This window comes from Flavobacterium sp., from assembly GCF_039595935.1.
Lineage (GTDB): Bacteria > Bacteroidota > Bacteroidia > Flavobacteriales > Flavobacteriaceae > Flavobacterium.
Genome location: NZ_JBCNKR010000006.1, coordinates 2231374 through 2462059, shown reverse-complemented (window position 1 = coordinate 2462059; position 230686 = coordinate 2231374). Strand labels below are relative to the sequence as shown.

The 230686-nt window shown below is 32.8% G+C and carries 203 protein-coding genes and 4 pseudogenes (2 of these 207 running past the window's edge); 89 read left to right on the top strand and 118 right to left on the bottom strand.

The features are described from left to right. The 5 genes from thrC to ABDW27_RS20385 form a co-directional block, all read left to right on the top strand. A protein-coding gene (gene thrC / locus ABDW27_RS20405) for a threonine synthase (protein WP_343697576.1) crosses the window boundary here: on the top strand, positions 1-736 show its 3' portion. 554 nt of this gene lie to the left of the window's left edge; 736 of the gene's 1290 nt are visible here — the last part of the coding sequence; the start codon falls outside the window, past its left edge; it ends in the stop codon at positions 734-736. 253 nt (positions 737-989) lie between these two features. Beyond that, the gene (locus ABDW27_RS20400) at positions 990-1661 is read left to right on the top strand and encodes a hypothetical protein (RefSeq protein ID WP_343697575.1); all 672 of its coding nucleotides are present in this window, start codon (positions 990-992) and stop codon (positions 1659-1661) included. 215 nt (positions 1662-1876) lie between these two features. Then, positions 1877-2743: a hypothetical protein gene (locus ABDW27_RS20395; RefSeq protein ID WP_343697574.1), complete on the top strand. Its 867-nt coding sequence runs from the start codon at positions 1877-1879 to the stop codon at positions 2741-2743. A 634-nt stretch (positions 2744-3377) separates the two neighbouring features. Beyond that, entirely contained in the window at positions 3378-3884 is a 507-nt protein-coding gene (locus ABDW27_RS20390) for a GNAT family N-acetyltransferase (RefSeq protein ID WP_343697573.1), read from the top strand. Positions 3885-3891: 7 nt separating this feature from the next. Then, a complete protein-coding gene (locus ABDW27_RS20385; protein ID WP_343697572.1) occupies positions 3892-4440 on the top strand; it encodes a HutD family protein in 549 nt (182 codons plus the stop codon). Between the two features lie 150 nt (positions 4441-4590). Here ABDW27_RS20385 and ABDW27_RS20380 read toward each other — a convergent pair whose 3' ends face one another. Continuing rightward, the gene (locus ABDW27_RS20380; RefSeq protein WP_343695512.1) at positions 4591-5565 is read right to left on the bottom strand and encodes an integrase core domain-containing protein; all 975 of its coding nucleotides are present in this window, start codon (positions 5563-5565) and stop codon (positions 4591-4593) included. A 166-nt stretch (positions 5566-5731) separates the two neighbouring features. Beyond that, complete coding sequence (locus tag ABDW27_RS20375; protein ID WP_343697571.1) at positions 5732-6304, bottom strand: Crp/Fnr family transcriptional regulator; 573 nt, start codon at positions 6302-6304, stop codon at positions 5732-5734. 237 nt (positions 6305-6541) lie between these two features. On the opposite strand from ABDW27_RS20375, the gene ABDW27_RS20370 reads away from it, so the two are divergent. Then, positions 6542-7654, top strand: coding sequence for a pectate lyase (locus tag ABDW27_RS20370; RefSeq protein WP_343697570.1), 1113 nt, complete (start codon positions 6542-6544; stop codon positions 7652-7654). 228 nt (positions 7655-7882) lie between these two features. On the opposite strand, the gene ABDW27_RS20365 is transcribed toward ABDW27_RS20370, so the two are convergent. From ABDW27_RS20365 to ABDW27_RS20355, 3 genes are all read right to left on the bottom strand, one after another. Then, positions 7883-8266, bottom strand: coding sequence for a DUF3037 domain-containing protein (locus ABDW27_RS20365; RefSeq protein ID WP_343697569.1), 384 nt, complete (start codon positions 8264-8266; stop codon positions 7883-7885). Next, entirely contained in the window at positions 8256-9038 is a 783-nt protein-coding gene (locus tag ABDW27_RS20360) for a HipA family kinase (protein WP_343697568.1), read from the bottom strand. The genes ABDW27_RS20365 and ABDW27_RS20360 overlap by 11 nt, the downstream gene beginning before the upstream one ends. 368 nt (positions 9039-9406) lie before the next feature. After that, the gene (locus ABDW27_RS20355) at positions 9407-10261 is read right to left on the bottom strand and encodes an NAD(P)H-hydrate dehydratase (protein WP_343697567.1); all 855 of its coding nucleotides are present in this window, start codon (positions 10259-10261) and stop codon (positions 9407-9409) included. A gap of 233 nt (positions 10262-10494) precedes the next feature. Here ABDW27_RS20355 and gcvT point away from each other — a divergent pair, with 233 nt between their 5' ends. The 4 genes from gcvT to ABDW27_RS20335 all read left to right on the top strand — a co-directional run bounded on the left by gcvT (position 10495) and on the right by ABDW27_RS20335 (position 15131). Beyond that, positions 10495-11577 (top strand): glycine cleavage system aminomethyltransferase GcvT, encoded by a 1083-nt coding sequence (gene gcvT / locus ABDW27_RS20350; protein WP_343697566.1) that lies wholly within the window; start codon positions 10495-10497, stop codon positions 11575-11577. 168 nt (positions 11578-11745) lie between these two features. Then, complete coding sequence (locus ABDW27_RS20345) at positions 11746-13776, top strand: S41 family peptidase (protein ID WP_343697565.1); 2031 nt, start codon at positions 11746-11748, stop codon at positions 13774-13776. Positions 13777-14060: 284 nt separating this feature from the next. After that, positions 14061-14774 carry a YebC/PmpR family DNA-binding transcriptional regulator gene (locus tag ABDW27_RS20340; RefSeq protein ID WP_135220250.1) on the top strand — a complete coding sequence of 238 codons (714 nt, stop codon included), beginning with the start codon at positions 14061-14063 and terminating at the stop codon, positions 14772-14774. Positions 14775-14927: 153 nt separating this feature from the next. Beyond that, positions 14928-15131, top strand: coding sequence for a hypothetical protein (locus ABDW27_RS20335; RefSeq protein ID WP_073413935.1), 204 nt, complete (start codon positions 14928-14930; stop codon positions 15129-15131). Positions 15132-15182: 51 nt separating this feature from the next. Here ABDW27_RS20335 and ABDW27_RS20330 read toward each other — a convergent pair whose 3' ends face one another. The 4 genes from ABDW27_RS20330 to ABDW27_RS20315 form a co-directional block, all read right to left on the bottom strand. Then, a complete protein-coding gene (locus ABDW27_RS20330) occupies positions 15183-16052 on the bottom strand; it encodes a LamG domain-containing protein (RefSeq protein ID WP_343697564.1) in 870 nt (289 codons plus the stop codon). Between the two features lie 343 nt (positions 16053-16395). Continuing rightward, positions 16396-17310, bottom strand: coding sequence for a LamG domain-containing protein (locus ABDW27_RS20325; RefSeq protein WP_343697563.1), 915 nt, complete (start codon positions 17308-17310; stop codon positions 16396-16398). A gap of 333 nt (positions 17311-17643) precedes the next feature. Further along, complete coding sequence (locus ABDW27_RS20320) at positions 17644-18684, bottom strand: cysteine synthase family protein (protein ID WP_343697562.1); 1041 nt, start codon at positions 18682-18684, stop codon at positions 17644-17646. A gap of 70 nt (positions 18685-18754) precedes the next feature. Further along, positions 18755-20890: a S9 family peptidase gene (locus ABDW27_RS20315; RefSeq protein WP_343697561.1), complete on the bottom strand. Its 2136-nt coding sequence runs from the start codon at positions 20888-20890 to the stop codon at positions 18755-18757. A 69-nt stretch (positions 20891-20959) separates the two neighbouring features. Between ABDW27_RS20315 and ABDW27_RS20310 the strand changes: the two genes are divergently transcribed. Continuing rightward, positions 20960-21280, top strand: coding sequence for a YbaB/EbfC family nucleoid-associated protein (locus ABDW27_RS20310; RefSeq protein WP_343697560.1), 321 nt, complete (start codon positions 20960-20962; stop codon positions 21278-21280). A gap of 160 nt (positions 21281-21440) precedes the next feature. Here ABDW27_RS20310 and ABDW27_RS20305 read toward each other — a convergent pair whose 3' ends face one another. Next, positions 21441-22460 (bottom strand): GntG family PLP-dependent aldolase, encoded by a 1020-nt coding sequence (locus ABDW27_RS20305; protein ID WP_343697559.1) that lies wholly within the window; start codon positions 22458-22460, stop codon positions 21441-21443. A 340-nt stretch (positions 22461-22800) separates the two neighbouring features. Between ABDW27_RS20305 and prfB the strand changes: the two genes are divergently transcribed. From prfB to hemN, 8 genes are all read left to right on the top strand, one after another. After that, positions 22801-23899, top strand: a protein-coding gene (gene prfB / locus ABDW27_RS20300) for a peptide chain release factor 2 (RefSeq protein ID WP_343697558.1) whose coding sequence is annotated in 2 segments (ribosomal slippage) — positions 22801-22863 and positions 22865-23899 — 1098 coding nt in all. Because the reading frame shifts where the segments join, the coding sequence is not laid out codon by codon here. 106 nt (positions 23900-24005) lie between these two features. Then, complete coding sequence (msrB, locus tag ABDW27_RS20295) at positions 24006-24452, top strand: peptide-methionine (R)-S-oxide reductase MsrB (protein ID WP_343697557.1); 447 nt, start codon at positions 24006-24008, stop codon at positions 24450-24452. Positions 24453-24774: 322 nt separating this feature from the next. Further along, complete coding sequence (gene lpxD, locus ABDW27_RS20290) at positions 24775-25773, top strand: UDP-3-O-(3-hydroxymyristoyl)glucosamine N-acyltransferase (RefSeq protein WP_343697556.1); 999 nt, start codon at positions 24775-24777, stop codon at positions 25771-25773. A gap of 356 nt (positions 25774-26129) precedes the next feature. After that, a complete protein-coding gene (locus ABDW27_RS20285) occupies positions 26130-27758 on the top strand; it encodes a carboxyl transferase domain-containing protein (protein ID WP_343697555.1) in 1629 nt (542 codons plus the stop codon). Positions 27759-27881: 123 nt separating this feature from the next. Further along, entirely contained in the window at positions 27882-28304 is a 423-nt protein-coding gene (locus ABDW27_RS20280; RefSeq protein WP_343697554.1) for a DoxX family protein, read from the top strand. A 123-nt stretch (positions 28305-28427) separates the two neighbouring features. Further along, entirely contained in the window at positions 28428-28775 is a 348-nt protein-coding gene (locus ABDW27_RS20275; RefSeq protein WP_343697553.1) for a hypothetical protein, read from the top strand. Between the two features lie 105 nt (positions 28776-28880). Next, complete coding sequence (locus tag ABDW27_RS20270; RefSeq protein ID WP_343697552.1) at positions 28881-29351, top strand: hypothetical protein; 471 nt, start codon at positions 28881-28883, stop codon at positions 29349-29351. Positions 29352-29475: 124 nt separating this feature from the next. Further along, entirely contained in the window at positions 29476-30840 is a 1365-nt protein-coding gene (gene hemN / locus ABDW27_RS20265) for an oxygen-independent coproporphyrinogen III oxidase (protein WP_343697551.1), read from the top strand. On the opposite strand, the gene ABDW27_RS20260 is transcribed toward hemN, so the two are convergent. From ABDW27_RS20260 to ABDW27_RS20225, 8 genes and pseudogenes are all read right to left on the bottom strand, one after another. After that, entirely contained in the window at positions 30837-31538 is a 702-nt protein-coding gene (locus tag ABDW27_RS20260) for a sulfite exporter TauE/SafE family protein (protein WP_343697550.1), read from the bottom strand. The two genes, hemN and ABDW27_RS20260, sit on opposite strands and share 4 nt — an antisense overlap. A 364-nt stretch (positions 31539-31902) precedes the next feature. Next, the gene (locus tag ABDW27_RS20255; protein ID WP_343697549.1) at positions 31903-32352 is read right to left on the bottom strand and encodes a FixH family protein; all 450 of its coding nucleotides are present in this window, start codon (positions 32350-32352) and stop codon (positions 31903-31905) included. A gap of 12 nt (positions 32353-32364) precedes the next feature. Further along, positions 32365-33783, bottom strand: a complete 1419-nt coding sequence (gene ccoG / locus ABDW27_RS20250) for a cytochrome c oxidase accessory protein CcoG (protein WP_343697548.1) — start codon at positions 33781-33783, stop codon at positions 32365-32367. A 10-nt stretch (positions 33784-33793) separates the two neighbouring features. After that, positions 33794-34735: a cbb3-type cytochrome c oxidase N-terminal domain-containing protein gene (locus ABDW27_RS20245; RefSeq protein ID WP_343697547.1), complete on the bottom strand. Its 942-nt coding sequence runs from the start codon at positions 34733-34735 to the stop codon at positions 33794-33796. Positions 34736-34753: 18 nt separating this feature from the next. Next, positions 34754-34930 carry a CcoQ/FixQ family Cbb3-type cytochrome c oxidase assembly chaperone gene (locus ABDW27_RS20240; RefSeq protein ID WP_343697546.1) on the bottom strand — a complete coding sequence of 59 codons (177 nt, stop codon included), beginning with the start codon at positions 34928-34930 and terminating at the stop codon, positions 34754-34756. 7 nt (positions 34931-34937) lie between these two features. Continuing rightward, a complete protein-coding gene (ccoN, locus tag ABDW27_RS20235; RefSeq protein WP_343697545.1) occupies positions 34938-37127 on the bottom strand; it encodes a cytochrome-c oxidase, cbb3-type subunit I in 2190 nt (729 codons plus the stop codon). A gap of 3 nt (positions 37128-37130) precedes the next feature. Beyond that, positions 37131-37322, bottom strand: coding sequence for a cbb3-type cytochrome oxidase assembly protein CcoS (gene ccoS / locus ABDW27_RS20230; RefSeq protein ID WP_343697544.1), 192 nt, complete (start codon positions 37320-37322; stop codon positions 37131-37133). Between the two features lie 114 nt (positions 37323-37436). Beyond that, a pseudogene (locus ABDW27_RS20225) lies at positions 37437-39825 on the bottom strand (heavy metal translocating P-type ATPase metal-binding domain-containing protein). 199 nt (positions 39826-40024) lie between these two features. On the opposite strand from ABDW27_RS20225, the gene ABDW27_RS20220 reads away from it, so the two are divergent. Then, positions 40025-40705: a Crp/Fnr family transcriptional regulator gene (locus ABDW27_RS20220; protein ID WP_343697543.1), complete on the top strand. Its 681-nt coding sequence runs from the start codon at positions 40025-40027 to the stop codon at positions 40703-40705. Here the strand turns inward: ABDW27_RS20220 and mazG are convergent, their stop codons facing one another. The 3 genes from mazG to def form a co-directional block, all read right to left on the bottom strand. Next, on the bottom strand, positions 40706-41476 hold the full coding sequence (mazG, locus tag ABDW27_RS20215; RefSeq protein WP_343697542.1) for a nucleoside triphosphate pyrophosphohydrolase: 771 nt from the start codon (positions 41474-41476) through the stop codon (positions 40706-40708). Between the two features lie 102 nt (positions 41477-41578). Continuing rightward, positions 41579-42082, bottom strand: coding sequence for a DUF5606 domain-containing protein (locus ABDW27_RS20210; protein WP_343697541.1), 504 nt, complete (start codon positions 42080-42082; stop codon positions 41579-41581). Between the two features lie 65 nt (positions 42083-42147). Continuing rightward, a complete protein-coding gene (gene def, locus ABDW27_RS20205) occupies positions 42148-42738 on the bottom strand; it encodes a peptide deformylase (protein ID WP_343697540.1) in 591 nt (196 codons plus the stop codon). A 198-nt stretch (positions 42739-42936) separates the two neighbouring features. On the opposite strand from def, the gene ABDW27_RS20200 reads away from it, so the two are divergent. After that, positions 42937-45159: an FUSC family membrane protein gene (locus ABDW27_RS20200; protein WP_343697539.1), complete on the top strand. Its 2223-nt coding sequence runs from the start codon at positions 42937-42939 to the stop codon at positions 45157-45159. A gap of 53 nt (positions 45160-45212) precedes the next feature. Here the strand turns inward: ABDW27_RS20200 and ABDW27_RS20195 are convergent, their stop codons facing one another. The 5 genes from ABDW27_RS20195 to ABDW27_RS20175 form a co-directional block, all read right to left on the bottom strand. Then, the gene (locus ABDW27_RS20195) at positions 45213-46706 is read right to left on the bottom strand and encodes a malate:quinone oxidoreductase (protein WP_343697538.1); all 1494 of its coding nucleotides are present in this window, start codon (positions 46704-46706) and stop codon (positions 45213-45215) included. 124 nt (positions 46707-46830) lie between these two features. Next, positions 46831-47247 carry a Holliday junction resolvase RuvX gene (ruvX, locus tag ABDW27_RS20190; RefSeq protein WP_343697537.1) on the bottom strand — a complete coding sequence of 139 codons (417 nt, stop codon included), beginning with the start codon at positions 47245-47247 and terminating at the stop codon, positions 46831-46833. Between the two features lie 41 nt (positions 47248-47288). Next, positions 47289-47570: a type II toxin-antitoxin system RelE/ParE family toxin gene (locus ABDW27_RS20185; protein WP_343697536.1), complete on the bottom strand. Its 282-nt coding sequence runs from the start codon at positions 47568-47570 to the stop codon at positions 47289-47291. Further along, the gene (locus ABDW27_RS20180; RefSeq protein ID WP_343697535.1) at positions 47560-47793 is read right to left on the bottom strand and encodes a hypothetical protein; all 234 of its coding nucleotides are present in this window, start codon (positions 47791-47793) and stop codon (positions 47560-47562) included. The genes ABDW27_RS20185 and ABDW27_RS20180 overlap by 11 nt, the downstream gene beginning before the upstream one ends. Before the next feature lie 137 nt (positions 47794-47930). Next, positions 47931-48554, bottom strand: a complete 624-nt coding sequence (locus ABDW27_RS20175) for a PAS domain-containing protein (RefSeq protein ID WP_343697534.1) — start codon at positions 48552-48554, stop codon at positions 47931-47933. A 272-nt stretch (positions 48555-48826) separates the two neighbouring features. Between ABDW27_RS20175 and ABDW27_RS20170 the strand changes: the two genes are divergently transcribed. From ABDW27_RS20170 to ABDW27_RS20160, 3 genes are all read left to right on the top strand, one after another. Next, a complete protein-coding gene (locus ABDW27_RS20170) occupies positions 48827-49642 on the top strand; it encodes a 2,3,4,5-tetrahydropyridine-2,6-dicarboxylate N-succinyltransferase (protein ID WP_343697533.1) in 816 nt (271 codons plus the stop codon). A gap of 102 nt (positions 49643-49744) precedes the next feature. Then, complete coding sequence (locus tag ABDW27_RS20165; RefSeq protein WP_343697532.1) at positions 49745-50809, top strand: glycosyltransferase family 9 protein; 1065 nt, start codon at positions 49745-49747, stop codon at positions 50807-50809. 2 nt (positions 50810-50811) lie between these two features. After that, complete coding sequence (locus ABDW27_RS20160) at positions 50812-51579, top strand: glycosyltransferase family 2 protein (protein ID WP_343697531.1); 768 nt, start codon at positions 50812-50814, stop codon at positions 51577-51579. Here ABDW27_RS20160 and ABDW27_RS20155 read toward each other — a convergent pair. Then, positions 51576-52346 (bottom strand): Kdo domain containing protein, encoded by a 771-nt coding sequence (locus tag ABDW27_RS20155; protein ID WP_343697530.1) that lies wholly within the window; start codon positions 52344-52346, stop codon positions 51576-51578. The genes ABDW27_RS20160 and ABDW27_RS20155 overlap by 4 nt on opposite strands. Before the next feature lie 79 nt (positions 52347-52425). On the opposite strand from ABDW27_RS20155, the gene ABDW27_RS20150 reads away from it, so the two are divergent. Beyond that, positions 52426-53499, top strand: coding sequence for a glycosyltransferase family 1 protein (locus ABDW27_RS20150; RefSeq protein WP_343697529.1), 1074 nt, complete (start codon positions 52426-52428; stop codon positions 53497-53499). 7 nt (positions 53500-53506) lie between these two features. On the opposite strand, the gene ABDW27_RS20145 is transcribed toward ABDW27_RS20150, so the two are convergent. After that, positions 53507-54364 (bottom strand): hypothetical protein, encoded by an 858-nt coding sequence (locus ABDW27_RS20145; protein ID WP_343697528.1) that lies wholly within the window; start codon positions 54362-54364, stop codon positions 53507-53509. A 118-nt stretch (positions 54365-54482) separates the two neighbouring features. Here ABDW27_RS20145 and ABDW27_RS20140 point away from each other — a divergent pair, with 118 nt between their 5' ends. Further along, on the top strand, positions 54483-55502 hold the full coding sequence (locus tag ABDW27_RS20140; protein ID WP_343697527.1) for a glycosyltransferase family 2 protein: 1020 nt from the start codon (positions 54483-54485) through the stop codon (positions 55500-55502). 4 nt (positions 55503-55506) lie between these two features. Here the strand turns inward: ABDW27_RS20140 and ABDW27_RS20135 are convergent, their stop codons facing one another. Genes ABDW27_RS20135 through ABDW27_RS20105 form a run of 7 tightly spaced genes read right to left on the bottom strand, consistent with a single transcriptional unit; the run spans position 55507 to position 61299 of the window. Beyond that, on the bottom strand, positions 55507-56472 hold the full coding sequence (locus ABDW27_RS20135; RefSeq protein ID WP_343697526.1) for a glycosyltransferase: 966 nt from the start codon (positions 56470-56472) through the stop codon (positions 55507-55509). 46 nt (positions 56473-56518) lie between these two features. Continuing rightward, positions 56519-57154 (bottom strand): acetyltransferase, encoded by a 636-nt coding sequence (locus ABDW27_RS20130; RefSeq protein WP_343697525.1) that lies wholly within the window; start codon positions 57152-57154, stop codon positions 56519-56521. Then, a complete protein-coding gene (locus ABDW27_RS20125) occupies positions 57154-58164 on the bottom strand; it encodes a ketoacyl-ACP synthase III (RefSeq protein WP_343697524.1) in 1011 nt (336 codons plus the stop codon). Before ABDW27_RS20125 ends, ABDW27_RS20130 begins: the two co-directional genes overlap by 1 nt. A gap of 7 nt (positions 58165-58171) precedes the next feature. Then, positions 58172-58915 (bottom strand): SDR family oxidoreductase, encoded by a 744-nt coding sequence (locus tag ABDW27_RS20120; protein WP_343697523.1) that lies wholly within the window; start codon positions 58913-58915, stop codon positions 58172-58174. Further along, positions 58915-60012, bottom strand: a complete 1098-nt coding sequence (locus ABDW27_RS20115; RefSeq protein ID WP_343697522.1) for an SRPBCC family protein — start codon at positions 60010-60012, stop codon at positions 58915-58917. Before ABDW27_RS20115 ends, ABDW27_RS20120 begins: the two co-directional genes overlap by 1 nt. Then, positions 60009-61064 carry a ketoacyl-ACP synthase III gene (locus tag ABDW27_RS20110; protein ID WP_343697521.1) on the bottom strand — a complete coding sequence of 352 codons (1056 nt, stop codon included), beginning with the start codon at positions 61062-61064 and terminating at the stop codon, positions 60009-60011. Before ABDW27_RS20110 ends, ABDW27_RS20115 begins: the two co-directional genes overlap by 4 nt. A gap of 4 nt (positions 61065-61068) precedes the next feature. Beyond that, the gene (locus ABDW27_RS20105) at positions 61069-61299 is read right to left on the bottom strand and encodes a phosphopantetheine-binding protein (RefSeq protein ID WP_053473634.1); all 231 of its coding nucleotides are present in this window, start codon (positions 61297-61299) and stop codon (positions 61069-61071) included. Between the two features lie 250 nt (positions 61300-61549). On the opposite strand from ABDW27_RS20105, the gene ABDW27_RS20100 reads away from it, so the two are divergent. Both ABDW27_RS20100 and ABDW27_RS20095 read left to right on the top strand, forming a co-directional pair. Beyond that, positions 61550-62626 (top strand): DegT/DnrJ/EryC1/StrS family aminotransferase, encoded by a 1077-nt coding sequence (locus ABDW27_RS20100; protein WP_343697520.1) that lies wholly within the window; start codon positions 61550-61552, stop codon positions 62624-62626. Between the two features lie 33 nt (positions 62627-62659). After that, positions 62660-63232: an L-threonylcarbamoyladenylate synthase gene (locus ABDW27_RS20095; protein WP_343697519.1), complete on the top strand. Its 573-nt coding sequence runs from the start codon at positions 62660-62662 to the stop codon at positions 63230-63232. A gap of 145 nt (positions 63233-63377) precedes the next feature. Here ABDW27_RS20095 and ABDW27_RS20090 read toward each other — a convergent pair whose 3' ends face one another. Beyond that, positions 63378-64502 carry a cysteine desulfurase family protein gene (locus ABDW27_RS20090; protein WP_343697518.1) on the bottom strand — a complete coding sequence of 375 codons (1125 nt, stop codon included), beginning with the start codon at positions 64500-64502 and terminating at the stop codon, positions 63378-63380. An 86-nt stretch (positions 64503-64588) separates the two neighbouring features. Here ABDW27_RS20090 and ABDW27_RS20085 point away from each other — a divergent pair, with 86 nt between their 5' ends. Next, positions 64589-65602: a hypothetical protein gene (locus ABDW27_RS20085; RefSeq protein WP_343697517.1), complete on the top strand. Its 1014-nt coding sequence runs from the start codon at positions 64589-64591 to the stop codon at positions 65600-65602. 133 nt (positions 65603-65735) lie between these two features. Here ABDW27_RS20085 and ABDW27_RS20080 read toward each other — a convergent pair whose 3' ends face one another. Together ABDW27_RS20080 and ABDW27_RS20075 are read right to left on the bottom strand one after the other, a co-directional pair. Further along, positions 65736-66299: a Smr/MutS family protein gene (locus ABDW27_RS20080; RefSeq protein ID WP_343697516.1), complete on the bottom strand. Its 564-nt coding sequence runs from the start codon at positions 66297-66299 to the stop codon at positions 65736-65738. Further along, entirely contained in the window at positions 66289-66474 is a 186-nt protein-coding gene (locus ABDW27_RS20075; protein ID WP_073413839.1) for a hypothetical protein, read from the bottom strand. The genes ABDW27_RS20080 and ABDW27_RS20075 overlap by 11 nt, the downstream gene beginning before the upstream one ends. A gap of 122 nt (positions 66475-66596) precedes the next feature. Between ABDW27_RS20075 and ABDW27_RS20070 the strand changes: the two genes are divergently transcribed. After that, complete coding sequence (locus ABDW27_RS20070; protein ID WP_343698146.1) at positions 66597-66863, top strand: DUF2752 domain-containing protein; 267 nt, start codon at positions 66597-66599, stop codon at positions 66861-66863. A 14-nt stretch (positions 66864-66877) separates the two neighbouring features. On the opposite strand, the gene ABDW27_RS20065 is transcribed toward ABDW27_RS20070, so the two are convergent. After that, positions 66878-67579, bottom strand: coding sequence for a DUF1003 domain-containing protein (locus ABDW27_RS20065; protein WP_343697515.1), 702 nt, complete (start codon positions 67577-67579; stop codon positions 66878-66880). A 190-nt stretch (positions 67580-67769) separates the two neighbouring features. On the opposite strand from ABDW27_RS20065, the gene epsC reads away from it, so the two are divergent. The 4 genes from epsC (at position 67770) to ABDW27_RS20045 (ending at position 71773) form a co-directional block, all read left to right on the top strand. Beyond that, positions 67770-68561 (top strand): serine O-acetyltransferase EpsC, encoded by a 792-nt coding sequence (epsC, locus tag ABDW27_RS20060; RefSeq protein WP_343697514.1) that lies wholly within the window; start codon positions 67770-67772, stop codon positions 68559-68561. 1 nt (position 68562) lies between these two features. After that, on the top strand, positions 68563-69450 hold the full coding sequence (gene cysM, locus ABDW27_RS20055) for a cysteine synthase CysM (RefSeq protein WP_343697513.1): 888 nt from the start codon (positions 68563-68565) through the stop codon (positions 69448-69450). Between the two features lie 122 nt (positions 69451-69572). Beyond that, entirely contained in the window at positions 69573-70559 is a 987-nt protein-coding gene (locus tag ABDW27_RS20050) for an aldo/keto reductase (protein WP_343697512.1), read from the top strand. Positions 70560-70723: 164 nt separating this feature from the next. After that, positions 70724-71773, top strand: a complete 1050-nt coding sequence (locus tag ABDW27_RS20045; protein ID WP_343697511.1) for a hypothetical protein — start codon at positions 70724-70726, stop codon at positions 71771-71773. A 266-nt stretch (positions 71774-72039) separates the two neighbouring features. On the opposite strand, the gene ABDW27_RS20040 is transcribed toward ABDW27_RS20045, so the two are convergent. Next, complete coding sequence (locus ABDW27_RS20040) at positions 72040-72915, bottom strand: HAMP domain-containing sensor histidine kinase (RefSeq protein WP_343697510.1); 876 nt, start codon at positions 72913-72915, stop codon at positions 72040-72042. A 333-nt stretch (positions 72916-73248) separates the two neighbouring features. Here ABDW27_RS20040 and rlmD point away from each other — a divergent pair, with 333 nt between their 5' ends. From rlmD to ABDW27_RS20025, 3 genes are read left to right on the top strand one after another with little or no spacing between them, the layout of a single operon-like run. Continuing rightward, the gene (gene rlmD, locus ABDW27_RS20035) at positions 73249-74661 is read left to right on the top strand and encodes a 23S rRNA (uracil(1939)-C(5))-methyltransferase RlmD (protein ID WP_343697509.1); all 1413 of its coding nucleotides are present in this window, start codon (positions 73249-73251) and stop codon (positions 74659-74661) included. Between the two features lie 12 nt (positions 74662-74673). After that, complete coding sequence (locus tag ABDW27_RS20030; RefSeq protein ID WP_343697508.1) at positions 74674-75222, top strand: DUF6452 family protein; 549 nt, start codon at positions 74674-74676, stop codon at positions 75220-75222. Beyond that, positions 75194-76015 carry a DUF6048 family protein gene (locus ABDW27_RS20025; protein WP_343697507.1) on the top strand — a complete coding sequence of 274 codons (822 nt, stop codon included), beginning with the start codon at positions 75194-75196 and terminating at the stop codon, positions 76013-76015. The genes ABDW27_RS20030 and ABDW27_RS20025 overlap by 29 nt, the downstream gene beginning before the upstream one ends. Before the next feature lie 66 nt (positions 76016-76081). Here the strand turns inward: ABDW27_RS20025 and ABDW27_RS20020 are convergent, their stop codons facing one another. The 3 genes from ABDW27_RS20020 to ABDW27_RS20010 all read right to left on the bottom strand — a co-directional run bounded on the left by ABDW27_RS20020 (position 76082) and on the right by ABDW27_RS20010 (position 78367). Beyond that, the gene (locus ABDW27_RS20020) at positions 76082-76774 is read right to left on the bottom strand and encodes an aspartate/glutamate racemase family protein (protein ID WP_343697506.1); all 693 of its coding nucleotides are present in this window, start codon (positions 76772-76774) and stop codon (positions 76082-76084) included. 19 nt (positions 76775-76793) lie between these two features. Further along, positions 76794-77030 (bottom strand): hypothetical protein, encoded by a 237-nt coding sequence (locus tag ABDW27_RS20015; protein WP_343697505.1) that lies wholly within the window; start codon positions 77028-77030, stop codon positions 76794-76796. 176 nt (positions 77031-77206) lie between these two features. Beyond that, the gene (locus ABDW27_RS20010) at positions 77207-78367 is read right to left on the bottom strand and encodes a THUMP domain-containing protein (RefSeq protein ID WP_343697504.1); all 1161 of its coding nucleotides are present in this window, start codon (positions 78365-78367) and stop codon (positions 77207-77209) included. 135 nt (positions 78368-78502) lie between these two features. Here ABDW27_RS20010 and ABDW27_RS20005 point away from each other — a divergent pair, with 135 nt between their 5' ends. Together ABDW27_RS20005 and ABDW27_RS20000 are read left to right on the top strand one after the other, a co-directional pair. Next, on the top strand, positions 78503-79267 hold the full coding sequence (locus ABDW27_RS20005; protein WP_343697503.1) for a class I SAM-dependent methyltransferase: 765 nt from the start codon (positions 78503-78505) through the stop codon (positions 79265-79267). 98 nt (positions 79268-79365) lie between these two features. Then, a complete protein-coding gene (locus ABDW27_RS20000) occupies positions 79366-80034 on the top strand; it encodes a ZIP family metal transporter (protein ID WP_343697502.1) in 669 nt (222 codons plus the stop codon). A 192-nt stretch (positions 80035-80226) separates the two neighbouring features. Here ABDW27_RS20000 and ABDW27_RS19995 read toward each other — a convergent pair whose 3' ends face one another. Then, on the bottom strand, positions 80227-82614 hold the full coding sequence (locus ABDW27_RS19995) for a TonB-dependent receptor (protein WP_343697501.1): 2388 nt from the start codon (positions 82612-82614) through the stop codon (positions 80227-80229). A 156-nt stretch (positions 82615-82770) separates the two neighbouring features. Beyond that, positions 82771-83910: an AraC family transcriptional regulator gene (locus ABDW27_RS19990; RefSeq protein WP_343697500.1), complete on the bottom strand. Its 1140-nt coding sequence runs from the start codon at positions 83908-83910 to the stop codon at positions 82771-82773. A gap of 176 nt (positions 83911-84086) precedes the next feature. Between ABDW27_RS19990 and murQ the strand changes: the two genes are divergently transcribed. From murQ to ABDW27_RS19955, 7 genes are all read left to right on the top strand, one after another. Then, a complete protein-coding gene (gene murQ / locus ABDW27_RS19985; RefSeq protein WP_343697499.1) occupies positions 84087-84899 on the top strand; it encodes an N-acetylmuramic acid 6-phosphate etherase in 813 nt (270 codons plus the stop codon). Positions 84900-85106: 207 nt separating this feature from the next. Beyond that, entirely contained in the window at positions 85107-85328 is a 222-nt protein-coding gene (locus ABDW27_RS19980) for a DUF6095 family protein (protein ID WP_343697498.1), read from the top strand. Between the two features lie 86 nt (positions 85329-85414). Continuing rightward, the gene (locus tag ABDW27_RS19975) at positions 85415-85987 is read left to right on the top strand and encodes a pentapeptide repeat-containing protein (protein ID WP_343697497.1); all 573 of its coding nucleotides are present in this window, start codon (positions 85415-85417) and stop codon (positions 85985-85987) included. Between the two features lie 2 nt (positions 85988-85989). Beyond that, on the top strand, positions 85990-86565 hold the full coding sequence (locus ABDW27_RS19970) for a DUF1572 family protein (RefSeq protein WP_343697496.1): 576 nt from the start codon (positions 85990-85992) through the stop codon (positions 86563-86565). A 96-nt stretch (positions 86566-86661) separates the two neighbouring features. Beyond that, positions 86662-87033: a DNA topoisomerase IV gene (locus ABDW27_RS19965; protein WP_343697495.1), complete on the top strand. Its 372-nt coding sequence runs from the start codon at positions 86662-86664 to the stop codon at positions 87031-87033. Positions 87034-87200: 167 nt separating this feature from the next. After that, positions 87201-89120 (top strand): DUF294 nucleotidyltransferase-like domain-containing protein, encoded by a 1920-nt coding sequence (locus ABDW27_RS19960; RefSeq protein WP_343697494.1) that lies wholly within the window; start codon positions 87201-87203, stop codon positions 89118-89120. A gap of 2 nt (positions 89121-89122) precedes the next feature. Then, positions 89123-89749 carry a 3'-5' exonuclease gene (locus tag ABDW27_RS19955; protein ID WP_343697493.1) on the top strand — a complete coding sequence of 209 codons (627 nt, stop codon included), beginning with the start codon at positions 89123-89125 and terminating at the stop codon, positions 89747-89749. A 7-nt stretch (positions 89750-89756) separates the two neighbouring features. Here the strand turns inward: ABDW27_RS19955 and ABDW27_RS19950 are convergent, their stop codons facing one another. The 10 genes from ABDW27_RS19950 to ABDW27_RS19905 form a co-directional block, all read right to left on the bottom strand. Further along, positions 89757-90095, bottom strand: a complete 339-nt coding sequence (locus tag ABDW27_RS19950; protein ID WP_343697492.1) for a hypothetical protein — start codon at positions 90093-90095, stop codon at positions 89757-89759. Positions 90096-90135: 40 nt separating this feature from the next. Further along, entirely contained in the window at positions 90136-94842 is a 4707-nt protein-coding gene (locus tag ABDW27_RS19945; RefSeq protein WP_343697491.1) for a hypothetical protein, read from the bottom strand. Positions 94843-94911: 69 nt separating this feature from the next. Beyond that, a complete protein-coding gene (locus ABDW27_RS19940) occupies positions 94912-96612 on the bottom strand; it encodes a hypothetical protein (RefSeq protein WP_343697490.1) in 1701 nt (566 codons plus the stop codon). A gap of 21 nt (positions 96613-96633) precedes the next feature. Further along, on the bottom strand, positions 96634-97977 hold the full coding sequence (locus tag ABDW27_RS19935) for a PKD domain-containing protein (RefSeq protein ID WP_343697489.1): 1344 nt from the start codon (positions 97975-97977) through the stop codon (positions 96634-96636). A 58-nt stretch (positions 97978-98035) separates the two neighbouring features. Then, positions 98036-99505, bottom strand: coding sequence for a hypothetical protein (locus tag ABDW27_RS19930; protein ID WP_343697488.1), 1470 nt, complete (start codon positions 99503-99505; stop codon positions 98036-98038). A gap of 713 nt (positions 99506-100218) precedes the next feature. Then, positions 100219-103992, bottom strand: a complete 3774-nt coding sequence (locus tag ABDW27_RS19925; protein ID WP_343697487.1) for a fibronectin type III domain-containing protein — start codon at positions 103990-103992, stop codon at positions 100219-100221. Between the two features lie 2 nt (positions 103993-103994). Further along, a complete protein-coding gene (locus tag ABDW27_RS19920) occupies positions 103995-109097 on the bottom strand; it encodes a T9SS type A sorting domain-containing protein (RefSeq protein ID WP_343697486.1) in 5103 nt (1700 codons plus the stop codon). 4 nt (positions 109098-109101) lie between these two features. After that, entirely contained in the window at positions 109102-111090 is a 1989-nt protein-coding gene (locus tag ABDW27_RS19915) for a fibronectin type III domain-containing protein (protein WP_343697485.1), read from the bottom strand. A gap of 162 nt (positions 111091-111252) precedes the next feature. After that, positions 111253-112020, bottom strand: a complete 768-nt coding sequence (locus ABDW27_RS19910; RefSeq protein WP_343697484.1) for a hypothetical protein — start codon at positions 112018-112020, stop codon at positions 111253-111255. A gap of 222 nt (positions 112021-112242) precedes the next feature. Beyond that, positions 112243-113004: a hypothetical protein gene (locus ABDW27_RS19905; protein WP_343697483.1), complete on the bottom strand. Its 762-nt coding sequence runs from the start codon at positions 113002-113004 to the stop codon at positions 112243-112245. Between the two features lie 161 nt (positions 113005-113165). Between ABDW27_RS19905 and ABDW27_RS19900 the strand changes: the two genes are divergently transcribed. Next, positions 113166-113921, top strand: coding sequence for a matrixin family metalloprotease (locus ABDW27_RS19900; RefSeq protein ID WP_343697482.1), 756 nt, complete (start codon positions 113166-113168; stop codon positions 113919-113921). 7 nt (positions 113922-113928) lie between these two features. Then, the gene (locus ABDW27_RS19895) at positions 113929-114333 is read left to right on the top strand and encodes a hypothetical protein (RefSeq protein WP_343697481.1); all 405 of its coding nucleotides are present in this window, start codon (positions 113929-113931) and stop codon (positions 114331-114333) included. Positions 114334-114375: 42 nt separating this feature from the next. Here ABDW27_RS19895 and ABDW27_RS19890 read toward each other — a convergent pair whose 3' ends face one another. The 9 genes from ABDW27_RS19890 to ychF form a co-directional block, all read right to left on the bottom strand. Continuing rightward, positions 114376-117093, bottom strand: coding sequence for a DNA gyrase/topoisomerase IV subunit A (locus ABDW27_RS19890; RefSeq protein WP_343697480.1), 2718 nt, complete (start codon positions 117091-117093; stop codon positions 114376-114378). Positions 117094-117115: 22 nt separating this feature from the next. Further along, positions 117116-118183, bottom strand: a complete 1068-nt coding sequence (locus ABDW27_RS19885; RefSeq protein ID WP_343697479.1) for a PDDEXK nuclease domain-containing protein — start codon at positions 118181-118183, stop codon at positions 117116-117118. A 20-nt stretch (positions 118184-118203) separates the two neighbouring features. Continuing rightward, positions 118204-120072, bottom strand: a complete 1869-nt coding sequence (locus ABDW27_RS19880; RefSeq protein WP_343697478.1) for a DNA topoisomerase IV subunit B — start codon at positions 120070-120072, stop codon at positions 118204-118206. Between the two features lie 164 nt (positions 120073-120236). Then, positions 120237-121412: a nicotinate phosphoribosyltransferase gene (pncB, locus tag ABDW27_RS19875; protein ID WP_343697477.1), complete on the bottom strand. Its 1176-nt coding sequence runs from the start codon at positions 121410-121412 to the stop codon at positions 120237-120239. A gap of 81 nt (positions 121413-121493) precedes the next feature. Further along, positions 121494-122474, bottom strand: coding sequence for a transglutaminase domain-containing protein (locus ABDW27_RS19870; RefSeq protein WP_343697476.1), 981 nt, complete (start codon positions 122472-122474; stop codon positions 121494-121496). A gap of 3 nt (positions 122475-122477) precedes the next feature. Then, entirely contained in the window at positions 122478-123002 is a 525-nt protein-coding gene (locus tag ABDW27_RS19865; protein ID WP_343697475.1) for an NAD(P)H-dependent oxidoreductase, read from the bottom strand. A 52-nt stretch (positions 123003-123054) separates the two neighbouring features. Further along, positions 123055-123972, bottom strand: coding sequence for a YihY/virulence factor BrkB family protein (locus ABDW27_RS19860; protein ID WP_343697474.1), 918 nt, complete (start codon positions 123970-123972; stop codon positions 123055-123057). 362 nt (positions 123973-124334) lie between these two features. Continuing rightward, the gene (locus tag ABDW27_RS19855; RefSeq protein ID WP_343697473.1) at positions 124335-125012 is read right to left on the bottom strand and encodes a TIGR02117 family protein; all 678 of its coding nucleotides are present in this window, start codon (positions 125010-125012) and stop codon (positions 124335-124337) included. 333 nt (positions 125013-125345) lie between these two features. Further along, positions 125346-126440, bottom strand: coding sequence for a redox-regulated ATPase YchF (ychF, locus tag ABDW27_RS19850; protein WP_343697472.1), 1095 nt, complete (start codon positions 126438-126440; stop codon positions 125346-125348). A 331-nt stretch (positions 126441-126771) separates the two neighbouring features. Here ychF and ABDW27_RS19845 point away from each other — a divergent pair, with 331 nt between their 5' ends. Both ABDW27_RS19845 and ABDW27_RS19840 read left to right on the top strand, forming a co-directional pair. Next, the gene (locus ABDW27_RS19845) at positions 126772-129426 is read left to right on the top strand and encodes a TonB-dependent receptor (RefSeq protein WP_343697471.1); all 2655 of its coding nucleotides are present in this window, start codon (positions 126772-126774) and stop codon (positions 129424-129426) included. Between the two features lie 80 nt (positions 129427-129506). Continuing rightward, positions 129507-130253, top strand: a complete 747-nt coding sequence (locus ABDW27_RS19840) for a class I SAM-dependent methyltransferase (protein WP_343697470.1) — start codon at positions 129507-129509, stop codon at positions 130251-130253. A 36-nt stretch (positions 130254-130289) separates the two neighbouring features. Here the strand turns inward: ABDW27_RS19840 and ABDW27_RS19835 are convergent, their stop codons facing one another. The 3 genes from ABDW27_RS19835 to ABDW27_RS19825 all read right to left on the bottom strand — a co-directional run bounded on the left by ABDW27_RS19835 (position 130290) and on the right by ABDW27_RS19825 (position 132370). After that, positions 130290-131447: a hypothetical protein gene (locus ABDW27_RS19835; RefSeq protein WP_343697469.1), complete on the bottom strand. Its 1158-nt coding sequence runs from the start codon at positions 131445-131447 to the stop codon at positions 130290-130292. Positions 131448-131595: 148 nt separating this feature from the next. Beyond that, positions 131596-132030 carry a hypothetical protein gene (locus ABDW27_RS19830; protein WP_343697468.1) on the bottom strand — a complete coding sequence of 145 codons (435 nt, stop codon included), beginning with the start codon at positions 132028-132030 and terminating at the stop codon, positions 131596-131598. Further along, entirely contained in the window at positions 132020-132370 is a 351-nt protein-coding gene (locus ABDW27_RS19825) for a 4Fe-4S dicluster domain-containing protein (RefSeq protein ID WP_343697467.1), read from the bottom strand. The genes ABDW27_RS19830 and ABDW27_RS19825 overlap by 11 nt, the downstream gene beginning before the upstream one ends. Before the next feature lie 148 nt (positions 132371-132518). Here ABDW27_RS19825 and ABDW27_RS19820 point away from each other — a divergent pair, with 148 nt between their 5' ends. The 6 genes from ABDW27_RS19820 to ABDW27_RS19795 all read left to right on the top strand — a co-directional run bounded on the left by ABDW27_RS19820 (position 132519) and on the right by ABDW27_RS19795 (position 137490). Further along, complete coding sequence (locus ABDW27_RS19820; RefSeq protein ID WP_343697466.1) at positions 132519-133583, top strand: acyl-CoA reductase; 1065 nt, start codon at positions 132519-132521, stop codon at positions 133581-133583. A gap of 105 nt (positions 133584-133688) precedes the next feature. Continuing rightward, entirely contained in the window at positions 133689-134759 is a 1071-nt protein-coding gene (serC, locus tag ABDW27_RS19815; protein WP_343697465.1) for a 3-phosphoserine/phosphohydroxythreonine transaminase, read from the top strand. A 168-nt stretch (positions 134760-134927) separates the two neighbouring features. Continuing rightward, entirely contained in the window at positions 134928-135878 is a 951-nt protein-coding gene (locus ABDW27_RS19810) for a D-2-hydroxyacid dehydrogenase (protein WP_343697464.1), read from the top strand. Positions 135879-135980: 102 nt separating this feature from the next. Next, entirely contained in the window at positions 135981-136544 is a 564-nt protein-coding gene (locus ABDW27_RS19805) for a hypothetical protein (protein WP_343697463.1), read from the top strand. Between the two features lie 163 nt (positions 136545-136707). Further along, positions 136708-137142, top strand: a complete 435-nt coding sequence (locus ABDW27_RS19800; protein WP_343697462.1) for a DUF6146 family protein — start codon at positions 136708-136710, stop codon at positions 137140-137142. A 30-nt stretch (positions 137143-137172) separates the two neighbouring features. Next, positions 137173-137490, top strand: a complete 318-nt coding sequence (locus tag ABDW27_RS19795; RefSeq protein WP_343697461.1) for a DUF6787 family protein — start codon at positions 137173-137175, stop codon at positions 137488-137490. A 6-nt stretch (positions 137491-137496) separates the two neighbouring features. On the opposite strand, the gene ABDW27_RS19790 is transcribed toward ABDW27_RS19795, so the two are convergent. Further along, on the bottom strand, positions 137497-137796 hold the full coding sequence (locus ABDW27_RS19790) for a hypothetical protein (RefSeq protein ID WP_343697460.1): 300 nt from the start codon (positions 137794-137796) through the stop codon (positions 137497-137499). A gap of 221 nt (positions 137797-138017) precedes the next feature. Here ABDW27_RS19790 and ABDW27_RS19785 point away from each other — a divergent pair. The 4 genes and pseudogenes from ABDW27_RS19785 to ABDW27_RS19770 form a co-directional block, all read left to right on the top strand. Then, positions 138018-138242: pseudogene (locus ABDW27_RS19785) on the top strand (ATP-binding cassette domain-containing protein); the annotation flags it as partial. Between the two features lie 207 nt (positions 138243-138449). Then, positions 138450-138896, top strand: a pseudogene (locus tag ABDW27_RS19780) (ABC transporter ATP-binding protein); the annotation flags it as partial. 50 nt (positions 138897-138946) lie between these two features. Continuing rightward, a complete protein-coding gene (locus tag ABDW27_RS19775; RefSeq protein ID WP_343697459.1) occupies positions 138947-139711 on the top strand; it encodes a TIGR02757 family protein in 765 nt (254 codons plus the stop codon). Positions 139712-139901: 190 nt separating this feature from the next. Continuing rightward, the gene (locus ABDW27_RS19770; RefSeq protein ID WP_343697458.1) at positions 139902-141251 is read left to right on the top strand and encodes a DEAD/DEAH box helicase; all 1350 of its coding nucleotides are present in this window, start codon (positions 139902-139904) and stop codon (positions 141249-141251) included. 133 nt (positions 141252-141384) lie between these two features. Here the strand turns inward: ABDW27_RS19770 and ABDW27_RS19765 are convergent, their stop codons facing one another. Next, complete coding sequence (locus ABDW27_RS19765; RefSeq protein ID WP_343697457.1) at positions 141385-142497, bottom strand: lactonase family protein; 1113 nt, start codon at positions 142495-142497, stop codon at positions 141385-141387. Between the two features lie 288 nt (positions 142498-142785). On the opposite strand from ABDW27_RS19765, the gene ABDW27_RS19760 reads away from it, so the two are divergent. From ABDW27_RS19760 to ABDW27_RS19745, 4 genes are all read left to right on the top strand, one after another. After that, positions 142786-144714: a BatA and WFA domain-containing protein gene (locus ABDW27_RS19760; protein ID WP_343697456.1), complete on the top strand. Its 1929-nt coding sequence runs from the start codon at positions 142786-142788 to the stop codon at positions 144712-144714. A gap of 154 nt (positions 144715-144868) precedes the next feature. Beyond that, positions 144869-146119, top strand: a complete 1251-nt coding sequence (locus ABDW27_RS19755) for a dihydroorotase (protein ID WP_343697455.1) — start codon at positions 144869-144871, stop codon at positions 146117-146119. Positions 146120-146123: 4 nt separating this feature from the next. Then, a complete protein-coding gene (locus tag ABDW27_RS19750; RefSeq protein ID WP_343697454.1) occupies positions 146124-146453 on the top strand; it encodes a hypothetical protein in 330 nt (109 codons plus the stop codon). A 116-nt stretch (positions 146454-146569) separates the two neighbouring features. After that, complete coding sequence (locus ABDW27_RS19745) at positions 146570-147214, top strand: alpha/beta fold hydrolase (protein ID WP_343697453.1); 645 nt, start codon at positions 146570-146572, stop codon at positions 147212-147214. A 124-nt stretch (positions 147215-147338) separates the two neighbouring features. Here the strand turns inward: ABDW27_RS19745 and ABDW27_RS19740 are convergent, their stop codons facing one another. From ABDW27_RS19740 to ABDW27_RS19730, 3 genes are read right to left on the bottom strand one after another with little or no spacing between them, the layout of a single operon-like run. Then, a complete protein-coding gene (locus ABDW27_RS19740) occupies positions 147339-147761 on the bottom strand; it encodes a hypothetical protein (RefSeq protein WP_343697452.1) in 423 nt (140 codons plus the stop codon). Between the two features lie 50 nt (positions 147762-147811). Further along, the gene (locus ABDW27_RS19735) at positions 147812-148315 is read right to left on the bottom strand and encodes a hypothetical protein (protein WP_343697451.1); all 504 of its coding nucleotides are present in this window, start codon (positions 148313-148315) and stop codon (positions 147812-147814) included. 13 nt (positions 148316-148328) lie between these two features. After that, entirely contained in the window at positions 148329-149093 is a 765-nt protein-coding gene (locus ABDW27_RS19730; RefSeq protein WP_343697450.1) for an MBL fold metallo-hydrolase, read from the bottom strand. 90 nt (positions 149094-149183) lie between these two features. Between ABDW27_RS19730 and ABDW27_RS19725 the strand changes: the two genes are divergently transcribed. Continuing rightward, positions 149184-150644: a TonB-dependent receptor gene (locus tag ABDW27_RS19725; protein ID WP_343697449.1), complete on the top strand. Its 1461-nt coding sequence runs from the start codon at positions 149184-149186 to the stop codon at positions 150642-150644. Positions 150645-150907: 263 nt separating this feature from the next. Here the strand turns inward: ABDW27_RS19725 and bcp are convergent, their stop codons facing one another. Then, the gene (gene bcp, locus ABDW27_RS19720) at positions 150908-151360 is read right to left on the bottom strand and encodes a thioredoxin-dependent thiol peroxidase (RefSeq protein WP_343697448.1); all 453 of its coding nucleotides are present in this window, start codon (positions 151358-151360) and stop codon (positions 150908-150910) included. A gap of 47 nt (positions 151361-151407) precedes the next feature. After that, positions 151408-151707, bottom strand: coding sequence for a hypothetical protein (locus tag ABDW27_RS19715; RefSeq protein WP_343697447.1), 300 nt, complete (start codon positions 151705-151707; stop codon positions 151408-151410). Positions 151708-151950: 243 nt separating this feature from the next. On the opposite strand from ABDW27_RS19715, the gene nth reads away from it, so the two are divergent. Next, the gene (gene nth, locus ABDW27_RS19710; RefSeq protein WP_343697446.1) at positions 151951-152607 is read left to right on the top strand and encodes an endonuclease III; all 657 of its coding nucleotides are present in this window, start codon (positions 151951-151953) and stop codon (positions 152605-152607) included. Between the two features lie 16 nt (positions 152608-152623). Here the strand turns inward: nth and ABDW27_RS19705 are convergent, their stop codons facing one another. From ABDW27_RS19705 to ABDW27_RS19665, 9 genes are all read right to left on the bottom strand, one after another. Beyond that, the gene (locus ABDW27_RS19705; protein WP_343697445.1) at positions 152624-153688 is read right to left on the bottom strand and encodes a hypothetical protein; all 1065 of its coding nucleotides are present in this window, start codon (positions 153686-153688) and stop codon (positions 152624-152626) included. A gap of 616 nt (positions 153689-154304) precedes the next feature. Next, positions 154305-154448: a hypothetical protein gene (locus ABDW27_RS19700; RefSeq protein WP_309841281.1), complete on the bottom strand. Its 144-nt coding sequence runs from the start codon at positions 154446-154448 to the stop codon at positions 154305-154307. A 50-nt stretch (positions 154449-154498) separates the two neighbouring features. Further along, complete coding sequence (locus tag ABDW27_RS19695) at positions 154499-155083, bottom strand: sigma-70 family RNA polymerase sigma factor (RefSeq protein WP_343697444.1); 585 nt, start codon at positions 155081-155083, stop codon at positions 154499-154501. A gap of 322 nt (positions 155084-155405) precedes the next feature. After that, the gene (locus tag ABDW27_RS19690) at positions 155406-156164 is read right to left on the bottom strand and encodes a glycoside hydrolase family 16 protein (protein ID WP_343697443.1); all 759 of its coding nucleotides are present in this window, start codon (positions 156162-156164) and stop codon (positions 155406-155408) included. 71 nt (positions 156165-156235) lie between these two features. Then, the gene (locus ABDW27_RS19685; RefSeq protein WP_343697442.1) at positions 156236-157894 is read right to left on the bottom strand and encodes a family 16 glycosylhydrolase; all 1659 of its coding nucleotides are present in this window, start codon (positions 157892-157894) and stop codon (positions 156236-156238) included. A 56-nt stretch (positions 157895-157950) separates the two neighbouring features. Beyond that, positions 157951-159558, bottom strand: a complete 1608-nt coding sequence (locus ABDW27_RS19680; protein WP_343697441.1) for a hypothetical protein — start codon at positions 159556-159558, stop codon at positions 157951-157953. A 12-nt stretch (positions 159559-159570) separates the two neighbouring features. Continuing rightward, entirely contained in the window at positions 159571-161070 is a 1500-nt protein-coding gene (locus ABDW27_RS19675) for a RagB/SusD family nutrient uptake outer membrane protein (RefSeq protein ID WP_343697440.1), read from the bottom strand. An 11-nt stretch (positions 161071-161081) separates the two neighbouring features. Next, positions 161082-164117, bottom strand: a complete 3036-nt coding sequence (locus ABDW27_RS19670; RefSeq protein ID WP_343697439.1) for a TonB-dependent receptor — start codon at positions 164115-164117, stop codon at positions 161082-161084. A 241-nt stretch (positions 164118-164358) separates the two neighbouring features. Further along, the gene (locus tag ABDW27_RS19665) at positions 164359-167160 is read right to left on the bottom strand and encodes a triple tyrosine motif-containing protein (RefSeq protein WP_343697438.1); all 2802 of its coding nucleotides are present in this window, start codon (positions 167158-167160) and stop codon (positions 164359-164361) included. A 325-nt stretch (positions 167161-167485) separates the two neighbouring features. On the opposite strand from ABDW27_RS19665, the gene uvrA reads away from it, so the two are divergent. Further along, positions 167486-170281 carry an excinuclease ABC subunit UvrA gene (gene uvrA / locus ABDW27_RS19660; RefSeq protein ID WP_343697437.1) on the top strand — a complete coding sequence of 932 codons (2796 nt, stop codon included), beginning with the start codon at positions 167486-167488 and terminating at the stop codon, positions 170279-170281. Positions 170282-170437: 156 nt separating this feature from the next. Here uvrA and ABDW27_RS19655 read toward each other — a convergent pair whose 3' ends face one another. The 8 genes from ABDW27_RS19655 to ABDW27_RS19620 all read right to left on the bottom strand — a co-directional run bounded on the left by ABDW27_RS19655 (position 170438) and on the right by ABDW27_RS19620 (position 179071). Continuing rightward, on the bottom strand, positions 170438-170737 hold the full coding sequence (locus tag ABDW27_RS19655) for a hypothetical protein (RefSeq protein ID WP_343697436.1): 300 nt from the start codon (positions 170735-170737) through the stop codon (positions 170438-170440). Positions 170738-170980: 243 nt separating this feature from the next. Beyond that, positions 170981-172633, bottom strand: a complete 1653-nt coding sequence (locus tag ABDW27_RS19650; protein WP_343697435.1) for a mechanosensitive ion channel family protein — start codon at positions 172631-172633, stop codon at positions 170981-170983. Positions 172634-172715: 82 nt separating this feature from the next. Then, positions 172716-174185 carry a polysaccharide biosynthesis C-terminal domain-containing protein gene (locus tag ABDW27_RS19645; protein ID WP_343697434.1) on the bottom strand — a complete coding sequence of 490 codons (1470 nt, stop codon included), beginning with the start codon at positions 174183-174185 and terminating at the stop codon, positions 172716-172718. Between the two features lie 78 nt (positions 174186-174263). Continuing rightward, positions 174264-175547 carry a glycosyltransferase family 4 protein gene (locus ABDW27_RS19640; protein ID WP_343697433.1) on the bottom strand — a complete coding sequence of 428 codons (1284 nt, stop codon included), beginning with the start codon at positions 175545-175547 and terminating at the stop codon, positions 174264-174266. Positions 175548-175586: 39 nt separating this feature from the next. Then, positions 175587-176051: a DUF6036 family nucleotidyltransferase gene (locus ABDW27_RS19635; RefSeq protein ID WP_343697432.1), complete on the bottom strand. Its 465-nt coding sequence runs from the start codon at positions 176049-176051 to the stop codon at positions 175587-175589. Further along, on the bottom strand, positions 176051-176215 hold the full coding sequence (locus ABDW27_RS19630) for a hypothetical protein (protein ID WP_343697431.1): 165 nt from the start codon (positions 176213-176215) through the stop codon (positions 176051-176053). Before ABDW27_RS19630 ends, ABDW27_RS19635 begins: the two co-directional genes overlap by 1 nt. Positions 176216-176282: 67 nt before the next feature. Next, on the bottom strand, positions 176283-178730 hold the full coding sequence (locus ABDW27_RS19625; protein WP_343697430.1) for a YfhO family protein: 2448 nt from the start codon (positions 178728-178730) through the stop codon (positions 176283-176285). A 50-nt stretch (positions 178731-178780) separates the two neighbouring features. Then, positions 178781-179071, bottom strand: coding sequence for a DUF4834 family protein (locus ABDW27_RS19620; RefSeq protein WP_343698145.1), 291 nt, complete (start codon positions 179069-179071; stop codon positions 178781-178783). 125 nt (positions 179072-179196) lie between these two features. Between ABDW27_RS19620 and ABDW27_RS19615 the strand changes: the two genes are divergently transcribed. The 3 genes from ABDW27_RS19615 to ABDW27_RS19605 are packed head-to-tail and all read left to right on the top strand — an operon-like array spanning position 179197 to position 181890. Beyond that, on the top strand, positions 179197-180165 hold the full coding sequence (locus ABDW27_RS19615) for a transporter (RefSeq protein WP_343697429.1): 969 nt from the start codon (positions 179197-179199) through the stop codon (positions 180163-180165). Between the two features lie 40 nt (positions 180166-180205). Then, positions 180206-181324 carry a GTP cyclohydrolase gene (locus ABDW27_RS19610; RefSeq protein WP_343697428.1) on the top strand — a complete coding sequence of 373 codons (1119 nt, stop codon included), beginning with the start codon at positions 180206-180208 and terminating at the stop codon, positions 181322-181324. Between the two features lie 20 nt (positions 181325-181344). Then, positions 181345-181890, top strand: coding sequence for a hypothetical protein (locus tag ABDW27_RS19605; protein ID WP_343697427.1), 546 nt, complete (start codon positions 181345-181347; stop codon positions 181888-181890). Positions 181891-181949: 59 nt separating this feature from the next. Here ABDW27_RS19605 and ABDW27_RS19600 read toward each other — a convergent pair whose 3' ends face one another. Together ABDW27_RS19600 and ABDW27_RS19595 are read right to left on the bottom strand one after the other, a co-directional pair. Then, positions 181950-182432 (bottom strand): hypothetical protein, encoded by a 483-nt coding sequence (locus ABDW27_RS19600; RefSeq protein WP_343697426.1) that lies wholly within the window; start codon positions 182430-182432, stop codon positions 181950-181952. Between the two features lie 123 nt (positions 182433-182555). After that, positions 182556-183815, bottom strand: a complete 1260-nt coding sequence (locus ABDW27_RS19595; RefSeq protein ID WP_343697425.1) for an aminotransferase class I/II-fold pyridoxal phosphate-dependent enzyme — start codon at positions 183813-183815, stop codon at positions 182556-182558. A 450-nt stretch (positions 183816-184265) separates the two neighbouring features. Here ABDW27_RS19595 and ABDW27_RS19590 point away from each other — a divergent pair, with 450 nt between their 5' ends. Both ABDW27_RS19590 and ABDW27_RS19585 read left to right on the top strand, forming a co-directional pair. After that, entirely contained in the window at positions 184266-185048 is a 783-nt protein-coding gene (locus ABDW27_RS19590) for an NYN domain-containing protein (RefSeq protein WP_343697424.1), read from the top strand. Positions 185049-185081: 33 nt separating this feature from the next. Next, positions 185082-186597 (top strand): annotated as a pseudogene (locus tag ABDW27_RS19585) (FMN-binding glutamate synthase family protein). Positions 186598-186644: 47 nt separating this feature from the next. Here the strand turns inward: ABDW27_RS19585 and ABDW27_RS19580 are convergent. The 6 genes from ABDW27_RS19580 to ABDW27_RS19555 all read right to left on the bottom strand — a co-directional run bounded on the left by ABDW27_RS19580 (position 186645) and on the right by ABDW27_RS19555 (position 191274). Next, on the bottom strand, positions 186645-187337 hold the full coding sequence (locus ABDW27_RS19580) for a hypothetical protein (protein ID WP_343697423.1): 693 nt from the start codon (positions 187335-187337) through the stop codon (positions 186645-186647). Between the two features lie 2 nt (positions 187338-187339). Then, entirely contained in the window at positions 187340-188116 is a 777-nt protein-coding gene (locus tag ABDW27_RS19575) for a hypothetical protein (RefSeq protein WP_343697422.1), read from the bottom strand. A 150-nt stretch (positions 188117-188266) separates the two neighbouring features. Then, a complete protein-coding gene (locus tag ABDW27_RS19570; protein ID WP_343697421.1) occupies positions 188267-188701 on the bottom strand; it encodes a hypothetical protein in 435 nt (144 codons plus the stop codon). A 188-nt stretch (positions 188702-188889) separates the two neighbouring features. Further along, positions 188890-189288 (bottom strand): hypothetical protein, encoded by a 399-nt coding sequence (locus ABDW27_RS19565; protein ID WP_343697420.1) that lies wholly within the window; start codon positions 189286-189288, stop codon positions 188890-188892. Between the two features lie 6 nt (positions 189289-189294). Next, complete coding sequence (locus ABDW27_RS19560; protein ID WP_343697419.1) at positions 189295-190473, bottom strand: glycoside hydrolase family 88 protein; 1179 nt, start codon at positions 190471-190473, stop codon at positions 189295-189297. A 198-nt stretch (positions 190474-190671) separates the two neighbouring features. Beyond that, the gene (locus ABDW27_RS19555; RefSeq protein WP_343697418.1) at positions 190672-191274 is read right to left on the bottom strand and encodes a hypothetical protein; all 603 of its coding nucleotides are present in this window, start codon (positions 191272-191274) and stop codon (positions 190672-190674) included. A 156-nt stretch (positions 191275-191430) separates the two neighbouring features. On the opposite strand from ABDW27_RS19555, the gene ABDW27_RS19550 reads away from it, so the two are divergent. The 4 genes from ABDW27_RS19550 (at position 191431) to ABDW27_RS19535 (ending at position 195466) form a co-directional block, all read left to right on the top strand. Beyond that, positions 191431-191805, top strand: coding sequence for a DUF2809 domain-containing protein (locus ABDW27_RS19550; protein WP_343697417.1), 375 nt, complete (start codon positions 191431-191433; stop codon positions 191803-191805). Continuing rightward, positions 191802-192380 (top strand): non-canonical purine NTP diphosphatase, encoded by a 579-nt coding sequence (locus ABDW27_RS19545; protein ID WP_343697416.1) that lies wholly within the window; start codon positions 191802-191804, stop codon positions 192378-192380. Before ABDW27_RS19550 ends, ABDW27_RS19545 begins: the two co-directional genes overlap by 4 nt. A gap of 193 nt (positions 192381-192573) precedes the next feature. Next, positions 192574-194472 carry a DEAD/DEAH box helicase gene (locus ABDW27_RS19540; protein ID WP_343697415.1) on the top strand — a complete coding sequence of 633 codons (1899 nt, stop codon included), beginning with the start codon at positions 192574-192576 and terminating at the stop codon, positions 194470-194472. 220 nt (positions 194473-194692) lie between these two features. Continuing rightward, complete coding sequence (locus ABDW27_RS19535; protein ID WP_343697414.1) at positions 194693-195466, top strand: carboxypeptidase-like regulatory domain-containing protein; 774 nt, start codon at positions 194693-194695, stop codon at positions 195464-195466. 76 nt (positions 195467-195542) lie between these two features. Here ABDW27_RS19535 and ABDW27_RS19530 read toward each other — a convergent pair whose 3' ends face one another. Then, the gene (locus ABDW27_RS19530) at positions 195543-197003 is read right to left on the bottom strand and encodes an aminoacyl-histidine dipeptidase (protein ID WP_343697413.1); all 1461 of its coding nucleotides are present in this window, start codon (positions 197001-197003) and stop codon (positions 195543-195545) included. Between the two features lie 178 nt (positions 197004-197181). Between ABDW27_RS19530 and ABDW27_RS19525 the strand changes: the two genes are divergently transcribed. The 3 genes from ABDW27_RS19525 to ABDW27_RS19515 all read left to right on the top strand — a co-directional run bounded on the left by ABDW27_RS19525 (position 197182) and on the right by ABDW27_RS19515 (position 199525). Beyond that, positions 197182-198243 (top strand): DUF3810 domain-containing protein, encoded by a 1062-nt coding sequence (locus ABDW27_RS19525; protein WP_343697412.1) that lies wholly within the window; start codon positions 197182-197184, stop codon positions 198241-198243. 146 nt (positions 198244-198389) lie between these two features. After that, on the top strand, positions 198390-198884 hold the full coding sequence (locus ABDW27_RS19520) for a sigma-70 family RNA polymerase sigma factor (RefSeq protein WP_073409791.1): 495 nt from the start codon (positions 198390-198392) through the stop codon (positions 198882-198884). Positions 198885-198892: 8 nt separating this feature from the next. Next, on the top strand, positions 198893-199525 hold the full coding sequence (locus tag ABDW27_RS19515) for a hypothetical protein (RefSeq protein WP_343697411.1): 633 nt from the start codon (positions 198893-198895) through the stop codon (positions 199523-199525). A 99-nt stretch (positions 199526-199624) separates the two neighbouring features. Here the strand turns inward: ABDW27_RS19515 and ABDW27_RS19510 are convergent, their stop codons facing one another. Both ABDW27_RS19510 and ABDW27_RS19505 read right to left on the bottom strand, forming a co-directional pair. Further along, a complete protein-coding gene (locus ABDW27_RS19510) occupies positions 199625-200434 on the bottom strand; it encodes a lysophospholipid acyltransferase family protein (protein ID WP_343697410.1) in 810 nt (269 codons plus the stop codon). A 127-nt stretch (positions 200435-200561) separates the two neighbouring features. Next, entirely contained in the window at positions 200562-201212 is a 651-nt protein-coding gene (locus ABDW27_RS19505; RefSeq protein WP_343697409.1) for a CoA pyrophosphatase, read from the bottom strand. A 91-nt stretch (positions 201213-201303) separates the two neighbouring features. Here ABDW27_RS19505 and ABDW27_RS19500 point away from each other — a divergent pair, with 91 nt between their 5' ends. Beyond that, on the top strand, positions 201304-201744 hold the full coding sequence (locus ABDW27_RS19500; RefSeq protein ID WP_343697408.1) for a DUF4268 domain-containing protein: 441 nt from the start codon (positions 201304-201306) through the stop codon (positions 201742-201744). A 67-nt stretch (positions 201745-201811) separates the two neighbouring features. Here ABDW27_RS19500 and ABDW27_RS19495 read toward each other — a convergent pair whose 3' ends face one another. From ABDW27_RS19495 to mnmA, 4 genes are read right to left on the bottom strand one after another with little or no spacing between them, the layout of a single operon-like run. Further along, complete coding sequence (locus tag ABDW27_RS19495) at positions 201812-202222, bottom strand: hypothetical protein (RefSeq protein ID WP_343697407.1); 411 nt, start codon at positions 202220-202222, stop codon at positions 201812-201814. Positions 202223-202242: 20 nt separating this feature from the next. After that, the gene (locus ABDW27_RS19490) at positions 202243-203187 is read right to left on the bottom strand and encodes a nitronate monooxygenase (protein ID WP_343697406.1); all 945 of its coding nucleotides are present in this window, start codon (positions 203185-203187) and stop codon (positions 202243-202245) included. 9 nt (positions 203188-203196) lie between these two features. Then, complete coding sequence (locus ABDW27_RS19485) at positions 203197-204795, bottom strand: S8 family serine peptidase (RefSeq protein ID WP_343697405.1); 1599 nt, start codon at positions 204793-204795, stop codon at positions 203197-203199. Positions 204796-204838: 43 nt separating this feature from the next. Then, on the bottom strand, positions 204839-206023 hold the full coding sequence (mnmA, locus tag ABDW27_RS19480; RefSeq protein ID WP_343697404.1) for a tRNA 2-thiouridine(34) synthase MnmA: 1185 nt from the start codon (positions 206021-206023) through the stop codon (positions 204839-204841). 142 nt (positions 206024-206165) lie between these two features. Between mnmA and ABDW27_RS19475 the strand changes: the two genes are divergently transcribed. Beyond that, positions 206166-208043 carry a PEP/pyruvate-binding domain-containing protein gene (locus ABDW27_RS19475; RefSeq protein ID WP_343697403.1) on the top strand — a complete coding sequence of 626 codons (1878 nt, stop codon included), beginning with the start codon at positions 206166-206168 and terminating at the stop codon, positions 208041-208043. On the opposite strand, the gene ABDW27_RS19470 is transcribed toward ABDW27_RS19475, so the two are convergent. From ABDW27_RS19470 to guaA, 11 genes are all read right to left on the bottom strand, one after another. Continuing rightward, a complete protein-coding gene (locus ABDW27_RS19470) occupies positions 208040-208597 on the bottom strand; it encodes a DUF4956 domain-containing protein (RefSeq protein WP_343697402.1) in 558 nt (185 codons plus the stop codon). The genes ABDW27_RS19475 and ABDW27_RS19470 overlap by 4 nt on opposite strands. 126 nt (positions 208598-208723) lie before the next feature. Then, on the bottom strand, positions 208724-209440 hold the full coding sequence (locus ABDW27_RS19465) for a hypothetical protein (protein ID WP_343697401.1): 717 nt from the start codon (positions 209438-209440) through the stop codon (positions 208724-208726). 145 nt (positions 209441-209585) lie between these two features. Next, positions 209586-211499, bottom strand: coding sequence for a membrane protein insertase YidC (gene yidC / locus ABDW27_RS19460; protein ID WP_343697400.1), 1914 nt, complete (start codon positions 211497-211499; stop codon positions 209586-209588). 80 nt (positions 211500-211579) lie between these two features. Next, entirely contained in the window at positions 211580-213193 is a 1614-nt protein-coding gene (locus ABDW27_RS19455) for a CTP synthase (RefSeq protein ID WP_343697399.1), read from the bottom strand. A 214-nt stretch (positions 213194-213407) separates the two neighbouring features. Next, the gene (locus tag ABDW27_RS19450; RefSeq protein WP_343697398.1) at positions 213408-213821 is read right to left on the bottom strand and encodes a phage holin family protein; all 414 of its coding nucleotides are present in this window, start codon (positions 213819-213821) and stop codon (positions 213408-213410) included. A 95-nt stretch (positions 213822-213916) separates the two neighbouring features. Then, positions 213917-214153: a DUF3820 family protein gene (locus ABDW27_RS19445; protein WP_343697397.1), complete on the bottom strand. Its 237-nt coding sequence runs from the start codon at positions 214151-214153 to the stop codon at positions 213917-213919. 228 nt (positions 214154-214381) lie between these two features. Further along, positions 214382-216334 carry a glucosamine-6-phosphate deaminase gene (gene nagB / locus ABDW27_RS19440; protein ID WP_343698144.1) on the bottom strand — a complete coding sequence of 651 codons (1953 nt, stop codon included), beginning with the start codon at positions 216332-216334 and terminating at the stop codon, positions 214382-214384. A 408-nt stretch (positions 216335-216742) separates the two neighbouring features. Then, positions 216743-217144 (bottom strand): OsmC family protein, encoded by a 402-nt coding sequence (locus tag ABDW27_RS19435; RefSeq protein ID WP_343697396.1) that lies wholly within the window; start codon positions 217142-217144, stop codon positions 216743-216745. Beyond that, the gene (locus ABDW27_RS19430; protein WP_343697395.1) at positions 217144-219252 is read right to left on the bottom strand and encodes a LysM peptidoglycan-binding domain-containing protein; all 2109 of its coding nucleotides are present in this window, start codon (positions 219250-219252) and stop codon (positions 217144-217146) included. The genes ABDW27_RS19435 and ABDW27_RS19430 overlap by 1 nt, the downstream gene beginning before the upstream one ends. A gap of 94 nt (positions 219253-219346) precedes the next feature. Continuing rightward, on the bottom strand, positions 219347-221248 hold the full coding sequence (locus ABDW27_RS19425; protein ID WP_343697394.1) for a LysM peptidoglycan-binding domain-containing protein: 1902 nt from the start codon (positions 221246-221248) through the stop codon (positions 219347-219349). Positions 221249-221310: 62 nt separating this feature from the next. After that, positions 221311-222840: a glutamine-hydrolyzing GMP synthase gene (gene guaA, locus ABDW27_RS19420; RefSeq protein ID WP_163411064.1), complete on the bottom strand. Its 1530-nt coding sequence runs from the start codon at positions 222838-222840 to the stop codon at positions 221311-221313. Positions 222841-223052: 212 nt separating this feature from the next. Here guaA and ABDW27_RS19415 point away from each other — a divergent pair, with 212 nt between their 5' ends. Continuing rightward, the gene (locus tag ABDW27_RS19415) at positions 223053-223580 is read left to right on the top strand and encodes a hypothetical protein (RefSeq protein WP_343697393.1); all 528 of its coding nucleotides are present in this window, start codon (positions 223053-223055) and stop codon (positions 223578-223580) included. A 127-nt stretch (positions 223581-223707) separates the two neighbouring features. On the opposite strand, the gene ABDW27_RS19410 is transcribed toward ABDW27_RS19415, so the two are convergent. After that, positions 223708-224418 (bottom strand): hypothetical protein, encoded by a 711-nt coding sequence (locus ABDW27_RS19410; RefSeq protein WP_343697392.1) that lies wholly within the window; start codon positions 224416-224418, stop codon positions 223708-223710. A gap of 303 nt (positions 224419-224721) precedes the next feature. Here ABDW27_RS19410 and ABDW27_RS19405 point away from each other — a divergent pair, with 303 nt between their 5' ends. From ABDW27_RS19405 to ABDW27_RS19375, 7 genes are all read left to right on the top strand, one after another. Then, positions 224722-225636: a J domain-containing protein gene (locus ABDW27_RS19405; protein ID WP_343697391.1), complete on the top strand. Its 915-nt coding sequence runs from the start codon at positions 224722-224724 to the stop codon at positions 225634-225636. Next, positions 225629-225934: a chaperone modulator CbpM gene (locus ABDW27_RS19400; RefSeq protein WP_343697390.1), complete on the top strand. Its 306-nt coding sequence runs from the start codon at positions 225629-225631 to the stop codon at positions 225932-225934. The genes ABDW27_RS19405 and ABDW27_RS19400 overlap by 8 nt, the downstream gene beginning before the upstream one ends. A 163-nt stretch (positions 225935-226097) precedes the next feature. Next, positions 226098-226481: a RidA family protein gene (locus ABDW27_RS19395; RefSeq protein WP_056204327.1), complete on the top strand. Its 384-nt coding sequence runs from the start codon at positions 226098-226100 to the stop codon at positions 226479-226481. 9 nt (positions 226482-226490) lie between these two features. Beyond that, a complete protein-coding gene (locus ABDW27_RS19390; RefSeq protein ID WP_343697389.1) occupies positions 226491-226865 on the top strand; it encodes a hypothetical protein in 375 nt (124 codons plus the stop codon). Positions 226866-226934: 69 nt separating this feature from the next. Beyond that, positions 226935-228191, top strand: a complete 1257-nt coding sequence (locus ABDW27_RS19385) for a voltage-gated chloride channel family protein (RefSeq protein WP_343697388.1) — start codon at positions 226935-226937, stop codon at positions 228189-228191. 209 nt (positions 228192-228400) lie between these two features. Continuing rightward, the gene (locus ABDW27_RS19380) at positions 228401-229873 is read left to right on the top strand and encodes a rhomboid family intramembrane serine protease (RefSeq protein WP_343697387.1); all 1473 of its coding nucleotides are present in this window, start codon (positions 228401-228403) and stop codon (positions 229871-229873) included. A 107-nt stretch (positions 229874-229980) separates the two neighbouring features. After that, positions 229981-230686: the 5' portion of a bifunctional oligoribonuclease/PAP phosphatase NrnA gene (locus ABDW27_RS19375; protein ID WP_343697386.1), read on the top strand. It continues 299 nt past the right edge of the window; only the first 706 of its 1005 coding nucleotides appear in the window; its start codon is at positions 229981-229983; the stop codon falls past the right edge of the window.

Sequence of the window (230686 nt, the reverse complement as noted above, 5' to 3'; positions counted from 1 at the left end):
TGACGGTGTTTTTGACGATTGTCAGGATATGGTGAAAAAAGCGTTTTTAGATGAAACTTTGGCGCATAAAAATCTGACTTCTGCAAATTCTATTAATATTGCGCGCTGGTTACCACAAATGTTTTATTTCTTCTTTGCTTACAAAGCCTTGAAAAGCCAAAACAAACCTTTGGTTTTCTCTTGCCCAAGCGGAAATTTCGGAAACATCTGCGCCGGAATTATGGCAAAGAAATTAGGTTTGCCAATTGAACATTTCGTTGCTTCTACCAACGTAAACGATACGGTGCCAAGATTCTTAGAAAACGGAAAATATGACCCGAAACCTTCTAAAGCCACAATCTCTAACGCCATGGACGTTGGAAACCCAAGCAACTTTATCAGGATTCAGGAATTGTACAACAACGACTTAAAAGCTTTCGAAAAAGACTTTTCTTCTTATAGTTATACTGACGAAGAAACATTAGTTGCTCTAAAAAATATTTATAACGCAGACGGTTATATCGCAGAACCGCACGGCGCTGTTGGTTATTTAGGTTTGAAAAAAGAACTAGAGAAACACCCTAACGCCATTGGTATTTTCTTAGAAACAGCGCATCCTATTAAATTCTTAGATGTTGTTGAGCCTGCTTTGGGAATTACGCTTCCTATTCCTGCTCAAATTAAGAGTGTTATTAATGAGGAGAAAGTTAGTATGAAGATTGGGAGTTATGAGGAGTTGAAGGCTTTCTTAGGGTAATATCTTTATATTTTGATATACTAAACGACTGAAATAAATTTCAGTCGTTTTTTTTAGTTAATTAATATAAATTAATATTTTTTAGATTTATTACTTCTATTAAGTTTAAAAATCTCTTAAGAAAAAAACATATATTTGAAAGTATAGAAAAACGAATTAAACCTTCGATTATCTACCCTAATTTAAGTGTACATGCGAAGGTTTGTTTCGCATATATAAGTTAGCAGAGATTTTGAGAAAAATCGTAGAAAAAATGAAATACATAATATTGTTTTTAATAATTTTTATCTCTTGTGATAATCCGAGAAAAAATAAAAATATGATTCCTGAAAAAAAGATTTCTAAAGAAAATGTTCTTCAAGATATTTCCATTTTAAGAAAATGCGGTTTTTTTGAAGATTTAAAGAAACTTAATGATAAAGAAGTATTTGAACAATTACACTCAAATCGAATCGACCACTACTCCAAAATATTTGAGAAAAAATACGATCCAGGAATGGAATTAGACGAATTTGACTTAGCTTGTCTTGATGAACGTAAAATGATTTATTTAGATTTAGAAGCCGATGTTAGCGCTGAAAACAATGCTTATATAAACGTAATCAAAATGTTTTCAAATCTATCAAATGGTTCCTTCAAACCTCAAGATATTACTGAAAAATGGCAAAGCCCTACTGGACCAATTACAATAGAATTTAAACTGGAAAATGAAATTATAAGGTTTAATCCTAAATATTCTGACGATTGGTTAGACTCAAAAGTATTTGAAATTTGTCAAGAAAAAATAAAGGCAAAGAAAACGAGAATTGTTGAATGTCTTGGCGAAAGTGAACATGGATACGGCCAAAATATTGCTTTTATGAGAATAACCGAAACTGAACAAAAAATTTTAAAAGATAATTACAAATATAAGTTTCGCGAATAAAAACCTCTGCTAACAGCCGTTACACGAGATTGGGACATTAGGCTAAATTTAAAGATAGTTTTGTACTTGTAAAATTTGTACATAATCTAAAAAAAATATCCCCCTGCGAGAGCGTCTCGTTTGTGAACAAAAGAAATTCAAAACCAATTGGAACCCTCACGAGCAGGACACTTGCGCTAGCGAAGGAAAAACAAGAAAAAGAAACGAATAATTGAATGACAAAAGATCCAAAATATTATTTATTAAAAAAGAATCTTTTCCTATTAGGGTTATTGATATTGGTATTAAATGACTTCTATCTTAAATATGCTTTTTCAAATTTTATAACGGGTAAATTATCCGACTTTGCAGGTCTTTTTATTTTTCCTTACTTCATTTCTATTTTTTTCGAAAAAAATGCGAACAAAATTTATCTTCTAATTTCAGTAATTTTTACTTTATGGAAATTTGAAATATCGCAACCATTTATTGAGTGGATTTCGAATTTTACAAATTTAGCTTTTTACAGAACTGTCGATTTAACTGACTTAGTTGCATTAGTAATTCTGCCATTTTCCTATCTTTATTTCAAAAGAAAAGTAACAGAAATAGAAGAAAAAACAAATACTATTTTTAATTCTGTTATTGGAATTTTGTCTCTGTTAATTTTTGTAGCAGATTCAAATCCTAGACAATCTATTAAGCTAAAAAATGTCTCAAATAAAGAATATAAAATTCCTTTAAATAAAGATTCAATATTTCAACAATCCGATTTTAGAGGTCAATATGACAGAAACAGGGACGATAGTTTATTTACATTTTGTTTTCAAATACCAGAATATAATGCACAAGTTACCGCAGTAACAACAATTCTAAAGACAAGCGACAATATTATGACGATTAAACTTGACACTATAACAGAAATTGAAGTCTATGGTAAATTATTTATTGGAATTAAACAAAGTGATATTAATAATTGTAAAAAATTTAAGTCTGAAGATTTGGAAAAATACTTTCAATTAAATTGCATTAATCATTTAACTTCAATCAAGAAATCAATAGATAGACCATATTATGTTTACTATTCAAATGATTATAAATAAAGAATGATTAATACTGATAAAGGCTATACACATACTAGTGCGAGCGTTCCGTTTGTGAACACAAAAATTCAAATACCATTTGAAGAGTTTACAAGCGAAACGCTCACACTAGCAATTGTTTTTCAATGATTTATATATTTTTAAAATTAAAAAAACAATATTAAAACATGAGTACAATATACAATTTTGAAAAAATTGAAATCATTAAAAGTCTAATAAGAATCTCTTCCTGGTTTTTAATTTTAATATTGTTGTTTGCTATAATTTTCACTTCACTTTCTACTGGATTTGAAAGTTATTCTATTAATTATTGTATAGTCTTTCTATCTATTTTTACATTGTTTTTCAATGCTCTAATTTTATCCGTAATTTCTATTTTGTATAAATTAAAGAAAGAAAAAATACTTTACAACATTAAAAAAGAGTCAATCTTATTTCTGGCTTCTATCGCTAGTCTGATGCTTTTAAGTTTTATAATACATTTAAAATTACTAAAATAATTATTTTGTTTTATTATTATTTGATTAATCAAAAACAAAAAACTGCTAAACAATAATTTCAGCTAAAGCCATTCCTTATATTTTCTAATGTACTTTTACACCTCACATTTTACATCTCACATTTTACAAAATATATGATTACACAAGCAACTCTACAAGACATTCCCGCATTAACAACCTTAATAAATTCAGCATACAGAGGCGAAACCTCAAAAAAAGGCTGGACAACCGAAGCGCATTTACTAGAAGGAAAAAGAACCGACGAGCCCGAAATGACCGAAATCTTTTTGGATCCAAAAAATACTATTCTGAAATTTACTGAGAATGATAAAATCATCGGTTCGGTTTTATTGGTCGAAAAAGGACATCAATTGTATTTAGGAATGCTAACCGTTTCGCCAGAACTTCAAAACGGCGGAATCGGGAAAAAGCTTTTGGCTGAAGCCGAAAATCAGGCTAAATCTTTAGGATTATCAAGCATTATTATGACGGTTATTTCAGTTCGCGAAGAGCTTGTGGCCTGGTACAAACGTCACGGTTATGTCGATACCGGAAAACGTGAAGCTTTTCCTGAAAGCGAAATTCATACTACAGTTTCTGCAGTTCCTTTGGAGTTTATTTATTTGGAGAAAAAGATTTAATTAAAAAATGAACATAACCCTTTTCTCTAAAAAAGACACTAAACCCTCTATTTGGAGCGGCGGATTGACATACGAATATATGATCTATCCCAAAACAGCAAATTATTCTGATAGAGATTTTGGATTCAGAATAAGTAGTGCTACAATAGAGCAAACGCCTTCAGAGTTTACCAAATTTAAGGGCTATCACCGATATTTGGTTATGCTGGATAACGATTTACAGATTGAGGTAAACAAAGAAAAAAAGATATACGGGAAATATGAAATCATGGAATTTGATTCGGATGATGAGGTAACTTCTTTCACAAAAGGCACTGATTTTAATTGGATGGTTTCTGAAAAAATATCCCATCATAAACTAGAAATAGCAAATAATAATCAGAATTGTAATGCTGAAATAGCGATTGTATTTTCTTTAGATACAACAGTTATTACCATTAATGAAAAACCATACCGTTTAGAAACCAATGATTTATTGGTTATTGAAAATGAGAAAAAGGAAAATTTAATGCTTCATTTTTCTACTGAATGCCTGTTTGGGATATTGGATTTTTAATTCTAATTGTATGATAAAGAAAGCCAAAGTTTCCATACAGTTTGTCATTTCGACGAAGGAGAAATCTGCGCAAGAAGCTCGACAAAGATCAGACTTTCATTGCGGAGTTACTTGTGCAGATTTCTCCTTCGTCGAAATTGTAAAAGTCACTTATTTCGGTAACGGATTTATCATTTCGATTGGCTTTTTTCCATCAATTCCCTGATGTGGCCTTTCGTGATTATAGTAATATAAATATTGTAATAATTCTTCTTTTAGTTCTTCCAAAGAATCAAAATCAGTTTCTCTGAGCAGATCATCTTCAAGAGTTCGCCAGAAGCGTTCGACCTTCCCGTTTGTCTGTGGTCTATAAGGTTTTGTATGTCTGTGAACAATTCCCAATTCCATAAGCATTCTCTCAAAAGGATGGTTATATTTCTGCTGGCTGGTTTTGATTCCAAATTCAGGTCCATTGTCAGATAAAATCTCTTCAAATTTTATCTCATAATGATCGCTTAAGATGTTTAAGCATTTTAATGACGCAAACATAACCGTTAAACTAGTGATGTCTGGGATTAATTCTGCCCAGGCAATCCGGCTGTAGTCGTCAATTATACATACTAAGTACAATTTTCGATTTTCTCCTTTTATGATGCTTTTGCTTAAGTGATGACAATCAATATGACCAAGCTGTCCCATTCTTTCCTTGATTATTTTTTGATGATTCTTTTTAATCTTCGGAGTTAACCTGTTTATTTTATTACGCTTTAAAATATTATAAACTCCTGAATATGAAGGTGTGTTTTTTCCTAATTTTGGCTTTAAGATACTAACAATTTCATATTTGTTGTTTCCTTTTTCCCTTAATTCAATTACTTTTCGTTCTATAAATGGCAGAGGACGTCTTGTCTTGTATTTTGGACCACGCTTCTGAGGAAGCAGATCCAAAGACTTACCGCTCTGCTTATAACGGTTATAATACTTTAAGAAGCTTTTTCTGCAGGTGTCATTTGCCTTGTAAAAATCCATCGCCTTTTTATGCAACGGATGAGTCTTGTTTTTTACTTGCTCATATTCTTTTATTAAAAAACGATACTTCTCTAAATAGTTTCTCTCTAATGTTGAATCCTGACTGTTATTTCTCATCGCAACAAAATTTATTAAAGGTAAATTTTGTTACCGAAATATCTAACCTTTACAGAAATGACAAGATTGGGGATAAAAAATCATTTTAATCCTTTTAATCTGTGGCTAAAAATCTCATGTTAGACGCACTGCAGTGCATCTCTATGAAAAAATGGAACCTTTGAACCTAAGAAACTTTTCTCTTAATCTTTGATAAAAACTCATGCGAAACTCCTAAATAAGAAGAAAGATTCTTATTATTTATGGTTTGAACTTTTTGCGGATAACGTTCTATAAAATCAAGATAACGCTGTTTGGAGGTTTTGTTTAAAACATCTAAAAGTCTTTGCTGAATGGCAACATTCGCACGTTCGATCATTAGAACATGAAACTGCATAATCTTAGGCACTTCTTCAAATAACTGTGCTTTTTTGATTTTACTGATGACTAAAATTTCACTGTCTTCAATAGCTTTAATGTTGTAAGTTGTTGGTTTTTGATGATAGAAACTTTCCAGATCACACATCCATTCATTTTCGAACGAAAAGAAAATTACGGTTTCAGTTCCGTTTTCGTTTAAGATATAAGTTTTAAACGAACCTTTTAAAATAAATCCCTCATAGCTGTTATGAGAATCCTGAATTTGCAGAAATTGATTTTTTTTAAGTTTGATCAATTCGGCCTTTGAAACAATAATGTCCCATTCTTCATCTGTAAGCGGAATTTTTCGCTCAATGTTTTTTCGTAGTAGGTTGTACATTTTGTGGTTTTGTTTAAGTATAAGTGGTTTTGTCAATTCATTATTTATTAGGGGTTTAAACAATGTAATCGATTACGTAAAAGTACGTTATTTATCCATTTTTGTAAATCTACAACTGTTAAAAATAGGCTTTTCGTAGAAATATTTTTAAAAGTTTGAACTTGTTCAACTTTTTTCGCCTCAATTATAAGCAGATTTGTACTGTTAAATTTTACAAAAACCAAACTTAATCAAACAATGAAAATTAAAACAACAATCGCAGTGTTTATTACAACACTATTTCTTGGTTTTACAGCCTGTAATACTGAAGAAATCTCATCTGCATCAAATGAAAACACAGCAATCGAAACTCCGGCAGAAACAAGCTCAGGAAACACAACAGCTAAAATTGGAAATTGTTCTGAGGTTCCCGGCTGGGCATCTCAAAACGGAAGCACAACCGGCGGCGGTTCATCTGCTGAAACAACTGTTACGACTTATGCGCAATTAAAATCGGCTATTGAGAGCAGTTCTGTTAAAGTCATCAAAGTTTCGGGAACTATTACGGTTACAACCAGATTGTCATTTCAGGATCAAACCGGAAAAACGATTTATGGTACAAGCGGAGCAAAATTGGTTTCGACTAATCAAACGAAAGATGCTTCCGGAATTATCAACATTAAAAGATGTAAAAACATCATTATTAGAAATCTGATTTTTGAAGGTCCAGGCGCTTATGATACCGACGGCTGGGACAATGCTATTCTGGACGAATGCACCAATGTTTGGGTCGATCACTGTGAGTTTAGAGATGGTGTTGACGGAAACTTCGACATCAAAAACAAATCAGATTATATTACGGTTTCGTATACAAAGTTCGGTTATTTAAAAACGCCAAAACCAGGAGGATCAGGCGGAACTGACGATCATAGATTTTCAAACCTAATTGGTTCAAGCGACGGCGCAACGGGCGACCGCGGTAAATTAAGAATCACTTTTGCAAGATGCTGGTGGTCTCCGGGATGTAAAGAAAGAATGCCAAGAGTTCGTTTTGGAAAAGTGCATTTAGTTAACAACTTCTACAATAGTACGGTTAGCAATAAATGTATTGCGGCTGGTTTTGAAGCCGATCTTCGTGTTGAAAGCAACGTTTTTGAAGGCGTAAAAACACCGATTGAATTGATGAGCGGTTATACTGCCGTTACAGCAACAGATAATGTTTTTACCAATACAACAGGAAATCAGGCGGGAAGCGGCACAGCATTTACTCCACCCTACTCTATTGTAAAATTGAGTAAAACAGCAGTTAAAGCTGATATTACAGCCAATGCCGGAGCTACTCTGGGCGGTAATATCTGCGGTTCATTTTAAAATATGAGTTAGTTTTTAGTGCGAAACCACGGATTACAGTGATGTAATTCGTGGTTTTTTATTTAACCGCAAAGACATCATAATAATAACGCAAAGATTGTAGAGACGCACTGCTGTGCGTCTTCGTTCCAATTGTCTATTCTGTGTGTTAGACGCACAGCAGTGCGTCTCTACGGAAAAACCCTCTGAACCTTTGTCACTTTGCCTCTCTGAACCTTTGTCACTCTTTTAAAGCACCAACTCCTCAAACAAACGCTGAATTGTTTTCTCTAAATCCTGACATAACCCAGGATGAGGTCTTGAAGTTTGAATGGCAGAACTTCTAATGGCTGTTAACCATCGAAAACGTTCTGGTATTTCAAATTCGGCAATTGGACCACCGTCTTTTGCTCCGTTGGCAATTTTTACCAAAGAAGTCAGATTACATTCTAATTGTTCGATGTCGAAATCATTAGACAGTGCCTGAATTTTTTCTTTATTCAGATGAAAAAGAACCTTTATAAACCTGGCTTTTTTGCAAAACAAAATGATTCCGATATTCAGAAATTCTTCGCGCTCTACCCTTGGCACAACGCGAATCACAGCATATTCGTATAAGTGATTATCTTGCATTTTGCGCCTGATTTACAAATATTTCTGAATTCTCTAATCTTGTTTTTAAAAACTGCAAGTAGACATTTCGTAAGCCTTCAGGCGTTTCGTCTGCATCTTCCCATTGCAGCCAATCTTCCGGAATCGTATTTACAATTTCTTCTAAAATTTCCGGAGTTAAAATCGCTTTAAACTCAGCATCTACTTCTTTTAAAAGTGAAGCCTGAGGCAATAAAACGTGATCTTTTATCAACGCAAACGGACTTTTAGCATGCTGCTCCCAGTTATTCCATGAATGATGAAAATACAAACAAGCGCCATGATCAATAAGCCATAATTCTTTATGCCAGATCAGCATATTGGTATTTTTGAAAGTTCTATCGACGTTTGTAATATAAGCATCCAGCCAAACGATTTGTGAAGCTAATTTAGCGTCAACAGTTGTTACCGCAGGATCAAAAGTAATAGCACCAGATAAAAAATGTAACGCTAGATTTAATCCCTGACTTCCTTGCAGTAAATCCTGAATTTCTTCGTCGGCTTCGGTTCTTCCGAAAGCTTCGTCGAGATTAGCGAATACTAATTCTGGTAATTGCAGTTTTAAGGCTTTTGCGATTTGTCCGCCAACTAATTCGGCGATTAAGGCTTTTACGCCGTGTCCGGCACCTCTAAATTTTAATACGTATTTAAAGTCGTCATCGGCTTCTGCTAAAGCGGGTAAAGATCCGCCTTCTCGCAGCGGCGTTATATAACGCATGACGTTTACCGTTCTGAGATCGAAGTTGTTTTTCATAAATACAAACTTACGATTTTTGATTTTAGATTTTAGAGGGTAGATTTTAGATTTTTTTCTGGGTGTTTTTTGTGACGCAAAGTTCGCAAAGGTTTTTCGCAAAGAGCGCTAAGTTTTTTTAAGGTTGCTTTGCTTTTTTAAGATCGCAAAGATTCTTATTGCAGAGTATAATACACTTAGCTTGTCACCCTGAGCGAAGTCGAAGGGGCGCAAGTAACTCGCCAAAGAAATTAACTTTGAGAAATAGCTTTGCATTCCTTCGACTTCGCTCAGGATGACAAAAAGAATAACAACCTCTGCGATCTTAAAAAGCAAAGCAAACCCAAAAAAACTTAGTGCCCTTTGCGTAAACCTCCGCGAACTTTGCGTTACAATAAATCTTTTAAACTCAAAAAAGCTTTTCCTAAGTTTTTAATAATATCCGAGGCTATAAAAGATTCGTAACCTGTTTTTGGTAAGGCAATATCTGCTGTTAATCCGTGGATGTAAACCCCGAATTTTGAGGCGTATTTTGGTTCATAGCCTTGCGCTAAAAGACTTGTGAGGATTCCGGTTAAGGTGTCGCCGCTTCCTGCTGTTGCCAGAGCCGCATTTCCAGTTGTGTTTTCGTAGACAGAAGTTCTGTTTATAATAAATGTTGGAGCGCCTTTCATGACCACAATGACTTTGTATTTTTCTGAAAAAGTAATTGTTTTTTGAAATTTTTCGGATTCAGAGTTCCATTTGCCTATTAAGCGTTCTAATTCTTTTGGATGAGGTGTCAGGATTGTGTCTTCGGGAACTAATTCGAGCCACGAAATGTTTTCGGAAATAATATTTAAAGCATCGGCATCAAGAACTAAAGGTGCTTTATTGACTCTTAAAAACTCAAATAATGCTTTTTGCGTTCCGAGCTCCTTTCCTATTCCCGGGCCAATTCCGATGGCTTGCGGAATCAGGGGCAAATGTATGTTGGTAATAAAATTGGTATTTTCGTCTGTAACGGTCATGACTTCCGGAATCGAAATTTGAAGGATTTGATAACCGCATTTGGGTATAAAAGTCGTTACGAGTCCACAGCCTGATTTTAAACAGGCTTTTGAAGCCAAAACCGCTGCACCAACTTTTCCGTAACTTCCGGCGATAATCACAGCGTGGCCTTGTGTTCCTTTATGTGCTTTTGGATTTACGGGTTTGTAAATCTTTAAAATTTCTTCTTTTGTGATTAAATACGGAGACTTCATCTGGCTTCTTTTATAAATTAAAGTTACAAAAAAATTAAAAACACGAATATCTCTTTAGAACGGTCAGCCCTAGCCCTGATAGCAGCGACATCCTTTTTGTTTTTTCTTTAAAAACAAAAAGATATAGCGGATAGCAGGAAATAGCTCCTAAATATTGCGAAATTTATAATTTAAGGCATTTAAATTCGATATTTTTTGAATAGATTTGCAAAACAATTTTATAAAACAACACAATGAAAAATACTGCGCTTACGCACATACATGAAGGTTTAGGAGCAAAAATCCTTCCTTTTGCTGGTTATAACATGCCTATTACATACGAAGGTGTTAATGCTGAACATGAAACAGTTCGTAATGGTGTGGGAGTTTTTGACGTTTCGCATATGGGTGAATTTTTGTTGACTGGGCCAAATGCATTGGCTTTGATTCAAAAAGTGACTTCAAATGATGCTTCGACTTTGACAATTGGAAGAGCGCAATATTCTTGTCTCCCTAATAATGAAGGCGGAATTGTTGATGATTTGATTATTTATAAAATGAAAGAAGAGCAGTATTTACTGGTTGTAAATGCTTCTAATATTGATAAAGACTGGAACTGGATTTCTTCTCACAATGATTTGGGTGTTGAAATGAAAAACCTTTCTGATGATTATTCTCTTCTGGCAATTCAGGGACCAAAAGCGGTTGAGGCTATGCAGTCTTTAACTTCTGTAGATTTGTCTGCTATTACATATTACCATTTTGAAGTGGGCGATTTTGCCGGAATTGAGCACGTAATTATTTCTGCTACAGGTTATACAGGTTCTGGAGGATTTGAAATTTACTGTAAAAATGAGGAAGTAGAACAAATCTGGAATAAAGTTTTTGAAGCTGGTGCTTCTTTTGGCATTAAACCTATTGGTCTTGCTGCCCGCGATACTTTACGTCTTGAAATGGGATTCTGTTTATATGGAAATGACATTAACGATACGACTTCTCCGCTTGAAGCAGGTTTAGGATGGATTACAAAATTTACTAAGGATTTTACTAATTCTGAGGCTCTTAAAAAACAAAAAGAAGCGGGTGTTACCAGAAAACTGGTTGCTTTTGAAATGCAGGAACGTGCCGTGCCAAGACATGATTATGAAATTGTGGATGGCGAAGGAAATGTTATTGGTATTGTAACTTCTGGAACTATGTCGCCTTCTATGAATAAAGGAATTGGTTTGGGTTACGTTACCGTTGCTAACAGTGCTGTTGACAGCAATATTTTTATTAGAATTAGAAAAAATGATGTTCCTGCAAAAGTGGTAAAACTGCCTTTTTACAAGAAATAATTTAACTCTCTATAATTTACAAAATGCATTGCGATCTAAAATTGTAATGCATTTTTTTATGCCATAAACTCAAAATTTTCTTATTTTTTATGTAAGATTTTTATAGAAAAATATAAACCCATTTCAAAAAATTAGCGTAACTTTAATATAACTGATGACATAATACCTATGAACAAATTCTTGTTGCTGTTTTTATTGTTTTCTACTTCACTATTTAGTCAAAATAGCGCCGAGACATGCGAAATACTCAACAAAATAAATGCAGTAATCCAAACTGAACATTTACGTCCAAAACCGGTTGACGATAGTTTGTCAGTTTATGTTTTTGATAACTTAATAAATGAGTTAGATCCGTCGAGAAACATCTTTTTTAAAAGCGAATATGATGAAATGGCATCAAAATATCGTTTGAATATAGATGATATGATTCTTGAAAATGATTGTAGCTTTTTAACCGATATTACAGCAAAATATATAAATGCTTTGATTAGAACTAAAGAAGTTCTTGAAAAAATTCAAACTACTGCCTTTGATTATACTAAAAAAGACACCATTCGGTTTTATAAAAAGTCTTTTCCTTTTTATTTAAAAAAAGAAGATCTTGAAAAAGTGTGGCGAAAAAAACTTCGTTATCAAATTCTGGATGATATTGCAGATGTGAGCGACAATCTGGATTCTATAAAAGCAAATTTTAATTCGATCGAAGCCAAATCACGAAAATTGATTTTATCAAATGAAATATGTCGTTTTAGTACACTTCTAGAAACCAAATCGAAACAGGACGAAAATCTGTATAATTTTTTCTGCACTTATTTTGATCCGCATACGGCTTATTTTAGTGATGATTCTAAAAGCAGCTTTGTTGCTTCGTTGTCAAAAGAACATTTGTCTCTGGGAATGACGGTGAATCTTAACGAAAAAAACGAAATCATTGTTCATGAAATTGACCCAAACGGCCCGGCGTATCAAACCGGACAAATAAAAAAAGGCGATCAGATTATTTCGGTTTCGAATCATAAAGAAACACTTCAGGTTTCCTGTGCTTCATTAGAATCTATTTCGACTATGATTTTATCCGAAGCGAATAAAAGCCTGACTCTTACGCTAAAAAGAAATTCGGGTAAAAACTTTGATGTTTATATCGAAAAGCAAGTCATGAAAGACGAAGAAAATTCGGTTTTCAGCTTTATAATTGGTAAAGAAAGTAAAATTGGATACGTAAAAATTCCTAGTTTTTATGCCGATTTAGACGGAAACAGCCGTAAAGGGTGCGCTGATGACGTAGCGCGAGAAGTTATTAAACTTGAAAGAGATAATATAAAAGGTCTCGTTATTGATCTGATTGACAACGGCGGAGGTTCGATGGAAGAAGCTATAAAACTAGCCGGAATGTTTGTTGATTATGGGCCAATTTCTATTGTTGTAGATCATACTAAAGAAAAATCGATTATAAACGATCCGTATAGAGGAATGATTTACAAAGGTCCGATTGTAATTTTGGTAAACAGCAACACGGCTTCTGCAAGTGAATTTTTCTCTTCGATTATGCAGGATTACAACCGTGCTCTTTTATTAGGCAGCAGCACACTTGGAAAAGCGACCATGCAGACGATTCTTTCGCTTGATGAAACTAAAAATACTGATTTTCTTAAAGTTACAATAAATAAATTTTACAGAGTTACCGGAAAAAGTCATCAATTTATTGGCGTTACGCCAGATGTAATTCTTCCTGAATTTTACGAAGATATTTATCAAAAAGAAAGTGATTTTCCGACTGCAATGAAAAACGACAGTATAGAATCGTTTTTAAAATACAGACCTTATGTAAAACGAAGCCTGATAGATAAATTGGCTAAAAACAGTTCACTGCGCTTAGCAGACAATTATTATTTTAATGATATTAAAAAGATTAATTTAAAAATTGATCAGATTGTAAATTCTCCTAAGTCAGAAATTCCGATGACACTGGAGGCTGTCTTTAAACAGAAAAAAATCGTAAATACTTTATGGACAGAAATCAATACTTTCAATGACGAAAATAATCCATTGGATGTTTACAATTCTTCTGTGAATCAATTTTTATTAGGTTCATATCCAAATGATAAAACCATAAACCAATATCAAATGGATAATTTAAAAACAAATCCGTACCTAAATGAAGCTGTAAATATTATAAACGACTTTAATGGTTCGAAATAGTATTTGTTTCAGATTCTCGATTTAACCGCAAAGTGCGCAAAAGTTTACGCAAAGCACGCAAAGAAATTTCTCAGTTAAGGTATTATAAATATAAAAAAGTTCGCAAAGTTATATTAAGGATAAAGCTTTGCGAACTTTACGTTTATAAACACAACCTCAAATAAAAACTTAGCGTGCTTTGCGGTTAAATCTGAAACCTTAAACTTGAAACAAAAAAGAGCCATTTTGTTTTTGGAAAAATAAGGAATAACCGTATTTTTGCATCACAAAACTAAAAATTAGAAATGGGAAGAGCGTTCGAATTTAGAAAAGGAAGAAAAATGAAACGTTGGTCTGCAATGGCCAAAACATTTACCCGAATTGGTAAAGATATCGTTATGGCTGTTAAAGAAGGCGGTCCTAACCCAGATGCCAATTCTAGATTAAGAGCCGTTATACAAAACGCTAAAGCGGCCAACATGCCAAAAGATAATGTTGAGCGTGCTATAAAAAATGCCAGCAATAAAGATACAGCCAACTATAAAGAGATTTTGTTTGAAGGATATGCTCCTCACGGAATTGCAATTTTAATTGAAACTGCATCTGATAACAATAACAGAACTGTAGCTAATATCCGCAGTTATTTTAACAAATGCAACGGAACAATGGGAACTCAGGGTTCTGTTGAATTTATGTTTGACCATACTTGTAATTTTAGAATTGCTAAAGAAGGTATTGATGCCGAAGAACTTGAACTAGAATTAATCGATTTTGGTGCCGAAGAAGTTTTTGAAGATGAAGACGGAATCTTAATCTACGCTCCTTTTGGCAGTTTTGGTGCTCTTCAAAAAGAATTAGAAAACAGAGGACTTGAAATTTTATCTTCTGGTTTTGAAAGAATTCCACAAATTACAAAAGAATTAACAGAGGCTCAAATCGCTGACGTTGAAAAATTAATCGAAAAAATTGAAGAAGATGATGACGTTATGAACGTTTATCATACAATGAAAGAAGAATAATATTTATTCCTGATAAAATTTTTAAGCCTTGGATTTATTTCCAGGGCTTTTTTATTTTGAAAAAGTCTATTTTAAAAGAAAGGCAAAAATTTTATAAAGTAAAATAAACCTTTATATTTGCTGATATAACAAAATTGCCCCAAAATAAAAAACATGCAAACATCAAAATTTACAAGAATTGCAGTAATAGTATTGGTACTATTATTTCTGGTCTTAAGCGTAATCAGCTGTAGTACACATACGCACACACATACTCATACAACTTCAGGTAAAAAAATACCGCCTGGACAAGCTAAAAAAATGAATGGAGATAAAAGTGCAAAAGCTTATGCTCCGGGACAGCAAAAAAAGAGATAATAAAAAGCCTTCTGAAATTCAGAAGGCTTTTTCATTACGTTTTATCCTAAACTAGTTCGATACTTTTATTAAATAAGTTCCTTCCGGAAGTTCACCAATATTAGTGGCATTAACTCCCATGATTTTTTTGCCCTGAGAGAAAACTTCAACATTTTTAACCACTTTATTTGGTTCATTTGGCGAACCGGCAGTTTTACCTGCTGCAGCTGCCGGTGTAGTTTTTTTAGCAGCACCAGGAGCCGGAGCTGAAGCCGAAGTTCCTGCAGGTTTTGAACTATTATATGCCTCCATAACCTGTTCGTCTGTCATAGCTACCGTATACAATTTCAAATCATCAATATCTGCATTGATACTTGTAACTGTGTTTAATTTTCCAATATTCAGAATATATCCTTTCGTTGCACGCTGTATGCCATCAACGGTTTTCAATAACTCACCGTTACGATAAATTTTTGAAACATTTCCATCATAGGTTATGCTATACATATACCAAACTTCTTTCGCAAGCGGCACAGAAGCTAAAACATCATTTCCCGGTCCCCATCCTGAAAGATTTACTTCAGAATTTCCTCCTGCTGATGCCTGCTGTGTTAATCCAAAATACTGAGCATTAGCTGCAGTTCCATAGCCTACAATATGGTTTACTGCATTTATGGCATTAAATTTAACCCATACAGATATTGTTCTTGGTTTATTCGCCTGTGGAAGATCGCCTACTACAACCTGAAAGGCTTTATTGGTCAGTCGCAAAGCACCTCTGGCTGCTCCCGTTCTGTCATTAGCATAAACAGGCGCTCCTAAAAAAGAAAGGGTGTTATCAGCGCTATTCAAATTTCCATTGAAATTAAATTCCTGAACAGGATTTTGTGAATTAGCATTTAAAAAACTTACAAACATTAAAGTGAGTAATATTTTTTTCATATATCGATTTTTTTTACAGTCTATATTTGAATTTTGTAATCAAAGATTGTTAGACATTGAACTTAAAGCTTAAGCATTTTTTGATTACAAAATTTTAATTGTTTTTTTACAAATTTTGTTAAAACTATAATTTTAATTCAGCATTACCAAATGATTCTTACATGTAAATACATAATTCTCACAAAAATAATAAGTTCTATCTTTCTTCTAGGATTTTGCTTAAATACTTAAGAAAGCGAAGTCGGTTTAAATGCAAATAAAAAAGCCTTTTTAAAATTAAAAGGCTTTTTAGTGCTACTAAACAATATAAAAAACTAACTATTAAAAAATGAATCAAATGGCTTTATTTCGAAGTTATTTTTTTTGAAGGTGCATTGGAAATCTTTAATAAATAAGTTCCGTCAGGAAGGTCATCAATTGTCATTGAATTATCGCCTACTATTTTTTGTCCTTGCGAATACACTTCAATTTTTTGTGATCCGGCATTTATGTCCTTATTGGCAATTATGTTATTTGATGTTGTGGCTTTTGCCGAAGTTTTAGTTTTTACAGCTGTTGTTGCTTTAGTAGTCTTAACAGCATCTGCAACAGCAATAATTATAGGCTTAGAGTCATCATAATAAGCTGCAACCTGTTCGTCAGTTAAAGCTACATTATAGATTTTTAAATCATCGATATCAGCGTTTATACCCACAGTTGTGTTTATTTCGCCTAATCTAAAAACATTACCTTTTGTTGAGCGTTTAAGTCCGCTTATGTATTTTAGCAACTCACCGTTTCTATATATTTTAGAAACAGTTCCATCAAATGTTATGGTATATTGATACCAAACACCTTTTGATAAAGAAGCCGAAACAATAACATCATTTGCTGCGCCCCAGCCAGCCAGACTTAAATCTGAGGTTGATGAAGAAGCCGCCTGCTGCAGTAAACCAAAATATTGAGCGTTGTAAGGTGAACCATAACCCAAAATATAATTTGGGGCTGCTATATTATTAAATTTAACCCAAATACTTATCGATCTTGCACTGTTTCCCTGCGGAAGATTGTCGATAATTGCTTCTAGTGATCTGTTGTTTAAGTTTTGAGCTTTCCCCGCAACTCCATACCTGTCGGCTACAAAATCATTTGTTCCTGTGAAAGAAGTTGTGTTAGATTCGTTGTTTAAAGTTCCATTGAAATTGAACTCCTGGATTGGATATTGAGCGATCGCATTCAAATAACTTACAAACATTACTGAGAGTAGAATTTTTTTCATAATAGCAGAGTTTAGGGTAAATAAAATGCCTCAATTTTGTATAGCTAAGCTATATCATTATGCATTTGGACGAAAATTTTTTCGTTAATCGACCTAAAAACTCGTTAAAATAACCAAAATTGATAATTTTAAACGTCAAATTGATTTTAATTATACTTTTAAAAAAGTTCTTAATTTTATAAATTAATCTCAACTAAAACCCTTAATCATTAAATTAATCATACTCAAAAACTATATCAAAATAAAGTGTATTTTTACAATCTTTAAAATTTAATCATAAAAAAAACTCCATTCTGATCAGAATGGAGTTTTAGTTTTTAAAGTATATTTCTTTTATTTTACGAATTCAATTTTTTGAGTTTCTTCTTCATTAACACTATCAAAGAATCCTTGTTCATTCATCCATTCGTCGCTAAACACTTTGCTCATGTAACGCGAACCGTGATCTGGAAAAATTGCAATTATATTACTGTCTTTTGTAAACTCGCCTTCTTCTGCATATTGCTTAATTGCCTGCATTACTGCTCCTGAAGTATATCCTACAAACAAGCCTTCTTTACGGGTAATTTCTCTTGCTGAATGAGCACTTTCTTCATCGGTCACTTTCATGAATTTGTCGATGATGTCAAAATCTGTTGCAGAAGGAATTAAGTTTTTCCCTAAACCTTCAATGCGGTACGGATAAATTTCTTTATTATCAAATTCTCTTGTTTCGTGGTATTTTTTCAATACTGATCCAAAAGCATCTACACCTAAAATTCTAATATTTGGATTTTTTTCTTTTAAGAATTTAGCAGTTCCTGAAATAGTTCCTCCGGTTCCGCTGCAAGCTATAAGGTGTGTGATTTTTCCTTTTGTTTGTTCCCAGATTTCGGGACCTGTAGTGTTGTAGTGTGCATCAATATTTAACTGATTAAAATATTGATTGATATAAACTGATCCTTTTGTTTCTTCGTGTAATCGTTTTGCTACGTTGTAATATGACCTTTCATCATCTGCAGAAACGTGAGCCGGGCAAACATAAACTTTTGCTCCTAAGCTTCTCAACATGTCAATTTTATCTTTCGATGATTTTGAACTTACGGCCAAAATACAATTGTAACCTTTTATAATACTTACCATTGCAAGACTAAAACCTGTATTACCTGATGTAGTCTCTATTATGGTATCACCGGGAGAAAGTATTCCTTTTCTTTCGGCTTCTTCAATAATATATAACGCTATTCTATCTTTTGAAGAATGACCTGGATTAAAAGCTTCTACCTTTGCGTAGAAATTTCCTTCTAACTCTTCGGTGATTTTATTTAGTTTAATAAGCGGGGTATTACCTATTAACTCTAAAACATTATTATAAGCGTTTATTTCTTCTTTCATAAAAAAATAGTTAATCAAAGATGCTTTTTAAACATCTCGACAGGTTGCAAATTTAACAAAATTTTTCTAATTAGCTTTTAATTTTTTCTAAATCTAATAAAAAACTAAATTCTTTTGCTAAGTCTTTTAAAGCCTCAAATCGTCCTGAAGCCCCGCCATGTCCGGCATCCATATTAGTATCTAAAAACAATTGATTATTATTTGTTTTTAAATCTCTTAATTTTGCCACCCATTTTGCCGGCTCCCAATATTGTACCTGAGAATCATGCAGTCCTGTAGATACATACATATTAGGATATTTTTGAGCTTTTACGTTATCGTAAGGTGAATACGACAACATATAATCATAATATTCTTTTTTGTTTGGGTTTCCCCATTCGTCATACTCTCCTGTTGTAAGCGGAATACTGTCGTCCAGCATTGTTGTAATAACATCTACAAAAGGCACCTGTGCTATAACTCCATTGTAAAGCTCCGGGGTTTCATTTACAATAACTCCCATCAAAAGTCCTCCTGCAGATCCACCTTCAGCATATAGATGTTCTGGCGAAGTATATTTCTCGTTTATTACAAATTTAGAGCAATCGATGAAATCTGTAAAGGTATTTTTCTTTTTTAACAGTTTTCCGTCTTCATACCATTGTCTTCCCAGGTCTTCTCCTCCTCTAATATGCGCAATTGCATAAACAAAACCACGGTCTAAAAGAGAAAGTCGCGTTGAAGAGAAATAAGTATCCATTGTTATTCCGTATGAACCGTAAGCGTAAAGAAGCAGCGGATTTTTACCATTTTTCTGCAGTCCTTTTCTATAAATCATCGAAATTGGCACTTTTACACCATCTCTTGCCGTTGCCCAAACACGTTCTTCAACGTAATTTTCCTTATCAAATTTTCCTCCTAAAACCTGTTGTTCTTTTAAGATTTCTTTGGTTTTAGTTTTCATATTAAAATCAATTACAGATGATGGTGTTGCCAGCGATTGATAGCTGTAACGCAAAATATCTGTATCAAAATCAATATTTGTTGTTGTATAAGCATTGTAGGTTTCACTTCCAAACGGCAGGTAATAATCCGGTTCACCATTCCAAGGTATAATTCGGATATGATTTAAGCCGTTTGAGCGTTCTTCTACAACTAAATAATTTTTAAAAATCTCAATATCTTCCAGTAAAACATCTTCTCTGTGCGGAATAACGTCAACCCAGTTTTTCTTACCTGTTTTATTTTCTGGGGTTTTCATTAATTTGAAATTCGTTGCCTTATCTTTATTAGTTAAGATATAAAACGAATCTTCATAATGCGAAATACTGTATTCTAAACCACGAACACGTTTTTGAAAAACTTCAAATTCTCCATCTGGATTATCTGAGTTCAAAATTCTGTATTCAGTTGTTAAAGTACTTGAAGAACTTATTACAATATATTTTTTAGATTTTTCTTTGCTTACAGAAACATTAAAAGTATCATCGGTTTCATCATACACTAAAACATCTTTTTTAGAATCTGTGTTTAGTTTATGCCTGAAAATTTTATCAGATCTTAGTGTTACTTCGTCTTGTTTGGTGTAAAAAATAGTTTTATTGTCGTTTGCCCAAACTGATCCGCCTGTTGCATTTTCGATTTTATCAGAAAGAATTTCTCCTGTTTCTAAGTTTTTGATCTGAATTGTATAGATTCTTCTTCCTACAATATCAACACCAAAAGAAGCAAATTTATTATCCGGACTAATACTTAAACCGCCTAATTTAAAGTAAGCGTGTCCTTTTGCCATTTCGTTGCAATTGAAAAGAATTTCTTCGTCTGCAGAAAGGCTTCCCTTTTTTCTTGAGAAAATAGGATAATCCTGACCTGTTTCAAAACGCGTAATATAATAATACCCGTTGTAGAAATAAGGAACTGATGAATCATCTTCTTTGATTCTTCCTTTCATTTCTTCATATAAAGATTCCTGAAAATCTTTAGTATGAGCGGTCATTTTTTGATAATATTCGTTTTCCTTATTAAGATAATCGATAACTTCAGGATTTTCCCTGTCGTTTAACCAAAAATAATTATCTATTCGGGTTTCTTTGTGTTTTTTTAGCGTTTTTGGAATTTCTTTGGCCTTTGGAGCTTCTATGTTGTTTTGCATTGATTGAGCAGTTATTTTTAAATACGAAGGAGCAAAAGTAGTACAAACGCAACAGAACAGAATTAATTTTTTCATAAAATATTCTATTGAATTAATACAGCAATATACTAATTTTGTCTGAAATAATTAAAAAATCAATAAAAAATGGATTTAATGGGAATGATGGGTAAACTTAAAGAAACCCAGCAAAAAATTGAAGATACAAAGAAACGCTTAGATACTGTTTTAATTGACGAACAAAGCGCTGACGGATTACTAAAAGTTACAATCACTGCTAATAGAAAAATTAAATCAATTTCTGTAGATGATTCTCTTTTAGAAGATAAAGAACAACTTGAAGATTATTTAATTGTAACGCTAAATAAAGCTATCGAAAAAGCTACAAGCGTAAACGAAAGAGAACTTGATGCCGTAGCCAGAATGGATATGCCGTCTATTCCCGGAATGGATAATTTGTTTAAATAATTTCTTAGATACTAAGGTTCTAAGCTGCTAAGATTTTGAGGCTTTTGCTTTGCTTAATATAAAAAGACGCACAATTGTGCGTCTTTTTAGTTTTTTCTTTTTAAAGTTTCCAAATATAAAAACTTAGAATCTTAGCAGCTTAGAACCTCAGTATCTTAGATTAAATCTTCGAAAACATCTCCAAAACATACGTATGCATTACTTCTTTGTAATCTAAATGCGTTACGATTCGGAGTTTATTATGTCCAAGGGAGCTTATTAAAATATTTTTTTGTTTTAGTTTTTCAATCAAAAGCTGGTCGCTGTAACCTTCTGCCAATGAAAAAATCAGAATATTAGTTTCTACCGGTTCTACTGAAGAAATCCATGATTTTGTACTTAAAATAGCACCAATTTCTTTAGCTCTGCGATGATCTTCTGCTAGACGTTCTATATTGTTGGCTAGTGCATATAATCCGGCAGCTGCCAAATAACCTACCTGACGCATTCCTCCGCCTAATATCTTCCTGATTCTCAACGCTCTGTAAATATCAGCTTTACTTCCAAGCAGTACAGAACCTATTGGAGCGCCTAATCCTTTTGATAAACAAACTGAAATAGTATCGAAAATAGCACCAAATTCCTTTGGGTTTTGTCTTTTTGCTACTAATGCATTCCAAATTCTGGCTCCATCTAAATGGAATTTCAAATTATTAGCATCGCAGACTTTTTTTATATCTTTTAAATCTTCAAGTTCATAACACGCACCTCCACCTTTATTGGTTGTATTTTCAACACAAACTAAACTTGTGAGTGGACTGTGGTAAAATTCAGGATCATTTATTGCTGCTGCAACCTGAGCTGCATTAATCATTCCGCGGTGACCATCCAATAAACAGCAGGAAACACCGCTGTTGAAAGAAACTCCTCCTCCTTCATAATGAAAAACGTGAGCATATTTATCAGCAATTAATTGTTCTCCGGGCTGCGTATGAAGTTTTATTGCCGTTTGATTTGCCATAGTTCCAGACGGAAAAAAAAGTCCAGCTTCCATACCAAAAAATTCTGCTACTCTTGTCTCTAATTCGATAACTGTAGGATCTTGTTTGTATACATCGTCGCCAACCTGAGCGTTAAACATATACTGCAGCATCTCATACGATGGTTTGGTAATGGTATCGCTAATTAAATTTATTTCCATATAAAACTATATCTATTTCGAACAGCAAAATTACATATTACTGTTAGTTATTAATCTCTTGTTTTAATAAATTTTAACTTAGAGATTACATAGAACCAAATTAACGTAATATTTATAAAAATCATATAAAACTAGCATTAATAATTTAAAAATTGATTTTTGATTTTTTAGAATAACCGTATTAAAAAATAAAAAAACACATGCAGCACTTTTAGTCTGATAATTTATTAAGGTATTCTAAAAACTAAATCTTATTTTTGTACAACAAAATTATGCATTAGTTCTCAAGTTAAATTAATGCAATATCAACAAAAAACATCTAAAAACAAGTTATTAATTTATGACAACAGCCGAACAAGTAAAAGGTATTGTGGAGCGCCTTGGTGCGTTGAGGAGGTATCTTTGACGTTGATGCCAAGCTAATCGAAATTGCAAACGAAGAAGAAAAAACTTTTGCGCCTGATTTTTGGAACAATCCAAAAGAGGCTGAAAACATTGTAAAAAATCTTCGAAACAAGAAAAAATGGATTGAAGATTATGATAAAGCTGCCACTCTTACTGAAGAATTACAGCTTGCTTATGATTTTTATAAAGAAGGTGAACTTTCTGTAGAAGAGCTGGATGAGCAATACGATACAACTCAGACTCATATAGAAAACATCGAATTTAAAAACATGCTTTCTGATGAAGCCGACAGCTTAAGTGCTGTGGTTCAAATTACTGCCGGAGCCGGCGGAACTGAAAGCTGTGACTGGGCCGGAATGCTGATGCGTATGTACATGATGTGGGGCGAAAGTTACGGTTACAAAATCAAAGAACTGAACTTTCAGGAAGGTGATGTTGCCGGAATTAAAACGGTTACCCTTGAATTTGAAGGTGATTATTCTTTTGGTTATTTAAAAGGAGAAAACGGAGTTCACCGTTTGGTAAGAATTTCTCCTTTTGACAGTAATGCTAAACGTCATACTTCGTTTGTATCTGTATATGTATATCCGCTTGTTGACGACAGTATTGAAATTGACATTAATCCAGCAGATATTGAGATTACAACATCTCGTTCGAGTGGTGCCGGTGGACAAAACGTAAATAAGGTTGAAACTAAAGTACAATTGGTTCACAAGCCAACAGGAATCCAGATTCAGTGTTCAGAAACACGTTCGCAGCAAGATAACAGACAACGTGCCATGCAGATGCTTCGTTCTCAATTGTATGAAATTGAGTTAAAGAAACAACAAGCACAGCGTGCTGATATTGAAGCCGGAAAAATGAAAATCGAATGGGGTTCGCAAATTCGTAATTACGTAATGCAGCCTTATAAATTGGTTAAAGACGTTCGTACAGGTTATGAAACCAGCGATGTCGACGGGGTTATGAACGGAAATATTGATCCTTTCCTGAAAGCCTATCTAATGATGATGGGACAAAAGGAGGAAGAATAGTTTGCAGTCGCAATATACAGTGTTCAGTTTTTTTAGTATCCTGGTCTCAGTATACAGTCACAGTAAACTTGAAACCTGAAACTTAAACCTTTAAAACTAAAAAATTATGATAAAATGGGCAGATGTAATTCATTTTACAAATAAAGGAAATCCAACTCCTGAAAAAAGAGTTGAAAAAACGGAGGAAGAATGGAAACAAATTTTAACTCCGGAAGAATATCAGGTAACTCGTTTAAAAGGAACTGAAAGATCTTTCAGCTCTGAAATGTGCAGTTTATTTGAGCCCGGAATTTACGAATGTAAATGCTGCGGTACAATTCTTTTTGATGCAAGCGAAAAATTTGAATCAGGAACAGGCTGGCCGTCTTTCACACAGCCAATCAAAGAAAATGCAATTGGATATCATGCCGACAGATCGTACGGAATGGTTCGTGTCGAGGTAGTCTGCAATGTATGCGAGGCTCATTTAGGACACGTTTTTCCAGATGGTCCGGAACCAAGCGGTTTGCGATATTGCATTAATGCAGTTTCTTTATCAAAAATTAAAGAATAAATATTAAGCGATTCCTTTTAAAAGTGAATCGCTTTTTTTTGCTATTTAATCAACTTAACAAAACAAATGTAAGTTACTGCTTACCAATAAAATAATTTATTTAACTACAAATAAATTTTAAGATTATTCGCCCAAAAATATAGCAGTCACAAATCTATTTATTAGAAAAACTTCAAAAATTTAATAGTTAAAATGTTAATTTTGTAATATTTAGACTTCTATTTTAAATATTTATTAAGAAAAACAAAAAAAATATTAGGTAATTAAAATCTAATTTATTTTATTTGGCAAAATTAATCCCCAAGTCGAATAAAATTTATCAATGAGATCCTATTCAATTCAAGAAATTAATGAAGTAATTAACGGTGTAATTTACGGCACTACTTCACAAAGCATTACCGCAACAGAGCAATTAGAAAAAGCTACAACTTCAGAAATTTCGTTTATAGGAAACAAAAAATACGAAAAATACTGGTCGGCATCAAATGCTTCAATTGCTATCGTAAATGAAGACATTTCAATTGAGCCTGGCGAAAATCGTGCTTTTATTAAAGTAAAAAATGCCGATTTGGCAATGTCGCAGATTCTTGCCCTTTTTGCCCCGCCTACTCCGGTATTTCACAACAATATCCACAAAACTGCAACTATTGACGAAACTGCCATAATTGGCCAGGATGCAAAAATTGGTGCTGGCTGTTATATTGGACCAAAGGTAGAAATTGGTGCCAATGCAATTATTTATCCAAATGTTACAATTCTTGATGAATGTACAATTGGAAAAAACACAATTATCTGGTCAGGAACTGTAGTACGCGAGCGTTGCCATATCGGGAGCGATTGTATCATTCACCCAAATGCTACAATTGGAGCTGATGGTTTTGGTTTCCGTCCTTGTACAGAAAAAGGTCTAGTAAAAATTCCGCAAATTGGTAATGTAATTATTGGTAACGGAGTCGAAATTGGAGCAAATACATGTGTTGACCGTGGAAAATTTAGTTCTACTATTTTAGGTGATGGCTGCAAAATTGACAACTTAGTACAAATTGGACACAATAGTAAACTTGGAAAGTTCTGTATCATGGCTGGAAACAGTGGTTTAGCAGGTTCTGTAACTTTAGGAAACGGGGTAATTATTGGCGGAAGCGCTTCTATAAAAGATCATACCACAATTGGCGACGGCGCAGTTATTGGAGCCGGATCTGGTGTAACAGGAGATGTTCCCGCAGGAAAAACAATGTTAGGTTATCCAGCTGTGGAAGCTCGTGATGCATTAAAACAATGGGCAATGCTTAAACGTATGGTTTGCAGTTCTAAAAAATAATTCAATTTAGTTTATATATAAAAACCATCTGTTTCGGCAAATGTTTTTTTATAATGCTTCGCATTCAAAATCAATTATCTTCATTAAAAAAATCTCAAACATTTATTTTTAACACATAGAATAGATTTAAAAAACTTAAAAAGGCGTTTCAATTATTTAAAACAAATATAGTTTTAGTTATGTATTAGAAACCAGTTTATTTTACACCTTTCTTTTGTTTATAATATATTTCTATGTAACTATATGTTTAAATAAAAAATCAGTATATACATTTTTCTTAATTCATAATCAAATTCATTTATTTCAATTGATTTTGTAAATTAGCCAACACTATTTTGTAAAATCAATATTATATCATGGATTTAAACTTCAATAAAAACGAAGATCATAATAAATTACTTCTTTCAGAATTAAAACAAAAGTTTGCAAAAGTTAAATTAGGCGGCGGCGAAAAACGTATCGAAAAACTTCATGCCGAAGGAAAAATGACAGCCCGTGAGCGTATCGCTTATTTATTAGATGAAAATTCAGAAAATATTGAAATCGGCGGTTTTGCCGGAGAAGGAATGTATACAGAACATGGCGGCTGTCCTTCCGGCGGAGTGGTTGTGAAAATAGGATATATAAAAGGAAAACAATGTATTGTTGTGGCCAATGATGCTACTGTAAAAGCTGGCGCATGGTTTCCTATTACAGGTAAAAAAAATCTACGAGCGCAGGAAATAGCTATCGAAAACAGACTGCCAATTATTTATTTGGTTGACAGTGCCGGAGTTTATCTGCCTATGCAGGATGAAATTTTTCCAGATAAAGAACATTTCGGCCGAATCTTTAGAAATAATGCTCAAATGAGCAGTATGGGAATCACTCAAATTGCTGCCGTTATGGGCAGTTGTGTGGCGGGTGGTGCTTATTTACCCATTATGAGCGACGAAGCCTTGATTGTAGACAAAACGGGAAGTATTTTTCTTGCCGGAAGTTATTTAGTTAAAGCTGCCATTGGCGAAACAATAGACAATGAAACTCTTGGTGGTGCTACAACGCATTGTGAAATTTCAGGCGTGACTGATTATAAAGCCAAAGATGACAAAGATGCTTTAGATAAAATTAAAAATATTGTAGATAAAATTGGTGATTTTGATAAAGCGGGCTACAGCAGAATTAAAGCTCAAAAACCTGATTTAGAACCTAAAGATATTTACGGAATTCTTCCAAAAGCCAGAACTGAGCAATATGACATGATGGAAATTATCAAACGTTTGGTTGATAATTCAGAGTTTGAAGCTTACAAAGACGGTTATGGTCAATCTCTTATTACAGGTTATGCCAGAATAGACGGCTGGGCGGTTGGTATTGTAGCCAATCAGCGTAAAGTAGTAAAAACTAAAAAAGGAGAAATGCAGTTTGGCGGTGTTATTTATTCTGACAGCGCTGACAAAGCCACACGTTTTATTGCCAATTGCAATCAAAAGAAAATTCCATTGGTATTTTTACAAGATGTTACCGGTTTCATGGTAGGTTCAAAATCTGAGCATGGTGGTATTATTAAAGATGGTGCCAAAATGGTAAATGCGGTAAGTAACTCTGTAGTACCAAAATTTACTGTAATCGTAGGAAATTCTTATGGTGCAGGAAATTATGCAATGTGCGGAAAAGCCTATGACCCAAGATTAATTTTTGCATGGCCAAGTGCTGAATTGGCGGTTATGGGCGGTACACAGGCGGCAAAAGTTTTAGCTCAAATTGAAGCTTCTTCGCTTAAAGCGAAAGGAGAAATTATCGATGAAGCCAAAGAAACTGAACTTTTTACTAAAATAAAAGCGCGTTATGATGAGCAGACTTCACCTTATTATGCGGCTTCGAGATTATGGACAGATGCTATTATAGATCCGCTTGATACCCGAAAATGGATTTCTATGGGAATCGAAGCTGCAAACCACGCTCCTATTCAAAAACCATTTAATTTAGGCTTAATTCAGGTTTAAGTATTCTAAAAAGTTGTAAATCGTGTTAAATAAATAGTAAAAAACTTATTTTCAGATACTTAAATTAAATATATCATTAAAAATTAGTAACTTTATGTGAATAATTTTTAATCACATAGTATCATGGAAAATATTAAAAGCTTAAATAAGTGGGCAAATGCTCATACTTATTTACCAGTAGATTTAGTACGTATTATATTGGGTGTTTTTTTATTTATGAAAGGAGTTTCGTTTGTAACTAATGTTCAGTATCTGCATGATTTAATATCTCCTATCGATCAGTTTGGCGGCGGAATGTTTCTTTTGCATTACATTGCTCCTGCTCACATGATTGGAGGTATAATGATTGTTTTTGGGCTACTTACCCGCTGGGCAATTGCAGCTCAATTACCAGTACTATTTGGTGCTGTCCTGGTTAATTTTATGGGACGAATGCATTCTGAAAGTTTAATTCTGGCAATAGTAGTACTTTTACTTTGCATCTTCTTTCTTTTCTATGGAGGCGGAAAACACTCCGCTGATTACTATTTTAAAATGCAGCAATAACAATAAAATCATTTTATCCTCAAGTAATTTATTTTGCTTGAGGATAAATAATAAAACCATTTTTAAGAAGTAATTAGCACTTAAAATTTCGTTTATTGTGTTTTATGAACTAAATTCGCTGCCATGAATTGGATTCGTAAAATCATACTTTTTATATCATTTTTGATGATAGGATTTTTTGCTTCTCAGGCAGAGGCGCTTCCTGTGCAAAAAATCGAAAATGAAAAAACCGATTCCAATTTCTCAAGAGAGATTACAGATTCATCAGCCTTTATTCAACCGCAGGGAAGTTATCAATTTGCGGCAAACATAAAAACAGATCATCCCGTTTCAATAAAATGGTTTGATACAATATTATTAGCTGTTCCACAGCACAAAACTGTTAAATCTGCCTATAACTTTAGCAGTCAGTTTTCTACTCAGAGCAAAAAAATCTCATTACTGCTCTACGCCTTCCATTTTTTCTGGTAATTAAATTGAAATTTTAATTTGGAGAAAAACTCCAAACCCGTTAAGCCGTTTTCGATCTGAAAACAGTTTATTATTTCATATTATTTATCAAATTTTAAAGTAAAAATGGAAACAAGTGTAACCATAATTGGCCTTGTGATTGCTATAATCGTGGCCATTCCAATCTATTTTTCAGCACGATCGAGCGCTGCAAATAAGTCTAAGATTTTAAACATCAAAAAGAAATTCAACCCAAACAATCCGCATGAGTTTGATTTAACTGAATCTCAAAGCAATAAAACGCTTACAATAGATCATAAAAACAGAAAATTCATTTTGATGAATTTCAATCCAAAACAGCAAGAATCTACTTATGTTGATTTAAAAAGTGTTTCATCTTGTAAATTAATTTTAACTACAGAAGGCAGTTCTGACACGATTGTTAAGATTGATTTTGAATTTCAGGACAGAGAAACTTCTAAAAAAATTATAATTCCATTCTATGATTTTGATGACGACCGCATTAAACAAATCAGCGCTTATCAAGATCATATGTTTGCGAAAAAATGGCTTAAAATCATTCAGGATTCTATTTAATGTTAGTTATTTAATTCAGTAGAAAGAGGCTCTTTATGAGTCTCTTTTTTTGTCTATATATGATATTTGTCATTTTATGTCTGTGGTTCGTGTGGTAATTTTGATGAAAACTAAATCCGTCATTATGAAAATCTCTTTGACACAAAAGTATAATGTCCCAGGTCCAAGATATACAAGCTATCCAACTGTTCCTTATTGGAATGAAGATAATTTTACTGTAGAAAAATGGAAATTATCTTTTCAAAAAGCCTTTTCAGAAAGTAATTCGCAAAACGGAATCAGTTTATACATTCATTTACCTTTTTGTGAAAGCATGTGCACATTTTGCGGCTGCAACAAACGAATCACAAAAAATCATTCGGTAGAAGAAAAATACATTCAGGCACTTTTAAAAGAATGGAGCTTGTATTGTAAGCTTCTTCCCGAAAAACCTTCGATAAAAGAAATTCATTTAGGAGGCGGAACTCCAACTTTTTTTTCTTCAGATAATTTAGAACATCTTATTAATGGTATTTTCAGCTTTGCCAATAAAGCCGAAAATTATGAATTTAGTTTTGAAGGACATCCTAATAATACAACTTACGAACAGCTGAAAAAACTGTATGATTTAGGCTTTCGCCGAGTAAGTTTTGGCGTTCAGGATTATTCTGAAAAAGTTCAAAAAGCCATTAATAGAATTCAGCCGTTTCATAATGTTGCCAAAGTAACTTTTTGGGCCAAAGAAATTGGTTATAAATCTATTGGTCACGATATTATTTTCGGACTGCCTTTTCAAACTATTGAAGATGTAATTGATACTGTTGAGAAAACAAATTCTTTAAAACCAGACCGATTAGCTTTTTACAGCTACGCTCACGTGCCATGGATTAAAGGAAATGGACAGCGTGGTTTTAATGAAGAAAATCTCCCTAAGGATGCCGAAAAGAGGTTATTATATGAAACCGGAAAACAGCTGCTTTCTATAAATGGTTACCATGAAATTGGTATGGATCATTTTGCATTGCCTACAGATAGTTTATTTCATTCGGTAGAAAATAAAAATCTGCATCGAAATTTTATGGGCTACAGTGCTTCAAAAACACAGTTAATGATTGGTTTGGGAGTTTCATCAATTAGCGACAGCTGGTACGCTTTTGCCCAAAACACTAAAAATCTTGAAGATTATTATCAGTTATTAGAATGGGATCAGCTTCCTATTGTAAAAGGGCATATTTTAGATGATGAAGATTTAATCATTCGAAAACATATCCTCAATTTAACCTGCGAACTTGAAACTTCCTGGAACAAGAATTCTTTAATTTTTAAAGAACTGCCAGATGTTTTAATTTCTTTAAAGGAAATGGAAAACGATCAATTAATTGTAATTGAAGACAATAAAATTAAAATCACAGAAGCCGGAAGACCATTTGTACGCAATATTTGTATGGCTTTTGATTTACATTTAAAAAGAAAATCACCGGAAACGAACTTGTTTTCGATGACAGTTTAATGGCAGTTAGGAGTTCCTTGCACAAATAAACTCATGTTTGAGGGAGATAAGTAAGGAATTCCTAAACCTAAACCTCTTAAAATAAATAATACTCCAATTATCACAGCAACATAAGGAATTGCTTTTTGAATTTTATTTCGAAATGGCAGTTTTAATAACGAATGTATGTAAACAACAATTGTCATTAAAGGTATTGTTCCTAATCCATACAAGAGCATATACAGAACTCCAAAGCCGGCACTCTGCATGGCAATTGCTCCAAACAACGCCACATAAACCATTCCGCATGGTAAGAATCCATTCAATAAACCAATTGTAAATAGAGATTTATAACTCTTCTTTTTAAACTGCTTACCTAAATTAGATTTTATATTGGCTATAATTTTATAAACGGGTTTCGAAAAATTGTAGTTAGCAAATACTTTTTCAGGAATTAAAACAATCAAAATCATTGCAATACCTATAAAAATCGACATTTTTTGCTGTATTCCAGCCAAAAAAAATCCTCTTCCTAATAATCCGAAAATTAAACCTATTGTTGAATAAGCTGTTAATCTGCCTAAATGATAGGTAATAATTTGTGTTACTTTTTTAGCTTCATTTTGATGATCAACCGGAAGCATCATAGCAATTGGCCCGCACATTCCAACGCAATGCAGGCTGCTGATAAGTCCTAAAATGAAAGCTGAAAATAACATTTTTATATTTTTAATTTATCAAATTATTCATAGATATTGTATAGTCCCTACGAGACATTTTTATTTTGGGCATCCTAATTTTTCTACCAATATCTTGCTCCTAACGAAGCATAATATCATTATTATAATTTATATTTTCATCAACATTCGTTTCCACTGATATGTTGACCTTAACAGAGCATTTTTATTCTAATTGATAATTTAATTCGTTTATACCTAAGTTACATTAACAAAACATTTACCAATCACAAACATTAGCTAATATTGTTTAGCTTATCTCGTAGAGATTAAATATCGGTAGATACACAAGCGTAAACGCTCTCATGTCCCATAGGGACTAAACATTTACACAAAAATGACTACATTAATTTACGTAAATAACTTCTTTTGTTAGGTACTTTTTCCCTTCATACTGCCATTCCATATTCACATCCCAGCGTCCTTTTACTAATTTTTTCTGCGGAATAATTAAAGAAGAATTGGTTAAAGCTATTTGCGTATTAAAATCAAATTTCTTGTTTGAAGCTCGGTATAACAAAACATTTCCTTTTACTTTATCGCTTACAAAATCTGCCGGAAAAGTAATTTTCACACCTTCTTCTTCAGATTTAATAGAAGGTTTGTGCTGTAAATCATGAGCATTTTGAATTCTCGCCATTTCTTCCTGAAAATGCGAGTCGTGTTTGTAATATTCTTCTACAACCAAATCATTATCATATTTACTATTTGACTGTACTTCAAAAACAAAATATAAAATAAAGGTCATAAACAATGCAAATGCAATGACAATTCCGGTTCCCCAATTTATTTTCATGATAGTATCTTTTTAATTAAAACTTCGTGGTCCTAAAAAATTTGTTTTAGTTGTCTGGAGAAGTTTTGTTCCATTATAAACTCCAATTTTAACATTGGTTTTATCACTTTCTAACAGAACTTCTTCTATTTCTATAAACAATGTTCCTTGTGACATTGCTTCTTTTGAAACTTTAAAATGCTGTTTTCCAACATTTTTAATTTCACCTTTCTGATCGATTAATTCAAAATGAATATCATTGTAATCTTTCATTGTTTTGTTTACAATTTTATATGTGTAAACATTACTGATTTTATCTCCTTTGTGCTGAAAAAGCTGCCCTGGTAATCGTAAAATAACAGCCTGAACATCTGTTCTAAGAAATAACATTCCAACAAATACACTTAATAAAATTGAAAGAACTGCTGTGTAGCCTTTCATTCTCGCAGTAAATTTAAAAGGCTCTTTTTTTGCTATTTCATCTTCAGAAGCATAACGAATTAATCCTTTAGGTAATCCTACGCTTTCCATTATATGATCGCATTCATCGATACAAGCAGTGCAATTTGTGCATTCTAATTGCGTTCCGTTTCTAATATCAATTCCCATTGGGCATACATGAACACACTGAAGACAATCTATACAATCTCCTTTTCCGGTTAAAGCTCTGTCTTCTTTTTTATTAAACTTAGCACGTCCTTCTTCTTTTTCGCCTCGTACAAAATCGTAAGCAACGTTTATTGATTTATTATCCAGAAGAACACCTTGAAGTCTTCCGTAAGGACAGGCAATTATGCAAACCTGTTCGCGGAACCATACAAAAACAAAATAAAAAACTCCTGTAAAAATAAGCAGTGCAATAAAGTTACCCGACTGCTGAATTGGTCCTTGTTCAATCATTAAAAACAAGGCATCGCTTCCTACTATGTAGGCTAAAAAAATATTTGCAATTACAAAAGAGATTAAAAAGAAAACGATCCACTTCATGGTTCTTTTTCTGATTTTTTCTCCATTCCATTCCTGTCTTGCTAAACGCTGCTGCGCACCACGGTCACCGTCAATCCAATATTCGATTCTGCGAAAAACCATTTCAAGAAAAATAGTCTGCGGGCAAATCCAGCCACAAAAAATCCTTCCAAAAACTACTGTAAACAAGATTACGAATACAACGCCTACAAGCATTGAAATTACAAAAAGATAAAAGTCCTGAGGCCAAAAAGGAAACCCAAAAATATTAAAACGACGTTCGATAATATTGAACATCATAAATTGGTTTCCGTTTACTTTTATAAAAGGGTTTATGAATAAAATTGCCAGTAAAACATAACTGACTATTTTTCTGTAATCGTAAAATTTACCAGACGGTTTCTTCGGAAAAATAAATTTTCTTTTACCACCTTCATCTATAGTTCCGATGGTATCTCTAAAAGCTTCGTCTGGTAAATTTGACATGGTATTCTAATTATTTTTTAACTTCTGTACTATCTTTTGCTGTTTTAGCAGCGTCATCTTTTTTCGGTGCATTTTCATCTACCCAAACATCTCCTTCTGCTTCTTTTGGATCTTTCGGGTTACTTCCCTGAAGTGATAAGATATAACTTGCTACTTTTTGGATTTCTTTTGGTTTTAAACCATTGTTTTTCCAGGAAACCATTCCTTTTCCGTCTCGACCTCCATTAGTGATGGTATGGAAAACATTTTTGATTCCTCCTCCTAAAATCCAGCGATCATCTGTTAAGTTTGGTCCAATCTGTCCTCCGGCATCAGCTCTGTGGCAGGCTGCACAATTGGTCATAAAGATTTCTTTTCCTGCTGCTAAACTTGGTTCGTCTGTAAGGAGAACAACCGTTTTTTCATCCATCAAATCCGGAGCAGTTTTTAGATATTCCTCAACATCAATTTTTGCCTGAGCCATTTCTTTTTTAAGCTCCATTTCCTGATCGTCAGCTCCTAATACATCGTAACGTACTACATAGATTACTCCAAAAACAATACAGATATAAAATAGATACACCCACCAAGGCGGTAAATTATTATCAAGTTCTTTAATACCGTCGTAATCATGATCCATTAACAAATCAGCTTCTTTAGACATTGGCTCTGTCTTGGTAAGCTTATGCATTAATTCTTTAAACCAGGTACTTTCTTGAATGCTTAGGCTGTTTTCATATTCTAATTTTGCCTTTTCTTCTGGTGACATTAATTGATACATCACTCTATTTACTGCACTAAGTGTTATTTCAATTGCAATAAGAATAAACAGGAAAACAAGTAAAAAGACAGACACCATTGGGTATTTGATAAAAGCAGGTCTGTCGCCTGAATCTATAAAATATTCCATTAAAGCAAATACGATGAAGAAAATCAGCGGTATTCTAACATATACTGGGAAAAACTTTTTCATTTTATCTATCTTTTGAAATTATACTAAACCTTCATCTAAAGGTATGTTACTCATTTCCTTAATTTTATCTTTTTTATAAGAGAAGACCCAAATACCTAATCCTACGAAAAAGAAAAAGAAAATCAAGAGAGAAAGAATCGGATAAATTTCTATACCCGATATCGTTTCCATATTGTGTTTTATTTGTTCAAACATGATGTTGTTATTTAGATTTTTCTTTTACTTTAATATCAGTACCAAGTCTTTGAATATAAGCTATCAATGCTACAATCTCTCTTTCGTTCATAGGAACAAAATTTTCTCCTTTTGCAGCTGCTTTTTTCTTACTGTCTTCATAACTTTTTACAAAATCAGGATCGCTTTCTAAGCTTTTCTCAATTTTTACAGCCTGGGCTCTTAAAGTTTTTTGAGCATTTTCAACATCTTCTTTAGAATAAGGAACTCCTAATGTTATCATTGCCTGCATTTTCTTTTGAGTCAATGAAGTATCCATTGGTTTATTATCAAACAGCCATTTGTATCCTGGCATGATAGATCCTGCTGAAGTACTTTGCGGATTCCACATGTGATTGAAATGCCAGTTATCATTGTATTTTCCCCCTACTCTTAATAAATCCGGACCAGTACGTTTAGATCCCCATAAAAATGGATGGTCGTACACAAACTCACCTGCTTTTGACTGTGGCCCGTTGTAACGTACAACTTCATGTCTGAAAGGTCTAACAGATTGTGAGTGACAGCCTACACATCCTTCTCTAATGTATAAATCTCGTCCTTCAAGTTCTAATGGTGTATATGGTTTTACACTTGAAATAGTTGGAATATTTGATTTCACCATGATTGTAGGTACAATTTGAATAATACCTCCAATTAAAATAGCAATTGTAGCTAAAATTGTTAACTGAATTGGTTTTCTTTCTAACCATGAGTGGAATTTTTCTCCACTTAATCTGCTGCTGCTTATTCTTTGTAAAGCTGGGGCCTGAGCTAATTCGTCTTCAATTGTTTCACCAGCTTTAACAGTCATAATAATGTTATAAACCAATGTAATCATACCTGCAAGGTATAAGGTTCCTCCAATTGCTCTCATCCAGTACATTGGCATAATAGCCGTTACTGTTTCAAGGAAGTTTCCGTATGTTAAAGTTCCATCCGGATTAAACTGTTTCCACATTGATGCCTGTTGAAAACCTGCAACATACAATGGAATTGTATAAATTATAATACCTAAAGTACCAATCCAGAAATGGAAGTTTGCCAGTTTTTTAGAATATAAATTTGATTTTGTCATTCGTGGAATTAACCAATAGATAATAGCAAATGACATAAATCCGTTCCATGCTAAAGCTCCAACGTGAACGTGCGCTACGATCCAGTCAGTATAATGTGCAATAGCATTTACATTTTTTAGAGAAAGCATTGGTCCTTCAAAAGTGGCCATTCCGTAACCAGTAATCGCTACTACGAAGAATTTTAAAACTGGTTCTTCACGAACTTTATCCCACGCACCTCTTAAAGTTAAAAGTCCGTTGATCATACCTCCCCAAGATGGAGCGATAAGCATTACAGAAAACGCAACACCTAAATTCTGTGCCCAGTTTGGCAATGCTGAATATAATAAATGGTGAGGTCCAGCCCAGATATAGATGAAAATTAAAGACCAAAAGTGTATAATTGATAATCTATAAGAATAAATAGGTCTATTAGCAATTTTAGGAACAAAGTAATACATCAACCCTAAGAATGGTGTTGTTAAGAAAAATGCAACCGCATTGTGTCCGTACCACCATTGTACTAATGCATCCTGAACACCGGCATAAACTGAATAACTTTTTAAAGCAGAAACCGGAAGTTCGATGTTATTAAAAATATGCAGTACTGCTACGGTAACAAATGTTGCGAGATAGAACCAAATGGCAACATACAGATGACGCTCTCTTCTACGAAGCATTGTACCAATCATATTAATTCCCATTACAACCCAAATTAACGCTATGGCGATATCAATAGGCCATTCTAGTTCTGCATATTCTTTTGAAGAAGTATACCCTAATGGTAATGTAATTGCTGCGGCGACTATGATTAACTGCCAGCCCCAGAAGTGAAGATTACTTAAAAAATCACTAAACATTCTCGCTTTTAGTAATCTTTGCATCGAATAATACATTCCTGCAAAAAACGCATTCCCAACAAAGGCGAAAATAACGGCATTTGTGTGTAAAGGCCTTAAACGACCATAACTAAGCCACGAAATCCCATCTGTGATATTGGGAAAAAGGTACATAACCGCTAAGGTCAGTCCCACTAACATACCCACAACTCCGAAAAGAATAGTGGCGTAAATGAATTTTTTTACAATTTTGTTGTCGTAATAAAACTGTTCCATTTCCATAATTTATACTTGTTTTTCTTCGATTGGCGAATTATTATTTTGGGAAGTAATTTTTGTCTCGTCGTCAAATAGAATTCTGACCGAGGGCGTATAATCGTCATCGTACTGACCAGTTTTGACAGCAACAATAAAGGCAATAAAGAAGCATATTGCCACGAAAATACTCACTGAAATTAATAGATAAATAACACTCATACCGTAAATTTATGTTAACAAAATTACTAGGTCGTCGGCGTTTAAAATATGATAATTATCATGGTTGTAGAAGAATGTTAAAATTAAGTAAAATATTCTTACAATTACTTAAAATCAATATAAATTTCTATTACTGAAGTAGTTAGACATAAAAGTCACAAAACTTACAATCGTAATTGTGCTTAAAGGCATTATGATTGCAGCAACTAACGGAAGAAGATTTCCGGTGACAGCAAAAGTGAGTCCAACCACGTTATAAAGAAGTGACAAACCAAAACTCATTTTGATAATCAGGATCGATTTATGAGAGAGTTTTAAGAAGTAGTTTAATCGTGAAAATTCGCCCGCATCGAGAATTGCATCGCAAGCAGGAGAAAATACATTTACGTTTTCGGATACAGAAACACCAACATTACTTTGTGCCAAAGCGCCGGCATCGTTTAAGCCGTCTCCAACCATCATAACGTTCTTTCCGGTTTCCTGCAGTTTCTTGATAAATTCTAATTTTTGCTCTGGTTTTTGATTAAAAACCAGCTCTGTGCCTTTGGGCAGAATAGTTTCAAGATTTTCTCTTTCGCCATCATTATCTCCGGAAAGAACTTTAATATCATATTCTTTACTTAATGATGTAAACAATTTTTCTAATCCGTCACGATACTGATTTTGGAAAACAAATTTCCCGTAATATTGATTATCAATTTTAATATGAAGCGCTGTTTTTTCTATTTCTGAAGAATCCAAAATCGGACTTTCAACAAATAAAAAAGATCCAATTTTTATTTCTCTGCCTTCGGCGAAAGCCAAAATCCCTTTTCCGGTAATTTCCTCAAAATCATCAATTTTAATTCTGCCATATTCTGGTAAAAAGTCATATAGCATTCGGCTTAAAGGGTGATTTGATCCTCTAAGAACATTTTTTATGAGAACAAAATTTTCATCAGAAAGTGCTGTTCCTTCGTATAAAATATTCGATTTTTTATTTGTTGTAATGGTTCCGGTTTTATCAAAAACTATAGTATCTACTTTAGCTAATTGTTCTATAACCAAGGCATTTTTGAGATACATTTTTTGTTTTCCCATTATTCTCAGAATGTTTCCAAAAGTAAAAGGAGCTGTAAGTGCCAATGCACACGGACAGGCAACAATTAAAACAGCTGTAAAAACATTAAACGCAATAGTAGCATCTATAAATATCCAATACCCAAATCCGGCGAAAGCAATGAATAATAAAATTGGCGTAAAATAACGGCTTATAGCATCGGTAATCGTTTTGTGTTTCTGTTCGACTTTTTTCTGAAAAATTTCATTACTCCATAATTGTGTCAAATAACTTTGCGAAACAGAATGTATCACTTCCATTTCTATTACTTTTCCAATTTGTTTACCTCCGGCAAATATTTTATCTCCGGATTTTTTAGTAATAGGAACGGCTTCCCCCGTAACAAAACTATAATCGATTTCGGCTTTTTCGCTAATTAAAATACCATCTACCGGAATCAATTCCTGATTTCTAATCAACAATCGGTTTCCTTTTAAAACGTCATAAATAGGAACACTTTCTTCTGTTTGATCCTGATTTATTCTCGTTACTGCAATTGGAAAATACGATTTAAAATCACGTTCAAAACTTAAAAAACTATAGGTTTTGGTTTGAAACATTTTTCCAAGCAAGCATAAAAAATACTAAGCTGGCTAAACTGTCAAAAAAACCTGGGCCATGATCCATCAGCATATCATAAGTACTGCGGATAAACATGACAATAATTCCTAAAGCAATTGGAATATCAATATTGAGCATTCTCGTTTTTATACTATGATAAGCCGAAACATAATAACCGCTTGCTGAATATAAAAAACTTGGCAATGCCAAAAGAAAAATTAAAATTCTAAAAAATGGTTTGTAACTATCTAACCAGAATTCTTTGATTTCGAAATATTCCGGAAAAGACAACAGCATAATATTTCCGAAGCAAAAAAATGCAACACCAACTTTGTAAGTCAAACTTCGGTCAACTTTATTTTTTCCTGTTTCGTAGTTTTCTAAACTTATATAAGGTTCATAGCCTATGGAACTTAGAAGATAGGCTATGTCTTTTAAAGAAACTATTTCAGAATTGAATGTAATTCGAACTTTTTTCTCAGGAAAATTAACCTGTGAAACATTTATTCCTTTTTGCAGTCGGTTAAGATTTTCTAAAATCCAGATACAAGAGCTGCAGTGAATATGCGGAATATTTAATGATATTATAGAAGTATTTCCTTCCTGAAATTCCAGAACTTTGTTTAAAATGGCTTCATTTTCAAGAAAATCGTATTTTACCTGAATATCCTTTGGAGTAGCTCCGGGAGATTTTTCAAAATCGTAGTAGCAGGTTAAATCATTTAGACTAAAAATTTCGTAAACTGTTTTACAGCCTGTGCAGCAAAATTTTTTCTCATCAAAATTGATTTCTTCATTTTTAGGAATAGTTAACCCGCAATGAAAACAACTCTGCTCGCTCATAATTTGTTTTTTTAATTAGCAAAATTCCAAATAAGCGGTGACTTTAAATATGACATTTATCATGTTATAATGAAATCTAATTCTAAATTAATGAAATATTTATTCAAATTGAAATATTAACCTTTTCTATGTATTTTTAGTCGTAAAAGTACTTTTTAAACATAAGAATTGGTTAATTTTGCACCAAATTACTCTTGCTATGAATAAATGTGATCAATGTATTGTTCGTCAGCTTTCTTCTTTAAAAGCCCTAAATAAAGATGAAGTTGTAAAATTGGCTAATAGCAAAACGACCTACACAATTAAAAAAGGCGAAGCTATTTTTGAAGAGGGCGAAGTTACCAATGGTGTCTTTTGTGTAAAAGACGGTGTTGGAAAACTTTCTAAATTGAGCGCCAACGGAAAAGACCAAATCGTTAAACTTGTAAAATCAGGTGAACTTTTAGGACAGCGCTCGATGATTAGTAATGAACCTGCAAATTTATCTGCAAAAGCTATTGCTGACATGGAAGTTTGTTTTATTCCGAAAAGCGAAATCATCCATTTTTTTAATAATAACAATCAGTTTTCTTTGAATTTGATGCAGTCTGTCTGCGAAGATTTAAAAGAATCTGAAAACGATAAAATTGCTTTAGTTCAAAAAACGGTAAAACAGCGTTTGGCTGAAACTTTATTGCATTTACATGATGAATTTGGAGAAAACACAGATAAAACCTTAAAAGTTCAACTTACCAGAGAAGAACTTGCCGGAATGATTGGAACTGCAACAGAAAGCTGTATCCGTTTGTTATCTGATTTTAACAAACTGGAATTGATTGAATTAGTAGGTAAAAAAATTATGCTTAAAGATGTCAGAGCATTAAAACGTCTGGCCGAATAATTATTGTTTTTTAGCTTCGTTCCAAAAAACATCCATTTCTGCCAGCGTCATATCCATCAAAGGTTTTCCAAGTTCATTGGCTTTACTTTCCAGATATTGAAAGCGTTTAATAAACTTTTTATTAGTTCGCTCTAAAGCATCTTCAGGATTTACATTTAAAAAGCGGGCATAATTTATCATTGAGAATAAAACATCACCAAATTCGGCTTCAATTTTATCCTGATCACCAGCTTTTACTTCTTCCTGAAGTTCGTTTAATTCTTCCTGAACTTTATCCCAAACCTGATGCGGTTCTTCCCAGTCAAAACCAACGCCTTTTACTTTATCCTGAATTCTGCTGGCTTTTACCAATGCCGGTAAACTTCTTGGCACGCCTTCCAAAACTGATTTTTTACCTTCTTTAAGTTTCAGTTTTTCCCAATTCTGTTTTACTTCTTCTTCATCTTTCACAACCGTATCAGAATAAATATGAGGATGACGATGAATTAATTTATCACAGATTTCATTGCACACATCAGCAATGTCAAAATCATTAGTTTCTGAGCCTATTTTAGCATAAAAAACAATATGCAGTAATAAATCTCCAAGTTCTTTTTTTATTTCGTTTAGATCATTATCAAGAATAGCATCGCCTAATTCGTAAGTTTCCTCAATTGTCAAATGCCTAAGTGTCTGCAATGTCTGTTTTTTATCCCACGGACATTGTTCACGAAGTTCATCCATTATAATTAATAATCTCTCGAAAGCTTTAAGCTGAAGTTCTTTACTCATTTTTGAAGTTTTTTATGGTTTAAACCAAGATCTTGTAAAAGTAAAAAATCCTGCCTAGAAAACATCTCGACAGGATTAATATATTTTGAATGTAGACAATTACTACTCTTCTTTTTTAGCTGAAGCCTTTTTTGCAGCCGGTGCTTTTTTTGCCGCTGGTGCTTTCTTAGGTTTTTCTTCAACTGCTGGAGCTTCTTCTGGAGTTTCAGCAGCAGCCGGAGCTAAGTCGGTAACTAAACCTTTTGTTTGAAGTGTATTGTACCAGTTTAATACTTTTTTAATATCTGAAGGATAAACTCTTTCTTCATCATATTCCGGTAAAATTTCTTTAAAATAAGCACTTAATGTTGCATTATCTTCTTTGTGAGAAATCGCCTGACCTTTATTTTCTTTAGTTGCAATTTTCTGCATTACTTCAGTCAGCGGTTTTTCACCTTCGTGTGTATAAATTGAAATTTCAGACAATAAACTTACGTTACTTTTTAAGTTTACTGTAATTTTTTTTCCGTCTAATAATGATTCTGCCACAAAACCTGTACGAGTCTGCACCTTCAATACATATAAACCTGGTTTTCCAGAAATGGCTAAAATTTTGTCTAAATTCATGTTTATTAAAATTAGTATTAAGAATTTTTATCTTTTATGCTGTTCTTAAATTATTTAAGAACTTTTTATCTGCCTTTTTTAGCGGCAGCAAATTTCATTCTGTATTCCTGAAAAGTTTTACCTTCGGTAATGTTTTTTAATTTCTTCTGAATTAAACGCTTTTTCAAAGAAGATATTTTATCCGTAAATAAAACCCCTTCGATATGGTCGTATTCATGTTGAATAACTCTGGCAATTAAACCGTCAAAAACTTCTGTTTTCATTACAAAATCTTCCTCACAGTATTCAATCGTAACAGTTGGTTTTCTGTAAACATCTTCGCGAACGTCTGGTATACTCAGGCATCCTTCATTAAAACTCCACTCCTCACCTTCTTCTTTTACGATTTTAGCATTTATAAAAGTTCTTTTAAAACCTTCTAAATCTTTCTGTTCCTGTTCATCTAAATCCTCATCATCACTAAAAGGAGTTGTATCAATAACAAATAAACGAATTGGCAGACCTACCTGAGGCGCAGCTAGTCCAACTCCTAAAGCATTGTACATTGTTTCGTACATGTTTGCTATTGTCTCTTTTAAGTTTGGATAATCTGGCGTGATTGCCGTTCCTACTTTTCTTAAAACAGGATCACCATATCCTACAATTGGTAAAATCATTTGTTTTTATTTAATGTTTTTATAATGAAAACCTTGAATTAGGTTCTCATAATTCAGCTGGCAAAAATAATAAAAAATAGTCAACGATTGGCTGTAAAGCTACATTATAACATAATTTTTATATGCTTTTGAAAACTCAACTATAATTATGCCAAAATATTTAGTACAATTCTTAACTTTGCTAGTAAACCTCACAATATGTTAGACCGAATCTCGAAATTCACCAACAGTACTTCGTTTTTAAATGCTTCAAAAGTTACCATTGCTTCTGTTGTACCTGTTATAATTTTGAATTTTTTAGGTCATTTTGAAATTGGTTTTACGATTGCATTGGGTGCTTTTTACACCTATCCCAGCGATATTCCGAGTTCATTAAGTCACAAAATCAAGGGATTAATTGTAGCTTCTTTTATCGTATCCGGAGTAAATTTATTAGTAAATCTTGCTTATCCTTTTCCTTTTTTATTCTATCCTTTTTTAGGGTTTCTGCTATTTTTATGTTCCATGATTTCTGTGTACGGGCAGCGCGCGACTTTGGTTTCGTTTTCTGCTTTATTATCTATTTCATTGTCATTTGGGCATTTACATACTGGTTTAGAAGCGCTTCAATATTCGGGTTTTATTTTTATTGGAGGAATTTTATATTTAATAGTTTCACTGGTTTTTCATTTTGTACAACCTTATAAATACATAGAACTGCAAATTGCTGAAGGAATAAAACTAACGGCAAAATATCTAAAATTAAGAGGTGATTTATGGAGTCCCGAAGCTAATAGAGAGAAAATCATTGAAAAGCAATTAGCGATTCAGGTCGATCTTAATTTGATTCATGAGGATTTAAGAAAAATGCTTATTGGCAATCAAAACACATCAGGCACAACAAGTCAAAACCGAAAAATGCTTTTGGTTTTTATTACTTTGGTTGAAATTCAGGAATTAGCTCTTTATACTTCTTTTGATCACAGTAAACTTCATGAAAAGTTTGCCAAACATCCCGAAGTACTTCGCACGTATCAAAATGTGGCATACAAACTGGCTTCTACCCTTAAAAAGCTTTCAAAAAATGTGCATCATATTGCTGTATATGTTGATAAGAATGATCTTAAAAATGAATTAGATGCACTTGAATTTGCCATTTTTGATTATGAAAAAACATTAGGAAAAGAGGAAGCTGCAGAAGGTGTTTTAATGCTGACCAATATGCTGAAATATGCTAAAAATCAGGTTGGAAAAATTAAAACAATTCAAAGAGCTTTGTCACTGGCAATGCAGTCTTATAAATTAAAAGATAAAGACAAGGAGTTAGAAAAATTCTTAACGCCTCAATATTATCCTATAGGAACTCTTATTGAAAATTTAAGTTATTCCTCTTCAATATTCAGGCATTCGCTTCGATTGACTATTACTATTTTAATTGGTTTTATTATTGGAAAGTTTCTTCCATTTCAAAATGTTTACTGGATATTACTTACGATTGTAGTTATTATGCGCCCAGGTTACGGCCTGACAAAAGAGAGATCTTATAATAGAATTTTCGGAACTATTTTGGGCGGACTTTTGGCTTTCGGAATTGTTTCTGTAATCCAAAATCATGTTGCTTTGAGTATTTTCTCGATTATCTGCATGCTTTTAGGTATTTCGTTTACACAGATCAATTACAAAATAAGCGCAACTTTTGTTACGATGTATGTGGTTTTTATTTACGGAATTTTAACTCCAAATGTTGTTGAGGTTATTCAGTTTAGAATTCTTGATTCTCTTGCCGGAGCAACACTGGCTTTTATTGCAAACCAATTTTTATGGCCGGCCTGGGAATTTATCAATACGCCTATTCATATTGAAAATTCAATCAGAGCCAATAAAAATTATCTTAAAGAAATTGCCGATTTTTATAACAAAAAAGGTGAAGTTCCTACTTCTTACAGACTTTCAAGAAAAAATGCTTTTATTGAGATTGGAAACCTCATGACGTCTTTTCAGCGTATGATGCAGGAACCAAAATCGAAGCAAAAAACGATGCCGCTGGTAAATAATCTGGTCGTATTAAATCATTCGCTTTTGTCAGCTTTAGCTTCTTTGTCAACCTATATACAGTCGCATAAAACAACAGCAGCATCAGAATCTTTTAATTATATTATCAAAACTATTTTACTGAACTTAGAACATTCTGTTTCAATTTTAAGAAACGAAACGATTATAACAGATACTTTTTTTGATAAAGAAGATGTGATTTTACAATTTGAAGAATTAAAGCGTAAAAACTTTTCTCGCCTGGCAACAGATGACGAACTTGACAAAGAAACGCGACAGGCCAAAATGCAGGAAGCCTCTATGGTTATCGAACAATTAATATGGATGAGCAATCTGGCAGAGAAAATCCTGAAAACTACAAAAGAATTAAAAGCGGTGAAAACTGATTAAAAAATAAAGGACTTAGATTACTAAGTCCTTTTCTTTATATTGGGAAACTGAAATTATTTAATTTTTAAAACTTCAGCTGTATGTTTTCTCATTTCTGCCAATAACTCTGGTTTATCGTTTAGAGTTGTTCCGTAAGATGGAATCATTTTTTTCATTTTGGCTTCCCATTCAGGTGTTTTAATTTGCTTTGTAAAACATCTGCTAATTAAGTCAACCATAATAGCAACAGCTGTTGAAGCTCCCGGAGACGCTCCTAATAAAACTGCCAGAGATCCATCATGAGTTGTAATTACTTCTGTTCCAAATTCTAAAACTCCACCACCGTTTTCTCCTTTTTTAATAACCTGAACACGTTGACCCGCTTTTTCTAATTTCCAGTCTTTAGAACGTGCTGTTGGTAAATACTCACGAAGTGCTTTCATTCTGTCTTTTGGAGACTGACGAACCTGCTCAATCAAATATTTTGTTAATGGAATATTGTGGAATCCCGCAGAAAGCATCGGAATTAAATTGTTTGCTTTTATCGATAAAGGCAAATCCAAATAAGACCCATTTTTTAAGAAACGTGTTGAGAATCCTGCAAAAGGCCCAAAAAGAAGTGCTTTTTCACCGTCAATAACACGAGTATCAATATGCGGAACAGACATTGGCGGTGCACCAACGCTTGCTTTACCGTAAACTTTTGCCTGATGTTTAGCAATAACTTCCGGATTTGTACATTTTAACCATTGTCCGCTTACTGGGAAACCTCCATAACCATGTCCTTCAGGAACACCTGCTTTTTCTAATAATGGCAAAGAACCGCCACCGGCACCAATAAATACAAATTGGGTATATGCTTTTCTTTTTTGACCTGTAGATAAATCTGTAATTTTAATTCTCCAGGATTTATCCTCGCGCTGTCTTAATTTTTTAACCTCATGATTAAAATATAAAGTTACACCGTCCAGTTTTTCAAGATAATTAAACATGCTTCTTGTTAAAGCTCCAAAATTGACATCAGTACCCATTTCCATGTGAGTTGCTGCTATTTTTTCGCCCTCTTCTCTACCTTCCATTACAAGAGGCATCCATTCTTTCAGCTGATTAAAATCAGTACTGAATGTCATATCTGCAAAAATAGGATTGCTTTGCAGTGCTTCGAATCTTTTGGTAAGATATTCAACATTTTTTTCTCCCCATACAAAACTCATATGTGGTACACTTTTAATAAAATTTTCCGGAGACGGAACTTTATTTTCCTGTACTAAATAAGACCAAAACTGACGAGAAATTTCAAATGATTCTGCTATGCTGATTGCTTTTTTAGGGTCGATACTTCCATCCTCTTTTTCAGGAGTATAATTTAATTCACAAAATGCAGAGTGTCCGGTTCCTGCATTATTCCATGCATCTGAGCTTTCGGCAGCTGCTACATCTAATCTTTCGTAAATTTCAATTTTAATATCCGGCTGCAGCTCTTTCAAAATTAATCCAAGAGTTGCACTCATAATTCCAGCTCCAATAAGCACTACTTCACTATTGGAACGTATTGTATTGTCAGGCATAACAGTAATTTGTTTTAAAATGCAAAGGTACTTTTTTCAATCGCAAAAAAAAACTAATTTTTACATGATAAAAGTTAGGAAATTATAATTTTTTCTAAAAAAGAGAAATTAATCCAAAATAAACTTAAAAACGCTTAGAAGAAAGATAATCCTGAAGCATAATTGTAGCAGAAATTTCGTCAATCAGCCCTTTGTTTTGGCGCTGTTTTTTACTTAGTCCGCTATCAATCATTGTTTGAAAAGCCATTTTTGATGTAAAACGTTCATCAACACGAATTACTTTCATTTCCGGAAAAATATTTGAAAAATGTGTTACAAAACCATTAATCACAGACGCACTTTCTGATGGCTGACCGTTCATTTGTTTGGGCTCGCCAATTAAAACTGCTTCTACTTTTTCTTTGGCAAAATAATCTTTTAAAAAATCAATTAAAGTATGGGTTGGAATTGTGGTTAATCCTGATGCTATAATCTGCATTTCATCAGTGACAGCTATTCCTGTGCGTTTTTGTCCGTAATCTATGGAAAGGATTCTTGGCATTTTTTAATTTTTTTATAAAAGATAAAGAAAAATTATAATCTTTAAAGAGAGTCTTTATATTTTATAAAACTGAAAACTAAAACTATATTTTTCTCAGTATCAACTTCATAAACAGAAACATAACCTTTAAAAACATAATCTCTAATATTTTCATTATCAAAATATTTTGACTTAGTAAAATGAAAAGGATATTTTAAATCTTTTTTAATATTTTTAAGCAAATCTTTCCTGAACTTTAGTGCTGCTCTAGGTTTATCTTTATAAATATAATGAACTTGTTCTTTTAATAATTTTAAAAATTCATTAGAAATCTTAATTGTCATATTCCGAAAATGTATTATCTAAAATAGAATCTACTTCATCTACTGAATACAACTTTTCATTTCCACTTTTTAATTTAGCATAAGCTGCATGCACTTTTCTTTTATCATCTTCAAAATCAGAATCTTCTTCAATAATTCTCAATTCACTAGTAGAAAACTCACTTAATAACTTAAGTACTTTCTCTCTAATCTCTGGCTGAAACTCTAATCTAATCGCTTCCATAATACTTCATTTTATAATACAAATATAATCCTTTTTGAATTGATCGCATTTTAAAATAAACCTAAAAACCAAAAGGCCCGCCCTGAAATTCAAAACGGACCCGAACCTAAATATTTAAAACTAAAAATTATTCTCTTTTATCGATTAAATAATCTGCTGAAAAAACCTCTGTGTTCTTCTCCTTGTTCCTCTTCATAATTAGCAAACTTTGCCTGATTTTTTTCATGTTCATAAATCAGCTCCTTAATATATTCAACATAGCTTCTGTTTTTTTCTTCTAAGAAACCTATCAAATATTTTTCACTGAATTCAACTCCGCTTGCGGCCTCAATTTGAAGTAATTTTTTATACAAAGGTTCAATATGCATAGCCACAACTTCTTGCGGAACAGATTGTCTTCTTCCGAAATAATTTACAATTACACCATTTTCATCTCTTGCAATATCAAAATCTGTAATAACCCAATAGTATCTTCCTGATTTTGCAAGGTTTTTTACGATGGCATGAAAGTTTTTTCCGTTTTTCAAATTCTCCCACAGCACTTTAAAAATAACCTTTGGCATATCCGGATGACGAATAATATTATGCGGCTGTCCCATTAATTCGTAATCTTCATAACCGCAGACATCAACAAAAACTTCATTAGCATATTCAATTATGCCAAAAGCGTTTGTTTTACTCATAATTACCTGAGTTTTATCCCATGTTACTTCTTTATCAATTACGGTTACCGGAGTTCGGAGTTGATTTTCCTGATTCATGTTCTGTAGATTTTATGTGTTTTGGATTGGATTTTTAATTCTTGTTTTTCAGAATTAATTCGACAAAAGTAGAAGTAAGAAAAAGTTCAAAATCTGACAATTGTCATATTTTGATATTAAAAAAACTTTTAGAGGCATTTATTTAAAACTAAACTTCATTTCTAAATTTTATTTATCAAATTAAAAACAAAAAGTTACATTTATAACACTTTCAATTCCGTTTGCTTTTTTGCTTTTCTACAAATACCTTATCTTTGCCAAAAATTTAAACTATGAATTCTTTACAGACTATAATTGAACAAGCTTGGGAAAACAGAGCTTTATTACAAGAAAAAACTACAACTGATGCTATTAGAGAAGTTATCGAATTAGTTGATGCAGGAAAATTACGTGTTGCAGAACCAGTTGGTGATGGTTGGCAGGTAAACGAATGGGTTAAGAAAGCAGTTGTAATGTATTTCCCAATTCAAAAAATGGAAACATGGGAATCTGGTATTTTTGAATATCACGATAAAATGTTACTAAAAAGAAATTATGCTGAAAAAGGAATTCGTGTAGTACCAAATGCTGTTGCACGTTACGGAGCTTATATTTCAAGCGGTGTTATTTTAATGCCAAGTTATGTAAATATTGGTGCTTATGTTGACGAAGGAACTATGGTTGACACTTGGGCTACTGTAGGAAGCTGTGCACAAATTGGTAAAAATGTTCACTTAAGCGGTGGTGTTGGTATTGGTGGTGTTTTAGAGCCATTGCAAGCTGCTCCGGTAATTATTGAAGACGGTGCTTTTATTGGTTCTCGTTGTATCGTTGTAGAAGGTGTTCATGTTGGTAAAGAAGCTGTTCTTGGTGCTAACGTTTGTTTGACAGCTTCAACAAAAATTATTGACGTTACTGGTGATGAGCCTGTTGAAATGAAAGGTTTTGTTCCTGCGCGTTCTGTTGTAATTCCTGGAAGTTATACGAAAAAGTTTGCTGCTGGAGAATATCAGGTTCCATGTGCTTTAATCATTGGTACTCGTAAACCATCTACAGATTTAAAAACTTCATTAAATAATGCCCTTCGCGAATACGACGTTGCGGTATAATTTAAAAAAGAAATAAGTTAAAAATCCAAATTCCGATTTAATCATTGGAATTTGGATTTTTTTTACGTCAATTTGTAATCAATTAAAAGATTCCCTTTTTAAATGAAGATACTTGTTATTCAGCAAAAAATGATTGGCGACGTTTTAGTCAGCAGTATTATTTGTAACAATCTGCGCACTGCTTATCCCAACGCTCAAATCGATTATTTAGTTTATGCTTCTACAACTCCGGTTTTAGAAGGAAATCCAAGTATTGACAATATTATTTTATTTGAAGAAAAGCATCGAAAAAGCAAGAGTGAACTTGCAAAACTTGTCTTTGAAATCAGAGCTAAAAAATACGATTTATTAATCGATGCTTATTCAAAATTAGAAAGCTGGACCATATCTCTATTTAGCGGCGCAAAAAGAAAAATCTCTTATAAAAAACCCGGAAGAAATTTTCTGTATACCGATAATGTCCCTTTTGCTCCTTTTCCTAAAACCAATTTAGGTTTGGCAATCGAAAGACGTCTTTCGTTATTAGAACCTTTAGATTTAAAAATTGAGATTGATCCAATTCCGAAATTATTTGTTTCAGAAAAAGAAAATCAGGAAGCTTTAGCATTACTCGAAAAACATAACGTTCGAAAAGATAGAAAAACTATAATGATTAGTCTTTTAGGAAGCGAAAAACTAAAAACATATCCTTTAGAATTCATGTCTAAAGTGGTAGATTTTGTTGCTGATAATGCCAATGTAAATATTCTGTTTAATTATTTCCCGAAACAAATTGAAGAGGCAAAAACGGTTTTTAATGCCTGCAAACCTTCAACACAGGAAAAAATATATTTCGATTTATTGGGCGGAGATTTGCGTTCGTTTATTGCACTTATGAATCAATGCGATGTCATTATCGGAAACGATGGCGGCGCCATAAATATGGCTAAAGCATTAGGAAAACCTTCTTTTATAATTTTCTCTCCATGGATTGAAAAGAAAATCTGGGCTACTTTTGAGGATGGAATTCATCATCTTTCTGTGCATTTAAAAGATTATCGAGCGGATTTATTTGAGCAGAAAACAGAAAAAATGCTAAAAAAAGAAGCTTTGTCTTTATATCAAGAATTTAAACCTGAATTCTTTAAAGACAAAATCGAATCATTTCTGAAAAAAAATATCAGCTAAAAATGATTTCTCAAAACCAACTTTTATCGGCTTTACTGATCACTTACAATGAAGAATCTAACATTCGGGAGGTTCTTGATAATCTGGCTTTTGCTGATGAAATAATTATCGTAGATTCTTTTAGTACCGATAAAACTTTTGAAATTGCTTCTGCATACAAAAATGTAAAAATTGTTCAGCGAGCTTTTGATAATTTCGCTCTTCAACGCAATTTTACAATTGATCTGGCGGCAAATTCCTGGATTCTTTTTATAGATGCAGATGAAAGATTAAGTCCTGAACTTCAACAGGAAATTAGAAAAGTTATAAACCACGAAAATAGCGCCTCTGCTTATTTTGTTGCACGCGATTTCATTTTTAAAAATAAAAAACTTCGTTTCAGCGGCTGGCAGAATGACAAAATAATTCGTCTTTTTAAGAAGGAAAATGCGACTTATAACAACAATAAAATTGTACACGAAAAATTAATTGTAAACGGAAAAACCGGAAAACTAAAAAACCGGCTAACGCATTATTCGTATTCGAATTATGAAGATTACAAGCAAAAAATGATTTTTTACGGCAAGTTAAAAGCACAGGAAGAATATTCAAAAAATACCAATCCTAACTTTTTTCATTTTTATATCCGTCCTCTATACCAATTCTTAAATCAGTATTTATTGAGATTTGGAATTTTAGACGGAAAAAAGGGCATTATAATCTGTTATCTAAACGCACTAAGTGTAGCGGTTCGTTTTCAGGAACTTAAAAAAATAAGAGCCAAAAGCTAAGATTTCTTCCAGAATTTCAGTTTCTTTTTTAATCTTTTCTTTCTCGCAAATTCTTCCTGAAAATTTGAGGTTGCCTGCCACATTTTTTCAAAAATTTCGCTTTCGTTTCTATCCGTATAAAATTTAGCATATTCATTGCTCATAACCGCAATCATTTCTTTTTTAGGCGTTAAACGGCTAAAATTATTCATGCGCTGTTCAAAGCTCATATTTTCATGAAAATTCATTCGGTTTAAATCAACTAAAAAGAAACTGTATATATTGTTTTCATTCTTTTTAATCAACGTATTTCCCGGTGAATGATCTAAAAATTCCACTCCTTTTTCATGAAGATCAAACGTAAATTTTACAAACTGTCTTAAAATATTTTCATTATCCGGATAATCAGGAATTTCAACCAATTCTCTATAAGTCAGTTCCGTAATTAAATGCTCGCTGGCATAATAACTATCTTTTAAACCAATTACTGTAAAGTTCTCCAAAAATGCAATGGGCTGCGGCGTACCAATTCCTTTTTCGAGCAAAATAGTCGCATATTCAAATGAGCGTCTGGCTTTTGATTTTCTAAAATATTTGTAGGCAATTTTATTGACGATATTCGGAATTTTAAACGATTTGATGTTAATGGTTTTTCCATCTAAATCAAACAATTTTATCTTGTTACGATCTCCATTTCCAAAAAGTTCGCCTGACGAATTAAATGTTTTTATTTTATCAAGAACTGATGCTGTGCTATTTTCGAAAAGAGGATTTACTTTAAAATTCATTGGTAGATTTTTATAAGGCAACAAAAATACGTATTTAAGACTTCAAATTATTATTGTACTTTCGTAAAAAAAGAAAATAATGTCCCAAAAAAGTATTTTTCTAGAAACACACAATATAAACAACAGAGCTACAGGTTTAGGAACTTTTAATTATGAGTTAATTAAAGGATTATCATCGCTGGATTTCAATAATTACGAATTAACGCTCAACAGCTCAAAACCTGAACTTTTAAAAGACGAATTTAAAGACAAATTCAAATATCATAAATACAGCAGTCTTTCGAGACATCCGTTGTTTAGAATTCGAAAAAAATACGATTTATGGCATTCTGTAAATCAAAACATTAAAGTTGAGCCTTTTCATAAAACCAATTATGTATTAACGGTTCATGATATTCATTTTGTTGAAGAAGTAACCAACGAAAAAAGTCATAAATTAAAAAAGCTTTTTAAAGGAAAACTTGAAAGAGCAACGGCTATTACTTACATCTCAGAATTTGCCAAAAAACACACACACGAGCATTTTAATGTCCCTAATGTTCCTGAATATGTTATTTACAACGGAAATCCAATTTCTACTCTTTTAGATACTTCGACGTTTGTTTCTAATGTTCCCGTTGATAAACCTTTCTTTTATTCGATTGGTGATTTTATCGAAAGAAAAAATTATGGTTCGATTATTAATATGATGAAATTAATAAAGGATTTTAATTTGATTATTTCAGGAAATAATGACAAAAAATACGGCGAAGAAATCAAGAAATTGATTGCAGATAACGGCTTAGAAAATCAGGTTTTTTTAACCGGGAAAGTTTCTGATGAAGCCAAACAGTTTTATATGAAAAACTGTACGGCATTTCTTTTTCCGTCAATTCGTGAAGGTTTCGGACTTCCGCCAATTGAAGCTATGAGTTTTGGTAAACCTGTATTTTTATCTGATAAAACTTCTCTGCCTGAAATTGGAGGCGATGTTTCTAATTATTGGAACAATTTTGATCCTGAATATATGAAAGATATTCTTTTTAACGGATTAAATCATTTTGACAGCAATAAAAACGAAATAGAAAGCTTATTGAAAAAAAGAGCTGCAAGTTTCGATTGGAAAGTTGCAGCTGCTGAATATTTTAATGTTTACAAAGAGATCTTAAAATAAAGAAATCTTATAAATGTTTGAACCATTGTCCCAGATTTCTTTTCCAAATATAGAAATCTGAGGGCAAAACTTTAAAAAAGTCAAGATTGTTCTTGATTTCATTAAAAGTTGAACCTTTTACAAAAGCCAGTTTTTTCCATTTATGAGGTTCCATATAAAAAAAGTTTCGCATGGTTTTGTAATTGCTTTCATTTACAGTTTCCCATTTATTTAAAAACTCTTCTTTATTGATATCTGTATCATGTCCCCAGTTATTGAACTTCATTTCCAGCTCTTCTTTTGTTCTGGAAATACATTCATGCAAAATCGGCCCTTTAAAATAAATAATTCTTTTACGGGTTTGTCTTCCTATTTTATAACTCGGGTAATTGGTCGCCACCATAATTTTTGTTGGCTTTTTTACATACAATACTCCGTGATCTGTTCTTTTATAAAGATTTATAAGACATGGCGAAATCTGAACCTGATTTTGTTCAGGATTATTTAGAAAACGGTTTTTTGATTTTAAGAACTTTACAAATCCTTTAAAATCAAGAAAATATTCATCGGCATCAAGCTGAATAAGCCAGTTCCCTATTCCCATTTTTTCGGCAAGTATTTTTCTTTCACGAACTTCACACTCCATACTTGTCAGCTCCGGACGATAAAAGTTATCTTCCAGAATTTGTATTTTAGAATCTACATCAATAGACTTAATCCATTGAAAAAAATCCTCTTCTATTACAAAAGATTCTCCTTTCCAGGTTTTTCTTTCTTTATCAATTGCTAGAAAAATTGAGTCAGATTCTTTATATATTTGTGGAATCGCAATTTTGAGCAATTCATAATCATACGACACTAAAAATCCGACCTGAATTTTTTTCATTTATATTAATTTGTTTGGACAAAGATAAAAACATTCCGAAATTATCTACTAAATTTGCATTTGATTTTTTAAGATAATTTTAACTTAAATAATCCCCTTCCCTAGTAAAACAAAAATCATGCAAATTCTTCAAAATCCTGTAATTTCTGTTATAATTCCTGTGTTTAATGCGGCTTCATTTTTAGATGAAACTTTAAAAAGTATTCTAAGTCAAACATTTTCAGACTTTGAGCTTATTATTTTAAATGATAAATCTACTGACGAAAGTTTAAACATTATTAAGAAATTTCAGCAAGAAGATAATCGCATTATTATTATTGACAAAGAAGAAAATGTGGGTCCCGCAAATCTAAGGAACGAAGGAATAAACGCTGCAAAAGGTGAATATATTGCCTTAATGGACGCAGATGATATTGCAATGCCAACACGTTTTGAAAAACAAATTGAAGTATTAAAAAACAATCCCGAAATTGGCGTTTGTGGTACGTGGTTTACTTTTTTTGGAACAGGCAAAAACAAAATCATCAAACATAACACAGAACCAGATGCGATTAAAGTATCTTTTTTACACAGTTGTAACATCGGAAATCCAACTGTAATGTTTAAAAAAGAAGTTTTGGGTGATTTAAAATTTGATAATGATTACGTCCCTGTTGAGGATTATGATTTATGGAGCAGATTACTTGCCAAAACTAACTTTTACAACATTCCGGAATCCTTATTAAATTACAGACAGCACAACAACAATATCAGTAAAACTAAAATTGATAACGTTAACCGCTCTGTGCGACGAGTAAAAATAAATCAACTGACTCAGCTTGAAATTAACCCTGAAGATCCAAAAATTGATTTTTACTTAAATGCTGTTTCATTTAAAAAGAGGCTTTCACCAGAAGAGGTTATTGAAACAATTAATGCTTCTAAAGTTCTGATTTCGCAAAATGAAAAACTAGGATATTTTAATCTGGAAGTTTTTCAAAAACACATTACAAAAAATCTAATACGCATTATTCGCAATGCGGGTTCTTATAATCTTTCATTTTATAAACATTTGAAAAACAACGAAAGTGTATTATTTCAGAAAATAAAATGGATCGATAAAGTGATTTTGTATTTTAAATCTTTAAAAGGAAAATAACGAGTTAAATATTCGTTTTAATGTAGCGCCATAAATATTTCAGTTTTAAAGAAAAACTGGCTTTTTCTAAAAACTCATTTATAGCAATTTCAGCTTCTTCAATATTTTTATATTGTTCCGATTTTCGCAGTTTTAAAGCTTCAAATGCTGATGCTTTTAGCAAAGTCGACATAACTTTTTTCATGTTATGGGTTCTCGCCTGCGGAATGTTTTGAAGTATTTCTTTTATATTACGATAAGAAGAATAACGCTGAAAAAATGGAGATTGTAAAGAATAAACTCCTCCTGAATGCCATCTGTAAACGGCTGCCTGGAAATTTAAAAATGCGCCTTTTCCGTGACAAAGCGCTATTGAATAAAGTGTGTTATCTTTACCGTATTTGAATTTTTTATATTCTAAAGGATCAACTGCATCTTTTCTAAATAGACTTGTTAAAGTATACGTACAATAAGGTTGAAAAAGTGTATCAAAATCAATTGTATATACATCTGGCAGTGTTTCTTTAAAATCGTTTGGCACTAATTCTGTATCTTTTCTGGTGAAAAAATCGGTCCACGTAATTACGTATTCAGTATTATTTTCTAAAAAATCAACCTGTTTTTGCAGTTTTTGTTCATCAATCCAGTAATCATCTCCTTCACATAAAGCTATGTATTTTCCTTGTGCCATAGGAAAAGTTATATCACTCCAAAAATTGATTTTTTGAGAATATTGATTTTCTTTTTGTAAAACGAGTTTAATAATTAAAGGATATTTTTCGGCAAATTCTTTTAAAATAACCGGAGTATTATCTGTTGAAGCATCATCATGAATAATAATTTCAAAAGGAAAAGTAGTTTTTTGATTTAAAAAACCTTCTAAAGTTTCTACAATAAATTTTTCATGATTGTATGCATCACATAGAATACTTACGACTGGCTGGTCTAAATTTCCTTTCCAATTTAAAATGATATCACTTTGATTTCTCATGAAATAGCTACTAAGATTTTTTTGTATTAATTAAAAAGATTGATTTTTAGAAATCAAGTTTTTTTGCCGGAACTCCAAATACAGTTGTATTTTCTTTTACGTTTTTGATAACCATACTGCACGCTCCTACTGTTGCGCCTTTTCGAACCGTTACACGCGGAAGAACTGTTGCACGGGTGTTTAATGTTACTTCTTCTTCAAGCACAACAAAACCGCCTGTGAAAGAATAAGAACTCAAATGTGCCCATTTGTGAATTTTTGTATCGTGGCCTAAACCTACATATCCTTGAATGGTAACAAAATCTTCAATAACACAGTCGTTACTTATATTGGCATACATAAAAACCAGTAATCCGGTTCCCACAACTGCATTTGTATTTAATTTTGTCGAAGGGTGAATTAGATTGATAAAGTTTCCGCCTTTTGCCTGAATTAATTCAGCATAATGTTTTTTCCATTGTACGGTTCCTAATGCACAAATAAAAACATCATTTTCCTGAATTACATAATCTTCTACAGAGCTTAAAATGGCCGGATAATTGTCAAAACCTTCAAGTGCATCGGCTTTATCATCGAGAAAACCTTTTATCGTATATTCAATATTATAACCAGAACATTGTGTGGCCAAATCGTAAACTTCACGACCAAAACCCCTTGCTCCTACTATGATTAAATCTTTCATTATTCTATAATTAAATTACAAGCTCCCCAGGAATATCCTACTCCAAAACCGGCTAATATTACATTTTTAATATGAGATAGTTTTTCTTGTTTTTGAGCATCATAAAGTGCGATCGGAATTGTAGATGATACTGTATTACCGCAGTGTTCCATCGAAATAAAGAATTTTTCTTCCGGGATTTTTATCTTTTTTCTTAAATGATTCAGCATGTATTTATTCGCCTGATGAAAAACAAATAAATCAATATCTTCCTGAGCCAAATTAGATTTTTCTAAAATTGACTTTGTAAGTTTTGGGACAAATTCTCCAGTGAAATTAAAAATCTCAGTTCCGTTCATGAACAAATTCTTATCATTTCTGATATTGCCAAATTCATCCTGAATATCTTCATTTTCGTTTGAAACCGGAAAACGCATTCCGCCTTGTTTTACAATAAGGTTTTCTGCTCCTTTTCCGTCAGTACCGAAAATAAAATTACCGATTGAGCAAAAACCTTTTTCGCTGCTTATTAAAGTTGCTGCTGCGGCATCTCCAAAAATAGTTTTATTGCTTTTATCCCTCGGATGTATAAATTTTGTGTACGTTTCTGAAGTAATCAGCAAAACATTTTTTGCCATTTCACCGGCAATTAATCCTTTTGCCAGACTTAATCCATAAACAAATCCTGAACAGCCTAAATTAAAATCTAAAGCTCCAATCGAAGTATTCAAACCTAATTTATCCTGAATAATACAAGCTGTTGTAGGCAGAAAATAATCCGGACTTTGGGTACAAAACAATAAATAATCTATGGTCGAACGATCTATATTATGTTCTTCAAATAATTTTTCGGCCGCTTTTACCGCCATATCTGATGAAAATTCATCAGCTGCACTTATATGTCTGGAATTTATTCCGGTTTTGGAACTAATTTTTTCAATATCCCATTCCGGAAAATCCTGATTAATCAACTCATTAGACAGAATTGCTTCTGGCAGATAATAGGATATGGCTTTAATATGTGCTTTCATCTACAAATTAAATTGTTGAAGTTCTTCCTCCGTCTAAAACTAAATTTTGTCCCGTAATCCAGCTGCTTGCATCTGATAATAAAAATACAATTGGATTTGCAACCTGAGACGGTTCTCCATATCCTAAAGGATATTTTTTTTCGTCCTGCTGAATAACTTCAAGAGATAAATCTTCAATAGATTTTGAGGTAATTTCTGTTTTTACCATTCCTGGCGAAACGCAATTTACACGGGTTTTACTCGATGCAAATTCATTTGCCCAAACTTTAGAAATCGCAATTAAAGCTCCTTTGCTGGCTGCATAAATTCCGTTTCCTTTCATACCAAATAAACCGGCAATAGACGAAACTAATACAATTGAACTTCCTTTGTTAATTTTTTTCTTTTTGAAAATTAAATTAATCAGATAAGCAATCGAATCAAAATTGATACTTCTCATTTCATTCATTAATTCTTCTGAATAAAATTTTACAGGCGCAAGTGTTACAACTCCGGCTGAATGAACAATTCCGTCAACATTTTCAATTGTTTCAACAATAGATTTTATATCTTCCATTTTAGATAAATCAGCAGCTATGAAACTGTTTTCACTTCCACATTCAGCTATTAATTTTTCTAAAAAATCTTTACGTCTTGCAATGGCGACAAAAGTTCCGCCTTGTCTTACAATTGCCTGACAAGTTTCATAACCAATTCCTGAAGAGGCTCCGGTTACTAAGATTTTTTTTCCTGATAAATCAAATGGATTCATTATATATCGTTTTGTTCTTTTTGTAATTTTTGTTTATTGAAAAATTCATAAAACTTTAAAATTCTAAATTCTTCGTTTCCAAATATTGGAGAATGATCTTGAAAGTTCGCCAGATTGGGCTGAATATTTTCTAATATTTTTTTGTCTTCATTTAAAACCAAATCCAGAGAATCATTCGAACTATTATTTATAAAATCAATAATATTTTGTTCTGATTCGCTTAATTCTTTTTCAAATTTTGTTGCAAAATAACGTACTCTTAAATTGGTTTTTGAAGGAGATTCAGGAAACATAAATCCTAGATAAAATCCTTTTCCTTCTACTGTACTCACAAATGCATTTGGATATAGGTAAAAATGATAATATCCTTGTGTTTTGAAAGTTCTCGCTGATAATGATTTCTCAATAATTTTATTGGGTTTTACATCTTCTCCTTTTGGAAATTCGCACCAGCTGTGAGCATCAAAAAAATCAAATTTTTCAGGCGGAACGGAACCAAATCCCATTTTGGCAAATGAATTTTCATGAACCGAAGTACAATGATAGCACTCTAAAACATTCTCAACCAGAAGTTTCCAGTTCGCTTTATGTTCGATTGAATAATCGATTGTTTTGGATCCAAAATGTAAACTTAATTCTTCAAGCGGCGTAAAGATATTTCCTAAATATTCATATAAAGTCTTGTCGAATTTTTCGTTTAATTTTAAGAAAACAAAATCTCCACAAAAAGCCACTTCATATTCTTTAAGCTTTAATTCATTTATTTCTTCTCTTTCAAACGAATTTCGGCACATTAAACCTACAACATTTCCTTTTTTCCCGTAAGTCCAGTTATGATACAAACACGATGAAACTCTGTTTCCAAAAGGTTCTTCGTGTATCGTATTAAATCTGTGCAGGCAAACATTTTGAAAAGACTTAATTGTACCGTTAAAATTTTGAATAAAAATCTTGTTTCCATAATACTCAAAAGTCACAAAATCATTATTGTTTAATAATTCATTTTTGTGAGCAGCGAGAATCCAGGATTCATTTAAAAATAAAGATTTTTCTTTTTGATAAACCGATTCGTCTATGTAATCAAAATTTTTTATCATATTTCTATTAAATCAGAAATCACAACATTGTCCAGCTTAATTTTTGCTGTCCCCCATGATAACCCAACTCCAAAACCGCAAACTATTAAATCTTTAGACGTATTTGTAAGGCTTTCTTTTAATTGAGCCACAATCGTTAAAGGAATTGTAGCAGATGAAGTATTTCCAAATTCTTTTAATGAATACGGAACTTTTTCAACTGGCAGTTTCAGTTTTTTTACTATCATTTTGTTCATCATCAAATTGGCCTGATGAAATACAAAATGATCTATTTTGTCAATATCAATTTCGAATTTTTCAATAAGTTTTTTTACCGTTTTAGGCGCCTGAGAAATTCCGAAACCAAAAACATCCATTCCGTCAAGAACCAAATTGCAGGAATTTCTGCTGATTCCTTCTTCGATAGTAACAACTTTAAGCGAATCTTCGTTTATTCTGTTTCTAGAACCTCCATCTGGAATAATAATAGCTTTATAACCAGAACCATCTGTACCTAAATCAAAATCTATTTTTTCTGCATTTTCGTCAAATTCAAATGCTGTTGCACTTCCTCCGTCACCAAATAACGGAACGGTACTTTTATCTGTTTTAGAAAGTAATTTACTGCTTGTATCTCCGGCTAAAAGCAAACCTTTTTTAAGTCCCGTCGCTTTCATCATTCCGGCAATAATCGACATTCCGTAAACATAACCTGAACATCCCAGCGGAACATCAAAAGCAACACAATTTGTAGATAATCCTAATCTGTCCTGCAGTATGGCAGCAGAAACAGGTAAAATATAATCGGCAGTCTGAGAAACAAAAACCAAGATTTCGATTTCGTCTTTCTGCCAATTTAAATCTTTAAGCAATTTTTCAGCAGCTTCACAGCATAAATCAGAAGTGCAAATATCTTTTGTCGCAATTCGTCGTTCTTCAACTCCGGTTGCTTCAATAAATTTTTGAATCTCTTCCTGTGTCAAAATATTTAAATCAACATTTAGTTCCTTATTTTTAGGAACGCTGCAGGAAATACCTCTTATTGCAATATCATGTACTGAAAAAGCTGCCATTTAATTATGCTTTATTTTTAATTATTTCGAAGATGTCATTTAATGAATTAGAAGATTTAATTTCGTCTCCTGTTAATTTCACATCATATTCTTCGTCAGCCATTGCAATTAATGACAAAGCTGTTAATGAATTCCATTCGTCTAAATCTCTAAAAACAGTTTCCTGTGTAATAAGAGCTGCATCTGTATCATCTAAAATATCTGCAAAATTTTTCAAAAAAGCGTTGATTTCCATAGTAATCTTAAATTTATTTTGTTTTCATTTTTCACATTAATCATACCAAATATTGAAAAACATTCTTTTAAGCGAATTAAAAAACTTAATCTACTGTTAACCAATCATGTTAACTAAAAGTTTTACTTCTTAAAATGTTATAATATTTAGTTATATCAAAAATTAAGGTTTCTTTTCCTAATTTTACCCCGCAAATATAACAATAGTTTATCCTTAAAGATAAATTTAAACCCACTAAATCAATAATTAAATGATTCCTGTAACCAAAACTTTTTTGCCCCCGCAAGAAGAATACAACGCTTATGTAAAACGTGCATGGGATAAAGTTTGGCTAACTAACAGAGGCGAACTAACATTAGAACTTGAAGATAAGCTTAAAAACTTTCTGAATGTTTCTAATATTATAATTACAAATAACGGAACGATTCCAATTCAGATTGCTTTAAAACTTTTTGGAAAAGGCGGCGAGATTATTACAACGCCATTTTCTTATGTTGCCACTTCGGCGGCGATTGTTTGGGAAAATTGTACTCCAGTATTTGTAGATATTCACCCGGATTATTTAACAATTGACGAAACCAAAATTGAAGCTGCCATAACACCAAAAACAACTGCAATTTTAGCAACTCACGTTTTTGGAAATCCATGTGATGTTACTGCAATTGAGAAAATTGCTAAAAAACACAATCTAAAAGTTATTTACGATGCCGCACATTGTTTTGGGGTTACCTACAACAATGAATCTATTTTTAATTTTGGAGATGTAAGCACCTGCAGTTTTCATGCGACTAAATTATTTCATACCGGAGAAGGCGGCGCCATGTTTTGCAATGATGCCGATTATCACCAATTATATTACAGTCATAATTTTGGACATAATGGCCCTTTGGCTTTTCATGGTTTGGGAATTAATGCCAAAATTTCTGAGCTTCAGGCAGCTATGGGTCTGGCGATATTTCCGTACATGAACCATATTATCGACGAAAGAAAAAAAGTAGTTGACTTTTATAATAACAAATTAAATTTCAATACTGTACAAGCTTTAAAAATAAGAGAAAATACAGAATGGAATTATAGTTATTATCCGGTAATTTTAGATTCAGAAGAAACTTTATTGAAGGTTTTGAATGCTCTGGCAATTGAAAATATAATTCCTCGTCGTTATTTTTATCCTTCTTTAAATACGATTGAATATACGAAAGGAGAAAAAATGCTAATTTCAGAATCTATTGCTTCGCGAATTTTATGTTTACCTTTATACGTGGGAATTCCTGAAACTGATCTGGAAAACATTGTTCAAATTATAAATATACAAACATTACAATAAAAACCATTTTATTGTTTTCTAATACATTACGTTATGAATCAAGATATTAATACTGAAGTTCACAATGCTTTTGAAGTAATTAAAGAAGGCGGAATTATTCTTTACCCAACTGACACTGTTTGGGGAATTGGATGTGACGCTACTAATCCTGAGGCTGTTGCTAAAATTTATAAACTAAAACAACGCGCCGAAACTCAAAGTATGATTGTTTTAGTGAATGGTGAAAAAATGATTTATAACGTTTTTAAGGATATTCCCGAAGTTGCCTGGCAGATTATGGATTTATCTGAAAAACCAACAACTTTAATTCTTGACGATGCCAGAAACGTAGCTCCTAATGTTATTTCTGCTGATAAATCACTTGGAGTTAGGCTGGTAAAAGAACCTTTTTGTTATAAATTAATGGAAAGAATGAAAAAACCATTAGTTTCGACTTCCGCAAACATTTCAGGTCAGCCAACGCCGCAAAGTTTTAAAGATATTAGTCCGGAAATTATAAACGGGGTTGATTATGTGGTGAAATTAAATCAGGACAAAATCAACGGAAAATCATCTACAATTATCAAGTTAACAAAAGATTCGCAGGTTAAAGTTATTCGTAAATAAATTTTAGATTTATAAAAACTTAGAAAATAAGTGGCTTCGACTTCGCTCAGCCTGACAGATTATAATGTCATCCTGAGCGAAGTCAAAGGACATCGCAAAAAAAACTTAGAGTCTTAGTATCTCAGAACCTTAGCACCTTTAAAAACTAAACCACTTTAAGGCTCTCAATCAACCAATCAATATCTTCTTTTGTGTTGTAATGACTAAATGAAATTCGGAGATTTGGCAATTTTAGGTCATCTTCTGAAAGCATTTCTTTTAAAACATGCGAAGGTTTAATGCTTCCGGACTGGCAGGCGCTTCCTCTTGAAACTGCAATTCCTTTCATATCCAAACTAAATAAAAGCATCGATGTTTTATCTGAAGAAAAAGGCAGCGTAATATTGATTATGTTGTAGAAATCCTCTTTTTTTCCGTTAATTCTAAATCCCGGAAAATTAATTTCCAATTGTTCGATAAGATAGTTTTTTAGATCAGAAATATAACTTCTTTTCTTATCTAAATTTTCATACGAAAGCGACAACGCTTTTGCCATTCCGGCAATTTGATGTACGGCTTCAGTTCCGGCACGAAGACCTTTTTCTTGTTCTCCACCGAAAATGATAGGCTGCAAACCAGAGTTTTTACGAATAAAGGCAAAACCTACTCCTTTTGGTCCGTGAAATTTATGCGCACTCGCCAGAATAAAATCTACAGGAATGGTTTGAAGATCGATTTCGGTTTTTCCAATTGACTGAACAGTATCTGAATGAAACAGAGCTTTGTATTGTTTACAAATAGTTCCTACTCTCTCTAAATCTAAAACAGTACCGGTTTCGTTATTTACGTGCATTAAACTAACGATCGTTTTTTTCTCTTCGGATAATAAATTAGAAAGATGCGTTAAATCAAGACTTCCATCTGCATTAACATTTACATAATCAACCTGAATATTGTAATCAGACTGCAATGCCAAAACACTGTATAAAACAGCATGATGTTCGATTTTTGAAGTAATAATACGTTCAACTTTAAGATCTTCAACTGCCGATCTTAAAATCCAGTTATCAGCTTCTGTACCGCCAGAAGTAAAAACAATTTCCTGCGCTGAACAATTAAGGTGTTTAGCGATACTTTTTCTTGAAAGTTCTAAAATGGTTCTGGCATTTCGGCCAAAACTATGTGTTGAAGACGGATTGCCAAAATCTTCTGCCATGATTTTTGTCATTTCCTGAATAACTTCAGGTCGCATAGCAGTCGTTGAGGCGTTATCGAGATATACTTTTTTCATTAATGCAAAGTTATAAAATATCAATTGTCTAATCTTAAATATCATTTGCCAAATTTTTCACTATTTTTGGCACAAATAAAATCACGATGAAAAAATATGCAAGCCTTTTATTACTGGCGCTTTTCTTAAATGGATGTGATGACGGCGATCTAACGGTTGATACAATCGATTTTGATTCTGTTACGCCTACAAGCTGTACTACATTTGATGAAAACAGTACCAGTACTGATCCTTTTATAGTATATAAATTAAAATCTCAGGAAGCTTTTATTCTTCAACTGCCAAGAACAGAAGGCTTAATAAATGATCCGGGTACTGTAGAATATGACATTGACAATGCACAATATCGTGTTTTATACAGAGCTTATAACGGAACTGTGGCCAAAGACAATATCTGCGGAACTATCCCGCCAAGTACACCAAATGTTACGGAAGAATGGGTTGGAACAGCCGGTAAAATAGAAATTGTTACTGATCAGGTTACGACAGATCCTGATGCAAATGGAGCTACCAGAATTAAAGCCTACAATCATACTATTAGATTTAATAATGTAACCTTCTTAAAACCATCTGGACCTCAGGTTGAAGAACTTTTTGAATTTGGTACACTGCAAACAACGGTAACACCTGCCGATTTAACGTTTGCAGATACTGATACCAATAAAGCGGAGGTTTGTAATGGCAATACAAAAATTTACAATTACAATGCATCTTTTACATTAACTGTAGAAAGCTTAGACCCATCACTTCTTAAAAATGAAGCTACTCCAACAGGACAGCCAAGAACACAAGATATAACTTCTTCGACAAACAAAGTTGTTTATAGAACTTTTAAAAGCGGAACAGGAAGTATTACCTCAGATTATAATTTCTGTGGATCACAAATTCCAACTTTACCTTCATTAAGTCAAACCTGGATTGGAACAAATGATACAGCTGCAGGTACAAAAGCAACTATAGAAGTTACGACAGAAGAAATTGCCGGTGGAGCAAGTTACATACATACTGTTGTATTAAAGAATGTAGTATTGAAAAAAGACAATAGCTCTTTTAAATTAGGCAACAGTTTTCTTTTAGGAAAAATAACAGTAACTCCTTAAAAGTCTAAAAAAGGATTCCAAAAAAATCTTATTTTATTCCTACAAAAAAACGTCCGTTTTTCATTTGATTTTCTATCGAAATCAGTTTTGAAAAACGGACCTTTTTTATGCTTAAAATTCTAAAAAATGAACTCTAAAATTGATCTTTATTTATATTTTGACGAATGTAAATTTCTGTTGCACCTAAACCATATTTTTGATAATTGGCATCTCGAAAATCAATTCCTTCATAACGGCCTAATAAAAAATCCAGTTCGGCTTTTAGAATTCCTTCGCCAACACCGTGAATAAAAACAATTTTTGGAATACGGTTTTTAATCGCAAATTCAATATGTCTTTTTGCTGTTTCAGTTTGTAAAGTCAAAATATCATAATTAGACATTCCGCGTTTATTTTTTACCAGTTTTTCAATATGTAAATCAAATTCCGGAACTGCAACTTCACGTTTATCCTTCTTTTCTTTAACAAAACTTCTCGGTTTTGGTTCCGTTTTCTCTTTTGTAACTTCTTCTAAATTAATTCTTTTAATAGAATTCATTAAATTACTGGAATCGTGAATTTTAACTAATTCATTGACAAAAAATGTCATCATAAATCCATCTTCAGTTTCGATCAAAACTTCATTGTTTTTAACCGAAACTACTGTTCCGTTTATCGCTTCGTCTAAGACTGAAACTTTATCTCCTTTAGTCAACATCCTGCTCCTCTTTTTCTTGATTCTTACTTGGTGTTTTTGCACTCAGCTGCATCATCCCAAACATAAAAACAGCAATTGCAATTACCATTATATAAATATTTTTATCATCAGAAACCTGCTCATAAAGCGCAACCGAAATCGCAAGAATCATAATTAAAATTTTAAAAGTTTTCATTTTTTAAAGTTTAAGAATCCAAAAGTATAAAACTTTAAAATAGAAGTTCTTTTCTTCTGAAATGTTATCGAATATTTTTTTGTAAAATTGTAAAAAATTACCCTGTGAATTTAGACAAATATATGATCCCCTGCCTGTTCAAAAAGTTCTTTGGTTTTGAGTGTCTGGGCTGTGGTTTTCAGCGATCTTTATTCTTACTTTTTCAGGGAGAATTTTCAGCAGCTTTTAAAATGTATCCGGCGATCTATACAACGCTTTTATTTCTTGTTTTACTTTTATTTTATTTTTTCAATAAATCAAAAAATTATCAAAAAATAGTTTGGAAAGCTGCCGCATTAAATTTGGTTTGTGTTTGTTTTGGATACTATTTAAAGCACTTTTATTTTTGATATTTTAACTGTTTTTATTTTTTAATCTGGTTTAAAATATCGTTCATCATCTCAATCTGCACTTTCTGAATTTCGATTAATTCTTGCTGCTGATGCATAATCAAATGATCAATTTTATCATGAATCATTCTGATTTCTAATTCAGATTTCAGGTTAATCATATAATCTTTCTTGGCACGATTTCGGTCTTTTTCTTCCTGACGATTCTGGCTCATCATAATTACCGGAGCCTGAAGTGCGGCAATACAGGACAAAATCAAATTCAACAAAATAAACGGATAAGGATCAAAACCTTTATTGAGCAACAAATACACATTCGAACCAATCCAAACCACAATAAAAACTACAAACGAAATAATAAAAGTCCAGCTTCCGCCAAAATCAGCCACCTGATCGGCTATTTTTTGTCCAAAACTTCTTTTTTCATCTTCATCTTCAACAATACTCACGATTGATTTATCTTCTTTTAAAGATGAAATAACACTTTTTTCAAGATCAGAAAGCGCTCCGATTTCAGTAGACAGATAATTAGAAATATATCTTTGGCGATATTCATTCAATTCCTGAAATGAAATACAATCTTCATCACAAAACGAAGGATGATCTTTAATAATAAGACTCAAAATAGGATCGTGAATAGATTTTCCGCAGATTTTCTCGTTTTCGGGAAAAGAAATATTAGAAATAGCACTTTTAAAAGTTGAATTATTTTTCATCATCGTATATTTTATACGCTAATTTACACAATTAACTTCTTAAGAATCTTATAAAACATAACCATTTATCTCTCTTTTATTTATCACAAATACCACCCTGAAAACAAAATTTCTTTAGTTAAATCGTGTCCTTATTTACAAAAAACGCCTTACTTTTAACGTTTTAAAATATCCACTCAATTTTACTATTGTGACAAAAGACAATATCATACAGAATATCAAGGCATTAAAAAGCCATTCTCATATAAATTACGGTATAAAAACCAAAACAGAAGATTTTACAGAGAAGCTTTTCTACACTCTTTTTGATTCTAATGCCGCGCTTGACGAAAGCATCGACGAACTTGAAATACGTTTTAAAGAAATTGCTGTTCTCGCCTGCAAAAAACCCGAAAATTTATGCGAATCGATTTGGGACAGATTTGTTGAAAAACTTCCGGGAGTTCTGGAAAAATTAAATCAGGATGCTGAATATATCTTAGAAAATGATCCGGCATCAAACAGTATTGACGAAGTTTATTTAGGATATCCGGGGTTTTATGCCATCGCTATTTACAGATTAAGCCACGAATTATACAAATTGGATTTGCTGTTATTTTCAAGATTAATGAGCGAATACGCACACCGAATTACCGGAACTGATATTCATGCCGGTGCCGATATTGCTTCGCCATTCTTTATCGATCACGCAACGGGAATCGTTATTGGTGAAACTACCGTTATCAAAAAACACGTAAAAATTTATCAGGGTGTAACTTTGGGAGCTTTGAGCGTAAGCAAAGAAATGAAAAATGCGAAAAGACATCCAACCGTTGAAGCAAACGTATGCATTTATGCTAATGCTACCATTTTAGGAGGCGAAACTACCATTGGAAAAAATAGTATAATAGGCGGAAACTCATGGATAACAAAATCTATTCCTGAAGATTCTATCGTTCTGAATACCACTACAACAGAAGTTAAAATAAAAGAAAAAAAATAAAATGGGTCCACAGAAGTTACTAAACCTAATTGGAAACACTCCATTAATGGAAACCGTCAATTTGGTTAAAAATAAAAACGTTAAGCTTTTACTGAAACTTGAAGGAAATAATCCGGGAGGAAGTGTAAAAGACCGCGCTGCATATAATATGATCGCCGCTGCTCTTGAAAGAGGCGATATTAAACCAGGTGATAAATTAATTGAAGCAACAAGCGGGAATACCGGAATTGCCCTTGCCATGATTGCGCAATTATTTGGTATAGAAATCGAATTGGTTTTACCAGAAGATTCAACTAAAGAAAGAACACAAACTATGCGTGCTTATGGCGCAACAGTTATTTTAACGCCAGCAGAAGAAGGAATTATTGGTTCTAGAGATTATGCTGATAAAAAAGTCGCTCAGGGCGGTTATTTGATGCTAAATCAGTTTGCAAACGACGATAACTGGAAAGCACATTATAAAACCACAGGGCCTGAAATCTGGAATGATACTAACGGAACTGTAACGCATTTTGTTTCGGCAATGGGAACTACAGGAACCATTATTGGAACTTCGACTTATTTAAAAGAAAAAAATCCGGCGATTCAAATCGTAGGTGCTCAGCCAAGCGACGGATCTCAGATTCCGGGAATCCGTAAATGGCCTCAGGAATATTTACCTAAAATCTTCGATGCCTCGAAAGTAGATACCGTTATTGACGTAAGCGAAGAAGAAGCCCGAGAAATGACTAAAAGATTAGCGCTTGAAGAAGGCGTTTTTGCCGGAATGAGCAGCGGCGGTTCTGTAGCAGTAGCCCTTAAAATTGCTGAAAAATTAGAATCTGGAGTTATAGTTGCCGTTATCTGCGATCGCGGTGACAGATATTTGTCTTCGGATTTGTTTGACTAAAAGGTTCTAAGGTTCTGAGATGCTAAGGTTCTAAGTTTAAAAACTTAATATAAAAAGCTTAGCAACTTAAAAAAACTTAGCACCTCAGAACCTTAGTAACTTAGTACCTAAAAAGAAAAAAAATGAATTACAGAAAACTCGGAAAAACAAACTTCAATATCTCTGAAATCTCACTTGGAACCTGGCAGATTGGAGGAAAATGGGGTTCAGGATTTAATGATAAAACAGCTGATGAACTTATCAATACAGCAATCGACAACGGTGTAAATTTTATTGATACTGCCGATGTTTATGAAAACGGATTAAGCGAAACTGCTGTTGGAAGAGTGGTTCGCTCCCGCTCTGAACGTATTTATATCGCTACAAAATGCGGACGTCAGATTAACCCGCATGTGAATGACGGATATCAGCCACAAGTGCTTCAGAAATTTGTTGAAGACAGTTTGAAAAGAACCGGACTGGAAACTTTAGATTTGATTCAGCTGCATTGTCCTCCTACCGAAGTATATTACAGACCTGAAATCTTTGAAATGTTTGATCGTTTAAAAGATCAGGGGAAAATTTTAAATCTTGGCGTAAGTGTCGAAAAAGTTGAAGAAGCTTTAAAAGCTATTGAATACTCAAACGTAACCACGGTTCAGATTATCTTTAATTTATTCCGTCAGCGTCCATCACAGTTATTTTTCTCAGAAGCACAAAAGAAAGATATCGGAATCATTGCCCGTGTTCCTCTTGCGAGCGGACTTTTAACAGGTAAATTTGATGCCAAAACAACTTTTGACACACAAGATCATAGAAATTTCAACAGAAACGGTGAAGCTTTTGATAAAGGCGAAACTTTTTCGGGAATCGATTATGATTTAGGATTAAAAGCTGTTGAAAAACTAAAAGCATTGTTTCCGGAAACTGAAAATCTTGCTCCTATCGCTCTGCAATGGATTTTGAGTTTTAATGACATAAGCTGTATCATTCCGGGAGCTTCAAAAGAAAGTCATGTACTTTCAAACTTATCAGTTTACGATTTACCTAAACTAAGCGCAGAGAAAATTTCAGAAATGAATAAAATTTATGACGAATATATAAAACCTTCTGTACATCATCTTTGGTAAGGAAATCACTAAACAACTCCTAAAAAAACAAAATCTAGTCAGCATCTAAATACCTGAATATTTTATACTTTATTCAGGGGTTAGGCTTATTTTATTGTTTTTTAAACTTTTCATGGCTTTTTAAAATTCTTAAAACCTTCTTCTTTGTAGAAAAAATTAAAGCCATGAAAAAAATTACATTATTAGCCATTACAATTTGTTTAACGTTTACCGCCTGCACTCCTGAGGAATACTTAAAACCAAAAAGTCCGGCAGTAACACAAGATGACCAATCTTTAAAAGAAGAAGAATCTAAAAATTTAGAAAAAATGTATAATGAGATCGTTGCACTTTCTGACAGTAATGCAGCATGCTCAGGAGATTGGGACTTTATTGCAATAGGTAAAAAACCTTGCGGAGAACCAGAAAAATATATTCCATATTCTTTAAAAATAAATAAGACTGATTTTTTAGCTAAAGTCAATTCATACAATGCAAAACAAGAAACTTTCAATAATAAATGGAATATCAGTTCAACTTGTGAGGTAGTTCCTAAACCTGTAGCTGCTGCCTGTATCAATGGAAAAGCAACTTTACTATATCAAGCTGATCAAAATATAGAAAAACAAGAGTTAGAAAAATTATACGATGAAATTATTGCGCTTTCAATCAACAATGCATCATGTTATGGAGATTGGGATTTCACTGCAATAGGATCAAAACCTTGCGGAGGACCAGAAAAATACATTCCTTACTTTGTAAAAGTCAATAGGACTGATGATTTTTTTGCAAAAATCAATATGTATAAAGCAAAACAAATGGAATTCAACCGTAAATGGAATATTAGTTCAACATGTGATGTTGTTTCTGAACCAATAGCCGCTGCTTGCATTGATGAAAAACCAACTTTATTATATAGAGCTGATCAAAAAATAGAAGAACAAGAGCTGCAAAAATTGTACAATGAGATTATTGCACTTTCTGATATCAATAAACCATGCACAGGAGAATGGAGTTTTACGGCAATAGGATCAAAATCTTGTGGGGGACCAGAAAAGTATATTCCTTATTCTTTAAATATTAACACTGCTGATTTTTTTGCTAAAATCAATGAGTATACTATGATGCAAGAAATGTTTAACTATAAATGGAAACTTTATTCTACTTGCGATGTTCCTCGCAGACCCAAATCAGTTGACTGTGTTGACGGAAAAGCAACATTCATTTATAACTAATTTTTGGTAAACCTCAAGTTCTGAGCTTTTATTAAAAGTTCAGAACTTGAGGTTTAATATTTTATTTTCACGCAACCTTTTTAAAAAACAAACATCTTCATAATAAAAAAGTAAACAAATCATAATCATGAAAAATATAAGCTTCTATTTAAAAATTGTATGTCTCTTAATTCTTTCCCGCGAAAGAGATGATGAAGAATTAATGGACGACATATAAAAAATTGAGTTTCCCAAAAAAAAGAAAAAAACCTTAGAATCTCAGAAACTTAGATTTCAAATTCAATTTTAAATTCGGCCCCTTTATTTTTTCCTTCGCTTGCAGCAGTAAGCTGCCCTCTGTTTTTCTCGATAATCTTTTTACATAAATATAATCCAATTCCGGTTGAAGATTCATTAGCAGTACCCAAACGGCTCATTTTGGTGAATTTTTTAAATAATTCTTCAATCTGATTTTTATCAAAGCCTATTCCTCTATCAGCAACCGTAATTACAACATTTGAATTTTCTTTGTAAATCCTCACTTTTACTACGCTGTCAAAATACGAAAATTTAATAGCATTACTTATCAGATTTACCAAAACCTGAACTAATAGTCCTTCATCGATTCTAAGTTTAGCTTCGTTGATTTCAACGCTTAAATTCAGAATTATATTTTTATCGATTAATCGCTGTTCGACCTGTTCATTTATAAACGGCAGAATATTTTCAAAAGAAATAATTCTGATTTCCTGATTGGTTTTTACAACCTGATCTTGTTCTTTTAATAACTTAATAAAGTTTTCGATGTATCGGAATTGTAAATTAGTCGATTCGCAAATTAAATCAGCCAAATGTTTAATCGATTCCGAAGGATTTTCACTTAAAATCAATTTGGCCAAACCCTGAGGATTTCCTGCAAAGTTTTTCAAATCATGAGAAAGCATATAAATTAAATCCTGTTTTTCGTTGATAAAACTTTCAGACTCATAAATAGATTCCTGAATATTGCACATTAACAGTCCTGCTTCATCAGTATAATCAGTTGGAAGAATCGATAACTTTCTGTTATTTCTATAATCGTCCAGTGATTTTGAAGCCAGTGAAATAGGTCTTATAAGCTGTTTTAAAACAAGCAAAGTAATTCCGGTTGCTAATAATGTCATTATTAATGAAAAAACCAAAATTGATGCAGCGGAAATAGTATGTTCGAAAAAGAGTACAAAAAATAAAATTCCAATTAAGGGAATATGAATTCCTATAAATGCGACAAATAAAAATTTAAACGCATAACTTTTTTTTAAAAAGCCAATTTGTGAAAGATTATGATACAATTTCATAAAAAAATAACAAAACTATAGGTTATATATTGTAGTTTGGGGCTCAATATCAGCGACAAAGTTAACTTTTAAAGTTTATTAAACTAGTAAATTACATTATTTGACAAAATATTATGAAAATAAAATTTGTAAAAGTTTACAAAGGCTTATTTTTGCGCTATGGGAAGAAAAAATACAGACAAAGTTGTCTTTCATCAAATTCAGGTTCTTGATGCCGGAGCAAAAGGAGTCTCAGTAGCAAAAGCTCCTGACGGAAAAGTAATCTTTATTCCGAATGTCGTTCCTGGCGATGTTGTTGATGTACAAACATTCAAAAAAAGAAAAGCATATTACGAAGGAAAAGCCGTAAAATTTCACGAATTATCTCAACATCGTGTAGAGCCAATCTGCGAACATTTTGGTGTTTGCGGCGGATGCAAATGGCAAAATATGAAATACAGCCAGCAGTTGTATTTCAAACAAAATGAAGTAAAAAATCATTTACAGCGTATAGGAAAAGTTGAACTTCCGGAATTTGAAAATATTCTAGGTTCAGAAAAACAGTTTTTCTATAGAAATAAAATGGAATTTTCGTTTTCTAACAGCCGTTGGTTAACCGAAAAAGAAATTGGCAGCACAGAAGATTTAGGAAACAGAAATGCATTAGGATTTCATATTCCGAAAATGTGGGATAAGATTCTTGATATCGAAAAATGTCATTTACAGGAAGATCCGTCAAATGCCATTAGAAATGAAATCAGAGCTTTTGCCAACGAACATAATTTAGCTTTTTTTAATCCAAGAGAACATTCAGGATTATTAAGAACTTTAATGATTCGTACCGCTTCGACTGGAGAAATTATGGTTTTAATTCAGTTTTTTGAAGATGATAAAGCAAACCGCGAACTGGTTCTGGATCATGTATACGAAAAATTTCCGCAGATCACTTCTCTGCAATATGTTGTAAACGCAAAACAAAATGATACTATTTACGATCAGGATATAAAACTTTACAAAGGAAGAGACTATATTCTTGAAGAAATGGAAGGTTTAAAATTTAGTATTAACGCTAAATCTTTCTATCAGACAAATTCAGATCAGGCTTACGAATTGTACAAAATAACAAGAGAATTTGCCGGATTAACCGGAAATGAAACTGTTTACGATTTATATACAGGAACAGGAACTATTGCTCAGTTTGTTTCTAAAAAAGCAAAAAAAGTAATTGGTGTAGAAAGCGTTCCAGAAGCTATTTTAGATGCTAAAGCCAATGCAGAACGCAATAATATTACGAATTGCGAGTTTTTTGTTGGAGACATGAAAGTGGTATTCAATGAAGCTTTTATAGCACAACACGGAAAACCTGATGTTATTATTACGGATCCGCCTCGAGACGGAATGCATGCTGCTGTAATTGATCAAATTCTAAAAATTGCACCTAAAAAAGTAGTGTATGTAAGCTGTAACTCTGCAACACAAGCACGTGATTTAGCTTTAATGGATGAAAAATATAAAGTAACACGCGTACGTCCGGTTGATATGTTTCCGCAGACACATCATGTTGAAAATGTTGTACTTTTAGAACTTCGTTAATAAAAACCATAAATGAAAAAAATAGTTTCTCTTTTATTAATCTTTACTTTTGGATTATCCGGTTGTGAGAAAGATGATATTTGCGATGCAAATACACCAACCACTCCCCGATTAGTAATCGAATTTTATGATAATGCGGCTCCTACCGTTCTTAGACCTGTTACCAACTTAAAAGTAGTGGGTGTAGGTAAAGATGATACTGACGCTATTGTTTTTAACGAAAACGGCACTTCGGTAACGAAATATTTAACGAGTGGAAGCAAAATTTCTATACCATTAAAAACAGATGGTACTTCTACTTCTTATAAGTTTATTTTTAATGCTACCAGCGCATCTCCTAACACAGATGTTTTGACATTTAATTATGCAACACAAAGTGTATATGTTTCGAGAGCCTGCGGTTTTAAAACCACTTTTACATTAAATCCTCGTGATGCAACTGCAAATTCAGGACTTATAAAAACAGATCCTGCCGGAGACGGGATATGGATGTTAAATGTTAATGTAGTAGAATCTAATATAGAACTTGAAAATGAAACACACGTTAAAGTATATTTTTAGCCTTTGCTTTTTGCTGTTCATGTTTTTGGGACAGGCTCAGGAAGTAAAAGATTCTACAGCTGTAAAAGAAGTTGTTACTGAAAAGCCAAAAACCAAAGCTTCAAAACCAGACGTTCAGGAAGTTAAAAAAGATAGTATTCCTTTAAAAACAGATCGTTATGGTCTACGTGTTGGTGTTGATTTATACAAACTAACAAGAGGATTTTACGACAAAGATTATAAAGGTGTTGAATTTACTGCCGACTGGCGTTTAACAAAAAAATACTACGCCGCTGCCGAACTTGGTTTTGAAGATAAAACAACCGATGATGACAGATTAAACTCTACTGCAACAGGAACTTATATAAAAGCAGGTTTTGATTATAATTTATATGAAAACTGGCTGGATATGGAAAACCTTATAACAATAGGTTTAAGAGGAGGTTTTAGTAATTTTAGCCAGACTTTAAACAGTTATAAAATTTACAATCCAAATCCTTATTGGGGAGAACAGCCGTCAATAAATGTTGATCAAAAATACAATGGTTTAACCGCTGCGTGGTTTGAAGTTGCTATGGGAATTAAAGCAGAAGTTTTTAACAACCTTTTTGTTGGTTTTGGCGTTCAGCTAAAGCTTTTAGCAATGAACAACAAACCTTCTGGTTTTGATAATCTTTATATTCCGGGATTCAACAGAACTTATGACGGAAGTTTTGGTGTAGGATTTAATTACACAGTTTCGTATTTTATTCCGATTTACAAAAAGAAAGTAGTTGTTCCTGAAATCGTAAAAGAAGCTCCTAAGAAAAAATAATATTTTTTCATATAATTTAAAAAGCCTCAAATTCAATAATTTGAGGCTTTTTAGTTTTCTTTTATTTTAAGACAATTGAAATTCAACTGCCGCTTTTGCATGTATTAAAGTTGTATCAAAAATAGGAACTGATAAATCTCCTTCTTTTATTACCATCGGAATTTCGGTACATCCTAAAATAATGCCTTCTGCACCATTTTTAACCAGTTCATTAGCAATTTCGAGATAACGTTTTTTAGTTTCATCCGTCACAATTCCTCTGCCAAGTTCTTCAAAAATAGTATAATGAATAAAATCTTTAACTTCTTCATTAGCAGGAATAATAGCTTCAATACCTTTCGCTTTTAGCTTATCTTTAAAGAAATCAAGTTCCATTGTAAATTTGGTTCCCAATAACCCTACTTTTTTCAGGTTTTGTTTCTCAATTTCAACAGCTGTTTCTGCCGCAATATGAATAATAGGCAAATCAATCGCTTCCTGAAGTTTATCAGCAATTAAATGCATTGTATTGGCACATAAAACGATAGCTTCTGCCCCGCCGGATTTTAAAAATTCGCAGCCTTTAAAAAGCATTTTAAAAGTCGAATCCCAGTCATTATTGTCGTTATTCTTTTTAATATCAGCATAATTAAACGAGTAAACCAAACATTCAGAGAAGTTTAAACCTCCCCGTTTTTCATTTATTCCAAGATTTATAAGTCTGTAATAATCTGAAGTCGAAACCCAGCTTATCCCGCCAATAAGGCCTATTTTCCTCATAATTGCTGATTTTAAAATTTTATCCGATAATTCTAATTCCTTTTATAAAAATCCATTTCATAAAAAGTTTTTCGCCGTCTTTTGTTTTTACAGCCTGAAATTTAGGCCCAATAATAGTTGCCACAACAAACGATGTCATCGGAATCCAGATTCCTGTTAATCCAGTGTATTGCGCAATTATAAATCTTCCTAAAATAAATAAAATTGCAAATGTTCCTAATTGATACAGGAATGCTCTTACTTGTAGTTTTGTCATTTTTTTTTAGATTCAAAGCTACAAAGTGACAAAGAGGCAAAGTTTTTTTCTTTGCAACTCTGCAGCTACAGCTTTATATTATTTACTTGACTTATTTTTTAGGTTCAAAGCTACAAAGAAAGAAAGGGGTAAAGTTTTTTTCTTTGTTACTTTTAACCTTTGTCACTTTGTAACTATTAAGAAACTTGAAATTTCGTTCTTTTACTTCCTTCGTACATTTCGTATTTAACCAAACGAGCTTCAAGGCTTCCGTTGAAAAGTTTGATTTTTCTTGACGGTTTTAATCCAACAAATTTCAAGGCTTCAAGATTTGCGGTTATAAACCAGGCATTTGTTCCCGGATAATTTTTCTTTAAAGTATCCCCGATATTTTGATAAAAACGCTCCATGTGAATATCTAAACGCTCATCATAAGGCGGATTGAAAACCATGTGCAGTTTTCCTTCAACTTCTTTTTCAGTATCAAAAAAGTTGTCTTCGTGAATCGTTATATAATCATCAAGATTGGCATTTCTGATATTATCTTTTGCTTTGCTAACCGCACTTGGTGCTTTGTCAAAACCTTTTATAGTATAGTGAAACTCTCTGGTTTTCTTCATTAAACTATCAACGATTGTATCAAACAAATCGTTATCCCAGTCTTTCCATTTTTCGAAAGCAAATTCTTTTCGGTTAATATTAGCCGGAATATTACAGGCAATCATTGCCGCTTCGGCAAGAAAAGTTCCGGAACCGCACATTGGATCTAAAAAATGACTTTGGCCATCCCAGCCAGATAACAAAAGAATTCCAGCAGCTAAAACCTCGTTTATAGGCGCAATATTCGTAGCCGTTCTATAACCACGCTGATGAAGTGAATTTCCTGATGTATCTAAAGAAACCGAAACCTGATCTCTATCAATATGTACATTAATTCTTAAATCCGGATATTGTTTATCGATACTTGGTCTCTGCCCTGTTCTTTCTCTAAACTGATCGACAATCGCATCTTTACATTTTTGAGAAACAAACTCCGAATGATTAAAATAAGTAGAATGAACCGTTGTATCAATAACAAAGGTTTGGTTTGCATTCAGGAGTTTTGACCAGTTTATGCCGGCAATTCCTTTATACAAAGCCTGTTCGTTATTAGCTCTAAAAGAATAAATTGGTTTTAGAACTTTAAGTGCTGTTCTAAGCGATAAATTAGCTTTGTACATAAACCCTTTATCTCCTTTAAAACTTACCATACGCACACCTTTTTCGACATCCTGAGCACCAAGCGTACGCAATTCTTTTTCTAATATTTCTTCAAAGCCAAAAAAACATTTGGCAATCATTCTAAAATTTTCTTCCATCTTTATTTTTGTTTTAAAAAACAACCCCGATCGCCGACAGACGCTAACGTTTATTTAGGTATCGCAGCGAAATAGTTATTTTTCGGCAAAAATACACTAAATTTGCCGGACTTTGAATTAATTGAAATAGAATAAATGTCTGACGCACCCAACTCATCTACACCAAATCCGGAAAGAAATACCGAAAGCTGGTTCACATCCTGGTTTGACACTCCGTATTATCACATTCTGTACAAGGATAGAAATTATAGAGAAGCGCAGATTTTCATGGATAATTTAACGCATTATTTAAATCTGCCTGAAAAGGCTAAAGTTTTGGATTTAGCCTGCGGAAAAGGACGTCATTCTATTTACCTGAACCAATTAGGCTATAATGTTTTAGGTGCCGATTTATCTGAAAACAGCATTGCTGAAGCCAGCAAAAACAGCAACGAACACCTGCATTTTAAAGTGCATGATATGCGCGAGCCTTTTGAGGAAAAATTCGACGCTATTTTCAATCTTTTCACGAGTTTTGGCTACTTCGAAAGTGACGATGATAACCTTACAACACTAAAAGCAATTAAAGAAAGTTTATCTGAATATGGTTTTGCTGTCATCGATTTTATGAACGTAAATCAGGTTATCGAAACTCTGGTTCCCGAAGAAGTAAAAACGGTTGACGGAATTGATTTTCACATTAAAAGATATGTTGAAGACGGGCATATTTTAAAAGAAATTGATTTTGAAGACCAAGGCAGAAAATATCATTATACCGAAAAAGTAAAAGCGCTGACTTTAAAAGATTTTCAGGATTTAATGGAAGAAGCCGGAATTTATCTTCTGGATATTTTTGGCGATTATAAGCTTAAAAAATTCCATAAAACCGAAAGCGAAAGATTAATCATGATTTTTAAATAAATTGGTTAAGCGTTTAATCGTTGATTTGTTTAACCGTAAAACAAATTGACAAAAACCGATTAAACGATTAAACAAATCAACGATTAAACAAACTAAAAATGAACTATTTACTACCCTTATTTTCTGTACTTTTAGGATATAGTGTGGCTTTGTTTATAAAACCAAACAACAAAACCAATTTAAAATTACTACTCGCATTCAGCGGTTCTTTTTTGTTATCGTTAACCGTAATGCATCTTCTGCCGGAAGTTTACAGTTCTCATAATCACAAAATTGGTTTATTTATAATGGTCGGAATTTTATTCCAGATTGTTTTAGAATTTTTCTCAAAAGGAGCCGAACACGGACACGTTCACGGACACGCAAAAATGTCTCAAATCCCATGGCTTTTATTCATTAGTTTGTGTATTCATGCCTTTTTAGAAGGTTTTCCGGTAAGTCATCATCATGATCTGGCTGTTGGCATTGCGATTCATCATTTACCAATTGCCGTGATTCTAACGACATTTTTCATCAATGCCGATTTAAACAAAAAAGCCATTTTTGCTTTCATGCTGACTTTTTCTGTTATGACACCTCTTGGAACTGTCGCTTCAGAATATCTGTCTTTTTTAAACGATTATTATACCGAAATAACCGCGATCGTGATTGGTATTTTATTCCACATTTCGTCCACAATTATTTTTGAAAGCAGCGAAGGACACAAATTCAATATTGCCAAAGTTTCGATGATCGTTCTCGGAATTCTATTGGCATTCTTTTTATAATCTGGGCGTGTCAGTATTTAAGAAAAGGCCCAATCAACTTTGCGTTCATTGGGCCTTTTCTTAAATACTGCCGGGCTATCCGCGCTACTTCGGTAGCCAGTTCCTATCCCTCACGCAAAAAGTTTCAGGTTTCAAGTTTCAGGTTGCAATATCAACATTAACAATTGACAATTAACAATTTATAATTCATAACTATTTCCCAGTTCGTTTTTTCTCTTCTTTATTACCAAAATCACGTTCCTGAACCTTAATCTTTTTATTTCCAAAGTTGTAAGTCACAGATAATCTTGCAAATCGACTGCTTTCATTTTGGCTGTAAACCTGAATTACACCGTTTACAATCGATTTATAATCTTTTAAATAAGACGTATTAAAAATATCATTAACCAAAAAAGTCAGCTGCAGATTATTTTTCAGGAAACTTTGTCTAATTGCAATATTCAATCCAGCCATATAACCAATTTCATATAAACCTTTTTTAAACGGAGAACTGTAAAAATATTCCAATTGCAGCTTTGTAGTTTCACTTAGCGTAAAAGTATTTTCTGTTGTAAAATAAAGCTGTTCAGTGTTTGACGGAACTGCATTTATCTCCGAAATAAAACTTGTTTTAGAACCTAAAAGATAAACAGAAGTCAGTGTTTCGAACCAGCTTGTAACTTCTGCTGAATAACTCTCTCCAATACCAAATGAACTTTCATCAAAATAATTTTGTCTTGTTATAACCTGCGTATTGATTTCAGGATTTGAAGTAAAAACAACTCCGTAACCATTTGTTGTTCTATTAAAGAAAATATTAGTTCTTAAATTCTTTTTAAAAGAATACGTAAAGTCAAAATTATTACTAAAAGAAGGCCTTAAAAACGGATTTCCTTCTGAATAACTATTACTATTAATATAAGAACGAAATGGATTCATTAAACCAAAACCCGGGCGATTGATACGTTTTCCGTAAGTGAAATTAAAACCATGATTCTCATTCAATTGATAATCTAAATACAAACTTGGAAACAGCTTTAAATAATCATTTTTCACTTCCTGATGTAACGTCTCAGAATATCCGTTTGTTTGTGTATTTTCTAATCTTAAACCCAATTGAAAAGAGAATTTATCATTGAATTTTTTATTTCCGTTAATATAAACCGCCTGATTATTTTCTTTGTATTCAAACACATTCGACTGATTTGCATCCAAAACTTCACTTCCGGAAATTGTGTTATAATAAAACACATCGCTGTTACTTTTTACAAAACTTACTTTTCCGCCATACGAAAAATCAAAAGCTTTCATTGGATGTTCAAAATCAGCTTTCAAACTAAAATTATCAATATTCTGATTTGAATTATTTCGTGCTGATTGATTTGTGTTTTGATACGTTCCGTCTGGCAAGTACGATTTTGCTACGAAGTTTTTATCGAATTTTGAACCGTAAGTAAAGTAATCCAAATCGACGCTTACTTTTTTCCCTATTGAATCTAATTTTGAAATTAAATGCGCGTTATAAGTCTGGCTTCCTGAATATTTATCATTAAAACCTCTATTAACCAAAAGCGAATCGACTGAATTTGAAGTATTAAAAATCTTGATTCTGGTATTCGAATTCATATCCGGATTATAACTTTCGTTTAAATACTGAAAACCAATTGTCGTTTTATCCGAAACATCATAATCTAAAGATAAACGCCCCGAAAGACTGTTTTCTTTTTGTTTAGAAACATCTCTTAATTCCCAAAGTCCAGTTGGATAATAAATATCCAAATCTTCTGTATTATTTGTGTTTCCAATACGTCCGTTTCCGCTAAACGCAAATCTGAATTTATTTTTGTTGTAGAAGAAACTGTTTCTTAAAGTATAAATTCCGTATTTATTTTGATCGTAAGATGTTGTTGTCGCGTTTTTCCAGGAATCATGCATTCCTTTTTTCATAATAATATTGATAATTCCGCCCGTTCCGTTCGCTTCATATTTTGCAGGAGGATTGGCAATAACTTCAATACTTTTGATATCATTTGCCGAAATTGATTTCAGGAAACTATTCAATTCCTCTCCTGATAATTCAATCATTCTTCCGTCGATCATCACTCTCGAAGCGCCTTTTCCTAAAATATTTATAGAACTATTTTGTACGACAACACCCGGAGCGGTATTTATTGCTGTAAGCGCATCGCCGCCTGTTACGGCAATATTATTTTCGACTTTATAAACTACACGATCAATTTTTTGTTCAACCGTATTTTTTGCCGTTTTTATCACAACTTCATTCAAATTGGCAATAGTTTCTTTTATAATAAGTGTACCTAAATCTGTGTCTTTTTCAAGAGAAATCTCTTTTTCAAATTCTGAAAAACCTAAAAGATTGATTCCTATTTTATAAGTTCCTTTTTTAAGATTAATTTCAAAAGTTCCGTCTTGTTTGGTCGTAGTTCCGTCGATAATTTTTCCTTCTGAATTGAATATCGAAACATCTGCCCATTCTAAAGGTGTAGTTTCAGTTGACACTTTTCCTTTTAATTTTAAAGTTGACTGCGCCAAACAAAACAAAGGCAATAGTAAAAAGATAAGGAGACTTGAATTTTTCATAATTTCTAATTTTAACTTGTTTGATTAATTTGAAGCAAAGTTGCCTTAGAAATTTTCCAGATTCGACCGAGAAAAAAAAGTCGAACCATTTTCTGTTCAGGAAATTGGTTCGACTTTATTAGTTATGAAGTACGACTTTTTACAAGATGTTTATTTTCAACTATTTCGGTAAGCCGTTGGCGTTAAATTGGTGTATTTTTTAAAAGAAGTATTAAAGGAAGATTTTGAATTAAAACCAACTTCATATAGTATTTCTAAAACCGTAAGTTCTTTTTTAGAAGCATCTTTTAAAATATGCATGGCTTTTTGAATACGATATTCATTTACAAAATCAAAAAAATGCTGATCGATATGATGATTTATCAAAACCGACAAATCACGAACCGGAATATTGATCTGATTTGCCAGTTCCTGTATCGTAAGCGACTGATCGAGATAAGGTTCTTTTTCCGTCATATAATCTCTTAAAGCATGAATCTGAGTTTGAATTAAATCGTTTTGAATATTTTCCGAGTCGTTTTTTGTTGTACTTTCCGGAAGAATGTCTTTAGTGAGTTTTAATTTAGAATTTATTCCTCTAAAAAGCTCCGGATGATTGAGCGCTTTCATGATAAACCAGCATGTAATAAGCAGTGCAATGCTGCCTACCAAAACATTAGCCCAAATAAAAGTGTTATTATAATCTGTGTATCGCAATAAAGTTTTTAATATCACAACAATATGTGCGATAAGAAAAACACTAGTCATTTGAAAAAGCCAAACATAAGTTGAGAAACTTGTATTGGCATAATTTTCTAAATAAAGCTCTTTATATTTTCTTAAAATTAAAAACACACCCACAATATAAAATACATATTGAAACTCAACAATGGCATGAAAAAAAAGCATTTCAGGCATTTGATTGTGAACTTTAAAAAACTGGATTTTCTCTATTTCACCCGCCAGATAAAATCTTGGCAGAAAAATTAAATTGACCAATATAAAGGGAAATCCATGCAGTAAATGTTTCCACTTTAATTGAAAATCAGAATAACAAACCGCAAGAACAAATAAGTAAAATAAAGGCATTCCGAGTAGACAGGTTGTCCATCTAAAAACTTCAATATCTAATTGTTCCTCAATAAATTCATAGAAAAAAAATCCGCTTAGATCAATTGCAGATAAAATAAAGAAGAAAGCAAACAATCTGTTTGCCAGTTTATTTTCGGTTTTTACGGTAAATAAAAAGAAAGCCAGAAGCAAGGAAATAAAAACTGCAATCCAGGCAATACCGTTCAAAAAACTTAGTTTATCCATTGGGGTTTTATTAGTTAACAAATATAATATTTTAGTTTATTAAGAAAGAATCCTGAAAGTTTTCAGGATAAAGAAAAACTTCAAAAAAATAAAAATCCAAGCGAGTTTACTTTCTAATTTTTCCTGTTTTTGCCATAAAATAGTTTAATTTTGGAGGATAACTATTTCGACAAAAAATGACATTTACAAAAACAACCGAACAATCTTCAAAATACGAACATTTAGAAAAAATGTCAGTTCAGGAACTGCTGACCAATATTAACAACGAAGACAAAACTGTACCACATGCTGTCGAGAAAGCTTTACCGCAAGTCGAAGCTTTGGTAACACAAGTTGTTGCCAATTTAAAATTGGGAGGCCGTATTTTTTACATTGGCGCCGGTACGTCTGGGCGTTTGGGTGTTGTAGATGCATCAGAATGTCCGCCTACTTTTGGTGTTCCTTTTGATTTAGTAAACGGAATTATTGCGGGCGGCGACACGGCAATTCGTCGTGCAGTAGAAAATGCCGAAGACAATGCCACACAAGCCTGGATTGATTTACAAGCTCATAATATTAATCAAAATGATATTGTTATCGGGATTGCTGCATCAGGAACAACTCCTTATGTTATTGGCGGTTTAGAAACTTGTAATGAGAACAATATTGCAACGGGCTGTATTACCTGTAATGCAGGAAGTCCGCTGGCATTGACTGCAAAATTTCCAATTGAAGTAGTTGTAGGTCCTGAATTTGTAACCGGAAGTTCGAGAATGAAAGCCGGAACTGCACAAAAACTAGTTTTAAATATGATTTCGACCACTGCAATGATTCAGCTTGGAAAAGTAAAAGGCAACAAAATGGTTGATATGCAGTTGAGTAATATTAAACTGGTTGACAGAGGCGTAAAAATGATTATGGGAGAAATTCCGGTTTCGTATGAAGAAGCTTCGGAGTTATTGAAAAAATATGGCAGCGTTAGAAATGCTGTTGATAATTATAGTAAGTAAAAGGTTTTCTGTAAAATGTGAATTTTAACGCAAAGTTCGCAAAGTTTTTTTCTCAAAGTTTTTTTCGCAAAGTTCGCGAAGTTTAAATAAAATTAAGAAGGCAGAGTTCGCAAAGCTTAGATAAAAAACCTTGTGAACTTTGCTGTTAAATATCATTTACAACAACTTTAAACAAAGAAAACCTGAAACCTGAAACAAAATTTCAAAATGAGCACAAATAAACAATTATTAGGAAAAGGAATTAAATATTTAACAGGCGCTCTGCCTTTGATGTTTCTTGGGCCGTCATTAATATATAACGCATTTATGAATCAGCATACGAACTGGCATTATTTGGTTCTCGGAATTGGAATTGTAGCTTGTCTGGGTTCAATGCTTTTGACCTTTTTAGGACTGAAAATTATTATGAGAGGTTTGTTTAATGACTAAATGAGTCGTTCAAACAAACCCGACAGGTTTTAAAAATCTGTCGGGTTTAATTAAAACTTACAATTCAAAATCTTTATTTAAAATTCATGGAAGAAATAATCCACATTCAAAAAACATTCGAGAAAGTTGTTTATATTGATAAACGAATAAACAATCGGGAATTTGAAGATTGTGTTTTCAAAAACTGTGATTTTTCAAACAGTAATTTTAGTTCAAATAGTTTTTTAGACTGTGAGTTTATCGATTGCAATCTTTCCATGACAAGTTTAGCAGGAACTAGTTTAAAGAATGTAAATTTCAGGAATTGCAAACTTCTGGGAATTGCATTTAATGAATGTGATGATTTTCTTTTTCAGGTTCATTTTGAAGAATGTACGCTCGATTATGCTATATTTTCTAATAAAAAAATGCCCAAAACCAAGTTTATAAATTCGTCTGTTCGTGAAGTAACATTTGTGGGAACAAATTTAACCAGTTCTGTTTTTGCCGATTGTGATTTAGACGGAGCTATTTTTAACGAAACACAATTGGCTTCGGTTGATTTTAGAACAGCATACAATTATAAAATAGATCCGGAATTTAATGCAATGCGAAAAGCCCAGTTTTCTACTCAGGGAATTGCGGGACTTTTAGATAAATATGACATCAAAATTGTATAGTTATGAATGCTGATACTTCTTATCTGGAAAGCGTTAAAAAACAGTTTTTGTATTATAAAATGCTGGGCGAAAAGGCTATGGATCAATTAGAACCAGAACAGCTTTTTGTATCCATAAACGAAGATACTAACAGTATTGCTACGATTATTAAACACATTTCTGGTAATATGCTTTCACGCTGGACCGATTTTTTAACTTCTGATGGTGAGAAAGAATGGCGTAACCGTGATGCCGAATTTGAAAATGATTTAAAATCGAAAGAAGAAGTTCTCGAAGTTTGGAACAAAGGCTGGAATTGTTTTGAAAATGCTTTAAAAAGTCTAAAACCAGAACAGCTTTCTGATATTATTTATATTCGAAATGAAGGCCATACAGTTATTGAAGCCATAAACCGTCAGCTGGCACATTATCCTTATCACGTGGGACAGATTGTTTTTTATGCCAAACAATTGAAAAACAGTGAGTGGGAAAGCTTATCAATTCCGAAGAATAAATCAGGAAATTACAATGCCGAAAAGTTTGCCAAAGAGAAAGAAATCAAGAACTTTACTGATGATGAATTAAAGAGATTGAAATAATAAAAGCCATAGGCTTTAGGCTGTAAGCAATAAGCAAAAATGCGGCCAAACTAAAGCTTAAAACCTATTATATAAAGCTTAAAAGCATAAAAAAAAATGAAAAAAATACTATTCTTATTTCCGGTACTGGCTTTAGTATCATGTTATAATGCCGAACATAACTGTAAAGATTTTAAAAACGGAAAATTCAAATTTGAGTTTGAACTAAACGGCGTTAAAAAAACTACTTTTTTTGAGCGCAAAGACAGTATTGAAATTGAAACTTTTGAAGGAAAAACAGATACTTCGACAATTCGCTGGGTAAGTGATTGCGAATATGTTCTGCAAAAGAAACATCCAAAAAATATGGCTGAGGAAAAAGCTATCAGCATGAAAATTTTAACAACTGAAAAAGATTCATACACTTTTGAATTTGGAATGGTTGGCTCTGAAGAAAAGCAAAGAGGAAAAGTTTACAAAGTTGATTAAGACTTTTTAAAACAATATTGAAAGCTCCTATTTTGGAGCTTTTTTTGTACAATAATGTATTTCGACTTTGAACCTTTGCCTGTCTGTAACTTTGTAACTCAAAAAACAAACGTGTTTCTTTTACATTTCTATTTTAAAATAGTATTTTAGGGCTTTAATCTAACCAAATGAAAAATACCATTTCGCAAAGAGTTGCCGACTTTTTAAAAGGATTTCCACCGTTTAATTTTTTGCATCAGAAAGATTTAGAAAAACTATCTGAACAGATTTCTATTATTTATAAAGAAAAAGATGCTGTGATTTTTGCCGAAAATGATAAAACACATGATTCTTTTTATGTCGTTCATAAAGGCGCTGTTGCGTTGAAAAAAAGCACTAAAAATAGCGTTTTAGACATGTGTGACGAAGGTGACATTTTTGGATTACGTCCGCTTTTGGCACAGGAAAACTATATTATGGAAGCTGTGGCACATGAAGAAAGTATTCTCTATGCGATTCCAATTGCTGTTTTCAAACCTTATGCGCTTGAAAACAGAAATGTTGGTAATTTCCTGATTGAAAGTTATGCCTCAAACACCCGAAATCCTTATTCAGACATTCATAAAGATAAACTGTATGGCGATGATCTTCTGAATGAAAATCTGCATTCAAGTAATCATTCATTTGATTTAACACCCATCAAATATTCAAAAAAAATAGTAACCTGCAGTCCTTCCACCACTGTAAAGGATATTGCTAAAATTATGGGCAAAAAGAAAGTAGGAGCCATTTTGATTGTGGATGAAATGCTTCCTATTGGTATATTAACTGATAAAGATCTTCGAAATAAGGTTGTTACTGGCGATTTTCCAATTACAACAACTGCCGAAACGATAATGACAAAACCAGTTATTACGTATCCGAAAAAAATGACGGTTACAGAGGCACAAATGGCCATGATGAAAAGTAATATCAGTCATTTATGTCTAACAAAAGACGGAACTGTTAATACCAAAGCAGTTGGAATTTTATCCAAACATGATGTCATGGTTGCACTTGGAAATAATCCTGCAGTTTTGATAAAAGCTTTAAAACGCACGAAAAAAATCAAAGAAATAAAACCTATTCGCAACCAAATAATGCAGTTACTTCAGGGATATCTGGACCAAAATATTCCGATGACTTTAATTACCAAAATCATAACTGAACTTAATGAAGCCTGTACAAATCGAGTTATAGAAATTTGTCTTGATAAAATGAGCAGTCCGCCGCCGGTAAAATTTGCATGGCTGGCTCTCGGAAGCCAAGGAAGAGGCGAACAAATGCTGCATACAGATCAGGACAATGCAATTGTATATGAAAATGTAAATGAAGTTTTTAGAGACGAAACTAAAATATATTTCTTAAAACTCTCCGGACTTGTTAATAAAGGCCTTTTTGATATTGGTTATGATTATTGCCCTGCCGAAATGATGGCTTCGAACCCAAAATGGTGCATGAGCCTTGATGAATGGAAAACTCAGGTTCATTACTGGATTACCAATCCCGGAAAAAATGAAGTTTTACTTTCATTCATTTTCTTTGATTACAGCTCTACGTATGGCGATACTGAAATCGTCAATCACTTATCTGACTATATTTTTGAGACAATTAAAGCCAATCCTATTTTCTATATGCATTTGGTGAGCGGTGCATTGCAAAGCCCTTCGCCTACTGGATTTTTCAGACAGTTTTTAGTTGAACAGGACGGTGCAAATAAAGATAATTTTGATATTAAAAGAAGGGCTTTAATGCCTTTAACGGATGCTGCCAGGGTTTTGATTTTATCTCATTCGGTAAAATCAATCAGCAATACGGCTGAACGTTTTGAAAAATTAGCAGAACTTGAACCTACAAACAGAGAATTGTATTTATCGTGTTCGTATTCGTTTAAAGCTTTATTGAAATTTAGAACCAAGCAAGGACTTTTGCATCATGATTCAGGACAGTTTATTGCTTTGGAATCTTTATCCAAAATGGAAAAAATTAAACTGAAACGTACTTTTAAAACTATTAAAGAGCTTCAGGAATTGATTTCAGTACGTTTTAATATCTCAAATCTGGTATAATCATGAGTTTATTCAATTTTTGGAAAAAAGAAGAAAATCTATTTGATGAAAATATCACAATTGAGGAAACTCGTTTTGTGGTTTTAGATACCGAAACGACAGGTTTTGATTACGAAAATGACCGAATTTTATGTATTGGTGCTTTAGTTATGCAAAATGGAGTTATTTCTGTTCAGGATAGTTTTGAAATCTATCTTGAACAAGATCATTATGATAAATCGACTGCACAAATTCATGGTATTTTAAAAGATCTGCTTATAAAACGTCCGACGGAATTAGAGGCTTTGCAACAGTTTTTGGAATTTTTAGGCGATTCTGTAATTATTGCGCATCATACTATTTTTGATGTTACAATCATCAACAAAGCATTAGAACGTAATGGGCTTCCGGTCTTAAATAACAAAACTTTAGATACAGCGTATTTATATAAAAGAACTTTGATTAAATCTCATTTATTTGAACGCAAAGATCATTACACTTTAGACGATCTTGCTGATAAGTTTGATATTTCTAAAAAAGACCGTCATACTGCTTTAGGTGATGCTTACATTACTGCTATCGCATTTCTTAAAATTGTGAAGAAGTTGAAAGAGAAAAAAGAAATCAATTTGAATTCTCTTTTTAAATAAAATGATTCTACAACTTATTTTTATTTAAAAATTCACTGTCTTTCTTGAATAAATAAATTTTATTGTTTTTGAAGTATTTTTTTGAAAATTTACCTAAAGAGTCGGGTTTTCTATATACTTTTTTATCTGCATATCCATCTTTTTGTAATAGTATTATACAATCTCTATTTGATTTTATTTCTACAACAAAAGATCCCAGACTATCTGTCTGGGTCTTAATGTTATTGATATTCACGGTTACATTTTTTATTGGTTTATCAGTATCGTAATCGTAAATACTGCCATAAAATCTATTATTAGTGCAACTGGATAATAGAAACAGTAGAAAAATGATTTTCTTTTTCATCTTTTTATTTTTATTCATTAATCTTCAAAGTCTACATTGCTTACAATCTAAACTTATTATTATTTTTATACTTATAAGTATATTCATTAGACTTTTTGTCTCCCGGCAAATTATACTTTATTAAAATTTCATAATTGCCATAACGCATAAACTGGTAATTACTATTTAAAAAACGTTTCGCTAAAGACTCAACATTTCTATCTCCATTGATATAAGCATTAATAATCTGATTATTTAAATCCACCCAATCTTGTTTGTAAAGCAACGGCATATTGTATTTAAAAGGGAAATTACCTTTTGTCCAGGATTGGTTTACATCATTCTCTATACTGGTCATATAATAAGCATTTAGTGGAATCGCTTTTGCCGGAATAACCCCCAATTCATCTGTGTCTCTATACTTAATAGTGTAATTTCCAAGTAAAGGATAGTCTTTATACAGATACGGATAAATATCCGTTGTATAATACTCATCATTTAGTTTAGATTCTGCTGTGATAATTGGTTTATTATCACTATAATTTACCCCTTGAAGCTCAACTATATCAAATGCTTCTTGACTTGAAATCGTATTTGTCAAATAAATAACATCTGAATACAATACTCCGAAATTATAACTCTGCGTATTGATAGCATTCATTTTAGCCGTAAAGGTTTTATATTTACTCGAATTAAACGAATAGGATAAACGATCAATACTTCCTTCTGCTTTTGATACTGCATCCGCTTGATTTTCTTTTATCTCAATATCATTGCCTTCATCACTGATTGTATTTGTTCGTGTATTTGATTGAGTATTCCTAGATGGAGTCTTTTTTAAACTGCTCACTATTGAAAAGTTATATTTCTTTTCTTGCTTAATATTAGGCAGATCATAATACACTTCATTTTTAGTTATATCATAATTAAAAGCTGTCGCTTTTACATTTGACATTCCATCTTCATTTATTTTGATACTGGTTTCCCAACTCGCATCTTCAAACAAATAATCCTGACCTCTTTTTAACTGAATATATCCTTTTGGATATTCTTCTTCAAGGAAATATTTCTGATTTACAACCGGATATGAGTATTTAATATTTGAAAGAGGAATATGATTTGGTGCTCCGCCTGTTGTAAATAATCTTTCCTCATATTCAGTAGCAATTTTCCCATCTACTTTTATTGGCTGGAAAACACCATTTACCATCTTTTGAAAACTAACTTCAACCTGAACTTTCAGTTCTTTGTTTGGTGGCAAAATATCTGTTGAAACAAAATTTACTCTGTCTTTCATTGAGCTCCATTCGAAAGTTCCTGTTATTTCTTTTGTTCCATCAAAAACTTTGAATTTTTCTAATATTACTTTATAAGTAACATCTCCAGTATCTTCAGGAATTACAAATGCTTCATTGACTTTCATTGAAAAAGCAGCCTGCGGTACAGCAAAAACATCAACATCTGCTGAACTTTGTTTTGGTGTTACGTCTGTTATTAATTTAATTCCGCCTAGAGGAGAAGCATTTTCAAACTGACATTCTTGACCAATTTCTAATTTGAATCTGAATTTGCCTTTAATTAATCCTCCCAAAACATTCATATTTCCTCCCACATAACCTCGCATCCAAACCGGATTTGGCAGTTTTGCCTGCAACAAAACTGCAGCTCCTCCAGAAATGATTGGAACTTTCATTTTTATAAAAGCAAGTTTTATTCTTACTCCCAATTCTCCCTGCAAATAAGCATAAGATTGCCCGTTGGCATACCAACCATTTATACCGACCAATTTTCCAGTATTAGAACATCTGGCTTCTTGGTAATCCTTAAGCATAATATCGAATCCCATTCCTGCTTGAAAACGGGCATAGAAAAGCAAGAAACTCAAATCTCCGGTATCAAAGTCTAAACTTGATCCAAATGCCAACCCGCCTCCATTGGCCAATGTATTTTCATCACGCATGTAATCTAACTGCTTGGCATCGACGCCTAAAATCTGTGCTACAACTGCTGGCGGTTGAGGACTTGCCGGAAGTTTGTTTCCTGCCATAAAGTAACTCGACGTTTTTAAGAATGCACCTGCCACTCCTATTTTTATGCCACATCTGTCGTCTGGTGTTCCTATATACATATACCAATCTTTTGGGTCTTTATGAAAAACTCCCCAAATAGCTCTTCCTCCTGGCCCTGTTCCCGATAGGAAATTTCCCGGAGTATTGATGTAGACATCAGTTGTGGCATGCAGAGAATTATTCTGAAAATCAAACTCTATAGCTGCTGCCATTCTTATCCCCACATCTTCTGACAATGGTGTAGGTATTGCTTTATCTGCTTCTGGAATATATTTACTGGCAAAAGAACCTTTTAAATCTGACTCGCTAATACCTAAAAAGCTGGTTTTTGAAGTAACATTCGTAGCAACTTTCTGAATCAAATTATTTATCTTGTCCATTCCTGGAATTTTAGCCATCACATCTGCTTTTCCAAAAACGGCTACTCTGTTTAATCCACCCTTTGAGTTGAACACCATTTCAAATCCGGCTTCACCATCACAAATTGTTTCTGAACCGATATGAAAATAAACCAAAGCCTTAAGGCCTAAATTTATTTTTTCGTCAGGTGTATAACTGAGTCCCGAAGGAGAAAAATCACCAATAGCTATATCAGAATTTCGGCGCATTTTATAATACGCCCCACCGCCAAAACCATTAATCATAAATGGTGCTGGAGTTGGAGATAATTTTACTGACGCATCAAAATACCAGTACCTGAATGTTGTACGGCCGAAAATAGCTTTTGCTTTTACAGTCACTAATTTTACATCTACTTCTAAATCTGCATTGAAACCATCACCATATACAGGATCCTTTTCCATCAAAATCAGTCCCCCTTTCATTTTCATTCCGCCAAACTCACAATTTATATTAATGGCTGAAAGATCAAGGCCTGCATAACGGCTTTTTTGCCTATATCCGTCATCATACATTTTTCCCAATATCCCAACTCGGGCTGTTGCTCCGGCACCAACACTCTCCATTAAATTTATTCCTAAATCAAAATCGATTCGGGAATCATTTCCATTAATCGCAATATTTATATTGCCAATGGAAACAGGAAAATTACCAAAAGCAACTGTGCCTTTATATCCCATATTTCGAACAGAAATTATCGGAGAGACGGTCTGTAACTGTAAGTTTTCAAAAGTGATTCCTTTAAAATCTACGGTATGTTTTCCTTCAACATCCTTATCATCTGTAGCAGTTTTATTTGTTCCAAAAGAAACTGATCCATTTAAATTGGCTTTGGGCAAAAATCTTCCGTTGACTAAATTTAATTCCACAGAACTATTTGGCAGTAACAATGCTTTTGCTTTCCAAATATCAAACGCGATCGAATCTTTTGTCACCACAACCAGCTGTTGCTGTTCAATAGATATAAATCCGTTATAATACAAACCTGCTCTATTGGTTTGCGGTGGTGATTTTGGAGTTGCTGCTTTAATTACATTTGTATTATCTGCTAATTCAGGCTCTGTTTTTCTCGTTGATGCAATTGCTGTATCTTTTTTATCTTCTTTTGGTGCCTTACTTATCGGCAAGAGAATCTGACCGCTTAAATTTGCTTTTACAAAAATATTGGCAGCAATAGTGACATCGATATGATCCAGAGAATATGCCCATGATTTTTCTTCACTTGTAATTCCTCTATCAAGTGGAAAAACATTATCTGCATAAAAAGTTCCCGAAACTCCAAATTTGTCAATAATAAGATTTTGTGCTCCTACATGGATTCTTCCCTTATTTGATGCAGTATCTGTCGTTTGGAATTCCTTTGGCAATCCTACATCAAAAGTTTCAATAAATACTCCTTTCCACGATTCAGGGCTTGGTGCCAAAAGGGCATTTTTTGTATAATAATCCGGAAAAACTACTTTTGGATCGTTTTTCAAGTCACTTAAATCCAATACTGCATTGCTGATCAAAAACTGAAAATTACCTTCAAAATCTTTTCCGTTGCGTTTGTCTTTCAACACAAACGGCTGCAGGCTTACATTCACTAAAATATCATTCCAGTCACCAGCTGTAAAACTGAATTCTCCTCGAACTCTGTTAGGAATCTGTTTTGTAACACCATTATAGAATGTTTTAGGTATTGTTGTTTTTGCTTCGTCAACAGTTTGAGTTTTTGTATCAATTGGCAGAATCAAATCTCTTGAAAACTCAACTGCTCCAGAGATTTTCATTTCTTTAAAACCATCACAGTCGATTGTTACATAAGTCAAATCATTGACAACATTTCCCGTTTTCATGTCAAATCCTCCATACAAAGACAATTGCCATTTATTATCGCTAAACGGAATATCAACATTGCCAAGCAATACTAATTTTGCTTCGCCAATAATCCCGCCCTGATGAGAAAGCTTTACATTATCGGCTCCAAAAAACAGCTGCATTGGCTGACCTTTTTCATTTTTCTGCGGAATATCAACCCTGCAGAATACAGTTAAAGTCGTATATTCTGGTGAAAATACTGCTTTTGTTATCCCAATAGAATATTGAACATTGTTTACTGTATTTCGAATACCAACAGGAAGTTCAACCAAATCCTGATTCGAAAAATGATCTACCCAGCGATCTGCAGCGGCTATCTTTTCTATCGAACCGGCTGCTGCATTCAGCTCTTTGGGAGGTACTATATCCTGCCCGTAAGAACTAAAAATCCAAAACAGAGTAAATAAGGCAGATAAATATAAGTTGTAAAACTTCTTCATAGTAAATAATCTATATTGTAAATTGAAACCTGAATTTCATTATGTTTTAATATCAAGGTATTCCTTTCGTTAAAAACTGTAACCGTAATTAAAATTGAGCATTGTGTCATTATTTGAAGGCCTGTTTGTTGAGCTTCTGAACATTGATGTCATACCTAGCGAAAAATTGTGTTTTTGCATTAGGGTATAACTGTTATTGAGTTTTATTCCAAAAACCGAACTCGAACTTGCATCACTTTGAGTATTATTATACAATAAGCCAAAATTGGAGTTCAATTTTTCTTTCAGCAGTTTTTTTGAAACACCAACCGAAGCACCAATCGAAGAGTTATCAAATTGCCCGACTTGATTATTGGTATAATTTAAGGAACTGTTCAAAGCGGTTTTAATGCCGAGAAAATTGACTGTATGAGCCAAATTATAATTCTGGACTGTACTTGCTTGTCCTTTTCTTATAATTCCGCCTTGCTCATTGGCCTGACCAGCAATACTGTAATTAAAGATCATATTTTGATTTTTCTTTTTTCCAAAAGAATAGCTCATATTCAGGTTTGCATTTTGAGATAGCTGTCTATAATTTAAAGTATCGGAGGTAACGACATTTGGATTATTGATAAGTTCAAACTGATCGAGTTTTTTATTGGTATAGGTCGAAAAATTAGAATAGCTTCCTGTAAAATTCAGCTGATCTGTAATTTTATAATTCATATTAATAGAGCCTACAACTCGTTTGCTGCTTTGTTTTTTGTCATGTGCCAAATCATCTCTTTGGTATCCTAAACTACCAGAAACATTAATATTATCATTATAAAAAGGCCTTGAAAGCCGAAGTGCAATATTTTCTAAATCATTATTAAAATATAATGCGCCTAAAGTCTTATAATTTGGATCAATACGCTCGTATGTTAATCCTAATCTTGTTTTTTGAATATTGTAATCAAAATTTACATTTAATGCGTTAAGAAAAATTGTACTTTCTCTTGCTGAATAAAGACTGTTTCTAAAACCTCCTCCATTGATGGTTTCTGCGCGGGTATCATCTGTTAATACAGAAAGCGCATACTCTACATTAAAAGTCAGATTTTTCAATAATGAAGTTCCAAAAAGCAGACTGTTTACAAAATTTGATTTAGGTGTTACACCGCTGTCATTTCCAGTATATGCTAAAGAATTTACATTGTCTTTGGCATAAAATCCAATCCAACCTATTTTATACCGTTCTTTTTCGAAACTGGTTTTTGTACCATAACCAAATCGTTCATAAACAGGAACGCCCCCTAAAGCGTTTTCCTGATTTATTGCTTTCGACAACTGTCCTGCCATCAAACTTACTTTAAAAGGGCTTCTTGGTGTCAATTCAAGACCGGCACCTCTAAAAGGAATTCCGCTTAAAGTATAAGGCGAAAAAGTCATACTTGCATTGCCTATATAAGCTTTAGCCCATTTGTATTTAGGCATAATGCAAATTCGGTTAAAATCGAAAGGTGCAGTATAGCCCAGTTTGTTTCCTTGATTGGTCAGGCTGTAAAATATCGGAATATTAAAACTAAATGCACTGACATTCAAATTACCCGAAAGCAGATACGTAAAAGGTTCTCGAGAATTTTGCTGGTTTGAGTTATAATACATCAGGTTGGCATTAACTCCTCCCGTAACCTTAAAATTAGGTTTGTAAAAACTTTCTAAATCAACATTTTGCGAATAGCCATTTTTACAAACTAATAACATCAAAACAATAAGAAGCGTTAACCAATTATTTTTATTATTCATTTTCATTAATTGATTCCTCCTTTATTGTTTTTGTACTTTGATGTCGCATAAAATATAAGAGCTGGTTCCGTTTTTTACCATATCTTTTATTTTGATTGCTCCTTTTCGACCGTCTTGTGTTTTGAACAAAACAATTCTTGGATATGCATAACCAAATTGCTGTTCTCCAGCGGCACTGTAATTAATATTTAATGATTTTATTGGAGCATCATTTACCATGGCATCAAACTGTGTTTCGGTAAAATTTAATCCGCAGTTGCAAAGATTTTGGGAATTTACAAAAATGGTACTCTGAGCATTTTTGAGTGACAAAAATCCATAGTTATTGACTTGATCCGGTGAAATGAATTTGTTGTATGTCAAATTACTGTTTAACCCCTGAAATGCAATATCTATCAAACTGCTGTTCTGATCATTGATTTCATTTGCTTTATACACTTGTCTGGTTGTGGTCGAAAACATTGCACCAATATTATTATTGTTGTGTGCTGCATTTATGCCTAATTTAATATTGGTCAGAATTCGCAGATTTGTATTTGGTTGGACTGTTATTGTTGATTTAAAAACCTTGCTTGTTTTATCATTTGATGCTTCAAGTGTAACTTCGTGTGTGCCAATGGTTGTAAAAACAACTGTTGGGTTTTCTTCAGTTGATACTGCAGGATTTCCTCCTTCAAAAGTCCATTCGTATTTTGTTGCACTGATTGATTTATTACTAAAATTAATTGTAACAGGCGACTGATAATCATCGTTTTCAAATCTAGGCGCATATGAAAACTGGCTTACTAAAAGCGGTTCAACTGTAATGGTTTTCGTTACTTTTTGAGTTTCAAGTCCATTAGAAACCGTTAAAGTAATTACGTGTTCTCCTGGACTCGTAAAAACAACATTTGGAGGTGTTTTCCCAGTAAAAGATGCCGGTATTCCGTCCTGAAAATCCCATTTATAAGTAAGTCCTTCTCCAAGAGTATTGTTTGTTATAACTACCTCAACAGGAGAATAACTGCTTTTTACAATTTCATGCGTAAAATCAATATTGATTCCTTCTCTAATTAAAACCGTTTTGCTGATTTCTTTACTCTCGCCATCAGCATTTGACGCTCTAAGTTTTATTGTATATGTTCCCTGCTTATCATACAGGATTTCTCCCGGATTTTTCAAAGATGAAGAACTTGGGCTTCCTCCTTCAAAAGTCCATTCGTATTTATCTGCTCCAGTGATTTTGCTGTCAATTTTAATGATAACCGGCACCGATTCTTTAGCATTGACATACAAAGTCGTAAAATCGCCTTCGACAGCTATAGAAGTTTCTTTATAGCAGGAAATTGTTGCAATAAATAGTAGTAAGAGTAAAGCTTTTTTCATTTTGTTGTTATTTAAACCACTGCAGTTTTTGATGACTGCAGTGGTTTTTCAAGGCATTTTATTTATTACAATTATTTTTATAATCTTCTAAAACCTTTATCAATCCTTCAAGCGTTTTAAAATCATAGTTTTCAAAAACAAGCGAATCACATTTTAGGTATTCTGCAACATTTTTTTTCAGTTTATCATTACTCGATTTATTAGTATATAAGCCTTTTTCTTGTGATGGAATTTTAAGAATAAAATCTGATGGCAATAATGGATTAACCAAAACCATGTATCCATTTTCTTCATACAGAATTTTATAGAAGCTTGAAAAATCAAAACTCAACGAGTTTAAACTTCCCGCAGCTGCCAAAGTATTTCCCATCGTTTTTAGTCCTAAATAACATTCTTCTTTTCCATCTTTATCAATACAGAATCTTACTCCGTTTTTCGATTTGAAATTTTCTGTTTTTTCACGGCCTTTTTCGTTTGTAAACTTCAGCGTTACTGTTTTCCCATAAGCAGTCATATCTGCCATTCCACTTGATGATTCTGCTTTTATTGATTGGAATTCGGCCGTAATTGGTCCCGATTTTTTTTCTCCTTTCTCGTTTATAACATATCCAGTCTGCTCATAAATATTAGCAGAATTTGAACGCTCAGTATTTATTTTTTCAGTATTAGCTTTTGCTTGTTCCATTCTTATTGCTTCTACTCCAGCTTTTCCCTGATGTTGTAATGTATAGCCATTTCCAACTAATACTCTTAGAATATTCATTGCCGTAATGTCTCTACTCATTTTGTATCCTATTGGATTTCCACTGTTGTCAAAGGCCGCTCTAAATACCTTTTTATCAAAAGTTATCAATTCTTCACTTAGAAATTTACTGTACCCTGATAAACTCCCACTTTTTGCAAACCATGTTGCAATTAGATAATTATCTAAATCAAATACTTCATATTTTAGTTCTCCATTAGAGGATGGGGAGGTTACTTTGATATAACCAATCCTTTTATCCTGCGGATCTTGATTCTGTGCTTTTACACTATAAATAGTCCCAGCATCATCTATTCTTAGTTGGTAGGCATCTATAGCTTTATTTGCCTGATCTATTTCATTTTTAGCTCCAAGTAATTTTGCCGAAATACCAGTTGCTTCTCCATTAATGAAATTTTCGATCATGTCAATATTCAATCCATCAGCATTTAGATAATTATGTTCTACTAGCGCAGCTACAACACTTTTCTCATTGTTAAAAGGATTAAACTTTGCTGTAGTAAATTCCATTTCATTTGACTTTGTTGTTTCATCATTTTTGTATTCCATTATTGGAATAGCTGGAACTGGCACCACTTGCTTTAACTGAATGCTTATCTTATAATTTTTATCTAAACTCGAAATTTTAAACAATGGTTTTTTGCCTTCTATATAAGCAACCGTTTTTTCATCAAGTTTTATTTCGCCTTTGTCAATTTTAATTTTTTGCGCAAAATTATTAATAGTAAATAGTACTAAAAATAAGGTTAAAATTTTTTGTTTCATGTGTAAATACTTTATTTTAATTAATTTTTATTCATAGTTAATCTAGCAGCGATTATTTCAAATGCTGTTAGTTTTGTTGTTTATAATTTTGTGGTATTATACTTGTAATTATAAGCTAAATTTGTACGTATTATTCGAGTAAAACTTATAAAAAAAGTCTGGAGGACAATGAATTATAATTTCTACTTTATTTTGATATTAAATCTTTATAAAAAAACTAGATTTTGATTTGCATGCTGCCACACGAAAGGATTACTGCAAGACTTTCTAATTTTCATTTCTATTCTACCTTGACATATTTTCGATAATATTTCAAAATATATAATGGAAAAAAAGCTAAAAAAACAGGTAATAAAGAAAAAATAAACTTTATTTTAAAATATTGAAAAGGGTCTAGAAAACAAACTTCTAAAAACATTAAAAACAAATAAAGTATCGTTGGGAAAATAAAAAACTTCTCCTTTCTATTGTCTTTATCTATAAAGTAAAGAAAAAAACATGATACAAATATGACATGAAAAAAAATTAAATTAAGAATTATATATATTCCACCCCCTCCATAATCAAAGATTATATCATAAAAAACAATAAATACCAAACCTAAGAAATAATTAAAAACATTACTGATTCCATATTTAAACCATAGTATTAATATGAAAAATATAATTATAGCAATTGACGATATCTGAAATAAATTTAAATTCATAGTCATTTTATTTAATTGTTATTTTAAAAGCTTCTGTAACAAATACACCTTCTATATTTATTTTTGGATTAAACCAATTATCAATTTCTTCAACTTTAATATTCTTTTGCAAAATACCTTGTTCTATTAAATACTTTGATGTATTTTTAACAATATCTTCTGCTACTTTCAAATAATTTGTTTTAAAAATAGCATCTCCAGATGCCAATACTCTTTGAGGTTCTGAATAAAAAACTGGTATATAAAATACCTTTTTATTTAATTTTCTTGATATCTCATAGTCAATAATACCTTTCATAGAACATTTGTTTTTTGAAACAAATCTTGTCATTTTTTTAAAAATCTCTAAATCTAATTTTGTTTGGTTTAATTTAAATTTTTCTGAAATTAACCAGGATAAATTTTGAACATACATTAAGTACCAATCAGTTCTTAAATAGATTTGATCTGGATAACCACCATCTGTCGTAATATGTTCTGCTGTAAGAATAGGATTTCCGTACATTATAAAGTCTTTGGACTTATTACTTAAATAAACATCTTTTAAAACTTGTTTAAGAGTTTTTCCTTTAAATATTGAAATCTGAAGTGATGTATCATTTAAAAACTTAATGCCATATTTTGTTAAATAATAATTAAAAAATTTTATCCAAGGTTTAACTTCACTTTTCAATGAAATTTCAGATTCCATTTTCCATGCATCAATATATTTTTGTACAGTTATTGAATCAGCATTACTTAAATCAATATTTTCTTTAATATCACTAGGTTTCAAGTTATTTATTTCTGAGTGAGCATAACTATCTCCAAATCTATGTAATAATTTACCAAGCTCACTTATATCATTTTCTTGAGGATTTAAAAATTTAACTGCAGTAAAAAATTCTTCTATACCGTGAAAACCTCCTGTTAATGAATGTATAGTTTGTTGAGAACCATCCAAATGTCCCCAAGTATCATTCAATTCAAATTTTGTTTCACTATGAATGGTGGTATCTGGTGCTTCTGCAGCTTTAGCCAATTTTAAAGCTATATCTGGATTCATTCCCAACATAATAGATACTAAATAAACCGTAGAGTAATGTCCATCCGTTTCATATTTCCCACTATTCTGACTTTGAAACGCATATAATTTAAATGCAGTATCATTAATCTGTTTCCAGTCGAGATGGCTTAAAACTGTTCCTGAACTATAATCCATTAAAAAATCAGTGCTTTTTTCTATAGTTTTATAGACTTCAAAAGGATGTTCTAATTTAAAAATTCCGTGACCGAGTTCATGTGCTGCTGTTTTGGATAATACATTTCCTGAATTAAACACATAACCAAACTGTCCATTCAAACGCATATACCCCTGCTGTCCTGTACTGGAAGTTTTATTAGTCATAAAAAGTACATAACTCGATTCTGTCGATTGATACAAGCTATTGATTTCTTGCTGTTGCGCACTGTATGTTGAAGTAATTGTATTTTTTTCTGTCTGTATGACATTACCCGAAACTACGCTGTTAATGTTTAAAACGGGCTCTTTAGTAAAATTAACTTTTACACCAACTTTATTATAAATCTTCTGGGTATCTTTAATAATGTCATCGAGCTTGGTTTTTGAATCATCATCAGTTGGAACCAAAGCAACATTTACTTCTTTCGGTGAAATATGCACAAGCATAAAAGCACCTATTACTTTCCATTTTTCACCTTGTTGTATTACTGCTAAAATTTGCTCTTCTGCGTAAGTCAATTTACCTTTTACAGTCAGAATGAAAGTTTTATCATTTCTAACAAAATCAACTTTGCCCCCGCTTTCGGTTTTGAAAACGACATCCTCAAGCTTGATTTTATCATCTGTTAGGGTAACTGTTGCCAACACGGTATCGCTCTGCCCATTTACAACGGCTTTATAAGGCAAGGCTGTTTTGCCGACTTGTTTATACAGTTTTTTCAAACTTTCTCCGGCATTTTCAGGTATTACATCAAAGGCGTACTTGCTTTTTTCTCCCTTACTTGTATCTTCATTGTTTGAAAAAGCAATACTAATTCCTTTGGCCATAAACTCTATTACTTGACCGTTTTTGTCAACTCCGTCTGTGTTGGAAGCTGTTGATTTTCCACCAACTGCAGGTTCAGTTGCTTCATTAGTACCGTCTCCGTTTTTATCTAAAGTATAAATTTTCCCTGTACCATCTGTAATTACTGTGTCTTTTCCGCCTGGAATGGTAACTTGTTCACCGTTTTTACCGTTTACGATTATGTCTCCATTCGGGTTAATAACTATTTTCCCAATTTCAAACGAAACGCTTTCTTCTATTTTTCCGCTTTTTCCTTCTCCGGTAAAATCTTCTAAATCAGTAACATTTTTCCAATCTGAATTGTAACTTGTCTCTACAACTCCGCTGATTAATTGATAATCTGTATTAATTAAAATATTATTGAACTCAACGGCAATTTTAGTATCTTTTAAATAAGGCACAATGATATAACCACGTCCTGAATAAGGGCTGTGTCCTGATAATTCCAAAACCGTAACAGGAAAATCACCAGCAGTAAAAGTCTCGCTCTGAATTAAATTGTCAAGAGGTTTCTGATTCTGAATATTAACTTTAGGAATAATTCCGCAATTGTAAGCTTGAACTCCATTTGTTTGTGTTGGCGTGGTAAAAGTGCTTAAATTAGAATAAGTAAATGACTGAATACCATCTGATGCGGCATCACAGCTCAAACCTACACGAAACTGATACGTTACTCCAGGTTCTAAATTGGTAATCAAACTCTGAGTATTTAAACTGTTTGTCGAAAACCATTGCGCATTACGCACGTCTTGTTTTTTATACTGTACCTGATATTTGGTATGTTCTGGCACTCCCTGCCAGGTTATTTTAACACTGTTTGGTCCCTGAGCTTCGCTTAACAAAAAGGTTGGAGCGGCACAAGAAGCGGTATATTTAAAGGAATAGATTTCGCTGTATCCATCATTTTTGAAAACGGCATTTTCAGATAATCCTGTTGTTGATATTGCTCTTACGCGCCATGCATATCGCATTCCCGGCGTCAGGATTGGCATGCTTAAATTATACAACAAAGCAGTGCTGAAGAGTGTTTCCTCATACAAAACAGGTGCCATCTGAAAAGCAAACTGCGGATCTAATGTTGGGTCAAGAAGCTGTTTTAATTCGAACTTATACGAAATATTGGTCGCGTTCATCTGGCGTGGTGTCCAGGTGAACATGATATTAGGGAAATCGCTTGCCGCAACTTGTTCGCTTTTTTGTGGCGTATTTAATAAAGGCGGATCGTTTAATATTAAATATAAACTAGCACAACTTTTCTGGGATATTTTTTGGTTTGTGATGTAATCATACATTTCAAAACAAAAATTATACATTCCTTCAGGCAGTCCGTTGACATATTGTTGTGCTGTGATGCCTTGTAGGTTTTCAAGCCTAAATAATGCTGAAATATCGGTATTGCTCAATGTCTGAAGTTCACCTCCATTTATAAAAATAGGTCTTTGCTCAGTAGCATAATCACTTGTTTGTATATTAAGTCCGTTGCCCTGAATATAAAGCTTTAAGCGTACCTGCCTGTTGTTTATCGAAACATCTGTCGGGTTTACCATCAGGCGCATTTTGACATCCATACTTGTGGCATAGTCGGATATTTTCACACTATACGGACTGTTGAAAACTGGTGTCAACTGCACAGGAAATAATTGCGCATAACCATTTAAGCTAAAAAATAGCGTTAGGACAAAAAGATATATTCTATTTAAAAGATTCTTCATTTTTAGTAGATGATGATTTTTTTGACAAGGGTTTGCTGTTCTGTTTCCAGTACCAAAATGTAAATTCCGGATTGCAGGGAAGTATTAAAATCGACTTCGTAATTTTTCTTTCCCGAATCTTTTTTCTGCATGGTATATTCTCCCGTAGTAGAAAACAGTCTTAGATTTACTGCACTATTATTCTCTAAATTAATAATGGCTTTAAAATTTCCGTTGCTTGGGTTTGGCGTTACAATAAAATCAATAATAGATTTAGCAGTACTGCCTCCATTTGGCAAAGTGCTTCTTTTTTCTACCGTAATATTTTTATTGTAAATTGCAAAACATTCGTCCTGTGTCTGCTGCAGACCAATGGTATAAGTGCCCGTTTTGTCAAACCTTAGCGTGATGTATTTTTCTTTCTGTTCTACTGTTATGACATCTTCAGGAATTATCCAATTGGTGCTTTCACCAAATGGATTACTGGTATTGACCAAAATAACTTCTTCATCAATATAAGCCTGAGAACTCAATAAAAATTCTGAACTGATTACTGCCTTTCTTGTTTTAATCACGATTTCATCTTCGCCTACGCATCCTAAAGCCGAAGTTGCTTTTACATGATAAGTTCCGGCTTTTGTCAAACTTACTGTTGCTTGGTTTGAAGTAAATCCGTTTGAAGATGTCCAGCTGTATTGTGCATTTTTATCAGCAATTGATGCATCCAATTCCAAAACCTGATCATCGCACAAGGTTCTGTCTTTTCCTAAATCAACCACAATTGGATCTGGATTTTTCAGGGTAAATTTCTTCTTATACACACAGCAATCAGGACAACTAATTGTTACTTCATAATTTCCTGCCGGCAGATTATTCAAGTCTTTGGTAATCGCTCCTGTATTCCATACATAACTGTAAGGTAAATTTCCTCCAGTAACATTTAGTACTATCGAGCCGTCGTTAACATTATAGCAAGTTGGATTTTTTACTGTCTCTGTTGAGAAAATTCCTTTCGGATCACCTACAAAAATACTTCCCTGAACTACGCATCCTTTTGCATCTGTAACCAATACAAAATAATTATTTGTGGTAATGTTTTCAATTTTTGCAGTTGTTTCTCCATTTGTCCACTCATATTTGTAAGGCGCTGTTCCTCCAGATACATGAGCTTCTGCCCAGCCATCGTCGCCATTGTTGCATCTTGCATTTAATTTTGTAAACGTCAAATTCAATTTTGCAGGCTGTGCCATGTATTGAATTGCATCTGTTTCTTTTACCAAAATATTATTGGTATAAGTTCCCAATTTTATTCCGTTTGCATCTTCGATATTCAAGGCATATGTTCCTTCAGAAATATTATTGAGCGTTTCTGTTTTTTCGTTCCATACTTTCCATGAACCGTCGTTTTGCTTTTTCTTCCAATTATAGAAATATGGCAATCCGTTATTTTTATCTGCCTGAAGCTGAATACCGCCTTTTACATGAGCGGTCAAAATTCCGTCCTGCGATTCATCTCTTTGATTATCCTGCGGATTTATATCTGTTTCATTTCCGAATTCATTACTTGCATTACAAGAAATAGTACGCTTTATTTCGAAAGTCACTTCAAGCGGATCTGGGTCGTCTAAAACGACAACAGAATTTGAAACATTACAACTTGATTTGTTTGTTGCAGCATCATAATTGGCATCATGTACATTTAAGGTATAAGTTTCTTCTGGAAGATTGTTTAATGAAATCGTATAAATGCCATTATTAAAATTAGTCGATGCTGTTTGTATTTCTCCTTTGCTGTTTTTCCACTCATACCAATACGTATTATTGGCTGAAATAGTCCCACCAGTAACTTCAACGATAATTTTTCCGTTTGTTGCTTTGTAAAAACTCGGATTTAAGACTTCTGTGTATTTTATTCTTAATGGTACTATAGGTTCTATAATCGTTACACTTTCTTGTGTTGTACAGCCTTTTGCATCTGTTATAAATACCCAATATTCGCCAGCTTTCAGAATCGTGTTTTTATCCGTTTCTACATCATTAGACCATTTATATTCATAAGGTGGTGTTCCACCAACAACATTTGCTGTTGCCCAGCCATCGTTTCCTCCATTACAGAAAACATCTCCATGCGCAATGCTTACAGATAATTTTGGGGATTCCTGCATGAATTGAGTTGCATCTATTTCTTGAGTCAATACATTATTAACATAAGTTCCTAAAACGATGCCATTCCTGTCTTTTACATTCAAGGCATAGTTTCCGTGTGAAAGATTAGAAGCAGTTTCTCCTTGAATATCAGAGAGAGGGAACCATGAGCCATCTGTCTGTTGCTTTTTCCAATAAAAAAAATAGGGTAATCCATTATTTGCAGAAGAAGCAAGTGGAGTTCCACCAGTTACATGTGCTACTAGAATACCATCTTGTGATTCATCACGCTGACCGTCTTTTGGCTCAGTATCTTTATCGTTGCCGAATTCATTACTTGCATTACATGAAATAGATCTCACGATTTCAAAAACAACTTTTAAAGGATCTGGCTCTGTTAATGATACTTTTGATTCTAATACAGAACAATTCGTAATTTGATTATTGGTTTCGTTGTAGTTCCTATCTTTTATGGTCAAGTAATAATCATTTGTAGGAATTCCATCAAGAGTAATAACGTATTTTCCGTTTAAGAATTCTGTAGTTGTAGTTTGAGAGTTTCCATCTGCATTTTTCCATTCAAAACTATACGAACCATCATTATTTGGAGTACCTCCTGTTATTTCCGCAACTATCTTTCCGTTTGTGGCACCTGAAAAAGTTGGTGTAATAATTTCTGCATATTCTATTGCTACTGCAGATTGTGGCTCAGTTATAATGACACTCCCTTTTGTAAAACATCCTTTTGCATCGGTCACTTCAACAAAGTATTCTCCAGCTTTTAATTGGGTTATTTCATTTACATTTACAATACCTCCATTAACATTGAACCATGTGTAATTATAAGGAGCCATTCCTCCAACTACATTTGCTTTTGCCCAGCCGTTATTTCCGTCATGACATGAAACATTTCCAGAACTGAAAGTTAAATCTAATTTTATAGGTTCTATTATTGCTTTTACAGCTGGTATTGCTGTAACTAATTCTGTTTTATCATATGCTCCTTGCACAATTCCGTTAGCATCTATAACATTTACCGCATAATTTCCTTTAGAAAGATTTTGAGCAATCTTAGAAGTCTGATCGTCTAAAACATCCCAAACATTTGTTGCAGAATTGAATTTTGACCAAACATATTGATAAGGCGCTGTTCCTCCTGTTGCATTTGCTATTAAAATTCCATCTAAAAATTTATCTGTTTCAGTATCTCCGTTTTCTGAATTACAAGATATCGATTGGGTTTCTGATAAGGTAATTGCTATTGGATCTGGCTGAGTTAAAATTTGAGAAGATTCGATAATAGAACAATTTGTTTTATTAGAAGCATCTGCATAATTTTTATCTGTTACGGTCAATTTATATTCACCAAAAGGAACATTTTCTAATGAAATAATATAAGTCTTATCAGCAGCATTATATTGGGCTGTTGCCGGAAATTCTTCTCCAGTTGTTTTTACCCATTTATAATCGTATGATTTGTCGTCTTTTATTGTTCCACCACTTATAGAGGCTGTAATTTTTCCGTTGAATGCACCAAAAAAAGTAGGATCTTGTTTGTATGTATAGCTTAAAGTTAATGGAGCTGTTGGTTCTGTAATCGTTGCTTCTAAAACTTTTTCTTCACCAAGTTCAATTTTACCATCAACCAAAACCTGAACTCTGGCTACACAGCCATTCATGTCTTTTACTTTTATACGATAAGTTCCCGGATTTAAGCCAGTTATAGTATATGGAGCATTGTTAGGAAACGGAATCCAATTGGTTCCATTGTCTAACGAATAATAATCATTTCCTGATAACTTGCGGGTTCCTCCAGTTGGAGTTATAGTTATCGTAGCGTCTTGGGCGTCATAACATTGTACATTTCTAGTATTTAATGTAAAATCTAACGGAGGCGGGGATGTGATTGTAAATGATTTTAAATCATAATGATCTGTAATAACAGCTGTACTCACGCCATCTTTGAATCCTATTAACTGTAATATGTAACTTCCCTTTCTTATACCCGAAATGGTAAAAGATTTATCTGAACCAATAGCTAATGAACCATTATAATCAGTAGGAGTATTTTCGGCGGTAACATCCAATATAGTATAATTTAATTGTTCGCCATCATATAATGTCCTATCGAATACAAATTTTACAGCTCCATCATCAGTATCACTGCAAGTTGGCTGAGTTACTATTGCCGAATTAACGATTGGTGCAGATAGGCGTATAATATAAAAAACAGGATTTGAAGCTACTCCACAAGCTTTTTGTCTGATAAAAATTTTATTCCCTACATTATTAAATGTATTTGTTCCAAGAATATCAACTGCATTTGCAGAAAAACTTGATTTTGTGTTATATTGGGGTAAATCTACCCAGTCTGATGAATTAGGATCTTCACTTGGAGATGGATTTAATGAATACTGCCAATTATACTCTGAAGGAAGAAAACCTGTGTTTGATTTTATATCAATTTTGGTTTCTGTTGGCAGGTCATTTTTGATCCCAGGATTTGCAATAACAAGAACGGGGCGGATCTTTACATTAAAAGAAGATCGTCCTAATCCATCTCCATCACTATCTACATTTCTAAATTGTTTAAATTCAAAATCAACATCATAGCAACTAAATTTATCTGTCCTTGTAACTCTACCCATATTATAAGGCCTATTTCCTCGACACGACTGCCTATCATATCTTGAAGCAGAAAAAAACATGGATTGCAGAATTTTATCTGCTCTGAATGTAGTTCTAGTATCCTCGTAAGTATAATAGGTAATAGATCTGTCATCATTATAAGAAATATTTAAAGCATTGTAATTATCAATAGGTTTCTTAAATTCAAGCCTAACAAATGCTTCTCCACAATTGTGATGTTCATCATTAATCGCCCAGCCACTAAAAACAACTTCATATGAGCCTAATTCTGGAGCCTGCCCAAAACTAAAATTGCAAACCAATAAAAAAACGAATAAGTAAATCTTCTTCATACACCTAATAAACAACAGTTAAAACTTCTTCTTTTGCAGGATTACTACTTTGCAGACTTGGAATTAAATGATACTCATATTCCATGTTTATTTTTAAATTTTTATCTTCAAGAGTAAAAACATCTCCATTTAATTCTTTCCATAATGTGGGCGGAGATCCTTTTAGATTTTTATAGATGCTTAAACTGGTTACTTTTTCTTTATTTTTAGTATAATCCCAAGTCAGAGTAATTTTTTTATTTTCACGATCGGGTAATCCTTGCAAAAATGAAATGATCTTAACAGGCATAAAATCCAAAACCTGAACAGTTACAACAGAATGATCCAATGAAGACCACAGATTACTTTTGTCTCTGGCCAAAATAGCGTACTGATAAATTTTCTTGTTCTCTATCCTATCATCTGTAAATTCCTGAATCGTATCGTTAATTTGTTTAATTTCCAACCACTTATCCTGTCCTTTTTCTCTTCGTCTTAGGCTATACCCAACTACATCTTCACTATAACTTCTGATCCATTTTAAATGGATTTTTCCATCTTTATTGTCATAATCTTTAAAAATTGGCGCAGCCGGCGGAATTTTATCCGGTTTATCTAAAACTAGAATATCTGATGGTTCCGAAATATTATATCGCATGTCTTCAGCAGCAATTCTATAATAGACTTTGTTGTTGGTCATTTTCAGACTTACACTATCTTTATAGGTATTTCCGACGTATGATTTATGATAAATATCTACAAACTCTTCTCCCGCAGTATTGGCTTTTAGAATACGGTAACCTCGTAAATCTTTTTCTTGATTGGGTTTCCATTTTAATTGCACCACTCCAAGACTGTCAATTACCCCTTCCAATCCAATTGGTTTTGCAGGCGGTATAGAATCTACCGGTTGTACTAACATACTTTGGGAAGTTAATCGTTGATTATTTTTGCCAACAACAGAAATAGTAAAATAATTGGATGGATATAAATTTTCTTTATAATTAAGTTTTCGCTCAGATGGTGAAATTATTTTAGAAACAACTTTGTAAGGCCCTTTATCATTATCTGCTAAATTGATTTCGTATCCCTGAATAAAACTTTCTGATTCTTTAGGATAATCCCATTCCAGATTGACTTCATTTGAATTAATTATATTATAATCTACTAATCTTGCCGAAGTAACTATTGCATCGATTCCTTTTGTCGTAATTGGTTTAGTTATTTCTCCTTTTTCTCCAAATGAAGTAATCCCATATAATCTGTAGTGATATATTTTATCGTTGACACTAAGTGTATCAACATAATACATTGTTTTTGACGGATGATCTTCTTTGTCATTTAAATTAACAAGTGCTGTATTGGATATTGGTGCATAGTTAATCCCGTCAGAGGATTTCTCTACCATAAAAGAAGTATAAATTCTTTTAAAGATCTCATAATCCCATGAAAGCATTACTTTTTTATCATCTGGAATTGCAATAAAATCTGTTGGAGCTGGCAGAACACTATAATCTTTTAATCCAATTACATAAGAAGACTCTTTTACTTTTGGACTTTCAAAAACACTTATCTGATAAGCATATACTTCATTGTTTTTTACATTTGTATCTACAAATCCCCAACCCGCTTTTAGAGCACCTTCAAAACTCATATCGGCAGCATATAAGGCAAATGTATAACGCTGATCTAGCTGATCTGCTATATTTACAATTTTTGATAATTCTCCTTCTTTTGCTGCGGTTACCTCAAAACTTTCCCCATAAATAGATTGTGCAATAATAGCTGCGTTATTATCCTTTTGTACTAACTCAAGCCAGGAATCTAATGGTTCCGGCATTAATGATTTTGGCGTAAGAAGTATTTTTTCGGGTTTGGGTAAAATAATCCCATCCCGTAAAACCGTAGTTCTGGTAATTATAAATCCTTTTTTATTTGCTTTCTGCCACTCAATAGGAGAATTAACTGCCCAGCGAATCAAAATTTTATCTTTTTGAGCTCGGGCATTGATCATGACGACCGGACGTTTTGTTTGTGAGTAAGAAAATGAAATAAATAGTAAAAATAAAAAAAGGAATATTTTTTTTGCCATTATAATTATGCAATTGTTTTCATGTTAAAAAGCAAATACTCCAAGACTAGTGGAGTATTTGCTCTATTTTTATGAATATATGTTTTAGTATACGTACTGAGTAGTTTGTGTCGAAATAAAATTTCCACTTTGGTAACTTTCTACTTTTTCTGTTGGGTAATTGTTTGCATCATATGTATAACTATATGTTGTTATACTTGTACTAATTTTATCTCCAGATCCTGAAATAGAAGTTTTTTTAACTAGATTATTAACTAATGTCTCATCTTCTAATAACAAACCTAGACCTGTAACATTTTTTAAAGGATGATTTTTATTATCGTATTCATATACATATGACTTTTCGTCACCATAATAAGAAACTTCAAGTTTTACCAGATTACCTTCTTTTAATGTGTATTTTCCAGTTGCACCATATTCTTGTTCGTCACCTGTTGTAACTGTGCCTCTAAAATTGTCATAAGAAACCGTTCCGTCTGCATTATGAATATATTTAGTTTTATAATAATAGGTTCCATTAGGAGTCTTTTGAATTTCATTAGTCAGCTTTCCATTTGTGTAGGTGTAATCAGTAGTTACTGCAAGATTACCATTTTTATCAATTTCCTCAATTTTTGTAATAAAATCTCCAGTGTAAGTATATTTTAAAACAGAACTATCTTCGTCTGTAATACTAACAATTTTATTTCCGTTATATACATAATTTCTATTTGAAGAACTTCCATCAATGTCTATGTCAGTTATTTTTTTTACTAAAATTGAAGAAGCCGGATCTGATGAATTATTATCATCCTTTGAACAAGAGGTGAATACAAATGCAGCAGCACTTAATAAACATAAAAGTTTTTTCATGATTTTGATTTTTAAATTAGTTAGCTAATCTAAAAATCAAAATATGAGTAAAGCTCCACTAGAAGCTTAAATTATAACAAAATAAGACTTATTGAATTTATGTTGAAAAAATATTTTTACAGAAAAAAAACGCTACGAACATAATCTTAGCGTTTTTAATATTTTAATCTAAAACCAAACCTATTTGGTTGTCATCGTCTAATTCTAATTTTAAATTCTATATCAATAAATATATTGAGCTATTTCGGTTGAATCATCACCTATGGCTATCTTTTCTGTTGGAAAATCGTTTTTATCATATTTATAATTGTATGTTACTTTATAAACATGTATATTACCTACAGAACCTGAGATATGAGTTAATTTTTTCATATTATTAACAGAACCTTCATAATTTTCCACATTTAATGGTGCTTCAAATCCTATTATATTTTTTTTGGGATTGTTTTTATTATCATATTCGAAAATAATTGTATGTTCGATACCTTGAAAATATTCATCCTTAATTAAGTTACCATTCTTAAATGTTAATTTTCCTTCTCTTACTGTGTAATATTGCACTTCTGTTTGAGAATTAATACTGACTCTTTTATACGAAATTGTCTCATCTAAGTTGTAAACATATTCAATTTTATCATAATTTAATAAACCTTCTTTCCTTATAATTGAAGTTATTAATTTTTCCTCAGCATAAATAAAATTTGTAGTAATATCTAATTTACCATTTGCATCAATCTCTTCTTGTTTAGTAATTAAATTTCCTGTATAGTAATACTTAGTTTCATATCCGTTTTCATTTGTAATACTTATTATCTTATTTCCATCGTATGTTATATTCTCAGAATAAACAACATTATCACCTTTGATGTTAGCTATCTTCTTTACTAAAGTGGATGAGACAATAACTGGTGATTGATTTTCATCATTTGAGCAAGAAGTAAATACAATTGCAATTAGACTCAAAATACTTATAATTTTTTTCATGATTTAGATTTTAAATTAAACATCAAACTTAAATCTATAAAAAAGCCTATCAGTCCACAATAAGTTTAAATTGCAATAAAATAAGATATAACTTATTAAAAATTTAAATTAAATAATAATTTATTTACTATTATTACTTATTAATCAAAATTTATTAAATCATGAAAAAATTAAAATTTTTAATTGCTTTTTTATCAATTTCATTATCATCATGCAGTAATGATGATAATTCAAAACAGGACAATTATAACCCTGAAAACGAAGAGGTTATATTATGCATGACTGATTATATGAATGCGTTAAACGATCCTAATTCAAAACCTACAGCAGCGAGTAGAAAATCATCAAGATGGGAAGTTGGACAAACCATTAAAGTAAAATTCTTAGATGGAAGTAATATTCAACATGAACTAGTTAAACAATATGTAAGTCAATGGACTGAATATGCAAATTTAAATTTTGAATATGTTTCTAAAATTGAGGATGCACATATTGCGGTAGCTTTTAATTTAGGTAGACCTGGTGCATGGTCTGAAATAGGAGCTAGATTGTTACTCCCTGGTTCTCTTTACTTTAATTATCAGAATACGCCTTCAATGCGCTTAGGAGACATTTCAAATAGTGATTCTTCACGTAGAACAGTATTACATGAATTTGGGCATGCCTTAGGTTTAGTACATGAAACAACTAATCCTACTGCAAATATAAATTGGGATTTACCAAAGACTTACAAATATTTCTATGATTCAAAAGATTGGTCAAAAGAAGAGGTTGATAGGCAGGTAATACAAAAAATGAATTCTAATGACACTGATTATAGTATATATGCTCCACTTTCTATAATGCATTATAATACTCCTGCATATCTTACAACTGATGGTGTAGCAGTAAATTCAATGAGTACTTTCTCAAATTGATAAAATAATGATAAATAAATGGTATCCATTTCCTATAGTTTCAAGTATAGAATCAGGAACAAATATTCTTAAAATCCCTTGGACTAAAAGTATAAAATCTCAGAATGGTCAGTATGAATTGAGAATTGATGATCACGATGGATTTCTTAAAGTGGTTAATATTATTAATAATCGTACGATTTGGCAAATGGGAGATAAACTTTATCCATACATAATGAATTGCATTTTGGAAAGGAATGGCAATCTTGTATTAAGATCAAGTCGTAGACCTAGTTTTATTGGCGTTAATATAACTCTCAGCACTAACACTTCAGAATTTCCTGGTTCTGCACTACATCTTCTAGATGACGGAAACTTAGTATTAGTTTACAATGAAGCAATTAAGTGGTCTTCAAAAAATGGCAAATCATAATTAAAAAAACGCTAAGAAATCAAATTCTTAGCGTTTTCATTTTTATTCTAAAACCAGACCTATTTGGCCATCATCATCTAATTCTGTTTCTACTGAATCATCTTCTTCTGAAATTTCAGGTTTTTCAGGAACTTCTTCAACTGGTTCTTCGTACGGAAGCGGGTCTAACAAATTCACTTGTTTTAATTTATCTGTTGTCAATTGGTTTCCTAAAGCTTTGAAACCTTTTACGGCTATAAAGTCTTCTACATCAATATGTAGATCGTCTTTTTGAACTCCTTTTACTTTAGCAAAAACCAATTGTGCCACAGGGCGATAATCTGTCGAAACGATTTCTAATTGCGAATTCGGATGGTCGGTAATAAAACTTTCTTCTTTACCTTCATTCTCAACCAGAAAACGTTTCAGGAAGTAACGCTCTTTTTCTCCATCATAATAAATGGCAGAAATCGGTTTTTTTGGTTTCCATTTTTCAAGAACAATCATATCTTCATCGAAATGAGTTGACAATTCCGGAATTATGACCTTTAATTTTCCTGACTGGTTAATTATCAATATTTTGTCTGTTGGTTTAAATTCTCCTAACAGCTCTCCTCTTGCATCGACATTTAAACGTTTTACAGTATCATCAAACCAAACTTTTCTTGGCAGTAATGTTGAGATCCCTTTTTCCTTTAATTCGATTTTCTTGATTGGATATTTGGTTACTAAGTTTCCTTTAGAACCACGTCCTTTTATTGCCAATTTAGCAAAATCAATATCGAATTTCAGTTTCTTAATCGTTCCAACCTGACGAAGTAATATCGTTACTACCTCAGCTTCTCCGTTTGGATTATGTGAAAAATAAACAACCTGAGAACCGTTTGTACCATTCGTTAAATCATAAGCTTTGTCACGCGTTACTCCTGTAACATTAAAACGTTTTATGTATGACGGACCTGATTTACCATCACGATACATCATATTGTAAATCGTGCGTTTATCGTTTTTATCAAAAACGGCAACGTGTATAATATCTTTTCCTATAAAAGTTTTAGCATCTACTTTTGTAATCATCAATGTTCCGTCTCGTAAAAACACGATAACATCATCAATATCAGAACAATCACCTACATATTCATCTTTCTTTAAACTCGTTCCTACGAAACCTTCTTCACGGTTTACGTAAAGTTTTGTATTACGTAAAACTACTTTTGTAGCCTCAACATTATCAAAAACACGAAGCTCTGTCTGACGTTCGCGGCCTTTTCCGTATTTCTCTTTTAATTTAGTAAAGTAAGCAATTGCAAAATCTGTTAAATGTTCCAGATTATGCTCTACTTCTTTCATTTCGTCTTCTAACTTAGCGATTAAATCATCGGCTTTATCAGAGTCGAAACGTGTAATACGAATCATCGGGATTTGAGTCAAACGCTGTAAATCGTCGTCATTAATTTCTCTGACGAATGATTTTTTGAAAGGCTCAAAACGATCGTATAAATATTTGTAAAGTGATTCTCTGTCTCCGTATAATTTGAAGTCGATATACATTTCTTCACGAATGAAGATTTTCTCCAAAGTAGAAAAGTGCCACTTATTTTTTAATTCTTCTAACTGAATTTCTAATTCCTGACGAAGTAAATCAACTGTTCTGTGTGTTGAAATTTTCAACATCTGAGAAACACCAATAAACAACGGCTTATTATCTTCGATAACACATCCTAGAGGCGCTACAGAAGTTTCGCAGGCTGTAAAAGCAAACAAAGCATCAATTGTTTTGTCTGGTGAAACGCCTGGGAAAAGATGAATTAAAATCTCAACATCAGCAGCCGTATTATCTTCAATTTTTTTGATTTTGATTTTACCTTTATCATTGGCTTTCAAAATACTATCAATTAAACTCGATGTATTGGTAGAAAACGGAATCTGTGTAATTACCAATGTATTTTTGTCTAATTGCGAAATTTTAGCACGTACACGCACACGTCCTCCACGCATTCCGTCATTATAATTTGAAACGTCGGCGATACCTTGCGTCATAAAATCCGGATAAAGCGTAAATGGCTTTCCTTTTAAGATTTTAATCGAAGCGTCAATTAATTCGTTGAAGTTATGAGGCAAAACTTTTGTAGAAAGCCCAACCGCAATACCTTCTGCTCCTTGTGCTAAAAGTAATGGAAATTTTACCGGAAGGTTAATCGGTTCGGCTTTTCTACCGTCATAAGATAATCCCCATTCAGTAATTTTTGGAGAATATAAAACCTCCAAAGCAAATTTAGATAAACGTGCCTCAATATAACGGGGCGCTGCTGCACCATCTCCAGTTAGAATATTTCCCCAGTTTCCCTGGCAGTCAATCAATAAATCTTTTTGACCAATCTGTACCATAGCATCACCAATACTAGCATCTCCGTGTGGGTGATACTGCATGGTGTGACCAACAACATTGGCAACTTTATTATAACGACCATCATCCAGCTCTTTTAAAGAGTGCATAATACGACGCTGAACTGGCTTGAATCCGTCTTCGATAGCAGGAACTGCACGTTCCAAAATTACGTATGAAGCATAATCCAAGAACCAGTCTTTGTACATTCCCGTTACCTTCGTAATAACATCTTCTCCTTCTTCTTCCTGATTTTCGTAAAAATGCGCTCCTTCAAAATGTTTTCCTTCTCCATCAATCACATCATCATTGCCATCCTGAATATTATCCAGATTTTCATCTTGATTATTTTCGTCGTCGTTTGGAATTATGTTATCGTCTTCTTCGTCTTTCATTTAATTATATCTAATTATAATTTTATTTGTTTTCAAGAAGTTCTTTTAAAACTTCAACGCTTGGTAAAACAGTTTTATATTTACTGGCAAATATTTGCTCGTTGTTTTCTGGCAAAGTATATTTTACTACGGCTTCGCTTTTAGTTTGGCAAAGTACAATTCCGATAGTTTTATTTTCATCCTCCAAACGCATTTCTCTGTCATAATAGTTGACATACATTTGCATTTGACCTAAATCCTGATGTTTTAATTCTCCAATTTTAAGATCAATAAGTACAAAACATTTTAATATCCTGTTATAAAAAACCAAATCAATTCTAAAATGTTTATCATCAAAAGTAATTCTCTGCTGTCTTGCAACAAAAGTAAAACCATGACCTAATTCTAATAAGAAATTTTCCAGCTTATTAATGATCTTTTCTTCTAACTGAGATTCTGAATATTGATGTAATTCTGGTAATCCTAAAAATTCAAGAATATAAGGGTCTTTGATAATATCTTTCGGCTTTTCAATGATTTGACCTTGTTCTGAAAGTTTTAAAATTCCTTCTTTATCTCTACTTAAAGCTAATCGCGTATAAAGTGCCGTATCATATTGACGTTTTAATTCCCGAACACTCCAATTGTGTTTTTCAGATTCAATTTTGTAAAACCGTCTTTCTTTTTCATCTTCAATTCGCATTAAAAAAATATAATGACTAAAAGTCAATTTAAAAAAAGAAGACAAAGTTTGATAATCTACTTTATTAAATTCCGCAGACACTGTCTGCTCTTTTTGAATTTGTAAAATCCGAGACAGTGTCTCGGATTTTGAGAAAGTCAAAAAGAGCTTCCTCATATTTTCCAAATTATCAATAGAAAAGCCTCTCCCAAATTCTTTAGTTAATTGCTTCGAAAGATCTTTTAAAAGCTGTTTGCCATATTCAGCCCTATCTTTTCCATTTTGCTCTTCTTCAACAATAATTCTTCCTATTTCAAAATAAGTAATTGTCATTGTAGAATTTACGGTACGTAAAACCTGTTGTCGGGCATTTTGCAATAGCTCGGCAACTTGCTGGAAAATAACTTTATTTTGAAGACCGTCTGACACTATTTATATTCTATAAATTCTTAAACCTCCTCAAGCTCATCAATCTCCACCTTCAAATTCTTGATAATAAAATCTTGTCTGTCTGGCGTATTTTTTCCCATGTAGAAAGATAACAACTGCTCGATTGAAGTATGTTTATCCATCATAACAGGATCAAGACGAATCGTGTCTCCGATAAAGTTCTTGAACTCATCTGGCGAAATCTCTCCCAAACCTTTAAATCGGGTGATTTCTGGTTTTGGTTTTAATTTTTCAATTGCATCTTTTCTTTCTTCTTCTGAATAACAGTAAATTGTTTCTTTTTTGTTTCTAACCCTGAAAAGCGGTGTTTGTAAAATATACAAATGACCTTCTTTTATTAATTCAGGAAAAAATTGCAAAAAGAACGTAATTAAAAGCAAACGAATGTGCATTCCATCGACATCGGCATCGGTTGCGATTACGATGTTGTTATAACGCAATTTCTCTAATCCGTCTTCGATATCAAGTGCAGCTTGAAGCAAGTTGAATTCTTCATTTTCGTACACAATCTTTTTAGACATTCCGTATGAATTCAAAGGTTTACCACGCAAACTGAAAACGGCTTGCGTATTTACGTCACGCGACTTTGTAATCGATCCGGAAGCCGAATCTCCCTCGGTAATAAAAAGCGTACTTTCTAAGTTTCTTGGGTTTTTAGTATCAGGAAGATGCGCTCGGCAATCTCTTAATTTTTTATTGTGAAGATTGGCTTTTTTAGCACGATCTGTTGCCAGTTTTCTAATACCTGATAATTCTTTTCTTTCGCGTTCTGCCTGAAGAATTTTACGTAATAAAGCTTCAGCTGTCGGCGGGTTTTTATGCAGATAGTTATCCAGTTTCGTTTTGATAAAATCATTAACGAAAGTACGAACAGAAACTGCTGGTGTTCCGTCATCAGAACCCATATCAGTAGAACCTAATTTTGTTTTGGTCTGAGACTCAAAAACGGGTTCCATTACTTTAATACTAATCGCACTTACAATCGATTTACGAACGTCTGATGCTTCGAAATTTTTGTTGTAAAACTCACGAATTGTTTTTACAACCGCTTCACGGTAAGCCGCTAAGTGCGTTCCTCCCTGCGTTGTATTCTGCCCGTTGACAAAAGAGTGATATTCTTCGCTGTATTGCGTTTTACTGTGTGTTAACGCAACTTCGATATCATGATCTTTTAAATGAATAATTGGATATTCTAAATCTTCTTCGCTGATGGTTTCTTCAAGTAAATCGCGAAGTCCGTTTTCTGAATAGTATTTTTCTCCGTTGAAAATAATTGTTAAACCATTGTTTAGGTAACAATAGTTTTTAACCATTTTTACGACATATTCTAAACGGAATTTATAGTTTTTGAAAATCGTTTCATCTGGCGTAAAAGTTACTTTTGTTCCTTTACGTTTTGTAGTTTCAATAATATCTTCTTCTGAAACCAGATTTCCTGCAGAGAATTCAGCTGCTTTTTGTTTGTCTTCACGAACTGATTCTACTCTGAAATAATTTGAAAGTGCGTTTACGGCTTTTGTTCCGACACCATTTAAACCTACCGATTTCTGGAAAGCTTTTGTATCGTACTTTCCTCCTGTGTTCATTTTCGAAACTACATCTACTACTTTTCCTAACGGAATTCCACGTCCATAGTCACGAACCGAGACTGTTCTGTCCTTAATAGTTACCTCGATAGTTTTTCCGGAGCCCATAACGAACTCATCGATACAGTTATCTAAAACCTCTTTTAGAAGAATATAAATACCGTCATCCGGAGCAGATCCGTCTCCAAGTTTTCCGATATACATTCCGGGACGCATACGGATATGTTCTTTCCAATCAAGCGAACGAATATTATCTTCGGTATATTGATTTTGCTCTAGCATATATGAATTTAGGATTTTTGGCTAATGTACCATTTCTTAACAAAAAATGAAAGCGTATTTTCTTTTTGTTATGAATAATAACAGTTTAAAATCTATTTAAATTGATTTTAAAATAAAACGGACGATAAAATTATAAAATAAACTGCTTTTTCAGCAAAAAAATACTATTTGATTCCGAGTACTTCTTTTGCCAGAGCAATCATTTCAGGCGTTCCCGTATTTTTGTTTTTTTCATCTGAAAGTTTCACAACGCCTTGCCAATGCGTATTATCGGGTTTGGTTTCTGTCAGTTTTATAACCATATTCATAGCAGGAAGGCCAACGTCGTTTGTGAAATTTGTTCCAATTCCGAATGACATTTTTATTTTGTCCTGACAAAAATCAGCGATTGTTTTTACTTTATCAAAATTTAGTGAATCCGAAAAAACAATGGCTTTAGATTTCGGATCAATTCCCATTTTGGTATAATGCGAAATTACCTTTTTTGCAAACTCTACCGGGTCGCCGCTGTCATGTCGGACGCCATCGAAAAGTTTAGAATATTTTTTATCAAATTGATTGAAAAATATTTCTGTCGTATAAGTATCTGTAAGTGCAATTCCGAGGTCGCCGCCATAAACTTGTGTCCAATGTTCCAGGCTTATCGAATTTGCCATTTTAAAACCATACTGAGCCGCATGAAACATAAACCATTCGTGTGCATGCGTTCCCAGCGGACGTTTATTATTGACCATAGCAAAATGTACGTTGCTTGTACCAATAAAACTCTGACCTCCAAAAGCTCTTAAGGTTTCATTTACCAAATTATGAACATCATAGGAATGTCGGCGTCTTGTTCCGAATTCTAAAATAGAAACGCCTAACTTGTTATACTTGTCAATTTTATCTTTGGTAAGATTTTTTATGGCTTCGTCATTTAAGCGGATTAAATGATTTGATTTATAAAAAAGTTCAGAAATCAAGGCCATAAGCGGCACTTCCCATAAAATAGTTCGATACCAAAATCCTTCGACTGTAACTTTGATTTCTGAACCTTCCTGAGAAATCTGAACTTCTGAGGGATCATAACTATATCCTTGTAGAAAATCTAAATAAGTGGGATCAAGGTAAGGACAATAATGCGCTAAATAATTCTTTTCTTCTTTTGTCAAGCGAAGATCTGACAATGCATCAACCGATTTTCGAAGCAAATCTCCAAATCCAGGCGGAAAAATATGTTTTCCTCGATTTATAAATCCATAACGAACCTTTGCCTTTGGAAAAAGCCTGATTACGGCATGTTGCATCGTAAATTTATAGAAATCATTGTCTAAGATTGATTTCAGAAAAGTAGTCTCCATATCGCATTCATTCAAATCCTGAATTGCTAAGATACGGCAATTAAGCAAAAGAAGAAAATTCTATTAATTGCAATATTTAATTTATTTCTGAATTACTTTAAAAGACAAAATACTATTTGTATCGGCAAAAATCGTGATGTAATCTCCAATAGTATTATCATATGGAATTTGAAATTCTAAACCGCCTCTTTTTTCTTTTGAATTTTTAACGAGAACTGCCTGATTTCTTTTATTTAAATAAAAAACCTGGTCTGACTTGGTCAAATTTTTAATTTCAACATCTATTTTATCTCCGTTCTTAACTTCTATTATTCCTGAATTTGGAGATTTAATTTTAAAATCGTTCTCGATTGTTTTATTGTAAATTAAAGGTCCGTTAAGAAAATCATCTTTACTTATTCTTTCTCCCAAATAAGAACCTGAATCCGGATAATGTTTCGCAAAGAAATAATCAGGATCTGTATCAAAATAAACCGGAGAAAAATCTGTTACCATTCTGCCTTTACTGCTGTCATAATAACCTTGTCCCCAGGTAACATCAATGAGACGCCATTTTTTATCAATTAAAACCATATTCCAGGCATGATTTGAAGAAGTGTTTTTTCGGCCGATATCTCTTACCGAAATTTTAGAATCTCCTCTGATTATCTCACATTTTAATCCTGATAATTGTGCTAAATGCTGATACAAAGCAGTAAATCCTTCGCAAACAGCTTTTTTCGAACTAAATGCTTTTTGAAACAATTTATCGTTCAATTCTTTAATTTTTCGCTGTTTTTCTGCTTCTGTTGAATAACTGAATCCCTGCGATTTAGGCGGATTTAAATAAGCATTGTAATCGTATTTTATATTGAAGGCAATCCAGCTGTAAATAGCACGTGCTTTATCATAATCAGACTTGAAATCATTATTGATTTTATCCGCTAATTGTTCAGTCGAATTAAAATTTTTGGGATATTTTAAAACGATTTTATCAACTTCATTATATTTCTGTGCAAATACCGAACAAGTAAAAATGATATTCAGCAAAAGGAATATAAAACCAATCTTTATTTTTTTCATTTATTAAAAACTTGATTTTATGATATTTTTCAATTCCTGATCTAATTCAGGATTTGAAATTTTATTGTGTTCTAAATCGAAATTGGCATTGAAAGAAGGAAGCGAAAATGATCCTTTAATCTCACCGCCGTAACGAGGAAAAAGGTTTTGCGCAATTCCTAAAACAGATGCTCCTCCTCTTCCGCCCGGAGAAGTAGCTAATAATAACATTGGAATATGCTGAAAAACATCTTTTTCAATTCGGGAACTCCAGTCGAAAAGATTTTTGAAAGCAGCAGAATAATTTCCGTTATTCTCTGCCATAGAAACAACCAGAATATCGGCTTCTTTAAGTTTATTTAAAAATGCTTGTGCAATTTCATGCTGACCGATTTCTTTTTCTAAGTCTACACTAAAAAGAGGCATTGCATAATCGTTTAAATCCAAAACCTCAACATCTGCACCTTCAAACAGGCTTGATGCATATGTTGCTAATCGTTTGTTGATGGATTGTTTACTATTACTTCCTCCAAAGGCTATAATTTTCATATTGTGGTATTTATATAATTGGGTACTTTCAAAAATTAAGCCATAAAATTTTTTAGGCATTTTCGATTTCAAAAACTTCTTTTTGTATTTCTACAGAATAATCATTTGGCGAAATACTTCCTCCAAAAGCTTTTGCATAAACTTTGGTAAATTCTGCACCAAAATACAATATAATAGCCGAATAATAAACCCAAACTAATATTATAATTACTGATCCTGCCGCTCCGTAAACACTCGCAACTGTAGAATTGCCGAGATAAACGCCGATTGCAAATTTACCTATCATAAATAAAATTGCGGTGCAGGATGAGCCAATAAATGCATCTTTCCACTTAATAATTCCATCTGGTAAAGTTCGAAATATAATCGCAAAAAGTAAGGTGATACTAGAAAAAACAATCACCAAATTAATGATATAAAAAAAATAAACGGTACTGTCTGGGAAATACAGTTTTAATCTGGCATTTAAAACATCTAGTGTTGCATTGAGCATTAAACTAACAAGCATTAAAAACCCAACAGAAACAATCATCGAAAATGACATAATTCTGTTTTGAATGAATTTCTTTAGTCCTTTATTGGGTTTAGCTCTTAACCCCCAAATATAATTGATGGAACTCTGAATTTCGGCAAAAACTCCTGAAGCTCCAACCAGCAGCATTACAACCCCAAAAATGGTTACAAAAACATTACTGTCTGACAATTGTACATTTTTGATCGCTTCCTGAATCTGCACAGCTGCATTATTACCAACCAATCTGTTTATTTGTCCGTATAATTGTCCGGTTACAGCTTCTTCTCCAAAAAAGAATCCACAGATTGTAATGATAATAATTAATAAAGGAGGCAGTGCGAAAATGGTATAATAGGATAATGCCGCACTTAATTTTATGGCATTATCGTCGTTAAATTCCAGAAATGTATTTTTTAATAAATACCATGATTTCGAAAAAATATTATGATTTTTCATTTGCTGATTTTTTGATATTCTCTCAAATTTACGCAATATTGAAAAATTCTTAATTCTTGATTTTTGGCGGAATTTTACATTTTTTCCATCTACCGATATGTAATTCCTAACGGAATATTTTACGGGATGATAAAACATTTTTACTACCGATATTTATTCCTAACGGAATATCTTGCAAAGATTTAATTATTCTTAAGGGAATATTTCCCAAAATGATAAAAAACTTTGTTACCGATATTTAATTTCTAACAAAATATCATATCAAGATTTAAAATTTGATTTTAAAAAAAGAATCTCGTAGAGATTTAATATCGGTAACAAAAAAAAGAGGCATATAGTAATTGTTCCGTAGGAACTATAACTTATTTATAATGACAAAAAATCCCTTTATCATAAACTGTCCATAAACTTGCTTTTTGATTTGCAGCTTTTAAAGCATTGTTTGCCCAGGTATTGCAGGTATAAAAAAGACTGTAACTTCCTTTAGCTTCATAAAAAGCATCTTTTTTTCCGTAACTGTGACCTTCTATCCATTCCGGATGAATTGGATTTCTAAAACTCTCTGAAATATAATTAACCAGACTTTGGTAGTTTTCTTTTGAAATCATAATGCGTTTACAATCTTCGCCTTCTCTTAATTGTTTGAAAAATGTAGTATGCATTGCAGAAGAACTGATTCCGAATGCGGCTTTACAAGCTGTACTTGCTTTTAAATCTGACCATTCTGGTGTATCCAGATAAAAACCTTTGTCGCCCCAGCCGAAAGCAATAAAATTCATTAATGAATCCTTTGATTGTGTCTGGTTAAACTGGATTTCATTTCTCCAGTCTTTGATTTCATTTTTTATCGGAACGACAATATCGGTATGAACACCATTTGAGAGGATATAAATTGGAATTGGTCTTTGCTGTTTTACAAAATCTGCATCAGAATTAACCGTGATTTTAGAAATCAGATAAACTGATAAAACATAAAGAACAAGAAATCCGAAGATTCCGAAAAGTGTCCACCCTAGAAATTTGAAAGTTTTTTTTAGCATTTTAATTGGTATATTTTAGATTAGTAATTGGTAATTTTTCTGTAACCAATTTTTAAGCCAAAAATTTTTATTGCTGAAAATGGTACACGGATTTTACGGGTTCGCTTTCGCGAAAGCGCGGATTTAAACGGATTTTTTTTGAAAAAGATTGTCAGGCTGAGCGAAGTCGAAGCCCACGCAAAGAATGACAATACTTTATGGAGCTTACGTGGACTTCGACTTCGCTCAGCCTAACAATAGAGACTTAAATAATAAACATAAAAAAAACTGCTGAATTCCTCCAGCAGTTTTAGTCTATTCTCTTGTTTCTTTCTTCTTTACTCTAAAAAAAAATTAAACGTTGAAACGGAAATGCATCACATCACCATCTTTTACAACATATTCTTTTCCTTCTACTCTGAATTTTCCAGCTTCTTTTGCTTTTGCTTCAGAACCGTAGTGAACGTAATCCTCGTATGAAATTACCTCAGCACGGATAAATCCTTTTTCAAAATCAGTATGGATAACTCCTGCAGCCTGTGGTGCAGTTGCTCCAATATTAATTGTCCAGGCACGAACTTCTTTTACACCAGCTGTAAAATAAGTTTGTTGTTTTAATAATTTGTAAGCTGCACGAATTAAAACTGATGCTCCCGGCTCTTCAAGTCCCATATCTTCAAGGAAAATCTGACGCTCTTCGTAACTTTCTAATTCTGTAATATCAGCCTCCGCTCCTACTGAAAGCACAATAACCTCAGCATCTTCATCTTTTACTAATTCACGAACCTGATCAACATATTTGTTTCCGTTTACTGCAGAACTTTCGTCAACATTACAAACGTATAAAACCGGTTTTGCTGTAATTAACTGGAAAGCTTCCATTAAAACTTCTTCATCATTATTTTGAGGAACAACTGTTCTTGCCGATTTTGCCTGTAAAAGAGCTTCTCTAATTCTGTTTAGTAAAGCTTCTTCCGCCTGTGCTTCTTTGTTTCCTGTTTTTGCAGCACGTTTTACTTTTTCTAAACGCTTTTCGATTGTTTCTAAATCTTTCAACTGCAATTCGATATCAATCGTTTCTTTGTCACGAATTGGGTTTACGTTTCCGTCAACGTGTACAATATTATCATTGTCAAAACAACGTAAAACGTGAATGATAGCATTACATTCTCTAATGTTTCCTAAAAATTGGTTTCCAAGACCTTCACCTTTACTCGCTCCTTTTACCAAACCTGCAATATCAACGATATCTACAGTTGCCATTTGAACGCGCTCTGGTTTTACCAATTCTTCTAATTTATTGATTCTTGGATCCGGAACGTTCACAACACCAATATTAGGTTCGATTGTACAAAACGGAAAGTTCGCACTTTGCGCTTTTGCATTAGATAAACAATTAAATAATGTTGATTTTCCAACATTTGGTAATCCTACAATTCCTGCTTTCATATGTAGATAAAATTTGTTTTTTATGTTATTGAACCTCTCTGAGACCCCAAAAATACTGTGTTCTGCCTCAAACACTTAGTCTCTGATTAGTCGTATTTATATTACTTTTTACAATAGCCCGTATTTTGATAAAATCATACTTTTTGGCTTTAAAATTTTGCAAATATAAGATTTAATAGCTCTTAACTAAACAAAAAATGACGATATATGTTTTTTTAATCCTTTTCTTAAAAAAAATCAAACTTTTTTATAATGTTTTGTTAAATAAGATTATTTTTATCACAATATTTAACAAACCACTTGAAATTTTTTAACCAAAACAACAATTAACATGAGAAAAATTGCAATTTTATTTTTTTTATTTAACACCGTCTTTATTTTTGCTCAGAGGCAAGTTTCCGGTGTAGTAAAGGACAATACAGGAACTCCACTGCCTGGTGTAAACATTATCGAAAAAGGAACAAACAATGGTGTATCAACCGATATCGATGGATCTTACAAAATAACTGTAAAAGAGGGTGCTTCATTAGTTTTCAGCTATTTAGGCTACAGCAGCGTTACGAGATTAGCCAATTCTTCTCAAATTGATGTTTCATTATCTGAAGAAGGAGGCCAAAGCCTTGATGAAGTAGTAGTTACAGGATCAAGAACGGCTGCCAGAAGTAACACTACCAGTGCACTTCCTATTGATGTATTGTCTACTAAGGACCTTACTTCTACAGGACAGGCGACATTTGATAAGGCTTTACAATACAAAATTCCTTCTTTTAATACGGTTCAAACTCCGGTAAATGATGCTACGTCATTATTAGATCCGTATGAAATTAGAAATATGGGGCCAAGTAGAACGTTGATTCTTATAAATGGTAAACGTAAAAATTTAAGTGCATTACTTTATGTTCAAACCTCTCCGGGTCGTGGGGAAACAGGTGCAGATATTTCTGCGATTCCAACAGATGCGATCGAAAGAGTTGAGATTCTTCGTGACGGAGCTTCTGCGCAATATGGTTCTGATGCAATTGCAGGTGTAATGAACATCATTTTAAAGAAAAACAATACTGATGGTTCTATTACTTTAAGAAGCGGTATTACCTCTGAGGGTGATGGAGAGATGCTGGGCGTAAGCTTAAACAACGGAACAACAGTTGGTGAAAAAGGTTTTTTAAACTATACAATTGATTTTTCTAAAGTGAATTTAGCAAACAGACCGGGAAAAGTTGATGCAGAAGGTGAAGCGGGAGATTTTGGTGCTGACATCGCTGATGTTCAGTCTTTTTTAGCCAGACATCCTGATGCCAGAAACATTAACGGTTCGCCTGAAACTGCTGCTGCAAAATTCCTGATTAATGGAGGAAATTATATTAGTGAAACTACTAATTTGTATTATAACGCAGCATACGTTTACAAAAAAGTAAATTCATTTGCTAACTTTAGAACTCCTTATTGGAGACCACTTGCAGATGATCCATACTTAAATAATTTCTTTGGAAATGGTGATCCTAACAACCCTTCTTATGATGGTTATGGACCAACTTTTGAAGGAGATTTAAATGACTATAACGCTACTTTAGGTTTTAAAACCATTAAAAACGGATGGAATACTGACGCTAGTATTACTGTTGGTGGTAATAAACAAATTTATATTGTAAATAACTCTGTTAACAGATCAAACATTGTAGATGCTGACGGAAACAACGTTTATAGAGAAAACAGCCCTATTTCGTTTAAACCAGGAGGAACTTCTTTTAATCACGTTGTTGGAAACATTGACGTTTCGAAAATTGTATCAGATCAGATCAGTATTGCTTTTGGAACGGAGTTCAGAAGTGAAAACTTTACTGTAATTGAAGGTGATAAAGCTTCTTGGGACGGAACCGGTGCTGACTCATTTGCAGGAAACAGACCTGAAAACTCAGGAAAATGGAACAGATACAATGTGGGGGTTTATCTTGATGCGGCGTTTGATATTACAAAAGACTTTTTAATCAACGGAACTGTTCGTCATGAAGAATATAGCGACTTTGGAGGCGCAACCGTTTGGAAAGCAAGTACAAGATATAAATTCCTTGATGATAAAGTTACTTTAAGAGGTTCTGTTTCTACAGGTTTTAGAGCGCCTACTTTACATCAAATTTATACTCAAAAATCTCAATATTCATTTGTTGCCGGACAAGGAATTCAAATTAGTGGTATTATTAATAATATTTCACCTCAGGCAAGACAATTAGGTATTCCTCGTTTAAGTCCCGAAAAGTCTACTAATATTACTGTAGGTGTTGGTGCAAAACCTTTTAGAAACTTCAATTTTACAATTGACTACTATAATATCAAGGTAGAAGACCGAATTGTATTAGGAGACAGACAAGATACTCAATTTGGTAATGTAGCATGGTTTTCTAACTCATTCGATTCAAGAACTTCTGGTTTAGATGTTGTAGCCAATTATAATAATATTGGAATTGGAGAAGGAAAATTAGGCTTTAATGTTTCTGGAAATATAACTTTACAAAACGAAAGAATTTCTCCTGTAACCAATAACTCTTTTGGAGATATTTTAACTTCTTTAACTTTTACATCAAGACCTGACACTAAATGGATTCTTGGAGTAAACTACGAAATAGGTAAATTCGGGTTTTCTTTAAACAATACTTACTTCGGAAAAACAACTTTTAATCAAGATGGTTTAGATGAAAATCTAAAAACTGAATTTATTCCTAAAATCGTTACTGACTTAGGAGTAAACTTTAATGCCACTGAAAAATTTACAATTGCCTTAAATGTAAACAACTTATTTAACGTTTTACCAGAATGGAAGTTCGTAGCCGAGAATGCTGCCGGAGAAGCAATATTAGCAGATCCTGCACAAACAAAAGCACAATCTAACCTGATTACTTTCAACCAGCGTTATTCAAGAATGACTTATGATGGATTCCATTTCAGCCAGTTAGGAACTATGTTTAATTTATCTTTAAACTATAAATTCTAAATCTGAAATATCCTAAATAATGAAGAGCTGCCTTAGGGCAGCTCTCTTTTTTGTAATTTTATAATTAAAATTCAAATGTTATGGCAAATTTATACGATGGAAAAATGGCGGCAATATATGATGCCATGTATCAAACCTTTGTCAATTATGATGAAGAATATAATTTTTACAACAATCTTATTGAGAACAATAAAACTTCCAGCATTTTAGAAATTGGAAGCGGTACCGGAAATCTTGCAAAACGATTTAATCAAAACAATCAAAATTATCAAGGTCTTGATTACAGCGAAGACATGATTTCGATTGCAAAAGAACGAAATAAAGACTGCATTTTTAACAAAGGCGATATGCGTGATTTTAAATTAGATAATCCTGTTGATTCTATTTTAATTACAGGAAGATCTACAAGTTACCTTATATCAAATGATGACGTTAACAGGACTTTTGATTCTGTACATAAAAATCTTAATCCAAACGGAATATTAATTTTCGATTTTATTGATGCGAATCGTTTTATTCCTTTTACAAAAGAAAATCCCATTATAATTCATGAAGCCGAATATGAAAATGTACAATACATAAGAGAAAGTCATTGGGACACCAATAACGCATTAGAAAATTTTATGCTCGAATGGACAGCAAAATATTATGCTGTTGAAAATGGTGAAAAAAAAATTATCGAAAATGATTTTTCTACTGTTCGTGTTTTTACACGCAACGAAATAGAACTGTTTTTATATTTAAACAATTTTGAAATACTTCAAACTATTGATCGAAAAACGTATGCCTATGACACTTACGTTATTGTAGCACAAAAAAAATCCTGAACTTAATGTTCAGGATTTTTATGTTTTTTAAATAAATTACAACTTATAATCTAAAGACGCAATAATCGCTTTTTCTTCGTCAGTAGCTACAAATCCAGAAATATCCCAATAATTGGTCATGATTTTGTTTCTTTTATTAAAAAGAGATTTCTCTTTAAAAACATCGCTCTCTTTATAAGTAAAATTTTGTTTGTTGAAATGGGTTGTCGTAAAACTATTTCGAACCTGAATCTTTTTGGTTACATCTTTTAAAATAAGATTATAAGCAATTTCTTCATTTGAACCCAGCAAATAATAATCCTCACCATCAACTCTGTAACTTACGTCAATATACGATTTAGTAAGGTTTTTAGAATTAACTTCCGTTTTTTCTTCAAGCTTATCAAGGTTTTGTGGTGTAATATCAATTTTAAATTCTACGATTAATTTCTTTTCAGGATCGTAAACAATTTCAAAATTATCAACCGCTTCTTTTGCTTTATCAAAAGGTGTAATATACATTACATAATAATCCTTATTTTTAGCGTGGCCTCTAATTACAAAATCATATTCTTTTTTTGCTTTCGGATCTAAAAGCGGATCAAAGTACTTAAAATCAGAATAATTCTTCATGATATTATTCAAATCATAACCTCTTAAATCAGCGCTCACGTCTGATTCCAGCAAACCATACGATCTGTTTTGTTCTACCAAAAGAGTTGTAGAAGGACTTCCCGAAAACTGAAAATTAACCAAGCCGTCATTATAGTAAGAATATTTATTATCCATTATAAAAAATTCTCTTACATAAACCTTTAATCTATAAGATGCTGCTAGTTTTTTTGATGAATTATCTACAAGTTTTTGAAGTACTTTTTGTGGAGACTGTTTACTAAGAACAATTTCATCTAGTTTGGTATTATTACTTTTTAGATAAACAACAAATTTTTGATCTCCGTTTAAAGATGTCCAGCGTACCGTTAGAGTTTCATAATTGGTTTCTGAAACCTGTACATTAGAACCTCCGGTAAGCATAAAAGTTACTTTACCATCTTTATTGCTGGATAATATTTGTTTTGTTTTTAGAATAACAACCGTGGCATTTTCAATAGGTAGCTGTGTTTCTATATCTTTTACTACAATAGAATATTGTTCTTCCTGCGAAAAAACAGTTAAACTAAATAAAACAAATAATAAAAGTATGAATTTCCTCATAAGCTTATTAAATTTTCAACTAAAGTATTATTTTTCTAACAATTATGCAACACCTAAAAAATAAAATATTAATTATCAACAAACTAGCTTAACAAAATACCTGATGTCAGGGTAAAAAAAATCCTGAGCATTTGCTCAGGATTGTATATTATTTGATAAAGTTCTTAATGTATCCAAATACAAATAAAAAAGCTAATAAAAAAAGTATTAATTCATTGTAATCGATCCAGTAATAAAAGAGACTGTAAATCTTATTCTCATATTCGTTTTCTTTATTTTCTAAAATTGTCACTTTCTCATTAAGCTCAAAATTAGTAACAAGTCTCAATTCTCCTTGATCATACCTAATTGTATCTTTACCTTTATAGTATTCAACTTCAGGAATATTTCTGTTTATTAATACTGAACCTCCTCTTCCCGATGTATGTGATGATGTTATCTCACGAAGTCCAATTATTTTACCTTCATAAAAATTATAGTTATCTAGATTTTTAACTTTAAGAAATATAAATCCTGAATAAACTATAAACAAAGAGAACGTTAATGCATTATTTATTATATAACAACGAAGTTTACTCGCCATGTAAAAACGCCTGTCTGTTCAACAAGGTTTCTTCATCTTCTACATGGTTATCATCCGGCACACAACAATCAACAGGACAAACAGCAGCACATTGAGGCTCATCATGAAAACCTTTACACTCTGTACATTTTCCCGGAACGATATAATAAATCTCGTCAGAAATTGGAGTTTGAGCATCATCAGCATCAACCTCAGTTCCGTCAGGTAAAATTATAGTTCCTTTTAAACTTGTTCCGTCTTTATATCTCCAATCATCTGCTCCTTCATATATTGCTGTATTTGGGCATTCTGGTTCACAAGCCCCACAGTTTATGCATTCGTCAGTTATAATTATTGCCATCTTTTTGTTTTCTTAAAGTTAAAAGCCTTAAAGTTCTAAAGTCAAAATTAAGGCAAGCATAGCTTTTGACTTATGACTTTTGACTTTCGACTTAATTATACTTATTTTTGTGCAAAATTACAATCAAAACAATTCATAAACAAACATTATGACATTAGAAACAAAAAAAAGTGTTTTTGTTGAATTAGGAAAATTTTTAAGTCAGTTTTCTGAAGGGCATTCCGCGAAAAAATCTGACGTTTTATATAATGATATCTTTTTTGATGATTTCGAAAGACTTATTCATCTTTCGCAGTCACATAATGGATGGTACACTCCTGAACAGGTCTATTTTTCTGTAAAATCATGGGCAGACGCTCTAACTAAAGAAAACATCGATAAATGGACTTCGATGTACGATTTTAGTAAAGCTGATAATGAAAAAACAGTTGCCTTAATTTTGGCCGGAAATATTCCGCTTGTAGGTTTTCATGATTTTCTTTCTGTTTTAATTACCGGAAACAAAGCTTTGGTAAAAACTTCATCAAACGATCAGCATTTATTGCCTTTTTTAGCAAAATATTTAATTGCTGTTGATGAAAATTTTAAAGATAAAATCACTTTCGTGGAAGGAAAACTGGAAAATTTCGATGCCGTAATTGCAACAGGAAGCAACAATACAGCCCGTTATTTTGAATATTATTTTAAGGACAAACCTTCTATAATTAGAAAAAACAGAAATTCGGCAGCAGTTTTAAACGGAAAAGAAACTCACGAAGATTTAGAAGCTTTAGGAGAAGATATTTTTAGATATTTTGGTTTGGGATGCCGAAATGTTTCTAAACTTTTTGTTCCAAAAGATTACTCTTTTGATGCTTTTTTTCAGGCCGTTTTCAAATATCAGGATGTTATACAATATGAAAAATATGCCAATAATTACGACTACAACAAAGCCGTATTTTTAATGAGCAATTTTAAACTGACAGATAACGGATTTTTAACCTTAAAAGAAGATTCAAGCTACGCCTCTCCTATTTCGAGCGTTTTCTTTGAATATTATGAAAGTCTTGAAGATTTAAAATCACGTTTAAAAATCGACGAAGATCAAATTCAATGTATTGTAAGCAATGATTTAATTGAAAATAGTGTTGCATTCGGGCAGACGCAAAATCCTCAATTGTGGGATTATGCAGATAACGTTGATACTATAACGTTTTTGTTAACAACAAAGTAAAAAAATGTTTAATTATTTCGAATTATTTATCGCTTTTTCAGCTCCTATTACCGAAATTTGCATCTTTAAATTTTTCGACAATTTTTTCGACTATTAACAACAACCATGAAAAAACACAACTACAGCGCAGGACCAAGTATTTTACCTCAGGAAGTTTTTGAAAAAGCATCAAAAGCCGTTTTAAATTTTAATGATTCAGGATTATCTATTCTTGAAATTTCGCACCGAAGCAAAGATTTTGTGGCTGTTATGGATGAAGCTCGTTCGCTGGCTTTAGAATTATTAGGACTTCAGGGAAAAGGATATCAGGCTTTGTTTTTACAAGGTGGTGCAAGTACTGCATTCCTGATGGCTCCTTATAACCTAATGAAAGAAAACGGAAAAGCGGCTTATTTAGATTCAGGAACGTGGGCAACTGCGGCTATTAAAGAAGCTAAACTTTTTGGAGAAACTATTGTTGTAGGTTCTTCAAAAGACGATAATTATACATATGTTCCAAAAGGTTACGAAATTCCGGCAGATGCTGATTATTTCCACTGCACTAGTAACAATACCATTTTTGGAACTCAAATGAAAGAATTCCCATCGACAAACGTTCCAGTTGTATGCGATATGAGTTCTGATATCTTCTCTCGTGAATTAGATTTCTCAAAATTTGATTTAATCTATGCCGGAGCTCAAAAAAATATGGGGCCTGCAGGAACAACTCTTGTTGTGGTTAAAGAAGAAATCTTAGGCAAAAACGGAAGAACAATTCCTAGTATGTTAGATTATTCAAAACATATCAAAGCAGAAAGTATGTACAATACTCCTTCTGTATTTGCTGTATATGTTTCATTATTAACATTACAATGGATTAAAGCTAAAGGCGGAATCGCTGCTGTTGAAAAATTAAACAACGCAAAAGCAGAATTACTTTATAATGAAATCGACAGAAACCCATTATTTAAAGGTGCTGCTAAGGTAGAAGATCGTTCTGCAATGAACGTAACTTTCTTACTTAACAATCCTGACCATACTGAAACTTTTGATGCTTTATGGAAAGCTGCAGGAATTTCAGGATTGCCGGGTCACCGTTCTGTAGGCGGTTACAGAGCTTCTATTTACAACGCTATGCCTATCGAAAGTGTACAGGTTTTAGTTGATGTAATGAAAGCGCTTGAGTCTAAAGTTTAATCGTTTATGCGTTTAATCGTTAATTTGATTAGCTGTTTAAACGCAAAATGTTGCCTTTAGAAAAAAAATCAAAAAAGAAAAATAATAAATTGGTTTATCGATTAAACAATTAAACGCATAAACGATTAAACAGTTAAACCGATTAACCAAATAAACAATATACCAAAAATGAAAGTATTAGCAAATGACGGAATTTCTAAAAGTGGAATTCTAGCTTTAGAAAAAGGCGGATTTGAAGTAATAACTACAAAAGTAGCTCAGGAACAAGTAGCTAACTTTATCAATGAAAACAATGTAGACGTAATTTTAGTTCGCAGTGCAACTAAAGTTCGTAAAGATATTATCGACGCTTGTCCTGGTATCAAAATCATCGGTCGTGGTGGTGTTGGTATGGATAACATCGATGTTGATTATGCAAAAAGCAAAGGAATTCATGTAATCAATACTCCGGCTTCTTCTTCAGAGTCTGTGGCTGAGTTAGTATTCGGACATTTATTTTCTGGTGTTCGTTTCTTACATGATTCAAACAGAAATATGCCTTTAGAAGGTGATTCAAACTTTGAAGGTTTGAAAAAAGCTTACGCTAACGGAACTGAATTAAGAGGAAAAACTCTTGGAATTGTGGGCATTGGTCGTATCGGACAAGCTACTGCAAAAATGGCGCTTGGTCTTGGTATGAAAGTTATCGCTGCAGATAGCTTTATTCCTCAAGTTGACGTAAAAGTTGAATTTTTCGACGGACAGTCTATCACAACTACAATTGTTTCTCAATCTTTAGAATCTTTATTTAAGGAAGCTGATTTCATTACATTACACGTTCCTGCTCAGGATGGTTACATCATTGGAGAGAAAGAACTTGAAATCATGAAAGATGGTGTTGGAATTGTAAACTGTGCTCGTGGAGGTGTTATCGACGAAGTAGCTTTAGTAAAAGCTTTAGATTCTGGGAAAGTTGCTTTTGCAGGTTTAGATGTTTTCGAAAGCGAACCAAAACCAGAAATGGCAATCTTAATGCACTCTAAAATTTCTTTAACTCCTCACATTGGAGCTGCAACTGGAGAAGCTCAGGATAGAATTGGTACTGAATTAGCATCACAAATCATCACTTTGTTAAGCTAATTAACTATAATTAAATTACTTAGAAGGGATTTATTAACACAGTTTAATAAATCCCTTTCTTTTTTTGTTTAAATTTGATTGATAATCTAAACCCTAAATATCATGTTTGAACAATTAACCCAATTAGTACAGCAATATGGAGGCGATGCTGTGGTAAACAATAACGCTGTCCCAAATGAACATAATGACGCCGTAATAAGCGAAACAAGCAGTTCTATTTTTGAAGGATTAAAAAAGATTGTTTCTGAAGGCGGTACCGATCAGATTGCCGGATTATTTAATGGAAATTCTCCAATAGACAGTTCAAATCCAGTTGTACAGCAAATTCAACAACAATTAAGCGGAAATCTAGGAGAAAAATTTGGTTTAAGCAGTGCCGATTCAAATGGAGTCGCTTCCAATTTGATTCCGCAGATTTTAGGCTCTTTAGTCAACAAAGCAAAAGATCCAAACGACAGTAGTTTTCAAATTTCAGACATTATAAATTCCATTTCAGGAAACAGCGGACAAGCTTCGGGAATTATGGATACCATTTCTAAATACGGAACTCAATTTGGCCTTGACCAAAATAACGACGGGAAACTTGACGTTGCCGATGTTCTTGTAGTTACCAAAAGTAAAGGCGGCATTGCCGGTTTTATTGGGAAGTTGTTTGGGAGCAAATAAAGGTTCTGAGGTGCTAAGACACTAAGGTTCTAAGATATTGAGCAAAATATAAAAGGGGCTGTCTCAAAATGGAGAGAGCCCCTTTTTTATTACAACAAAAAAACTCAGAACCTTAGCAACTTAGAACCTTAGCAACTTCAAAAAAAATTCGTAACTTTATTGTATGAAAAAATGCATTGCCATATTAGCTTTACTAGTAACAATAATTGCCTGTTCGACAACCTCGCCAACTATTGCAAGTGCTGATAATGCTTCAAATAAAAAAATAAACGATACCGTAAGAATTGCAAACGATTCGCTTGAGTATGAAGTAATAATTATTGATAATGGTTTTAGCAACTGGCTCGTTTCGAGAGCTTATCCTCGCAATTACCATTCATTACAATATCTCGAAAATAAAAATAATTTGTATGTAACCGAATGGAACAACCGTGTTTTACAGCCACAGCGTTATAACCCGGATTTGTACGAAATGTCAATTAATTACCGTCCTGACATTCATTACGGTTACGAAGTAAACTACTTAATTTACAATTACATGATTTATTTTCAAAATACTTACAAACAAAAGCTTTGGGGTTATGTTCCTTCAAGATAATTACTATATTTGTAATCATTACAAATAGCAATGAACAAACTAAAGCAACGCTGGGGAATTACCTCAAATTTACAAGCCGTTATAATTCTTACCGTTTTTGCCATCACCGGATCGGCATCTGCCTGGTTGTCTAAACCTTTTTGTGTTTGGCTCGGCATTACAAAAGAAGACTTTGGAGGCTGGTTTACTTTAATTCGTCTGCTGATTATTTTCCCAATTTATCAGGTTTTACTCGTTGCCATCGGAAGTATTTTCGGGCAGTTTAAATTCTTTTGGAATTTCGAAAAGAAAATGCTGAAAAATATGGGACTTGGCTTTTTATTTAAAGATGAAAAACCACAGATTTAATTCACTTTAATTAAACTCATTAGGTTGTCTCGTAAAGAAATAAGTATAAATCCATGTAAGTGTAAATGACGGAATTACATCAGTAAAAGGAATAATTTCTTCAATAAAAGTCAACACACTTGCTACTTTCCCAACTCTTCCTTTATACATTCTGCTCATAATAATGGCCGCAATTGGCGCCCAAATTACATCTGAAAATTCTCCAAGTAAAGGAATTGAAAAAGAAATCATACCAATACCGTCCAAAATTAAACCAAAAAGTAATTTTGACATTCTGTTATCTTCTACAACTTTTAAATCCTGCATGTTAAGTAAATTTTGAGGTTATTCGAAATTAAAAATAATTTATGAGAATTGTTTTACTATCAATTAAATTTAATTTTCAAAATTTCCACATCAATAAACAGACCAGTTTTAAACTGCAGATTTAGATTTAGATTTATGAAAAAATTGGAATTTGGAATTTAAGATATTGGAATTTGATTCTAAGTATAATCTTCGTTTCTTTGTAAAAACAGTTTCACTACATGATACACGCAAAAAACATACATAAATTCTATGACAAACTTGAGGTTTTAAAAGGAGTTGATTTACATATTAAAAAAGGCGAAATTGTTTCGATTGTAGGCGCTTCCGGTGCCGGAAAAACTACTTTACTGCAAATTTTAGGTACTTTAGATGTACCCGAAAGAAATCCTGAATCTTCTTTAACCATAAATGGTACAAACATTTTAAAATTACAAGATGTTGAAACCGATAATTCTAAACAAGAAAAAGCATTCAAAATTATAACCTGGATAGGTTCTATTTACACCATAGCACTAATCGTTTTTTTATTGTTTTTTAAATCAAGAATACAATATGATACCTTGGGTTTAATAACACTTGGTGTATTATTAATGCCAATTCTTTTAATGCTTATTTACCATAGCCGCTATTTTAAAAAGAAAAGCAAACAAGATAAAATACTATCTGAATTCAGAAACTTAAATCTTGGGTTTATTTTTCAGTTTCATCAATTATTACCTGAATTTACAGCTTTAGAAAACGTATGTATTCCGGCTTTTATGGCAAATAAACCAAAAACTGAAACCGAAAAAGAAGCTAAAAAAATACTGGAATATTTAGGTTTATCACACAGAATACATCATAAACCAAGCGAACTTTCGGGCGGTGAACAACAGCGTGTTGCCGTTGCGAGAGCCTTAATAAATAAACCTGATATTATTTTTGCTGATGAACCGTCTGGAAATCTCGACACGCATTCTGCTGAAAATTTACATCAGTTATTTTTTCAGCTTCGTGATGAATTCGGGCAGACCTTTGTAATTGTTACTCACAACGAAGAATTAGCCAATATGGCCGACAGAAAATTAGTTATGGTCGACGGTCTGATTAGTAATTAAATTGCTTTAGGCTAATCACTAAAGACTAATTACTAAGAACTAAAAAAAAAATGAATCAAAAAGAACTTAAAGAATTTCTTGACGAAAAAGTCATTCAATATAATAATCAGGATTTTATAGAAAGTGATCCTGTACAAATTCCGCATCTTTTTACTCAAAAAGAAGACATCGAAATTGCCGGTTTTCTAAGTGCTTCAATTGCATGGGGGAACCGCAAAATGATTATAAAGAATTCTCATAAAATGATGGAATTAATGGGCAATACGCCTTATGATTTTGTCATGTCACATTCTGAAGATAATCTGGCTGATTTAGAAACTTTCGTCCACCGCACTTTCAACGGAAAAGATTTCGGCGGATTCATTAAAGGTTTACAACACATTTATAAAAATCATAGCGGATTGGAAGCTGTTTTTGCCAAAAATCAGGAAAAAGACAGTCTGCAGAAAAGCATCAGCGAATTCAAAAAAATATTCTTCGAAATTGATCATTTGCCGCGAACTCAAAAACATATTTCAGATCCGTTAAATAATTCGGCAGCAAAACGCATTAATATGTATTTGCGATGGATGGTTCGTCAGGACGCAAAAGGTGTAGATTTAGGAATCTGGAAAACTATTTCACCTTCAGTTTTATCCTGTCCGCTTGATGTACATTCAGGAAATGTTGCCCGTAAACTAGGAATTCTTTCGCGAAAGCAAAATGATGCAAAAGCTTTACTAGAATTAGACACACAATTGCGCAAAATGGATGCTGGAGATCCTGTAAAATACGATTTTGCCTTATTTGGTTTAGGAGTTTTTGAAGGCTTTTAGAGTTTAAAAATTGTAGATTTTATTTTAGTTTTATGCTGTCAGGCTGAGCGAAGTCGAAGCCCGCATTCCAATTGGCACGCCTCTTCGACTTCGCTCAGAGTGACAAACAAAACAACAATACGTTATCTAAAATTACAAATTCTACAAAAAACCATCATTTTAACGTACATTTGCACAAAATTTAATGCAGATGAGCACTTTCGAAAAATTCAATCTTCCAAAATCATTACAAAAAGCTGTTGACGAATTAGGTTTTGTTACACCAACTCCTATTCAGGAAAAATCCTTTTCTGTAATCACGTCTGGACGCGATATGATGGGAATTGCACAAACCGGAACCGGTAAAACATTTGCCTATTTACTGCCGCTTTTAAAATTATATAAGTTCACTCATACCAATACTCCAAAAATTGTAATTCTGGTTCCAACCCGAGAATTGGTGGTTCAGGTTGTTGAAGAAGTCGAAAAACTGACTAAATACATGTCAGTTAAAACGCTTGGAATTTACGGTGGAGTAAACATCAACACTCAAAAGAAAGCTGTTTATGAAGGAGTTGACATTTTAGTAGGTACTCCGGGACGTACTATGGATTTGGCTCTGGATGCTGTTGTTCGTTTTGATGTAACTCAAAAATTAGTTATCGACGAATTTGATGAAATGCTGAATTTAGGTTTCAGGCCACAATTGACTTCTCTTTTGGCTATGATGAAAACCAAACGTCAAAATATTCTGTTCTCTGCAACGATGACAGACGAAGTTGATGATATATTAAATGACTATTTTGATTTTCCTGAAGAAGTTACGCTTGCTCCATCGGGAACTCCGCTTGAAAAAATTACACAAATTACCTATAACGTTCCAAACTTCAATACAAAAGTAAATCTGTTGAAACATTTATTTGAGACAGACGAAAGCATGGATCGTGTTTTGGTTTTCGTAAATAATAAAAAGATTTCAGACATGCTTTTTAATCGTATTGAAGAGCATTTTGAAGGTCAGTTTGGGGTAATTCATTCTAATAAATCTCAAAATTACCGTTTGAGCACAATGGCTGAATTTCAGGAAGGAAATCTTCGCGGATTAATTACAACCGACGTTATGGCAAGAGGTTTAGATATTTCTAACATTTCGCATGTTATCAATTTTGAACTTCCGGAAGAACCTGAATTGTACATGCACAGAATTGGTCGTACCGGTCGTGCAGACGCAACAGGAACTGCAATTAGTTTTGTTTCTCCGAGAGAAGAAGAATATAAAATTGAAACGGAACTTTTAATGGATCAGGAACTTAAAATCGCTGATTTTCCTGAAGAAGTTGAAATTTCAGAAAAATTAATTGAAGCCGAAAAAGACAAACTGCCAAGAAAGTTTTTATTGAAAAAACCTAAACTTGAAGGTGATGGTGCTTTTCACGAAAAATCTAAAAAGAACCAAAAAGTCAATCTGGGAGGCCCTTCAAAAACAAAAAAGAAAACCCACGGTTCTGTTAACAGAAATATGTTGAAGACAAGAAATAAGAAGAAGAAAGATGGTAAATAAGACACTAAGGTTCTAAGTTTTTTTCTCACCAAATAAAAAAGAAGGTTCAAAGATTTAATAATCTTTGAACCTTCTTTTTTATTTTTTTAATCTTAGTTCCTTAGAACCTTAGCATCTTAGAACCTTTAAAAAATTATATTTTCGTAAAAACAAGCCCTACAGGCGAACATAACTGAATTCTTTTTCGTGTATCGGTGATTTTTCCGGTTTTGATATCTCTTTTAAAAATAACAATATCATTAGTGTACTGATGTCCTACTAAAAAATAATTTCCACTTGGGTCAATAGCAAAATCTCTTGGGCCTTTTCCTAAAGTGCTTTGCTGCTCAACCAATTCTATACTTCCGTTTTTAAGAATTTTATAAACAGAAATAGCGTTAACATCAACACGATCAGAAACATATAAAAAGTTTCCGTCAGGCGAAATTTTGATTGCAGCAGCGCCGGTTCCGCCTTTAAAGTCTTTTGGAAGAATACTTGTTTCGGCAATCACTTTTAAGTTTCCGGTTTTATCATAACTAAAAGTTGTCAGTGTACCGTCTAATTCCTGAACCAGATAAACAAATTTTCCATCTTTACTGAAAGTCAAATGTCTTGGGCCGCTTCCTGGTTTCACATCAACACTGCCTTTTAACGTTAAAATTTCATTTTTAGAAGCTGGATTATATTTATAAATAAAAACTTTATCTAAACCTAAATCATTAGAAAGTACAAACTTTTTATCCGGAGAAAAAACAACCATATGAACGTGGGCTTTTTCCTGACGAGCCGCATTTGGTCCTTTTCCTTCGTGCTGAATTAATTGCTGTACTTCAGAAATACTGCCGTCAGCATTTTTTTTATAAACTACAATACTACCGCCGGAATAATTAGCGGCAATTACATTTTTATCATCATTTATTAGATGACAAGGATCCGCTCCTAAAGCATCATTTTTATTTAAAAAATTAACTTTACCAGATGCAGAATCGTATCCAAAGGCACTTACAGAACTCTGTGTACCATTCTCGTTTACGGCATATATAAATTTATTATCTGCCGAAACCGATAAATAACTCGGACTTACAACATTTTCTGATGAATTTTTTAATTTAAATTCTCCCGAATTCGCGTCAAATTCATAAACGTAAATTCCATTACTCTGGCATGTATTGGTATAAGTTCCTACCAGCAGGTTAAATTTATTTTGAGCTTTTGCAGTTGTGACAGCCAAAGCAGAAAATAATACTAGATATATTTTTTTCATAATATGTTTTTTGAATACTGCTAAAATAAACAATAATATCTTTCTTGTCATTACAAATAAAATCAGAAAAGTTACATTTTTAGAAACTTTCAAACCATATAAGTCATATAAGTTCATTTTAGTTTTTTTTCAAAAAAAAATGAAATCCTAAATTTTAATTATTTTAATCTCAAAATTCGATTAAACTTATAATCTCTTACATGAACTTATATGGTTCAACTAAAAATTTGTATTTTTGACCAGCATCTTCGTGAAAAATAAAACGTAGCGAAGTAAATCGAAGCCAGAATGCACTTTAAACATCCCGAAATTCTATACTTTCTCTTTTTATTGATTGTACCAATTTTGGTTCATTTATTTCAATTACGACGATTTAAAACCTCTTATTTTACCAATGTTCGTTTTTTGAAAGAATTAGCGGTTCAAACTCGTAAAAGTTCCAAAATCAAAAAACGATTATTGCTTGCCACACGTCTTTTACTGCTTACGTGTGCCATTATAGCTTTTGCCCAGCCTTTTTTTGAAGCCAAAGACAGCAAAAATGCCTCAAACGAAATGTATATCATTTTAGATAACTCTTTTAGTATGCAGGCAAAAGGCAAAAAAGGAGAATTGCTAAAACGTGCCGTGCAGGAATTACTGGAAAATACTCCTGAAAATGCTCAGTTTTCTTTACTAACAAACACAGATAATTATTGGAATACCGATATAAAATCGTCTAAAAGTGCTTTACAAAACCTAAAATATAGTGCGACGCCTTTTGAACTTTCGTCGATTATGGCAAAAGTAAAAGCGCATAAATCGGCACATAAAAAAGATATAATTATTATTTCTGATGCTGTTGGTTTAAAAGAAAACGACATCAAAAATACTGATTCTGAAGAGAAACCGTATTTCATACTTTCTGAAGCTGAACAAAAAAACAATGTTTCAATAGACAGTGTTTACATCAATCAGACTTTAGAGAATTTCTATGAAATTGGCGTCAATTTATCAGCTTACGGCGAAGATTTCAAACCAATTTCGACTGCTTTATACAATCAAAATAAACTGATTGCCAAAACAATTATCAATTTTGATACGAAGAAAAAGAAAATCAACTTCACAATTCCAAAAGAAGCTTTTCACGGATATGTTTCAATCGAAGACAACGGTTTAACTTATGATAACAAATTGTTTTTCAGCATTTCTAAAAACAAAAAAACAAACGTAATTAGTATTGGTGAACCTGAAAAAAGCAATTTTTTATCAAGAATTTATACTTCTGCCGAATTCAATTACAACAATTACTCTATCAGCACTTTAGATTATAATAGTTTAGAAAAACAAAATACGATAATCTTAAATGAATTAGTCGAAATTCCGCAGGCTTTGCAAACCACTTTAAAAGCTTTTGTTTCTAAAGGTGGAAATTTAGTTGTAATTCCTTCTGAAAAAAGCTCAGTTTCAAACTTGAATGCCTTTTTAGGAAATTTTGGAAAAATCCAATTCAATACTCTCAAAACAGAAAGCAAACAGATTACGAAAATTAATTTCGATCATCCGTTATTTTCTGGAGTTTTCGAAAATAAAATTACCAATTTTCAATATCCAAAAACAAACAGCTCATTTGATATTTCAAGTCCTTATCCCGCCGTTTTATCTTATGAAGATCAAAGTTCGTTTGTTACAGCGGTACAAAACCCAACAGCTGGAATTACTGTGTTTTCGGCACCAATAAACGCTGCAAATTCAAATTTTCAGCAATCGCCATTAATTGTTCCGTTGTTTTATAAAATGGCACAGAACAATCAAAAAACGGGTGTAAATGCCTTAACGATTGGAAACAATCAGCCATATTTTGTGGATGTTTTATTGACAAAAGATGCGATTTTGGAAGTAAAAGGAACGGAAGATTCGTTTATTCCGATTCAGCAGATTTTAAATAATAAAGTCAAATTAACGTTTAATGATTTTCCGGATACAGCTGGAAATTACAGCATTTTTGACAAAAAAGAATGGGTTGAAAACTTGAGTTTCAATTACAAAAGAACCGAAAGCGATTTGAGTCAGGTAAATACAAACGTAGTTTCTGATTTTAAAACCGCCGATACGATTTCGACCATTTTTAACACCTTACAAACTGAGCGTACTGACAGTCAAATTTGGAAATGGTTTGTTATCTTTGCACTGTTATTTTTAGCTTTAGAAATGGCAATTATAAAATTCGTGAAATGATTTTTTTCACCATTAAGACATTAAGATTATTAAGTTTTTCCTTTATGAACTTAGTTTTAATGGCTAGAAAATTAAGTTTCTCTTCTTTATTAACTTAATTTCTTAATGGTAGAAAACAAAAAGATTTAATGTTTGATAAATAAATATCCAAAATATGAAAATAATCATCAAAAGCGCCAAAATTATCGACTCAAAAAGTCCGTTTCATAACCAGACCGTTGATCTTTTAATTGCAGATGGTTTAATAGAAAAAATAGGCGTTTCTCTTCCAAACGACGATGCAGAAATTGTAAGATTCGACGATCTTCATGTTTCTCAGGGATGGTTTGACAGCAGTGTTTCTCTTGGAGAGCCGGGTTATGAAGACAGAGAAACTATTGCAAACGGGTTGAATGTTGCTGCAAAAAGTGGTTTTACGGCAATTGCACTTCAGCCAAACTCCTTCCCGATTATCGACAATCAATCTCAGATAAATTTTGTAAAGAATAAAGCAAATGGTTCTGCAACAGAGATTTTTCCAATTGGAGCTTTAACAAAAGCCAGCGAAGGAAAAGATATGGCCGAACTTTACGATATGAAAAATGCCGGAGCGATTGCTTTTGGCGATTACAACAAAAGTATCGACAATGCCAATGTGCTTAAAATAGCTTTGCAATATGTACAGGATTTTGATGGTTTGGTAATCGCTTACTCACAAGACCCAAATATTAAAGGAAATGGTGTTGCAAACGAAGGAATTGTTTCTACAAGATTAGGTTTGAAAGGAATTCCGAATCTGGCAGAAGAACTTCAAATTTCAAGAAACTTATTTTTACTGGAATATACAGGCGGAAAACTTCATATTCCGACAATTTCTACAGCAAAATCGGTTCAGTTAATTAGAGAAGCTAAAGCAAAAGGTTTAAACGTAACTTCAAGTGCTTCTGTACATCATTTAGTTTTAACCGATGAAAAATTAGATGGTTTTGATACCCGTTTTAAAGTTACACCGCCATTACGAACTGAGGTTGACAGACAGGCTCTTTTAAACGGAATTGCCGACGGAACTATCGACATGATTACTTCAGATCATAACCCGATTGATATTGAATTTAAGAAAATGGAATTTGATACTGCTAAAAACGGAACTATTGGTTTAGAAAGTGCTTTTGGAGCTTTACTGACTGTTTTACCTTTAGAAACTGTAGTAACAAAATTAACTGCCGCAAGAACAGTTTTTGGTCTTGAAAACCATACAATTGAAGAAGGTGCAAAAGCAAATCTTACTTTCTTTACTCCTGAACATAAATCAACTTTTACGAAAGAAAATATTCTTTCAAAATCTAAAAATTCTGCTTTTTTAGGTACTGAACTTAAAGGTTCTGTATACGGAATTTTAAATCAAAATCAACTTGTTACAAAATAATATAATGGACAATAATACAATCGAAGAAGGAAAATCAATTGCAATTACTAGTTATATCTTAATTATTGGCGTTTTGATTGCCATGTCTATGAATTCCGAAAATAAAAATAGTTTTGCATCTTTTCATATTCGTCAGGCATTAGGATTATCGCTTACTTTTATTTCTTTTGGAGCTATAATTAGTAATTTCGACAGCTTCTTTATTACTTTCCCAATGTGGATTTGTATTTCAATCCTTTGGACTTTTGGTATTTTCAATGCTATTCAAGGGCAAACAAGACCAATTCCGTTGGTTGGTGAGCTTTTTCAAAAATGGTTTAAATCTATAGGATAAAGAAAATTTAAAATTCTAAATTCCAGAAGCTTTGTCAAAGTTTAAAACTTTGACAAAGTTCAACGATAGATGAGAAAACTCATAACCCATAACTCCAAACTCTTAACTTCAAAAAAATGAACCTATCTTTAGAATATAAAATCAGAGAACCAAAAGTAATTCTACAAAAAAATCCGTTATTACTTTTATTACATGGATACGGCAGTAACGAAGCTGATTTATTTTCTTTTGCTTCTGAACTTCCTGATAATTATTACATTATTTCTGCAAGAGCACCGTATGATTTGCAATATGGCGCTTATGCTTGGTACGCAATTAATTTTGATGCTGACCAAAATAAATTTTCAGACAACGAACAAGCCAAAACTTCAAGAGATATTATCGCTAATTTTATTGATGAATTAGTGGCAAATTATCCAATTGATGCTAATAATGTAACTTTAATTGGTTTTAGTCAAGGTTCGATTTTAAGTTATGCAACGGCACTTTCTTATCCGGAAAAAATTCAGAGAGTTGTGGCCATGAGCGGTTATTTTAACGAAGAAATTATCAAAGAAGGCTTTGAGAAAAACGACTTCAAAAACCTAAAATTCTTCACTTCACACGGAACTGTAGATCAGGTTATTCCTATTGAATGGGCCAGAAAAACACCTGCTATTTTAGAAAAATTAAATATTCCGGTTACGTACAAAGAATATCCTGTTGGTCACGGAGTTGCTCCGCAGAATTTCTTTGATTTTAAGAATTGGCTGGCTTTGTAAAGTTTTCAGTCTCAGTGGCAGTTTTCAGTTATAAATAGTTTTAAATTACAATCTCAATCTAAACTTTGTCAAAGTTTGAAACTTTGACAAAGTTCTAAACTGTAAACTGTGACTAAATACTAAACTACTGACCTGTATAAATAATCTTTCCGTCTTTTTTCAAGACATATCCTTTCCAGGGAATCAATTCTAAGTTGTCTTTTTTCCACGAATCACCTTCAGATTTTCTTTCTAAAATGATAGATTCTTTTTGAGTGTCCAGAAAAAGTTCTGCTTTATTTCCGTCAAAAATAACATATGCAACAGTCGTATATTTTTTTCCGTCATCAGCGTGATTTAATCTTGTGCTGTTTTCAAAAATTCTGATACATTCATTTTTAAGAGTTGACCAGGTATAGCCGGCAGAAGCTTTACATCCATGAGTATCAGAATCTCCTCCAACCATTTCTTTTTGAGGCTCTTTTGGAGTTGTATTTTCCTGAGAAACTTTTTTGGCGCAAGAAAACGCAGCAGTAATCATAATTGTCAATAAAAACATCTTTTTCATAATCCTATATTTTTTTTAATATTGGTCAAAAAAAATAGGATTTAAAAATCCTATTTTTGATATAACCAAGTTTGATTTACTTCAAATGTAATATTTTCTTTATCGTCAACAAAGTATTTTAACAAGACTTCTCCCCATAATTCTCCATTACTGTAATCTGCAATAATCCATCTGTGATTTAAAATCTTTACTTTATTAATTATAAATTTGTTTGGCCCAATCTGATCTTGCCCTGTGTAAGGATTTCCTTTTGGCTCTGAGTTAAAATCTAAAAGTTTCTCAGTTACAACCGGAATCAGTTTTTCGTATAAAATTACTTTTCCTCCAGATGCGCTGTTATCAAAATAATTCTGAGCATTTTCATTATGTTCTAAAGAAAAGTAATCGGCTTCGGCTAATTTAGTTGATACTAAATTAATACTGTCTCTTAGCTTTTTTGTTGTTTTTTCATATCTCTCTTCACCAAATTTTACTTCCTGACTATAGAACATATAAGTAAAAACATTCATTAATATCGCAAGGATAAAAAGATAAAGCATTAAGGTTTTTTTCATTTTTGTGGTATAATTAAATTGTAATTTCTAAATTATCGTAAGCCAGAAAAACATTTTCGGGAAGCTGTTTTTGTACTTCTTCGTGAAAACCTAAAACGTGGCTGATGTGCGTTAAATAAGCTTTTTTTGGTTTTACCAAATTGATAAAATCCAGTGCTTCCTGTAAATTAAAATGCGTATCATGAGGTTCCACACGCAAAGCGTTAACAACTAAAACTTTTAACCCTTTAAGCTTATCAATTTCAGCTTGTTCAATTGTTTTTACATCGGTTAAATAGGCAAAATCGTCAATTCGGTATCCAAAAACCTGTAACTCTCCGTGCATAGCGTTTATCGGAATTGCCATTTTATCTCCAGCCGCAAAAGGCTCGTTGTTTTTAACTTCGATAGTTTTTACGCTTGGCGCTCCGGGATATTTATTTACGGTTTCGAAAACATAATCAAAACGGCGTCTTAAATTATCGAGAACACGTTTATGTCCGTAAATAGGAATTTCTCCCTGACGGAAATTAAACGGACGAATATCATCCAAACCAGCAGTATGATCTGCATGTTCATGCGTAAATAAAATAGCGTCGAGTTTACGACATCCGCAAGAAAGCATCTGCTGTCTAAAATCAGGGCCGCAATCGATTACAAATGAATGCTCGTCCCATGTAATCCAGATGGACACACGGAGCCTTTTATCCTTAGCATCAGTGCTTTTGCAAACGGGGTGATCGATTCCGATGATGGGAATGCCTTGAGAAGTACCAGTACCTAAAAAATAGACCTTCAATTGAACTTAATTTTTTTACAAAAATAGGATTATTTCTCTTTCATTAGAAGCCTAATTTACTAACTTTGTAACAAATCTATTTAAAATAAAATGGGTACAGAAATAAAACTCAAAGGTGACAAGGTCATCGAACAGATTCCTTCTATAAAAGACAAAGCTTTACGCATTAATTTAAACGAGAATATTTACGGAACATTTGCTGAAATTGGTGCTGGACAAGAGACAGTTAGACACTTTTTCAGATCCGGAGGTTCATCAGGAACTATTGCAAAAGCAATGTCGGCCTATGACAAAGATTTTAGTGACGCTGTTTATGGAGTTGAAAGTGACGGAAGATATGTTACTGAAAACCGACTTAAAAAAATGCTTACGTTTGAGGGAGAATTGATCGAAGAACGTCTAAGCAGAGAAAAACACCCAAATAAACTTTTCTTCAGCTACGCCAATACGGTAGCAACAATAGATTTTGCCAAACAATTTAAAGGACACGGCTGGGTTGGAATTCGATACCAGATTGAACCAGACGAAGCTTATAACGAAATCATTCTTCACATTCGTTTTAAAGAAACTGATGCCAGATTACAACAAGAAACACTTGGAATTTTAGGTGTAAACTTAATTTACGGTGCTTTCTATAAATATAATGACCCTAAACGTTTATTACGTTATTTATACGATCACTTAGATAAAGATCAGTTAGAGATTGATACTATTAACTTTTCTGGTCCTCGTTTTGCTGATGTAGACAATCGTTTGATGAGTTTACAATTGGTAAAAAACGGAATGACTGATGCCGTAATGTTTAATCCGGAAGGAAAAAACATTCTTCCGGCTGCTATTTTATACAAAAAGAACCTTTTAGCCCTTAGAGGAAGTTTCCGTCCGGTTACGAAAGTAAATATGGACATGTACGAGAAATCTCTGCAAATGTTCCTTGAAGAAAATAAAGTTGAGAAAGATAATACGTTGGTTGTTTTTGAAATCACACTTTCGAATTTACGTTCTGACGGGGAAATTGATGAACGTGACTTTATGGACAGAGCCGAATTACTTTGTTCGCTTGGACAAACGGTTATGATTTCGAATTTCCAGGAATATTATAAAGTAGTTGAGTATTTTGCCAATTATACCAAAGCCCGTATGGGATTAGCAATGGGTGTAAACAACCTTGTTGATATTTTTGACGAGAAATATTACCGCCATTTAAGTGGAGGAATTCTGGAAGCTTTTGGAAAATTATTCTACCGAGACATGAAGGTTTTCCTTTATCCAATGCTGGATGAAAATGGAGAATTAATGACTTCCAGCAACTTAAAAGTTCATCCTAGAATGAAGGAATTATACAAATTCTTTAAGTTCAATGGAAAAGTTATTGATATTACAGATTACGATCCGCATAATTTGGAAGTTTTCTCTCGTGAGGTTTTAAAAATGATCAATCAGGGCAAAAAAGGCTGGGAACCAATGCTTCCGCCTGGTATTGCAGAAATCATCAAAGAACACCACCTTTTTGGATATCACCCGCAGAAAGAATTAGAACAAAATACATAATAAAAAGTCCCTTTATTGGGACTTTTTTTAGTTTTGAGTCGCAGATTTTAGTCGCAGGTATCTTGTGAAATATTTTTTTTAACGCAAAGCACGCTAAGTTTTTTTTTCTAAGCATAGTTTAAAAACTATAAAGTTCGCAAAGCTTTGCGTTGATTAAGCTTTGCGAACTTTGCACATTATAAATGTAATATTTATTATATAAAAAACTTAGCGTGCTTTGTGTTAAAATCTTATTCGGTTTCGAAAAACCTGAAACAAAAACATTATTTCAAAATCTGCGCTGCGTGTTCTTTTGTTTTTACGTTTTCAATTACCTCATCAATAATTCCTTTTTCGTTGATTACAAAAGTAGTTCTGTGAATTCCGTCATATTCTTTTCCCATAAATTTCTTTGGTCCCCAAACGCCAAAAGCATTGATTACAGATTTGTCTTCATCTGCTAATAAAGGAAATGGTAATTCGTATTTTTCTTTGAATTTAACTTGCGCTTTCTGGCTGTCGGCGCTTACACCAAGAAGTTCATAATTATTTGCCTGAAAACGATGAAAATTATCCCTCAAGTCACAAGCTTCTGCTGTACAGCCCGGCGTACTTGCTTTTGGATAAAAGAAAACTACTAATTTTTTTCCTGCATAATCAGCTAATTTATGTGTTTTACCATCCTGATCAATTCCTGAAAAATTTGGCGCTTTATCTCCGGCTTTTAATGTTGTCATATTTTTTTTATTTTAGATTTTAGATTGTTGATTTTAGATTTTAGATTCTAAATCATTATTTTTTTTCTCTTATTAAATTGCATAATGATTATTATAGCAAATCCTCCTAAAGCAAAAGCTATTAAACGATCCAATTGATAGGAAAAGTGTTCTTTCGATTGCTCTGCAAAGGATTTCATATTCTCTATACCATCTTCAGCTTTTATTCCATTTTTTAAACTTATAAGATGCAAATCTACCTCTCGATTATAAGTATCACAAAGCCAACTTCTTTGAAGATAGACAATGCAAATTATGAGCATTATTAATAATATTTCGATAAAATATAATTTTAAAAATTTCAGCATCTATTTGTTATTTTATACAATTCTAAGATAATTAAATTTCAAATACAAATACTGGAATTGCCCCAGATTGAAGTGAAAACCCCGGAATTATGATAGTTTACATTTTTTGTATTTAAAAAGCGACCGACGGAAGCTCTTTTAAATACTTAAAAATCTTACTAGCATAATGAGGAGTTGAAACGAAAAGCTGGATTAGGCACATCATCAAAATTATACTATTTTTACGGGATTAAATATACAAAAATGAATAAAGAAGCCCGTGTGCAATTTGTTATAGATACACTAAAAGAACTCTACCCTACTATACCTGTACCGCTTGACCATAAAGATCCCTATACCTTATTAATTGCTGTTTTACTTTCGGCTCAATGTACTGATGTTCGCGTGAACCAGATTACGCCTTTATTATTTGCAAAAGCCGATAATCCGTATGATATGGTAAAAATGTCTGTGGAAGAAATAAAAGAAATTATTCGTCCGTGTGGTTTGTCGCCGATGAAATCAAAAGGAATTCACGGTTTGTCTGAAATTTTAATTGAGAAACATAATGGTGAAGTTCCGCAAAGTTTTGAAGCGCTTGAGGCTTTACCGGCTGTTGGACACAAAACAGCAAGTGTTGTAATGTCTCAGGCGTTTGGTGTTCCGGCTTTTCCGGTTGATACACACATTCACAGATTGATGCACAGATGGAATCTTTCTAACGGAAAAAGTGTTGCACAAACTGAAAAAGATGCGAAAAGATTATTTCCAAGAGATCTATGGAACGATCTTCATTTGCAGATTATTTGGTACGGAAGAGAGTATTCACCTGCCCGCGGATGGAGCTTAGAAAAAGATATTATTACCAGAACAATTGGTAAAAAATCTATAATAGAAGAAGCTGCTAAAAAGAAAGTTTAGCAGCTTCTTATTTATTTTACATGCCGTTTTTTAAGGCATTATATTCATTTGTCATATCAAGCGCTCGGTAAACTCCTAAAAGAGACTTTATTACGTCTTCGTTTTTAGGCTCAATCGTCAGCGCTTTTTGCAGGTACGGAATAGCACTTCTAACAATTTCGTCTTTTTGAGCATTCAGTTTTTCGTACTCTTTTTGTTCTTTCGGAGTATTTCCAAGCTGATCCATCTGGTTTACCAATTCTTTTTTAAGCTGCATTTTTACGTAAGTAAGATTAATGTAGCAATCCATACATTTTGGATTTAACTGTAAATCCGTTTCGTAATATTTTGACGCATTTGCGTAGTCGTTTCTTTCCAGATAAGAATAGGCTAAAGAAATCAAAACTTCTTCTTTTTTAGACGGCGGAGAAACATTCCTTGGTTTTTCATATAATCCAGCCTGAATATTTGATTCTCTGGCACTCATAGAAATAAAAGCTTCTTCTTCTTTCGTTTTTTTGTTTGTTGCGTAATAAATAGTTCCTTTTCCGGTGTAGTTTATTTTTCTAAGTTCTTCGTAATATTTTATAGCAGAAACATAATCTTTTCCTGTTAAAGATGCTCCGGCTGCATTCAGCAGGTTTAAGGTATCTTTTCTGTCAATTAAATATACTTCGTAACTTTTTCCTGCACTTTCTTTGTAGTTTCCGGCTTTGTAATCTTTAAAAGCTCCATCTACAAGTGTAGATTTCATGGCTTTTAATGCTAAGTTTGCTTTAAAGGCATACTTATAATTACGCGAATCATTTTCATATAAAAGAATATCCTGAAACGCACTCGACGCCTGAGCAAAATTATTTACAGCATCAATGTTTTTAGCGGCTAAGTCTTTGCATACATTTCCTTTTAAATAAAAGAAATCAGATTTATCTGTATCTGAAGCATTTACTATTAAATATTCTATTTTTTTTAAAACTGCCAATGCATCTTCGGTTTTTCCTTTATCATACAAAGCCTGTGCTTCTTTTATTTGATCTTTTTGAGCAAATGCTGCAACATTTATCAATAATAGAAATAGTAACATCTTTAGGTTCTTTTTCATATTTCGGTTAGATTTGATTGTTATAATAGATTTTTGGTTTTTTGGTGATTTTTTCACAATGATGAATTAGACATTTTTCAACTTGCGAAAGAGAAAATTAAAATCAGAGAAAAATTGCCATATATCCTTAGATTCAATTTCCTATAATTTGGTTTCTTAGAAAAGGATTAAGAAACCTTACAATCAAAACGAAATAAAGCAGTGTAGTTTTTCTTCATAAATTTCTGGTTATTGGTGGGACATTATTTTTTTATTATTTATCTAAACTTCTTTTAATTAGTTGTTTTAATACGAAAAATTCTTCATTTTTAATTAAATAGTAATTATTTTTTAACTAAAATAAAATTTATTATCGAATAAAGAAATGTTTTTCATAAAAATATTAAATTTTAACAAAAAACAAATTTTACCTAAATATAATTTTCAGGTCAATTTCAGGTAAACAAAAAGTTTATGAGAGAGATACCAAATGTTTTTAGTACAACTTTTTACAAAGAAAATTAAAAGCATAAAAAAAACTCACTACCTGTATGCGTATACAACTAGTGAGCTTTTAACCAAAACGACCATTTGGTTTTTCTTTCGAAATAAACATCCGACCTTTCAGGCGGGCTGCTTAATTAGCTATAATCTCAAAATTTTTATCTTCGATTTTCACAACTGTTAGAGCTTGTGAATAATTTAGCAAAAAAGAAATGACTTCTTTTTTTGGTTTTAAATCTTTAGAAGCTAATGCTTTTTTTGAGTAAATTTTCGCCATACTGTGTAAATGTTTTATACAAGTATAACGGACTAATTTTCAAATTAGTATTAGTTGGTTAAAATAATTTGATGTTTATCAATAATTTTTCTCAAATTCATCAAAGCATAACGCATTCTACCCAATGCTGTATTGATACTTACATCAGTTAATTCTGAAATTTCTTTGAAACTCATATCCTGATACATTCTCATTACCAATACTTCTTTCTGGTCATCCGGAAGTTCTTCGATTAACCTTTTTAAATCCATTTCTACCTGATCTACAATCATTCTGCCTTCAATATTTAATGAATCATCAGACATGATTGAAAAAATTGAAAACTCTTCGGTTTCTCTGTACATTGGCATTTTTTTGGTTTTGCGAAAGTGATCTACAATTAAATTATGAGAAATACGCATAACCCAAGGCAGGAATTTGCCTTCTTCGTTATAAGAATTGCTTTTTAAAGTTTTGATTACTTTAATAAAAGTATCCTGAAAAATATCATTTGAAATATCTCTATCAGCTATCTTAGAATATATAAAACCATATATCTTAGATTCGTGCCTTTTAATTAATGTTGCCAGGGCAGCTTCATTGCCGTCAACATAATTTTTTACTAATAGAGCGTCTGGAGTTTGCAGATCAGCCATAATACTACTTTTTTAGTTTTAATAATTTGGAGTAATTTTTCTAAAAAGTAATTTTATGTAATAGGCGGATCTTTTTTTAGTTATGTTAATATTGTGACCAAATTTAACAAATATTTATTTTAAAAAGCAAACAAAAAGAATAATAATTAACAATAAAATGTCTTTTTTTTTGTTGTAAAGTTTTTTTTCGACCAAAAACGTTAAAAAAAACGGAAACTGATTTCTGTTTTTATTATTTCAAAAACAGTTGCAAATAACTCATAACTAAATATTTAAGTTATTCACAAACTGTTCTGACTACAAAAACTCAAACTATTTATTTTTATTGGTAAACTCTTACGTAATCAACGTAATATTTTTGAGGAAAAACTGAATCATCTACTTCAGGACCTCCAAAATTACCTCCAATAGCTAAATTTACTATGATATAAAATGGCTTATCAAAAGGCCATGTATCTTCATTTTTTACTGGCGGGTTGAACGTATAAACCAATGTTTGATCTACAAAAAAGTCAATCTTTTCTTTATTCCATTCAATTGCATATACATGATATCCTTCTTCAATATTTGGAAATTCTGTTCGCTTTGTATTAATTGTATTTCCGTGACTGTCTTGCGTATGAAGCGTTGTATAAACCATGTGAGGATCTCTTCCGATATATTCTAAAATATCAATTTCTCCTGTTTTTGGCCATTTTACTTCATCTATATTAGCACCCAGCATCCAGAATGCCGGCCATAATCCGTGACCAATTGGGAGTTTTGCTCTGGCTTCGATGCGGCCGTATTTAAATTCTTTTTTGCCTTTTGTGGTAATTTTTGTCGAAGTATATTTAGTTCCTTCTTTTCTGGCTTCGATAATCAGATTTCCATCTTTAATCTCGTGATTGGTTTTGGTATAAATCTGTCTTTCATTATTTCCGTATCCGCAAAGGTTTGGACATCCGTCACCAAGTTCGAAATTCCAGACTTTTTCGTTTATGTTTTTCTTATTAAAATCTTCTTCCCAGACTAATTTTCTTTTTACTTCCTGCGCATGCGAAAAACCGCTGATTAACAATAGTAAAATTATTTTTTTCATAATCTTATTTTAAAATAAGAAGGCCAGCCGAAACTGACCTTCTCAAAATTACTAATTAATTAACTCCAATTCTATTGATAGATTCTCACGTAGTCAATCTGCATAGATGCCTGCGTAAATGCACTGTCAATATTTCCGCCTAAATTACCTCCCATTGCTACATTTAAAATCATGAAAAAGTCGCTGTTAAAAGGTAAAGAACCATCGTTTGCTACAGAATGAAGTAAATCGTCGTCTACATACGTTTTTACTGATGTAGGGCTCCATATTAATTTATAAACATGGAATTCTGTTGAAACATTGGCATATGTTTTTGATGCTGTATTTCCGTTTCCGCCTGAATGTCCAGGGTAATGAAGTGTACTAAGTATTACGTTTTGGTTGTTGCCCACGTGTTCCATAATATCTATTTCCCCACAAGCCGGCCAAGGTTTGGTCGCATAATTTTGTCCTAACATCCAAATCGCCGGCCATGTTCCCGCACCAGCAGGAAGTTTAGCACGAACCTCAACTTTTCCGTAAGTGAAAGCAAATTTAGCATCTGATTTTAATCTTGCAGAAGAGTAATCAGCTCCTCCAGAAGCTTCTTTTTTAGCTGTAATTACTAAGTTTCCGCCTTCTACTTTGATGTTTGAAGCTGAGTTGGTATAATTTTGTTTTTCATTATTTCCCCAGCCGTTATCGCCTCTTCCTAAATCATAATTCCATTTTGTTGCATCAGGAGCTCCATCTGTATTGAACTCATCTGACCAAACCAGATTTGTATAATCTGTTGTTGGATTTTGAGTTGGCTTTGTAGTGGTAAAAATATGATACCAGGCTAATGCAGGATTTCCTCCCATTACAGCTCTTACTACCATTCTGTTGGCTGTGATAGATAAGATCTCGTAAGAACTTTGGCCAATATAGTACCCCATAAATCCACCATCAGAGAAATTCAACATAGTTCCTCTTGTTTGTGTTGCATGGTTAGGGTTTTTAGTCACAACAGATTCTGATGGGCTTAATGAAACGTTTTTAACTCCGCTTGCGTTATAAGATAAACAAGCATCATCTGGTCCACTTCCTCCTGCTACACTTGTAAATGCAGCATTAAAGAATGTTGATCCGCCATTGTCTAATTCATATTTCAATTGTCCGTCAACTAAAGAGAAAGTCAACTCGTTTTCATATAAACAGCTGCTTGCTGGTGAACCCGCTTTTTCAAATGGTCCTGCCTGATAGTAGTTTGCATAGTAGTTTTTAGTTGCATCTCCATCGTTTTGACCAACTCCTAAGTGTCCTGCTTCTGAAGCTGACCAATACCATTTTTTAGAGGTACCAGCGGTTAAGAACTGAACTGCTTCGTCGTCGCTAAAGTTACTTAATACAGTAACATCTACTGTTGTGTTTGATGCTACACCACCCCTACCGTTTGCAATTACAGTAACTGTATAGGTATTTACACCCGTTTTTGTGAAACGTTTTGTGAAAATTCCGCTTGGTGAAGTCTCTGAAGTTCCGTCGCTAAAAACATATTTATAGGAAACTGCACCATCTGCTTTTGAAGTAAATTTTACAGTTCCTGATCCGTCTCCGTTTGGATCATCGGCAGTTTTACCTACAATCTCAGCTGTAACCTGAATGTTTGAAGGAGCCGTTAAATCGCCAAAAGAATAATCGTCTTTTTGACAACTTATTGCTAACAGCAGAGCAAAAAGTAATACGAAGTATTTATTATATTTTTTCATTTTGTTATTTTTTATAAAATGTAAACTCATTTTAATTTCGTTGATAAGATTTGCTCTTATTTATGGAAATAAACGTTGTCAATGTAAATGGTATGACTTCCGCTTGGGTTTCCTGAATAAATAAGCTGCGCAATATGAGCTCTTGTAGTTAATCCTGTAAAATCACTTAAAGGAATATCTAAACTTACCCATTGTCCTTGTGCCGGAGCTGTAAACTTAAGTTCGTGCTCTTTATCATCTCCTCCTCCGTTATAAACTCCGTTTGCTCCAAAATCAACTAATTTAATTCTGAATTCTGTATAATCCGAAGACCAAACATCTACATGGAAATGCGTCATTCCTGTAGCATCAATTGTTGTAACCGGCTCAATACCTACGAAATTTAAATCTGAATATTTTTTTACTGCATTTCCTGCAACTGCTGTTTCTTCAAGTGTTGCTGCAGACCAGTCTGTACGCCAAGTTTGAATTGGAATATTAGAATATGCATCGCTGAATAATGAAATAACATTTGCTGCCGCTACATTTGGTGTTGGCGCAGGAGTACTTAATGTTTCAACATCTTTATAGAAATAAATATTATCTATAAATACAGTTCCTCCAGCCCAAGGAGTTCCAACAAATTTCAATTGGAAAATATCGGCTACTGTTAATCCCTGACTTGTAAATGCTGAGATTGGAATATCAATACTTGTCCATTGATTAGCTGTAAGATCTCTTGTAACTGGTTTTTCACCATTTGTTTTACTGATTAATGATGTCTCGATTTTTTGTAAATCTGCTGTCCAAACATCCATGTGGATGTAATCCATTCCAGAAACGTCAACTGTTACATTATCTGCTAAAGCAATTCCCTGGTAGCTTAATTTGATATAATTCAACATTTTGTCTCCATTAAGATCAAATTCTGTCCAGCTGCTTCCTTGTCCTGCTTGTCCCCAATCAGGGAAATAGTTTGTTCCGGCAACATTTGTGTATTTAGAACCGTAAATAGAAATTACGTTTCCTGCTGCTCTGTTTGGAGGCGTTGGTGCAGAAGTTGTTGGGTTTAATACCAGTTTTGCTTCAAACTGTTCTGTATGCTCAGTTGTTTTAATCGCAGCACTTTTTGAAACTACACGAATCGTGTAAACTCCAGCTTCCTGATACGTATATGAAACTGATTCGCCATTATTAGCCGAAATTGGGTCTGGTTTTCCTGCTTCTCCAAAATACACATCATAAAACAAAGCAAAATCTGCAGTTGCTTTTACGGTTACTTTTTTAGAAACTGATAAATCGTTTGTTATAACTACTACTAAATTTTCAGGAGCTCTAAACGAAACTACAACTTGCTGCGTTACTTCTGTAGTTTTCCCTGTGATCCCCATTGCAATAATTTTGCTTTGGTAAGTTCCTTCTTTATAAACGTGTGTAACTGTTCCGCCTGAAGGAAAATAATCAGATTCAGGTGATCCGTCTCCAAAGTTTATTTTGTATTGTGTTACTCCTTCTCCTTTAGGTAAAAAAGTTACTTTACCTGAATTATCCTGAGTTACAGTTGTCAAAGCAGATATGTCTGCTGGTGCGGTAACACCATCCAAATCAATATTGCTGTCGTCGCTTGAACAGCTAAAGAATAGCGTTAAAACGACAAGACTTAATATATAATGTAATTTTTTCATAATAGTATTTTTTTAATATCCAGGATTTTGCTGCCAGTTTCCGTTTGCGAATTGAATTTCTTCGATTGGAAGCGGGAATAATTCGTTTTTATTTGCTGTAAATCCAGGAATTGTTCCAACAGCTTTACCAGTTCTTACTAAATCAAAGAAACGATGTCCTTCTCCCAAAAGCTCTACTCTTCTTTCTGCCCAGATAAAATCTGTTAAAGCAGCTCCAGAAGCTGTGATATTATGGTTGTTGTCTCCAAATGCACGCTGTCTAACAAGGTTTAAGTATGTTCTTGCTTTTCCGTCATCAATTCCGCCTCTGTTATAAGCTTCAGCAGCCATCAAAAGAACATCTGCATAACGAATTGCTCTATAGTTATTTGGATTTGTTAAGTTTAAATCTCCCTGAGCATTTGAGCTTCTTTTTCTTGGAAGATATTTTCTGTTGAAGAAACCTGTGTCTTCATTTCCTTTTCCGTAGCTAACTCCTTTTCCTCCATCGTAATTAGCATTTGCAGCAGCAAAAGCAGCGATGTCTAAAATGGCAACATCTTTACGTCTGTCTCCCACTTCAAAAGCATCTGCAGCTTCCTGAGTTGGTACATTAAAACTAAATCCTGAAGAGAAAAGTGGTCCTGAAAAGTTTCTAACACCGCTGAAACCAACTGCTACGTTACCTTCACTACATTGTAAACATCCAAATCCAGCTCCTTCAACATCTGTGTACTGCACTTCAAAAATAGATTCTGGTCCGTTTTCTCCATCCATTTCAAAAATTGAATTATAATCTGTTACTAAAGAATATTTTCCTGAAGTGATTACAGACTCTAATGCTGCGGCTGCCTGAGTATATTTATTTTGATATAAATAGGCTTTTCCTAATAAAGCCTGAGCTGCACTTTTTGTTGCACGGCCTTTTTGAGAAGCATTTGGCGCCAGATTAGCAGAAGCAAAAATTAAATCAGCTTCGATTGATGCATATACTTCCTGAACTGATGAACGTGGTATTGTTTTTTCGTCTCCAATTTTAAATCTTGCATCACCTTTCATCGGAATACCGCCAAACCATTTTACTAATTCAAACTGATAATAAGCTCTTAAAAAACGTGCCTCGGCAATAACTTGTGTTTTTTCAGGAAAATCGGTTTTATCCTTAAATTCAAGAATATAATTAGCTCTTTGAACTCCTGCAAACATCCAGTTCCAGATGTCTCTTAAATTGCTGTTTGTCGGCGTATGGATCATATCGTCAATTTGCTGCCATCCAATAACATCCGTTGGGCTTTCTCCTCCACATAATGTATTATCTGAAGCAATTTCTCCCAATATAACATTTGCATATGAAGATTGAAGCAAATCGTAAGCAGCAATTAAAGCCTGATCGTAATCTGCTTTTGAATTAAAATAGTTTTCAGAATCTATTGAATATTCTACTTTAGGGTCTACAAACTCATCCGAACAAGAAATACACAAGGTCGAAAACAGAGTAAGAGTTATAACGGTTGTAAAGAAATATTTTTTCATTTTCATTAGAATTAGAAATTAATGTTAAGCCCCATTAAATAGGTTCTTGGAATTGGGTAGAATCCGTAATCGATTCCTCCACCAATTGGCGCACCGCTAGAAGCTCCCGGATCAAAACCTTTATATTTGGTAAATGTGTATAGGTTATTTACTCCTGCATAAAGTCTTAATTTTGAGATTCCCACTTTTTGAGTAACGCTAGGACTAAGTGAATATCCTAACTGAACATTTTGGATTCTGAAATAAGAAGCATCTTCAACAAAATAACTAGAAAGTACATTGTTTGATGTTGCTCCTGTTGTCACTCTAGGTGTTGAATTTGTTGATCCTTCTCCTGTCCATCTGTCTAAAACATAATTTAAACGATTAGCATCAGAAAGTGTTCTTTCGTAGTTACGAATCATATCGTTTCCTACTGAAGCAAAAGTATAAACGGCGAAATCTACGTTTTTATAATTTAACTGAAGATTGAATCCCATTGTTGCATCCGGAATTGGATCTCCAATGTTTGTTTTATCTTTTGTATCAATTACACCATCGCCATTTACATCAACATAACGAAGATCTCCCGGCGCTGCAGCAGCTCCTAAAGCAACTTGTGATGGATGAGCATCAACTTCTGCCTGATTTTGGAAAATTCCGTCTGTTTTATATCCATAGAAATATCCAATTGGTTTTCCTACTTCCATACGTGCTGCAGCTGGTTGTCCTACACCAAAAGCACCAGTCTCGATAAATCCTGTTCCGTTGTTTACTTCTAACACTTCATTTTTAAGGAATGTTACATTGTAAGCTAGACTAAATGAGAATGAATCAGAAATTTTATCTTTATACTCAACAGAGAATTCAAAACCTTTATTTCTAACAGATCCTGCATTTAAAGTTGGAGCACTTGCACCTGGAGCACCTGTACCTGTAATTCCTGAAACCGGAATATTTTGAATCAATAAATCTTTTCTGGTATCGATGAAATAATCTGCTACGATGAAAACTTTATCATTTAAAACTTTTAAATCTAAACCGACGTCAAATTTCTGTGCTTCTTCCCATTTCAAATCCGGGTTAGGAACTTGTCCTCCTGCTGTTCCGTTTACTAAAGTACCATCAAAAACATACGTTGCTTCTCCGTTTAAAAGTCCTAAATATCCATAATTCTGGATTTGATCATTTCCTAAAGTACCGTAACTTCCTCTTAATTTCAAGAAATTAATAAATTTAGGAGTTCCAAAAAATCCTTCTTCAGAAACTACCCAACCTGCAGTGAATGATGGAAAATATCCCACTTTGTTTCCAGGTCCAAATTTTGTAGAAGAATCACGACGAAGCATTCCAGATAATAAATACTTTCCTTTATAATCGTATTGAAGTCTTCCAAAATAAGATAATCTTCTTTGATCATAAACGTATGAACTGTTTGTTAAGGTTGCTGAAACTCCTTTTGTTAAAGAAATATCGGCAAATTCCCAAGAGTTATTAGGAACATCAAAACCTGTTGCAGAAAGTCCGTTACCCCATTCTTTAAAAATAGTTGTACCAAGAGTTCCTGTAACATTATGTGCGTCTGCAATTTTTGTGGTGTAAGTTCCAAAAAGGTCAAATGAATAATTGTTATCATTTACTGCCGATTGATTAACAGAACTTCTTTGAACGTCAAATACTTTTCCGCCATAACTAATTTGCTTTGCGAAAGATTTACCTTCACTATTTGAAGTATTAAAACCGATTGAACTTGAAAGTGTAAATCCTTTGAAAATTTTGTAATCAAGACCAAAGTTTCCGTTCAGTTTTTTATAATTGTAATCATTATATGTATTAGCAATCTGAGCAAGCGGGTTAATAATCTCATTTCCTAAACCTGTTGTACTTGGCACTAAAGTAAATTCGCCATTTGCATCATATGGTTTTAAAGTTGCAGGAACGTTAAGTGCATTAAACAATACAGAACCCAATCCGTTTTCGTTTAATGTTTTTCTTGTGAAATACGTATAAATAACGTTTGTTTTTAATTTGAATTTATCGCTTAGGTCTGCACTTAAACCAAGTCTTGCCGTATTTCTTAAGAAACCAGATTTATCTCCGCCAACAATACCTTCCTGATCTAAATGCGATCCACTGATAGAATATGTAAGTTTATCAGATCCTCCGGAAATTGTCAAATCGTTATTAATAATTGGAGCTTTTTGAAAAACTTCTTTCTGCCAGTCTGTTCCGGAACCTAAACCAGAAACATTTGGATAAGGAAGCGGTCTTCCTCCATTTGCATAACTTTCATTTAATAAAAGTGCATATTCTGTAGCGTTTAAAGTTGGTAATTTTCTTGAAGTTTCCTGAAAACCAGCATAACTGTTAAACGAAACTCTGGTTTTAGTATTCTTTTTACCCATTTTAGTCGTTACCAAAATGATTCCGTTTGCTCCAATAGTACCATAAATTGCGGCCTGAGCATCTTTTAAAACGGTAATGGTTTCAATATCATTTGGACTTAAAAGACCTAAATCTCCAACATACCCATCAATAATAACAGTTGGCGCATTTTGTCCGTTTGTGGCTATACCACGAATACGAATATCCAATGGTGCACCCGGCGCTCCTGACTGCGTCGTTACGTTTACCCCTGAAACAGTTCCTTGTAAAGCCTGCTCGATTCTTGCTGGTTTCAAGATATCAAGTGTTTTGCTGTCTACAACAGAAACAGCTCCGGTAACTTCTCTTTTCTTTTGAGTACCATAACCAATAACAACGACTTCGTCAAGAGACTTGGCGTCGTCGGCCATTTTTACAGTCATTTTAGTTCCGGAAACTACAACTTCCTGAGTTCTGTAGCCTATGTAACTAAAAACAACAGAAGCTCCCTTCGAAACTCCCGATAACTTAAAAGATCCGTCAAAATCGGTGGTTGTGTTTTGTGACGAACTTTTAACTTTTACATTAACGCCAGGCAATGCTAGTCCTGACCCATCTACTACCGTACCGCTTACATCTATAGATTGCGCAAAGGCAAAAGATGTACACAGTGAGAGTACAATTAGTAATAACTTAGATTTCATAATTAGTTAGTTTTTATTGAAAGCTAAATTTATCTGTTCCCTTTATGAAAACGATAAAATTAACCTCAACAAAAAACATACATCATAAAAAAATCTACTCTAAATTTAGGATATCATAAAATACACCGCTGTATAACTATAATTTCTCAATGTTAATTTCTTTAACATTTCCGCTCTGTTTTCCCAATAAAAGCATAATGTTGTGGTAATGTATAGTTTTTTTGAGCCGCTTTTTGAAATACTATACAGCCAGAATATATTCAACTAAACCGATTTCGTGCTGCAAATCCATTTTTTTACGCAAACGATACCTTTTTATCTCAACACTTCGAACCGAAATATTAAACATTGGAGCAATCTCTTTTGAAGATAGATTTAATCGAAGATAAGCACATAAACGCAGGTCGTTTGGCGTTAAGGCCGGATGCATTTGTTTTATTCTTTTTAAGAAATCTTTATCGGCATTATCGAATGCTTCTTTAAATACATTCCACGAATCTTCTTCGGTAATATTTTTATTAATCGTACTAATTACAGATTTGATATTTGAACTGTCGTTTTGGGCTGTTTTCTTTAAATCTTCTTTAATAAAAGCTAATAATTCGTTTTTACTATTCAAACTCATTGTCGAAACTGCGAGTTCGCGATTTTTATTATCAACGTCCTGAGAAAGCTGTTCATTACGAATTCGCATTAATTCCTGCTCGTTTTCTAATTCTTTAATTTCTAAAAGAAGATTATTTTCTTCAATAAGCTTTTCTTTTTGTTTTTGATAATAATTACGATACGCTTTATTAATAAAATATCCGAGTGCAATCATTAAAAGGAGATATATGAAACAAGCAAGATTTGTTAAATACCAAGGTTTCAAAACCACAAATGTATAAACGGCTGTATTTGGCAGAATGGTATTGGCATATTTTGCTCTTACTTTAAAAGTATATTTTCCCGGAGGCAGGTTTTTAAAATTTGCCGTTGCTTTTGTACTCCATTCGCTCCATTCATTTTGAAAACCTTCCAGCGAATATTGATATTCAGAATTAATATACTTATTGTACTCAGGTACCGTGTAATTGAGCGTGATGTTATTTTCGTCGTGACGGAAACTACCTTCACTTGTAATTCCGACATTTTTGAAGTTTTCGTTTTGTTTATTTATGGTGATATCAGTAATAAAAACGCTGTAGTTTTTAAAACTCAAATCATCAATATTTAAAGTATAATAACCATCAGTAGTTCCAATTAAATAAGTTGATTTTGAAATTTGTGTAATATTTTCATAACCTAACATTGAATTGGTTAGCGAAGACGGAATCGGAATTATATTCTGCTTTAACTGATTACTTAATTTACTGGCCGAAAAATAATGAATGTAGTTTTTAGAAAATAACCAGATTTTGTTTGAATTATCTACAATTAATTTTCCTGATGTATATTCGTCTTTTTCGAAAATTGAACTCAAAACAGTATCTTTTTCAAATTGTCTGGTTTTAGGATTTAATTTAAAAATTCCGCCTTTGTAAGCATAATAAATCGAATTATTAAAAGTGGTTAAACTGGCGCTGTTTCCTTTTTGAGGAGATTTGTAAGTATAAAAATCATGTGCTTTTAAAAGTGATTTGCCTAGTTTTAATCTAAAAATTCCTTTGTATTCGTGGCTCACATAGACATCGAGATTTTTTGTGATTTCGAAATAACGGGAAGAATAATCAAACCCATGAATTTTGTTTTTAAAAATCCATTGATTATTTATTTTTTCTAAAACCGAAAGTCCATAATAATTTCCCTGAATTAACTGATTTTTATTTCCCGGAACCGGTTCAAATTTCCAGGTTCCCGAAGCTGAAAATATACTTCTCGCCGAATCATTTGTAACGATAAAAGTTCCGGAATCGTGTCCGCAGAAAAGTGTATTATCATAAGTAAACAAAGACCAAACCTGACCTTTTGTACCATTTATAAATTTGAATTCAGAATTGCTTTGCGTTGGCTTACAAAACAATCCCTGATTGGTTCCAATGTACAGCATTCCGTTAAAAACTGCCGATGCGTAAACCGTTCCTAAAACTCCTGTATCATCTGTAAAACTATGAACAGGTGACTGAATGTTGATACAGTTAATTCCGTTGTCAAGTCCAACCCATAAATTCTGGTCTTTATCTTCAAAAAGAGACAAAGCGGTATTATTACTCAAACCTTTGCTTTGCGTTAAATGATATTTTAGTTTTCCTTTATCTGATAAAATAAAAACTCCGTTTGAAACTGTTCCTAATGCAAAACTTCCGTCCTGAAGACGCTGGCTGCTGTAAACAAAACTCGATTTTAATTCTGAATCTACATCAGTAGTAACTCTTGTCAGCGAATTTCCAACAAGTTTATAAATTCCATCTAACTGCGTTTGAATTAGCAAACCTTCATCTGTTGCAAAAACATTCGCAATTGTAAATTTCTTCAGAGTTGGATTATCTGAAACTAATTTTGCCCTGCCGCTTTCAATTTCAAAAAGCCCTTCTTTTGTTGTTTGAAAATAAATCGCATTTTTAGTCGCAAATGATTTTACTACACCATTTTTAGGTGCAATAATATTAAACCTTTTGGCTTTGGTATCATAAATATAAATTCGGTTTAAAGATTGAAACAGAATCCATTGATCGTATTTTAAAATATTCCAAAACTGCTCATCATCCAGAATTTTATTTTTGATTTTATCGCTGAGTGAGGTGTATTTTAATTTACCATCTTCGCTTCTGGCCCAGTAGCCAAAATTCATATAACTGCCCGTAAAGACTTTATTACCAATAACTTTTACCGAACGAATAATGGTTTCATTCGGCCCCGGATACAATTGCCAGCTGGTTCCGTTATATTCTAAAAGTCCATCATTATTAGCAAAATACAAATAGTTTTCATCGTCCTGAGAAATCATCCAGCTTTGATTTCCGGCTCCATAAACAGAAGTAGAATATTTAACAATGGGAGGAAGTTCTTGCGAAAACAGCAGGAAATTCATCAAAAACAGCAGTACAGATAGTTTAGTTTTCAAATTTGGTCAGGATTTTAAGGGTACTAAAACAGTTCTAAAATAGCATATTTTATATGGAAACCACAAATTTTTAGTAAAATAAAAGATTCCATGATTTAATGATGAAAAAATATATTGCGTTCCAGCGGTTAAAACAGCTGCTATGTTTAATTTCTTCCTCAATCATATTCAACATAGCCCATGGTTGAAACCATGGGAAACGTATAGTAATTAATTTTCATTCAAATCAACATTCAAAACATGGTAATTCTGTTAAGATTTGGAACAATATCCTTAACAAAACTCTGTTCAAAATTGATTACTTTTGTAAAAATTGACTTTTTTTATGCAAATTGATCTTTCTACACTAGACCCGAAGCAAAATATTATAATAAAAGGTGCACAAGTACATAATTTAAAAAATGTAGATGTAGCCATTCCGCGAAATAAACTTGTTGTAATTACAGGACTTTCGGGATCAGGAAAATCAAGTTTAGCTTTTGATACCTTATATGCAGAAGGACAACGCCGTTATGTTGAAAGTTTATCATCATACGCACGTCAGTTTTTGGGGCGTTTAGACAAACCAAAAGTTGAATATATTAAAGGAATTGCTCCGGCAATTGCGATTGAGCAGAAAGTAAATACAACAAATGCCCGTTCGACAGTTGGAACTTCTACAGAAATCTACGATTACATAAAACTTTTGTTTGCCAGAATTGGAAGAACTTATTCGCCAATTTCTGGACAAGAAGTGAAAAAAAATACCGTTTCTGATGTTATTTCTGATGTAAAAACGCTGGAAATTGATAGTAGATGGCTTCTTCTTTCTCCAATTCATTTAGAAGAAGGTCGTCAGCTGGAAGATAAATTAAAAATCCTTTTACAACAGGGTTTTGCCCGTATTTTAGTCGATAACGAAATGGTTCGTCTGGATGAGTTTTCTCCTGAAAATCTTCATCAATTAGACAATAAAGACATTTTGCTGGTGATCGACCGTATTGTTGTAAAAGAAGAAGAAGAATTCTACAATCGTCTTGCAGATGCTGTTCAGACTGCTTTTTTTGAAGGAAAAGGAATTTGTTTTCTGCAGGAATTAGGCACAAATAAACGTTTTTCATATTCAAACAATTTCGAATTAGACGGCATTACTTTCCTTGAACCAAACGTTCATTTGTTTAGCTTTAATAATCCTTATGGAGCTTGCCCGGTTTGCGAAGGTTACGGAAATATTATTGGCATCGACGCTGATTTGGTTGTTCCAAATACATCATTATCCGTTTTTGAAAGCGCTATTTATCCGTGGCGCGGCGACAGTATGAGCTGGTATAAAGACGAATTGGTGAAACACGCTTACAAATTCGATTTTCCAATTCACAAACCTTATTTTGAACTTACAGAAGATCAAAAAGATTTAATCTGGACTGGAAATAAGTATTTTCAGGGTCTAAATGATTTCTTTAGAGAACTTGAAGAAAAAAATTATAAAATTCAAAACCGTGTCATGCTTTCGCGTTACCGCGGAAAAACAAAATGCCATGCCTGTCGCGGTAAACGCTTACGAGAAGAAGCTTCTTATGTAAAAATTGGCGGAAAAACAGTTTCAGATTTAGTCGATCTTCCAATAAGACATTTGGTTACTTTTTTCAAAAATCTTGAACTAAATGTTTACGAACAGCAAATCGCAAAACGTTTAATGGTCGAAATCAATAATCGTTTATCGTTTTTGACTGAAGTTGGTTTAGATTATTTAACCTTAAATAGAAATTCGTCAACACTTTCAGGAGGAGAATCGCAGCGTATCAATCTTGCTACTTCATTAGGAAGCAGTTTAGTTGGTTCAATGTATATTCTCGACGAACCAAGTATTGGTCTTCATCCAAAAGACTCTGAGCGTTTGATTAAAGTTTTGCTTTCGCTTCGTGATTTAGGAAATACGGTAATTGTGGTAGAACACGACGAAGATATTATGAAAGCGGCCGATATGATTATTGATATTGGTCCCGAAGCCGGAACTTTTGGAGGTCAATTAGTTGCTCAGGGAACTTATCCTGAGATTTTAAAATCTGATTCGCTTACTTCAAAATATCTTAATGGCGATTTAGAAATTTCTGTTCCGAAGAAAAGACGAAAATTCAAAAACCATATTGATATTATTGGAGCCAGAGAAAACAATCTTAAAAACATTAATGTTACTTTTCCTCTTGATGTTTTAACGGTTGTAACCGGAGTTTCAGGAAGTGGAAAAAGTACTTTAATTAAGAAAATACTATTTCCTGCCATGCAGAAAAAACTGGAAAATGCTTCAGAAAAAGCGGGGCAGTTTAGTGAAATATCAGGATCATTCTCTCAGATAAAACATATTGAGTATGTAGATCAAAACCCTATCGGAAGAAGTTCGAGATCAAATCCTGTAACTTATATTAAAGCTTATGACGATATTCGTGATTTATATGCGAAAGAAAAATTATCAAAAATAAGGGGTTATCAGGCTAAACATTTTTCTTTTAATGTTGATGGAGGAAGATGCGAAACTTGCAAAGGAGAAGGCTCTATAAATGTTGAAATGGTCTTTATGGCCGACGTTTCTCTTCCTTGTGAAACCTGCGGTGGAAAAAGATTTAAAAAAGAAATTCTGGAAGTTACTTTTGACAATCAAAATATCAACGATGTTTTGACCATGACAATTGATGATGCCATTGCTTTTTTTGAAAAAAATAAACAATCAAAAATTACACAAAAATTACAGCCTTTACAAGATGTTGGATTAGGATATGTTCAATTAGGGCAATCTTCTTCTACTCTATCCGGCGGTGAGGCACAGCGTATTAAATTAGCGTCGTTTTTAGTAAAAGGTGCTACAAAAGATAAAGCTTTATTTGTTTTTGATGAGCCAACAACAGGACTTCATTTTCACGACATCAAAAAATTATTAGCTTCTTTTGACGCTTTAATCGAAAAAGGACATTCTATAATTGTAATTGAACACAATTTAGATCTAATTAAGTGTGCCGACTGGATTATTGATCTTGGTCCTGAAGGAGGCGAAAACGGCGGACATTTATTGGCAGCAGGAACACCCGAAGAAATTGTTAAAGTAAAAGATTCTGTTACCGGAATTTATTTGAAAGATAAACTTTAATAACGCTATAGGCAATAAGTTTTAAGCTATAGGCTTTTACTAGAAATGCCCTAAAACTCAAAAAGCGGTCTATGTAAAACATAGACCGCTTTTTTAATTTAATAATGTTTTGCATATAGCTTAAAGCTTATTGCGTATAGCTTACAGCCTAAAGCTCTAAGCTACTAAACATTTTTCTTCAAAAGGAAAACCATCTTCATCGATGGCTACTAATACCTTTTTTTGTTTTGATGCCTCCAGCGTAAGATATAGCCACGCAAATGACCATAATCCGAGGGTTAAACAAAAAATCATGAAATTTAAACTGTGGTTGACTACTTTTCCTCCTTTTGTAAGAACTGCAAAAAGTAGTTCATCATTTCTCTCTTCTAGTGTAAATCCGTTATGAACCTTGTTAGATATCATATTAGAAAACACCTGTACACTTTGTTCTTGACTTAGCTTATTGCTTTTCATAATCATTTGTTTGGTTTTGTCTGCATGTGATACTTAAAATTTAACAATTGGGATAGCTAATTTAGTCTTGAAAAAAAATGGGGGCGTTGAATTTTATCGCATCTCGCGAAATATTTTTCATATTGTCAATGAAACAGATGTAATAAAAATCAACATAAAATTAAACGTAATAAATCAAATTACAAAACAAATGAGCGAAAATCTTAAGATTTCTTTCACATTTTGAACTTGTTATAAAAAAACCTAGCTTTTATTTTTAATATTAAAAAATGGAGGTTCATAATCGCTTTTTAAATAATTTTCGGGTATAGTAGTTGTGTTTCCGTCTCTAAGAGCATTATAATGAGGCGACATGATCTCAATTCCGGCAGCATTAAAAGAGTCCTGAATATTTTGATGCAATGATGAGTAAATTCTGGGCTGTTTCGTAGGCTCCTTTGTGTATACGTTTATTTGATACGAAACATAAAAATCATCTAAACTAGTTTGAAGTACAAATGGAACAGGTTCTTTCTCTGTCATATCTGTTTTCAAAGCGGCATCTATAAGTGCTTTGTGAATGTCTTTCCACGGCACATCATAACCAATCGTTACCGTTGTATGAATTAACAAACCATCTTTTGATTGTTTTGTATTGGCCGAATAATTGGTTGATGTACTTGATAAGATCGTGGCATTAGGTATCGTAATATCTTCAAATTTAGGTGTTCTGATTCTTGTTACCAATGCTGTTTTTTCGATTACTTCTCCACTTACATCACCTATTTTAATAAAATCACCAATTTTAAACGGACGCATATAAGTTATAACCAAACCGGCAACCATATTCGCGATAGCATTTGAAGATCCTAACGAAAATAAGATCCCTACAAAAACTGAAACACCTTTGAAAATATCTGAATCTGAACCGGGTAAATACGGAAAAATAATTACCAGCATAAAGGCATACGCCAAAAAACGAATGATATTAAATGTTGGTTTCGCCCAGTCACTATAAAAACCATCCACTTTTATGTTTTCTTTATTAATTTCATCAACAAAAAACTTTATTATTTTAAGTGAATATCTGAATATTAAAATGATCACAATAATAGTGAAGAGATTTGGCAGAAAATCAACAAACCCCAAAAAAGCTGCTTTTATTGGAGTCAGTGTCCATTTTACTATCGTGGTAGTATAAGCATGAGTTGCGGGAAAAATATTAAAAAGAAATGGAAGCGTTACATATACCAGTAAAATAAAGGCAATTATTTTGATAATACTTATAAAACGCATTAGTACGTATTCCTGCCTTTCCGGAGTTAAAACATTGATATTTTTATATCTGAATCCTTTAAAAAACGTTTCTCTTCTTTTTGAAAAATAAGATTTTATTTTATTAAAAACTTTTGATACTAAAAACAGAACCAGACTTAAAATCAGTATCAATATGGCTGTAAATCCAATTCGTTTAGGTAAAAGTGAATAATTTTCGTTTTGATAGATAACCGCTTTTTTTATTGCTGTGAAATTACGTTTTGCAATTTCATTTGCTGTTTTATTTTCAGATTTTGCATCAGATTCTAAAATCGACATCAGAATAAAATCATCTTTATAAACAATATCGAAACTTATATCTGAAGGAACAATTCTTAAAGAATCTGGTCTGAAAATATCATCTTCATAAAGAGATTTTATTTTGGAAGTAATTGCCTTTGCACGGTTCTCAGCAGAAAATGATCCAACTTTATTATACACATAAAAAAGTGTATCCTTAAAAGGAGCTACAGGAAAGCCTTTAGGTTTTAGTTTAACTTCTTTTTTTTCTAAATTTTCATTAATTCGATTCTGAGCAGAAGAAATAAAACAAATTAAACCAACGAAAAACACCAACAGACAAAGTAATTTATTTTTCATATTCAATTAGAAATAAGTTAGTTATACTTCTAACAAATATAAAAACAAAATAGATTCGAAATTGAATTTCCTAATTTTGATTTTAGATTTTTATTCCGATTTTTCTGAAAATGTTATCAATTACCTTATTAATATCAGGAGAAATATTAAACTTATAATTCAGGTAAACGTATAAAATAGTCACCAAAATTGATTTTAAGGCTATGCTGATAAGCTGAAAAAATGGAAACTCCCAGAAATAAAAAACCAAAAACAAAACAAAAGTCAACAGCATTGACGAAAGTGTTTCTTTGGTGAAAGGATATAACTGAAGTTTTTTAACAACAAAAAGCAGTTTGGCCAAACTATACAGAGTAATGGATAATAAAGTTGCAAAAGCTGATCCGAAAATTCCAAAAATTGGAATAAATATCATATTAAGAATTACAGTTAATACAACGAGCATTAGTCCTAAATACAATACCATTCGGTAATATTTAGTATTAAAAATGATTGCATTATTATTTCCTAAAATTAAATCGAAATATTTAGACAATCCAATCATAAATACAACTGCAATACCACCGCTGTATTCCTTTGGAACCAATTCGTATAACTGATTAATATTCACAAAGATGCAAAGCATTACAAACCCGCCTACAATCTGGAGATTAATTGACGTTTTTTTATACAATTGATTCAATTCGTCATGTTTATTCTCATGCATTAATTTTGCCGTAATCGGATATACAATTTGATGCATCGCACGACTCGGAACCGAAATTACCAAAGCGATATAAGTCGCTACAGAATAGAACGCAATATTTTCAATCTGCATGTATTGATTCAATATCATTTTATCTCCATCTAAAAGCAAATTGGCAACGCTTCCTGATAAAATAATATAAAAAGTATATATCAATATATCTTTTGTATTAACTGGTATTGTAAACTGAAAAGTTGGCTTTTGAATACTAAATGCGTATAACATCGTTACCAGAAATGCCAAAAAGTATAAAACAGCTGTTGCGTACACAAAACCTTCAACACTGAGCCAATCGTAATAAACGCCTATCAATAGAAATAATGAAAACAATCGTAAACCTACTTCTTTAATAAAGTTTCCAAAAACGGAATGCATATTTACACGGAGCCAGGCATAAAATATTTCAAAATAAGCCATACAAAGCCCTATAAATGGTATTAACCAGATATAACTTTTTACAATCGCATTCTTTTTTGATACAAAGAATATAATCTCATCATAAAAAACAAGACCAATAAGCAAAAGCGGAATTATTAATAGTAACGGAAATAAAACCGTAAAGGATAAAAAACGGGATTTTTCTTCATCTGTTTGGTACTGCGAATAAAATTTAACCAAAGTATTTTGCATTCCAATTGCAAACAAAGGCATAATAACATTTGCAGCAGATGTGATATAATTCGTTAAACCATAAAAAGTGGCGCCTAAAAAAACAGGATATAAATAAAGTGTGTTAATGGCTCCAATTCCAAAGCCTATATATGTAATTATGGTGTTTTTAAAAGACTGGTTTAAGACAATACCCATTTTTTGATTGCAGAGTTTAGATTGTAGAGTTTAGATTTTTGATTTTCTGCTCTCTTTTTATTTTTTGAAATTATTATTTTAATGAATCAATTGTGCTAATTGTTTGGTAAGGTTTTTTCGTGAATATTGCTGTAAACCAACACCATTTGCTTGTAATTTTCCTTCCAGAAATTGATTATAAAAGTCCAAAATTACACTTTTTAGCTTCGCTTTTTCTGAATAATCAAAAAATACTCCTGTATTGGTTTCTTTTATAATATCTGCAAAATCAGAACCATTAGGTCCAATCGCAAGTATTGGGCGATTTGAGACCATATATTCAAATAATTTTCCCGGAATAATACTTTTAGTATCTTCTGAATTTATTTCGATTAAAAGCAAAACCTGAGACTTTTTTTGATGCGCAATAGCTTCGTTATGCGAAACATATCCTAAAAGATTCAAATAATCGTTTAATTTGAATTCATTGATAGCATCTAAAACTTCCTGACTTACAGCTCCAATTAGTTTAATTTCTAAATGCGTTTTAAAATCAGAAACTTCATTAAGTAATTCGACCAAACATTCCCATAAAAATTGTGGGTTTCTGTCTGATAAAAATGAACCAATATGAGCAAGTGTAAATTTTGTATCCAGAGTTTGCTTCTCCACTTTTTCTATATCGTAACCGTTAGTAATTACTGAAATTGGCTTTGTTGTAATGGCTTCAAATTCAGCTTTTGTAGTTTTACTGGTAACAATAATGGTATCGGCAGAATTAAGCACTTTATGCTCTAATTTTTTATGTTTTTTAGATGCATAAGATGATAAACGTAACGCTTTGTGATAACCAATTGTTGTCCATGGATCTCGGAAATCGGCAAACCATTTTACGTTTAGTTTTTCTTTTAATTCTAAACCAATTAAATGCAGACTATGCGGCGGTCCCGAAGTTACAATGGTGTCAATATTATTTTCTTTGATATATTTCTCAAGATAAGAAACAGAAGGCTTTACCCAAAATACACGGGCGTCCGGAATAAATAAGTTCCCTCTTACCCATAAAAACGCTTTATCTAAAAAGGTCTGCTTTTTTTTATGCGGAAAAATTCCTGAACTGATTTTCTTGGTTTTATTTTTTGAAAAAACAGAAGCCAGTTGATAAGGCTCCCAGATTTTATTTTTTAGAACAATTACTTTATCTGATATTTCGCTCACTAAACCTTCATCAACAATTGGATAAGTTGGATTTTCCGGAATATAAACAATAGGCTGAACATCAAAATCCGGCAGATATTTTACAAATTTCAACCAGCGCTGTACTCCCGGCCCACCTGCAGGAGGAAAGTAATATGTTATAATTAAGAGCTTTTTTTGTTCCAATTATTTTATTTCTATAAATTAGTTTTACAACTATATTTTTTATTCTTTTTCATTATTCAATTTTCCTAGCTCTTCAATATCTAATATATCCTTAGGTCTGTTTGAAGCTTTTTTTGCGATAATCAAATTATCATAATCAATAAAATAAACTGGAGTTTCATCTATCATCACCACAGTGGCATCTTCCAACAAAGATGCAAATGATTTATCTTCTAAACCTTTAACTACGGTCATTATATCAAGCCTTAAACCATAATTCAATAAAAAATCTGTCCATCCTGGAATAAACTGCATCGTCTCTATCGTCTCAAAGTCTCCTAAATTAATCGATTTTAGTGCTTTTCTTAAGTTAACCCTATTTTCAATAGTGTCCTCAAGATAAATATCAATATCTCCAGTATTTCTATTATAACCATATATATTTACAGCAAATCCACCAATAGTTATATACCTAACTTTGTTTTCAAAAAAACTATTCCAAATGGCAATTATTTGCTCATCCATTATTTTTTAGATCGAATTATTTTAGCTGTTTTTAAAGTGTAAGAAACCTTAATAATCGCCATCAATCGCTCTAATCTTTCTAAATAAGAAAGCGCCTTGATTTCTGCTATTCTTTTAGCTTCTAATTCTTGTGGAGTACCAAAACTTAACACATTATTTTTCATTGCTTAGTTTTTTAAAATACAATACAAAGATACAAAATGATTAATGGTAACATTTAAATCAAAAAATCTAATTTTCTCCTTTAAATCTCTTTCTTTCAAAATAAATTCCACCAGCCAGAAGCAGGAACATTCCAATCGAACTAATTAAATTGATTGTTCCTCCCGTTTTTATAACCTGAGGCTCAAATTTAAATTCGATGGTATGTTTTCCACCCGGAATTTCCATAGCTCTTAAAACATAATCAACAGGGAAATGATCTGTTAATTGTCCGTCGATATAAGCATTCCAGCCATTTTTATAATAGATCTCAGAGAAAACCGCTAAACCATCTTTAGCATTATTAGATTCGTATTTAATGTAATTTGGCTTGTACTGAACTACTTTTATTGTACCGGTTGTATCCCATTCTTTTTTCATGCGGGCATTTCTGAATTTGCCTTCATGTTCGCGAACATTGAAAACGGCCACATGTTTAGTATCAAGATGATCTAAAGCTTTCATTACATCGTCTGGTTTATTTACCAGTTTAACTGATCTTACGAACCAGGCGTTTCCATTTGCATCTGGATTAATTGATGGTATAGGCATACCTGTAGAATCAGCTCGAAGTACATACTTAACGTTTAACATATTAAGTATTTCTAAGTTCATTCCTTTGGTTTTATTTGCTATTTGGTAATCAAATAATTGCTGCATTCTTCTTGGTTTTGCGGCATGATAACCTCCAATTGAATGATGGAAATAAGAAGCTGTCGCGCTAGACATGTTTCCATCCATATCAAAAACTCTGTAATGCGTTGTATCTTCTAAAATTTTAGCATCGGCAGGGCTTTCCTGAAACGGAGCTGCAATCTGAACCGGACTCACAAAATCTTTTGCTGAAACGTATTTTTTATCTACAAAGAATAAATCGAAAATCATTAAAAGAGCAACAATTACAAGAGCTGTAGTTTGTGAAAACTTATTTTTAATGAACAACCATAAAACTCCAAATGTTACTACGATAAAGAATCCTGAACGAAGTAAATCTGCAGAATAAAGGCTTTTTCTATCTTCTATTATAACATCAACAAATTCTTGTCCGTATTGTTGAAGCCAAAAATCATCTCCGCTTGTTGTAAAATGGAAAAATCCTTTTGCAATTACTAAAATTATAATAACTCCTAACGCAAAAACTCCTGTTTGAACAAGTGCTTTTTGCTGTAATTTAGGCTCGTCTTTTGCTTTAAAGAAAGATTGAATTCCCATTACGGCTAAAACAGGGAAACACAATTCTAAAATTACCTGAATAGACGAAACTGCTCTAAATTTATCATACATCGGAACGTAATCTATAAAGAAGTCAGTCAGCAAAGAGAAATTTTTTCCCCAGGAAAGTATTAATGAAAATAATACTCCGGAAAGGAAAACATATTTAATTTTTCTATCATCAATAAACAAAGCCAGAACAGCTAAAAAGAACACTACAACTCCTATATAAGCCGGAGCAGCCACAATAGGCTGATCGCCCCAATAAGTTGGCATTCCGGAAACAAAGTTTTCAGCTTTATCAGACGGTACATTATGATCCATCATAAACTGATACATACTACTGTCTTTGCCTACATTTTCATGATTTGAACCACCAAAAAGTCTTGGTGCAATAAGATTGAAACTTTCTGCAATTCCGTAACTATATTCTGTGATATATTCACGGCTTAAAGCATTTTCGTTTTCTTTTTTAGTTCCGTCCGGATTAAAAGTTAATTCGCTGTTGCTTCTTGTACTAAACTTAGCATATTCACTTGTCGCTAATAAGTTTCCTGCATTGGCACCAATTGCAAAAATTCCGGCTACAGCCAAAGTTCCAATAGCAGTTAAAAGCGGTTTGTATTCTTTATTTTTTATAAAACCAAAAGTAAAATAACCCGAAAGAATCAATAAGAAAATCAATAAATAATAGGTCATTTGAAAGTGGTTGGCATTAACTTCTAATGCAACCGCAAACATGGTGAGCAAACCTCCCCAAATATATTTTTTCTGAAAAACGAGTATAAATCCGGCTATTACCAAAGGCATATAAGCAATCGCATGTGCTTTGGCATTATGACCAACTCCCAGAATGATAATCAAATAAGTAGAAAAACCAAAGGCAACTGCGCCAATAAATGCTTTTAAAGGATCTGTTTTTAAAACTAATAACAATCCATAAAAGCCTAAGGAATATAGAAATAAATAATCCGCCGGACGTGGTAAAAAACGTAAAACATCATCTATTTTACCCACAAAATCATTTGGATAATTTGCTCCCAGCTGATAAGTCGGCATTCCGCCAAAAGCTGAATTTGTCCAGTACGGTTCTGTATGTTCTGCTGCTCTAAAATCATTTTGCTCTTTAGCCATTCCGGTATATTGAGCAATATCCGACTGGTAGATTTGTCTTCCCTGCAGAACTGGATAAAAATAAATTAATGATACGAGAATAAAGCCCAGAATTACAAGGGCATGCGGATAGAATTTATTTACTATTTTCAATTTTGGCTGGTTTGGTTAAATGATGAATCCTGTTTGTTTAGGATGCAAACTTAATCTATTTCTTCGTAATCAACATAATCCCCAACTTTTTTGGTCTCACGCGATTTTTTAGCGTTTGTTGTATCGATGATTATTTCGTCGTTGCTGCTGTTACGAGTTTTTTGCCAAGTGTCCTGGCTATATTGCTGCTGTTGTTGTTTCTGAAAATTTTCTCCTGCCTTTTCAACTGCTTTTTTAACCAATACAGGCAAAAAGATTTGAGCTAAAAATTTAAAAATATAATAAAACGCAATAATCCATATTATCGTTTTAACCAAATTTGTAAAAGATGCTTCTTGCATGATCAAATAATTTTTTTCCAAAATTAGTAAATCCGTTGTTTAAAAATAAAATATGAATCTTAAATAAATAATAAAATATAGTACATTTGAAATACGTTATAGCTTTTTAATCAAAAAATACATTTATGTTGAAAATTAAAAACTTACTCTTTTTATCTCTTTATTTTATACCACAAATTTTCTTCGCACAGTATACTGATGTGATCAATTCGAACCGTCCGGGCGAAACAATGTCTGCTTATGCAGTTGGAAAATCAGTAATTCAGGCCGAAATTGGCGTTTATGGAATTAAAGAAAAACATGATTTGTTAGATTATGACGCTACCGGTTTTGGTACTGATCTAAGTGTTAGATATGGTGCTTTTTTAGAACAATTAGAATTTATTCTGGATGTTCAGTATCAAATGGAAAACTTCGACACTCCTTATACTTCTTATAAAAAAAATAACTTTAGACAAACTGTTTTAGGTGCCAAATATTTAATTTATGATCCTTATAAAAATTATAAAGATGAACCTAATATTTACAGTTACAAAGCCAACCATAGTTTTAAATGGCGTGAATTAATTCCGGCCGTTTCGATCTTTGCAGGAGCTAATTTTGTTGGTGCTGACAATCCTTATTATTTTTCTCCAAATGGGGATATTTCTCCAAAAGTTGCTTTGGTAACTCAAAACTTATTTGGCGGCGGAAGATGGGTTTTCGTAACCAATATTATTGCTGATTATATTGGAACAGATTATCCTAGTTATGGATACATCTTAACTTTAACGCACGGATTTAACGACAAATGGTCTGGTTTTGTTGAAAATCAAGGCTATAAAAGTGACTTTTACAGCGATGCTATTGTTCGTGGCGGTGCGGCTTATTTGTTATCTCCAAATATGCAGGTTGATGCTTCTATAAGTACAAACTTTAAAAACACTCCTTCTATTTTATATGGCGGAGTTGGTTTTTCATGGCGTTATGACGGCTGGTATAAGGAAAAACAAATTGCCAATAAAAACAAAGACAGAGCAAAGAAAAACTCTGATAATAAAGAAAATATAGATTATCAGGAAAAAGAAAGAAAACGTAAAGCCAAATACGAATAAAATTTAAATCAAACTTAAACAATAAGCTAATACCACTTTAATGATTACAATCAAAGAAGCCAAAACCAAGAAAGAATTAACCGAATATATAAAATTCCCATTTTCACTTTACAAGGATAATCCATATTGGGTTCCGCCTATTATTGCTGACGAACTTGAATCGTTTGATAAAACTAAAAACCCGGCTTTTGACAATGCCGAGGCTTATTTTTATCTGGCTTACAGAGACAATCAAATTGTAGGGAGAATTACAGCCATTATAAACTGGTCAGAAGTCAACAATCAGCATAAAAGAAAAGTACGTTTCGGATGGTTTGATGTAATTGATGATATCGAAGTTACAAAAGCACTTCTTGACAAAGTATATGAATTAGGAAGAAAACACAACCTGGAACATGCCGAAGGACCAATGGGCTTTTCGAATTTAGACAAAGTTGGTGTTCTTACAGAAGGTTTTGATCAGGTTGGAACTATGATTACATGGTACAATCACCCTTATTATGTTACACATTTAGAGCAATTGGGCTTTCAGGTTGAAAAACAATATATTGAAAGTATCTTTCCTTTTTCGAATGTTAAACCTGAATTTTTCTTAAAAGCACAGGCTTTAATTAAACAACGTTACGGACTTAAAGCGCTTAATTTTACTAAAACAAAAGACATTATGCCGCATGTCGACAAAATGTTTGATTTGTTTAATGAAACCTACGCTAAACTGGCTTCATTTGTTGCTATTTCAGATGTGCAGAAAGAATATTTTAAGAAGAAATACATCAGCTTCATTAATCCGGAATACATCAAGTTTGTAGTTGACAAAGAGGATAATTTAGTTGCTTTTAGCATTGTAATGCCTAGTTTTACAGAGGCTTTACAAAAAGCAAAAGGTAAATTATTCCCGTTTGGTTTTCTTCATCTTTTAAAAGCCAGAAAAAAGAGTAAAGATGTTGTTTTCTATCTTATTGGAGTTCATCCTGATTATCAAAACAAAGGTGTAACGGCCATTATTTTTGATGAATATTATAAAACTTTTTCAGAGAAAGGAATTCAAAATTGCATCAGAACTCCTGAATTATTAGAAAATAATGCTATTCATTTACTTTGGAAAAACTTTGATCCAGTTATTCACTGTCAAAGAAAGACTTATTTGAAAAATCTGTAGTTAGTTTTTAACTTATCGAAATGAAAAAAATAGGTGTAATTTTATTAATATTAATTTCTTTTTCGTTTAAAAAAGATCAAAATGATGTTTTATATGAAAATTATGTCAAGGCAATAAACCAAAATGGCACTGTTCAATTTTTCTTGGTAATTAATATTAAAAACTTAAATACAAATGAAGTAAGAGAAATATGTACGAAAGGCAACTTTTTACAAGGAGCAATTCATTATGAATATAATATTCCATATACTGAAAAAGGAATACTTAAAGCCTATGATATTGCTTTAAAAAACAAAAAAAGATATTTTGAATTTAAAAATGATAGTGCAATTGCAAATGTGGGCTTTAAAGATTATTCTGTGAATGATTTAAAAAAATTAGAATCTAGAATTAATTTTAATTTACTTGTAAATAAAATAAAAAAGAATAAAAAATGGTCTTCCTATCTAGATGATAAAGATTTAACATTGTATGCACACGCATTATTTAATAGAGGAATTTTAACAGGTGAAAATAGTTGTATGGGAGGCTCCCTTATTTATGTAGATCCCAATAGAGAGTTATAAACATAAAAAAATCCATTCGCCCCTAAAACGAATGGATTTTTTACATAAATAACAATTCATTATTCCACTTTGCAGTCTACTCTAGTCAGCGTATTTTTCTGATCAAATTTCAGTTTTGTTTTATCTTTAAATGATACTTTATCATTCGCTTGTACAACATCTCCATACCCTTCAATAAGAGTTCCTTCATTTTGCAAAAAAGCTACCTCTCTTACTGACGAAACTCCTTCAGACATAAAGGTATAATCGCCAATCAGCGTATCTCCTTTCATATTTCCAATAAGAGTCCCTTCATTTTTATCCTTTCCAACTAAATTATAAGTTAGTTTTCCGTTTACTTCCTGATGAGAATTTACATTAAAACTTAACTCAATAACACTTCCTTTTGAATTCCATGCATAGCATTGATTTCCTGCCGGTTCAGCTATCTCAGCTTCTTTAGGCGGGCTAGGTGTAATTTGTACTGGCTCTGTGGTAGTTGCTTTTTTACATGAAATAAGAACTATTAAAACCAGAGTCGTAATGGCTAATACTTTTTTCATAATTCTATTTTTATTTTGTGATTATGAAATAAAGTTAGTTCAAATAAAAAAAATCCATTCGTATAACAAATGGATTTTTTTACATAATTTCCACTTAAGGAAATCTATTTTTTTTATAAGTAATTACGAAACGTCAACTGTAGTACGTTCAGCAATTTCTTTATACGTTCCGTTAGTTAATTTCTCACGGATCGCTTCAAATGCTGTCAGCGTTTCATTAATGTCTTCAATTGTGTGTGAAGCTGTTGGGATCATTCTCAATAAGATAATTCCTTTTGGAATAACCGGATAAACAACAATAGAAAGGAAAATACCGTAGTTTTCTCTTAAGTCGTTTACCATAACCATTGCTTCAGGAATACTTCCTTCTAAGTAAACTGGTGTAATACAAGTATTTGTATCTCCAATATTAAATCCTTTTTCTTTAAGACCACTTTGTAATGCATTTACATTTTCCCAAAGTTTATCTTTAATTTCAGAAGAATTACGCAATAACTCTAAACGTTTCAATGAACCAATTGTCTGAATCATTGGTAATGCTTTTGCAAACATTTGCGAACGTAAATTGTATTTTAAGTAATCGATAACCGTTTTATCAGCTGCTACGAAAGCACCAATATTAGCCATTGATTTTGCAAAAGTAGAGAAGTACACATCGATATCATCCTGAACTCCCTGCTCCTCACCTGCTCCGGCACCTGTTTTACCAAGTGTACCAAAACCGTGTGCATCATCAACTAATAAACGGAAATTGTATTTTTTCTTTAATGCAGCAATTTCTTTTAATTTTCCCTGCTGTCCGCGCATTCCAAAAACACCTTCGGTAATAAATAAAATACCTCCGCCTGTTTCTTCTGCCATTTTAGTAGCACGCTGCAGGTTTTTTTCCATACTTTCAAGATCATTGTGTTTGTAAGTAAAACGTTTACCCATGTGCAAACGAACACCATCAATAATACAAGCATGTGAATCTACATCATAAACAATAATGTCATTTTTAGTAACCAAAGCATCAATAATAGATACCATTCCCTGATAACCAAAATTCAATAAATAAGCTGATTCTTTCATTACAAAAGAAGCCAGTTCATTTTCTAATTGTTCGTGGTAAGTTGTGTGTCCAGACATCATACGAGCGCCCATAGGATACGCTGCACCAAACTGAGCAGCTGCATCTGTATCTGCTTTACGAACTTCTGGATGATTAGCTAAACCTAAATAATCATTTAAACTCCAGTTTAGGATATTTTTTCCATGAAATGTCATTCTAGGACCCAACTCTCCTTCTAACTTTGGGAAAACGTAATAACCTTCTGCCTGAGAAGCCCATTTTCCTAAAGGTCCCTTATTGTCCTGAATTCTTTCGAATAAATCTTTTACCATAATTTATAGTGTAGTAATTTTTTTAACTTAATCAGCGAGCAAAATTAAACATTATTAATTTAAAATGAAGAACCTCAATTATTTTTATTGAAAAATATTCTATATGAAAATTTTAACAAGATTTACCTTTTTATTTTAATTTAATATTACCCAAATTTAAATATATTGTTGATTATCAACCATGACTTTTATCATAAGTAAAGCAATAGCACAATCTATTTTGAGCGTAAAGTAAAAAAATATTTTCTTCCATTTATAAATAGGAGTAATTAATTACCACATTTAAGTTTTTTAAGTACAATTCTCTGCGGCTTTCCTTTAAAACCTTAGAATACTTTATTTATAATGATAATAATTAAGAAGAATCCAAACACTTATTCGTCATTAAATTCACATAAAAATGAATTTTAGTTTTAACTTTGAAAGTACTTAATTTCTAATATCTAAAAAATGCCTTTAAGCAATTCAAAAGATTTAAAATTGGCTGTTCTTATTGATGCCGATAACGTGCCGTACAGCAATGTAAAAGGTATGATGGAAGAAATTGCAAAGCTTGGAACCCCAACAACCAAACGTATTTATGCTGATTGGACAAAACCAAATGCCAACGGCTGGAAAGGCGTTTTACTGGAACATGCCATTACACCTATTCAGCAGTATAGTTATACGGTTGGAAAAAATTCATCAGATTCTGCTTTGATTATTGATGCTATGGATTTGCTTTATTCTGGTAAATTGGATGGTTTTTGTATTGTTTCCAGCGACAGCGATTTTACCCGTTTAGCAGTTCGGCTTAGAGAATCCGGCATGAAAGTTATTGGTATTGGCGAAAAGAAAACCCCAAGTTCTTTTATTGTGGCCTGTGACAGGTTTATTTACATTGAGGTTCTGGATGGAGCCACTCAAAAGAAAAAAACAAAAACTACTGCTGTTGCCGAAGCTAAAAAACCAATCGAAAAACCGGCAGAAAAAGCACTTCATAAAGTCGACAAACAAACTATCGAACTTATCGAAGCTACAATTGAAGATATTGAAGACGATGACGGCTGGGCATTTCTTGGCGATGTCGGCAATTTGATTGTAAAGAAAAAACCAGAGTTTGACCCAAGAAACTATGGCTATTCTAAACTTACACCTATGTTGAAATCCTTGACAGACATTCTGGAAATCGACGAAAGAGAATCTGACAAAAAAGGCATAAAACACGTTTATGTCCGATTACGATTCAACTAATTAATTTATTCCCCTTTATTATTTTTTAAAAACATGAGAAAAAAATTCTTTATTTACGGATTCTTATTGTTTCTAATTGTTGCTCGCAATTTATTACTACACAGGACGAGGTTATTTACTCGTTTTTATTATCCCTATTTTATTGGTTATTGGAGTTTACAATGCTTCTCAAAAAAAGCATGCTATTTTAAGGAACTTTCCGGTTTTGGGTTATTTCAGGTATTTATTTGAAATGATTGCTCCGGAAATTCAGCAGTATTTTATCGAAAGATCTACTGACGGAAAACCTTTTTCAAGAAATCAACGTTCTCTTGTTTATCAAAGAGCAAAAAATATCGATTCGAGTACGCCTTTTGGAACTCAGCTAAACTTAAACACCGAAAGCTACGAGGGAATAAAACATTCTATTTTTCCGGCAAAAGTAAACGAAGAATTACCTCGTGTATTAGTTGGTGGAAAAGATTGTAAACAGCCTTACTCTGCCTCTTTATTTAATGTTTCGGCAATGAGTTTTGGTTCGTTGAGCGAACACGCAGTTCGCGCTATAAATATTGGTGCGCAAAAAGGTAAATTTTATCAAAATACTGGAGAAGGTGGTTTAACCGAATTTCATCTTGCCGGCGGCGGTGATATTACATGGCAAATTGGTACCGGATATTTTGGATGCCGTGATGAAGAAGGAAATTTCAGTCCTGAAAAATTCTCTGAAAAGGCAAATCTTCCAAACGTAAAAATGATCGAAATCAAGCTTTCGCAAGGTGCTAAACCAGGTCACGGAGGTGTTCTTCCAGCTGCTAAAAATACGGAACAGATTGCTAAAATCAGAGGTGTAAAACCACACACCATGATTCTTTCTCCTCCGGGACATCATGCTTTTTCAGACAGTAAAGGATTAATTCGTTTTATTAAACAATTGCGTGATTTATCAAACGGAAAACCAATTGGTTTTAAATTATGTATTGGAAACACAGCTGAATTCGAAGCTATCTGTCATGAGATGATTGCCGAAGATACTTACCCTGATTTTATAACGGTTGATGGTGCCGAAGGCGAAACCGGAGCTGCTCCTCTGGAATTTGCTGATGGTGTGGGAATGCCTTTTGAGCCTGCTTTGATCTTTGTCAACAAAACTTTAATTGGGCTGAACATTCGCGATAAAATACGCATTATCGGAAGTGGTAAAATCATTTCAGGATATTCGATTCTGCATGCTATTGCTTTAGGTGCCGATATGTGTAACAGTGCAAGAGGCTTTATGTTTTCTTTAGGCTGTATTCAGGCTTTAAGATGTCATAATAATGAATGCCCAACAGGAGTTGCTACTCAAAATAAAATGCTGATGAAAGGTTTGGTTGTAACCGATAAATCAGAACGTGTTTACCATTTCCATAAAAATACGCTTCATGCTGCAAACGAACTTTTGGCTGCGGCCGGAAAAACTTCTTTTGCTGATGTTGATATCAATATATTCATGCGCGGAGATGAATTCACCAACTTATCTGAATTATATTTTCCGGATAATTTAACAAACGTTACGAAACGTAATTAAATAAGAAAGCCTCTTTTATAAAGAGGCTTTCTTATTTTAAAATCTATTTATTTTTTCTCTTTCATATTTTGAGATAAAAAGACAATAGCCCGCAATTTTAATTTATCTATGGGAAGTATACTGCTCTCAAACTCATAAAAATTGAGGATTCCGTCATTTTTAAAACATAAAGCATAACCATTATATCTTTTATTTTCTTTGGTTATTTTATACGATAAAGCCTTAACATCTCCAATTGTATTTTCTACTTTAAACTTCTCCAGATTGCTACTGCTTTTTAAAGCTTTAAAACTCGGTTCTATATCATCTTTTGATTCAAAATCATGAATAAAAATATTCAGGTTATCCGGAGATTTAAATGCCATTCTCAGCGTATCATCATGTCTGTTTTGAAGGTAATAATTCTTTTCTATTTTTACCTGCGTATCTAGTGCAATATAGAGTAATGAATCTTTTTCTAATTTTTGAAGACCATAATTTTCTTTTTGCGAAGCCGATAAACTGTCTAATTTTTCATAATTAGAATACAATATATCATTTGAAAATTTATTTAAAATTTCTCGCTGAAGCCTATAATTTTCTTTCATAGCTTCCTGAGTATTTTTAAAACTTTCCATAACCGGATCCATATCTCCAGATCTGGATCTATTGATTTCAGAACAAGTATACAAAAGTCTTCCGCCTAAAATTATTATAGACAAAATCCCCAATACGGTTCTCCAGGTAGATCTTTCATCCATAATTATTTCAAATCTTTACCTGTCAGAATAATATCATTTACCAGTTTACCTTTATCATCCAGATAAATATATTTTATTGTTGTAATGTTGTATTGCTGTATTGAACTTAGAATAGTTTTTAAATCACTGCTTCTTAAAATGCTTTCTTTCATTAAAACTTTAGCAGCTTCTCCTTTAAGAACAGCAGCATATTTCTGCGGCACTTCAACATGATAAACCAATTCGTTTTTATCGCTAATATCAATTTTCAGGATTTTTGTTCCGTCTTCATTTGTAATTGGCATATTTTGGTTCATTATTGAAAGCATTTGCTGGAATTGCGGATTTAAACCTGAGCCCGAAGATTCTTTGCTGTCAATAGAAACCATTTTGTTTTTATTCAACAGCTCATTTAATTCTTTTTCGTCGACTTTTAATTCGCCCAATATGGTTGCATTATTAGCTAAAAAGAACATTTCAAAGTTTACACCTTCTCTAATTAATTCCATAGAAGCATTGTCGTTTTTTAATATCTCACTAAACATGGCTGGAGACATTTGGCTGTACATAGATTTGCTCGATTCGTTTGGCTCAAGATTAGTATAAATCTTAATCTCGATTTTATTTTTGTCTAAAAAAGCATTTGCTTTTGCACCGCTGATAATATCATTATGAAAAAACTCGCTGGAATTATTAAAAGTATTAACGTATTCCTGCATTTTCTGTTTGGTATTTTTACAGCTTACCAGAAACAATAAAAGAACAAATGTGCATGCGATTTGGGTAGTTTTTTTGATCATAGTTTTATAGGTTTTATTAAGTAGAATTTTACACAAACATAATCTAATATTAGAAGTGTTCCAAAGAAACTTATTATTCTTAACAAAAAAGAAATAGCCCCTTTGCATATCTACAAAGAGGCTGTTTCCGATACTAATTCTGATATTTAATTAAAGTTTTGCTGTTTCTTTATTGTCGGTCGAAGCTCCGCTTTCTAAAACGGCTAATTCTTCTTTATCGACTAATTTCTGGGCAAGTATTGTATTATTATAGGCTAAAAAGTAAACATCAAATTTTACTCCTTCATCTATTAAATCTGTAGAAATCTGATCGTTTTTAATCATTTCTTTTAACAAATCAGGAAACGAATTAGCAGCAGCAATTTTATTTGCTTCATCCCCTTCTAAATTTGTTTCAATTCTAATTTCAATTTTATTTTCATTTAAAAATGCTTTCGCTGCTGTACTGGTAATTCCGTTACCTTTTACTGTCGATGAATTATTGTAAGTACTTACGTGTTCCTGTATTTTCTGCTTGGTATTTTTACAGCTTACCAACAGTAATGCAAAAGCAAACGCAAATGCGATTTGGGTAATTTTTTTCATAATTTTTTAGGTTTTTGGTTTATTTTTAACTCAAACATAATAAATTTATAACACAAAAACAACCTAAATTGCAAAATTAAAAAAATGCAATTATTTGAATATAAAGCAATTGTAGGAAAAATTAGAGCTAAAAAAAACTCTCTAAATAAGCTTTAAAGAGTTTTCTTAAAAATTACAAATAAACAGTGTTATAATTCTGTTATCGATTCTTTATTTATTATTTGTTTTACAAGAACCGTATTATCATCTGCCAGAAAATAAGCATCAAACTGTACTCCTTCATCTACTAATTCTTTAGGAATCTGATTTTTACCAATCATTTCCTTTAATAACTTTGGAAACGAAGCATCGGCATTGGTTTTATTAACTGCATTTTGTTCCAAATTGGTTTCGAAACGCAATTCAATCTTATTGTCGTTCATATATCCTCTGGCCGTAGTAAGCGTAACATCTTTAGCTTTAAAAGTTGCCGCTGTGCTATTATAAGCAGCCACATACTCCTGAAGTTTCTGTTTTGTATTTTTACAGCTCACCAGCATCAATACAACCATAATTACCGATAAAATCTGGCTTATTTTTTTAATCATAATACATTATTTTAATTTTTGAAGTCTTAAAAGTGCTTCAAGATAGTAATAATCTGCATAATTTATAGAACAATCGATCTCACTTCCGGCAGGTTTATGTCCGGTAGCATGCAGTAAAAATGCCGAATTTACATCGCGGCTTTGATAATTATCTGAAAGCGAAACAATCATTTTTTTAGACTTCGTTAAATATTCATTTTTCAGCGTTTTATCTTTTGTATAAGAACTCAATTCTAATAATGCCGAAGAAACAATTGCCGCTGCTGAAGCGTCTCTAGGCGCATTTGGAATATCCGGAGCATTAAAATCCCAATACGGAACCAGATCTTCTGTTGTTAGTTTATCCAAATATACCCGGGCTAATTTATGTGCAAAATCTAAAAATTTAGGATCTTTCGTTTCTCTATAAACCATAGTAAATCCGTAAATAGCCCACGCCTGCCCACGCGCCCACATACTGTCATCACTATAACCTTGGGCCGTTCTGCCTTTGATTTTCTTACCAGTTTCAAAATCATATATTAAAACATGATACGAAGTATAATCAGGTCTAAAATGATTCGCCATTGTCGTTTCGGCATGCTTTACGGCAATATCATACAGGTTTTTACTGCCTCCATTTTTAGAAGCCCAAAACAATAATTCTAAATTCATCATATTATCGATGATCGTATTGTGTCCGCCCATTTTATTGTGCGGCCATGATTGAATTGTTCCAACTTTCGGGTTAAAAAGCGTCGCCAAAGTATCAGCAGTTCTTAAAATAATTTCTTTGTATTCAGCATTTTTAGTCAGTCTGTATCCATTTCCAAAACTATTAAAAACCTGAAAACCCAAATCATGATCTGCAGCTTTACTAACCGATAACGGAGTCAGGAAACGCGTAAATTTATCGGCTTCTTTTTCCCATTTTTTATCTTTTGTAGCTTCGTATAAATACCACAATTCTCCCGGCCAGAATCCGCTTGTCCAGTCTTTGTAATTTACAAATTTCCATTCATTACTTCCATTCAGAACCGTTCTTGGAGAAGTTCCGTCATTCGGAATTACTTTCAGGGTTTTAGATGCCTGATCTGCACAATAATCAAGCTGTTTTTTAATATTAAACGAATCATTTTTTTGAGAATACCCTTGATTTCCAAGAAGAAAAACAGCCGAAATAAGGGCAAGAAATTTTGAATTCATGTGGTTATTTTTAGATAGATAGTTTATTAAAACGATAAATTTATAAAATAAAGTAAACCTATTCGAATCTTTGTATTTTTGTTTTACCAAAAAAGTACAATTATTTCCTTTTAGTCTTTCCTGTTTTAGTCCTCGTTTTCTTTGTCAAAGTTTAAAACTTTGACAAAGATTATTTAGCTTTCTAAATCAATCAAATTTTTAAAATTTAAAATCAATAATATTGCTATGACAATAAACAAAATTGTCTAAATCGTCAAAATATTGTATAATTTCATCTCGTTTCAAATTAGTTTTTAAAGATGACAATATTGTTTTATAAGATGAAAACTTATAATTCTTAAAATCTTTTCTAATATCAATTGGATTTTGATGAATATAAACAACCACATTTTGTAAATATTTCTCTGAAACAATTTTTTTTCTTTTAAATGGGGATTCGAATAACGAACCATGTCTTTCATAAACTTTATTATATGCTTGCGTGTAAGAACTAATAAACTTACTGAATTGTTTACTAGTAAGATTTTCAATAGAATGCAATCCTTTTTTTAATGATCTATTGTTTACTTTTTCAAAAAAAATTAATAAATCATTTTGTGATTTTATTCTAATTAAAAAATGAAAATGATTTGGCATTAAACAATAAGCATATAAATCACAAACACTATTCAAATATTTCAAAAACTGTTTCATAAAAAACAAATAATTTTCATCATTACGAAAAACTTCACCTCCATTAATTCCTCGATTGTAAATATGATAAAAACAATCTGGTTCTAAATTTTCAACTCTTATATCCATCAAATAATATTTCTTAATATATTAAGTCAAAAGTATAAAATTGTAAGATTTTTATATTAATAAACGATAAAAAAACCTTTGTCAAAGTTTAAAACTTTGACAAAGGGATCTAGAGTTAATAAAAGATAAATTGTAATTTTGTTTTAAAACCCAAACTTGAACAAGCTCAAAATACAATATTCTATTATATTTTTTTCAGTTATTCTACTTGGAATTCTTTCAAGAAAAATTTCCTTTATTCCGTTATGGATTGGTGATTTTCTTTACGCTGTAATGATATATTTTTTGATTCGAATATTTTTTCCTGAAAAGAAAACGCATTTTATCTTTTTGCTTTCTCTTTTAATTTGTTATTCGATCGAGTTCTTACAGCTTTATCAGGCGCAATGGATTATAGATCTTAGAAAAACACTTTTTGGAAGATATGTTTTAGGACAGGGATTTTTATGGTCAGACATTCTTGCCTATACTTTGGGCTGTACTTTTGTCTTTTTAACAGAAAAATTAATTTTAAAAAATAAAAAAATATGAAACTGGTTTTCGCATCAAATAATCTTAATAAAATTAAAGAAATTCAAAGTATTCTAAACGGATCTATACAATTATTAAGTCTGGAAGATATTGGCTGTCATGAAGATATTCCTGAAACGGCAAATACCATTGAAGGCAATGCTATTTTAAAAGCCAATTATGTAACCGAAAAATACGGTTATGATTGTTTTGCAGATGATACAGGTTTGGAAGTGAAAGCTTTAAACGGAGAACCAGGCGTTTATTCTGCCAGATATGCCGGCGAACAAAAAAATGCTGATGATAACATGAACAAGCTTTTAAAAGCATTAAAAGATGAAGAAAATCGAACGGCACAATTTAAGACTGTTATTGCTTTAAATTTAGAAGGAAAACAGTATCTTTTTACAGGTTTGGCTAAAGGAAATATTACTTTAAACAAATCTGGAAATCAAGGCTTTGGCTATGATCCTATTTTTCAGCCGGAAAATTATAAAGAAACTTTTGCCGAATTACCTTCTGAAATCAAAAATAAAATTAGTCATCGTGCAAAAGCAACCGAGCAACTAATTGATTTTCTGAATTCAAGAAAATAATTGTTTAAAATCCAACATTTTAAAGGTCAAAATTGATATTTCGCGACGTATTTTTTTTGGTTTATTTCGAAAAGGATTTTACTTCAAACATAACTTTTTGAAAATCAAATCATAACAAATATATAAATCTTAAAAATGCATTAGTATATCTGAATAATTAACAGTAATTTTGCACCCTATTTTAAAAACACATATGAATAAATTTGAACAATTAGGATTGAATGAATCGTTACTGAAGGCGATTTTAGATCTAGGATTTGAAAATCCGTCAGAGGTACAGGAAAAGGCGATTCCCCTATTATTGGAAAAAGACACGGATATGGTTGCGTTGGCTCAAACAGGGACAGGGAAAACGGCAGCTTTCGGTTTTCCGCTAATTCAAAAAATTGATGCCGACAACAGAAATACACAAGCATTAGTTTTATCGCCAACACGCGAGCTTTGTTTACAGATTACTAACGAACTTAAAAACTACTCAAAATACGAAAAAGGTATTAATGTGGTAGCAGTTTACGGAGGAGCTAGTATTACAGAGCAGGCAAGAGAAATAAAAAGAGGAGCACAGATTATTGTAGCAACTCCGGGAAGAATGCAAGACATGATTAACAGAGGTCTGGTAAACATTAAAAACATAGATTACTGTGTTCTTGATGAGGCTGACGAAATGTTAAACATGGGATTTTATGATGATATAGTTTCGATTTTATCTGATACTCCAGACGAAAAAAGTACATGGTTATTCTCTGCAACAATGCCGCAGGAAGTTGCCAGAATTGCAAAACAATTTATGAGCGAACCAGTTGAAATTACTGTTGGAACTAAAAACTCTGGCTCATCTACAGTTTCTCATGAATTTTATTTAGTGAATGCTCGTGATCGTTACGAAGCCCTAAAACGTTTAGCAGATGCTAACCCGGATATTTTTTCTGTGGTTTTCTGTCGTACTAAAAGAGACACTCAGGCTATTGCCGAGAAATTAATTGAGGATGGATATAGTGCTGCTGCATTGCATGGAGATTTATCTCAGGCACAGCGTGATGGTGTAATGAAATCTTTTAGAGGAAGACAAATTCAGATGCTTGTTGCTACTGACGTTGCTGCACGTGGTATTGATGTTGATAACGTAACTCACGTTGTAAACTACCAATTACCTGACGAAATCGAAACATATAACCACCGTTCTGGACGTACTGGTAGAGCAGGAAAATTAGGAACTTCTATTGTAATTGTTACAAAAAGTGAGTTGCGTAAAATTTACTCTATCGAGAGAATCATTAAGCAAAAATTCGAAGAAAAAACTATTCCATCTGGAATCGAAATCTGCGAAATTCAGTTATTACACTTAGCAAACAAAATTAAAGATACTGAGGTAGATCACGAAATTGACAACTACTTACCAGCAATCAACAATGTTCTTGAAGATTTATCTAAAGAAGAATTGATTAAGAAAATGGTTTCTGTAGAATTTAACCGTTTCATTACTTACTACAAAAAGAATAGAGATATCTCTACTCAATCTTCTGGAGAAAGACGTGAAAGAGGTGATTCTGAGCCAAGAGAATTCAATAATAACGGAGCTGTTCGTTATTTCGTAAACATTGGCTCTAGAGACAATTTCGACTGGATGTCTTTAAAAGATTATCTAAAAGAAACTTTAGATCTAGGTCGTGATGATGTTTTCAAAGTTGATGTTAAAGAAGGTTTCTCTTTCTTTAATACTGATCCTGAACATACTGATAAAGTAATGGACATTTTAAACAATGTGCAATTAGAAGGACGTCGTATTAATGTAGAGATTTCTAAAAATGACGGAGGCGGAAGACGTGATCATAATAACCGTGGCGGAAGACGTAATTCTGGAGGAGACTCAAGAAGAGACGGAAACTTCGCTCCAAGACGTGAAGGTTCTTCTGGAGGATTTAGAGGCGAAAGAAATTCTTCAAGAGGAGAAGGTTTCAGAAGCGACAGAAGCTCATCTTCTCCAAGAAAAGAAGGCGGTTTCAGAAGAAATGAAGGAGGTTCTGACAGAGCTCCAAGACGTTCTGAAAGCTTTGGCGATTCGTCAAGACCAAGAAGACCAAGAAGAGATTAATTTTTTAATATCTTAAAATACAAAATCCCAAATTCCTACTACAATTGGAATTTGGGATTTTTTTTATATTAAGAATCTTACTCTCTGCAAATGTGTTTTTTAATTGAAAACAATGTAATCCAATCTTCCTCGCTGACTTTGTTAATTTTCTGATAATTATATTCGAATACAGCAAAATATTTAATCTCGATTTACTACTTTTAGTGCTTTAAATCAGGATATGAAATATTTCGCAGTTTTCTTTTTTTTACTATTCTCCGCCATTGGTTTCGCACAAGAGACTGAAACTACAACTCCTCAAAGAGTATCGGGTTATATTATAAATGACGATAGTAAACAACCTCTTCCAAACGTAAATATCATTAACACCAACAAGGTACGCGGCGCAAAATCTGATTCAAAAGGGTATTTTGAAATTGATGTACAGCCTAATGATACGATTCATTTTTCTCTTTTAGGATTTCAATCTCTTAGAATCAGAGTAACAAATGACTGGATAAAAAATAAAGTAACTCGAATTCAGCTTACTGAAAAAGCAATTGCACTTGAAGAAGTTGTTATTGCTCCTTTTAATTTGACTGGATATCTTGAAATTGATTCAAAATTAATTCCAACAAAAGAAAACTACCGATACAGTATTTCCGGCCTTACACAAGGTTATGAAGCAGGTGAATATTCTCCAAATGCCTTTGGTAAAGTTTTAGGTTCTATTTTTAATCCTGCCGATATGCTTTATAATTTCTTTGGAAAAAACGCCAGAGAGCTCAAGAAGTTAAAGGATATGAAAAAAGACGATACGATAAGAAATCTTTTAGAGACCAAATACGATCGTGAAACTATTGCTGTACTTTTAGGAATAAGTAAAGATGAAATTCCTGAGATAATGCACCGCTGCAACTATTCTGATGCGTTTATTCAAACAGCAAACGACTTACAAATCTTAGATGCCATTAGTGGCTGCTACGAGCAATATAAAGTGTTGAAACGAAATTAAGTTTTCAGTCGCAGTCGCAGTTTTTTAGTTATCAATATTAACTAAAAAACTGCGACTGTAAAACTGTGACTGCAAACTATTTCACCGGTATATTCGAAAGAATTTCTAATACAAATTTCCAATATTTTTGAGCCGATGAAATGCTGGCTCTTTCATCTGGAGAGTGTGCTCCATGAATAGTTGGCCCAAAAGAAATCATATCCATTCCCGGATAATTTGTTCCTAAAATTCCACATTCTAAACCTGCGTGACAAGCAACCACTTTAGGCTGTTCACCATTTTGCTTTTCGTAAATATCTTTTAAAACTTCTAATATTTCAGAATTTACATTTGGAGTCCATCCTGGGTAAGATCCGGAAAGTTCAACTTCGCATCCAACTAATTCAAAGGCCGAACGCAAAGAATTAGCGAGATCAAATTTTGAAGATTCAACAGAAGAACGTGTTAAACATCCAACCAAAATTTCACCGTCTTTTACCACTACTCGCGCAATATTGTTTGAAGTTTCAACCAAATCAGCCATATCAGCACTCATTCTGTAAACTCCGTTTTGAGCTGCGTAAATGGCTCTGATAATCCCTTCCTGAACACCTAAATCCATTACTTTTTCAGGCAATTCAGTTTTAACGATTTCGATAGATAAATTAGGTTCAGTCGTTTTGTATTCCGCTTTGATATCAGTAATAATTTCCTGCATATCAAACACAAAGGCTTCATCAAACATTTGAGAAATAATCACTTTTGCAACACTTTCTCTTGGAATTGCATTTCTAAGACTTCCGCCATTGATTTCAGTAATCTGTAAACCAAAATTCTCAAAACCATCAAATAATAAACGGTTCATGATTTTATTTGCATTTCCTAATCCTTTGTGAATATCCATTCCAGAATGTCCGCCGTTTAGGCCTTTTACCGTAATAGTATATCCAACAGAGCCTTCAGGAACTTCTTCTTCATTATATTCTCTTGTCGCTGTTACGTCAATTCCTCCAGCACATCCAATATCAATTTCATCATCTTCTTCGGTATCAAGATTCAATAAAATCTGACCTTGTAAAATTCCTCCTTTAAGGTTTAATGCACCGGTCATTCCGGTTTCTTCATCAACTGTAAACAAAGCTTCAATTGCCGGATGCGGAATATCTTTACTTTCCAAAATCGCCATAATTGTAGCTACTCCCAATCCATTGTCTGCACCAAGAGTTGTACCGCGAGCACGAACCCAGTCACCATCAACATACATATCGATTCCTTGTGTGTCGAAATCAAAAACTGTATCTGCATTTTTTTGGTGCACCATATCAAGGTGCCCTTGCATTACAATTGGTTTACGGTTTTCCATTCCCGGAGTTGCCGGTTTTCTGATGATTACATTTCGAATTTCGTCTTCAAAAGTTTCTAAACCTAAGCTGTTTCCAAAGTTTTTCATAAACTCGATTACTCGCTCTTCTTTTTTTGACGGACGCGGAACGGCGTTTAAATCTGCAAATTTGTTCCAAAGTGCTTTTGGTTCCAGATTTCTAATTTCCTGACTCATTATATTTTGTTTGATGTTTAACAATTAAGAGTTTCAAAGTTACAAAGTTTAAATGCTTTTTTAGACACAAATTTCACGAATTAGCACTAATTAGTCACCTTAAAATCAAATTCCTCAAATACAATTTTTTTTTAGTTATAATAATTGTAATTATATTTACTTATCCAAAAATTATACTGTGAAATCAAAATATATACTTCCTTTATTTCTTTTAATCCAGATTCTCTTTTTAAAAATCCTGCCGTTTTTTCCAGATTATGTCGAGGGTCTTTACAGCAACAATTTATACATTAGAATTTCAAACTTTTCACGAACAATTTTAGGTAAAATTCCATTTTCGGTTGGAGATTGTATTTACGCTATTCTTATCTTGTCAATTATAAGCTGGTTTTGGAAAATTCGGAAAACCTGGAAGTCAGACTGGAAAGATCATCTTTTAAAAATCACAGGTAAAATTTCTGTTTTTTACTTTTTCTTTCATGTGCTTTGGGCATTCAATTATTATAGAAAACCTCTTTTCGAGAAAATGGAAATCAAAAGAGAATATACCGATGCTGATTTATTAGCCTTTACAAAAAGACTGATTGTAAAAACTAATGAAATTCAGTTTAAAATCACAAAAAATAAGGACAAAAAAATTAGTTTTCCTTATTCTCAGGAAGAAGTTTTTAAGATGAATTTAAACGGTTACGAAAATTTAGCAGCCGAACATCCTTATTTTAAATATCAGACCTTGAGTGTAAAAAAATCATTATTCAGTGTACCCTTAACTTATATGGGCTTTGGAGGATATTTGAATCCATTTACAAACGAAGCGCAGGTAAATGATTTATTACCTATGTATTCATTTCCGCTAACGGCTTCTCACGAAATGGCGCATCAAATAGGTTTTGCGAGCGAAAACGAATGTAATTTTATCGGTGTTTTAGCTTCTGTAAAAAATGACGATTTATATTTTCAATATTCAGGCTATAGTTTTGCTTTGCGTTATTGTCTTGGAATCTGGAAGTTTAAAAACGAGAAAGTTTTCGAAGTTTTAAAAAACCAAATAAATCCCGGAATTTTAAAAAACTATCAGGAAAGTCAGGATTTCTGGAAAAAATATGACACTTTTATTGATGAAGGTTTTCATTTTTTATATGATAATTTCCTGAAATCGAATAACCAGAAAGACGGAATGGAAAGTTACAGCAAGTTTATTGATTTGATGATAAATTATTACAGGACGAGAAAAATTTAGTTTTTGCCACAGATTGCACAGATTAAAAGGATTTTTTATTTTCTGTTTAATAATTAAAAGAAATATAATCTTTATTAATCTTTAATCCGTGACAAAAAAATAAACTCAACTGTAACAAAAATGTTTTCACTACTACTAATACTTATATGAGCGAAAATCTAGAACAGTCATTTGTTGCGCAATTGCAGGCAAATCAGAATATAATCCACAAGATTTGTAGGTTATATACTGATGGCGAAGATGCTCATAAAGATTTGTTTCAGGAAATCACCATTCAGCTCTGGAAAGCTTATCCAAAATTTAGAGGCGACAGTAAATTCTCGACCTGGACTTACCGCGTTGCTCTAAATACTGCAATTACATTATACCGAAAAACCAAAAGAACAATATCTACCGTAGATTATGAAAGTCATCAGCATTTTGTGAGAGATGTTGATTACAATTATGAAGAGGAAGAACAGATAAAATTGATGTACAAAGCAGTTTATCAGCTTAATGACATCGAAAAAGCATTAGTTTTTATGTATTTAGAAGACAAAGATTATCAAGAAATAGCCGAAACCTTAGGAATCAGCGAAGTGAATGCGCGCGTGAAAATGAACAGAATTAAGGGGAAACTTAAAAAAATACTAAATCCTTAAAAATTATTATGAAAGAACTGGATTTACTAAAAAAAGACTGGAAAAAGAACTCGGATTCTTTTGAACAAATTTCTGAAAAAGAAATCTATAAAATGATTCACAAAAAATCATCTTCTATTGTGAAATGGATTTTGATTATCAGTATTTTAGAAATTTCATTTTGGACTTTTTCCAACTTATTTATCAATACCGATGATGTTTTACGAAAAATAAATCATCCGGAAATTGTTACTGCCCTTGAATACCTAACTTACTTAAATTATCTGGTTGGATTAATTTTTGTGTTTATTTTCTATAAAAACTACACTACAATTTCTACTACTGTTGCAACAAAATCTTTAATGAGTGCGATTTTAAGAACCCGTAAAACGGTTCAATATTACGTATGGTATAATTTAGGAATGATCGTAATTACTTCGATCTTAAGTTTCTTTATCGCTTTTGTTTACAATCCGGATATGGCTTTCTTAAGAGATAAATTAGCTGTTAACGGAAAAGCGATGTTTGCCACAATTGGGATTTTAATTCTGGTAATTTTAGGCTTCTTTGGATTATTCTGGTGCTTTTACAGATTGTTATACGGAACTCTTTTACGAAGATTGTATGTAAATTATAAGGAGTTAAAGAAGATAGATTTTTAAAGTTGCTAAGGTTCTGAGATTCTAAGATACTAATTTTTTTTAACCTGAAACTTTAAACAAAAAAACAATCTAAAATCTAAATTCAGAAATCTAAAATCATTAATAATCCCATTGTCTCATTTTATTAAGTTCTTCCTGTGCTTTGATTTCTTCAGCTGGAATAACTTTTAAGAAAGATGGATGCTGCTCGATTGCATATTCTACTTTTTCTACAATCTGTTCGATTGTGTCGTTTTCGTAATCAATTTCAAGAGGTTCTTTAATTATGAAAGACTGAAGTATATTTTTCTTTTTCATACGAAGTCCTTTTTTATCAAAAGAACGACGGAAACCATCTATTACAATAGGAATTACAAGAGGTTTGTGCTGTTTAATGATATGTGCTGTTCCTTTACGAACTGGTTTAAAAGATTTTGTTGTTCCCTGCGGAAAAGTAATTACCCAGCCATCTTCAAGAGCTATTCTAATATTTTCCGTGTCGTTTGGATTAACTTCACGTTTTTCAGTTACATCGACCCCTTTTGATCTCCAGGTTCTTTCAACTGTAATTGCTCCAACATAAGCCAAAATTCTTGGCAGTAATCCAGCCTGCATTGTTTCTTTTGCCGCTACATAATAAATATTCATTTTAGGCTGCCACAAATACCCAATGTTCTTAATAGTATCTTGACGTCCGCTTAAACTTGCGTTAAAGACATGAAACATTGCCACAACATCAGCAAAATAGGTTTGGTGATTGGAGATAAACAAAACATTTGTATCAGGAAGTGTTTTAATAATTTCAGATCCTTCTATCTGTAATTCATTAAAACCTCGATATCTTCTATGGGTCATGGCTCCCAAAATACGGATTAACCATTTCTTGATGAATAATATATGCCCAAAAGGATTTCGTTTAAACAATCCCATAACGTCCGTTTTGTATTTTTTTGGTTAAGTCGCAAACATACAAAAATTATTCTTTTAGCAATAGTTTTATAAAATTTGCAAAACAAATCACTATTTCTATGAATATCAAATTGTTAATTTTTACGATTTACGATTTTTCTGAAAAAGTAAATCTTAAGACATCTCTTAGTTCACTTAAAATCATCGCCGTTGCTCCCCAAACAACATGATTTTGAATATTAAATGCCGGAACCAATATGTTATTTCCGTAAGAAGTTGACAATGTGGCTTCGATAATAATTTCGTCGTCTAAAAACACAGATAAAGGCAATTCAATAATATCTGCAACCTCGCGAACGTCCGGAAAAAATGAAAGTTCTTCTTTAGCAATTCCTAAATACGGATGAACTAAAAAGTTACTTGGCGGAATATACATTGGTGTAAAATGTTTTACAATCTCAATTTTTTCAGGAAGCACTCCTATTTCTTCATTAGTTTCTCGTAAAGCGGTTTCTTTATAATCTAAATCAGTGCTTTCATATTTACCTCCGGGAAAAGCTATTTGGGAAGAATGAACTCCATTGTAAGCATTTCGAACAATCAAGGTTAAATGTGTTTTTCCTTTTTTGGGATAAAACAACATCATTACAGCTGCAATTCTGGGATTTTTTGATTCAACATCTAAATTTTTCAAAGCCTGAATACGTTCTTTTGGAGCCATTTTTACATGTGACAGCTCTGCCGGAAGTTCTACTGGAATTAAATTAGGAACATATTGCAAAAAATCTTGAAAATCCATATTCAAAGTTTATTTTTGTACTTTCAAATTAAAATATAAATATACTCTAGAAAATGCGGTTCTACAAGTTTTCTAAAACAAAGCCATAAAAATGTACAGCAGAGAAGAATCACAAAGAATAAAAAGGGAATTTTGGGTAGCTTTTGCAGAAAAATATCCACGTAAATGGGTTCTTTATGACACTAAAATCAAAGATTTCTCTTTTAAATTTTATGTTGACAATAAAAAAGCACAGGTTTTAATTGATATTGAACACCGAAGCGACGAAAAACGTTTTGCCTATTTTGAAAAATTAGAAGCCTTAAAAAATATTCTTGAAGAAGAGTTCATCAAAGATTTGGTTTTCGAAAAAAACTACACTTTAGAAAGCGGTAAAAATATCAGCCGAATTTGGGTCGAGAAACTCGGAGTTGGTTTTAGCAATCGCAATAATTGGGATGCTATTTTTGATTTCTTCAACGAAAATATGCATGCACTTGAAATGTTTTATCTGGAATATGATGAGTTTATTAAGGAAATTGATTCTTTTTAAAGATTCTAAGACCCTAAGAATTCTATAAAACAAAAACCCGGCTGCTTTAATACAGCCGGGTTTTGTTTTACACCGTAAAAATATTATAAACTATAATATGGTCATCATAGTTAATATACAGCTGTTTACGATTATCTTGTTTTTTTCGGGTAATAATTGAGAGCTTACATTCGCGTCCGTCATTGTCTTTGCACATAAAAGAATAAACGATGTCCGTATCGTTTTCTTCACGCTCAATATAATCCAGAATATTAAAAAGTTGTATTTCCTGAGAATAAACTACAATTCTATGCTTATCAGTATCCAAAACAACCGAAAGGTTTACCAAATCAAGATTAGACCACTGCCCCCATTTACCTTTTTCATTTTTTTCCAGAACGCTAAAACCAGAAGTTTTAAAATGATACGACTGACTTTGAACTTGCTGCAATCCAAAACCAAAAAACAATAGTAGTATATATTTGTAAATAGAATTCATAAAATATTTCTTGCAAACATTTAAAACTCAAATGTAGTCTTTTCTTCGCTTGCAGTTCTAAAATCCGACATCATTTCTTGAACAATTTGTTCTACAGGCAAAATTTCATGGATCAATCCGGATATTTGCCCAATTTCGAGTTCTCCTTCTTCAAGATCACCTTCAAACATTCCTTTTTTGGCTCTGGCTCTTCCTAAAAGCGCTGCTAAATCTTCTTTAGAAGGGCATTTTTCATATAAAGCCTGAACATCATTATAGAATTTATTTTTTATCAATCTCACGGGAGCTAATTCTTTTAAAGTCAATTGAGTATCCCCTTCTTTTATATTAACTATCGTTTCTTTAAAATTATTGTGGGCAGAAGATTCTACTGATGCCGCAAAACGGCTTCCAACCTGAACGCCATCGGCACCTAAAATCATTGCAGCAAGCATTCCTCTTCCGGTAGCAATTCCGCCAGCGGCAATAAGCGGAATGTGAACTTTTTCCTTAACCATCGGAATCAAGGTTAAAGTCGTAGTCTCGTCACGTCCGTTGTGTCCGCCGGCTTCAAAACCTTCAGCCACAATAGCGTCTACCCCGGCTTCCTGCGCTTTTAATGCAAAAACACTGCTGCTTACTACATGCACAACTGTAATTCCTTTTTCTTTTAAAAAAGAAGTCCAGGTTTTAGGATTTCCTGCCGAAGTAAAAACGATTTTTACGCCTTCTTCAACCACAATATTCATGATTTCTTCAATATTGGGATATAACATCGGAATGTTTACTCCAAACGGTTTATCAGTCGCTTTTTTACATTTCTGAATATGCTCTCTTAAGACATCCGGATACATCGATCCTGCACCAATTAAACCTAAACCTCCTGCATTACTCACTGCAGATGCTAATTTATAACCACTATTCCAGATCATTCCTCCCTGAATAATGGGATATTTTATATTAAAAAGCGTTGTAATTCTGTTCATTAAAAACGGTTATTGTTTTATTATTTTTCCTGTCTTCTGTAAACCTTCCGATTTAAAAGTATAAAAATAAAGTCCGCTGGTTAAGTTTTCTACTGAAAGAACCGGATTTTGACTTGTTATTTGTTTCTCAATTACTTTTTGCCCAAGCAATGTATAAATCGAAATTGAGGCTGTTTCTGTTTCAAATGAAAAAGAAATTGTTGATTTTGCAGGGTTTGGAAACACTGAAAAATTAGATACAGGCTGAAAAACATCTACACTTAATGTCGAGCCAAAATTAGGAATTCCGAAACCATAATTATTATCCGGAGTTGTATATCTGTCAGCCGACTGAATAATCATATTTCTAATTTCCTGATTTGTTTTTGATGGAAATGCCTGCCATAAACAAGCCACCATCCCTGCCATTATCGGGCATGCAAAAGAAGTTCCGTTGGCCGTAGTAATTACACCAGAAGTGTTTGAAACAACCGCCGCAACACCTTGTGCCATAACATCTGGTTTGGTGCGGTTATCAAAACTTGGTCCAATAGAACTTGAAGATGCTTTTACTTTTAAAGCATTTACAGAACCAACTGTAAGCACCGAAACGCCATCAGCAGGTGAACCAATATGGTTTTCGGTTTGGTTTCCTTCATTTCCGGCAGATGCCACAACAAATATCCCTTTACTAAAAGCCATTTCTGCACCTCTGGTAATAAAATTTGTTGTACCATTCATATTGCTGTAGGTATGACTGTAATTGGCATTATCAAAAGCAAAATAGCCTAAAGAAGTCGTAATTATATCTGCTCCAACTGCGTCAGCCTGTTCTGCAGCTTCTACCCAATACGATTCTTCTACAGGATTTTCTGAGGCATCATTTTCTGTTATAAATAAATAATATGAAGCATCTGGAGCTGTTCCTACCAAAGAATTTTCTTTATAGCCTCCCATTGTTGATAAAACCAAGGTTCCATGATCATCTCCAGCGTAAAAATTCGTACTTCTGCTGACATAATCATAACCTCCTAAAATCTGATTATTATCTCGCAGTCTTTGAAAAGGTTCTGCTGTATTTACACCCGGAAAGCCGGCATCTAAAACGGCAATTATTTTGCCAAATCCTGTAAAATTCTGCTGATGCAAGGTTTGCCCGTTGAGCATTTGTATTTGATTTGCAGAAGTTCCATAAGCATAATCAACAGCTGTTTCGAGTTTTTTCTTTACTTCTGAAATTTTATTTACCGAAGCCTTTTTTGAAGTTCCGTTCAGGGTTTTATTTGCAAAAACAACTTTATCAACAAACGATAGTAATTTTAAGGCATTAATGTCATTTTGAGTTCCTCTGATATGCAGCGCATTTAACCATTTTGACTGCGCCAATACGGTTATTCCTGTACTCGTTTTTACCTGATCTACATAAGTAGTTTCTAGCGGAGCATCTGTAAGGTTTAAAGCAATATTTTGCGCAGTACGGCGGTCTAATGATCTCTGCGAAAGGGTTTGCGATGGATTATTAAAAAAATCCTGAGCATTTGGTTTTCCTGTAAAATATACCCAGGCATCTTCCTGAGCAAACAAAACAGTAGAAAACAATACTAAAAGAAAAGTAAAATTATATTTCATAGATACTCTTTTAAAAGGAAAACCTCATTAAAAAAGTATAAAGCTAAGAAATTACTCCCGAACCAACTAATTCATTTTCTAAATACCAGGCAACAAACTGTCCTTCAGTAATGGCTGACTGAGGCTCTTCAAAAGAAACATACATTCCGTCTTCAAATTGATGCAGAGTTGCTTTTTGCAACGGCTGACGATAACGAATTCTCGCCATTACATTCATTTTTTCGCCCGGTTTTAAAGCCATATCTTCGCGAATCCAGTGTACTTCAGATTCTCCTACAAATAATGCTTTTTTAAATAATCCCGGATGATTGCTTGTTAAACCTGTATAAATTGTATTGGTTTCAACATCAGTAGCTATAACAAATAACGGATCTGTAGTTCCACCAACGTTTAATCCTTTTCTCTGCCCAACTGTAAAATAATGCGCACCTTGATGGTTACCCATAAATTTTCCCATTTCTGGACGATAATTCAATTTTTGAGCTTCAATTTTTAGTTCATCTTCTAAAGATTCAGCTTCTTTTTCAATAGTATAAATTGGATCGTTTTTGTCGATCTGAACAATTTTACCTTCTTTTGGCTGTAATTTTTGCTGCAAAAATTCAGGTAATCGAACTTTCCCAATAAAACAAAGTCCTTGTGAATCTTTCTTTTCAGCTGTAACCAATTCCATTTCGGCCGCAATTTCGCGAACTTCTGGTTTTGTTAAAGCACCAATTGGGAATAAGGCTTTAGATAATTGTTCCTGAGACAATTGGCATAAAAAGTAAGACTGATCTTTGTTTACGTCATTTCCGGCAATTAATTGATAAACGGTTTTTCCGCCAACCTCAATTTCGCTTTTTTGACAGTAATGTCCAGTCGCAACATAATCGGCACCAAGACTTAGCGCGATTTTCATAAAAACATCAAATTTAATCTCACGGTTACAAAGCACGTCAGGATTTGGAGTTCTTCCTTTTTCGTATTCGTTGAACATATAGTCAACGATTTTTTCTTTGTATTCTTCGCTTAAATCAACAGTTTGAAACGGTATTCCGAGTTTTTCGGCAACCAATAAAGCATCGTTACTATCTTCTAACCAAGGACATTCGTTAGAAATAGTAACAGAATCATCGTGCCAGTTTTTCATAAAAAGTCCAATAACTTCGTATCCCTGCTGCTGCAATAAATAAGCTGCAACACTAGAATCAACTCCGCCAGAAAGACCTACAACTACTCGTTTCATTTTAAAATGTTTATATTTTTATAAGGGTGCAAAGATACGCCATATTTTAGAAAATTTAATCCCTTTTAATTAGTTTATATAATCACGCAGTAGATAAAACTTATTGTTTAAATACTTACTTTTAATATTCAATAAAGTTGTTATGAAAAAATACATTTATAGTTTGTTTTTCTTTTTAATCACAATGTCTTTGAGTGCGCAGAGGTATTCTTCTACGCTGCAGGATTATAATGCTTACAAGGCTTTTAGAGGAAAACCATTATCTGATAAATTTTCGAATATCGAATCTGTAAAAGTTATTTACGATTTGAGAAAACAAAAAATGTATTATTTCAACAGCACTTTAATTCCGCTTCATTATGATTTTGTGGTTAACTATTTGCGATACAATTATAATTTAGAAGTTTTTAATAATGAAAATTATAGTAACACTTTAAAAAACAGGGATTTTTTACTCGGAAATTTAAATCACATTAAAGGGACCGATAAATGGATTTTTGAATTGGCAGCTTCAGACAGAATGCCAATTGAGCAGATTGAACGTTTTTTTAATCTCGTTAAAAACTCAACTTTTATCAAAGATGATTTAAAGTTTTATCTGAATAATCCAGATCAAATGGAATGGTTTCATTTGGAACAATTTAAAATTCCGTGTGTAAAATCAGATTATATTTTTAATGAAATACAATATCAGGAAGTAGTTTCTGGCAATAATGTTGGCATTTTAAAAAAATACAACATTAAAGATCTGGATAAAACACAACCAAATCCTGATGAAATTATTGTTTTAGACGGAACGCCGGAAATTCTGCCAAATGTAAGAGGTATTATTGTTACAGAATTACAGACTCCGCTAAGTCATTTGGTTCTTTTGGGAAAAAACAGAAAAATTCCTATCATGGCTTATACACAAGCTTTAAAAGATAAAAACATCCAAAAATTACTTTCAAAAAAAGTCGAACTAAAAATTCAGGTTGATACTTTTTTCATTAATGAAACCAATAAAAAAATAGTTTTAAAAAATAATTCTAAAAAGAAAAAACTAACTATCGACAATACAATTACAGATTTAGTCGATTTATCTAAAATTCCAAAAAAAGGAGTTAATTATATTGGTTCAAAAGCACAAAATATGGCGTATTTGATTGCGATTTCAAAAGAAATTTCGTTTAAAGTTCCAGAAAATGCGCATGCCATTCCTTTTTATTATTATACCAAACACATTCAAAAAGAGTCAATATCTCCTTTAATAAATGAACTTTTAGCATCTACTAAAAAAGATTCGGCAGTTTGGGTAAACCAGCAGTTGAAAAAAATTCGCAATGCCATAAAAAAAGAACCGATTGACCCTGAATTACTTTCGAAATTAAATTTCGCTTTTAAAGACGCTAAATTCAAAAATTTCCGATTTAGATCGTCTACGAATGCCGAAGATCTGGATGATTTTAACGGTGCCGGATTATATGATTCTAAAACCGGAATTATGGGCGACAGCATTAAAACTTTCGAAAAAGCGATTAAACAGGTTTGGGCAAGTGTCTGGAATGAAGCTTCTTATAATGAAAGAGAACTTTTTGGAATCGATCAGCAAAATATTGCAATGGGCGTTTTAGTTCATCGTTCTTTTCCTGATGAACTTGCAAATGGCGTTGTGATTACAAAAAATATATTTAGAGAGAATTTCCCCGGAATTACGGTTAATATCCAAAAAGGAGAAAACTCAGTCGTAAAACCTGCAAAAGGAGAAATATGCGAACAGTTTGTGGCTTATCATCTTAATTCAGGAACAAGTGATGACGATTTTGATGTGGATTATACTTCAAATTCAAATCTCAATAATAATGAACCATTGTTAAGCCGAAAAGAAATGAGCCAGCTTTTTCTTTACAGTAAAAAAATCGAAGAAAAAATGTATCGTTATTGGCGAAAAAATCTGTTTCATCCTGTAGATATTGAATTTAAAATTGTGGGAGAAAACAGAGATTTATACATCAAACAGGTTCGTCCGTTTAATGATTAATAAAAAACTAAAAGATCAATTTCGTTGGTAACTGTGTTGACTAAAAGGATTTTAAAATCAAAATCCTGAATGTTTATTTTTTCCTGAATCGCTTTTCTAATATTTCCATTTTCTAAAGAAAAGTCACTGACAAAAGCAATCTTAACATCAACTGTATTTAAGTATTTTGAAGCTTTTCTGTTAACGATAACAGAAGCTGCAATGTAAAATCCAATTATTATGATTTGAAAAAATAAAAGTATTTCTATTTTTTCAAAAGGATACATTATGTCAAGAATTGAAAGTGTAATTGTGGCAAAAAGAAAAATAATTGCATTTACGGTAAAAGATTGAGTTCTAAATCTTAAAATCGAAAAAATAGCAAATAATCCAAAACCAATTCCTACTCCAATTTCAATTTTAGTAAATAAGTAACAAAGCGAAAACGTACAAAGCCCAACAATTACCATCAACGGGTTTATGGTTTCGTTATCTTTTCTGTTTGAGAAGAAATACAAAACCAAAATCGAAAAAAACAACAATAAAAATCGTCCGATAAGTTCGTTTAAGCCCATTGAATCAAAATATTAGTTCAATCAAATTTAAACAATTAGATAAAAAATCAGCCACGAATTCATGAATTTATTATAAAAACAAAAATTCGTGAATTCGTGGCCGAAAAATTTAATTCCTTAAATATCTTAATTGCTCATTTTAGGTTTTGAGTCAGCTTTATAACTTTGTTTTGGGTCGCTCATGTTTACTTCTTTCACTTTCCCTTTTGTATAAAACTGCCAGATCCCGGCTTTTTTACCATTTACAAATTTTCCTTTTGAAGCAACGGCACCGTCTGCATCGTAAAAAACCGCATCACCATTATATTCGTTATTTTTATAAACAGATTCTTCCTGAATCACACCGTTTTGCCCTAACTTTCTGTATTTTCCTTCTCTTGAACCGTTTACATAAGTCATTTCCTCAGCAACTTTTTCGTTTGGATAATAAACCGTTCTAACACCGTCTAATTTTCCTTTTTTATACGTTTCAGAAGTCATTAAAATTTTAGAAGCTTTATGGTAATATTTCCAAACTCCTTCTCTTTCTTTCCCTATTTCTTTTCCTTCGCTTACGACATTCTTGTTCTGATCGTAAAAAATAGTGTACGAACTTCCGTCATTAGCTGTAAAATCACGGGTTGCTATTACATCTCCTTTTTTCGTGTCGTCAAAAAATTTAAAAATTCCGGTTTCTTTACCGTGGCTGAAAGTACCTTCGTATCTAGGGCGTTTTGATTCATAAACTCCTTTCCAAACGCCGTCTTTTTTGCCATTAGCATCTAGTTTATTAAACTCAGTCTGGGCGCTTAAAAAGAAAACATTCAACAATGTCAGTCCTATTATAACTCTTTTGGAAATCATATTATATTTAATTTTTAACTTAAACGAGAAATCGTTTCATAAAGTATAACTATTCTTTTTCAAAGTTAAAATTTTCATTTGTCATTCGAAAAAGAAACCTTTCTTCTAAAATAAAAAATCCCGACTGAATCGGGATTTTTCGTTATTATTTCTTTTTATTCTGAGCTTTTTTAGCTGCTTCCTGCTGTTCCATTACTTCCTGAAGACGTTGTTGGAACTTGCTTGGCTTTTTAGGCTCTTTTAATTTATTTTCCTGAATTTGAGCATGAATTTTTTCACTGTCAACAATATAATTTTTAATAACAAACATAATTCCGATTGTAATTAAGTTCGAAATAAAGTTGTACAAACTCAATCCTGCACCATAACTGTTGAAGAAAATTAACATCATTAATGGCGAAACATAAATCATGATTTTCATCATTTTAGCCATATCCGGCATACCTTCCTGTTGAGGCGCTGCCATCTGCTGATCTCCAGAAGTCATTTTCATGTAGAAGAAAATTGCAATTGCTGCCAAAATTGGGAACAAACTGATATGATCTCCATACAACGGAATGTGGAATGGTAATTTTACAACGGAGTCAAATGATGATAAATCGTCTGCCCAAAGGAATCCTTTTTGTCTTAACTCAAAAGCCGCAGGGAAAAACTGGAACGATGCATACATAAACGGAAGCTGAATCAACGCCGGAATACATCCTGCCATTGGGTTTACTCCTGCTTTGTTGTACAGTTTCATTGTTTCCTGTTGTTTTTTCATTGGGTCTTTTTTGTATTTTTCTCCCAACTCATTAATATCAGGTCTTAAAACTTTCATTTTAGCCTGAGACAGGAATGATTTATAGGTAATTGGCGACATAGCCAATTTGATGATAATCGTAAAAATAATGATCGCAATTCCTAAAGATAATCCAATTGTAGAACTTAGGAATCCGAATAAAGGAACGAAGATTAATTTATTGATCCAGCCAAAAATTCCCCATCCTAATGGAATGATTTTTTCGAAATTTTTATCGTATGCTTTTAATGTTTTGTAATCTGCCGGTCCAAAATACATGTGCATTTTATAATCGATTTCACCATTTGTGAAAGCTAAAGGCACGGTAGCTTTAAACTGTTTTGTAAAAACAGTATCGATTTTATCGTCTTTTACTAAGTTTTCAGAAACTAAATCTGCTTTTTCGAAAGTAGTGTTAGTTTTTAAAATTGTAGCAAAAAAGTGTTGTTTAAATGCTATATAATCTACTTTATCAGGGGTTTCTTCTTTATGATCTCCCTGTCCTACGTAGCTTTCTTTTCCTTCTTCGTAGTTATAATAAATTTCAGCATAACGGTTTTCATACGAAACACTTTTTTCGTTTCTGTATGTTTTTAAATCCCATTGTAAGTTTAATGGTTTTGCTGAGTTTAAAACTTTGTTTAATCCCTGAGAACGAATATCAAAACCAACTAAATAATCGTTTGGTTTTAAAACATATTTATATTCTAAAAATTCGTTAGCTCCCGCTTTTAAACGCATTGTTAGAACCTGGTCTGCACCAACTTTTTCTAATGTTGGTTCAAAATATAAATCTTTAGAATTTAAAGTTCTGTTATCTGTTGTAAGAAGCTGTAAATTTAAGTTTGAATTATTGTTTTTAATTAACTCAACTAATTCTCCTGAACCTTTTCTAAATTTTTCGAATTCTTTTAAAGTTGCTTCAACAATATAACCACCTTTATTAGCAATTTTAAGTTTTACTTTCTCGTTTTCGATAGTTGTAAAAGTTTCTTTTGCAGAAGGAAGCGTCGCAGAATATGCAAAACCGCCTAATGTTTTTTGTAATTGTGCTAATTGAACTGTATCACCTGGCGTTACAGCAGCAGTTGGTACAACAGCAGTTTTTGCTTTATCGGCTTTTGCCTGAGCTTCTTGTTTAGCTACTAATTCTTTCTTGGCTTTTTCAGCAGCAATTTCTTTCTCAGAAGGTTTGTTTTGGTACATGATCCAAATCAAAATTCCGAATATCAATACAAAACCAATGATTGAATTAAGGTCTAATTTTTTTTCTTCCATTATTATTAAAAAAAGTTATTCTTCGAAGGTTATTAGTTATGAGATTAACTCAAATGTTACATCTTCTGGAATATTAATTATTATTTTTTATGTGCATTTACAGCAGCTGCTACAAAGTTTACAAAAATAGGGTGCGGATTTGCTACTGTACTTTTGTATTCCGGATGGTATTGTACACCAATAAAGAATGGGTGGTTTTCAAGTTCTACAATTTCTACCAATCCAGTATCAGGATTTACTCCAGAAGCTTTTAAACCAGCTTTTTGTAATTCGTCAGCGTATTTGTTATTGTACTCATAACGGTGGCGGTGACGCTCTGAAATTGTAATTTCACCATAAATTTTATGTGCAAGCGTATTTGGTTTAATATCACATTTCCATGCTCCTAAACGCATTGTTCCACCTTTATCGGTTACATTTTTCTGTTCTTCCATCAAACTCACAACCGGATGAGACGTTTTCTCGTTCATCTCTGTTGAATTGGCTTCTGCGTAACCTAAAATATTTCTAGAATATTCAATAACAGACATCTGCATTCCTAAACAAATTCCGAAGAAAGGAATATTGTTTTCACGTACAAAACGTACTGCTTCGATTTTTCCTTCAATACCTCTTTCACCAAATCCCGGAGCAACTAAAACTCCGTCCAGAGTTCCTAATTTCTCTTCAACATTATCAGCATTAATATGCTCTGAGTGAATAGAAATTACGTTTACTTTTGTTTCGTTTGCAGCTCCTGCATGAATGAATGCCTCTAAAATAGATTTGTAACAATCCTGCATTTCTACGTATTTTCCAACTAAACCAATGTTTACAGTTTGTTTTGGACTTTTTAATCTTTTTAAGAAAGTATTCCAGTTTTTAAGATCTGGAGATGCTTTTTTAGGCAGATCTAATTTCTTTAAAGCTACCACATCTAATCCTTCTTCAAGCATTAAATTTGGAACTTCATATATAGTAGAAGCATCAATAGACTGAATAACTGCTTCTTTCTTCACATTACAGAATAAAGCTAATTTCTGACGTAATTCCTGAGACAATTCGTGCTCTGTTCTACAAACCAAAATATCGGCTTTAATACCGCTCTCCATCAAAGTTTTAACAGAGTGTTGAGTCGGTTTTGTTTTTAATTCTCCCGCTGCTGCTAAGAAAGGAACTAAAGTTAAATGAATAACAATTCCGTTATTTTCTCCTAGCTCCCAAACTAACTGACGTACAGATTCTATATAAGGTAAAGACTCAATATCACCAACAGTCCCGCCAATTTCAGTAATCACAATATCGTAATCGCCAGATTTACCCAGCAATTGCATTCTGTCTTTGATTTCGTTTGTAATATGAGGAACAACCTGAACCGTTTTTCCTAAAAATTCTCCTCTTCTTTCTTTTTCAATAACTGAAAGATATACTCTTCCTGTAGTAACGTTATTTGCCTGAGAAGTAGGAACGTTAAGGAAACGCTCGTAGTGACCTAAATCTAAATCTGTTTCAGCACCATCATCTGTTACATAACATTCTCCGTGCTCATAAGGGTTTAATGTTCCCGGATCTACGTTAATATACGGATCGAATTTCTGGATAGTTGTACGATATCCTCTTCCTTGTAACAATTTTGCTAAAGATGCTGCAATGATTCCTTTTCCTAATGAAGAAGTCACACCGCCTGTAACAAAAATATATTTTGTTTGATTCATTCTGTTGTTGTTTGTAAGTAGTTGTGTAAAAAACTTGGCAAAAGTACAAATTTAATTAGACAATTTATCTATTCGAGAATGAGATAATTTACAAATTTTTAAACAGATTGATTACTTGGTTTTATTATCAATAATTTTAAGCTTTTATTAGCAGTATTTTTAAGAAATATCTTTAAATCGGCTTTAGATATTACTACTTATGCGGTGGCGAAAATTATTTATTTTGAACCTGAGTAGTATCCTGAATTATTTTTTCAGTTTTCATTACAGAATCGCGATGGCGTTTCATATCCTCTCTTATAGCTTCTACCTTATCTTGAGACATTTTATTCCTCAAATAATCAGATTTAGCAGCGAAAAAGATAGAAAAATATATTATCAATGGAATAAAAATCAGTCCAATTCCCATCCACATTCCAATTTTAGCAATCGAAGTTGAAATGTTTGCTTTTTTTGCCTGAGATAAACCAACTGCTCCCAAAATTATGGCAAAAACAGCCAATACTATATAAAGAATTGTAAAAGCTAAATGTGGAATTAAAACAAAAATAATTGCCAATACAGCTAGTATTATGGCTAGTTTGCTTTCGCTTTCTCCTGTTTTTGAAGGCTGGAAATATTTTTTCATTAATTGGTCTTTTTAGTTACTGTAAAAATATAAAAACACTAAAAAGAAGTTAATACACTGAAACAAAGTTACTAACAATTAAAACTCTCATTTCGTTAACTATTACCCTTCGGATACTGTTTTTTTATATTTCGGATTAACTCTTCTAAACCGTTTAATTTTAATTCGTAAATAAGCTGTAACTGCTGTCCTAATTCACCTTTTGGAAAACCTTTATTATGATACCAAACGACGTAGTATTCCGGAAGATCAATTAAATAACGTCCTTCATATTTCCCGAAAGGCATTTTGGTGTGTGCTAATTTTATAAGTTGTTTTTTGTCTTGTTCCATAGTTTTAGAAGAAAAAAGAAGCAAGAAAAAAGAATAAGTCTTTCTTCTTGCTTCAATTGTATGCAAAGCTATTATTAATTTACCGCAGATTAAAAAAGATTTAAATGATTTTCGCCACGAATTCACGAATTATTTTAAATGCATTGGTGAATTGCTTCGCCAGTTCGCTATCGCTCGAGTCATAACGAATAAAATCTTAGTCCCTTAGAACCTTAGCAACTTAGAATCTTAGTAATGCCATCTCACAAAAGCTTCCATCGCAGCATAAGTTGCTAAACCAAGCTGATGGTACAATTGTGCAGTTTCTCTGTTTCGGTCTTCGGCTCTCTGCCAGAACTCTCTTGCGTCTGTTCCCTGGAATACAACTCCGTCTTTTTGAGATTGGTGTTTGAAGATTCCGTGGCGTTTGGCCAAAACCTGATCCGGACTCATTGGCACCGCCATTTCGACTTCATCAATTCCCCATTCCTGCCAAGCTCCTCTGTACAGCCATAACCAGCAGTCATCCATAAATGGTTTTGGTTTTAAGTTTTTAACAGCTTCAAAAATAGCATCCAGACAAACTTTATGTGTTCCGTGCGGATCTGCTAAATCCCCTGCTGCATAGATTTGATGCGGTTTAATTTTTTCGATCAAATCCATTGTGAGCTGAATGTCTTCCTGCCCGATTGGTTTCTTTTCAATTGTTCCCGTTTCGTAAAAAGGCAATTCCATAAAATGAATCTGTTCATCCGGAAGACCAACAAAATAACTTGTTGCTCTAGCCTCCCCTTTTCTGATTAAACCTTTTATATAACGAACTTCCGGAATATCAATTTCGCTGTTCTTTTTATTCTCTAAAAACGTATGTGCTTTTTGGTAAATATTATCAGCCTCTTCGCTTTTGATTCCGAATTTCTCGTTATAATCAATCACGAATCTTGCAAAACGAAGTGCTTCATCATCCGCAACAGCGATATTTCCTGAAGTCTGATACGCCACATGCACTTCATGTCCCTGTTCCTGCAGACGCATAAACGTTCCTCCCATACTGATAATATCATCATCCGGATGCGGACTAAATAATAATACACGTTTTTTAGCCGGTTCTGCTCTTTCAGGACGGTTGGTGTCTTCTGCATTTGGTTTTCCGCCCGGCCAGCCCGTGATTGTATTTTGTAATTTGTTGAATATTTTAATGTTGATATCGTATGCAGGACCAGAATCTGCCAGTAAATCGCTCATTCCGTTTTCGATATAATCGGCATCGGTAAGCATTAAAATTGGTTTTTTAAGATCAAGTGCCAATCCTAAAACCGCTTTTCTGGTTAGTTTATCTGTCCAGACAATTTTCTCAACCAGCCAGGGTTTATTGATTCTCGTTAATTTTGAAGATGCTTCTTTATCCAAAACAAAAACAGCATTGTCATGTTCCTGTAAAAAAGAAGCCGGAACTCGGTTGGTTACTTCGTCTTCGACTGATTTTTTTACAATATTGGCTTTTCCTTCTCCCCAAGCCAATAGAATAACTCTTTTGGCTTCCATGATTTTCTTTACTCCAAGCGTAATAGCCGTTCTTGGCGTATTATTCAAACCAAAGAAATCTTTACTTGCGGCAACTCTCGTAATATGGTCTAAAGCTACTAATCTGGTTTTTGAGTTTTGAAGCGAACCTGATTCATTAAAACCAATATGTCCGTTTCCTCCAATTCCTAATATTTGTAAATCAATCCCGCCCAAAGCTTCGATTTTTGCTTCATATTCGTGACAGTAATCCGCGATTTGTTCTTTTGTTAAAAGTCCGTCCGGAACATGCGCATTTTCAGGTAAAATATCAACATGGTCAAACAAAAGTTCTTTCATAAAACGAACATAACTATTGATTGAATTGGGTTCCATCGGATAATATTCATCCAGATTAAAACTAATTACGTTTTTAAAACTCAAACCTTCTTCTTTATGAAGTCTTACCAATTCTGCATAAAGTCCTTTTGGAGAAGAACCTGTTGCCAGACCTAAAATACAAGGTTTGCCTTCTTTTTGTTTTTCTTTAATCAAAGCCGCAATTTCTTTTGCTACTTCTTTTGAAGCTTCTGTTGAATTTTCAAAAACAACAGTATTGATGTTTTCGAATCGCTTTTCGAAACCTGTTGCTTTATCTATTTTACTCTTTAACATGATATAGTTTTTTTTATTTTTCAGAATTACAAAATCGGCTAAAAGCCAAAATAAAGTTTATTTTTTTGTCGCAAAAAAGCAGGTCAAAACACAGCTAAAACAATAGCAGTCAATACCATATAAAGATAAAACCTTTATAAATGGAATACAATAAAATTTAAATTATTGATTTGGAGTAGAATTTGGAATATCATTTTATCTCACATCAGTGATTCCAAATAATATTGAAAAAAAGTGAATCTCATTTCACTTTTACTATTTTGCATTATTTTTGCATTTATATGCGTATTTTTTGCAAGACAAAGATACTTCATTATATTTTTAAGAACCAAAAATTGATATGAATATTTTGTTAATTTTTGAACTTTTAGGAAATACCAAAAGAAAAGCCGTCAAAATTGACGGCTTTTAAAAAAATATAGGAATTAAATATTATTTCCAATTAAATGAAATCTTCTTTTCTATTTCTGAACTTAAGCTCAAAAATACCGGACAAGTCATCGCCGCACGTTCCAGGATAATTCTGCTTTTTTCATCAGCATTGCTTTCTAATTCAAAAACAACTTCTATTGCTCCAATTCTGCGAGGCTCGGCATTCATAATTTTGGTTACTTCTGCAGTAGAACCGGTTAATTCTACATTTAAATCACGGGCTTTAATTCCCATAATGGTAAACATACAGCTTGCTAACGCATTTGCTACAGTATCTGTAGGAGAAAAAGCTTCTCCTTTTCCGTTATTATCTAAAGGTGCATCAGAAATGATTTCACTTCCTGATTGTATATGAATTGAACTTGTTCTTAGATCGCCTAAGTAGGTTACTTTTGATGTCATTAATTTGCTTCTTTTAAAGTTAAGTCTGAATCGTAATATAAAATATAGACACCTTTATTTGCGTGTCCCCCATCTTCTTTTTTATAGAATTGAAATTTATTGTCAACCTGTTGTGTTGTCATTAAATCAGTTGTCTCCTGATAAGTTTTTCCCTGAACCAAACGCATCATCGTATCAAAAGTTACGTCAAAACCTCTTGTTGCATAAGTATTTGGATTTACTTTATTTTTCAGTTTATATTCTTTTTTAAAGATCGAAACCGTCTGATCGTCGCTGTCTCGGGTAACCGATGGATACATTAATTTCAACTGTACTAAATTATCAAAATTAATTTCATCAGTATCCAATGTACTGTTTGGTTCTAAAATTACCAATTGTACCTGACATGTTTTTTGTGAATCGATCAATGCTTTGATTACACTTTTTATCATCGCTGTATTTCCCGTTTCCATCACGACATAATTCATACGTGTTGGCAGTAACAAGCTTTTTAAATTAGCAACATCTAAGCCTCCGGCCTCTGTCAAACCAGCAAAAACAACTCCTTTTTGGTTTTGTTTTATATAACTGATAACTGATTCTTTTTTCTTGTCAACAACAGCTACAATATTTCCATTTTTAGCACGCATATAATCAAAAATCGCATTTCTAACTACATCATTTGAAGGTATTGTTTGATATAAATTATCGATAGGATTTGCAACATCTTTTGATAATGGAGAAATAACCGGAACATTATACAAACGAAGTGAATTTGCAGTAGACTCAGCATTGTTTTGATAAAACGGTCCAACAACAGCATCAGCATCCTGCAACTTATTTTGTGCAATTAAACTTGAAATATTTGATGTTGTTTTAGTTTCCTGTGAGTCGTAAATAGAAACATCAATTGGCAGTTTTAATGTTTTAGCCGAATCAATCGCCATCATAGCTCCAGAATAAAAATCAAGCGTCATATTTAAAAACTTATCTGTTTTTAAACGTGCAGCCATTCCAGTAGTGTCGCTTTGCAATTTTGCTAAATTAAACGGAAGTAATAAAACCACTTTTTTACGTTCGTTTTGTCCTCTTTTCTTAGTCAATTCAACAATTTCAGGATCTGCAGAAACGGTTTCAGATTTTACTTTATCTACAATTTTAATTCCTCCGCCGCTGGTTTCAACAGGCCTTTCAACCGCTTTTTCAACTGGCTTTTCTACAGAAGTTTGTACTGTTTTTTCAGTTGGCTGAGACTGTGCCACAATTGGCTGCGGCGCAACATATCCGGCAGGAACTTTTAAAACCATTCCTTCTTTTACTCCTTCTGAAAGTGACGGGTTTAAAGCCACTAATTCTTCTTGTGATAAATGGAAAACTCTTCCTAAACTATAAAAAGTCTCTTTTGGTTTTACCTGATATTCCATATACGAAACTGCTTTTTTAGATTCAGCAGCTTTCTTAGGTTCTTCAGTTTTTGCAACTGCAGCCGGTGCAGGATTATCTGTTTTAGGAGCAGTTCCTTTTATGGTCAATCTATATCCGACTGGTAAACTTGAAACAATTTCAGGATTTTTTTTCTCTAATTCTTCAACCGAAATTCCGTATTGTTTGGCAATTCCAAATTTAGTTTCCTTTGGCTGAACATCATGAAAAACATATTTTTCAGCGCCTTTTTCTTTCTTTTTTTCAGATGTCGCAGCTGGTTTTGCCACAGATCCTTTTCCCGGAATTGTCAAGGTTTGACCTGGCTGTAAACCGTCTGTCACCAAAAACGGATTTGCCGCTTTTAAGGCTTCGTCTGTAAGTCCATATTTTTTTTCAATACCATATAAGGTTTCTTTTGGCTGAACTTCATGCGTTGTCGATTTCGAGCTACTTGTCGATTTTGCAGCTGTTTCTTTTTTATCAGTACTTTTTCCTGTCGGGATCAGCAAAACGGTATTTGGTTTTACGCCATTTCTTGCGTCCGGATTTAATTCGTAAATATCAAAAGGCGTAACCTTAAATTTTTGAGCAATCTGGTTAACCGTTTCTCCACTTGAAACCGTGTATTTTATCGCTTTCCCTTGTGAAAAAGCAGAACAGGTTACAAAAAAAACAAGTAAAAATAATGTTGAATAATATTTCATAAATAAGACTTAAACAATTTTAATTTCAATTCAAAAATAAGATACTAATTTCTCTCATACAAGATTCACGCCATTTGCCAGTTCATCCAAAAAATTATCGAAGATCAACTTCTAATTTGGCAATAATGATATTTTTATATAACTCATCTTCTTCCTTTTTCTTGCATTGGTACAAAACTTCTTCCATATTTTGGAATCTATCTGAATAAACATAATAAGAAAGACTGTTTACATTAAAGAAAAAACTAGCGTTAAAATCGCCAGAATCAATAAGTTTCATAATTAGCTTATCTCTCGGTACTGCGTCTGTAAATATACCTAAAACTAAGTAATACCCGTTTGAAACTTCTTTAAGATTATCATAAACTTCAATACTTACATTTTTCTCATTTTTAAATGGATTTTCTTTTAGTTCACGACGCATTTCTTCTATTGAAACTGCTTTTGATTTTTCTGCTGGAGATGCTTTTTTAATGGCTTCATCCTGATATTTTTTCAGTTTCATTAAAGCTACTTTATCGTCAAATTTTCTTGCTTCCATACTGTAGTAAGAAGCTTTACTAATATGACGTTTTACTTCTATTTGTTTTTGAGTATCTAGTGAATCTATTTTAGAAATTAAGGCCTGATTTTTGGCATCGCCTTGTTCCTGTTCAATTTTATAGCGTTTGATTTCTTCTAATGAAAGTCTTTGCTGAATTGAAGTTACATTGTTATTTTTTTCGCTTTCGCGGATTTTCTTTTTGTACTCCTGATTTTCTTCAACGGCAATTTTCTCCACTTTATTCATTAAACCGGCGTAGGCTTTTCGATTTTCTGCCAGTTCCTTTTTCAATTGAGAAGATAATTCACTGGTTTTTCCAATACTTTCGTAAGATTGTTTTTCCAAACGCTTAGATTCATCCACATTCAAAATATCCATTCGTTTTAATTCAACTAAATCATTGTTCATGGTATTTACCAATGAATCTAATTTTGCCATTAAAATATCCTGAACATTTTTATTTGCTTCTAAAACCAATCGCAGTTTTTCGACTGAGTTTTCTTTAGAACCGTTCATATCATTCAAATTAACTTTCAGATCATTAATTTTTATAATTTTCTCGTTCATTTCTTTCTGAACAACCAATCTGTCTTTTAAATCTTCGATTTCAACCGTTTTGGCTTTTGTTTTTTCAACCACAACCTGTTTTTCGGCAAGAGCCAGCATTAATTCTTCACTTTCGTTGGCTGGTTTTATTGCTTTTGTATTGATAGCCAGTTTGTTTCCAACAATTAATCCGTTTACAATTTCCGGATTTTGAGATTCCAGCTGTTCGATTGTAATTCCGTATTTTTTAGAAATCGAAAATTTAGTTTCTTTTGGTTCAACTACATGAAAAATCGTTTCCTGATTAATCACACGAACTCTTCCGTCCAGCGTTTTTCTTTTATTTGGAATTGAAATGGTCTGGCCAATCTGCAAACCGTTAATCAAAATATCTTTGTTGAGATTTTCTAAATCCTGAACTGAAACATTGTATTGTCTGGCAATACTAAACAAAGATTCTTTGGCCGCAACTAAATGGGTTGTTTTTGGAGAAGATGCACTTTCTGTTTTAGGAGAATTTGAAACCTGCGGAATAACTAATTCCTGTCCAACCTGAAGTCCGTTTGCCAGAATTGGGTTTGCATTTTGAAGAGCTTCAACCGTAACATTATATTTTTTTGATAAACCGTATAATGTTTCTTTTTCAGCAACAATGTGAATATTTTGCTGATCCTGATTTATTTTTTGTGGAGAATGAACCGGAATCTTAATAATTTGGTTGTCTTTGATTCCGCTTTGCGATTCGGGGTTGAGTTTATAAATCTCATCTACAGAAACCTTATACTTTTGAGCTATAAAATAAGCGGTTTCCCCTTTTTGAATCTTGTGCTCAATAATTGAATCTTGCGCAGCTATTTTGTTAAAAGACAAAATAAACACAAGAGAAATCGTTAAAAGTTCTCTCATAAATAGTAGGTTATAAAAAATTAAGGCCTTACAAATGTAAGACCTTAATTTTAAAAATAATACTATTCCCACTCAATTGTTGCAGGTGGTTTTGAACTTATATCGTAAACTACACGGTTCACGCCTTTTACCTTGTTGATAATGTCGTTTGAAACTTTCATCAGGAAGTCGTAAGGTAAATGAACCCAGTCAGCAGTCATACCGTCTGTTGATTCTACTGCTCTAAGCGCTACTACTTTTTCGTACGTACGCTCATCGCCCATAACTCCAACAGAATTTACAGGAAGCAAAATTGCTCCAGCCTGCCAAACTTTATCATATAATCCCCAAGATTTTAATCCTTCAATAAAAACAGAATCAACATCTTGTAAAATTCTAACTTTCTCAGGCGTAATGTCTCCCAAAATTCTGATTGACAATCCTGGTCCCGGGAAAGGATGTCTTCCTAATAATTCAGGATCTATTCCTAAAGTAGCACCTACTCTTCGTACTTCATCTTTAAAAAGCATTCTAAGTGGTTCTACAATTTTTAATTTCATATAATCCGGCAATCCACCAACGTTGTGGTGCGATTTAATAGTTGCAGATGGTCCTTTTACCGAAACAGATTCGATAACGTCTGGGTAAATTGTTCCCTGCGCTAACCATTTTACGTCTTCTAATAAGTGTGATTCATCATCAAAAACTTCGATAAATACACGACCAATTGTTTTACGTTTTGTTTCTGGATCACTAATTCCCGCTAATTCGCCAAGGAAACGATCTCCTGCATCGACACCTTTTACATTTAATCCCATTCCTTTGTATTGATCTAATACATTTTGGAATTCGTTTTTACGCAAAAGTCCGTTATTTACGAAGATGCAATATAAATTTTGTCCGATTGCTTTGTTTAATAAAACTGCAGCTACAGTAGAATCTACTCCTCCAGACAAACCAAGAACCACTTTATCGTTTCCTAGTTTTTCTTTTAATTCTGCTACCATTTCGTCAACGAAAGCATTTGGAGTAAAGTTTTGAGGAACTTCAGCAATTTTTACTAAGAAGTTTTCCAGCATTTTTTTACCGTCAGTTGAATGGTAAACCTCTGGGTGATATTGAATTGCATAAGTAGTTTCGCCTTCGATTTTGTAAGCTGCGTATTCTACGTCATGCGTGCTTGCTAATTTTACAGCATTTGTTGGAAGTGCTTTGATACTATCGCTATGGCTCATCCAAACCTGACTGTTTTCTGAAACTCCTTCAAAGAAAGTTTCTCCTTCTTTAATATAAGACAAGTTGGCTCTTCCGTATTCTCTGGTGTTTGAAGCTGCTACTTCTCCACCGCTGAAATGCGCTAAATACTGCGCTCCGTAACAAACGGCAAGCAAAGGCATTTTACCTCTAATTTGCGATAAATCAGGATGCGGTGCATCTTCTCCTCTTACAGAGAAAGGGCTTCCTCCTAAAATTACGGCTTTATAACTTGATAAATCACTTGGAATGTGATTGTAAGGAAAAATTTCGCAGAATATATTTAATTCGCGAACTCTACGCGCAATAAGCTGTGTATATTGCGATCCGAAATCTAAAATAAGTACGTTGTGTTGCATGCGCAAAAGTACTTTTTATATTCGAAATTCAAAAATTGATTTTTGATTTTTTTTAAATCAAAAGACGCTAAGGTTCTAAGATTCTGAGATTCTGAGATTTTATGTTTCAAAATCTAAAAAAACTTAGCATCTTAGCGCCTTAGAAACTTAGAAGCTTAAATCTAAAAACCATTTTATTTCGTACATAACGAAAACCCATTTAAAATTTAACTATGAAATTAAAATTTATTGCCCTGACTGCATTCTTGTCGATCTTTTTTTCTTCTTGTAATGCTGTTGATGATTTATTGACTTTTACTATTTCGAACGATGCTTCGATTAAAATTAAAAGTACATCTCCGCTTAATTTACCAACGGAAATAATCACTCCGGAGGTTACCACAAATTCTTCTGCCGAATTTGAAAACAATAAAACTAAAGCTAGTTTGGTAAAGGATGTAAAAATCAGATCGCTTAAACTTACCATTTCTGATCCTTCTGACAAAAACTTTACCTTTTTAAAATCAATTCACTTGTATATTTCTACAACAGATTCTAATGAAATTGAATTGGCTTATCAGGACAATATTAATACATCTTCAAATGCAATCGATTTGATTTGTACAGATAAAAAACTAGATCAATATATTAAAGCTGATAAATATAAAATCAGAACTCAGGTTACGCTTAAAGAAACACTTACGCAAGATGTAACTGTAAAAGCAGATATGAAGTTTAAGGTTACTGCAGATCCGTTTTAATCTGAGGTTCTAAGGTGCTGAGCTGCTAAGGTTCTAAGTTTTTTTAGAATCTTAATTTAAAATGATAAGGTTCTAAGAAGCTGAGAAAAAACTTAGCATCTTAGAACCTTAGTATCTCTAAAAAAAATTACTCTTTCGTAACAATAATCGTCGCTCTAAATCCTGCGGCAAGATTGTTCCAATAATCATTTGTAACCAATTGGCCTTTATCGTCATAAACTCTGATTTCGGCAGTATTACCGCCCAAAGCACCAATATTTAAAGCTTCAAAATCCAGTTTATTAAATCCTTGGGTTAAATTTATTTTTACGTCTTTATAATTGGAATCTAACAAAATTCGTTCCTGAATTACAACATCATTGGATGATACTTTTACTAAATCGCCATCGATTGCACCGAAATCGCGGAATTTTACAATAAAATATTCTGATTTGGTTTTAAAATCTCCCAGCGAAATATTTGATTTTACTAAAGTCCCTCTGCCTTCTTTTAAACCTGCATCTTTAAGGGCTTTATCCAAATCCTTTTCCATTTTATCTACATACTGATCTCCCGGATTGGCAAAATCGTTTTGCTGATACATAGAAAATTTACTTTTTTCTGCACCAACCTGAAGCTGCGATTTTGGAGTTATACTCGTATTATCAAAAACGTTGGGTGTTTTTATACTTGGCATATCTGCCGTTTCTGTTGCAGGATCTTTTACCTGCGGAATCGGCGTTTTTTTCTTTGTGCTAAACTTAGGTGCCGGGATAGGCTTGAATTTTGTTCCAAATTCACTTTGAGCTGAAACGGTTACAGCTGCAAAAAATAGTATGAAAAATAAAATATGCTTCATTGAAAAGTGGTTATCGAATCGGCTTTATAATTTTTTATAGAACTCAGGTTAGCTTCACAAAAATAGAATAAATAAGTTTGGCTCGACAACTTTAAGAGTATTATAACAATATATTAGGCTAATATTTGCAAATCAAAAAACCTGCCAAAAATTCAAGAATTAAATTTCAATATATAAAATTCCAAATCCCAAAGCTCTTCTGATTTATTGTCATTTTTCTACTTAAAACTACTTTAGAATTTTGATTCTTAACAACTTATTCTTAACTTCAATATCTAATTATTTATCTTAAAATACAGCAAGATGGATTATATTGATTATTATAAAACTTTAGATGTTACAAAATCGGCTACGGAAGCAGAGATTAAAAAAGCATACAGAAAACTGGCCCGAAAATATCATCCCGATTTGAATCCGAATGATAAAGAAGCGGAGAAAAAATTTAAGGAAATCAACGAAGCCAACGAAGTTTTAAGCAGCCCTGAAAATCGAAAAAAATACGACAAATACGGAAAAGACTGGAAACATGCCGATGAATTTGAAAAGGCTGGTTACGACCCAAATCAGTCGCAATATTCGAGACAACAAAGCAGTAATCAGGATTTTTCTGGTTTTGGAGGAGATTTTTCAGGAAGTGATTTCTCAGATTTTTTCAATTCGATGTATGGTTCCGGACGAAGCAGCCGCGGACAGTCGAAATATAGAGGTCAGGATTTTAATGCCGAATTAGAACTTGATCTGGCTTCGGCTTACGCTACACACAAACAGAGTTTGACTGTAAATGGCAAGAATATCCGAATCACAATTCCGGCCGGAGTTGAGAACGGTCAGGTTATTAAAATTCCCGGACATGGCGGCGCGGGTGTAAACGGAGGGCCAAATGGCGATTTGTATATTACGTTTATCATTTCTAATAATTCAGATTTTAAACGAGAAGGGAATAATTTATATTCAAACGTTGATCTTGATTTGTACACGGCAATTTTGGGCGGAGAAATCAACATCAAAACTTTTGATGGAAAAGTAAAAATTAAAGTTCCTGCCGAAACCCAAACCGGAACTAAAGTCAAATTAAAAGGAAAAGGTTTTCCGGTCTACAAAAAGGAAAATCAGTTTGGCGATTTGTATGTAACCTACAACTTAAAAATTCCAACTCAATTATCTGAAAAAGAAAAAGAATTGTTTATAGAATTATCTAAACTTAGAAATCATGCGTAACAAGAACTTAGTCCAAATAAAACAATTTTGTATTTATCACGAAATTGAAAACACTTTTATTACTGAACTTAACAATTATGGTTTAGTTGAAATTATTATTGAAGAAAATGATGAATATCTACAGCCGGAACAGCTGCCTTTGATAGAAAAAATGATTCGGATGCATTATGATCTAAACATAAATATGGAAGGGATTGACGCGATTTATCATTTACTGAACAAAATTGAAGTGCTACAGCAGCATCTTACAAACGCACATAACAAACTCCGAATTTATGAGGAAAATCAAATAGAATAAAACTTATAATCTTCTTTTAAAATATCACAAAAAAGAAAGATTTTCGAAGTGATTTCAACTCTTCAAAATTCTTTTTCCCGAGCTTATTTCATAAATTGCAGCGCATTAATTAACCTGAATTGTTTTTTTAAATTCTGCAGAAACAATTCGAAAAACTCAAAAAATGAAAAGAGAAAATATCTTAACAGGATCGCCGTGGGAAGACAAAATGGGATACTGCCGCGCTGTAAGAATTGGTAATATCATTGAAGTTTCGGGAACTGTAGCCATTGTTGACGGCGATAAAGTAAAAGCCGACGACGCATACGCACAGACCTACAATATTATTGAGCGTGTTGAAAAAGTTCTGGAAGATTTAAATGTTGGCATTAAAGACGTTATCAGAACCAGAATTTTTACAACTGACGTTTCTACATTTGAAGAAGTTGCCAGAGCTCACTCAGCATTTTTTAAAGATGTAAAACCTACAACAGGTTTCTATGGAATAAGTAAATTAGTTGCTCCTGAATATTTGGTAGAAATTGAATTTACTGCTGTTGTACAGTAAGTTTTTGCAATGAAAAAGTTTATTTTTTTAGCACTTATAATTTTAAGTGTAAATTGTAATTCACAAGTAAATAAATGTTCCTATTTTAAAAACGGAACATTTATTTACAAAAATCCTAATTTTTCAAATTTCATTGTAACAAGAAATGGGAATGTGCAGGTAGAAGAAGATCAAATAAGACACATTATTATTGAAGGAACTGTTAAATGGATATCCGAATGTGAATATATCTTAACTTATACAAAAATCGATGTTCCTAAATTAAAAAAGTTAATCGGCCAAACTGTTATTGTCAAAATTAATGAAATTGATAATAATAAAATAAAGTGTTTATCAAAAATGAATGATATCTCATTAGAACTTGAAATGGTAAAAATTAAATAATTAACTCATTTTGTAATTTATTCCAAAAAATTATTCATGTTTGTGATAAAAACTATTTTATAACTATTAATGACTTCCCAAAGCCCAAAACAATTTTTACTTTCCTTACCTAAATGGATTATTATTTGTGCCTTAATAGGCATTCTTTCAGGATCTGCATCAGCATTTTTTCTTGTTTCTTTAGAATGGGTTACACAATATAGAATTCACCATGATTCGATTATCTGGCTTTTGCCTTTAGGCGGATTTTTAGTTGGAGCTGGTTATCATTATTGGGGAGAATCTGTTGTAAAAGGCAACAATTTACTGCTCGAAGAATACGAAAAACCTAAGAAAGTCATTCCGTTTAAAATGGCGCCTTTGGTACTTTTAGGAACTTTATTGACTCATTTATTTGGAGGCTCGGCCGGACGTGAAGGCACAGCTGTACAAATGGGAGGCGCAATTGCCGATCAATTCACAAAACTTTTCAAATTAGACAATTCAGAACGTAGAATTTTAATCATTTTAGGAATAAGCGCTGGTTTTGCTTCTGTTTTTGGAACACCTTTGGCCGGAGCTATTTTTGCTTTGGAAGTTTTGTATTTCAGTAAAATTAATTTTAAAAGTATTGTTCTTTCGTTTTTAGTAGCTTATGCCGCTTATTTTACTGTAGAATTCTGGGAAATCAAACATACGCATTACAGTATTCCTGTAGTTCCTGAACTTAGTTTTAGCAATACATTTTACATTATATTAGTTGGGGTACTTTCAGGTTTTGCAGCTTTATTATTTTCCCGAAGTACTCATTTTTGGGGTTCACTTTTCTCAAAAAACATTAAATATCCAACGCTTCGTCCGGTTATTGGCGGAATTGTTCTTGCCATCGCTATTGCAGGTTTAGGATTTACCAAATTCTCCGGACTTGGAGTTCCTGTAATTGTTGATTCATTTTCAAATCAAAGCGAATGGTACGACTTTTTACTTAAAATTTTATTTACCGGATTTACTTTAGGAGCTGGTTTTAAAGGCGGAGAAGTAACTCCTTTATTTTTTGTTGGTGCAACTTTAGGAAGCGCTTTATCAGCATTTATTCCAATGCCAATTGCGCTCTTGGCCGGAGTTGGTTTCGTAGCTGTATTTTCGGGGGCAACCCACACTCCTCTTGCGTGTACAATCATGGGAATGGAATTATTCGGCATTGAGCCCGGAATTTTTATTGCCATCGGATGTACAATTGCTTATTTTTCATCGGGTTCTGTTGGAATTTATAAATCGCAAATTGTAAAAGGTGCAAAATATAAATTGTATCAAAAGTTTCATAAAAAAGAGCTTCAAAATCTTTAGGAATAAATTTCAATTTTTAAATTCCAAATTCCAAAAAAGAAATCCGTTTAAATCAGCATTTTTGCCAAAGCGAAATTGTTTCATCGGTTTGGGTTAATATACAATATCAAAGATTCAGAAACGATAAACATAAAAATTAATAAGCTGCATTTTCATAATCTTTTTTTGTAGTATTGTTTTACCAAATTCAAATCATAAATACAACTAAAATGGCCTTCGGATTTCCAGCTTCTTATACTGAATTAATTCCTCTAAATCAGTTATCTAAATTAGAATTTATTCAAATTGCCATTAAAATATTTAAAAAAAACAACTGGTCAGTAGTTACAATTAATGAAGATGAATTAATTGTAGCAACCACTAATCAGAACACGTGGAATGAAACAATTTTATTTTCTTTTGATGACAATACGGTTATTATAAAAAGTAAATCAAATGGTTATCAGATTCATGATCTTGGTAGAAATAAAAAAAATACCGAAAACTTTTCCAGTCAAATATATGAAATGGTAAAAGATCTGCCTGCCTTAAATTTGGATAGAAACATTACTATACAAGATCTTGAGCAGGAAAACAATTACACTTCAACATTTCCTGTTTCTGCTTTTTATTCATTCTTTTCAATTTTTATACCTGTCAAAGATTATTTCATTACTCCGATTTTAATTAATCTAAACCTACTGCTTTTTATTGTCATGTGTTTTTCGGGAGTAAATTTCTTAACTCCAAAAGATCAGGATTTAATTGATTGGGGAGCTAACTTTGGATCCCTTACAACTGACAATGAATGGTGGAGATTATTCTCAGGCTGTTTTGTACATACCAATATCATCGATCTTTTTCTAAGCGTCCTTGCACTGGCTTTTATCGGAATTTTATTAGAATTATATATAAAAAAATCAAACTTTATTATTCTGTACATACTTTCAGCAATAAGTGTAAGTTTATACAGCCTTTATCAAAACAAAGATGTTATAAATACAGGTACCGCAGGCGTAATTTCAAGTATGATGGGAATCTTGTTAGTTGTATTTCTCTTTAAAAATTCTACAAAAGTAATTCGTGTAAAATCATTATTAATTTCCATTACATTACTCATAATAAACATTTTATATTCTTATATCAAAGATTTTAGTTTGACAGAATACCTAGCCGGATTTATTATTGGAATTCTTTTTGGAATAATTCTAGTCATTTTTGAAAAACAAAGGAAAGCTGCATTCATTATTATGACTTCAACAGCCACTATATTACTTGTGTTTTTCTACATAAAATATAAAAATACTCAGGTTTATATTTATCAAACTATGGAATATGAAGAAAGAATTCATGAGTTTGTTGACATGGAAAAAATGGCCTTAGAAGCTTATAGCACACAGTATGGAAATACTGTTGAAGAAAGTAAAGAAATGGTACTTTATATGATTAAAGATCGTGGAATTTACTATTGGAATGAAAACATTACACTTATCAAAGATTTAGATAAATTATATCTCCCGCATACTCTTCACAAAAGAAACTCAGATTTAATAAAATACTGTAATCTAAGAATTGATCTCTATGAACTGGCCTATAAAAAAATTACAGAAAACAGTGCTGAATACGACGACAGAATGATCGATATTAATGTTGAAATAGAAAAATTATTAAAGAAATTAAACGAATCGACTCCTGATAGTTAAAACCAATCTGAATATCAATTTACATATAAAATTTGTAAGCACTTAAAAGTGTGTTAATCTGAAAAATGTTTGTTGCGTTAGATTAAAAAAATGTAAATTCGCACACTATGAAAATACAAGATATTCAGGCAATTCAATTATTGCTTGCAGCTCCGAAAAAAATCGTAATAATACCACACAGAGGTCCAGATGGCGACGCTATGGGTTCTACTTTGGCTTTGTACCATTTTTTATTAAAAAACAATCATCATCCAACAGTTATTGCGCCAAATGATTTTCCTGATTTTTTAGCCTGGCTTCCGGGTTCAGAAACCGTAAAAATCTTTGAAAGAGATACTGAAAACTGTACCAAAATATTAGAAGAAGCTGAGTTAATTTTTACACTCGACTTTAATGCTTTTCATCGTACAGGTGAAATGGAACATACACTGGCAAAATTAACCGTTCCGTTTATCATGATCGATCATCATGAAAAACCACACGATTACGCAACGTATATGTATTCTGATACCTCTTACGGATCGACTTGCGAAATGGTGTATAACTTTATTACTTTTTTAAACAAAAAAGAAGATATTGACAAAACTATTGCAACTTGCATCTACACCGGTATTTTAACCGATTCTGGTTCGTTTCGTTTTCCGGGAACTACAGGAAACACACACAGAATTATTGCTGAATTAATTGATTTAGGAGTTGAAAATACTCAAATCCCGGTTTTATTATACGATAACAGCTCTTTCAGCCGTTTGCAGTTACTAGGCCGGGCACTTCAGAACATGAAAATTTTTGAAGAGCATAAAACTTCCTATA

Excerpts from the sequence above, each read along its gene's own strand:
- ABDW27_RS19685 (WP_343697442.1), bottom strand. The coding sequence starts at position 157,894 with ATGAAAAAATATAATAAATACTTCGTATTACTTTTTGCTCTGCTGTTA.
- ABDW27_RS19955 (WP_343697493.1), top strand. The coding sequence starts at position 89,123 with ATGAGTTTATTCAATTTTTGGAAAAAAGAAGAAAATCTATTTGATGAA.
- ABDW27_RS19400 (WP_343697390.1), top strand. The coding sequence starts at position 225,629 with ATGCGTAACAAGAACTTAGTCCAAATAAAACAATTTTGTATTTATCAC.
- ABDW27_RS19690 (WP_343697443.1), bottom strand. The coding sequence starts at position 156,164 with ATGAAAAAAATAATTTTACTATTGTTAATCAGCGGTTTTTCGCATGCG.
- def (WP_343697540.1), bottom strand. The coding sequence starts at position 42,738 with ATGATTTTACCAATTGTAGGATATGGTGATCCTGTTTTAAGAAAAGTA.
- ABDW27_RS19475 (WP_343697403.1), top strand. The coding sequence starts at position 206,166 with ATGAAAAAATACATTTATAGTTTGTTTTTCTTTTTAATCACAATGTCT.
- ABDW27_RS19725 (WP_343697449.1), top strand. The coding sequence starts at position 149,184 with ATGGGTACAGAAATAAAACTCAAAGGTGACAAGGTCATCGAACAGATT.
- serC (WP_343697465.1), top strand. The coding sequence starts at position 133,689 with ATGAAAAAACACAACTACAGCGCAGGACCAAGTATTTTACCTCAGGAA.
- ABDW27_RS19935 (WP_343697489.1), bottom strand. The coding sequence starts at position 97,977 with ATGAAAAAAGCTTTACTCTTACTACTATTTATTGCAACAATTTCCTGC.
- ABDW27_RS19750 (WP_343697454.1), top strand. The coding sequence starts at position 146,124 with ATGGACAATAATACAATCGAAGAAGGAAAATCAATTGCAATTACTAGT.
- ABDW27_RS19535 (WP_343697414.1), top strand. The coding sequence starts at position 194,693 with ATGAAATATTTCGCAGTTTTCTTTTTTTTACTATTCTCCGCCATTGGT.
- ABDW27_RS20130 (WP_343697525.1), bottom strand. The coding sequence starts at position 57,154 with ATGAAAGATTTAATCATAGTAGGAGCAAGGGGTTTTGGTCGTGAAGTT.
- murQ (WP_343697499.1), top strand. The coding sequence starts at position 84,087 with ATGACATTTACAAAAACAACCGAACAATCTTCAAAATACGAACATTTA.
- ruvX (WP_343697537.1), bottom strand. The coding sequence starts at position 47,247 with ATGCCAAGAATCCTTTCCATAGATTACGGACAAAAACGCACAGGAATA.
- ABDW27_RS19770 (WP_343697458.1), top strand. The coding sequence starts at position 139,902 with ATGAGCACTTTCGAAAAATTCAATCTTCCAAAATCATTACAAAAAGCT.
- ABDW27_RS19465 (WP_343697401.1), bottom strand. The coding sequence starts at position 209,440 with ATGATTTCCAAAAGAGTTATAATAGGACTGACATTGTTGAATGTTTTC.
- ccoG (WP_343697548.1), bottom strand. The coding sequence starts at position 33,783 with ATGTCAAATTTACCAGACGAAGCTTTTAGAGATACCATCGGAACTATA.
- ABDW27_RS19740 (WP_343697452.1), bottom strand. The coding sequence starts at position 147,761 with ATGAAAAAGATGTTTTTATTGACAATTATGATTACTGCTGCGTTTTCT.
- ABDW27_RS20275 (WP_343697553.1), top strand. The coding sequence starts at position 28,428 with ATGAATTGGATTCGTAAAATCATACTTTTTATATCATTTTTGATGATA.
- ABDW27_RS20000 (WP_343697502.1), top strand. The coding sequence starts at position 79,366 with ATGAACTATTTACTACCCTTATTTTCTGTACTTTTAGGATATAGTGTG.
- gcvT (WP_343697566.1), top strand. The coding sequence starts at position 10,495 with ATGAAAAATACTGCGCTTACGCACATACATGAAGGTTTAGGAGCAAAA.
- ABDW27_RS19645 (WP_343697434.1), bottom strand. The coding sequence starts at position 174,185 with ATGGGTATTGTCTTAAACCAGTCTTTTAAAAACACCATAATTACATAT.
- ABDW27_RS19905 (WP_343697483.1), bottom strand. The coding sequence starts at position 113,004 with ATGAAAAAAATTATAAGTATTTTGAGTCTAATTGCAATTGTATTTACT.
- ABDW27_RS20075 (WP_073413839.1), bottom strand. The coding sequence starts at position 66,474 with ATGAAAACTTTTAAAATTTTAATTATGATTCTTGCGATTTCGGTTGCG.
- ABDW27_RS20065 (WP_343697515.1), bottom strand. The coding sequence starts at position 67,579 with ATGAAAAATAATTCAACTTTTAAAAGTGCTATTTCTAATATTTCTTTT.
- ABDW27_RS19795 (WP_343697461.1), top strand. The coding sequence starts at position 137,173 with ATGAACAAACTAAAGCAACGCTGGGGAATTACCTCAAATTTACAAGCC.
- ABDW27_RS19410 (WP_343697392.1), bottom strand. The coding sequence starts at position 224,418 with ATGAAGCATATTTTATTTTTCATACTATTTTTTGCAGCTGTAACCGTT.
- ABDW27_RS20040 (WP_343697510.1), bottom strand. The coding sequence starts at position 72,915 with ATGACATTATTAGCAACCGGAATTACTTTGCTTGTTTTAAAACAGCTT.
- ABDW27_RS20160 (WP_343697531.1), top strand. The coding sequence starts at position 50,812 with ATGATTTCTCAAAACCAACTTTTATCGGCTTTACTGATCACTTACAAT.
- ABDW27_RS19675 (WP_343697440.1), bottom strand. The coding sequence starts at position 161,070 with ATGAAAAAATATTTCTTTACAACCGTTATAACTCTTACTCTGTTTTCG.
- ABDW27_RS20335 (WP_073413935.1), top strand. The coding sequence starts at position 14,928 with ATGCAAACATCAAAATTTACAAGAATTGCAGTAATAGTATTGGTACTA.
- ABDW27_RS19495 (WP_343697407.1), bottom strand. The coding sequence starts at position 202,222 with ATGAATTCTATTTACAAATATATACTACTATTGTTTTTTGGTTTTGGA.
- ABDW27_RS19745 (WP_343697453.1), top strand. The coding sequence starts at position 146,570 with ATGAACCTATCTTTAGAATATAAAATCAGAGAACCAAAAGTAATTCTA.
- ABDW27_RS19895 (WP_343697481.1), top strand. The coding sequence starts at position 113,929 with ATGATAAATAAATGGTATCCATTTCCTATAGTTTCAAGTATAGAATCA.
- ABDW27_RS19385 (WP_343697388.1), top strand. The coding sequence starts at position 226,935 with ATGACTTCCCAAAGCCCAAAACAATTTTTACTTTCCTTACCTAAATGG.
- ABDW27_RS20085 (WP_343697517.1), top strand. The coding sequence starts at position 64,589 with ATGAAAAAATATGCAAGCCTTTTATTACTGGCGCTTTTCTTAAATGGA.
- ABDW27_RS19615 (WP_343697429.1), top strand. The coding sequence starts at position 179,197 with ATGTTGAAAATTAAAAACTTACTCTTTTTATCTCTTTATTTTATACCA.
- cysM (WP_343697513.1), top strand. The coding sequence starts at position 68,563 with ATGGGTCCACAGAAGTTACTAAACCTAATTGGAAACACTCCATTAATG.
- ABDW27_RS19515 (WP_343697411.1), top strand. The coding sequence starts at position 198,893 with ATGAAAGAACTGGATTTACTAAAAAAAGACTGGAAAAAGAACTCGGAT.
- ABDW27_RS20175 (WP_343697534.1), bottom strand. The coding sequence starts at position 48,554 with ATGAATCAGGAAAATCAACTCCGAACTCCGGTAACCGTAATTGATAAA.
- ABDW27_RS19695 (WP_343697444.1), bottom strand. The coding sequence starts at position 155,083 with ATGGCTGATCTGCAAACTCCAGACGCTCTATTAGTAAAAAATTATGTT.
- ABDW27_RS20395 (WP_343697574.1), top strand. The coding sequence starts at position 1,877 with ATGACAAAAGATCCAAAATATTATTTATTAAAAAAGAATCTTTTCCTA.
- ABDW27_RS20105 (WP_053473634.1), bottom strand. The coding sequence starts at position 61,299 with ATGGAAATCAACGCTTTTTTGAAAAATTTTGCAGATATTTTAGATGAT.
- mnmA (WP_343697404.1), bottom strand. The coding sequence starts at position 206,023 with ATGAAACGAGTAGTTGTAGGTCTTTCTGGCGGAGTTGATTCTAGTGTT.
- ABDW27_RS19940 (WP_343697490.1), bottom strand. The coding sequence starts at position 96,612 with ATGAATAATAAAAATAATTGGTTAACGCTTCTTATTGTTTTGATGTTA.
- ABDW27_RS19975 (WP_343697497.1), top strand. The coding sequence starts at position 85,415 with ATGGAAGAAATAATCCACATTCAAAAAACATTCGAGAAAGTTGTTTAT.
- ABDW27_RS19890 (WP_343697480.1), bottom strand. The coding sequence starts at position 117,093 with ATGAAAGACGAAGAAGACGATAACATAATTCCAAACGACGACGAAAAT.
- ABDW27_RS19680 (WP_343697441.1), bottom strand. The coding sequence starts at position 159,558 with ATGAAAAAATTACATTATATATTAAGTCTTGTCGTTTTAACGCTATTC.
- ABDW27_RS20135 (WP_343697526.1), bottom strand. The coding sequence starts at position 56,472 with ATGAGAAATCAAAGTGATATCATTTTAAATTGGAAAGGAAATTTAGAC.
- ABDW27_RS19450 (WP_343697398.1), bottom strand. The coding sequence starts at position 213,821 with ATGAAAAAATATTTCCAGCCTTCAAAAACAGGAGAAAGCGAAAGCAAA.
- ABDW27_RS19650 (WP_343697435.1), bottom strand. The coding sequence starts at position 172,633 with ATGAAAAATAAATTACTTTGTCTGTTGGTGTTTTTCGTTGGTTTAATT.
- ABDW27_RS19980 (WP_343697498.1), top strand. The coding sequence starts at position 85,107 with ATGAGCACAAATAAACAATTATTAGGAAAAGGAATTAAATATTTAACA.
- ABDW27_RS20200 (WP_343697539.1), top strand. The coding sequence starts at position 42,937 with ATGTTAGACCGAATCTCGAAATTCACCAACAGTACTTCGTTTTTAAAT.
- ABDW27_RS19485 (WP_343697405.1), bottom strand. The coding sequence starts at position 204,795 with ATGAAATATAATTTTACTTTTCTTTTAGTATTGTTTTCTACTGTTTTG.
- ABDW27_RS19590 (WP_343697424.1), top strand. The coding sequence starts at position 184,266 with ATGCCTTTAAGCAATTCAAAAGATTTAAAATTGGCTGTTCTTATTGAT.
- hemN (WP_343697551.1), top strand. The coding sequence starts at position 29,476 with ATGAAAATCTCTTTGACACAAAAGTATAATGTCCCAGGTCCAAGATAT.
- ABDW27_RS19715 (WP_343697447.1), bottom strand. The coding sequence starts at position 151,707 with ATGCTGAAATTTTTAAAATTATATTTTATCGAAATATTATTAATAATG.
- ABDW27_RS19520 (WP_073409791.1), top strand. The coding sequence starts at position 198,390 with ATGAGCGAAAATCTAGAACAGTCATTTGTTGCGCAATTGCAGGCAAAT.
- ABDW27_RS20140 (WP_343697527.1), top strand. The coding sequence starts at position 54,483 with ATGCAAATTCTTCAAAATCCTGTAATTTCTGTTATAATTCCTGTGTTT.
- ABDW27_RS20025 (WP_343697507.1), top strand. The coding sequence starts at position 75,194 with ATGAAACACACGTTAAAGTATATTTTTAGCCTTTGCTTTTTGCTGTTC.
- ABDW27_RS20155 (WP_343697530.1), bottom strand. The coding sequence starts at position 52,346 with ATGAATTTTAAAGTAAATCCTCTTTTCGAAAATAGCACAGCATCAGTT.
- ABDW27_RS20220 (WP_343697543.1), top strand. The coding sequence starts at position 40,025 with ATGAATAAATGTGATCAATGTATTGTTCGTCAGCTTTCTTCTTTAAAA.
- ABDW27_RS20385 (WP_343697572.1), top strand. The coding sequence starts at position 3,892 with ATGAACATAACCCTTTTCTCTAAAAAAGACACTAAACCCTCTATTTGG.
- ABDW27_RS19870 (WP_343697476.1), bottom strand. The coding sequence starts at position 122,474 with ATGAAAAAAATAAAGATTGGTTTTATATTCCTTTTGCTGAATATCATT.
- ABDW27_RS19445 (WP_343697397.1), bottom strand. The coding sequence starts at position 214,153 with ATGGAACAAGACAAAAAACAACTTATAAAATTAGCACACACCAAAATG.
- ABDW27_RS20150 (WP_343697529.1), top strand. The coding sequence starts at position 52,426 with ATGTCCCAAAAAAGTATTTTTCTAGAAACACACAATATAAACAACAGA.
- ABDW27_RS20090 (WP_343697518.1), bottom strand. The coding sequence starts at position 64,502 with ATGAAAAAAGTATATCTCGATAACGCCTCAACGACTGCTATGCGACCT.
- ABDW27_RS19920 (WP_343697486.1), bottom strand. The coding sequence starts at position 109,097 with ATGAAGAAGATTTACTTATTCGTTTTTTTATTGGTTTGCAATTTTAGT.
- ABDW27_RS19915 (WP_343697485.1), bottom strand. The coding sequence starts at position 111,090 with ATGATCAATGCCCGAGCTCAAAAAGATAAAATTTTGATTCGCTGGGCA.
- ABDW27_RS20120 (WP_343697523.1), bottom strand. The coding sequence starts at position 58,915 with ATGAATCCATTTGATTTATCAGGAAAAAAAATCTTAGTAACCGGAGCC.
- ABDW27_RS20315 (WP_343697561.1), bottom strand. The coding sequence starts at position 20,890 with ATGAAAAAATTAATTCTGTTCTGTTGCGTTTGTACTACTTTTGCTCCT.
- ABDW27_RS19755 (WP_343697455.1), top strand. The coding sequence starts at position 144,869 with ATGAAAATAATCATCAAAAGCGCCAAAATTATCGACTCAAAAAGTCCG.
- msrB (WP_343697557.1), top strand. The coding sequence starts at position 24,006 with ATGATAAAATGGGCAGATGTAATTCATTTTACAAATAAAGGAAATCCA.
- ABDW27_RS19735 (WP_343697451.1), bottom strand. The coding sequence starts at position 148,315 with ATGAAAAAAACCTTAATGCTTTATCTTTTTATCCTTGCGATATTAATG.
- ABDW27_RS19610 (WP_343697428.1), top strand. The coding sequence starts at position 180,206 with ATGATTACAATCAAAGAAGCCAAAACCAAGAAAGAATTAACCGAATAT.
- ABDW27_RS19530 (WP_343697413.1), bottom strand. The coding sequence starts at position 197,003 with ATGAGTCAGGAAATTAGAAATCTGGAACCAAAAGCACTTTGGAACAAA.
- yidC (WP_343697400.1), bottom strand. The coding sequence starts at position 211,499 with ATGGAAGAAAAAAAATTAGACCTTAATTCAATCATTGGTTTTGTATTG.
- ABDW27_RS20285 (WP_343697555.1), top strand. The coding sequence starts at position 26,130 with ATGGATTTAAACTTCAATAAAAACGAAGATCATAATAAATTACTTCTT.
- ABDW27_RS19760 (WP_343697456.1), top strand. The coding sequence starts at position 142,786 with ATGCACTTTAAACATCCCGAAATTCTATACTTTCTCTTTTTATTGATT.
- ABDW27_RS19700 (WP_309841281.1), bottom strand. The coding sequence starts at position 154,448 with ATGGCGAAAATTTACTCAAAAAAAGCATTAGCTTCTAAAGATTTAAAA.
- ABDW27_RS19765 (WP_343697457.1), bottom strand. The coding sequence starts at position 142,497 with ATGAAAAAAATATATCTAGTATTATTTTCTGCTTTGGCTGTCACAACT.
- ABDW27_RS19790 (WP_343697460.1), bottom strand. The coding sequence starts at position 137,796 with ATGCAGGATTTAAAAGTTGTAGAAGATAACAGAATGTCAAAATTACTT.
- ABDW27_RS20260 (WP_343697550.1), bottom strand. The coding sequence starts at position 31,538 with ATGTTATTTTCAGCTTTCATTTTAGGACTTATCAGCAGCCTGCATTGC.
- ABDW27_RS20310 (WP_343697560.1), top strand. The coding sequence starts at position 20,960 with ATGGATTTAATGGGAATGATGGGTAAACTTAAAGAAACCCAGCAAAAA.
- ABDW27_RS19830 (WP_343697468.1), bottom strand. The coding sequence starts at position 132,030 with ATGGCGAGTAAACTTCGTTGTTATATAATAAATAATGCATTAACGTTC.
- ABDW27_RS20365 (WP_343697569.1), bottom strand. The coding sequence starts at position 8,266 with ATGCAAGATAATCACTTATACGAATATGCTGTGATTCGCGTTGTGCCA.
- mazG (WP_343697542.1), bottom strand. The coding sequence starts at position 41,476 with ATGAGTAAAGAACTTCAGCTTAAAGCTTTCGAGAGATTATTAATTATA.
- ABDW27_RS20165 (WP_343697532.1), top strand. The coding sequence starts at position 49,745 with ATGAAGATACTTGTTATTCAGCAAAAAATGATTGGCGACGTTTTAGTC.
- ABDW27_RS20180 (WP_343697535.1), bottom strand. The coding sequence starts at position 47,793 with ATGGAAGCGATTAGATTAGAGTTTCAGCCAGAGATTAGAGAGAAAGTA.
- ABDW27_RS19540 (WP_343697415.1), top strand. The coding sequence starts at position 192,574 with ATGAATAAATTTGAACAATTAGGATTGAATGAATCGTTACTGAAGGCG.
- ABDW27_RS19865 (WP_343697475.1), bottom strand. The coding sequence starts at position 123,002 with ATGAAAATTATAGCCTTTGGAGGAAGTAATAGTAAACAATCCATCAAC.
- ABDW27_RS19840 (WP_343697470.1), top strand. The coding sequence starts at position 129,507 with ATGGCAAATTTATACGATGGAAAAATGGCGGCAATATATGATGCCATG.
- pncB (WP_343697477.1), bottom strand. The coding sequence starts at position 121,412 with ATGGAGACTACTTTTCTGAAATCAATCTTAGACAATGATTTCTATAAA.
- bcp (WP_343697448.1), bottom strand. The coding sequence starts at position 151,360 with ATGACAACATTAAAAGCCGGAGATAAAGCGCCAAATTTTTCAGGAATT.
- rlmD (WP_343697509.1), top strand. The coding sequence starts at position 73,249 with ATGGGAAGAAAAAATACAGACAAAGTTGTCTTTCATCAAATTCAGGTT.
- ABDW27_RS20125 (WP_343697524.1), bottom strand. The coding sequence starts at position 58,164 with ATGAAAGCACATATTAAAGCCATATCCTATTATCTGCCAGAAGCAATT.
- ABDW27_RS19570 (WP_343697421.1), bottom strand. The coding sequence starts at position 188,701 with ATGAAAAAAATTACCCAAATCGCATTTGCGTTTGCTTTTGCATTACTG.
- ABDW27_RS20080 (WP_343697516.1), bottom strand. The coding sequence starts at position 66,299 with ATGTTGACTAAAGGAGATAAAGTTTCAGTCTTAGACGAAGCGATAAAC.
- ABDW27_RS19990 (WP_343697500.1), bottom strand. The coding sequence starts at position 83,910 with ATGGATAAACTAAGTTTTTTGAACGGTATTGCCTGGATTGCAGTTTTT.
- ABDW27_RS19965 (WP_343697495.1), top strand. The coding sequence starts at position 86,662 with ATGAAAAAAATACTATTCTTATTTCCGGTACTGGCTTTAGTATCATGT.
- ABDW27_RS19705 (WP_343697445.1), bottom strand. The coding sequence starts at position 153,688 with ATGAAAAAGAACCTAAAGATGTTACTATTTCTATTATTGATAAATGTT.
- ABDW27_RS19775 (WP_343697459.1), top strand. The coding sequence starts at position 138,947 with ATGAATCAAAAAGAACTTAAAGAATTTCTTGACGAAAAAGTCATTCAA.
- ABDW27_RS19600 (WP_343697426.1), bottom strand. The coding sequence starts at position 182,432 with ATGAAAAAAGTATTAGCCATTACGACTCTGGTTTTAATAGTTCTTATT.
- ABDW27_RS19925 (WP_343697487.1), bottom strand. The coding sequence starts at position 103,992 with ATGAAGAATCTTTTAAATAGAATATATCTTTTTGTCCTAACGCTATTT.
- ABDW27_RS20330 (WP_343697564.1), bottom strand. The coding sequence starts at position 16,052 with ATGAAAAAAATATTACTCACTTTAATGTTTGTAAGTTTTTTAAATGCT.
- ABDW27_RS20360 (WP_343697568.1), bottom strand. The coding sequence starts at position 9,038 with ATGAAAAACAACTTCGATCTCAGAACGGTAAACGTCATGCGTTATATA.
- ABDW27_RS19880 (WP_343697478.1), bottom strand. The coding sequence starts at position 120,072 with ATGCTAGAGCAAAATCAATATACCGAAGATAATATTCGTTCGCTTGAT.
- ABDW27_RS20185 (WP_343697536.1), bottom strand. The coding sequence starts at position 47,570 with ATGACAATTAAGATTTCTAATGAATTTTTAAAATTATTAAAAGAACAA.
- ABDW27_RS19490 (WP_343697406.1), bottom strand. The coding sequence starts at position 203,187 with ATGAACAGAATTACAACGCTTTTTAATATAAAATATCCCATTATTCAG.
- ABDW27_RS19505 (WP_343697409.1), bottom strand. The coding sequence starts at position 201,212 with ATGGATTTTCAAGATTTTTTGCAATATGTTCCTAATTTAATTCCAGTA.
- ABDW27_RS20325 (WP_343697563.1), bottom strand. The coding sequence starts at position 17,310 with ATGAAAAAAATTCTACTCTCAGTAATGTTTGTAAGTTATTTGAATGCG.
- ABDW27_RS20115 (WP_343697522.1), bottom strand. The coding sequence starts at position 60,012 with ATGATAAAAAATTTTGATTACATAGACGAATCGGTTTATCAAAAAGAA.
- ABDW27_RS20100 (WP_343697520.1), top strand. The coding sequence starts at position 61,550 with ATGATTCCTGTAACCAAAACTTTTTTGCCCCCGCAAGAAGAATACAAC.
- ABDW27_RS19930 (WP_343697488.1), bottom strand. The coding sequence starts at position 99,505 with ATGAAACAAAAAATTTTAACCTTATTTTTAGTACTATTTACTATTAAT.
- ABDW27_RS19970 (WP_343697496.1), top strand. The coding sequence starts at position 85,990 with ATGAATGCTGATACTTCTTATCTGGAAAGCGTTAAAAAACAGTTTTTG.
- ABDW27_RS19415 (WP_343697393.1), top strand. The coding sequence starts at position 223,053 with ATGAAATTAAAATTTATTGCCCTGACTGCATTCTTGTCGATCTTTTTT.
- ABDW27_RS19435 (WP_343697396.1), bottom strand. The coding sequence starts at position 217,144 with ATGACATCAAAAGTAACCTACTTAGGCGATCTAAGAACAAGTTCAATT.
- ABDW27_RS20305 (WP_343697559.1), bottom strand. The coding sequence starts at position 22,460 with ATGGAAATAAATTTAATTAGCGATACCATTACCAAACCATCGTATGAG.
- ABDW27_RS20010 (WP_343697504.1), bottom strand. The coding sequence starts at position 78,367 with ATGGAAGAAAATTTTAGAATGATTGCCAAATGTTTTTTTGGCTTTGAA.
- ABDW27_RS20320 (WP_343697562.1), bottom strand. The coding sequence starts at position 18,684 with ATGAAAGAAGAAATAAACGCTTATAATAATGTTTTAGAGTTAATAGGT.
- ABDW27_RS19430 (WP_343697395.1), bottom strand. The coding sequence starts at position 219,252 with ATGAAATATTATTCAACATTATTTTTACTTGTTTTTTTTGTAACCTGT.
- ABDW27_RS20245 (WP_343697547.1), bottom strand. The coding sequence starts at position 34,735 with ATGAAAAAGTTTTTCCCAGTATATGTTAGAATACCGCTGATTTTCTTC.
- lpxD (WP_343697556.1), top strand. The coding sequence starts at position 24,775 with ATGAGATCCTATTCAATTCAAGAAATTAATGAAGTAATTAACGGTGTA.
- ABDW27_RS19805 (WP_343697463.1), top strand. The coding sequence starts at position 135,981 with ATGTTTGAACAATTAACCCAATTAGTACAGCAATATGGAGGCGATGCT.
- ABDW27_RS19510 (WP_343697410.1), bottom strand. The coding sequence starts at position 200,434 with ATGGGATTGTTTAAACGAAATCCTTTTGGGCATATATTATTCATCAAG.
- ABDW27_RS19800 (WP_343697462.1), top strand. The coding sequence starts at position 136,708 with ATGAAAAAATGCATTGCCATATTAGCTTTACTAGTAACAATAATTGCC.
- ABDW27_RS20345 (WP_343697565.1), top strand. The coding sequence starts at position 11,746 with ATGAACAAATTCTTGTTGCTGTTTTTATTGTTTTCTACTTCACTATTT.
- ABDW27_RS20030 (WP_343697508.1), top strand. The coding sequence starts at position 74,674 with ATGAAAAAAATAGTTTCTCTTTTATTAATCTTTACTTTTGGATTATCC.
- ccoS (WP_343697544.1), bottom strand. The coding sequence starts at position 37,322 with ATGAGTGTTATTTATCTATTAATTTCAGTGAGTATTTTCGTGGCAATA.
- ABDW27_RS19860 (WP_343697474.1), bottom strand. The coding sequence starts at position 123,972 with ATGAAAAATCATAATATTTTTTCGAAATCATGGTATTTATTAAAAAAT.
- guaA (WP_163411064.1), bottom strand. The coding sequence starts at position 222,840 with ATGCAACACAACGTACTTATTTTAGATTTCGGATCGCAATATACACAG.
- ABDW27_RS19595 (WP_343697425.1), bottom strand. The coding sequence starts at position 183,815 with ATGGTAAAAGATTTATTCGAAAGAATTCAGGACAATAAGGGACCTTTA.
- ABDW27_RS19405 (WP_343697391.1), top strand. The coding sequence starts at position 224,722 with ATGGATTATATTGATTATTATAAAACTTTAGATGTTACAAAATCGGCT.
- ABDW27_RS20070 (WP_343698146.1), top strand. The coding sequence starts at position 66,597 with ATGATCCCCTGCCTGTTCAAAAAGTTCTTTGGTTTTGAGTGTCTGGGC.
- ABDW27_RS19390 (WP_343697389.1), top strand. The coding sequence starts at position 226,491 with ATGAAAAAGTTTATTTTTTTAGCACTTATAATTTTAAGTGTAAATTGT.
- ABDW27_RS20400 (WP_343697575.1), top strand. The coding sequence starts at position 990 with ATGAAATACATAATATTGTTTTTAATAATTTTTATCTCTTGTGATAAT.
- ABDW27_RS19555 (WP_343697418.1), bottom strand. The coding sequence starts at position 191,274 with ATGGATATAAGAGTTGAAAATTTAGAACCAGATTGTTTTTATCATATT.
- ABDW27_RS19605 (WP_343697427.1), top strand. The coding sequence starts at position 181,345 with ATGAAAAAAATAGGTGTAATTTTATTAATATTAATTTCTTTTTCGTTT.
- ABDW27_RS19470 (WP_343697402.1), bottom strand. The coding sequence starts at position 208,597 with ATGGGCTTAAACGAACTTATCGGACGATTTTTATTGTTGTTTTTTTCG.
- ychF (WP_343697472.1), bottom strand. The coding sequence starts at position 126,440 with ATGAAAGCAGGAATTGTAGGATTACCAAATGTTGGAAAATCAACATTA.
- ABDW27_RS19855 (WP_343697473.1), bottom strand. The coding sequence starts at position 125,012 with ATGCTAAAAAAAACTTTCAAATTTCTAGGGTGGACACTTTTCGGAATC.
- ABDW27_RS19620 (WP_343698145.1), bottom strand. The coding sequence starts at position 179,071 with ATGCAAGAAGCATCTTTTACAAATTTGGTTAAAACGATAATATGGATT.
- ABDW27_RS19630 (WP_343697431.1), bottom strand. The coding sequence starts at position 176,215 with ATGAAAAATAATGTGTTAAGTTTTGGTACTCCACAAGAATTAGAAGCT.
- ABDW27_RS19950 (WP_343697492.1), bottom strand. The coding sequence starts at position 90,095 with ATGAAAAAGAAAATCATTTTTCTACTGTTTCTATTATCCAGTTGCACT.
- ABDW27_RS20015 (WP_343697505.1), bottom strand. The coding sequence starts at position 77,030 with ATGACAAAACTACAAGTAAGAGCATTCCTGTATCAATTAGGAACATTT.
- ABDW27_RS19810 (WP_343697464.1), top strand. The coding sequence starts at position 134,928 with ATGAAAGTATTAGCAAATGACGGAATTTCTAAAAGTGGAATTCTAGCT.
- ABDW27_RS20020 (WP_343697506.1), bottom strand. The coding sequence starts at position 76,774 with ATGAGGAAAATAGGCCTTATTGGCGGGATAAGCTGGGTTTCGACTTCA.
- ABDW27_RS19580 (WP_343697423.1), bottom strand. The coding sequence starts at position 187,337 with ATGGATGAAAGATCTACCTGGAGAACCGTATTGGGGATTTTGTCTATA.
- ABDW27_RS20045 (WP_343697511.1), top strand. The coding sequence starts at position 70,724 with ATGAAAAAAATTACATTATTAGCCATTACAATTTGTTTAACGTTTACC.
- ABDW27_RS19995 (WP_343697501.1), bottom strand. The coding sequence starts at position 82,614 with ATGAAAAATTCAAGTCTCCTTATCTTTTTACTATTGCCTTTGTTTTGT.
- ABDW27_RS20375 (WP_343697571.1), bottom strand. The coding sequence starts at position 6,304 with ATGTACAACCTACTACGAAAAAACATTGAGCGAAAAATTCCGCTTACA.
- ABDW27_RS20210 (WP_343697541.1), bottom strand. The coding sequence starts at position 42,082 with ATGAATTTAGACAAAATTTTAGCCATTTCTGGAAAACCAGGTTTATAT.
- ABDW27_RS19845 (WP_343697471.1), top strand. The coding sequence starts at position 126,772 with ATGAGAAAAATTGCAATTTTATTTTTTTTATTTAACACCGTCTTTATT.
- nth (WP_343697446.1), top strand. The coding sequence starts at position 151,951 with ATGAATAAAGAAGCCCGTGTGCAATTTGTTATAGATACACTAAAAGAA.
- ABDW27_RS20340 (WP_135220250.1), top strand. The coding sequence starts at position 14,061 with ATGGGAAGAGCGTTCGAATTTAGAAAAGGAAGAAAAATGAAACGTTGG.
- ABDW27_RS20370 (WP_343697570.1), top strand. The coding sequence starts at position 6,542 with ATGAAAATTAAAACAACAATCGCAGTGTTTATTACAACACTATTTCTT.
- ABDW27_RS20240 (WP_343697546.1), bottom strand. The coding sequence starts at position 34,930 with ATGTTTGAACAAATAAAACACAATATGGAAACGATATCGGGTATAGAA.
- uvrA (WP_343697437.1), top strand. The coding sequence starts at position 167,486 with ATGCAAATTGATCTTTCTACACTAGACCCGAAGCAAAATATTATAATA.
- ABDW27_RS20255 (WP_343697549.1), bottom strand. The coding sequence starts at position 32,352 with ATGAAAATAAATTGGGGAACCGGAATTGTCATTGCATTTGCATTGTTT.
- ABDW27_RS19560 (WP_343697419.1), bottom strand. The coding sequence starts at position 190,473 with ATGAATTCAAAATTTCTTGCCCTTATTTCGGCTGTTTTTCTTCTTGGA.
- ABDW27_RS19900 (WP_343697482.1), top strand. The coding sequence starts at position 113,166 with ATGAAAAAATTAAAATTTTTAATTGCTTTTTTATCAATTTCATTATCA.
- ABDW27_RS19820 (WP_343697466.1), top strand. The coding sequence starts at position 132,519 with ATGACATTAGAAACAAAAAAAAGTGTTTTTGTTGAATTAGGAAAATTT.
- ABDW27_RS19545 (WP_343697416.1), top strand. The coding sequence starts at position 191,802 with ATGAAACTGGTTTTCGCATCAAATAATCTTAATAAAATTAAAGAAATT.
- ABDW27_RS19910 (WP_343697484.1), bottom strand. The coding sequence starts at position 112,020 with ATGAAAAAACTTTTATGTTTATTAAGTGCTGCTGCATTTGTATTCACC.
- ABDW27_RS19575 (WP_343697422.1), bottom strand. The coding sequence starts at position 188,116 with ATGATCAAAAAAACTACCCAAATCGCATGCACATTTGTTCTTTTATTG.
- ABDW27_RS19565 (WP_343697420.1), bottom strand. The coding sequence starts at position 189,288 with ATGATTAAAAAAATAAGCCAGATTTTATCGGTAATTATGGTTGTATTG.
- ABDW27_RS20005 (WP_343697503.1), top strand. The coding sequence starts at position 78,503 with ATGTCTGACGCACCCAACTCATCTACACCAAATCCGGAAAGAAATACC.
- ABDW27_RS19670 (WP_343697439.1), bottom strand. The coding sequence starts at position 164,117 with ATGAAATCTAAGTTATTACTAATTGTACTCTCACTGTGTACATCTTTT.
- ABDW27_RS20110 (WP_343697521.1), bottom strand. The coding sequence starts at position 61,064 with ATGGCAGCTTTTTCAGTACATGATATTGCAATAAGAGGTATTTCCTGC.
- ABDW27_RS20050 (WP_343697512.1), top strand. The coding sequence starts at position 69,573 with ATGAATTACAGAAAACTCGGAAAAACAAACTTCAATATCTCTGAAATC.
- ccoN (WP_343697545.1), bottom strand. The coding sequence starts at position 37,127 with ATGGAAATGGAACAGTTTTATTACGACAACAAAATTGTAAAAAAATTC.
- ABDW27_RS20145 (WP_343697528.1), bottom strand. The coding sequence starts at position 54,364 with ATGAAAAAAATTCAGGTCGGATTTTTAGTGTCGTATGATTATGAATTG.
- ABDW27_RS19960 (WP_343697494.1), top strand. The coding sequence starts at position 87,201 with ATGAAAAATACCATTTCGCAAAGAGTTGCCGACTTTTTAAAAGGATTT.
- ABDW27_RS19655 (WP_343697436.1), bottom strand. The coding sequence starts at position 170,737 with ATGAAAAGCAATAAGCTAAGTCAAGAACAAAGTGTACAGGTGTTTTCT.
- ABDW27_RS20380 (WP_343695512.1), bottom strand. The coding sequence starts at position 5,565 with ATGAGAAATAACAGTCAGGATTCAACATTAGAGAGAAACTATTTAGAG.
- ABDW27_RS20280 (WP_343697554.1), top strand. The coding sequence starts at position 27,882 with ATGGAAAATATTAAAAGCTTAAATAAGTGGGCAAATGCTCATACTTAT.
- ABDW27_RS20170 (WP_343697533.1), top strand. The coding sequence starts at position 48,827 with ATGAATTCTTTACAGACTATAATTGAACAAGCTTGGGAAAACAGAGCT.
- ABDW27_RS19395 (WP_056204327.1), top strand. The coding sequence starts at position 226,098 with ATGAAAAGAGAAAATATCTTAACAGGATCGCCGTGGGAAGACAAAATG.
- ABDW27_RS19945 (WP_343697491.1), bottom strand. The coding sequence starts at position 94,842 with ATGAAGAAGTTTTACAACTTATATTTATCTGCCTTATTTACTCTGTTT.
- ABDW27_RS20390 (WP_343697573.1), top strand. The coding sequence starts at position 3,378 with ATGATTACACAAGCAACTCTACAAGACATTCCCGCATTAACAACCTTA.
- ABDW27_RS20195 (WP_343697538.1), bottom strand. The coding sequence starts at position 46,706 with ATGCCTGACAATACAATACGTTCCAATAGTGAAGTAGTGCTTATTGGA.
- ABDW27_RS20095 (WP_343697519.1), top strand. The coding sequence starts at position 62,660 with ATGAATCAAGATATTAATACTGAAGTTCACAATGCTTTTGAAGTAATT.
- ABDW27_RS19825 (WP_343697467.1), bottom strand. The coding sequence starts at position 132,370 with ATGGCAATAATTATAACTGACGAATGCATAAACTGTGGGGCTTGTGAA.
- ABDW27_RS20270 (WP_343697552.1), top strand. The coding sequence starts at position 28,881 with ATGGAAACAAGTGTAACCATAATTGGCCTTGTGATTGCTATAATCGTG.
- ABDW27_RS19380 (WP_343697387.1), top strand. The coding sequence starts at position 228,401 with ATGGCCTTCGGATTTCCAGCTTCTTATACTGAATTAATTCCTCTAAAT.
- ABDW27_RS20355 (WP_343697567.1), bottom strand. The coding sequence starts at position 10,261 with ATGAAGTCTCCGTATTTAATCACAAAAGAAGAAATTTTAAAGATTTAC.
- ABDW27_RS19425 (WP_343697394.1), bottom strand. The coding sequence starts at position 221,248 with ATGAGAGAACTTTTAACGATTTCTCTTGTGTTTATTTTGTCTTTTAAC.
- ABDW27_RS19455 (WP_343697399.1), bottom strand. The coding sequence starts at position 213,193 with ATGAATCAAACAAAATATATTTTTGTTACAGGCGGTGTGACTTCTTCA.
- ABDW27_RS19500 (WP_343697408.1), top strand. The coding sequence starts at position 201,304 with ATGTACAGCAGAGAAGAATCACAAAGAATAAAAAGGGAATTTTGGGTA.
- ABDW27_RS19635 (WP_343697432.1), bottom strand. The coding sequence starts at position 176,051 with ATGGATGAGCAAATAATTGCCATTTGGAATAGTTTTTTTGAAAACAAA.
- ABDW27_RS19835 (WP_343697469.1), bottom strand. The coding sequence starts at position 131,447 with ATGAGGAAATTCATACTTTTATTATTTGTTTTATTTAGTTTAACTGTT.